Origin of the sequence: Streptomyces akebiae (assembly GCF_019599145.1) — a bacterium.
Taxonomy (GTDB): domain Bacteria; phylum Actinomycetota; class Actinomycetes; order Streptomycetales; family Streptomycetaceae; genus Streptomyces; species Streptomyces akebiae.
Genome location: NZ_CP080647.1, coordinates 8,598,812 through 8,823,958, shown reverse-complemented (window position 1 = coordinate 8,823,958; position 225,147 = coordinate 8,598,812). Strand labels below are relative to the sequence as shown.

The window sequence follows — 225,147 nt, the reverse complement described above, 5'->3', positions numbered from 1 at the left end:
GCCGCAGCCGCGGCCCCACTCCGGCGAGCACCTCGTCGGTGCCGCTCGTCACCTCGCCCGTGTCACTCATACCGCCATTGCAGTTTCGGCAAAGCCATTTGTCAATGCGGCAGCACTCGCGCGACCGTCGGTCGTGGAGGTGGTCACCATGACCGAGCAGTACGAAGTGATCGTCATCGGCGGCGGCACGGCGGGGCTCTCCGCCGCCCTGGTCCTCGGCCGGGCCCGGCGCCGCACCCTGGTCGTCGACGCGGGCGAGCCCCGCAACGCGCCGGCCGCGCACATGCAGGGCTTCCTGTCGCGGGACGGCATGCCCCCGGCGGAGTTCCTGGCCGTCGGCCGGGAGGAGATCGCCCGCTACGGCGTGGGACTGGTCCGCGGCCGGGCGGTCGACGTGACCCGGGACGACGACGGCCGGAGCTTCACCGTCGCCCTCGGGGACGGCCGGACCGTGCGCGCCCGGCGCCTGGTCGTCGCCACGGGGCTGAAGGACGAGCTACCGGCCGTCCCCGGCGTCGCCGAACGTTTCGGCAGGGACGTCCTGCACTGCCCCTACTGCCATGGCTGGGAGGTCCGCGACCAGCCCTTCGGTGTCCTCGCCACGACCCCGATGAGCGTCCACCAGGCGCTGATGGTCACCCAGTGGTCCAAGGACGTGACCCTGTTCCTGCACGAGGTCCCCGAGAGCGACCTCTCCGACGACGACCTGCGCCGCCTCGCCGCGGCCGGGGTCCGCGTGGTCCCCGGCGAGGTCGCGGGCCTGGTCGTGGAGGACGACCGTCTCACCGCCGTCAGGCTCGCCGACGGCACGGACCACGCCCGCTCGGTGCTCTTCACCGCCCCCCGCCCGGTCCCGCAGACGGGCCTGCTGGAGAAACTCGGCGCCGACCTGCACGAAACCCCCTTCGGCTCCTACCCCGTGATCGACCCGACCGGCCTGACCTCGGTCCCCGGCGTCTGGGCCGTCGGCAACGCGATGGGCTTCTCCGAGCAGGTGATCAACGCGGCCTCCTCGGGCTACCGAGCGGGCGCGACGATCAACGGAGACCTCCTGATGACGGACCTGGACGCGGCGACGCGGGCCTAGGCAGGCGCCCGACCGAGACGATCGACCCGAAGGGCCATCGCCCGAAGGGGCGCGGGGAACTGCGCGAGAGGCCCCACCGGACCCGCAGCCGCCGCCGCACCCGCACCCCCGTAGGCGCACGAGGGGACTCCGTAGCACCATGGCTCCATGCTCTTCGCCCGGCTCGCCCGCGTGTCGCAAGAGATCGCCGCCGCCTCGGCGCGGTCCCGCAAGACCGCCCTGCTCGCCGAACTCTTCCGGGACGCCGACGCGGCGGACGTCCCGATCGTCATCCCGTACCTCGCGGGCCGACTGCCCCAGGGCAGACTCGGTATCGGCTGGAAGGTCCTGGACCAGCAGATCCTGCCGACCACCGCCCCCACCCTCACGGTCCGCGAGGTGGACGCCCGGCTGACGGTGATCGGCGCGGTCAGCGGCACCGGCTCACAGGCCGAACGCAGGCGCCTGGTAGGCGAGTTGCTGGCGGCGGCCACCGAGGACGAGCAGCGCTACCTGTTCGGTCTGCTCACCGGGGAGGTCCGCCAGGGCGCCCTGGACGCCCTCGCCGTGGAGGGGCTGGCGGGCGCCACCGGGGTGCCCGCCGCCGACGTACGCCGGGCGGTGATGCTGGCCGGTTCGCTCCAGACCGTGGCCCAGGCCCTGCTCTCGGAGGGCTCGGCGGCCCTCGAAGCGTTCCGGCTCACCGTGGGGCGGCCCGTCCAGCCGATGCTGGCGCACAGCGCGTCCTCCGTCGCGGAGGCGGTGGCGAAGCTGGGCGCGTGCGCGGTCGAGGAGAAGCTCGACGGCATCCGCGTCCAGGTCCACCGTGACGGCGACGACGTACGCCTCTACACCCGCACCCTGGACGACATCACCGACCGGCTACCCGAACTCACCTCCACGGCACGGGAGTTGCGGGGCGAACGGTTCATCCTGGACGGAGAGGTGATCGCGTTCGACGAGGACGGACGGCCGCGTTCCTTCCAGGAGACCGCCGGACGGGTCGGCTCACGGCTGGACGTGGCGACGGCGGCCGAGCAGGTGCCCGTCTCGCCGGTCTTCTTCGACGCGCTCTCCGTCGACGGCCAGGACCTGCTGGACCTGCCCTTCGCCGACCGCCACGCCGAACTGGCCCGCCTCGTCCCCGAGCCGATGCGTGTCCGCCGCACCCTGGTGGACGGCCCCGGCGATCTCGCCGAGGCGGAGGGCTTCCTCGCCGCCACGCTGGAACGCGGCCACGAGGGCGTCGTGCTGAAGGCTCTCGACGCCCCCTACAGCGCGGGCCGGCGCGGGGCGTCCTGGTTGAAGGTCAAGCCGGTGCACACCCTCGATCTGGTGGTCCTGGCCGCCGAGTGGGGACACGGCCGCCGCACGGGCAGGCTCTCCAACCTGCATCTCGGCGCCCGCACCGCCGACGGCTCCTTCGCCATGCTCGGCAAGACCTTCAAGGGCATGACCGACGCGTTGCTGGCCTGGCAGACCGAGCGGCTGAGGGAGCTGGCCGTGGAGGAACACCGCTGGGGCGTGACGGTACGCCCCGAACTCGTCGTCGAGATCGCCTACGACGGCCTGCAGCGCTCCACCCGCTACCCGGCCGGCGTCACCCTCCGCTTCGCCCGCGTGATCCGCTATCGCGAGGACAAGACCCCGGGGGAAGCCGATACGGTCGAGACCCTGCTCGCCGCACACCCCGAGGTGACGCGTTGACCACACCCAAGCGCAGTGCCGGCCTGCTGCTGCACCGCCGCACCGAGCACGGCGTCGAGGTACTGCTCGGCCACATGGGCGGCCCGTACTTCGCGCACAAGGACGCGGGTGCGTGGAGCGTGCCGAAGGGCGAGTACGAGCCGGACGAGCCCGCCTGGGACGCGGCCCGCCGGGAGTTCCAGGAGGAACTGGGGCTGGCGCCGCCCGACGGGGAGGCCGTACCGCTGGGCGAGGTGCGGCAGAAGAACGGCAAGATCGTCACGGCCTGGGCGATCGAGGCGGACCTCGACCCGGCGACCGTCGTACCGGGGACCTTCCGCATGGAGTGGCCGCCGAGGTCCGGGCAGCTCCAGGAGTTCCCGGAGCTGGACCGCGTGGAGTGGCTCAGCGTCGACCGGGCGCGGGCCGTGATCGTCCCGGCACAGGCGGAGTTTCTCGACCGCCTCCTGGAGCACTCGTCCTGAGTCCGCGTTGCGGCGTGCGCCGTCGCGCGGGAAGGTCGAAGGACAGTCCACGCAGGAGGCCAGCATGCCCATCGCCACGGTCAACCCGGCGAACGGCGAGACCCTCAAGACGTACGACGCCCTGGGCGAGGAGGAGATCGAGCACCGCCTCGCCACCGCCGACGCCGCGTTCCGCACCTACCGGACCACCTCCTTCGCGGAACGCTCCCGGCTGCTGCGCCGGGCCGCCGACCTCCTCGACGAGGACACCGAGGACGTCGCCAGGGTGATGACCACGGAGATGGGCAAGCCCGTCAAGCAGGCCCGTGCCGAGGCCGCCAAGTGCGCGAAGGCGATGCGCTGGTACGCAGACCACGCCGAGGTGCTGCTCACCGACGTGGAGCCGTCCGACGCGGATGTGAAGGACTCGGGCGCCTCCCGTGTCCTGGTCCGCTACCGGCCGCTCGGTCCGGTGCTCGCCGTGATGCCGTGGAACTTTCCGCTCTGGCAGGTGATCCGCTTCGCCGCCCCCGCCCTGATGGCGGGCAACGTGGGCCTGCTCAAGCACGCGTCCAACGTCCCGCAGACCGCGCTCTACCTGGAGGACCTCTTCCGCCGGGCGGGATTCCCCGAGGGCTGCTTCCAGACGCTGCTCGTCGGCTCCGGCGCCGTCGAGGACATCCTGCGCGATCCCCGGGTGAAGGCCGCCACCCTCACCGGCAGCGAGCCGGCCGGGCGGGCCGTCGCCTCGGTCGCCGGGGACGAGATCAAGAAGACGGTCCTGGAACTGGGCGGCAGTGATCCGTACGTGGTGATGCCGTCCGCCGACGTCGGGAAGGCGGCGGAGGTCGCGGTGACGGCCCGGGTGCAGAACACCGGGCAGTCGTGCATCGCCGCCAAGCGGTTCATCGTGCACGCCGACGTGTACGACGCCTTCGCCGAGCGGTTCGTCGAGGCCATGAAGGCGCTGCGGGTGGGCGACCCGCTGGACGAGGACACCGACGTCGGTCCGCTCTCCAGCGAGCGGGGCCGTGCGGACCTGGAGGAACTGGTCGACGAGGCCGTGGAGAGCGGCGCCACCGTCCTGTGCGGCGCCGAACGCCCCGACGGGCCCGGCTGGTTCTACCCGCCGACCGTCCTCGCCGACATCACCCCCGAGATGCGCGTCCACCAGGAGGAGACCTTCGGTCCCGTGGCCACGCTGTACCGGGTCGCCGACGTCGACGAAGCGATCGCGATCGCCAACGACACGCCCTTCGGGCTCAGCTCCAACGTGTGGACCCGGGACTCCGCCGAGGTCGAGCGCTTCGTCCGGGACCTCGACGCCGGCGCGGTCTACGTCAACGGGATGACCGCCTCCCACCCCGCGTTCCCGTTCGGCGGGGTCAAGCGGTCCGGATACGGGCGCGAGCTGTCCGGACACGGAATCCGGGAGTTCTGCAACATCACCACCGTATGGCACGGGGCGTGAGCGTTCCGCGGCTACCATCCCCGTTGTGAACCGCGAAGTGACTCTGCCTCTGATCGTCGACGACCGCGGGACCCTGCAGGTGTCTGCGGCCGATGTGAGCAAGCTGCTGCGGACGGTGGGCGGGCGCTGGCTGCACCTGGTGGAGGCGGGTGAGGAGCTCGACGAGGACACGGTGGCGGCACTGACGATCGAGCTGGCGAAGCTGGCGGACCGGATCGACGTGGCGTGCATCGCCCACAGCAGCGGGGCCGCACAGTGATACGGCCCCGCACGGCGTTCAGGGGCGCGCCGGCGTGGTCCAGAACATCGCCTCGTAGCTCTGCAGCAGGCGGCCGTAGGTGCGCGCCCGCTTCTCACTGATCCGCCCGGTGTCCAACCCGGCCTGTACCGCCGCCCTCGCCCGCTCCTCCAGTTCCGGTGCCGACTCGGCGCAGAAGTCGAAGAAGGCGCGGGCTTCGTCGGTGAAGCCATAGTGGTCGCGGAGGGCCCGCGAGATCGTGGCGCAATAGCCGCCCCAGGAAGCGAAGTTGGCGCTCAGGGCGAGCACCACGTCGGCCGGTGCCGCGCCCAGGGCGAGCCGGGCGACGTACGACGGGTAGGCCTGACAGCCCGGCAGCGGCTCGTACGCCGCCGTTCTCTCCCCGTCCGCACCGCACGCCTCGGCGAACGCCCCGAGCCGCCCCGCCGCCACCGCCTCCCCCTCCGCGAGCATCTCGAAGAAGGGGGCGCAGGTCGGCTCCTCGACCGCCGACCGCCCGGCCAGATGGCGGAAGGAGCGCAGGTCGGCGGCGATGACAAGGCGTTGCTCCAGGGCGAGTGCGGCGAGAACGCCACGGCCGGCCGTACCGGAGGCGATCAGCGGCAGCAGAGGGTTGGCGCCGGGATCCGGGGCGAGTCGCACGGTCGTGGCCTCCAGCAGTTCTCCGGCCGTGCGAGTCATCGGGCGCTCCCTCGGGTCCACGTGCGGTCGCGCGGCTCCCCGCGCCTACCGGATCGGCATCCCCGACACGGTCCTGGCGATCACCAGCCGCTGCACCTCGCTCGTACCCTCGAAGATGGTGTAGATGGCCGCGTCACGGTGCATCCGCTCGACCGGGTACTCCCGGGTGTACCCGTTGCCGCCCAGGATCTGGATCGCCTGCGCGGTCACCTTCTTCGCGGTCTCGCTCGCGAACAGCTTCGACTGGGACCCCTCGGCCGCCGTGAACTGCTTCCCGTTGATCGCCATCCAGGACGCCCGCCACACCAGCAGTCGCGCCGCGTCGACGGAGGTCCGCATGTCCGCGAGCTGGAAGGCGACGCCCTGGTTGTCGATGATGGGCCGGCCGAACTGCTCACGGGTCTTGGCGTAGTCGAGGGCGACCTCGTACGCGGCACGGGCGGTGCCCACCGCCATGGCGCCCACGGCCGGGCGGGACGCCTCGAACGTGGCCATCGCCGCGTTCTTCACCCGCTCGCCCCCGGCCTTGGCCCGCTCACGGGCGCGCGCCAGGCGTTCGTCGAGCTTCTCCTTGCCGCCGAGGAGGCAGGAGCCGGGGACGCGTACGTCCTCCAGGACCACCTCGGCGGTGTGGGAGGCACGGATGCCGTGCTTCTTGAACTTCTGGCCCTGGGAGAGGCCGGGCGTGTTCGGCGGGACGATGAAGGACGCGTGGCCCTTGGAACCGAGTTCGGGGTCGACCACGGCGACGACGACATGGACGTTGGCGATGCCTCCGTTGGTCGCCCAGGTCTTGGTGCCGTTGAGGACCCACTCGTCCTTGGCCTCGTCGTACACGGCCCGGGTGCGCATGGACGCCACGTCGGAACCGGCGTCGGGCTCGGAGGAGCAGAACGCGGCGACCTTGACATCGCTCGCGTCCCCGTACATCTGGGGGATCCAGGTGCCGATCTGCTCCTCGGTCCCGTTGGCGAGGACACCGACGGCGGCGAGGCCGGTGCCGACGATGGACAGGGCGATGCCCGCGTCGCCCCAGAACAGCTCCTCCATGGCCATGGGGATGCCGAGGCCGGTGGGGTCGAAGTACTGCTGGGCGTAGAAGTCCAGGGAGTAGATGCCGACCTTCGCGGCCTCCTGGATCACCGGCCAGGGGGTCTCCTCGCGCTCGTCCCACTCGGCCGCCGCGGGGCGGATCACATCGGCGGCGAATCCGTGGAGCCAGTCGCGAACCTCTCGCTGTTCCTCGTTGAGTTCCATGATGAACTCGGCCATGACGCGCCTCCAGCACTGCACTAAGATGTTACCTGCGGTAACAGGAGTCTGTTACCGGTCGGTAGGAAAAGTCAACTCCCGAGCAGGGCTCGGTAGCCCGTTCGATCGGGTCACGCCAATCAGTGTTAGTTTGCGCAAGGCGTCACCGTCATCAGCATGTGGGGGAGAGACTCATGGACACCACGCAGCGGACCGACCAGGAGCGGTCCGCCGACCGCCGTCGGCGCGAGCTGCTGGAGGCCGCGGACCGAGTCGTGCTCCGCGACGGCCCCGGAGCGTCGATGAACGCCATCGCCGCCGAGGCCGGCATCACCAAGCCCATTCTGTATCGCCACTTCGGCGACAAGGGCGGACTCTACGCCGCCCTCGCCCAGCGTCACACCGATGCCCTCCTCGACTCGCTGCGGGCCGCGCTGGACGCACCGGCGGAGCGCCGCGAACGCGTCGAGGCGACCCTCGACACCTATCTGGCGGCCATCGAGGCCCGCCCCCAGGTGTACCGCTTCCTCATGCACCCCGCCGAGGGCGGCCAGCCCGGCGACCAGGGCTTCGACGTCGGCAAGCACTCGGCCCCCCTCCTTCGGCGCATGGGCGAAGAACTCGGCACGGTCATAGAGGAGCGTCTCGACCTCGGCCCCGACAGCCGCCAACTGGCACGTGTCTGGGGCCACGGCATCGTAGGCATGATGCACGCGGCGGGCGACTGGTGGCTCGGCGAACGCCCGCTCACCAGGGCCGAGTTGGTCCGCAGTCTCGCGGACCTGCTCTGGGGCCGCCTGGCAGCCGCGGGCGACAAGGTCGGCGGCCCCGGTTTCTAGAGGGTCGCTCGTCGCTCAGGCAGGGGATCGCGCCCCGTCAGGGGCGCGGGCCGAGTCGATACGCGGCTCCGCCGCGTGGGCGCGTGCAGCCACACACCACCCGGACCCGCACCCACACCGGCCCCGCGCCCGCACCCGCGCCCGCACCCGCACCCGCACCCGCACCCGCCGAACTCACCGCCCCCACGACGCCTTCGCGACCTTCCTCATCACCCGAGAACGTCTCCACCCCGAAAGCCGGTCGACATACACCCGACCCTCCAGGTGATCGCACTCGTGCTGCAGGCACCGCGCGAAGAAGCCGCTCCCCCGCACCCGCACCCGGTCCCCGTCCACGGTGAACCCCTCGACGACGGCCTCGTCGTACCGTTCCACCCCCGCCTCCAGCCCCGGCAGCGACAGGCATCCCTCGGGGCCCCGCAGCACGATCCCCTCCGCGGAGACGAGCCTCGGGTTCACGACATGGCCGAGATGGCGCACATCGTCGTCGTCCGGGCAGTCGTACACGAACACCCGAAGCCCCCGGCCCACCTGGTTCGCGGCGAGCCCCACCCCCCGCGCGTGGTACATGGTCGCGAACATGTCCTCCACAAGCCGCACCAGTTCGGGCCCGAACTCCGTCACCTCTTCACAGGGCGCCTGCAATACGGGGTCCCCGAGCAGTGTCATGGGGAGAACGCGCCCTCGGGCGCCGGGAATCGAGCCGCTTCGCATGGGCGCAAGGGTACGGTCGGACCCGATATCGCCGGTCCGACCAGTGCGACGGCCCGGTCGAGATTCGGGCGCGTGAGTGGATCTCGATAGGCTTTGGTCCACACGTTGCCGGGACTGGGCGCGGCGCTGTACGCAAGGAGGATCGAGAACTGATGGCAGGCAACTCGGACCCGCTCACGCCGCGGGCCAAGCTGGCCGTGACGGCGGGCAAGGCGGTCGCGGCGGCATCGCGTGCCGCGGGACGCGGTAGCGGATCTGTGATCGGCGGCCGGGTGGCACTGAAACTCGACCCCGACCTCCTCGCCAGGCTCGCACAGAGCCTGGACGTCGTCCTGGTCTCCGCCACCAACGGCAAGACCACCACGACCCGGCTGATCGCCGAGGCACTGCGGGCCGCGGGCCCGGTCGTCTCGAACGCGCTCGGCGCCAACATGCCCGCGGGCATCACCTCGGCTCTCGCCGGGAACTCGGACGCGAAGTTCGCGGTCATCGAGGTCGACGAGAAGTACCTGGCCGGTGTGGCGCGGGACACCGACCCCAAGTGCATCGCGCTGCTCAACCTCTCCCGCGACCAGCTGGACCGCGCCGCCGAGACCCGCATGATGGCGGAGGCGTGGCGGGAGGGCCTGGCCGGCACCAAGGCCGTCGTCGTGGCCAACTGCGACGACCCGCTGATCGTGTGGGCGGCCTCGTCGTCCCCGAACGTCATCTGGGTCGCGGTCGGCCAGATGTGGAAGGACGACGCCTGGTCCTGCCCGTCCTGCGGCGGTGTGATGCAGCGCCCCGGCGACGACTGGTTCTGCGGGGAGTGCGGCTTCCGCCGCCCCACCCCGAGCTGGGCGCTCTCCGGCGACCACGTCCTCGACCCGCACGGTTCGGCCTGGCCGATCCACCTGCAGCTGCCGGGCCGCGCCAACAAGGCCAACGCCGCCTCCTCCGCCGCCACCGCCGCCGTCTTCGGTGTGCCGCCACAGGTCGCCCTGGAACGCATGTACCAGGTTCAGGCGGTCGCCGGACGGTACGACGTGGTCCAGTTCATGCAGCGCGACCTGCGGCTGCTGCTCGCCAAGAACCCGGCGGGCTGGCTGGAGACCTTCTCCCTGATCGACCCGCCGCCGTCACCGGTGATCCTGTCGGTGAACGCGCGCGGCGCCGACGGCACGGACACCTCCTGGCTGTGGGACGTGGACTACACCCGGCTCACCGGCCACCCGATCTTCGTGCTCGGCGACCGCAAGCTGGACCTCGCGGTGCGCCTGGAGGTCGCGAACCAGCACTTCCAGGTCTGTGACACCCTCGACCAGGCGGTGCAGATGTGCCCGCCGGGCCGGATCGAGGTCATCGCGAACTACACCGCGTTCCAGGACCTGCGCCGCCGCGTGGGCAACTGAGCATCCGACCACATACGACTCTGAGGGGCACTGACTCATGAGTGACAACAGCCTGCGGATCGTCTGGGTCTACCCGGACCTGCTCAGCACCTACGGCGACCAGGGCAACGTCCTCGTCGTCGAGCGCCGTGCGCGCCAGCGCGGCCTGGACGTGGCCCGGCTGGACGTGCGCAGCGACCAGCCGATCCCGACCTCCGGCGACATCTACCTGATCGGCGGCGGCGAGGACCGTCCGCAGCGGCTGGCGGCCGAGCGGCTGCGCCGCGACCGGCATCTGTACCAGGCCGTGAACAACGGCGCGATCGTCTTCGCGGTCTGCGCCGGCTACCAGATCCTCGGCCACGAGTTCGTCAACGACCTCGGCCAGCGCGAGCCGGGCCTCGGTCTGCTCGACGTGACGACGACCCGGGGCGAGGGCGAGCGGTGTGTCGGCGACGTCCTCGCCGACATCGACCCGCGCCTCGGGCTGCCGCAGCTGACCGGGTTCGAGAACCACCAGGGCGTCACGCACCTCGGCCCCACCGCCCGCCCGCTGGCGCAGGTGCGGCTCGGCAAGGGCAACGGCACGGGCGACGGCACGGAGGGCGCGTACAACGACACCGTGTTCGGTACGTACATGCACGGGCCGGTGCTGGCGCGGAACCCGCAGATCGCGGACCTGCTGCTGAAGCTGGCGCTGGATGTGAACGCGCTGCCGCCGACCGACGACCGCTGGTTCGAGGCGCTGCGCGACGAGCGGATCTCGGCGGCCCAGCAGCAGCCCGCGTAGCGCGTCCGGCAGGGGGCCGGGGCACCTGAGAAACGGTTCCTCAGGGCCCCTACGAAAGCCCATCCGTAGTGGCCCTCGCTCACCTGTGAAAGCCCGTCTGACCAGGCCTCCGCTCACCTGTGCGGGGCCGTCCAGCAGGCGGACGCCCGCTACGGCCCCGCCCCCTGCCGCCGGTAGGGTGGCGGGGATTCCAGCCGGACAGCGTGGTCCGGCCCCCGGCCCACGTCGAGAAGGTATTCGGGCTATGCGCATTGGTGTCCTCACGTCCGGCGGCGACTGTCCTGGACTGAACGCCGTCATCCGGTCCGTCGTGCACCGCGCCGTCGTCGACCACGGCGACGAGGTCATCGGCTTCCGGGACGGCTGGAAAGGTCTCCTGGACTGCGACTACCTCAAGCTCGACCTGGACGCCGTGGCGGGCATCCTGGCCCGCGGCGGCACGATCCTCGGTTCCTCCCGGGTCCAGCCCTCGCACCTGCGGGACGGGGTGGCGCGGGCGAAGGGCCACGTCGAGGAACTCGGGCTGGACGCGATCATCCCCATCGGTGGTGAGGGCACACTGAAGGCGGCCCGGCTGATGTCGGACAGCGGCCTGCCGGTCGTGGGCGTGCCGAAGACCATCGACAACGACATCGCGGTCACGGACGTCACGTTCGGCTTCGACACGGCCGTGGGGGTCGCGACGGAGGCCCTGGACCGGCTGAAGACCACCGCCGAGTCCCACCAGCGGGTCCTGGTCGTGGAGGTCATGGGCCGCCACACCGGCTGGATCGCGCTGCACTCCGGCATGGCGGCCGGGGCGCACGCCATCGTCGTACCGGAGCGGCCCTTCGACATCGAGGAGTTGAGCACGAAGGTCGCCGAGCGGTTCTCGGCGGGCAAGCGGTTCGCGATCGTCGTCGCCGCGGAGGGTGCGAAGCCGAAGGCCGGGTCGATGGACTTCGACGAGGGCGGCAAGGACATCTACGGGCACGAGCGGTTCGCCGGGATCGCGCGGCAGCTGTCGATCGAGCTGGAGCAGCGCCTCGGGAAGGAGGCGCGGCCGGTGATCCTCGGGCATGTGCAGCGGGGTGGTACGCCGACCGCGTACGACCGGGTGCTGGCGACCCGGTTCGGCTGGCACGCGGTGGAGGCCGTGCACCGGGGTGAGTTCGGGCACATGACCGCGCTGCGGGGGACCGACATCGTGATGGTGCCGCTCGCGGAGGCGGTGGAGACGTTGAAGACGGTGCCGGAGGATCGGTACGCGGAAGCGGAGTGTGTGCTTTGAGTTCCGACTAGGAGCTCGGTTCAGCAGGTGGTTCGTCGGCTGCGGGTGGTTCGTGGCTGGTCGCGCAGTTCCCCGCGCCCCTGAGGTCGGCTGCTCTGCCCCCGGTCATGATCGTGACCGGGGGCGGTTCTAGTCTTGGGGCGGACGTACAGCGCTCAACCCCCACGAAACAGGAGCCGGCGGATGGATCACAGCGGGCATGGGACGGGGCTTTTGCCCTTCACTCTCGGGCGAGGGCTCTCGTGGTCGGCGGATCCGTTCTTCCTGATCGCGTGCCTGGTGGGCCTCGGGCTCTACGCCTGGGGAGTCGTACGGCTCGTGCGCCGCGGGGACAAGTGGCCGGTGGGGCGGACGATCGCGTTCGTCGTGGGTGTGCTGCTGGTGATGCTGGTGACGTGCACCGGGCTGAACGACTACGGCATGGTCATGTTCAGCGTGCACATGGTGCAGCACATGGTGATCAGCATGCTGGCGCCGATCATGCTGCTGCTGGGGGCGCCGGTCACCCTGGCGCTGCGGGCGCTGCCGGTGGCGGGGAAGGGACGCAAGGGACCGCGCGAGCTGCTGCTGATGTTCCTGCACAGCTGGTACATGAAGATCGTCACGCATCCGGCGTTCACGATCCCGATGTTCATCGCGAGCCTGTACGGGCTGTACTTCACGCCGTTGTTCGACTTCCTGATGGGGTCGACGCCGGGACACATCGTGATGATGACGCACTTCCTGCTGGTCGGGCTGTTCTTCTTCTGGCCGATCATGGGCGTGGACCCGGGCCCGCACCGGCCCGGGTATCTGATGCGGATGCTGGAGCTGTTCGCGGGCATGCCTTTCCACGCCTTCTTCGGCATCGCGCTGATGATGGCGTCCGCCCCGATGGTCAAGACGTACGAGAACCCGCCCGCCTCGCTCGGCATCGACGCGCTCGCCGACCAGAACGCGGCCGGCGGCATCGCCTGGGCCTTCAGCGAGATCCCCTCGGTGCTCGTGCTGCTGGCGCTGCTCTTCCAGTGGTACAACTCCGAGCAGCGGCAGGCCCGGCGCACGGACCGGGCGGCCGACCGGGACGGCGACAAGGAACTGGAGGCGTACAACGCCTACCTCGCCTCACTCGACGCACGTAGTCGCTGAGCCCCATTTCTTTTTCTTGTCGGTCGTGTCCCCATTTTTTTCTTTGGCCACACAACCGTGCCCCTTTCCTTTTCTCTTGGCGGAAAGGCTTTGCCCTTCAGTAGCATGATGCGTGAGCCCCGCATATCCTCTGCGGGGTGACGGGGGAAACCGCGGGGGGAGCGGTCATGACAATTCGCGCGCGCTTGCGAACATGTTTGCTATTGGTGGGCGTACTGGTTCTCAGCGGCTGCGGCGAGTCGGCCCCGTCACTGCTCGCGGTGACGGCGGTGGCCGCAGGGGTACCGTCCCTCGCCCCCTTCTTCGACGAGGGCGAGCGGCTCGGCCGGGACCAGCCCGACCTGCGGTCACTGGAGCCGCACAGCGGTCTCCAGCAGGGCAGCACCCCCGGCCTGTACGGGGGCTCACGGAAACCGAAGATCTGCGACGTCGGCAAGCTGGAGGATTTCCTCACCGCACCCGAGAACACGAAAAAGGCTCAGGAATGGGCCCGGATCGTCGGGGTCGGGGTCGACCGCATCCCGGATTATCTCGACGACCTCACGCCTGTTCTTCTGCGCCACGACACCCTCGTGAAGAACCACGACTACAAGAAGGGCAGGGCCGTCCCCTTCGACGCGCTGCTGGAAGCCGGGATCGCGGCATTGGTGGACGACCAGGGGCTGCCGGCCGTCAAGTGCAGCTGCGGAAATCCGCTGCGCTCGTTCGCCGCGGACCCGCACCGGATCAAGGTGGAGTTCACGGGCGACAACGAGAAGTGGGAGAACTACGACAAGGCCTCGCTGGTCGTCGTCAAGCCCGCGCCCCAGCAGCTGAAGGAGATCAAGCTCGTCGACGTCGAGGACCCGGACCGGGGCATCAACCGGGAGGTCGGCACCACGGGCGAGTCCGACACGACGTTCGACACGCGTGCGCGGCAGGCCGTGCCGAAGGTACGGGGGATGACCTTCGGCGAGGCGAGCGCGGCCATGGCGGAGAAGGGCCTGGCGGTGACGGTCGAGGGCGCCGAGATGCCGCCGGGTGACGCGCCGGTGACCGGGTCGAGTCCCGGGCCGGGCGCCGAGCTGCAGTTCGGCGACGCGGTGGCGCTGCACGTGGAGTGGCCGGGCAGCACTTCCGCGAACGGCACCGACGGATCGGGCTCGGACGGCGGCTCGGTACCGGGCGGCGGGTCGGACTCGGACGGCGGATCGGACTCGGACGGCGGGTCCACGGGCACGGATCCGGGGCCGACAGAGCCCTCGGACCCGGGCGGTTCGTCCTCGGACGGTTCCTCGTCGGGCGGATCGCCGACTCAGGACAGTTCGACGCCGACGGACCCGGGCACGACACCCTCGGACGAAGGCTCCTCCCCCACGGACGACGTGTCGTCGCCCACGGAATCCACCACTCCCCCGCCCACGGGTGGTACGTCCCTCACACCGTCACCCTCCCAGTCCTCCGAGCGGCCTTCACCGAACCCCACCCCCACCTCCGCTCCCACATCCACCGTGCCCTCGGCACCCTCCAGCCCCACGCGATCGACCAGGCCGCCGACCACTCCCGACCCCGATCCGACTCCGCCGGAGGAGAGCGGCCCGCCCCCCGACCTCCCCACGAGCGCTCCCGACCCAACCGGGGATCCGCCGTCCGACGACCCGGGGAGTCCGGGGAATCCGAGCGATTCGGGGGCACCGGGCGCACCCGTCCAGGAACCGGCCCGGTTCATGTGGATCTGAACCCTGGGAGTGACCGTTGCAGTCAGGAGCACCGCATTCGGGAGCCGGCCGGGTCATCGCCGACCGCTATCTCCTGCTGAACCGGCTGGGCAGCGGCGGCATGGGCCATGTCTGGCTGGCGCACGACCGTCAGCTGGACTGCGAGGTGGCGCTCAAGGAGATCGTGTTCCGCCATCCGGGCGAGGCCGAGCAGGAACGCGCCGCCCGGGTGGCCCGCGCCCGCGCGGAGGCCCGGCACGCCGCCGGACTGCGCGACCACCCGAATGTGGTCACCGTGCACGACGTCCTGGAACACGACGCGCTGCCGTGGATCGTCATGGAGTACGTGCCGGGCGCTCTCGACCTGAAGGCGTTGGTAACGCTGCGCGGCGCCCTCGCACCCGCCGAGTGCGCCCGGATCGGTCTCGCCGTGCTGGACGCGCTGACCGCCGGGCACGAACGCGGCGTCATGCACCGGGACGTCAAGCCGGCCAACATCCTGCTCGCACCGGACCGCACCGGATCGCCGTACGCACGTGTCCTCCTCACCGACTACGGCATCTCCGTCCAGCCCGACACCCAGGAGACCCGGTACACCAGGACCCATGTCCTGGTCGGGACCGCCGGGTATCTGGCACCCGAGCGGGCGCAGGGCGGGCCGCCGACCGCCGCGTCCGACCTGTTCTCGCTGGGCTGCACGCTCTACCACGCCGTCGAGGGGTACGGGCCCTTCGACCGCGACTCGGAGATCGCGGCGCTCACCGCCGTGGTTCTGGAGCAGCCGCGTCCCATGCTGCGGGCGGGTGCGCTGGAACCGGTGCTGGCCGCCATGCTCACCAAGGACCCCGGACGCCGGATCACCGCCGCCGAGACCGAGGCGGCGCTCTCCGCGATCGTCACCCCCCAGGCCCACCCCCACACCGCGCCCGACCTCGGCTCGCAACCGCAGTGGGCGAGCGAGCCGACGCACACTGCGGATTACGAACACCCCCTCGTCCCGCCGGACGCGCACGAGACACCGTGGTACGCGCCGTCGGCTGGGCACAGCGCACACGGTGGACACGGTGGACACGGTGGACACGGTGGACACGGCGAGCCCGGAGGAGAGGGGGCCCGAGAAGCACAGGGACCCGCGGACGGCTGGTCCCCGGCGGAGCACCGAGCGGCGGGCGCCGGTGGACATCACCGTCGGCACCGCAGCCGGGCCCTGCTCGCCGGCGTGGCCACCACCCTCGGTCTCGCTCTGGTCGTCGGCGGGACCTGGTACGCCGTGGGCACCATGAAGGAGCTGACGGACGGCCTCGGCGGCGGAGGCAGCGGGAGCGCGGCGCTGCCGTACGGCAGGACCGTGGGGCTGACCGAGCCGCTGAAGGACGGCGACTGCGTCGACGTCACCTGGACCGACACCCCCTTCGCGGACGCGGCCGGGCTTCGGATCGTGCCCGGGTGCGCGGGGCCCTCGATGGACGGACAGGTGATGGCCTCCTACGAGGCGTCGTCCGCCGAGGACGCCCGCACGGGCGGAGCGGCCCGGTGCGAGCAGCTCACGGTGGAGGCCCGGGAGAGGCTCGTGGACGTCCGCTCCCACGCCGTGGTGCCGACCGACGACGGTTTCGACGCGGCCGGGCATCGGGTCGCCTGTCTGCTGCTGGGCGAGCGCAGGCCGGTGTACGGGCCGATCGGTGAGTACCGGACGGTGGGTGAGACGGTGCTCGTCGACGTGGCCACCCTGCAGAAGCAGGACTGCCTCGACACGATCTCCAGCAACAAGATCCGGCTGGTCTCCTGCCAGGAGCGTCACGACGAGAAGGTGCTCGGGTTCCACGAGATGAGTCCCGGCACCACCTACGGCGATGCCCAGGAGCAGGCTCGCGCCGCCTGCAAGAAGAACCTGCCGCCGCAGCAGTACGGCTATGAGCCCGGCCGGACCGGCACCGGTTTCTGGGTCAGCGAGGACGGCTGGAAAAAGGGAGCACATTTCGTCGTCTGCACTGTCATTTCCGCCACTGGGGGCACCATGGAGGGAGAAGAAGCCTGAGGACCTGAGAAAGGGTGTCGCGATGCCCGGTTCGACGAAGGCCATGGGGGTGCTCACCGTCGGTGGGCTGGTCATGGTGACTGCCTACTCGGTGACCCTCGGCAGCAACGGCTGGCTGTGGTTCGGCTGGGTCGTCCTGGGCCTGCTGACGCTGGGCATGGTGGCGTCGCGCACCTGAGGCGCAGCCGTCGGCTCAACCCATGGGTCGAGCCGCGGTGATCCTCAGGTCCGGGGTATTCCCCCGTCCGGGTGTACGCCCGGCTGGTATTTGGGCAGCCGGGCGGTGATCTTCATGCCCGCGCCCACCGCGGTCTCGATGACCAGGCCGTGGTCGTCGCCGTACACCTGGCGGAGCCGCTCGTCGACGTTGCTGAGGCCTATGCCGCCGGAGGGGCTGGTCTCGCCGGCGAGGATGCGGCGGAGCACGTCGGGTTCCATGCCGACGCCGTCGTCCTCGATGACGACGAGCGCCTCGGCTCCGGCGTCCTGCGCGGTGATGCTGATGTGGCTCTTGCCCGCGGCGGTCACGGAACGGCCTTCGAGGCCGTGCTTCACCGCGTTCTCCACGAGGGGCTGGAGGCACAGGAAGGGCAGGGTGACCGGCAGGACCTCGGGGGCTATCTGGAGCGTGACCGAGAGCCGGTCGCCGAAGCGGGCCCGGACCAGTGCCAGGTAGTGGTCGATGGCGTGGAGTTCGTCGGCGAGGGTGGTGAAGTCGCCGTGTCTGCGGAACGAGTAGCGGGTGAAGTCGGCGAATTCCAGCAGCAGCTCGCGGGCGCGCTCGGGGTCGGTGCGGACGAACGAGGCGATCACCGCGAGCGAGTTGAAGATGAAGTGCGGGGAGATCTGGGCGCGCAGGGCCTTGATCTCGGCCTCGATCAAGCGGGTGCGGGACTGGTCGAGATCGGCCAGTTCGAGCTGGACGGAGACCCAGCGGGCGACCTCGCCGGCCGCCCGGACGAGGACGGCGGACTCGCGGGGCGCGCAGGCGACGAGCGCCCCGTGGACGCGGTCGTCGACCGTGAGGGGGGCGACCACCGCCCAGCGCACGGGGCAGTCGATGATGTCGCAGGTCAGCCGGAAGGCCTCGCCCCGGCCGGTCTCCAGGGGGCCCGCCAGGCGTCCCATGATCTCGGCGCGGTGGTGCTCCGCGACGCCCTCCCAGGCGAGGACCGACTCGTGGTCGGTGAGGCAGAGCGCGTCCGTGCCGAGCAGGGTGCGCAGCCGCTTGGCCGATCTGCGGGCCGTCTCCTCCGTGAGGCCGGCGCGCAGCGGGGGCGCGGCGAGGGTGGCGGTGTGCAGGGTCTGGAAGGTGGCGTGCTCGACGGGTGTGCCGAGCCCGCCGAGGCTGTTGCGTGGGTGTGCCGTACGGCGGCCGAGCCAGAAGCCGGCCGCGAGCAGCGGGAGCACGGCCACGCAGAACCCGGCCAGGAAGCCGGTCACTTCACCGCTCATCGCTCACCTCCCGCATGTGGTACACCGCTCACCGGCCGTGGGTTCCCTTCTCGTTTTCTCGTGCCGCGTCAGGTCGGTCGGTCCGGCCGCCGTCCCCGGCGCGGTGCCCCTCACCGCCGCCACAGTTCGATCTCCTTGGTCGCCGCGCGGGTCCGGCCGCCGACGAGTTCCTCCGGGAGGTGGAAGCGGGCCAGGATCGCCGGTGTCTCGGGCGGGACCTTGCCGGGGGTGGCCAGGGACACCAGGACCATCGTGAGGAAGCCCAGCGGTACGGACCAGAGGGCGGGCCAGGCCAGCAGGGCGTGCAGGGTGCCGGTGCCGGGATAACCGGCCATGGTCGCGGCGACCGCGAGGAGGGCCGCTCCGCCTCCGACGAGCATGCCGGCCGCGGCACCCGGCGGGGTGAGGCGCCGCCACCAGATGCCGAGGACGAGCAGCGGGCAGAACGAGGAGGCCGAGACGGCGAAGGCGAGGCCGACCGCGTCGGCGACGGGCAGCCCGCCGACCAGGACGCTCGCGGCGAGCGGCACCGCCATGGCGAGGACCGCGGCGAGCCGGAAGTGCCGTACGCCCCGGGCGGGCAGCACGTCCTGGGTGAGCACGCCGGCGACGGCCATGGTCAGTCCTGAGGCGGTGGACAGGAAGGCGGCGAAGGCGCCGCCCGCGACCAGCGCGCCGAGCAGGTCGCCGCCGAGGCCGCCGATCATGCGGTCCGGGAGCAGGAGGACGGCCGCGTCGGCGTCGCCGGTGAGGGTGAGGTCGGGGGCGTAGAGGCGGCCGAGTGCTCCGTAGATCGGGGGGAGGAGGTAGAAGGCGCCGATCATGCCGAGGACGACGACCGTGGTGCGGCGGGCGGCGACACCGTCCGGGCTGGTGTAGAAGCGGACGACGACGTGGGGCAGGCCCATGGTGCCGAGGAAGGTGGCGAGGATCAGCCCGTAGGTGGCGTACAGGGGGCGTTCCTCGCGGCCGGCGGCGAGCGAGGTGGACATGCCGCCGTTGGTGCCTCGGTCGGCGACGGGGACGGGGTCGCCCTCGGTGAAGGTCAGGCGGGTGCCCCGGTCGATGCGGTGGGTGCCGGTGGGCAGGTCCACGCGCCGGTTGTCGTAGCGGCGGCCGTCGATGGTGCCGGTGGCGGTGACGGTGAGCGGGCCGCCGAGCTTCAGGTCGAGGGTCTCGTCGACGCGGACGACGCGTTGTTCGCGGAAGGTCGCGGGCTCGTCGAAGGCGTGCCGGGGGGCGCCGTCGCCCTGCCAGGCGAGGACCAGGAAGAGGGCGGGGACGAGGAGGGCGGTGAGCTTGAGCCAGTACTGGAAGGCCTGGACGAAGGTGATGCTGCGCATACCGCCGGCGGCGACGGTGGCGGAGACGACGACGGCGACGATGACACCGCCGAGCCACTCGGGGGCGTCGGTGAGCACGTTCAACGTCAGTCCGGCGCCCTGCAGTTGGGGCAGGAGGTAGAGCCAGCCGACGCCGACGACGAAGGCCCCCGCGAGCCGTCGTACGGTTTTGGAGGCGAGCCGGGCCTCGGCGAAGTCGGGCAGCGTGTACGCGCCGGAGCGGCGCAGCGGGGCGGCGACGAAGAGCAGGAGGACGAGGTAGCCGGCGGTGTAGCCGACCGGGTACCAGAGCATGTCGGGGCCCTGGACGAGGACGAGGCCGGCGATACCGAGGAAGGAGGCGGCGGAGAGGTACTCGCCGCTGATCGCGGCCGCGTTGAGGCGGGGTCCGACGGTCCGGGAGGCGACGTAGAAGTCGGAGGTGGTGCGGGAGATGCGCAGGCCGAAGGCGCCGACGAAGACGGTCGCCACGACGACGAGGGCGACCGCGGGAACGGCGTAGTTCTCGTTCATGCCTTGCTTCCGGTCTCCTCGTTCACGGGTTCACTGCTCGCGTCGCCTCGGTGGTTCGCCTCAGCGGTCCTCGACGAGGCGGACGAGGTCCTGTTCGTTGCGTTCGGCGCGGCGCACGTGCCGACGGGCGAGGAGGACCAGCGGGGGGTAGACGCCGAAGCCGAGGAGGGCCCACTCCAGGCCGGCGCCGTCCGGCATCGCGGCGAAGACCAGGGGCAGCGGGGCGACCAGCAGGACCAGGACCGCGAACACGGCGAGGGCGGCGCGGAGTTGGCTGCGCATGAGGGAGCGGACGTAGGTGTGGCCGAGGGTGGTCTGTTCGTCGATCTCGGTGCGGGGGCGCTGGTGGCCGGACGGGCGCGGGGTACGGCGGGGCACTCCGGTGACGACGACACGGCGTTCGGTGGGGTCGCTCGGCATGGTGGCTCCTCAGCCCGTGGTCCGGCGCATCAGCAGATCGCGCAGCTCGCGGGCGTGACGGCGGCTGACCTGGAGTTCCACGGAGCCGACGAGGACGCTGACCGTGCCCGCGTCCAGGCGGAGTTCGCCGACGTGGCGCAGGGCGACGAGATGGCGGCGGTGGATGCGGACGAACCCGCGTGCGCGCCAGCGCTCTTCGAGGGTGGAGAGGGGGATGCGGATGAGGTGGCTGCCCTGCGGGGTGTGCAGTCGGGCGTAGTCGCCCTGGGCCTCGACGTGGGTGATGTCGTCGACGGTGACGAAGCGGGTCACCCCGCCGAGCTCGACGGGTATCTGGTCGGGGTCGGGTTCGTGGACCGGTATCGGCGGGGCCGGTGCCGTGGTCGCCTCGCGGAGCTGGACGGCCCGGCGGATCGCCTCGGCGAGGCGTTCCCGGCGTACGGGTTTGAGGACGTAGTCGACGGCCTTGAGGTCGAAGGCCTGGACGGCGAAGCCCTCGTGCGCGGTGACGAAGACGACGAGCGGGGGCCGGGCGAAGCCGGTGAGGAGGCGGGCGAGGTCGAGGCCGTCGAGGCCGGCCATCTGGATGTCGAGGAAGACGACGTCGATCGCCTCGGGCCCGTCGGGGCCGGACTCCAGGGCGCGGTTGATCCGCCGCAGTGCCTCGGTGGCGTCGTTCGCGCCCTCGGCGCTGCCGACCCGTGGATCCGCGTTCAGCAGGTACAGCAGCTCCTCCAGGGAGGGTTTCTCGTCATCGACGGCGAGCGCGCGCAGCATGAACGTGGAGTGTAGGAGCAATTCGCACGCCTGCACACGGCCGCGCGCCGGAGGCCTCGGCGCTGGGGGTCGCGGGGGCCTCCCGCTGGATACAGTGCCCGCATGAACAGCAAGTCCGCGGCGTTCGACGAGCTCGATCGCAAGATCATCACAGCGTTGATGGCGAACGCGAGGACCAGCTTCGCCGAGATCGGCGCGACCGTCGGCCTTTCGGCCACCGCGGTCAAGCGGCGGGTGGACCGGTTGCGGGAGACCGGGGTGATCACCGGCTTCACGGCCACGGTGCAGCCGGCGGCGCTCGGCTGGCGCACGGAGGCGTACGTGGAGGTGTACTGCGAGGGCGCGGCGCCGCCCCGGCGGCTCGCGGAGGTGGTGCGCAACCATCCGGAGATCACGGCGGCGATGACGGTGACCGGTGGCGCCGACGCGTTGCTGCACGTGCGGGCGGTGGACGTGGAGCATTTCGAGGAGGTGCTGGAGCGGATCCGCACCGAGCCGTTCATCCGGAAGACGATCAGCTACATGGTGCTGTCGCACCTGCTGCCGGAGGCTCCGGAGGCCGGGGCGACGCAGGACGCAGCGAACCTGCGCTGAGCCGGTTCTCTACGCAGGATTACTGCGTGAACACGCAACGTTCGTTTCTTGTCGTGCGCCGGTCCCGATTCCTACCGTGGTGTCATCCCCGTCGACACCGTCAGGAAGCGGAGAAACCCTCTGTGCCCGACAGCCGTGTGCCGCGCCTTCGGCGCTTTCTCGTCTGCGAACCCAGACACTTCGCCGTGCAGTACTCGATCAATCCCTGGATGCATCCGGACACCCCCGTGGACGTCGACCTGGCCCAGGATCAGTGGCAGGAGCTGATCCGCGCCTATCGGTCCCATGGTCACACCGTGGACACCGTGGAGCCGGTGGCGGCGCTGCCGGACATGGTGTTCGCCGCCAACTGCGCGCTCGTCCTCGGCGGCCGCGTCCTCGGCTCGCTGTTCCACGCGCCCGAGCGGCGCCCCGAGTCCACCGCCTACGACGCCTGGTTCAAGAGCGCCGGGTACGAGGTGTTCCGCTCCGAGTCGGTGTGCGAGGGAGAGGGCGATCTGGTGCCCACCGGTCGCTATCTGCTCGCCGGGACCGGCTTCCGCACCACCCGTGACGCGCATCGCCAGGCGCAGGAGTTCTTCGGCGTCCCCGTGATCAGCCTCCAGCTGGTGGACCCGCGCTTCTACCATCTGGACACGGCGCTGTTCGTCCTGGAGGACGGGAGCGACGGCGCCGCGGGCAACATCGCGTACTACCCGGAGGCGTTCTCACCCGGCAGCCGCGCGGTCCTCGCCCGCCTCTACCCGGACGCGGTGATCGCCACCCGCGAGGACGCCATGGCCTTCGGCCTGAACTCGGTGTCCGACGGCCGCCATGTCTTCATCTCGCCCCGGGCCAAGGAACTCGCCGACCAGCTCGCCCGCCAGGGCTACGTCCCCGTCCCCGTCGACCTGTCGGAGTTCCAGAAGGCCGGCGGCGGCATCAAGTGCGTCACTCAGGAGATCCGCTCATGACCGCTCCCGTCCGCGCGCGTTCGTCGGCCGACCTGATCCGCGCCGAGGAGCCCGTCCTCGCGCACAACTACCACCCGCTGCCCGTGGTCGTCGCCCGCGCCGAGGGCACCTGGGTCGAGGACGTCGAGGGCCGCCGCTATCTGGACATGCTGGCCGGCTACTCCGCCCTCAACTTCGGCCACCGCCACCCGGCGCTGATCGAGGCCGCGCACCGCCAGCTCGACACCCTCACCCTCACCTCGCGGGCCTTCCACAACGACCGTCTCGCCGAGTTCGCCGAGTCGCTGGCCGAGCTGACCGGCCTGGACATGGTGCTGCCGATGAACACGGGCGCCGAGGCGGTGGAGAGCGCGATCAAGGTGGCCCGCAAGTGGGCGTACGAGGTGAAGGGCGTCCCCGCCGACCAAGCCACGATCGTCGTCGCCGCCGACAACTTCCACGGCCGTACGACGACCATCGTCAGCTTCTCCACGGACCCGGTGGCCCGCGACGGGTTCGGGCCGTTCACGCCGGGCTTCCGGGTGGTCCCGTACAACGACCTCGCCGCGCTGGAGGCGGCGATCGACGAGACGACGGCCGCGGTGCTCATCGAGCCCATCCAGGGCGAGGCGGGTGTCCTCATCCCCGACGACGGCTATCTGCGCGGGGTCCGCGAGCTGACCCGGCGCACCGGCTGTCTCTTCGTCGCGGACGAGATCCAGTCGGGTCTCGGCCGCACGGGCCGCACGCTCGCCGTCGAGCACGAGGACGTCCTGCCCGACGCCGTCCTGCTCGGCAAGGCGCTCGGCGGCGGCATCGTGCCGGTGTCGGCGGTGGTGGCCCGCCGTGAGGTGCTGTCGGTCCTGCGTCCCGGCGAGCACGGCTCGACGTTCGGCGGCAATCCCCTGGCCGCGGCGGTCGGTTCGGCGGTGGTCGAGCTGCTGCGCACCGGGGAGTTCCAGCTCAGGGCCACCGAACTGGGCGGGGTGCTGCGGGAGGGGCTCACGGAACTGGTCGGCCGGGGCGTGGTCGGCTTCCGGGCGCGCGGACTGTGGGCGGGTGTCGACGTCGACCCCGCGCTCGGCACGGGCCGCGAGATCAGTCACCGGCTCATGGAGCGCGGCATCCTGGTCAAGGACACCCATGGCTCGACCATCCGCCTGGCTCCGCCCCTGACGATCACGGGGACGGAACTCCGGTCGGCGCTGGGGACGTTGGGGGAGGTACTGAAGGAGGGCTCCTGAGACTCGGAGTCCGCCCGCCCGCGCCCCGAAAGGGGCGCGGGACACCACTTCCACGGCTCCTGCCAGGACGCGTGCGACGCGCTCCACCTGACCGCCCGGCGGACGAGCGGTTCGGCCGGGCGCCCGACCGTCCGCGGGGCGGGCGGCGCCCCGGTCCGTCTGATCGCCGATCTGCGGATCCACCAGCTCCTGGCGGCGGTGGGCCAGCCGACCCGCGGACGGCTGCTCGCGGTGACGGCCGCGGAGCCGCGGGAGCAGCCGGAACGGCCGGTGCTCCGCGACACGGTCACCGCGTGGGCGAGGGCGGCTTCCATCTCGTCCGGGCGGCCGAGGCGCTGCACGTCCACCGGAACACCGTGGCCTACCGCATGCAGAAGATCGAGCAGCTCACCGGCCGACCGCCGCGCGACCACCGCACCACCATGGCCGTGTACCTCGCCTGCCTGTCCGACGAGCTGGGCGGGGGCGGCGAGTCACCCACGCGGCCCAAGGAGAGCGCGATCGACGACGTGCCGCCGAGACCCAGGCGTACGGGGTGGGGGGAAGCCCTTTCATGGCTGCCCCGGATCGGGGCCGAGAGGGTGGCCGCCGGCCGGGGGCGGGTACGGACGGCACCGATCGCCCGCGGGGCCCGGTGACGGGCGGGTCGAGCGAGCGGCCGCCGTGCCGCGACCCGTCCTTCCATGACCGCCGGTCCGCCATGTGCGGGACGCTCACGCTGTTCGGTTTCCTCCGGCCTCCTCCCGGTGACGTGGCACGTGGGGCTACGATCAATCGTCGACACGCAGGACGCGGCCCACCAGCGCTCATGCGCCTGACGCAGCGTCAGCGGTGTCAGCGAGGAGTCCTCGTGAGTCCGAACACGTCCACAGAGCCGATCCGGTAGCGCGAGGGAGACGCCGTGTTCTATTACCTGCTCAAGTACGTGCTTCTGGGACCCCTGCTGAGACTGGTCTTCCGGCCTCGCATCGAGGGCCTCGAAAACGTGCCGTCGTCGGGCGCCGCCATCGTCGCGGGCAATCATCTGTCCTTCTCGGACCACTTCCTGATGCCCGCGATCCTCAAGCGCCGCATCACCTTCCTGGCGAAGGCCGAGTACTTCACCGGCCCGGGGCTCAAGGGCCGGTTGACGGCGTTCTTCTTCCACAGCGTCGGGCAGATCCCGGTCGACCGCTCCGGCAAGGAGGCGGGCCAGGCCGCCATCCGCGAGGGGCTCGGCGTGCTGAGCAAGGACGAACTCCTCGGCATCTACCCGGAGGGCACCCGCTCGCACGACGGCCGCCTCTACAAGGGCAAGGTCGGCGTCGCGGTCATGGCGCTCAAGGCCGGCGTGCCCGTCATCCCGTGCGCCATGATCGGCACCTTCGAGGCCCAGCCCCCGGGCAAGGTCATCCCCAACATCCACCCCGTCGTCATCCGCTTCGGCAAGCCCCTCGACTTCTCCCGCTACGAGGGCATGGAGAACGAGAAGGCCGTGCTGCGGGCCATCACCGACGAGATCATGTACGCGATCCTCACGCTCTCCGAGCAGGAGTACGTCGACCAGTACGCGGCCGTCGTGAAGGCGGAGGAGGCCGCCGCTGCGAAGGAACGCAAGTTCCCGCGCCTGCCGCTGAGTTGAGCGGACCCCGGCGGATCACACCGAGTCGGGGCCTGATCACGGCGGACAGCGTCCAGGCTTCCGGGGGTCCCGGTGGCAGGGCAACAGGGTTGTCCTGCCGGCGGCAGGGCGGCATGGTGCTCTGCCGGTAGCAGAGCGTCCCGGCGCTCGGCACCTGGGCGTCGTACGGTCGGGGCCATGACACGACGTGCTGTGGTGGTCGGAGCGACGGGACAGATCGGCCGGGTGGCCGTGGGCGCGCTGGCGGGCGACGGATGGGCGGTGACGGCCGTCTCGCGGGGCGGCGGCCGGGACGACGGCTGGCCCGAGGAGGTACGGACCGTCTCCGCCGACCGGAGCGACGACGCGGCGCTCGCGGCCGCGGTCGGTGACGGCTGCGACGTGCTGGTGGACATGGTCGCCTACGGTCCCGAACACGCCCGGCAATTGCTGTCGCTGGCCGACCGGGTGGGCTCGGCGGTCGTCGTCTCCAGCGTCTCGGTGTACGAGGACGACAAGGGCCGCAACTTCGACACCCAGGCGGAGCCGGGCGGCTTCCCCGAGTACCCGCTGCCCCTGCCCGAGAGCCGGCGCACCATCCGGCCGGGCGACACCTCGTACAGCACCCGCAAGGCGGGCCTGGAGCGTGAACTCCTCGCCGGTGGCGACCGGTTGCCCACGACCCTGCTGCGCGCGGGCGCCGTTCACGGGCCGCACTGCCGTACCCCGCGCGAGCTGTACTTCGTGAAGCGCAACCTGGACGGCAGAGAGCGTCGGGTCCTCGCGTACGGCGGTGCGAGCCGCTTCCATCCGGCGAGCGTCCACAACATCGCCGAGCTGATCCGGCTGGCCGCCGCCCGGCCCGGTTCACGGGCGCTGAACGCGGTCGACCCCGACGCACCCACCGTCGTGGAGATCGCCACCGCCATCGACGCGGTGATGGGCGTCCGGACGCAGAACGTGCTCGTCGACGGCCCCGCCCCGTCGCCCACGGTGGGAGGCACCCCGTGGTCCGTGCCGGTGCCCGTGGTGTGCGACATGTCGGCGGCCGAGCGGGAGCTGGGCTACCGGCCGGTGGTCCGGTACGCGGAGTCACTGCCGGAGACGGTCGCCTGGATCGAGGGCCGGCTCGCGGGCGGACGGGACTGGCGGGAGGCCTACCCCCGGATGGCCGAGGCGTACGGGGACCTCTTCGACTACGCGGCGGAGGACGCCTGGCTGGCGGGACGACAGGCCTGAGCGCATGAGCGAGGGGCGACCGTCATCGACGGTCGCCCCTCGCCGCTGTCACGTCCCTACGGCCCCTACGGCCTCTACGGCCTCTACGGCCTCTAGGGGGCCTACGGGGTCGGCGTGGCGTGCGGGGCGCACGTCACGTCGGCCTTGCCCACCTCGCCGGTGAGCAGGTAGGTGTCCACGCGCTCGTTGACGCACGGGTTGACCAGGCCGGTGACTCCGTGGGAGCCGGCCTTCCTCTCCGTGATCAGCCGGGAGCCCTTGAACCGCTTGTGCAGCTCGACGGCGCCCTCGTACGGCGTGGCCGCGTCCCGCTCGGACTGGACGATCAGGACGGGCGGCAGGCCCTTCCTGGTCTTCACGTCGACCGGGGTGTACTGCTTGGACGGCCAGGTGGCGCACGGCAGGTTCATCCAGGCGTTGGCCCAGGTCATGAACGGATGGTTCTTGTGCAGCCTGGTGTTGTCGCGGTCCCACTTCTTCCAGCTCGTGGGCCACTTGGCGTCGGTGCACTCGACCGCCGTGTAGACGGCGTTGCCGTTCTCGGCGACGGCGTTGCCCACGGTGTCGCCGAGGTCCGGGGCGGCCGCGTCGACCAGGGCCTGGGTGTCACCGGCGGCGTACTTGCTCCACACCTGGGCGGTGGGCGCCCACGCGGAGTCGTAGTACGGGGCGCTCTGGAAGAAGGAGATCAGCTCGGCCGGGCCGACCAGCCCGCCGAGCGGGTTCTTCTTCGCGGTGGCGCGCAGGTTCAGCCAGTTCGCCTGCACCTTCGCCTGGGTGTCACCGAGGTGGTAGGTCGCGTCGTTCGCCGCGACCCACTTCGTCCAGTCCTTCCAGCGTCCCTCGAAGGCGACGTCCTGGTCCAGGTTGGCCTGGTACCAGATCTTCTCGCGGGAGGGGTTCACCACGCTGTCGACGACCATGCGGCGCACGCGATTCGGGAAGAGGGTGCCGTAGACGGCGCCGATGTACGTACCGTACGAGACACCGAGGAAGTTGAGCTTCTTCTCCCCGAGGGCGGCCCGGATGACGTCCAGGTCACGCGCGGTGTTCGGGGTCGTCATGTGCGGCAGCATCTCGCCGCTGCGCTCCTTGCAGCCGGCCGCGTACTTCGCCGCGAGCCTGCGCTGCTTGCGCTTGTCGGCCTCGGAGTCCGGGACCGGGTCCATCTTGGGCGCCTTCACGAACTCCTGGGGGTCGGCACAGGAGATGGGCGCCGACTTGCCGACACCACGCGGGTCGAAGCCCACGAAGTCGTAGGCCTTGGACGTGTTGACCCACAAGGGGTTCTTGGTCGTGACCCGGCGCGGGAAGCGCAGGCCCGAGCCGCCCGGACCGCCGGGGTTGTAGACGAGCGCGCCCTGGCGCTCCTCCTTCGTTCCGGTGTTGCCGATCCGGTCCACGGCGAGCTTGATCTGCTTGCCGTTCGGTTTGGCGTAGTCCAGCGGCACGGTGACCCAGCCGCACCGGATGGGCTTCTCCAGGCCCCAGCTCTCCGGGCAGTCCTGCCAAGTGACGCCCTTCTTCGCCGCCTTCGCGGCGGCGACGGCGACACCCTTGGCCTCGCGGTCCCGCGCACTCGCGCCGTCCGCGGCGCCGGCCGCGGGCGCGGTGACGGCGCCGGCTATCAGGGTCGCCGTGACGAGCAGTCCGGCGGAGCCGAACGCTCCCGCCCTTCTCGTCGGCCTCATACCTCTCAAGAGGGAACTCCCCGTACATCGATTCGAAGTTTCGAATGGTCACGGGGATCCTCGTACCTGTGAGGCACCTGGGAACAGGGGGCCGTCACGTTCTTTACTAATCCGATAACCGGTGCGGAAAGTCCCGTTCAGCGGATGCCGGAACGCCCGCCCGCTCAACCGTCCAACTCGGCAAGGGCCTGGTCGAGCACACGCCTCAGCCGCAACGCGTCGGTCGCGAGCGCGCTGACGAGTACGGCGGGTCCGGCGAGCGGAGTGAGCGCGGCGGTCTCCGCCAGCACCCTCGGCTCGGGTTGCTTGTCGACGAACTCCGGTCGTACGACGAGGAGTTGTCCCACCGCCCGGTGTCCGCCCAGCACCGCGGGTCCGTCCCAGCCGCCGGGCGCCCCGGGCCCGCAGGCCACCTCCTGATCGAGCAACGGCCGCCCGTCGAGCAACACGGTGAGCCGACTCCGCAACCGCCCCGGTTCCTCACCGGCCCGGCCGAGCACCTGCTCCTCGCGGAACACCAACCGCGCCCCGGCGGCGAGTTCGACCCGCGTCGACACCGCCAGATCGCTGCCCTTGGCTGAGATCAACTGCTCGGGAAGCCACCGCAGTTCGCCCCCGGCCGCCACGTCGATCCGTACGTCGTAGCGGGCCTCCCCCTTGGCCTGTCCGGGCAACGCGATCGTCGCGGCGGCCGACCCGACGTCCAGCCGGGCCTCCTCCCCGACCTCCGTCTCGACGGCGAACCGGTCCCCGCCGAGCGGCCCGCTCATCGCCCCGACCAGCATGACCCGCGCCGCGTCACCCCTCCCCCGGGTACGGCGCAACGCCAGGGGCCCGTCGCTCTCCAGCACGGGCAGGGCCGTACCGCCCCGCCCGTCGACGCGGGCCGCGATACGCGCGGTGGCCCTGACGCCGGTGGTCCCTCTGTCCCGGTCCCTGTCTCTGCCCCTGTCCCGGTCCCGGTCCCGGTCCCTGCCACTGTCCACGGCAGCCCCTCGGACCGCCGTCATGCCGTCCACGCCGCGAGCTTCTCGCGCACCCAGGCGGCGACCTCCGCGACCCCCGACTCACCGCGCAACGACTGGAACACCACCGGCAGCTGCGCACGCTGCGCCTTCGCGTCCGCGGCCATCCGGGCGAGGTCGGACCCGACGTACGGAGCGAGGTCCGTCTTGTTGACGACGAGCAGGTCGGCGGTGGTGACACCGGGCCCGCCCTTCCGGGGGATGTCGTCCCCGCCTGCCACGTCGATGACGAAGATCTGCGCGTCGACAAGCCCCTTGGAGAAGGTGGCGGTGAGGTTGTCGCCGCCGGACTCGACGAGGATGAGGTCGAGCGGACCGACCTCGTCCTCCAGGTCCTCCACGGCCTCCAGGTTCGCGGAGATGTCGTCCCGGATGGCCGTGTGCGGGCACGCCCCCGTCTCCACGGCGGTGATCCGCTCCGGCGGCAGCACGGCTTCTTTCAGCAGGAACTCGGCGTCCTCCCGCGTATAGATGTCGTTCGTCACGACCGCGAGCGACAACTCGTCCCGCAACGCCCGGCACAGCGCGGCGACCGTCGCCGTCTTACCGGACCCGACGGGCCCACCGAGCCCCACGCGCAGGGCACGCCGGGTGCCGTCGGGCCGATGCGCGTCCGCGCCGATGGCTGAGGGGCCGTCGTGGGAGTGGGTGTGGTCGAGATGCATGACTGCGGCTCCTTCTTCGGATGGGTCAGGTAGGGCGGGTGTTGCGGGCGGGTGGGGCTTCTCGCGCAGTTCCCGGCGGTCTTATAGGGGCGCGGGGAACTGCGCGAGAAGCCCCACCGGACGGACGTCTGGGGGGCACAGGGGCGCAGCCCCTGAAGGACGGGACGGGTAGGGGCGGCGGGGGCGAGCCAGGCTCAGGACGCGAACAACCGCACCGGCCAAGCCGCATGCGCCTCCGCGCTGATCTCCGACAACGGCCCGGAAGCCGCCGGCAGACCCCCCACGCCACCGACCCGCGCCGCCCGCGCCGCCTCGACCGCCGCCCCCACCACGGCATCCATCTCAGGAGCCAACCGCGCCAACACCCCCGTCGCGGCGAACGGATCGAGACTCAGCAACCGCACCGTCGCACTCGCCGCCCCACTCACGCTCTCGTACACGGAGCAGTACGCGGCATCGTCCGCGCCGAGCCCGGCGCCCCGGGCCGCCACCCCCAGCACGACCGGCTGATGCGCCCCTTTGGGGAACACCCGTGCCACCTCGTCCAGTTCCCCGGAGGGCCAGGTGGCCCGCGCCGCCCGCATCAACTGCCGCCCCAGCTTCCGCGAGGCGACCCGCAGGGCGAGCGACGGCGTACGGGCGTCGGCGGCCGCGTCCAGCTCGACCGGGTCGACGCCCGACGCGGCGGCCGCCGCGAGAGACGCCGACACCAGCCCGACAGTGTGCAGACGCCCCCGGCAGAACGCCTCCAGCCCCTCCGCCCCGGTGATCGATCCCGCCTTGACGGCCGCCTCGGCCCCGCCGGAGTGCGCGTGCCCCCCGGCGGGAAAGCGGCCGTCGGCCAGGACGAGAAGAGTCGCCCGGGACATCAGAAGAGGAAGTAACGCTGGGCCATGGGCAGTTCGGCGGCCGGCGTGGCCTCCACCAACTCCCCGTCGATGTGCACGGCGAAGCTGTCGGGGTCGACGCGCACCTCGGGCCGCGCGTCGTTCTCCCGCATGTCGGCCTTGGTGACCCCCCGGGTCGACTCGATGGCCACGAACCGTTTGCCCAGCGACAGCCGCTCCGGCAGCCCGTCCTCGATGGCGAGCGGCGCCACGAAGTTGAACGAGTTCGCGGCGGGGGCCCGCCCGATCGCCCCGTACATGGGACGCGGAAGGATCGGCTGCGGCGTGGGGATGGAGGCGTTGGCGTCGCCCATCTGCGCGTACGCGATCTGTCCGCCCTTGATCACGACCTGCGGCTTGACGCCGAAGAACGCCGGCTCCCACAGCACGAGGTCGGCGAGCTTCCCGCTCTCCACGGACCCGATCTCCCGGGCGAGCCCTTGCGCGAGCGCCGGGTTGATCGTGTACTTGGCGACATAGCGCCGTACCCGTCGGTTGTCCGCGCGCCCGTCACCGGGGAGCGCGCCCCGCCGCCTCTTCATCACGTGCGCGGTCTGCCAGGTCCGCAGGACGACCTCACCCACCCGGCCCATGGCCTGCGCGTCGGAGGAGATGATCGAGATCGCGCCCAGGTCGTGCAGGATGTCCTCGGCGCCGATGGTCGACGGCCGGATCCGGGACTCAGCGAACGCGAGGTCCTCCGGCACGGCCGCGTTCAGATGGTGGCAGACCATCAGCATGTCGAGGTGTTCCTCGGCGGTGTTGACGGTGTAGGGGCGGGTCGGGTTGGTGGAGCTGGGCAGGACGTGCGGCTCGGAGACCACGGTCATGATGTCGGGCGCGTGGCCGCCGCCGGCTCCCTCGGTGTGGTACGCGTGGATGCCACGTCCGGCGATCGCGGCGAGGGTGTCCCCCACGAAACCGGCCTCGTTGAGGGTGTCCGTGTGGATGGCGACCTGGATGCCGGTCCGTTCGGCGACGGTCAGGGAGGCGTCGATGACCGCCGGGGTCGAACCCCAGTCCTCGTGCAGCTTGAGGCCGAGGGCGCCCCCACGGATCTGGGACAGCATCGCCTCGTGCGAGACCGTGTTGCCCTTGCCGAGGAAGCCGATGTTGAGCGGGTACTGCTCCATCGCCTCCAGCATCCGGGCGAGATGCCACGGGCCGGGGGTGACGGTCGTGGCCTTCGAGCCCTCCGCCGGTCCCGTGCCGCCGCCGACCAGGGTCGTGACACCGGACGACAGGGCCTCGTCGGCGATCTGCGGACAGATGAAGTGGACGTGGGCGTCGATGGCGCCCGCGGTGACGATCCGCCCGTTGCCCGCGATGATCTCCGTCTCGGGGCCGATGACGAGGTCGGGGTGGATGCCGTCCATGGTGTCGGGGTTGCCGGCCTTGCCGATACCGGTGATCCGGCCGTCACGGATGCCGATGTCGGCCTTGACGATGCCCCAGTGGTCGATGATCACCGCGCCGGTGATGACCGTGTCCGGGGTGCCTTCTGCGCGCGTAGCACGCGCCTGCCCCATGGATTCGCGGATGACCTTGCCGCCGCCGAACACGGCCTCGTCCCCGGCGAGTCCGGGCCCGCCGGAGCGGTCCTCCTCGATCTCGACGAGCAGATCGGTGTCGGCGAGCCGGATGCGGTCTCCGGTGGTGGGGCCGAACAGGTCGGCGTACGCGGCACGCGAGATCTCAGGCATCGAGAGCACCTCCGGTCTCCCCGCGCAGGCCGGGCACGACACGGGCGCCGGTGAGCGGTACGAGTTCGACGTCGACGGGGATCCCGGGCTCGAAACGGACGGCGGTGCCGGCGGCGACGTTCAGCCGCTTGCCGCGCGCGGCGGCGCGGTCGAACTCCAGGCCGGGGTTGGCCTCGGCGAAGTGGTAGTGGGAGCCGACCTGGACGGGCCGGTCGGCGGCGTTGAGGACGGTGAGCCTGGTGACCTCACGGCCCTCGTTGTAGACGATCGGATCCGAGGCGAACAGGATCTCTCCGGGAATCACGGGCACTCCCCCTCAGACGATCGGGTCGTGGACGGTGACGAGCTTGGTGCCGTCCGGGAAGGTCGCCTCGACCTGGACGTCGTGGATCATCTCGGGGATGCCCTCCATGACATCGTCCCGGGTGAGCAACTTCCGTCCGGACGCCATGAGCTCGGCCACCGTACGGCCGTCCCGCGCGCCTTCGAGGAGGTGCGCGGTGATGAGCGCGACGGCCTCGGGGTGGTTCAGCTTCAGGCCGCGGGCCCGGCGCCTCTCCGCCACGTCGGCCGCCACATGGATCAGCAGCCTCTCCTGCTCGTGCGGGGTCAGTTGCACGGCGTCCACCTCACATCCTCGCTCCGGACCGTGCGGGATCCGGTTGCCTCGCCACCGGGCAAATTCGCTGGTGGCGTGGCCGCAGGCTAATTGGGCGGCGTTTCGGCGACGTTAACCGGACCGTGATCCCCGCGCGCCGGACCGTGATCCCCGCGCGCCGCCCCGCCGCCCCGCCGGGTGCTCCCCCGGCAGTCACCGCACGTCTCCGCCCGGTCCCGCTCAGTCCCGGGCCCGCGGGTCCCCCATGCTCGTCAGCGCCTTCACCCCCAGCTCGACCACCTGGATCGGCACGTCCCCGAAGAGCGCGTGCTGGGCGGCGAACCCCTGGGCGAGCGCCACCATGGTCCGCGCGACGCTGAGCGCGGGGATGTCGGCCCGCATCAGGCCGGCGTCCTGGTACCCCTCGACGATCTTGATCCACGGCTTGCGGACCTCGGCGAAACCGTCCTCCAGGATGGCGTGCAGCTCGGGATTGCGCAGCGTCTCGGCCCACACCTGCACCATCAGCCTCGGGTACAGGGACTCCCCCGCCTCCCCCAGCGACGGCTGCCGGTGCAGGATCCGGCGCAGAACAGCGCCGATCAGCACATCCGGCGGCGGAGGCGGGCCCTCCTGCGCGGCCTCCTCGAACGCCTCGCGCACCTCGCCGAGGACCGTGGCGACGATCGCGGCGATCAGCTCCTCCTTGCCGCTGAAGTACCGGTAGACCGCTCCGGCCGAGAGGTCGGCCTCCTTCAGCACGTCCTGCATGGACGTGGCATGGAAGCCGTTGCGGGCGAAGCAGCGGGCGGCAGCGTCGAGGATCTGGCGGCGGCGGGCGTCTAGACGCTCCTGGGATACGCGGGGCATGCCGTCAAAAGTAAAACGAACGTTCCTTCTTGACAAGCGCCGACACCTCCAAGCATGGTGAATTCAAGAAAACGAACGATCCTTCTTTTTAAGGAGAGCCATGTCCGCCCCATCCGCTGCACCCACCGCGGCCCAGGCCACCGGCACGGCGCCCACGGCACCCACAGCCCCCTCGCTACCCCCCGGCCGCCGTATGGTCGCGGTGATCGTCCTGATCCCGCTCGTCGCGGCGCTCGCGCTCTGGGCCTTCGCCTGGCCCAACGCCCGCACCGCACCCCGCGACCTGCCGCTCGGCGTGGCCGGACCGGCGACCGCCGTGGCCCAGGTCGAGCAGCAGCTGAAGCAGCGGGACGGCGCGTTCGAGATCCACCGCTACGCCGACGAGGCGGCCGCGCGGGACGCGATCGAGGACCGGACCGTATACGGCGCGGTGGTCGTCACCCAGTCCGGGCCCAAGCTGCTCACCGCCTCGGCCGCGAGCCCGATGGTCGCCCAGCTGCTGCAGCAGGCCGTGACGCAGCAGGCCGCCGAGGAAGGCGTCCGGGTGGCGACCACCGACGTGGTGGCCGGCCCGGCGAACGACCCGCGGGGCGCGGCTTTCGGTTCGAGCGTGCTGCCCCTGGCCCTGGCCGGTACGGCGTCCGGCGCCATGGTCACCCTGCTCGGGCTGCGCCGGGGGCGCGCGGTCGGCGCGTTGATCGGGGCCGCCGCGCTGGTCGGTACCGCTGCCGCCACCCTCGCCGACAGCTGGCTCGGCCTGCTCGGCGGCCACTGGTGGGCCGAAGCCGGTGTGCTGAGCCTGGCGACCCTGGCCGTCGGCGCCACCGTGGCCGGATTCGCCTCCCTGCTGGGCCGGGCGGGCCTCGGTCTGGGCGCCCTGCTGATCGTGTTCCTCGGCAACCCGTTCGCGGGCGCCTCCTCGGCACCCCAGATGCTCCCCGAGCCGGTGGGCGCCCTCGGTCAGCTCCTCCCGCCGGGTGCGGGGGCGTCGCTCCTGAGGTCGGTGGCCTTCTTCGACGGCGCCGGCGCCCTGACCCCGACCCTGGTGCTGACCGCGTGGGCCGCCCTCGGCCTGACGGCGACTCTCCTGGGCGACCTGCTCAAGCGCCGCACCCGGCCCAGCGGACCCTCCACCCCGGAGCCGACCCCGACCCCGGCCCCGGTCCCGGCCCACTGACTCGCCGGGCGACCGCTGCCCCGCACGGCCGTACGCCCCCGCTGTAGCGGACGGGGGCGCACGGTCGTTTCGGCGGCGGTCATCGGGCAGCCGTCGCGGGCAGCGCTCCTCCGGGAGTGCCCGTCCGGGAGTGCCCGTCCGGGAGTGCCCGTCCGGGAGTGTGCGTTCGGGAGTGTGCGTTCGGGCGCGCTCCTGGGCAGTCCTCATGCGGCAGCGCTGACGCGCAGTGCCGGCACGGCGCCACTAGGCCCTGCCGTCACATTCCCGCCTGCCCCGCGACGCCACGCACTCTTCCCCCACTCTCGGCTGCGCTCGACCGGGAGGTACGCCCACGACGCCGCGGGGCCGCGCTTCGGGGGCGGCGGGAATGTGACGACAGGACCTAGGAAGCCCCCGGCCCCCGATGCTCGGCCGCGATGCCGAACCGCTGCTGCTCCCGCGCCGCGGGGGCGACCTCGCGGACTCGGGAGACGGCACTGATCACCGGCTCGTCGGCCGGCTCCTGCAGGGCTTCGAGCTGCTCCAGGTCGACTGCGGAGACCAGGGCGACGAGGGGCTTTCCGTGCCGCGTCACGACGACGCGCTCGCCGCCGTAGACCACGCGGTTGATCAGATCGGCGAGCTCAGCCCTGGCTTGCGTCACCGGAATCTCGTAGGCCATGGAGCCCAGCTTAGACCTGGCGCCCCGCGCCACCCCGGGCGGAAGATCCCCTTCTGGCCCTTCCACCGGCCCCGCCCGCACCCCCACCCCCGCCCGCGCGCCGCGCGCCGCGCGCCGCTCGCCGGACCGAACCGCTCACACGATCCCTGCGGAACCGGCTCCCCGCGCGGATTTTCGCTTTCGGCCGATCCTCCCCTCCCCGCATACGTACGTCCTGTACATTTTTGACAGAGTCGATCAGAGGAGGCGTGTCCCATGCCCGCGAACCGACCGTCGGCCCGCCAGGTGCTGCCCGGGTTCACCGAGCGCACCACTGCGGGTCACCGAACGATGGATCCGTACTCGAAGTTGCTGGAAGAACGGATCGTGTTCCTCGGGACGCAGATCGACGACACGTCGGCGAACGACGTGATGGCGCAGTTCATGCACCTCGAGCACCAGTCGCCGGACCGCGACATCTCGCTGTACATCAACTCGCCCGGCGGCTCGTTCAGCGCGATGACGGCGATCTACGACACCATCCGCTTCGTCACCTGCGACGTGGAGACCATCTGCCTGGGGCAGGCGGGTTCGGCCGCCGCGGTGCTGCTCGCGGCGGGCACGCCGGGCAAGCGGTTCGTGCTTCCGGGGGCGCGTGTACTGATCCACCAGCCGGCGGTGGCCGAACGGATCGAGGGACAGGCCGACGATCTGGCGATCCAGGCCCAGGAACTGACGCGCAATCGCCGCAGGCTGGAGGAGATGCTCGTCCGGCACACGGGCCGGAGCCCGGAGCGGATCAGCGCCGACATCGAGCGGGACACGTTCCTCGACGCGGAGGCGGCGGTGGAGTACGGCCTGGCCGATCGGGTGATCCCGAGCCACAGGACCACGCGCACGCTCCCCGGCGCGAGGTGAGCCGTCGATGCTCCCACCCGAACTGCCGCCGTTGCCCGCGCTCACGCGCGCCGAGGCCGAGCTGATCGACCGTTACCTGGACGTGGTCGATCTGCTCGGCCGGATCAATCCGGCCCGACCGGGCGATACGTACCGCGGGTTGCGCGCGGCGCAGGCTCTCGTCGCCAAGGCGACCGCTCTGCGCGACGCGCTCGAGCTGATGCACAGGCGCGGGGAGAACGAGGTGCACGCCCCGACGCTCGCGCGAGCCCTGCGGGTCCTGGACGGCGAGCGACGGGCGGGCCGGGTGGCGCTGCCGCCGGAGCCCGAGGACTCGCCGGCCTGAACCGATCCCGGGGCGCTCGCCGTACTACTGACGGGGCGTCCGGTCCAGGCTTCGTGCCGTCCGGACGGCCTACCGCGATCGACCTATCGGCCCATACGTCGTGAGGACCTGTGAAGTTGCGCAACATGGCTGGCACGAGGCCGGAACGCATCATTCCGGTGCTGGTGCGGACGTCCTCGACCGCCTGGACACACCAGCCGAAAATGCTCTGTCCACCCGAACGGGCGAGTGGTGAGTAAGACCACAAATCCGTGGTTCCGTTGGGATTTTCGGACGTCCGTGCGTCAAGATCCCTTCCTGACGACAAGCCCCCGCCGCAGCGGCGGGGCGATCCGGGTGGACGCCGAGTCCTGCCGCCGCCCGGATGACCGGTCGACAGGAGTGCATCGGCAGGAGTGGAGGACCCAAGCACGACGGGTCGCCGGAACGGTCAAGCCATGACCGCGCCGAGCAGCCCTTGGGGTGAAGCCGCGTCAGCGGCCGGGCAACTTCGCCAGCCCGAATCCGACAGGTCATCCTTCACAGGCGGCTGACGAAGGGTTGCGCATGACTGCGCTGAATCGTGTCCCGTCGCTGTTGACCCGGGCCGGCACGGCCTCGGCTCTGACCATCGCCGCTGTCAGCGGCAGCATCGTGGTCCCGGGCGTCGCAGCCGACGCCGAGGCCGCCACGGTGGCGTCGAAGGCACTCAAGGTCGCGGCTTCCAAGAAGGGCTCCCCTTACAAGTACGGCGCCACGGGCCCGAGCAGGTTCGACTGCTCAGGGCTGACGCTCTACTCGTTCAAGAAGGCGGGCAAGAAGCTGCCCCGTACTGCTCAGCAGCAGTACAACAAGACGAAGCACATCTCCGCGAGCAGCCGCAAGCTCGGAGACCTGGTCTTCTTCCACTCGGGCTCGAACGTCTACCACGTCGGTATCTACGCGGGGAAGGGAAAGATCTGGCACTCGCCGAAGACGGGTGACGTCGTCCGACTGCAGAAGCTCTGGACGAAGAACGTCTGGTACGGCCGGGTCCGCTGACCCACCGTCGGGGGCGGCTGAGTTCTCCGCCGCCCCCGGCAGGCGTGCGACCGGCGGTTTTGGATACACGTTCGACCATGGCCGACGAACGCACCCGTCCCGCACGCAACGAGACCCCCCTCGAACGCGCCGACCGCAATTTCTCCGAGCTGCTCCAGGAGTTGCGCGTCACCCAGACCGGGGTACAGATCCTCTTCGCGTTCCTGTTGACGTTGGCCTTCACACCGCGCTTCCCCGACCTGGACTCCGTCCAGCGCGCCACATACGTCGTCACCCTGCTGCTCGCGGTCCTCGCGGCGACGCTCTTCACCGCCCCGGCCGCCCTGCACCGCTCGCTCTTCCAGCAGAACGCCAAGCCCGTCATCGTCCAGGTCTCGTCCCGGCTGGCCACCGCGGGATTGATCGTGCTGATGCCGGCCTTCACCGGATCCGTCCTGCTCGTCGTGGACGTGACGCTCGGCCGGAAGGCCGGGATCGCCGCCGGGGCCGGCACCTTCCTCATCTGCCTGCTCCTGTGGGCCGTGCTCCCGAAACTGGTGGGCCGCCTCTCCGACCGCGACGACTCGACGACACGGGAACGGCCACGAACACCGGCGCAGACCGCGGACACACGGCCACGAACGCAACCGCAACCACGTCCACGTCCACGCCCACGCCCACGCCCACGCCCACGCCCACGGACGAGGATCTCGTCAGGTTTCCTGCGGACCGCCCGCGCTGACCGGCTGCGCGGGAACCGTCCACGGCAGTTCGATCGCTACGGTCTTACCGCCCTCCCGGGTGGGTCTGACGCTGAGCCTGCCGCCGCACTCGGCGGTCAGCCAGCGGATGATGACCATGCCCCGGCCGTTGTCCTGCTGGACGGCGGCCGGCAGCCGTTTCGGGAAGCGTGGATGGCTGTCGGTGACACCGATGCGCAGCTGCTCGTCCCGGTCGAGGGCGATGTCCACGGTGAAGGTGGGCGACTGACCGAGGGTGTGCTGGACGGCGTTGGTGGCGAGTTCGGACACGATCAGGCGCACGGTGTCCGCGATGTCGGTGTCGCCCGGCAGGCCCCATTCGGCGAGCACGTCGGCGACGTAGTTCCGGGCCGTGGACACCGAGGCGGGATCGCTCGGCAGAGTGACGGATGCTTCCAGGTGATCTGCCATGGCGAGGCGTCCCTTTCCCACGGGACCGGTGTCCGACAGGGAGCGGATGGTTCGACTACGGTCCCGGACTGGTGCTTCGCGCCAGACTGCCACTACCTGGGCTGTCACGGGTGGCGATCCACCAAGATATGCATATATCTGTCGCTCGAAGCGGTGAACTGTCCGACGGCCGAGCGTATTCGGATGGGGTTGTCGTCCATCCTCTGTCGTCACCCCGACTTCGCGCGCCGGGCGGAAGGAGAATCCCATGCAGTACGGTCCGGCGGTGCGCCGCCGCAAGCTCGGTGCCGAGTTGCGTGTCCTGCGCACCCGTTCCGCGCTCACCAGTATCGAGGCGGCCCATCGCGTGGGCTGGCACCAGTCCAAGGTGAGCCGGATCGAGACGGGCGCCAGCGGGGTGAAGCCTGCGGACGTACGCAAGCTCCTGGACGCGTACGGGGTCGACGACACCGAATTACGGGAGCTGCTCCTGGCGTTGGCGGGCTCCGAGGACGGCGGCGGGCGGCACAACTGGTGGCACGCGTACCGGGGCGTACTGCCGCCGACGTACCGGGACTTCATCAGCCTGGAGTCGCAGGCCGGGGGGATGCGGACGCTGGAGACCTCGGTGGTGCCGGGTCTGCTGCAGATTCCCGAGTACGCGCGGGCGGTGACACGGGCCGCGGTGGAGGGGCTGGAAGACGACAAACTCGACGCGCTCGTGGAGGTGCGGCTGGCGCGGCAGGAAGTGCTGCGGGGGAACCCGCCGCTGAAGCTGAGCGCCGTGCTCGACGAGGGCGTTCTCCGACGTGAGGTGGGCGGGCCCGAGATCATGGCCCGGCAGCTGGGCCGGCTGGTCGAGGCGGCCCGCCTTCCCCAGGTGCGACTGCAGGTGCTCCCGTTCACTGCCGGGGCGCACATCGGCGTCACGGGCCCTTTCGTAATTTTCTCATTTCGGAGCACATCCGATCTGGACGTGGTTGTTCTCGACCACTTGACGAGTAGCCTCTACCTCGAACGGAAAGAAGACCTCAAGGCGTATGTCGAGGCCTTCAACGCCCTTCAGATCCACGCCCTTTCGCCCGAGGACTCGTTGGATTACATCGCCGGGCTAGCCGCCGGCGCGTAAGGAGGCACCATGTCCGCACTGCCTCGGAACGTACCCACCAGTACCGAACTACGCGGAGTGCGATGGCTGCGCAGCAGTCGCAGCACGGGAATGAACAACTGCGTGGAGACGGCCCGTCCCGCGTCCGGCCGCTGGGCCGGCCTGGTGGCCGTACGCGATTCGAAGAACACGGCGGGGCCCGCCCTGCTGTTCGAACCCGACGCCTGGGAGGGATTCATCACCACGCTGCGGTGACCACCACCGACAGCGTTCGTACTTCCGCTTACGGCGACGCCCGGCCCTGACGCCGACTCACGGTCGTGTATCGCCGATGATCCCCACGGCCCGGTCGATCTGCCCCCGCGTGAGATCCGCGCGGGCGGTCAGCCGCAGCCTGGAAACGCCGTCGGGCACGGACGGTGGGCGGAAACAGCCGACGGCGAGACCCGCCGCACGGCAGTCCGCCGCCCACCGCACCGCCTGATCCGGTGACGGCGCGCGTACGGACACCACGGCGGCGTCGGGCCGCACCGCTTCATGGCCCGACGCCGTCAGCCGTGTGTGCAGTTCCCGCGCCACCTCCCGGGCCCGTGCGGCGCGCTCCGGCTCACGGCGCAGCAGCCGGAGCGCGGCGAGTGCCGCGCCGGCGGCCGCCGGGGCGAGGCCCGTGTCGAAGATGAACGTCCGGGCCGCGTTGACCAGGTGGTCGATGACCTTCGCGGGGCCGAGCACCGCACCGCCCTGGCTGCCCAGCGACTTCGACAGCGTGACCGTCACGACCACGTCGGGGTCGCCCGCGAGCCCCGCCGCGTACGGCGCGCCCCGGCCGCCGTCGCCGAGGACCCCGAGCCCGTGTGCGTCGTCCACCACGAGCCCGGCGCCGAACGCACGGCAGGCGGCGGCGAGGGAGGCCAGGGGGGCGGCGTCGCCGTCCACGGAGAACACCGTGTCCGAGACGGCGACGGCAGGCACCCCACCGCCCGTGGCCAGCGCCTTGCGGACCGCCTCCGGATCGGCGTGCGCCACGACCTGGGTGGTGCCCCGGGCCAGCCGGCAGCCGTCGATGAGGGAGGCGTGGTTGCCGGCGTCCGAGACGATCAGGGAGCCGTGCGGGGCGAGCGCGGTGACGGCGGCGAGGTTGGCCGCGTAGCCGGAGGAGAAGACGAGGGCGGCCTCGAAGCCGCAGAAGTCGGCGAGTTCACGCTCCAGCTCGCCGTGCAGCTCGGTGGTGCCGGTGACGAGACGGGAGCCGGTGGCGCCGCCGCCCCACCGGCGCGCGGCCTCGGCAGCGCCCTCGGTGATCTCGGGGTGCCGGGCCAGACCCAGGTAGTCGTTGCTCGCGAGGTCGAGGAGCGGCGAGTCGGCGGGACGGGGGCGCAGGGTCCGTACGAGACCGGCCCGGCGGCGCGCCGAGGCCTGCTCGTCGATCCAGCCGAACGCCATGGGTCCTCCGGGGTGGTGTGGGCAGCCTCCGGCGCCGGGCTGTCGTGGACGGCACGGCTGGGGCTTTTGTAGGCAGTGCACAGACACTAACGGGCCGACCAGCCGCCCACGATGTGGCAATACCCACACGTCGATCCCACTCTGTTGTCCGAACTCTCCTTGGCCGGGAGCGGTCCCGTAGGACAGGATCGGCTCTCATGGACCTGCTGAACACGCTGGTGGACAAGGGGCTCCGGCGCGAGCCGCTGAGCCGTGCCGAGGCGCTCGCCGTCCTCGGCACCTCCGACGACGAGCTGTTGGACGTGGTGGCCGCGGCCGGGAAGGTGCGCCTGCACTGGTTCGGGCGCCGGGTGAAACTGAACTATCTGGTCAACCTCAAGTCCGGACTGTGTCCCGAGGACTGTTCCTACTGCTCGCAGCGGCTCGGCTCGACCGCCGGCATCCTGAAGTACACCTGGCTCAAGCCTCACGAGGCCTCCGAGGCAGCCGCGGCCGGGCTCGCCGGGGGCGCCAAGCGGGTCTGTCTGGTGGCGTCCGGGCGTGGCCCGACCGACCGGGACGTCGACCGGGTCTCCGACACCATCAAGGCGATCAAGGACCAGAACGAGGGCGTCGAGGTGTGCGCCTGCCTCGGTCTGCTCTCCGACGGTCAGGCCGAACGCCTGCGCGAGGCGGGCGCGGACGCCTACAACCACAACCTGAACACGTCCGAGGCGACGTACGGCGAGATCACCACGACGCACACGTACGCCGACCGGGTGGACACGGTGCGCAAGGCGCACGCGGCGGGTCTGTCGGCCTGCTCGGGTCTGATCGCGGGCATGGGCGAGAGCGACGAGGACCTGGTCGACGTGGTCTTCTCGCTGCGCGAACTGGACCCGGACTCCGTTCCGGTGAACTTCCTGATCCCGTTCGAGGGCACCCCGCTCGCCAAGGAGTGGAACCTGACCCCGCAGCGCTGTCTGCGGATCCTGGCGATGGTGCGGTTCGTCTGTCCCGACAGCGAGGTGCGGATCGCGGGCGGCCGGGAGGTCCATCTCCGCTCGATGCAGCCGCTCGCCCTGCACCTGGCCAACTCGATCTTCCTCGGCGACTACCTCACCAGCGAGGGCCAGGCGGGCAAGGCCGACCTGGAGATGATCGCGGACGCCGGCTTCGAGGTGGAGGGCACCGACCAGGTGACGCTCCCGGAGCACCGGGCGACCGTGGCCGCCGGCGGGGGCTGTGGGTCCGGGGAGAGCGCGGGGTGCGGATCGCACGCCGGGGGCGGCTGCGGGTCGCACGAGGACGAAGGAGCGGGCGCGGGCGCGGGGTGCGGCTCGCACGCGGGGGGCGGTGTGTGCGGTTCCGCCGCCCAGGCCCCCGCTGCCGCGACGCCGGCCGGTGAGGCCCGTACGGATCTGGTGGCGGTACGCCGCCGGGGCGCCGGAACCGACCTCGCGCCCAATGCCTGAGCCGACCGGCCTGAGCGTGCCCGAGCTGGTGGAACTCGACCGGCGGCATGTGTGGCACCCCTACGGGCCCATGCCGGGCCGGCAGGAACCGCTCGTCGTGCAGTCGGCGAGCGGGGTCCGGCTGAAGCTCGCGGACGGCTCGGGCGAGTTGGTCGACGGCATGTCGTCGTGGTGGTCGGCGATCCACGGCTACAACCACCCCGTCCTCAACGAGGCGGCGCGCGAGCAGCTCGGCCGGATGAGCCATGTGATGTTCGGCGGGCTCACCCATGAGCCCGCCGTGCGGCTGGCGAAGCACCTCGTCGACATGTCGCCCGAGGGTCTGGAGCATGTGTTCCTCGCCGACTCGGGGTCGGTCTCCGTCGAGGTCGCGGTCAAGATGTGCCTGCAGTACTGGCGCTCGCTGGGCCGTCCCGGCAAGCGGCGGCTGCTGACCTGGCGCGGCGGTTACCACGGCGACACCTGGCAGCCCATGTCGGTGTGCGACCCCGAGGGCGGGATGCACGAGCTGTGGCAGGGTGTCCTGCCCCGGCAGGTGTTCGTGGACCCGCCGCCGGTCGAGTTCGACGAGGCGTACGCGCGGTCGCTGCGCTCGGCCATCGAGCGGCACGCGGACGAGCTGGCGGCCGTGATCGTGGAGCCCGTGGTCCAGGGAGCGGGCGGGATGCGCTTCCACTCCCCCGCGTACCTGCGGGTGCTGCGCGAGGCGTGCGACGCGCATGACGTGCTGCTGGTGTTCGACGAGATCGCCACCGGGTTCGGGCGTACGGGGGCGTTGTTCGCGGCGGACCACGCGGCCGTGACGCCGGACGTGATGTGTGTCGGCAAGGCGCTGACCGGCGGCTACCTGACGCTGGCGGCGGCGCTGTGCACCGCCCGGGTGGCCGACGGGATCTCGCGGGGCGAGGTCCCGGTGCTGGCTCATGGGCCGACCTTCATGGGCAACCCGCTGGCGGCGGCCGTCGCCTGTGCCTCGATCGAGCTGTTGCTGGGCCAGGACTGGCTCGCGGAGGTCAAACGGATCGAGACGGGGTTGCGGGAAGGCCTGGCGCCGGTGCGCGAGGTGCCGGGGGTGACGGACGTACGGGTCCTCGGCGCGATCGGTGTGGTGCAGCTCGACCACGCGGTGGACATGCGGGCGGCCACGGAGGCCGCCGTGCGCGAGGGCGTGTGGCTGCGGCCGTTCCGCGACCTCGTCTACACGATGCCGCCGTACGTCACGGGCGACGAGGACGTGGCACGGATCGCGCGCGCGGTGTGCGCGGCGGCCACGGCGGGATGACGGAACGGAAGAGGACGACATGACGGTCCTGGTGGTCACGGGGACGGGCACGGAGGTCGGCAAGACGGTCACCACGGCGGCGGTCGCCGCGGTGGCCGTGGCGTCCGGCCGTTCGGTGGCCGTGCTGAAGCCCGCCCAGACGGGCGTACGGCCGGACGAGCGCGGCGACGCGGACGAGGTGGGCCGGCTCGCCGGTGCCGTCACCGTCCGTGAACTCGCCCGCTATCCGGAGCCGTTGGCGCCCGCGACCGCCGCGCGCCGCTCGGGCCTGCCACCGGTGCGTCCGGAGGACGTCGCCGAGGCCGCGGCCAAGCTGGCGACCGACCACGACCTGGTGCTGGTCGAGGGCGCGGGTGGCCTCCTCGTCCGCTTCGACGAGGCGGGCGGCACGCTGGCGGACACGGCGCGGCTGCTGGGGGCACCGGTGCTCCTGGTCGCCTCGGCCGGGCTGGGCACGCTGAACACGACCGAGCTGACGGCCCGCGAACTCGCCGTCCGTGAGGTGGAGTTGGCGGGTGTCGTCATCGGCAGCTGGCCCGAGGCCCCGGACCTGGCGGCGCGGTGCAACGTGGCGGACCTGCCGGTGGTCGCGGGGGCGCCCTTGCTGGGGGCAGTGCCCGCGGGGGCGGGGGCGTTGGCGCCCGGCGACTTCCGGGCGAGGGCCGGGGGTTGGCTGGCGTCGGCGCTCGGCGGGGTGTGGGACGCGGTTTCCTTCACTGCCGCGGAAGGTGCGGCGTAGGGGTTCCGTGAGGGGTCTGCCCCGGTGTCACGTCTCCGTCTCCCCCAGCAGCCTCACCAGCTCGATCCTCGACCGGATCCCCAACCGCGAGAACACGCCCCGCAGATGGTGGTCGATCGTGCGCGGGCTCAGGAGCAGCCTCGCGGCGATCTCCCGGTTCGTGGCGCCGTCCGCCGCCATGCGGGCGATCATCAACTGCTGGGCGGTGAGTCGGTTCTCCAGGGTTTCGGCGGCCGGGGCCGGGGCGGCGCGCTCGCCGAGGGCCCGGAGTTCGGCGCGGGCCTGGGACGCGCAGTGCGGGGAGCCGAAGTGGTCGAAGGCCTCCAGGGCACTGTGGAGCCGGTCGCGGGCCTCGGTGCGGTTGCGGAGCCGCCGCAAGGCGCTGCCGAACAGGAGTTCCGTACGGGCGCGTTCGAAGTCGCGGGTGCCGGAGGCGTGCAGGTCGAGGGCGGCGCGGTAGTGCTCGACGGCCTCCTCGCCGGTCGCGAGGAGGGCCCGGCAGCGGGCGCTGAGCGCGAGGTCGTCGGCGCTGCGGACGGTACGGGCCCAGCGGTCGTAGTCGGCGTGCGCGGCGACGGCCACCCGGGTGTCGCCGGTGCGCACGGCGGCTTCGACGTAGTGCGGGGTGGCGATGTGCCGGATGGCCCGGTGCCCGTGCCCGGGTCCGAAGCCGGCGAGGGCGCGCAGCCGGGCGGCCGAGGCGGCGTATCGGCCGGTGCTCAGGTCGAGGAAGGCGAGGGCGAACATGGCGAGCGCGGCGGGGAGTCCGAGGCCGCGTTCCAGGGCGTAGAGGCGGGCGGACTCGGCGCGTTCCCGGCACACCTCCTGGTCGCCGGTGAGGGCGGCGAACATCGCGAGGGCGGCCTGGAGGTGGCAGGCCCCGTTGTCCTGCCCGGTGGCGTACGCCTGGCGCAGGGCGTCGACGGCGGCGGCCTCGGCGGCCTTGGGGCGCCCGGTCCAGAACTCGGCGTAGGCCCGGAACTCCATGGCCTGCGGCACGGTCACCGTCTCGCCGCGGGCTCGTGCTGAGGCGGCGGCGCGGGCGGTGGCGGTGAAGGCGCGGGTGTGGTCGCCGAGGAGGAGGGCGGCGATCCCGGAGTGGATGAGCTGGGTGGGGTCGCCGCCGGGACCGCAGCGCCCGGCGGCGGCTTCGAGGACGTCCCGGGCGTCGTCGTAGCGTCCCTCGAACGCGGCGGCGAGGGCACCGAGGGTGCTGGGCGGCAGGATGCCGAGCCCGTCGGCGACGGCGGCGGCCTCGCGGCAGCGGCGGAGGTCCCCGGTGTAGATGGCGGCCTCGGTGGCTCGTGCCAGCAGATGGGCGGCGCGGTCCGAGGTGTGGTCGCCGACGTGCCGGACGGTGGCGGTGAGCAGGGCGTCGAACGCCTCGGCGGCGTTGCCGGCGCGCAGGGCGAGCAGTCCGCCGAGGGCGTCGTCGTCGGTGGCGGCGACGAGGCGGCGGGCCCGGTCGCCGTCGCCGGACTGCCAGGCCTCGGCGGCGGCCTGGGCGAGCAGGGGCGCGCGTTCGGCCGGTTCGGGGGTGAGGCCCGCGGCGCGTTCGGCGAGGGCGGAGGCGAGGGTCGGGTCGCCGATGGCACGTGCCACCCGTGCCGCGAGACGGAGTTCGGCGGCGAGGCGGCGGCTGGGGCCGAGGGCGGCGGCGGCCCGGTGCCAGGACCGGCCGGGTCGCTCGCCCTCACCGCTGAGGACGGCGGCGAGGAGGCGGTGGGCCTCGCGCCGGTCGGCCATGGACGCGGACTCGTACACGGCGATCCGGGTCCAGGCGTCGCGGAAGACGATGCCCTGGGTCGTGGCGTGGGCGAGGCCCGCCGCCTCCGCCGTGTCGAGGGGCTGGGTGTCGAGCCGGGCCGCGGTGACGGCGCGCGCGTAGGCGTGTGTCGGCACCGGGTACTGGTCGGCGGCGGCGAGGAGCAGCAGGAAGCGGGTGTCGGCGGGCAGGGCGCGTACGTCGCGCCGGTGGGTCCGCAGCAGGGCGGGGGCCAGCGCCAGGGGCTCGGCGGGGAGCGGGTCCAGGCCCGTGAGCTGGCGCCGGGTCAGGGCGGCGGCGAGTTCCGCGGCGGCCCGTGGGTCGCCGTGGGCGGCGTGCAGCAGGCGGACGCGCACGCCTTCGGACAGCGTGGGCACGGCGGCCGACGCTGTGTCCGGGCTCGGCCACGCGTTCATGGGGGGCGGTGGCGAGCGATGCGGAAGTTGTGGGGGGTTCACCGGAGTCACCACGCTCATCACGTTACTTGCGAGTTAACCGACCAGTAAAGACCGGCGATTTCGCCGATGCGGCGCGCGTAGACCCCGCTGACACTCCTGACGAACCCCACCCGTTTCAGGAGGCACCATGCAGCGCCGCATGCGCCGTATCGCCACGGCCCTCGCGACCGTGACCACCACGCTCCTTCTGTCGCTCTCCTTCTCGGCGTCCTCCGCTCAGGCCGCCACCCACAACCCGGTCGTCTTCGTGCACGGGCTGAGCAGTTCGTCCAGCAGCTGGGACGACTGGGTCGCGTACTTCAAGGCGGACGGCTACACGTCCGCGGAGCTGCACTCCTGGTCCTACGACTGGGGCCAGTCGAACGCCACCACGGCGGCACAGCTGAAGGCCAAGATCGACAGTGTGCGTGCCTCCACGGGCGCCGCGAAGGTCGACGTGGTCGTGCACTCCATGGGCGCGCTCAGCTCCCGTTACTACCTGAAGAACCTCGGCGGGACGTCGTACGTGGACGACTTCGTCTCCACGGCCGGTGTGAACCACGGGACGACCGTCGCCGGTTGGTGCCGGTGGCTCTACACCTCGTGCTCGGAGATGTACACCGGCAGCTCGTTCCTCACCTCGCTCAACTCCGGTGACGAGACGCCGGGCAGTGTGTCCTACGCCAGCTACTGGTCGAACTGCGACGACGCGCTCACCCCGGACACCACCGCGATCCTCAGTGGCGCGACGAACGTCGAGGTCGGCTGCGTCTCGCACAACGACATGAACAACGACCACGGCATCTACCAGCAGGTCCGCGACTTCATCGCCTGACCCGGCGCCCGGCGCCCCGCACTCCGGCGACGGGGTGCGCGCCGGCACGCGGCACCCGATGCCCGGCCGCCGCCTCACACCACCCGTCGCACAGCCGTCCCCACGGCCGTGCGACGGGTGAGCCGGTGCTTCCCGGGGGACAATCGCGGTATCTGCCGCCCTCTTCGGGAGGTCCTCATGGCCCGCGCCGCGAAGGACGCCGTGCACCACCCCCTCTTCGCCCGGTTCTACGCCAGACTGAGCGTGTCGGCGGAGCCGAGGATCGGCCCGCTGCGCGACGAGTTGCTCGCCGGGCTGTCGGGACGCGTCATCGAGATCGGGGCCGGCAACGGCCTGAACTTCCCCCGCTATCCCGGCGCCGTCTCCGAGGTGGTGGCGATCGAACCCGAACACTCGCTGCGGCGGTTGGCCCTGGAGGCCGCCCTGCGCGCCGAGGTGCCGGTGGACGTGGTGCCGGGCGCGGCGGAGGCGCTGCCGGTCAAGAGCGAGGCGTTCGACGCGGCCGTGGTGTCACTGGTGCTGTGCAGTGTGCGGGACGTACGGCGCTCGCTGAGCGAGGTGCGCCGGGTGCTGCGCCCCGGTGGCGAGCTGCGGTTCTTCGAGCACGGCCGGGGCGGCGGACGGGCCATGCGGACGGCCCAGCGGGCGCTGGACGGCTCGGTGTGGCCGCTGCTGTTCGGCGGCTGCCATGTCTCCCGTGACCCGGTCGCCGCGCTCCGGGCCGCCGGGTTCGAGGTCGGGGCGGTCCGGGAGGTCCTGGTGCCCGAGCAGGGGCCGCGGCTGCCCAGCTCCTACTGCGTGCTGGGCCGGGCGCGGCGGCCGGCCCTCACCGACTCCACTGGCGCAGCTCCCGCGTGATGTCGTGCACGCTGGCCTCGCCGCTCTTGACCAGTCGGGCGAGTTCGCGCACCTGTTCGGCGGAGGTGACGACCTTGACGCCGCTGGCCACGAGGTAGCCGTAGGCGACGGCGGAGGCGAACAACGCGTTGGAGCGCTCCAACGCCGGGACGTGCATGAGGACTTGGAGAAGGGCGGCGGCCCTGGCGTGCGGGGTGTCGTAGACGGGGACGTCGAAGATCTCGGCCTCGTGCCGGGCGACGGCCGCGACGAGGGCGCCCCAGTCGGTGACCTGGGGATCGCCGGGCGTCTTGCGTTCGGCGACCATCAGGAGCCAGGCGAGGTCGATGCGAAGCTGACTCAAGGGATCAGTGACGTCCCTCGCGCCGGTTCTCGGGCTCGGTGCCGAACTCCTCGGCGAACACCGCCTCGTACTGCTTCATGAAGTCGGCGGCGGACTCGACGAAGGTGTGGCCCGCCTCGCCGGTGTCCTGCCTGACCAACTCCTCGATGTACCGGTTCACGCTCATCCCCCGCTCCAGGGCTCGCTCTCGGGCGGCCCGGGCCGTGTCCTCGTCCACCCGCACGTTCAGCTGGGTCTTGGCCATGACTCGACGCTAGCGCCGGAGTGCTAGCGGGGGCAAGGGCGCCTCGGCCCCCGCAGAGTAGGTGCCCCTTACACAGACACCCGAGGCCCGACCTGGGGCGGAGACGGACTCGACCCTCGGGGGGATTTCGGCTGTGCCCTGGGTCACACTAGGCTCGGCCGGGACGCCCGGAATTCGAACTGGTTCGAGCCTGGAGGCCGTTTTGTCCACTGCTGCCGCTGAGCACACCCTCGGCCGCGCGGAAGCCGACGGCATCGCCGCCCGCGCCCGGGGCCTGACGAAGGCGTACGGCTCGGGCGAGACGACGGTGCTCGCCCTCGACTCCGTCGACGTGGACATCGCGCGCGGCCGCTTCACCGCGGTGATGGGCCCCTCGGGCTCGGGCAAGTCCACGTTGATGCACTGTCTGGCCGGACTCGACACCGTCTCGGCCGGACGGGTCTGGCTCGGGGACACCGAGATCACCGGGCTCAGGGAACGCGACCTGACCCGCTTGCGCCGGGACCGGATCGGCTTCATGTTCCAGTCCTTCAACCTGATCCCGACGCTCAACGCGGCCGAGAACATCACCCTGCCCATGGACATCGCGGGCAAGAAGTCCGACGAGAAGTGGCTGGACCAGGTCATCGACACCCTCGGACTGCGGGACCGGCTGAAGCACCGGCCCGCCCAGCTCTCCGGCGGCCAGCAGCAACGCGTCGCCTGCGCCCGTGCGCTCGCCTCCCGGCCCGAGCTGATCTTCGCGGACGAGCCCACCGGCAACCTCGACTCCCGCGCAGGGCTCGAAGTGCTCGGCTTCCTGCGTGAGGCGGTGGACCAGCTGGGCCAGACGGTCGTCATGGTCACCCACGACCCCGGTGCCGCCGCCCACTCCGACCTGGTGCTCTTCCTCGCGGACGGGCGGATCGTGGACCGGATGGAGCGCCCCTCGGCCGACGCGGTCCTGGAGCGCATGAAGCGCTTCGACACCGTCCGGGCGGCCGTCGCCCCCGAGAGCGCCCCGACCACCGAGGCCATTGAGGCCACCGACAGCACCGAGGCCACCGACACCGACAAGGACTGAGACCGTGCTCAAGGCGACCCTGCGGAGTTTCCTGGCACACAAGGGGCGGCTGCTGCTCTCGGCGCTCGCGGTGATCCTGTCCGTGGCGTTCGTGGCGGGCAGTCTGATCTTCTCGGACACGGTCACCCGTACCTTCGACCGGCTCTTCGCCTCCACCTCGGCCGATGTGACGGTGGGGCCGAAGGACGACGAGCTGGAGAGCCAGCTGCCGACCGGGGCGGTGGAGACGGTGCCCGCGTCGCTCGCCGAGCGGATCGCGGGGATCGACGGCGTCGCGGAGGCCCACGTCGACGCGTCCGTGGAGAACGTCACGGTCGTCGACGGTGAGAACGAGTCGGTGGGTCCGACGACGGGCGCCCCCACCATCGCCACCGACTGGCATCCCACCGACCGCAGCCCGGTGAGGCTGACCAGCGGGCACGCGCCGGAGGGCCCCGGTCAGGCCCTGCTCGACGCGGACACCGCGAAGAACAAGGACGTACGGATCGGCGACACCCTGACGGTCCTCGCCCGGCCGGGCTCCTTCGAGGTGAAGGTCGTCGGCATCGCCACCTTCACCACCACCAACCCCGGTTCCGCGCTGGTCTTCCTCGACACCCGGGTCGCGCAGACCGAGCTGCTGGGCGATCCCGACGCCGCCACCGGCATCTCGGTGACCGCCGAGCCGGGGGTGAGTGACGACGTACTGAAGCGACGGATCGCCGACGAGCTGGGGCCGACGGCGTACGCGTACGAGACCGCCGACGAGCAGGCCGAGTCGGCCGCCGCCTCGCTCGGCGGATTCCTCGACGTCATCAAGTACGTGATGCTGGGCTTCGCCGGGATCGCGACGCTCGTCGGGATGTTCCTCATCGTCAACACCTTCTCGATGCTCATCGCCCAACGCACCCGCGAACTGGGCCTGTTGCGCGCGCTGGGTGCCGACCGGCGGCAGGTGCGGCGGTCGGTGCTGGCCGAGGCGGCACTGCTCGGCCTGGTCGGGTCGACGCTCGGCCTCGCCGCCGGCATCGGACTGGCCTTCGGACTGATCGCACTCATGGGCGCCTTCGGGATGAACCTGAAGTCGACCGAGATGGTGATCGGCGTGGGGACACCGGTCGCGGCCTACGTCGTCGGACTCGGCGTCACCTTCGTCGCGGCCTATCTGCCGGCGCGGCGGGCGTCGGCCGTGTCGCCGATGGCGGCGCTCGCGGACGCCGAGATCGCCGGGGTCGGACGGCCGCTGAAGGTGCGCGCGGTGGTCGGCGGAGCCGTCGGGGCGGCGGGTGCCGGCGCGCTCGTGGGGTGCGCGGTGTCGTCGGACACGGGGGCGGCGGCCTCTCTGCTCGGCCTCGGTGTCGTCCTCACCCTCGTCGCGACGGTCATCGCGGGACCGCTCCTGGTACGGCCGGTCATCCGGGTCCTGGGCGGCGCGTTCCCGGCGCTGTTCGGCTCCGTGGGCCGGATGAGCCAGCGCAACGCCCTGCGCAACCCGCGCCGGACCGGGGCCACCGCCGCCGCGTTGATGGTGGGGATCGCGCTGGTCGGCGGCATGTCCGTGGCGAGCGCGTCGATGACGAAGTCCTTCGACCAGGAGATCGACAAGACCCTCGGCGCCGACTTCGTCGTCCAGAACCAGAACTTCCTGCCGTTCCCGCAGGAGGTCACCGACAAGGTCCGCGACACCGACGGCACCGGCCTCGTCGTACGACAGCGGTTCACCCCGGTCGCGGTACGGCTGCCGGACGGCGACCGGGTCGAGACGACCGCCGCGGCCTACGACGCGCGGCTCGACGAGGTCGCGAACGTCACCTACGCCCGGGGCGACAGCGCGGCCGCCCTCGCGGACGGCGCCATCGCCATGGACGTGGAGTTCGCGCGGGAGCACGACGTGACGCTCGGCGACAGGCTCCCGGTGCGGTTCCCCGCCGGGAAGAACGCCGAACTGAAGGTGGCCGCGCTCACCGACCAGGACACCGCCGACGGCTTCGGGATGCAGGGCGGGCTGTTCTTCGGAACGGGCACCATCGAGACCTATGTGCCCGACGGGCAGGACTCGGCGCTGTACGTGAACGCCGGCTCCGGCGTGGCCGCCGACGAGCTGCGCGCGAACCTGGAGCGGACGCTGGAGGCGTATCCGCAGGTGCAGGTCCGCGACCAGGCCGACTACAAGGAGCTGGTCCGGGGCCAGATCGCCGTACTGCTCTACCTGGTCTACGCCCTGCTGGGCCTCGCGATCGTCATCGCGGTGCTCGGCGTGGTCAACACCCTCGCCCTGTCGGTGGTGGAGCGCACCCGGGAGATCGGGCTGCTGCGCGCGATCGGGCTGGCCAGGCGACAACTGCGGCGGATGATCCGGCTGGAGTCGGTGGTGATCGCCGTGTTCGGTGCCGTCCTCGGGCTCGCGCTGGGGCTGGTCTGGGGCGTGTGCGTGCAGCAGGTGCTGGCGCTCCAGGGGATGAAGGCGCTGGCGATCCCGTGGGGCACGGTCGTCGCCGTCGTGATCGGTTCCGCGGTCGTCGGCGTGGTGGCCGCCCTGCTGCCCGCCCTGCGGGCGTCCCGGATGAACGTGCTGGCGGCCATCGCGCACGAGTGATGTACTCACCGGTGTGCCGACTCAAGTCCCTTTCGAGTGAGGAGAGTTCATGCCGCGCCCGTTCCGCTTCGGAGTCAACCTGCTCAGCCCCACGTCGGGCGCGGAGTGGCACGCGAAGTGCCGCCGCGCCGAACAGCTCGGCTACGACGTGATCCTGGTCCCCGACCATCTGGGCATGCCGGCCCCGTTCCCGTCCCTGGTGGCCGCGGCGGAGGCGACCGAGCGGCCGCGGCTCGGCACCTTCGTGCTCAACACGGGCTTCTGGAACCCGACGCTGCTCGCCCGGGAGGTCGCCACCACGGACGCGCTGACCGGCGGACGGCTGGAGCTGGGGCTGGGCACCGGGTACGTGGAGGCCGAGCACGACAAGGCCGGTCTGCCATGGGGGTCGCCCGGCGGGCGGGTGGACCATCTGTTGCGCACGGTGGAGGAGTTGGACCGGCTCCTCGGTTCCGACGACCTCCCCCACTCTCGGCTGCGCTCGAGCGGGGGGACCCCCATGCCGCGCCCCGCGCAGCGGCCCCGGGTGCCGCTGCTGATCGGCGCCAACGGTGACCGGATGCTGCGGATCACCGCCGAGCACGCGGACATCGCCGCGTTCACGGGCGCGCGGACGGTCGCGGGCGGCAAACTGGAACCGCTGACCGCCGAGGAGCTGGACGAACGGGTCGGCCGGTACCGGGAGTTCGCCGCCGGGCGGAAGGAGCCCGCCGAACTCAACCTGCTGGTCCAGATAGTCGAGCTGACCGAGGACCGGGCCGCCGCCGTGCGGCCGTGGCTCGGTCACCTGCCGAACCTCAGCGAGGAGCAGGTGCTCCAGCTGCCGCTGGTCCTGGTGGGGACGCTGGAGGAGATCGTCGACCAGGTGCTGGCGCAGCGGGAGCGGTACGGGTTCTCGTATCTGACCGTCCTGGAGCCGAACATGGAGGTCTTCGCGAAGGTCGTCGAGGCGCTGCAGGGCAGGTGATCCCGACCGGGGCCCGTCCGGAGCCCGTCCGGAGCCCGTTCGCTCCCGATCGGCCCCGGCCTGACCGGTCCGTCCCGGCCGGCCCCGTCCGGATCCTGGAATTCCAGGTCGCCGTCGGACCCTCGTGATGGGATCCGCTCATGACCGACCTGCGCGTACGGGCCGCGAAGCCCGCCGATCTCGACGCGGTGCTCGCCTTCTGGAAGGTGGCCGCCGAGGGCACGAGCATCAGCGACGACCGTGCGGGCGTCGAGCGGCTGGTGGCCCGCGACCCCGAGACACTGATCCTCGCCGAGCTGGACGGCGAACTGGTGGGCACGGTCATCGCCGGCTTCGACGGCTGGCGATGTCATCTGTACCGGCTGGCCGTGCACCCCGAGCGCCGCCGCAGGGGCATCGGTTCGGTGCTGCTCACCGCGGCCGAGGAGCGGTTCGTACGGCTCGGCGGACGGCGCGGTGACGCGATGGTGCTCGTCCGCAACGAGACGGCCCAGCATGCGTGGCGGGCGGCCGGGTACGCGCCGGAGGAGAAGTGGCGGCGATGGGTGAAGCCGCTCGGCGACTGACCGCCTTCCACCGGAGAACGGGGGACCGACACGTCTTTGCCGATCCTTTACCATGGGTGGACCCGTCAACCTCTACGGAAAGGTTGTGAGCGTCCGCCCATGGGCGAGCCTCCCAGTAGCAGCACCGGCGTCCGACGTCGTACCGGCAGCGGCGTCCGACGTCGCGCGATCCTCCCGCCTCTGTCCGACCATGGGACGGAGGTGACCCGATGATCGAAGTGCTCCTCCTTCTGGTGGCGGTGCTGCTCTCGCTGATCTGTGGTGCCTTCGTCGCCGCGGAGTTCTCGCTGACCACCGTCGACCGGGGCCGGCTGGAGCTGGCCGTGGAGCGCGGCGAACGGGGTGCCGCGGGCGCGCTCAAGGCCGTACGGAAGCTGACGTTCCAGCTCTCCGGCGCCCAGCTCGGCATCACCGTCACCAACCTGGTGGTCGGCATGCTCGCCGAGCCGTCCATCGCCAAGCTGATCGCGGGCCCGCTGGAAGCGGTCGGCGTGCCGAGCTCCGCGTCTCACTCGGTGGCCCTCGTGATCGGTACGGCCCTGTCGACCGTCGTGCTGATGGTCGTCGGCGAGCTGGTGCCCAAGAACTGGGCGATCTCCGCGCCGCTGCCGGTGGCGAAGAAGGTGGCGAACCCGCAGCGCTGGTTCAGCGCCGCGTTCCGGCCGTTCATCAGCCACCTCAACAACACCGCCAACCGTCTCGTACGGCTCTTCGGCATCGAGCCGGCCGAGGAGCTGGCCTCCGCGCGCGGCCCCCAGGAGCTGGCGGCCCTCGCCCGGCACTCGGCCAGGGAGGGCGCCCTGGAGGAGGACACCGCCGAGCTGTTCGTGCGCACGCTGAACCTGGCCGATCTGACCGCGGAGAACGTGATGACCCCGCGCGTCCAGGTCATCGCCCTCGAAGCCAAGGCGACCTGCGAGGACGTGGCGAACGCGACGCGGGCCACCGGCCTGTCCCGCTTCCCCGTCTACCGCGGCAGCCTCGACTCGGTCGTCGGCACCGTGCACATCAAGGACGTCCTCGCCGTGCCCGCCGAGCGCCGACTGCGCACGTCCGTCGCCGAACTGCTGCGCGAACCGCTGCTCGTCCCGGAGTCGCTGACCGTCGACCGGGTCCTCGACCGGCTCTCCGGCAAGCGCACGATGGCCGTCGTCATAGACGAGTACGGCGGGACCGCCGGTGTCGTGACCCTGGAGGACATCGTCGAGGAGGTCGTCGGCGAGGTCCGCGACGAGCACGACCCGCACGAGACACCCGACCTGGCCCCCGTCGGCACCGACGAGAACGGCCGGGAGCTGTACTCGGCCGACGGCTCGGCCCGCACCGACCAGCTCGCCCGCGTCGGCCTGCGCGCGCCCGAGGGGCCGTACGAGACGCTCGCGGGCCTCGTCGCCACCGAACTGGGGCGCATCCCGGCCGTCGGCGACACCGTGGAGGTCACCGGCTGGCGGCTCGACGTGGTGGACGCGGCCGGGCGCCGGGCCGCGCGGGTACTGCTGCACGCGCCGGTCACGCCCGCCGAGGAGCACGAGGAGGAGACCCGATGACCGCCGTCCAGCTGCTGATCGGTTTCGCGACGCTGGTGGCCAACGCCTTCTTCGTGGGCGCCGAGTTCGCCCTGATCTCCGTACGCCGCAGCCAGATCGAACCGTACGCCGAACAGGGCGACCGCCGGGCCCGCAGCGTGCTGTGGGGTCTGCAGCACGTGTCCGCGCTGATGGCGGCCGCGCAACTCGGCATCACACTGTGCACCCTGGTCCTCGGCGTGGTCGCGGAACCCGCGATCGAACACCTCCTGGAGCCGCTGTTCCACGCGATGGGCGTGCCGGAGGGCGCGGGCCACGTGATCTCCTTCGTGATCGCCCTGGCCCTCGCCACCTATCTCCACATGCTGCTCGGCGAGATGGTGCCGAAGAACATCGCCCTCGCGGAGCCGGTGCGCAGCGCCCTGCTGCTCGGTCCGCCGCTGGTGACCCTGTCGCGCGCGCTGCGCCCGGTGATCTTCACGGTCAACGCGTTCGCGAACACGCTGCTGAAGCTGATGCGGATCGAGACGCGGGACGAGGTCGCGGCGACCTTCTCGGACACCGAGCTGGCCCGTCTCGTCGCGGACTCCAGCGAGGCCGGTCTGATCGACGACCGCGCGCAGGAGCGGCTGCGGGACGCGCTCGAACTGGGCCGCCGGCCCGTGCGCGATGTCGTGCTCCCGCTGGAGCGGGTGGTGTACGCGGGTATGGGGGTCACCCCGGAGGAGCTGGAGCGGCTGTCGGCCGAGTCCGGGTTCTCCCGCTTCCCCGTGGTCGACGAGGGGCGCCGGATCGTGGGCTACCTCCATGTGAAGGACGCGCTCGACGCCGCCCCGCGGGACATGCCCTTCTCCGTCCGGGACATGCGGTCCATCGCCCGGGTCCGGGAGACCACACCGCTGGACGACGTGCTCACCGCGATGCGCCGCAGCCGCACCCATCTGGCGGCCGTGCTGGGCGGTGACGGACGGCTCGCGGGCATCGTGACCATGGAGGACGTGCTGCGCGAGCTGTTCGGCCAGCCTGCCGCCTGAGTCGTGCGTCCCTGCATCACCCGTCACCCGTCACCCGTCCACCCGTCACCTGTGACCTGTCACCCGCTGCCCGTCCTCCGCCCGAGGGCGGGTGGCGAGCACGGTGACCGACCGCTGGGTATGTGCACGGGGTACCATTTCCGACGCCATGCAGACGAATCCCACCCCCGCCGGTCCCACCGACTCCGGCCCCGCCTACTCCAGCCTCGTCACGGTCGGCGACTCCTTCACCGAGGGCATGTCCGACCTCCTCCCCGACGGTACGTACCGCGGCTGGGCGGACCTCCTCGCGGCCCGCATGGCCGCACGGACGCCCGGCTTCCGGTACGCCAACCTCGCCGTACGCGGAAAGCTGATCGGCCAGATCGTCGCCGAGCAGGTGGAGGTCGCGGCCGCGATGGAGGCGGACGTCATCACCCTGGTCGGCGGCCTGAACGACACGCTCCGGCCGAAGTGCGACATGGGCCGGGTGCGCGGCCTGCTGGAGGAGGCCGTGGAACGCCTCGCGCCCTCCTGCAAGCAGCTCGTCCTGATGCGCAGCCCCGGGCGCCAGGGCCCCGTTCTGGAGCGGTTCCGGCCGCGCATGGAGGAGCTGTTCGCCTGCGTCGACGCACTGGCCGCGCGGCACGACGCCCTCGTGGTCGACCTCTACGGCGCACCCTCGCTGAGCGATCCCCGCATGTGGGACGTGGACCGGCTGCACCTGACCGCCGAAGGGCACCGCCGGGTCGCCGAGGCGGTCTGGCAGACGCTCGGCCACGAGGCGCAGGACCCGGAGTGGCGGACGCCGATGCCTGTCACACCGCCGCCCGGCTGGACCGCCCGTCAGGTGGCCCACGCGCGGTTCGCCCGGCAGTACCTGCTGCCGTGGATAGGCCGCCGTCTCACGGGGCGCTCCTCCGGGGACGGCCGGACAGGCGCCCAGTTCAGCGCTGAGCTGGGCAAAGCCTTCTGGGTCACCCCTCTGGACGACACGAACCCCGGACCTGTGACGGACTGGCGACAGCTGGGAACTTGACCCTGGTCCCCGTCCGCATGCCCGGCTCCGGTCGAAGGGGGCCTCACCCCCACGAGACCCGCAGCCGCACGAGACCCGCAGTCGGCAGACCGACGCTACCCGCGGCGCCCGGCCCCCGAAGCCGGACGACGGCGGCAAGCCGGACGGCGGCGGCAACGGCCAGGCCCCGCCCACCGGACCGCGTCCGTCCGAGGTAACCGGCCTCGAACAGGGCACGCCGTGCTGATCGCAGGCCCTTCGCCGGGTCATCGTGGTGCGGCCAGCTGGAGCTACGGATGGGATACGCGGATGCCGGAATCGACCGAGGCCATGAGTAGGCGCAGTCTGCTGATCACCGGTGGTGCGGTGGCGACCAGCGTCGCCGCGACGGGCGGGGCCAGTGCTCTGGCCAGGGAGGAAGCGGCGCCGCAGGTCTCGCACAGCGGTGACGACGCCGGCCGGGGAAGGATCGACGTCCACCACCATTTCACCGCTCCGGCATGGGTCGACTGGGCCGAGCGTGAGGGCCTGGTGCGGCGGGAGGAACTGCCGTGGTGGGCGCGCTGGGACCTGGACTCCACGCTGGCGCTCATGGACCGGGTGGGCATCGCGACCGCGGTCCTCAACCCGACCATGCAAGACCGGTACCGCTCCGCCGCGCAGGCCAGGGAAGGTCTCACCGTCGTCTTCGAGGCACTGGCCGACCTGATGGCCGCTCACCCGGGCCGTTTCGCGGTCCTCGGCCCTGCCGTCCTGGACCATCCCGACGTCACCACGTGGGCTCTCAAGCGCGCCTTCGACGATCTCGGTGCCGTCGGAGTCAGCGTGAAGGCCAACTACAACGGTGTCTACCTCGGTGACCCCTCCTACGACCGCTTCCTCGCGGAACTCGACGAACGCGCCGCAGTCCTCATCACCCACCCGCTCGACCTCCCGGGCGGACCACCCGGCGTGCCCACCGTCCCCGGAATCCCGAACTTCATGTGCGATTTCCTGCTGGATTCCACGCGCGCCGCCGTGAACCTCATCCGCACCAGCACACTCGACCGCTACCCGCACCTGTCGGTCGTCCTGCCACACGCCGGCGGGTTCCTCCCTCAGATCGCCACCCGCATGAAGGCCTTCGGCAGCTTCTGCACCCCACCCCTCGACGCTGCCCGGGTTCAGGACTATCTCCACCGCTTCTACTACGACACAGCGGGCCCGTCGGCCCCCTCGGGCACGCTGGTGGCCACCGCCGGTGCCGACCGGATCCTCTTCGGCACCGACTGGCCGGCCGCCTCCGCCGACGTCATCACCGGCTTCACGGTGCCGGCCGTCGAGACCGACCCGGTCTTCACCAACCGCCAACGCCGCGGCATCAACCGTGACAACGCCCTCCGCCTCATGCCCACACTCAAGCGCACCCGGTAGACGGCATGCCGGCCACGTAGCCCGAGTTGCTGCCGTACGAGGGCCCACTAGCGTGGGGAGCCGTCCTACCGGGAGGCGCGTGTGACCACGACCGTGATCAACCTCAAGGGCCGCATCCGCGACTTCGGACCCCGGCTGGAGTTCGCCCCCGGCGATCTGGTCTACATCGGCCGCCGCTGGACCATGGGCCACTGGGACCTGCCGCAGCACCCGCTCTACAACCCGTTCCAGTACGACACCGAGAAGAAGAAGCGGGACGGGACGCGGGCCGAGATCATGGCGAAGTACCGGGAGTACCTGACGGCCGACCCCGAGCTGATGGCCCTCGTGCCGGAGCTGCGCGGGAAGACGCTGGCCTGCTGGTGCGCGCCCGAGCCGTGCCACGGGGACATCCTGGCGGAGCTGGCCGACGGCTCCGCCAGCTCTTCGTAGGTTCCTCCGAAGAGACCCTCGGCGCTCACCTGCACGAATCGCCAGTAGAATCCGTACACGTGACTTCTGCGCCAGCCAAGCCCCGCATCCCGAACGTCCTCGCCGGACGCTACGCCTCCACCGAGCTCGCCACGCTCTGGTCGCCCGAGCAGAAGGTGAGGCTGGAGCGGCAGCTCTGGCTGGCCGTGCTGCGGGCCCAGAAGGACCTCGGCATCGAGGTGCCGGACCAGGCGCTCGCCGACTACGAGCGGGTCCTCGACACCGTCGACCTGGCCTCCATCGCCGAACGCGAGAAGGTCACCCGGCACGACGTGAAGGCGCGGATCGAGGAGTTCAACGACCTCGCCGGGCACGAGCACGTGCACAAGGGCATGACCTCCCGCGACCTCACCGAGAACGTCGAGCAGCTGCAGATCAGGCTCTCCCTGGAGCTGGTCCGCGACCGCACGGTGGCCGTGCTGGCGCGGCTGGGCAAGCTTGCCGGTGAGTACGGCGAGCTGGTCATGGCCGGCCGCTCGCACAACGTGGCCGCACAGGCCACCACCCTCGGCAAGCGGTTCGCGACCGCCGCCGACGAACTGCTCGTGGCGTACGGCCGCGTCGAGGAGCTGCTCGGCCGCTACCCGCTGCGCGGTATCAAGGGCCCGGTGGGCACGGCCCAGGACATGCTCGACCTGCTGGGCGGGGACGCCGCCAAGCTGGCGGAGCTGGAGGACCGGATCGCCGGGCACCTCGGTTTCGCGCAGGCGTTCACCTCGGTCGGCCAGGTCTACCCGCGCTCGCTCGACTACGACGTGGTGACCGCGCTGGTGCAGCTGGCGGCGGCGCCGTCCTCCCTGGCGAAGACGATCCGCCTGATGGCCGGGCACGAGCTGGTGACCGAGGGCTTCAAGCCCGGTCAGGTCGGCTCGTCGGCCATGCCGCACAAGATGAACACGCGGTCGTGCGAGCGGGTCAACGGCCTCATGGTCATCCTGCGCGGCTACGCCTCGATGACCGGCGAGCTGGCGGGCGACCAGTGGAACGAGGGCGACGTCTCCTGCTCGGTGGTGCGCCGGGTCGCGCTGCCGGACGCCTTCTTCGCGCTGGACGGTCTGCTGGAGACCTTCCTGACCGTTCTCGACGAGTTCGGCGCGTTCCCGGCGGTCGTCGCGCGTGAGCTGGACCGCTACCTCCCCTTCCTCGCCACGACCAAGGTGCTGATGGGCGCCGTACGGGCGGGCGTCGGCCGTGAGGTGGCGCACGAGGCCATCAAGGAGAACGCCGTCGCCTCCGCGCTGGCCATGCGCGAGCAGGGCGCCGAGCGCAACGAACTGCTCGACAAGCTCGCCGCCGACGACCGCATCCCGCTGGACCGTGCCCAGCTGGACGCGCTGATGGCCGACAAGCTCTCCTTCACGGGCGCCGCCGCCGACCAGGTCGCCGTCGTCGTCGGCCGGATCGAGGAGATCGTGAAGCAGCGCCCGGAGGCCGCCGGCTATACGCCGGGAGCGATCCTCTGACCCGCTACACCCAGGCCGAACTGGAGGCCGCCCGCGACCGGCTGGTGCCGGACGTCACCGCGGACGGCCTCCGGGTCCTTTTCTGCGGCATCAACCCGGGGCTGATGACGGCCGCCTCGGGCCATCACTTCGCCCGCCCCGGCAATCGCTTCTGGCCCGTCCTGCACCTGTCCGGCTTCACGCCCCGGCTCCTGAAGCCGTCCGAGCAGAGCGAGCTGCCGTCGTACGGGCTCGGCATCACCAACGTCGTCGCCCGCGCCACGGCCCGCGCCGACGAGCTGACGGCCGAGGAGTACGTGGAGGGCGGCCGGCTGCTGACCGCCAAGGTGGAGCGGCTGCGCCCGCGGTGGCTCGCGGTGGTCGGTGTGACCGCGTACCGTGCCGCCTTCGGGGACCGCAAGGCCGCCGTCGGACCGCAGGAGAGGACGATCGGCGCCTCACGCGTGTGGGTGCTGCCCAACCCCAGCGGGCTGAACGCGCACTGGACCGCGGCGACGATGGCGGAGGAGTTCGCGCGGCTGCGGGTCGCGGCGGAGGACTGACCGACCGCCCGGGTGCCCGGGTGTGCGGCGCCGCGGCGGGCGGGTCATGGTGGGTCGATCTCCGTTATCAGGGCGACGAGTTGGAACGGCAGTTCCTTGTCCCACTGGGAGACTCCGAGGGCGACCCAGCGTCCGTCGACCTGCCACAGGTGCAGGTCGGGAACATGGGAACTGAGCACCGCCCAGGGTTCGGGTATGTCCTCGCCGTCCATCGACCGGTCGAGGACACTCCACAGGCTGAACACGGCCGGGGCGCCCCAGCGTGCGGTGAGCAGCTCCGACAGGGCGCCACGGTCCGCCTCGTACTGTTCCTCGGTCTCCTCGCGCCGCGTGCCGTCGTCCTCCCAGAAGTCGGCGCTCGTCCGTAACTCGGCGACGTGGTACCCCGGTCCGGCCGTGCCGACGTCCGACCGGCCGGGCTCCGCGGGGAACTCCTCGGAGCACAGCCGGTCGATCACGGCGAGGTGGTGCGCGATGCTCATGCGGTCCAGTAAAGCGGGCAGCACTGACAATTGGCACGGCGTCAGGACACGGTGCGAGGGGGCGGTGGCGGAGGGCGGTGCGAGGAGGTCGTGGCAGGGGGCCGCGTCAGGTGGCGTGCGCGCGCCGCGGCCGGTGGTCGGCGCGGGGTCTGCCGGATGCCGAGCCGTTCCTGTGCCCGTGTCCGTGGCCGTGTCGGTGTCCGTGAGGGAACGCGCAGGTCGGGGGCGGCGGGCACTCGCCGGGGTGCGTCGTGGCGAGTACCATCCGGCAGACATGGGCGCGAGCTGGGAGGACGGGCGTTGGGGCCACTGACCGGCGGGGATCCTTCTCTGCTTCGAAGAATCAACTCGGCCGTGGTGCTGCACGCGCTGCGGGCCACGGACCACGCGACGCTGACCGAGATCACCAGGGTCACCGGCCTGTCCAGACCCACGGTCGAGGGCGTCGTGGAGGGGTTGGTCGAGGCCGGTCTGGTGGTCGAGCGGGCCGCCGAGGAGGGCGCCGCCAGGCGGCAGGGGCGCCCGGCACGGCGCTACCGGTTCCGGGCCGAGGCCGGCCACCTGCTCGGACTGGACGTGGGCTCGCACCGGGTGGCGGCGCTGCTCGCGGACCTCGACGGGCGGGTGCTGGGCTCGCTGTCCAAGGAGGTCTCCGAGTCGGCGTCGGCGGAGGACCGGCTGGAGCGGCTGCGCTCCACCGTCGCCGAGCTGCTCCGCAGGTCCGGTGTGTCGCGCGGTTCGCTGCGCGCGGTCGGGGTGGGCAGCCCGGGGGTCATCGAGGCCGACGGCGCCGTACGCCTGTGCGCGGCCCTGCCGGAGTGGACGGGACTGAACCTGGGCGAACGGCTGAGCCGCTCCTTCAAGTGCTCGGTGCTGGTCGAGAACGACGCCAACGCGGCCGCCGTCGCCGAACACTGGAAGGGCGCCGCCACCGAGTCCGACGACGTGGTGTTCGTGCTGGCGGGGCTGAGCCCGGGCGCCGGTTCGCTGATCGGCGGGCGGCTGCACCGGGGGTACGGCGGCGCCGCCGGGGAGATCGGCGCGCTGCATCTGCTGGGCCGGGAGGCCACTCCTGAGGCGCTGCTGTCGACCACGGGCGAGCCCTTGCACCCGCTGGACGAGCAGGCGGTCGCCGTGGTCTTCAAGCACGCGCGCGAGGGCGACGCGCGGGCCCGTGAGGCCGTCGACCGCTTCATACAGCGGCTCGTCCACGACGTGACGGCCCTCGTCCTCGCCCTGGATCCCGAGCTGGTCGTCGTGGGCGGCTGGGCGGCCGGCATCGACGACGTCCTCGATCCCCTCCGCCGCGAGCTGGCCCGCTACTGCCTGCGCCCGCCCCGGGTCGCGCTCTCCCGGCTGGGCGAGGCGGCCGTCGCCATGGGCGCGCTCCGGCTCGCCCTGGACCACGTCGAGGAACAGCTCTTCGCGGTCGAGGGCACGGTGACGGCTCGCCGCTGAACCATGGCCGGCATTGCACCACCGTCGGCGTTGAACCACCGTCGGCACTGGATCACCGTCGGCACTGAACCATCGCCTGCACCGAACCACTGCCGGGCACGAGAACGCCGCGCCCCGGCATCCGGGACGCGGCGGGTACGGACGGGAACCGCTGTCGGCGCCGTCAGGACGCGCGGCGCTCCGGGCCGTGGTGGATCTCGACGCCGCCCGAGGCCCCGAAGGTCAGGCGGCACGTGTCAGCACGGTAGGTGGCCAGGGAGACGGCCGCCGTGCGTCCCTCGGCGAAGAAGCGGGTGGTGACGACCAGGACGGGCGCGCCGGGCAGCCGGTCCAGCTCCTTGGCGTCGTCGGCGCGGGCGGAGCCCAGCTCCACCGAGCGGTCCTGTCCCTCCAGCTCCAGGCGCTGCAGCTCACGCAGGACGGCACGCGCGCGTGCGGCACCGGAGGGCGCGTCTATGGCGGAGAGGGCGGGCACGGAGTCCGCCGGGATGTAGAGCAGTTCGGCGGCGACGGGGTGGCCGTGCGACATACGGGAGCGGCGCACGACGTGCACCTGCTCGCCGTGGACGCTCTCCAGGATGTCGGCGACCGCGGCGGGCGGTGCCGAGGTTGTGCAGTCCACGGCCTGCCAGGCGTCGCCGACGGTGCCCGGCCAGGCGTGCTGTTCGGTGCCGACGGCGACACCCACGCGTGGGGGCGCGACGGTGGTGCCGACACCGCGACGGCGCTGGAGTCGGCCCTCCAGTTCGAGCTGCTCCAGCGCCTGGCGGAGGGTGGCCCGGGCGACGCCGAAGCGGGCTGCGAGGTCACGTTCGTTGGGCAGGATCTCCCCCACCGAGAACTCGGAGTCCAATGCCTCACTGAGCACGGTCTTCAGATGCCAGTACTTCGGTTCCGGCACCGTTTCCAGCTGCTGGGTCCCCACCCTGTCCTCCGCTGCTTCGCCGTGTCCCGGCGGCGTTTTTAGCGCCCTTGTTTATTAAAGGTTGTTGCACTTTCTTGCGACCATAGGCCTGCCCCCACCCTTGGTCAAGACCAATCATCGAACCCTCAGGCATCCGACAGGTCGGACGCCCGGCAGCGTTCATCAAGGCTTCATGGCCGCCAGGGAGAGCAGCTTCTCCGGGTTGCGCACGACGTAGACGCACTGGACACGGCCGTCGGCGACATCGAGTTGGAACACGCTGTCGACCTTGCCGCCGGACAGGAGGACCACGGCGAAAGCGCCGTTGATCTCCATGAACCGGAACGACGCGTCCCGTACGCCCTTGCCGGCCGCGCCGTGCACGAAGCGTCCGACCTTGTCGGCGGTTTCGAGGACCCGCACCGGGGCCTTGCCGATGCCGCCGCCGTCGCCCACCAGCCGGACGTCGGGAGCCAGCAGCGCCATGAGTCCGTCGAGGTCGCCACCTGCCGCGGCGGCGAGGAACCTCTCCGTCAGCTCACGGCGTTCGACGGGATCGACCTCGTAGCGCGGGCGCCGCTCGTCGACGTGTCTGCGGGCCCGCCCGGCGAGCTGGCGCACGGCCGGCTCGGCACGGTCGATCATGGTCGCGATCTCGGCGTACGGGTAGCCGAAGGCCTCCCGGAGCACGAACACGGCGCGTTCCAGGGGTGAGAGGGACTCCATGACGACCAGGACGGCGAGGGAGACGGTGTCGGCGAGGACGGCCCGCTCGGCGGTGTCCGGGACGGTGGCCCCGTAGTCGGTGACGTACGGCTCGGGCAGCCAGGGGCCGGGGTAGGCCTCGTTGCGCGACTGCACCTGGCGGAGCCGGTCGATGGCGAGACGGGTGGTGACACGGACCAGGAAGCCGCGCGGTTCCCGTACGTCGGAGCGGTCGGCGCCGGACCAGCGCAGCCAGGCGTCCTGGACGACGTCCTCGGCGTCGGCGACCCGGCCGAGCATGCGGTAGGCGACTCCCATCAGGACGGGACGGTGCTCTTCGAAGACGTCGATCGCGATGTCGGTGGTCACCGTTCCATCCCAACCCGGCGGGCCGGGCCGTGTCCAGGCGATTCCGAGGCTGCGCGCGGCTTGTCACTCCAGGGGACTACCCGCCGGTAGCAGTTGCTGACAAGCTGTCTACGACCGCCCACGCCGGCGCGTCCATCCGCCCAGACGAGGAGCAGCACCATGTCCGCCGCCACGGTCTCCTTCCAGGTTCCCTCCCCGCTCGGTCCGCGGTCCGTGACGGTCTCCTACACCCGCGAGGGCACCGGTGAGCCGCTGCTCCTGCTGCACGGCATCGGTCACCACCGCCAGGCCTGGGACCCGGTGACGCACATCCTGGCGGCCGAGCGCGAGGTCATCACCGTCGACCTGCCCGGCTTCGGCGCGTCGCCCGCGCTGCCGGACGGACTCACCTACGACCTGCCCACGACGACCGCCGTCTTCGGTGCCTTCTGCGAGGCGCTGGAACTCGACCGCCCCCATGTCGCGGGCAACTCCCTGGGCGGTCTGCTCGCCCTGGAGCTGGGCCGCGAGAAGCTCGTACGGTCCGTCACCGCGCTGTCCCCGGCGGGTTTCTGGAACGAGGCCGAGCGGCGTTACGCGTTCGGTGTCCTGCTCACCATGCGGCACATCTCCCGACGGCTGCCGCTCCCGCTGGTCGAGCGGTTGTCCCGGTCGGCGGCCGGCCGCACCGCCCTGACGAGCACCATCTACGCCCGTCCGAGCCGCCGGTCACCCGAGGCGGTCGTCGCCGAGACGCTCGCGCTGGCCGGGGCCACCGGGTTCGACGAGACCCTGCGGGCCGGTGGCAGTGTCCTGTTCACCGACGACGTCCCCGGTCTTCCCGTCACCGTGGCCTGGGGCACCCGGGACTGGCTGCTCGTCCGCCGTCAGGGTGTCCGCGCCAAGCGCGTCATCCCGGGCGCCCGGCTGGTGCGGCTGCCCGGCTGCGGCCACTGCCCCATGAACGACGACCCCGCGCTGGTCGCCCGGGTCATCCTCGACGGCAGCCGCTGACCGGCCCTCCCCGGTGGCCGCCGCCCGGCGGCGCGACAACGCCCCCGCGCCCAGGGCGACCCCGACGCCCACCAGCGCGCTGCCGACGGCCTGCGCGGCACCGTAGGAACCCGTGCCGACGAGAGGAGCCGTGCAGGCGGCGGCCACCGGGATGAGGCCGGAGAAGAGGGTGGCGCGCTCGGCGCCGATGCGCTGCATGCCCATGTACCAGCACACGAATCCGATCACCGTGACGACCGCCGCCTGCCACAGCAGCGCGAGCGACTCCGTGCCGTCCGGGCGGCGCAGCCACGCGCCGCCGTCGACGGCCACGCCGACGACGGCCGACTCGACCGCGGCCACCGCGCACACGGCCGCCGACAGCAAGCGCGGCCCGAGCGGGCGCAGCACCGGCACGGCCAGCACGGCGAACCCGATCTCGCCCGCCAGCGCGCACACCGAGAAGGCGATGCCCGCGCCGTCCGTACGTCCCCAGCCCTGGACGGTGAACGCGCCGGCCGCCACCAGCAACGCCCCGTGGAGGACCACGCGTTGGGGGCGCCTGCCCTCCGACAACGGGACGAGGACGGCCACGGCCACCGGGGCGCAGCCCACGAAGACCCCCGGTACCGCCGGTTCCGCCGAGTGTTCGGCCGCGATCACGGCGATGTTGAAGCCGACCATGCCGACCGCCGCGAGCAGTCCCAGCCGGGCCCACCGACGTGCGGTCAGTCGGCGCAGGGGGGCCGCGCCGCCCCGGCCGAGCAGGGGGAGCAGCAGGAGACAGGCGAGGCCGTAACGAAGGAACTGGCCGCCCGCGTACGGGTAGGCGCCCAGGACGCTGTTGGCGGTGAAGGAACCGCCGACGAGTACGCAGGCGAGGGCGGCGAGGAGGGCTCCGGAGACCGTCGAAGAGGCCGGGGCCGTGGAGGCGGTGGGGGTCGCGGAGGTGGTGGGGGTCGCGGGAGGGGTGGGCATGGGCTTCATGGTCGCGACGCTAGGGAGCCGGGCGGTCCGGTTTAAGGTCCACTTCCATGACGTCATCGGAGACCAATTCCGACCCCGGCGCACTCTCGGGGGCCGCTCCCTGGGCCGCCGCCTGGGAGCTGCTGCTGCCCGTCGCGGACGCGTCCCCACGCGCGCGTGGACGCACGTTGCAGGCGGCGCTGCGGGAGGCGATCCGGTCGGGGCGCCTCGCGCGGGGGACGCGGCTGCCGTCGAGTCGGGAGCTGGCCGCCGACCTCGGGGTCTCGCGCGGGCTGGTGACGGAGGCGTACGAGCAGCTGGTCGCGGAGGGATATCTGCGCAGCGGCCGGGGCGCCGGGACCTGGGTCGGCGCCGCCGTGCGTACGCCCGTGCTGCCGCGGGCGCGTGACCTCGCTCCGCGTGCGCCGGGTGCCCGCGTCGACTTCGTGCCCGGGACGCCCGACCTGTCGCTGTTCCCCCGCGCGGCATGGGCTGCGGCCCAGCGCGGGGTCCTCGCGGAGCTGCCGCATCACGAGCTGGGCTACCCGGATCCGCGTGGGCTGCCGCGGCTGCGCACCGCGCTCGCCGAACTGCTCGCCCGGCGACGGGGCGTGGTCGCCGACCCGGAGCGGATCGTCGTCGTCTCCGGGGTGGCCCAGGCCACCACGCTGCTCGGATTCGCGCTCCACGCGCGCGGGACCCGCGTCGTCGGCGTCGAGGACCCCGGCAGCCCCGAGCACGGGGCGCTGTACGCCGCCACCGGGCTCGGCACCGTGCCGTTGCCGCTGGACGAGGACGGGCCGGCGATCGGCCCGCTGCGGGAATCAGGGGTGCGGGCGGTGGTGACGACGCCGGCGCACCAGTTCCCGACCGGGATCGCGTACTCCGCGGGGCGGCGGAGCGAACTGCTCGACTGGGCGCGGGCGGTGGACGGGCTGATCGTCGAGGACGACTACGACGGGGACTTCCGCTACGACCGCGCCCCCGTGGGAGCGTTGCAGGGGCTCGACCCCGAGCGGGTCGCCTACACCGGGTCCGTCAGCAAGTCCCTCGCACCGGGGCTGCGGCTCGGCTGGCTCCTCGTGCCGGCGTGGCTGGCGCGGGAGGTCGTCGAGCTCAAGCGGACCATGGATCTCGGACATCCCACCATCGACCAGGCGCTCTTCGCGCGGTTCGTGGAGCGGGGGGACTACGACCGGCAGTTGCGGCGGTGTCAGCGGGCGTACCGGGAGCGGCGTGACGTGCTGGTGTCGGCGCTCGCCGAGCACTTTCCCGGGGCGGAGGTGTCGGGGATCGCCGCCGGGCTGCACGTCATCGTGGCGCTGCCGGAACGGTACGGGGCGGTCGAGCCGTTCCTTGAGCGGGCTCGGGCGGGTGGGGTGGCGGTGCGGGGGCTGGGGGCGTACGGGCGGGTGCCGGATTCGCGGGTGCGGTTGGTGTTGGGGTACGCGCATCTTTCCGCAGCGCGGATTCGGGAGGGGGTGGGGGTGTTGGCGGGTGTGGTGGGGTGACGTGAGTTTTTCGCCCCCGCCGCCCCTACCCGTCCCTCCCCCCAGGGGCTGCGCCCCTTCTACCCCCAGGTGCGGGTCCGGTGGGGGCTGGTCGCGCGGTTCCCCGCGCTCCCTGGAAAAGCAGGGGCTGCGCCCCGTGCTTTTCCAGGGAGGGCCGTAGGCATTTCAGGGACGCGGGCGGCCACCAGGCATGCCTCAGGAGCCACGCGCGGGTACCCCCTGGGGTCTGCCGTGTCGCCTTCCCCCACGTGCCGCGCAGTTGTTCACTTGTCGTTTCCGTGTGCGCTGCGGCGTACGCGTAGTTGTGGCTGTGCACATTGGCCGGATCCGTTGCTGGAGGCGCATTCATGTCACACCGTCCGCCGAGTTCCCTGCCCGGTCGCCGCAGCGTGCTGCGCGGCTCGTTCGCCGCGTCGGCGGCGCTGGCTCTGCCCGGTTCCGTCGCGCTCGGCTCGGCGCCCGCGCTGGCCCTCTCGGGGCGTCCCGAGGCGGGCTGGGGTGTGCAGGCCGGGGACGTGACGGCGCACTCCGGGCTGGTGTGGGTACGGTCGGACCGTCCGGCGCGCATGATCGTCGAGACGTCCGCCACCGAGTCGTTCCGCCATCCGCGCAGATGGCACGGCCCGCTGCTGGACGCCGGCACGGACTTCACCGGTACGACGCGGCTGCGCGGGCTGCCCTCGGGCGAACAGATCCACTACCGGGTGCTGCTCGCCGACCCGGACGACCCGCGCCGCACCGGGGAACCGGTCACCGGGACGTTCCGTACGACGTCCCTGAAGCGCCGCTCCGGGGCACGGTTCGTGTGGTCGGGCGACCTGGCCGGGCAGGGCTGGGGCATCAACCCGGACCGCGGTGGCTACCGGATCTTCGACGCGATGGGCGCGCTGGACCCGGACTTCTTCCTGTTCAGCGGTGACACCATCTACGCGGACGGTCCCCTCGCCGCGACGGCGGCGCTCCCCGGCGGCGGCACCTGGCGGAACGTCACCACGGAGGAGAAGTCCAAGGTCGCGGAGACGCTCGCCGAGTTCCGGGGCAACTTCCGCTACAACCTGCTGGACGAGAACCTCAAGCGGTTCAACGCCCAGGTCCCGGCGATCGCGCAGTGGGACGACCACGAGGTCACCAACAACTGGTACCCGGGCGAGATCCTCACCGACACCCGGTACACCGAGAAGAGCGTCGACGTGCTGGCGGCGCGGGCGCGGCGGGCGTTCAGCGAGTACTTCCCGATCTCCACGCTGCGGCCGGGCGCCCGGGAGGGCCGCGTGCACCGGGTGGTGCGCCACGGTCCCCTGCTGGACGTGTTCGTGCTGGACATGCGGACGTACCGCGACGCCAACTCGCCCGGTACGCAGACCACCGACCCGGTGGGCATTCTCGGAGCCGAGCAGTTGGAGTGGCTCAAGCGGGAGCTGTCACGGTCGCGTGCGGTGTGGAAGGTGATCGCCTCCGACATGCCGCTCGGCCTGGTCGTGCCCGACACCGGGGACGGCAGGCCGAACATCGAGGCCGTGGCGCAGGGCGACCCGGGCGCTCCGCTGGGGCGGGAGCTGCAGATCGCCGAGTTGCTGCGGTTCATCAAGCACCGCAAGGTCACCGGCACGGTGTGGCTGACGGCCGATGTGCACTACACCTCGGCGCAGCACTACCAGCCGTCGCGGGCCGCCTTCACCGACTTCGAGCCGTTCTGGGAGTTCGTCTCCGGCCCGCTGAACGCCGGCGCCTTCCCGGCGAACGCGCTGGACGGCACCTTCGGCCCCGAGCGGGTCTTCGTCAAGGCGCCGACCACGGCGAACGTGTCTCCGGCGGGCGGCTACCAGTTCTTCGGCGAGGTCGACATCGACGGCCACAGCGGGGAGCTGACGGTCCGGCTGCGGGAGCAGGACGGGACCGTGCTGTACACGAAGGTGCTCCAGCCGGGTCTCGTCGGGCAGTGACCCGACGGGCGCTTCCGCGCTGGTTTGACCTCCCCGGTCATCGTTGGCATCGGTTTCGACGGCATCGGTCATAGAAAAAGCAACAAAAGGTACGGAACGATGCTTTTACCGGTCAGTCACAAAGCGTTCGTGATCACGCAACACCGTTCGTTCACAGTGGCCACATGACTCAGGACATGACTGATGTGACCCGGGCGGGCAACGGCCGCCCCGTGCACCACCGACTGCGCTCCGTGACGGCCGGGTTCCGTGGCTGGTGGGAACGGCGCCACGGTCACGCGCCGCCGACGAGCGATACCGACGCCCGGCCGCCGCTCGCCGAGGGGCGGCAGGCCGGGCCGTCGGAGGCGGTCCTTCCGGGGGTCTCCGGTGCGACCCTGATGTGGCGTATGCGGACGACCGTGAAGGACCAGCCGGGTTCGCTGGCCGCGCTGTGCACGGCGCTCGCGGAACTCAGGGTCGACATCCTGAGCCTGCAGACGCATCCCCTGGCCGAGGGCACGGTGGACGAGTTCCTGCTGAGGGCGCCCGAGGAACTGTCGGCCTCCGAGATCGGCCGGGCCGTGGCGGAGTCGGGCGGCACCGGGATCTGGATCGAGCGCGGTGACGCCCACGACCTGGTGGACGCGCCGACCAGGATCCTCGGCCTGGCCACGCGCACGGCACTGGACGCTGCGGAACTCCCGCTCGCGCTGAGGCAGTTGCTCGGCCGCTGCACCATCCGCTCGCTGCCCGCCACCGCTCCCGGCTCGGGCCGGGCCCAGGAGAGCGTCCCGGTCGAGGGGGCCCTGGAGGACACGGTGATGCGGCTGCGGGCTCCGGAGGGTGGGGTGATCACGGTGGAGCGGCCGTATCTGCCGTTCACGCCGACCGAGTTCGCGCGGGCGCGGGCTCTGGTGGAGCTGGACGCGCGGCTCGGGCCCCGCATCCCGCGCAGCCAGGACGTCCTGACCCTGCCGGAGGGCAACGACATCACGGTGCGCCGTGCGGACGCCGGCGACCTGCGGGCGGCGAAGGCGATGCACGAGCGGTGCTCCGCACGCACGCTGACCATGCGGTACCACGGGCCCGTGGGTGACGCCGACCGGTACCTCAAGCACCTGCTCAGCCCGCGCTTCGGGCGGACGCTCGCCGTGCAGACGGCCTCGGGGCGCCTCGTCGGTCTGGGACACCTCCTCTGGGACGGCGACGAGACCGAGATCGCGCTGCTCGTCGAGGACGAGTGGCAGCGGCGGGGCATCGGCAGCGAGCTGCTGCGCCGTCTGGTGGAGATGGCGGCCGAGACGGGCTGCGAGAACGTGTACGTGGTGACGCAGTCGTCCAACACGGGGATGGTCGCGGCGATGCGCGGTCTTGAGCTGCCGCTCGACTACCAGATCGAGGAGGGGACGCTGGTGATCACCGCGCGGTTGTCCGAGGTGGGGGTCGTCGAAGCGGTGGAGGGTCGGAGCAGGGGGTGACGGGGTGGGTCGGGTGTGGTGGGCGGGGGCCGGCCCCGGCCACCTGGCCCGACCCCGGCCATCTAGCTGGTGGCCGCCTCGCGGATGACCGCCTGGCGGGTGGCCGCCTCGGCCGTGATCCGTTCGCCCGGTGTCCCGGCCATCCGGTCGCCCAGCGCACCGTCCAGGTCCGCCCACAGGTCCTCGATGTCCTCCAGGCCCACCGACATCCGCAGGAGCCGGTCGCTCACCCCGGCACCGCGGCGGTCCGTCTCCTCCACGATGCGGTGGCTGATCGAGGCCGGGTGCTGGATGAGCGTGTCCACGCTGCCGAGGCTCACCGCCGGGGTGATGAGGCGGACGGCGGCGATGACGTCGTGCGGGTCGCCGTGGACCTCGAAGGCGATCATGGCGCCGCCGATGCGCGGATAGTGGACGCGGGCGACGCGCGGGTCGGCGGCGAGGCGGCGGACGAGTTCGGCGGCGGTCGCGGAGGCCGCCCGGACGCGGACCGGGAGCGTGGAAAGGCCCCGCAGAAGGAGGTAGCCGGCGAGCGGGTGCAGGACGCCGCCGGTGGCGAAGCGGACCTGACGGAGCCGTCCGGCGAACTCCTCGTCGCAGGCCACGACCCCGGCCATGACGTCCCCGTGCCCGCCGAGATACTTGGTGGCACTGTGCAGGACGAGCCGGGCGCCCTGTTCGACGGGGCGTTGCAGGACGGGCGTGGCGAAGGTGTTGTCCGCGAGGAGCGGGACCGAGCCGCAGGCGTGCGCGAGGGCCCGCAGGTCCAGTTCGGCGAGGGTCGGGTTGGCCGGGGACTCGACGAGGACCAGGCCCGTGTCGGGGCGCAGCGCGTCCGCGACGCCGGCCGGGTCGACCCAGGTGACCTCGGTGCCGAGCAGCCCGGCCGTGAGGAGATGGTCGCTGCAGCCGTACAGGGGCCGTACGGCGACGACGTGCCGCAGGCCCGTCGAGGCGCGGACGAGGAGGACGGCGCTGAGGGCGGCCATACCGCTGGCGAAGGCGACCGCGCTCTCGGTGCCTTCGAGACGGGCGAGGGCGGTCTCGAATCGGGCGACGGTCGGGTTGCCGAGCCGTCCGTAGATCGGCGGGCCCTCCGGCTGGGCGCCGTCACCGGCGAAGGCGTCGATGCGGGCGGCCTCGCCCCGGCTGTCGTACGAGGGGTACGTGGTCGACAGGTCGATCGGCGGGGCGTGCAGGCCCTGGCGCGCGAGGTCGTCGCGGCCGGCGTGCACCGCCTCGGTGGCGAGTGCTCTCGGCGTGGTGCGTGCGTGGTCGTACGCGTGCGTGCTCGCTGAGTTCATGGACGTCAGGGTGAACATCGACCGGACGTCGGAGTTCGAACACCGTGCTACGTTCGAACAATGGCCGATTCCGTCGTACTCGATCCGGTGGATCTCCATCTGCTGCGGCTGTTGCAGAACGACGCCCGGACGACGTACCGGGACCTGGCGGCGCAGGTCGGGGTCGCGCCGTCCACCTGTCTGGACCGGGTGACACGGCTGCGCCGTGCGGGCGTGATCCTCGGCCATCAGCTGCGGCTGGATCCGGCCAAGCTGGGACGGGGACTGGAGGCGTTGCTGTCGGTGCAGGTCCGGCCGCACCGGCGGGAGTTGGTGGGGCCGTTCGTGGAGCGGATCCGGGCCCTGCCGGAGTCGCGGACCGTCTATCACCTCACCGGACCGGACGACTATCTCGTGCATGTCGCGGTGGCGGACATGGCGGATCTGCAGCGCCTGGTCCTCGACGAGTTCACGTCACAGCGCGAGGTCGCGCGGGTGGAGACCCGGTTGATCTTCCAGCAGTGGGAGTGCGGGCCCCTGCTGCCGCCGGACGCGGACCGGCCCTCGCCCTGAACCGGCGAACGCCGACCGGCCTCGGACGCTGATCACGCCCTGAGCGGAATCCGGCCGACGTAAGGCCCAAGCGCCCGGTAAGCAGCTGACGCCGCCCCGGCGGCCGTACCAAGATTGTCGGCATGTCTGACACCAAGAGCCCCCTGCCCCGTGAGGTCGCCGACGCGTATGTCGACGACCTCATCGCCCTCGACCCCGTGACCGGCACGTATCTGGGCGTGAAGGAGAGTTCCAGCAAGTTGCCGGACACCTCGCCGGCCGGTCAGGAGGCCCGTGCGGAGCTGATCCGGACGACACTCGCGCGGCTCGACGAGGCGGAGCAGCGACCGGGCGCGGACAGTGACGCCGAGCGCCGGTGTGCGCGCCTGCTGCGGGAGCGGCTGACGGCGGAGCTGGCCGTGCACGAGGCCGAGGAGGGGCTGCGCGCCGTCGGCAACATGGTCACGCCGCCGCACGAGGTGCGTGAGGTGTTCACGATCACCCCGGCGGAGACCGAGGAGGACTGGGCGGCCATCGCCGAGCGGCTGCGCGCGGTGCCGACGGCGTACGCCGGGTACCGCGAGTCCCTGGCGCTCGGGCTGAAGCGCAAGCTGTACGCGGGCCCCCGTCCGACAGCGACCTTCATCGGCCAGCTCACCGAGTGGGCGGACACGGACGGTTCGGGGCGCGGCTGGTTCGAGGACTTCGCGTCGGCGGGCCCCGCGTCGCTGCGGGCGGAGCTGGACGAGGCGGCTCGCGGCGCGACCCGGGCCGTGGTGGAACTGCGCGACTGGATGCGTGACGTGTACGCCCCGGCGGTGCAGGGGGCGCCGGACACGGTCGGCCGGGAGCGCTACGGCAGGCTGGTGCGCTACTTCACGGGCTCGGATCTGGACCTCGACGAGGCGTACGCGTACGGCTGGGCGGAGTTCCACCGGCTGCTCGGTGAGATGAGGCAGGAGGCCGCGAAGATCCTGCCCGGCGCCGAGACGCCATGGGTGGCGCTGGCGCATCTGGACGAGCACGGCCGGCACATCGAGGGCGTCGACGAGGTCCGCGCGTGGCTGCAGTCGCTGATGGACGAGGCGATCGAGGCGCTGGACGGCACCCACTTCGACCTCGCCGAGCCGGTGCGCAAGGTCGAGTCCTGCATCGCCCCGCCCGGCGGCGCGGCGGCCCCGTACTACTCGGCCCCGACCGAGGACTTCTCCCGCCCGGGCCGCACCTGGCTGCCGACGATGGGGGCGACCCGCTTCCCGGTGTACGACCTGGTCTCCACCTGGTACCACGAGGGCGTTCCCGGCCACCATCTCCAGCTCGCCCAGTGGGTGTACGTCAAGGACGACCTGTCCCGCTACCAGGCCACGATCGGCGGGGTCAGCGCCAACGCCGAGGGCTGGGCCCTGTACGCGGAGCGGCTCATGGACGAGCTGGGCTTCCTCAAGGACGCGGAGGAGCGGCTGGGCTATCTGGACGCGCAGATGATGCGCGCGGCCCGGGTCATCGTCGACATCGGTATGCACCTGGAGCTGGAGATCCCGGCCGACTCGCCGTTCCACCCGGGCGAGCGCTGGACCGTGGATCTGGCCCAGGAGTTCTTCGGCGCCCACAGCAGCCGTCCGGCGGACTTCGTGGAGAGCGAGCTGACGCGCTATCTGACGATGCCGGGCCAGGCCATCGGCTACAAGCTCGGCGAGCGGGCCTGGCTGCTGGGCCGGGAGAACGCCAAGCGTCGCCACGGCGAGGCCTTCGACGCCAAGGCGTGGCACATGGCCGCGCTGTCCCAGGGCTCGCTGGGCCTGGACGACCTGGTGGACGAGCTGTCCCGGTTGTGATCCGGGCAGGCCGGGGCCCCGCAGTTCGACGGCTGGGGCCCGGCCGCCCGCGCCGGTTTCGGTCGGCCGGAGAGCCCGCGCCGTACCAGAGAGCCCGTTCCCGGCCGGAGGCCTCACCGCCCGGCCAGGATCGCACCTCCCCGCCAGGGATCTCACCTCCCGGACGGAGGCCTCACGTGCCGGCCAGCGGTCTCACCCGGACCAGGCCGAGCCACGTCTCCGGGCCCGTCCAGACCTGGGCCGCGCTGATCCCGTACAGGCCGGGAGCCAGCTCCACCCGTACATGGTCCGTCTCCCGCAGCGACCTGCCGGGCCACACGGCGTCGAGGAGGACGACCGACCCGGGCACCCGCCAGTGCAGCTCCGGCTCCCAGGCCGCGGTGTCGAGCGCCGCCGGAACGCCCGCCAGGAGCTCGGTCTCGGTGTCGGCCGCGCACCAGCGGACGAAGGTGCCGTGCTCGGGCAGATACGTGGTGGACGCGGGTTCGTCGCCGAGCACCAGGGCGCGGGTGTCGCCGACCGGCAACAGGCCGACGTGTCCGTCCACGTCGCAGGCCCGGTCGTAGTCCGAGGACGTCTCGTCGCCGTCGGCGCCCGCCCAGAACGGCAGCACCGCCTCCGGTATCGCTATGAGCGGTCCACCGCTCGACTCCACCCACCGCACCACATGGGGCACCACCGCCGCGTCCGCGTATCCAGCCATGCCCAGAAGCTACACGGCGATATCCGGGCCTAACTCGCCACCCCCGAAAGCTTCTTGACATGCTGTCAGCAAGGCGGCCGGCAAGGGTTCAGCAACCGCAGTCCTCGGCGTCCACGGGCGCGGTCAGCGGGTCGGCCTCGCGCCGCGCCGCGCCCTCCCAGGTCTCGTACGCGAAGCCCTCGCGGGCCCAGTACTCGAAGCCGCCGAGCATCTCCTTGACCTGGAAACCGAGTTCGGCGAGGGCCAGGGCGGCGCGGGTCGCGCCGTTGCAACCGGGGCCCCAGCAGTAGGTGACGACCGGCACGGACTTGTCGAGCAGGCGCTCGGCCTGCTCGGGGATGAGGGCGGTGGGGAGGTGGACCGCGCCCGGCACGTGCCCCTGGTCCCAGGACGCGGTGGAGCGGGAGTCGAGGACCACGAAGCCGGGGTCTCCGTCGGCGGCGAGGGCGGCGGCCACGTCGGAGACGTCGGCGTGGAAGGCGAGGGCGGCCCGGAAGTACGCGGCGGCCTCGGCCGGGGCGGCGGGGGCGACACGCAGGACGGGGTTGACGGCGGATGCGGCGGCGACGGTCATGAGCTGGCCTTTCCCTCGGGGGAGCCCTTGTTTCCCTCACCGGAAATCTACGACGGGTGATCACCGTCCTGAAGGGGCGATCCACGGCTCGGACCTTGTTCGGCCGGGGATTCCCCTGCTATCCATCCGGCATGGCCACGAATTCCCCGTATCTGCCCGATGCCACCGACTGGCGCATCCTGGAGGTCCTCCAGCGCGAGGGCCGGGCCAGTTTCGCCGAGCTCGCCCGCGCCGTGTCGATGTCGGCGAGCGCCGTCACCGAGCGGGTGCGGCGGCTGGAGGAGGCGGGCGTGATCCAAGGCTACGCGGCCGTCGTGGACCCGGAGCGGCTGGGGCTGCCGATCCTGGCGTTCGTCCGCCTGCGCTACCCCCACGGGAACTACAAGCCGTTCCACGACCTGGTGGCCGTCACGCCCGAGATCCTGGAGGCGCACCACGTCACGGGCGACGACTGTTTCGTGATCAAGGTCGCGGCCCGTTCGATGCGCCATCTGGAGGAGGTGTCGGGCAGGATCGGCGCACTCGGTTCGGTGACGACGAGCGTCGTCTACTCCTCACCGCTGCCCCGGCGCCCGCTGGGTCACTGACATCGCCGCCGTACAGCCCGCCCCGCCCGCCGGATCACCGGCCCCGCTGCCGCACGACCGATCCCGTCCGCTCCTTCACGACCTCCAACTGCGCGTGGACCCGCCTGCGCAGGTCGGCGACGTGACTGACGATGCCGACACTGCGGTCGCGTTCGCGCAGTGCGTCGAGGACGTCGAGGACCTCGTCGAGGGTCTGGTCGTCGAGGCTGCCGAACCCCTCGTCGATGAAGAGGGTGTCGAGCCGTACGCCGCCCGCCTCGTCGGTGACGACGTCGGCCAGACCGAGGGCGAGCGCGAGGGAGGCGAAGAACGTCTCCCCGCCGGAGAGCGTGGCCGTGTCCCGCTCCCGCCCCGTCCAGGCGTCGACGACGTGCAGTCCGAGACCGCTGCGACCGCGTCCGGCACGGTCGTCGGAGTGGACGAGGGTGTAGCGGCCGGAGGACATCCGCTGGAGCCGTACGGTCGCGGCGGCGGCGACCTGTTCCAGACGGGCGGCGAGGACGTACGCCTCCAGGCGCATCCGGCGCTCGTTGTCGGCGGAGGTGCCGGCCGCGAGGCCCGCCATCCGGGCGACACGGTCGTACTCCTCGCGCAGCGGTGCCAGCCCGCGCACGGAGACGGCGGCCCGCGCGGACAGCCGGTCGAGTTCCGTGCGGCGCCGCTCGGCGGCGTCCCACGCGGAGACCGCGTCCTGGAGACGCCGGGTGGCGGCTTCGGCATCCCGTTCGGCGGTCGCGAGGTCGGCGGGCGGCTGCTCGGCCGCGGCGGCCGTCTCGGGCTCGGCGAGCACCGCCCGTACGGCCGCCTCCTCCGACTGCCAGGCGTCGAGGCGGTGTTGGAGATCGCGGTGGGCGGCGTCGTCGAGCACGGCCGCGGCCGCGTCCCGTGGCGTGTCGAACCCGGCGCGGAACGCCGCGTCGGCGAGGCGCGCGTCGGCGTCCTTCAGACGCTGCGCGGTGTCGTCGGCCACTCGGGCGGCCTCGGCGGCCCCACCGAGCTTCGCGGCCCACGCCTCCAGCCGCCCGGCCAGCTCGGCCACGCTCTCGGCGTCGCCCCGGGCCTGCGTCAACTCGGCCTCCAGGGTGGCTCGTTCCCGCGCCAGCGTGTCGCGCCGGGTCTCGCGGGACGCGGCCCTGACCGCCGCCTCCTGTCGTGCGGCGGCCCGCCGGTCGCGCTCCTGCTCGGCGTGCAGCAGCGCCTCCTGGGCGGGGTGGAGGTCGACGGCGCGACGCCGGGCCTGCGTGTGCTCCCGCTCCAGCTCCGCCGCCGTCGCCGCGAGCCGCTCGGTCGGCGCGTCGCCCGCCTCGGCGCCGGCGGCGGCCAACGCCCGCTGCGCGAGACCCAGTTGCCGCTCGGCCCCGGCCCGCTCCTCGTCGGCCCGCTGGAACGCGGCGAGTGCCTCCTCCTCCGCCTCCCGGTCGACATGTCCTGCGACCTTCTGGGCGGGTTCGGGGTGTTCCGTGCCGCCGCAGACGGCGCACGGCTGCCCCTCGACGAGTCCGGCGGCCAACTCCGCCGCGATCCCCGACAGCCGCTGTTCCTTGAGGTCCAGCCAGTGGGTGCGGGCCTGCGCCGCCCGCTCGGCCAGCCGGAGCACCCGCGCCTGGGCCTCGTCGGTGTCGCGGCCGAGCTGGTCGCGCTGACGGGCGGCGGCGAGCCGCTGCTCGGCGGGCTCCCGCCGCACGGCGAGCTGTTCGGCGCGGGCGGCGGCCTCCTGCGCGGACTCGATACGGCTCTGCAGGGCGGCCCGGGTGGACTCCCACTCGGCGAGCCAGCCCTCGGCGTCCTGCAGGACGCCCTCGTCCGCCCGCTCCTCGCTGTCCAACTCGGCCTGCTCGGTGCGGAGTACGGCGAGCCGCCGCTCGGCACGACGGGCCGACTCCAGCGCCCCCAACTCCTCCGAGGCCCTGCGGGCGGCAGCAGCCAGTCCGGCGGCACCCGCGTCGGCGTACGCTCCCTCCAGGCGCGCTCGGGCGTCCTCCTCCTCCGCCGTCGCCCGCCGGTGGTCGGCCTCGGCCGCGTCCCTCAGCTCCAGTGCCGGAGCGACGGCCTCCGCCTTGCGGGCGCGCTCCATCCGCGCCCGGTCCTCCCGGTGGGCGTCCGCCCGTTCCTCCAGCCGTGCGGCCCGCTCCCGGGCCTCCGCGAACCGCCGTTGCAGCCGCGCCCGTTCTCGTACGTCGGCCAGGACGCGGTCGGCCGCGGCCCGGGCCGACTCAGCCGCCGCCCGCGCGCAGTGGGCGATGGTGAGCCGTTCCCGGGCGGTGCTGCGGGCGACGGCGGCCCAGGCGAGGACCGCGTCGGCGAGACCGGGGTCCCCGGGTGCCAGCTCGGGCAGGTCCGGGGCGTCCCCCGCCGCCTGCTGCATCCGGTGGGCGTCGGCGAGCAGGGCCGCGTCGCCCTCGCGCACCCGGGCCTCGGTCTCCCGGCGGCGGTCGGCGAGCCGCTTCTCGACGGCGGCGAAGTGGTGGGTGTCGAAGAGGCGGCCGAGGAGCCGCCCGCGCGCCTCGGCGTCGGCACGCAGGAACCGCGCGAAGTCGCCCTGCGGCAAGAGCACGACCTGGCAGAACTGTTCCCGGCTCATCCCCAGGACCTGGGTGATCTCCTCGCCGATCTCCTGGTGGGAGCGGCTGAGGTCCTTCCAGGAGCCGGCGACCGCGTCGTACTCGCGCAGCCAGCTCTGCGCCTTCTCGATCGTGGTGCCCGTGCCGCGTTTCTTGGGCCGCTCCCAGGGGGGCTGCCGGGTGATCTCCAACCGGCGTCCGGCGACGGTGAGTTCGAGGCGGACCTCGGTGCGGGTCGAGGGCGCCGCGTGGTCGCTGCGCAGGTTCATGCCCTGGCCGCTCTGCCGGGCCCCCGGCACCGAGCCGTACAGCGCGTAGCAGACGGCGTCCAGGACCGAGGTCTTGCCGGCGCCGGTCGGGCCGTGCAGCAGGAAGAGTCCGGCGGCCGAGAGGTCGTCGAAGTCGACGGACTCGGTGCCGCCGAAGGGGCCGAAGGCGGCGATGTCGAGCCGGTGGAGTCTCATCGGGCGACCTCCCGGACCGTCTCGTCGGCCCGTACGGCGTCGAACGCGTCCCTGAGCACGGTCCGTTCGTGTTCGTCGGGGCCGGTACCGCGGACGTGGGCCACGAAGTCCTCGGCGATCTGCTGGTCGTCCCGGCCGGCGAGGCGCCGGGCGTAGGAGACGTCCGGGTCGCCGGGGGCTCGTTCGGGGTCGAAGACGAGACTGAGCGTGTGCGGGAAGCGTTCGCACAGCCGGGCCATGGGCTCGGCCGGCCGGACGGGGTCGGTCAGGGTGGCCTCGACCCATGCCTCCTCGTGCCGGGCCAGGTCCGGATCGGCGAGCAGGTCGTCCAACCGCCCTCGGATCCGGGCGAGGGGCCGTGGCACGGGGCAGTCGATCCGCTCGGCGTCGACCGAACCGTCGGCTCCGAGGTCCACCAGCCACATGCTCTTGCGGTGCTCGGCCTCGGAGAAGGAGTAGGGCAGCGGGGAACCCGAGTAGCGCACGCGGTCGGTGAGGGTCTGGCTGCCGTGCAGATGACCCAGCGCGACGTAGTCGACACCGTCGAAGACACCGGCGGGCACGGAGGAGACGCCGCCGACGGAGATGTCCCGCTCGCTGTCGCTGGGTTCGCCGCCGGTGACGAAGGCATGGGCGAGGACGACGGAACGGGTGCCCGTCGGCCGGGTGGCGAGGTCGGCCCGGACGCGGTCCATGGCGGCGGCGAGCACCGTTTCGTGGCCCGCCTTCTCGACCCCGAACTCGTCCTTCACAAGGGCGGGTTCGAGGTACGGCAGCCCGTAGAAGGCGACGTCGCCGTGGGCGTCCGACAGCAGCACGGGCGTCCCGGCGGCCGAGGCCGACGTCCGCAGATGGATGCCGGCCCGGTCGATGAGGCCCGCCGCGACACCGAGCCGTCGCGCCGAGTCGTGGTTCCCGGAGATCATCACCGTGGGCACGTCCAGCTCGGCCAGGCGGTGCAGGGCGTCGTCGAAGAGCTCGACCGCGGCCAGCGGCGGCACCGCCCGGTCGTACACGTCCCCGGCCACGACCACCGCGTCGACGTCGCGCTCTCGCACCGTCGCGACCAGACGACCGATGAACTCGGCCTGCGCGCCGAGCATGTTCACCCGGTGGAACGTCCGACCCAGATGCCAGTCGGAGGTGTGCAGAATTCTCAAGAAACTGCTCCGACCTGCATGCATCCCCCTATTTCACCCGTGGACCCGGCACCGGACCGACGCGGCCCCGCTCTCAGCACCGACCACGCTAACGCCTGTCGGCACCTGCCCCGTCACGGACCTCGGTCCGCCGGCCCCCACGACCGGCCGATGCCGCCCCACGACCGGCCGGTGCCGGAACGTGCCGCGGAGCCCCACCCGGTACGGGCGGGGCTCCCACTCGGCTCCTGCTCGGTTCGCTCTCGACTCCTGCTCGGCTCCTTCTCGGCTCGCTCTCGGCTCGCTCTCAGCTCCCTGTCGGCGCCGGGCCGGCCGGTGCGGGCAGGCCACCGAGACCGGCGCCCCCGACCGTTCCCGCGAGGTCGGTCTCGGCGCTCTCGCCGAGGAAGCCGCCCGACTGGTGCTGCCACAGCTTGGCGTAGGCGCCGTTCGCCGTGAGCAGTTCCTCGTGGGTGCCCTGTTCGACGACGTTCCCGCGGTCGAGGACGACGAGACGGTCCATGCCGGCGACGGTGCTCAGACGGTGGGCGACCACGAGGGCCGTCCGTCCGTCCATCAGCCGCCACAGGGCGTCCTGGACGAGGATCTCGCTCTCCGAGTCCAGCGCGCTGGTCGCCTCGTCGAGGAGCAGGACCGGGGCGTCGCGCAGGATGGCCCGCGCGAGCGCGACGCGCTGGCGCTGGCCGCCCGAGAGTTTCACTCCCCGCTCCCCCACCAGCGTGGCGAAGCCGTCGGGGAGTTGGCCGACGAACTCCGTGACGTGCGCGGCCTCGGCCGCCGCACGGATCTCCTCGTCGGTGGCACCGGGCCGGGCGAAGGCGATGTTGTCCCGCAGGCTGCGGTGGAACATGGCGGGTTCCTGCGGGACGTAGGCGATCAGCGAGCGCAGGTCGGTCTGGCGCAGCCGGCTGATGTCCTGCCCGCCGATGAGGATGCGTCCGTCGTCGATGTCCGACATCCGCAGCAGGAGCCGGGTGAGCGTGGTCTTGCCGCCGCCGGACCTGCCGACCAGCCCGATGCGCGCGCCCGCGGGCACATCCAGGTCGAGTCCCTGGAAGATCGGCTTCGCGCCCGCGTGGGCGAAGGTCACCGTCTCGAAGCGGACGCCTGTGTCGCGCGGGGCGAGAGGTTCGGGATCCGTCGGGTCGAGCACCGTGGGCGGATCCAGCAGCAGTTCGGTGAACTGCGCCGCCTCGGTCATCGAGCTTTCCAGACGCCGGTAGATCTGGTTGAACTCGAACATGATCTGGGTCGCGTTGGAGTAGTAGGTGAAGGCGACGACGACCTCCTCCACCCCCCGGCCCGAGCCCCCGAAGGCGATGGCGACCAGCAGCCCCAGCACGTTGGTCAGGACGGACATGGGGGCGATCAGGACGTCGACGCGCAGATTGCCGTAGTCCCACGACCGCAGCGTCAGGCGCCGGGAATCCGCGACGCGGCTGCGGTGTTCCTCGGCCTCCCGCCGCTCGGCCGCGAACGCCCGGATGGTCTCCATGTTCACGAGGCTGTCGGCGACATGGCCGGAGACCCGGGCGACCGCCGCCTCACGGTCGTTGACGAGCCGCTGCCGACGGCGGATCAGCGGTGTCGCGGCCACCACGGTCACCGCGATCATCAGCAGGAGGCCGACGACGAGCATCGGTTCGTAGCTCCACAGCACCACGGCCCCGAACAGCAGGGGGACGACACTGCCCACGATCCGGTAGGTCAGCGTGTCGACGAAGTCCTCGAAGCGCTTGCCGAAGCTCAGCACCCGTTTGGTCAGGGAGCCGGCGAAGTTGTCGTGGAAGAACGCCGCGTCCTTGGCGAGGAGTTCATCCATGCCGCTCACGTACAGGTGTTCCATACCGAGGGCGTCCACACGGTTCAGGCAGTGCTGCCCGACCCGCCACACGGCCTCGGCGAGCAGCAGTGTCACACCGAATCCCACCACGTACGGCAGCGCCGAGCCGAGGGTGAGACCGCCCTCGTCGGCGGCCTGACCTGCCAGTTTGGCGATCAGCAGGGGGGCGACATAGCGGATGCCGATGTTGCCCACGGCCGGCAGCAGCAGCGCGGGCAGGGCCAGTCGTCGTAGGCGCAGCAGTTCCCGACCGTAGCGGCGCAGGGCCAGAACGACCGCGCTCCTGCCCGGCGTCGACCCTCGCGTATCTGTTGTCCCCATCACACTCCCGGAGTTAGGAAGTCGGAAGTGTCCCGTCGACGGAGGGTCTCAGTCCACATATTTAACGCGCACCGGCGAGAACCGGACACTGTCGCACGCAGGGGACGCAAGGGGTGTTTTCGCTCACCCGTTCCCGTAGGCCTCGCCGCCGAGTTCGAACCGGGCGGTGCCCGCGGTGGTGTCGGCGAGCCAGGCGCGGAAGGTGTCCACGTCGGCGTCGGGCAGCCCGATCTCGATGGTGACGGCCTCGCCGTAGCGCACGTCACGGACCTCGCGCCCGGTGGACCGCAGGTCGTTCTGCACCTTGCCGGCGCGCTGGTGGTCGACGGTCACCGTGGCCAGCCGGAAGCGCCGGCGCGTGATGGTGCCGAGCGTGTCCAGCGCCTCGCCCACGGCTCCGCCGTACGCCCTGATGAGGCCGCCCGCGCCCAGCTTGACCCCGCCGTAGTACCGGGTGACGACGGCGACGACGTACCTCATGTCCCGTCGCAGCAGCATCTGGAGCATCGGGACGCCGGCGGTGCCGCCGGGCTCCCCGTCGTCACTGGCCCGCTGGACGGCCGCATCGGCGCCGACGACGTACGCGAAGCAGTTGTGCGTGGCGTCGGCGTGCTCCTTGCGGACGGCCGCGACGAAGTCCTGCGCCTCCCGCTCGGTGGCCGCCGGAGCGAGCGCGCACAGGAAACGGGAGCGGTTGACCTCGGTCTCGTGCACTCCGGCGCGGGCGACGGTGCGGTACTCGTCCTGCATCGGGCCAGCCTATGCGCAGGCCGGGGCAGGCCGGCACGGGCGTCGGACCGGGGTACGGGTGCCCCACGGGAGCCGATCAGGCGCCCCTCCTGCCCTGCTCGCCCTTGGTGCCTTTCTTGCCCTTGGTGCCCTTCTTGCCCCTGGCCACGATCATGTCCGTCAGCAGGGCCGTGCCCGGGGCGAGTGCGGCCCAGGTCTCGCCGTGCCAGGAGAGGAAGGCCATCGCAGAGGTGGGGAACTTGGCGCGCACCTCGTCCAGCGCGTCGTCCAGGGCGTCTCCGGCGAGGTCGAGGACGAGTTCCTCCAGACCCGGGTTGTGGCCGACGAGCAGGAGCGTCCTCACCCGGTCGGGGGTCTCGCGCACCACGTCCAGCAACTCGGACACCTCGGCCGCGTACACCCGCGCGTCGTACCGTACGGGCGGCGGGGTGCCCCACTCCGCGGCGGTCAGTTCCCACGTCTGACGGGCCCGTACGGCCGTGGAGCACACGGCGAGGTCGGGCAGACTGTCCGCCTCGGCGAGGGCGCGCCCGACGGCGGGGGCGTCGCGGCGGCCCCGTGGTGCCAGGGGCCGCTCGTGGTCGCGGACGCCCAGCGGCCAGGCGGACTTGGCGTGCCGCAGGACGATCAGTCTGCGCAGCGGGCCTGCTCCGGCGCGCACCATCATGCCGATGCTCCGATCTGACGAGTGAGCTCCAGTCCGAGGAGCCGGTCGGCGTAGGCGTACGTCTCGAACCGGGCCCCGTCCGGTACGTCCCGCGCGTCCTCCACGTCCCGCAGGACGTCGAGCACCGCGCGTACGTCCAGATCGTCCTCCCAGGCGGCGCGCAAGGCCTGCCGTACAGGCTCGGGAACCGGCCGTGACGGTCGCGTCGCCCACGCGGCCACCGCCGTACGCCAGTGGTCGAGCGCGTCGGCGGCCTGCGTGAGCGCGGCGGCGTCGAGGGTCACGGGGGTCCGGCGGGGACGGGTGAGCAGGGCGAGCCGGAGGGTGGTGCCGGACGTGGTCGGCGCCTCGGTGCCGTGCACCGGGGCGACCTCGACCGTGACGTCGGTGTCGGCGAGCCCGGCACCGTCACCGGCGGCGTCGCCGTGCTCGCCGGGCCTCGCCCCCGACTCCGCCGAGCCGGTCACGCGCAGCAGCCGCCCGCCTCCCCTCGTCGCGGTGGTCTCGCTCGGTCGGACGCCCAGGTCGTCGGCGCGCCGCCGCAGCGCGGCCGGCGGGTCGGCGACGAGGAGGACGGGGCTCCCGCCCAGCTCCAGGGCACGGGCGAGGACGTCGGCGACCAGCAGGACCCGCAGGGCCGAGGTGTCGTCCCCCGGCACATGGGCGTGGACCCGGGTGAGCGCCCTGGGGATCTCGGCGGGTTCGCCGGTCCGGGCGTCGGTGATACGCAGCACGGGGTGAGCGTAGGCGCGGAATCGGCCGAACGCAGTGCGGAGGACGGCCTTCCGGTCAGCGAGCCGCCGTGAACACACCCGTGAGGGTGCCCGGCGCCGGGAATCGCCGGACCCCGCACGCTGTTGGCGCAGGCAGGCCCCGCCACCGGGCGCTCCCGCACCAACAGACGGACAGACGGACAGACGGGCCGACGGACAGACAGCCCTACGGCCAGACAGACGGACTGAGGAGACGACACATGTACGTCAACCCGGCCACGATCCGCAAGATCCTGACGGAACTCGGCGACACCTGGGCGGTCGTCGGCCTGTCCACCAACCGCGACCGGGCGGCGTACGGCGTCGCCCAGGTCCTCCAGCGCTACGGCAAGCGCGTCGTCCCCGTGCACCCCAAGGCCGAGCCGGTCCACGGCGAGCAGGGCTACGCCTCCCTCTCCGACATCCCCTTCTCCGTGGACGTCGTCGACGTCTTCGTCAACAGCGACCTCGCCGGGCCCGTCGCCGACGAGGCGGCCCGCATCGGTGCCCGGGCGGTCTGGTTCCAACTGGGTGTGATCGACGAAGAGGCCTACCACCGCACGCGCGAGGCCGGCCTCGACATGGTCATGGACCGCTGCCCGGCGATCGAGATCGCCCGCCTGGGCTGACGGCGCACGGCGCCGGACCGGAGCGCACGGCCGGACCGGAGCGCCCGTGCCCGCGTGTGAGACGGACAAGCGCGTGGCACATCGTGCTTGGCCGGGTGTTCGGCCGGGTGACAGACTGGTGCGCTGCGGAATCGGCGGAGCATACGGGGGCGTGATGGGCCAGGCGGTGACCGCGGCCATGCTGCGGGTGACGGACGTGCACAAGTCGTACGGCCGGGGCGCCGGCGCCGTTCATGCCCTGCGTGGCGTCTCCTTCGAGGTCCCTCGGGGAGAACTCGTCGCGCTCAAAGGACGTTCGGGCTCGGGCAAGACCACCTTGCTCAACGTCGTCGGCGGTCTGGACGAACCGGACAGCGGACACGTCACCATCGACGGGCTGCGCCTTCGCGACCAGGGTGAGGACGCCCTCCTCGCGCTGCGCCGGGAGCGCATCGGCTTCGTCTTCCAGTCGTTCGGGCTCATCCCCATCCTCACGGCGGCCGAGAACGTCGGCGTCCCCCTGCGGTTGCGCAGGGCGGACCCGCGCGAGCGACGGGAGCGCGTCGAGCTGCTGCTGTCCCTCGTGGGGCTGGCGGACCATGCCGCGCAGCGCCCCGGCGAGTTGTCGGGCGGGCAGCGCCAGCGGGTCGCCATCGCCCGCGCCCTGGCCAACAGTCCCTCGATCCTCATCGCCGACGAGCCGACCGGCCAGCTGGACGCGGAGACCGGGCACTCCGTGATGGAACTGCTGCGCGCGGTCGTCCGCAGCGAACGGATCACGGCTCTCGTGGCCACCCATGACACGACACTCCTCGACCTCGCCGACCGTGTGCTGGAGCTGAAGGACGGCGAGATCACCGAGTCGGAAGTGCTCTAGAGGGTGTTTCGAAAGTCCTGTACGGTGCCCGCGGTGTCCGGTGCGTGCTCTCGGCGTTCCGGACGAAAGCCCTCGTACCGGACGTACTTGGGGTTTCGGCCGGTGCGGCGGTGGGGGTCCCTCCCGCTCGAGCGGAGCCGAGAGTGGGGGAGCGTGCCGGGCGCCGTGGTGCTGTGCGGGACTTTCGAAACACCCCCTAGGCCCTGTCGGCCCAGGGGCGTTCCTCCGCAGAGCCCGGGCCGTGGCGGTCGTCGCGGGCGTCGTCCGGGCGGACGGCGATGTGGTCGGGTTCCAGTTCCAGGGCGACACGGTCGCGCATCCCCAGCGCCCGGGTGTACTCGGCGGGGAGTTGGAGGCGGCCGGCCCGGTCGAGCATGGCGTACTCGCGGGCGACCAGGTTCTCCTCGCCGGTGGCGGAGTCGACTTCGCTGTGGCGCAGGACCTCCGTCGCCGTGCGGCCGTCCCGGATGGCGACCGTACGGCGGACCTCACCGGCGACGGCCTGGTCGTGGGTGACGATCACGATGGTGGTGCCCAACTCCTCGTTGGCGGTGCGGAACGCGGCGAAGACCTGTTCGGCGGTGTGGGAGTCGAGTTCGCCGGTCGGCTCGTCGGCGAGCAGGACCGCGGGGTCGTTGGCGAGGGCGACGGCGAGGGCGACGCGCTGCTGCTGGCCGCCGGACATCTCGTGCGGACGGCGGTCGCGGCACTCGGCGACGTCCAGCAGGTCGAGGAGTTGCATGGCGCGGTCGGCCCGGGCCCGGCGTCGGCCTCCGGCGCGGGCCAACTGCAGGGGCAGGGCGACGTTCTGCGCGGCGGTCAAATAGGGCAGGAGATTGTGGGAGGTCTGCTGCCGGACGAAGCCGACGGTCTTGCGCCGGTAGACGAGTCGTTCCTTGGCGGACATCGTGACCAGGTCGTGGTCGGCGACGCGGGTCGCGCCGGCGGTGGGTCTGTCCAGTCCGGCCAGGATGTTCATCAGGGTGGACTTGCCGCTGCCGGAGGCGCCGACCAGAGCCAGGAGCTCTCCCTTGCGCACGAGGAGATCGAGGCCCTGCAGGGCCTGGACCTCCACGCCGTCGGCGGTGAAGATCCGTACCAGCCGGTCGCAGCTGATCAGGGCGTCCTGACCGTAGGCGGCGGCGTCGCGCGCGGCGAGGGCGCGGTCGGCGAGTTCGTGGAAGGTCGGGCTGCTGGTCATCGGCTGCTCCTGGGCGGTCGGAGGGGCACGGGCCGGTGCCGTGGGCGGCTCGGTCGGCAGGGTCCGGTCACTGTCAGGTGTCCCCCAGTCTCAGTTCGGGCACCGAGCCACGCCGGCCGGTCCACCAGGCCTGGCCGGCGGGCACACCGACGGCCAGGAACAGCACGGCGAGCGCCGGAACAGCCAGTGAGAGCGGATCGGTGCGCAGCACGGCCCCTTCGAGAGCGGTCGGGGAGGCCAGGGCGACGGCCGTGAGGTCGACGCCGGGCGACAGCAGGTGAATGGCGACCCAGCCGGTCAGCACGCCGCCGGCCGCGGCCAGGAACGCCTGCGGGAGGGCCGTGAGGATCAGCAGTCGGCGGCCCTGGGACCGGGTCATGCCCATCGTGCGCAACCGGGCGAGCAGGGCGCCGCGCGCGGGCGCTGTGCGCAGCACGGTCAGCACGAGCGCGAGGATCGCGTACCCGGCGCCCGCGGCGACCGCGACGCCGTACAGGCGTTCCGCGCCGGACTGCAGCGGTGAGTCGACGTGCCGCGTGCGTTCCTCGGTGCGCAGACGGACGTTCGCCGCTGTGCCGTCCGCCGCCGCGCGGAGCTCCCGGCCGTTCAGGGCGTCGCCGGTCAGCAGCAGGGTCGTCGTACGCGCCGCGCCGCGGGTGAGGCCGGCACGGTCCACGATCAGGAAGTCGTCGCCGAACACGGCCGGGGTGCGGTCCCGGACCAGGACGATCCGCACCGTGACGGAGGTGCCGTCCGGGAGCAGGACGGCGTAGGGGCCGGTGCCGTACTCCTCGGCCACGCGCGGCGAGGCCAGCGCGGGCAGGGGCCGGTCGGCGCCGCCCGTCGTACTGGTGTCCGCTCGCCGGAGACTCGCCGCGTCGAACGGCCCGAGGTCCGTGCGGCGCGAGAGCCGCGCATAGGCGTCGGGGTCCACCCCGGCCAGCGGAAGCAGCTGACTGCCTTGCTGTGGCTTCGCGTCGTGGGTGACGTCCGCCTCCGTCATGTCCCGTACGCCGGGCAGTCGGCGTACGCGGTCGGCCAGGGCTCGGGGGAGGACACCGGTGGTGGTCTCGATACGGGCGTCCGCGCCCACTTCGAGGAGGGCGGCCTGGTCGCGGGCCGCCGTGACCCCCGCCAGGACCGAGCCGCCGAACGCGGCCGTGGTCAGGGCGCTGAGCAGGGCCAGCAGGGGCAGCACGGCGAAGCCGGGGGCGCGGGCGACATGGGCCAGCGACAGCGGGACCACCAGGCCCCGCATGCGCGTGGTCGCCCTGCTCAGCGCGCGGAGCGGCAGGGGGTGCAGGCGGGCCAGCAGCAGCGCCGCGACCACGCCCGTCAGCAGTGGGGCGGCGGCCACCAGAGCGGTGCTGCCGGACCCCTGTCGGCGCAGTGCGGCGACCGCGCCCACCGCGATCACCAGGACGGTCAGTTCCGCCACCGTCCGGCGCCGCGACGGACGGGTGGCGGTGAGGTCCTCCCGTCCGTCGTGCATCCGCACCGTGCGGTGTGCCGCCACGGCGCGCAGGGGGAGCGCCATGCAGGCGAGCAGGACGACGGTGAGGGCGGCGGCGAGGGCGGGCGCGGTGCGTGCACCGGGCAGGAGGAGCAGTGCGGCGGTCAGTCCGAGGGCTCCGGCGGGCACGGCCACCACCGCCGTCTCCGCCAGCAGCCGGACGGCCAGATCTGGCAGTGAGGCGCCGCGGGCCCGCAGCAGGGCCAGTTCCGCGCGCCGTCGGTCGGCCGCCACGCCGCCGGCCATTGCCAGGACGATCACGGCGAGGCTGCCGGTCCCGACGGCGGCGAGGAGGAGCAGCGGGTCGATCCCCGACCGCAGCCGGGCATGGTCGGCGAGGACCTCGTCGAGATTCGTCTGGGCCTCCAGGCCGTCGTCCACGACCGCCCGCAGTCGCTGCACTCCCGGCCCCGACTCCAGGGAGGCCACGGCGGACGCCAGACGGTCGAGATCGTGGCCGCGCAGGGCGGCGACGTCGGGGGCCACGTTCCAGTACCGCTGCGGCCGGCCGGGGGTGCCCAGGAGAACCGGGCCTGCGTCGGGGGCGAGAAGCAGGCCACCGAGCCAGTGGACCTCCGCCGGCGGAAGGTCGGGGCGGCGGCTCAGCGCGGGGGTGCGCAGCACCGGCAGTGCCGACCAGTAGGCGCCCTCGGGAGTGCGGGGGACGACGATCCCGGTGATCCGGACGGCGAGCGGGGCGCGCGCCGAGCCCGGTAGGTGGATCACCGAGCCGACCCGGATGTCGAGCGTACGGGCGGTGTCCACGGTGACGGCGGCCTCGACCCGCTCGGTCGCCGCGGTCACCGGTGCGCCCGTGGTGCGGGGCAGCCGGCCCTCGCTGAGCCGGACGTGGGAGGACAGCTCCTGCTGGGCGGCGAGCACCAGTTGGGCCGGCCGGCCGGCGGGTCGGGGGAGCCAGGAGTCGGACGCCTCCATGGGGACGGTCGTGCGCACGCCGTACGAGGACTGCGCGGGGTCGGGAACCAGGGGCGCCTCGGCCACGGCGAGGATCTCGGCCCGCGCCTTGTCGAGCGGACCGGCGCGCAGGGCGGCCTCCAGCTCCTCGACCGAGTCCATCCAGGGCAGCGGGACCTGCGTCTGCACGGTCGTCTGGTCGGGCAGGGCCTGCTCGACGGCCCGGCGCAGTCCCGCGTCCCCGTACCGGTCGACGGCGCGCGGGTACGCGGCGGCCAGCGCCGCGGTCACGGCCACCAGGAGCGCGAGAGCCACGGACGTACCGGCGAAGGCCCTCAACCGGGTGCGCAACCCGGCCCGTACGCGGGGTCGTGGCGCCTGCGTCTTCTCGTCCCGAGGAGGCATCGTCCTCGTCGCCCCTTCCCGGCGGGGCACCGGCCGCGGGGTCACTGCGTCACCTCGTCCCGGAGAGCCGTCACGGGTTTCGCCCGCCGAAGGGCGAGGGCCGCGGTCACGAGGGCGGGGCCCGCCGCCAGGGCCGCCAGCAGGGCGGTCAGACGCGGGAGCGGGAGTTCGACCAGTACCGGTGGGAGCGGCCGGGTGGCCTGCCCGGTCAGGACGACGAGGGGGACCAGCGCGTGCGTCAGCACCGTGCCCAGGGCCGTGCCGACCACCAGCGCCAGGGTCACCAGGACGCCGTGCTCCACGGCGACCAGCCGGGCCAGCCGACGGCGTGGGGTCCCCAGGGCACGCAGCACGGCGAACTCGCCGTCCCGGGTGCGCATCGCCCCTGCCGCGCTCACTGCGAAGCCGAGCGAGGCGAAGAGCACCGTCACCGCGGCCGCCGCGATCAGCGCTGCTTCCGGGGCCGCCCCGAACGGGTCGTCGCGCAGCTTCTCCGCCAGTTCGTCGCGCACCGTCACCTGCTCCGGGTCGACGTCGGTCAGGGCGCGCACGGCCGCCGCGGTGGCGCCGGGCGCGGCCGTGCTCAGCCACCACTCGGTCGGTTCGAGGCTGGTTCCGTAGCGGGCCTGGAGGACCTGGTTGACGGCCCGGAGATCGACCAGCAGGGCCCCGCCGTCCTGTGTGGTGGCTTCCGTGGTGGGCAGGGCTCTCGCGGTGCGGACGATGCGTACGGGCACGTAACGGCCGTCGAACGTCACCTCCACGCGCTGCCCTTCGCGGGCCCCGGACGCGGTGAGGAACCGGTCGGTGGCGACCGCGACGATCTCGGGCGCCGCGGGCTGGGCGACCTTGAGCCGGACCTCCAGCGGCAGAGCGGGCGGCAGGAGGTCGGGCAGCTGGTACCCGGTGCTGTACGTGAGGGTGACCGGTGCCGTCGACGTGAGCCGGGGAAGGGTCGGCCGGGCTTCGTCGTCGGGTGGGGCGGCGGCCGAGTCGGCCTCGACCGCGGTGGTCCAGTTCGTCGGCAGGGTCAGCTGCCGGACGTCACCGTCAGCCGCTGTCGCCGTGAGCGCGCCGAGGACCAGGCGGTGCCGGTGCGGACGGTCGGTCGGCTGGGGTGTGCTCAGCCCGAGCCCGGTCAGCGCCAGCGGTCCCCGGGCTCCGTTCAGATCCGGGGTCAGCCGGTGCGGGCGGCCGTCGGCGGCGAGGTGGCCGGACGGTAACGCGTAGGAGGTTCCGTGCCGGTCCCGCACCGTGAGCGTGACGTCCGCCTCCGTCCCTGGCGTGCTGCTGTGCAGCGCGGCGGTCAGGGTGAGCCGGGTGGTGCCCTCGGGCACGTCGATGCCCGCGGGGGCTCCGCGTGGCGCGAGGCCGGTGAGCAGTGGACCGTCCGTCAGATCGGACCGTGTCAGCACCGCGCCGGAGGCCTCCTTCGTGTTCAGGGCCAGGACGGTCGCCTTGCGGCTGCCGGAGAGCGACATCGTGCCTCGGACGGCGGGGGCGACGGCGTCGACGTGCGGGAGGCCCGCGTAGACGTCGGTACGGCCCACGACACCGCCCCCGGAGGCCAGGACGCGCACCTCCGCGCCCGCGCGGAAGTCGGCCTGGTCGGCCTGGGAACGCCGCCAGGACGCGTCCTGCCCGATCGCCACCACACCGAGCGCCACGGAGATCACCAGGAGCAGCACCGGGCCGGCCCCGCGCATCGGGCGACGGCTGAACTGCCAGCCGACCATGGCCGCGGTCAGCCCCTGCCCGCGGGTCAGGAGTCGCTCGCCGACACGCGCCGGCAAGGGCAGCAGCCGCAGCACCAGAACCGTTCCGGCGAGCAGCACGAGCGCGGGCGCCACCACCAGCAGCGGGTCGACGCCGAGGACCCCGTCCCGGTCGGCGGTGACGGCGCCGGAGTCCTGGCTGTCGAGCAGCCAGAAGGCGACACCGGCCACGGCGAGCAACCCGACGTCCGCCCCGGCGCGCAGGGGCGCGGGCAGCGCCCCCGCCCGTATCGCGGCGGTGCCCGCGAAGGACGCCCGCCAGGCCGGTACGGCCACCGCCAGCGCACACAGCGCGGCCACGCCCGCGGCGACCGCCCACACCTCGGGGCGGCCCCCGTCCGGCACGTCGACGCGCACCCCGGTCCGGCCCAGCGCACCCTGCGCGACCAGCAGCCGCGTCAACGGTCCGGACAACAGCGGGGCCAGCACCACCGCCGGCACGGAGATCAGCAGGGCCTCCAGCGCGGCGAGGCCCGCCAGTCGTGCCCGGGTGGCACCGCGCGCACGCAGCAGACGGGTCTCGGCCACGCGGTCGGCGTCGAGCAGCCGTGCGACGAGCAACAGGGCGCAGGCCGCGAGCAGTCCGAGCTGACCGGCGACGATCAGCATGCTGGAACGCGTGACGAGCAGGGAGCGTTCGACGCGGTCCAGCACCTCGGGCAACGCGGTGTCCGCCATGGTCGCACTGCTGAGCGCGGGGCGCTTGCGCAGCTCCGCGGTGCCCGAGCGGGCGGCCTCGCGCAGCGGGCCGATCCGGTCCGTCGTCAGCGCGGAGTAGTCGGCCGAGACCAGCCAGCCCGACGCGCCGACACTCACCCGGCCCGACGTCGGCACGCCCGCGGCGGTGAGCAGGGGACCGTACGTCGTGAAGCTCGACGCCTTCACGCCGCGGCCGCCCAGGTCGTCCAACTGCCAGTAGGGTGCCCGGGTGTCGACCGGCCGGTACACGCCGGTGATCAACACGCGCACCGCCGGCCCGTCCAGCTGGTCGGTGACGGTCAGCCGGGCGCCGGGCGCCACCCCGAGCCGCCGGGCGGCGCTCTGCGGCAGTGCGGCCTCGACTGGCCCGGCGGTCACCGCCTCACGGGGGAGCCGCCCGGCGACGGTCCGCACCTGCGTGCGATCGAGGGCCGCGAAGTAGGTGAGGTTCGGGTTCCCCCGCCGCTCGGAGGGCGGCCGCAGCGCCCCCGGAAGGGCGTACGGCCCGGACCGCAGCAGGGTGCGGACCCGCACGGGCAGCCCGTCGAAAACGGTACGGGCCCCCGCCCGCACGGCGTCGTCGGCCGCCTGCCGCTCGTCGGCCGGCACGTCGGCCTTGAGCACCAGAGCGGCCTCGGCGGCGGTGCGCTGCTCCGCGAGCGACCGCCGCAGCGCCGCATCGCCTATCGCGCCCGAGTAGGCGGTGAGCGCGGCCAGCACGGCCGTGGTCAGCAGCACGGTCAGCAGCACGGCACCGAGAAGCGCGCGATACACCCACGCGCGCAGCACGATGAAACGCAACACGCCCGCAGGCATCGCTCGGTCCCCCACCAAACCCCCCGTTTCCAACCACACGGACCGGAACGCGACGCGGCGTCGGTGGCGTGCGACTGCAAGTGGGCATTGTAGGACTGACTTTGGTCGCCTTGTGATCGGATTTCGTCGGCGCCGACGCCGGGATGGTGCGGCCGCAGGCGGGACGGATCCTCGGGGGCGAGAATCGGACCATGCTGAGAATCGGATCCGTGGTGATGGGCGCGACCGACGTACGGCGGGCGGCGGCGTTCTGGACGGAGGCCCTCGGGTACGTCCCCCGCGAGGAGCCGGAGCACGACTGGGTCGTCCTGGTGCATCCGGAGGGCGTCGGCACGCAGATCTCCCTGGGCCTCAGCGAGACCCCGGTGCGGGAACGGCCGCGGGTGCACCTCGATCTCTACGCGGGGAACGCGAAGGACCAGGCGGCCGAGGTCGAGCGACTGGTGGGCCTCGGAGCGCACCGCGTCGACTGGGACGACTACCCGGAGGACGCCGACTTCGTCGTCCTCGCCGACCCGGAGGGCAACCGCTTCTGTGTGATCGACACCGGCCGGGGATGACCCTTCACACCGGCAGCAACCGCGTCACCAGTTCGCCGAGCCGCCGCGCGTTCCGGCAGGTGTGCATGTCGACGATCTCGGCATAGACCGGGGCGGCGGAGTCGCCCGTCCCCCAGGTGCTCGGCGTCTCGGGATTCAGCCAGTGGACGCGGCGGGCTCGGGCCACGATGCGGCGCAGGGCCTCCGCGTTGGGGTCGAACCCGTTGGTGCGGGCGTCCCCCAGCACGATCACCGACGTACGGGGGCCCACGGCGTCGAGATGGCGCTCGGCGAACTCACCGAGCGCGGCCCCGTAGTCGCTGCTGCCGTGCCACCCGGTGATCGCGGCCTCGGTGGCGATCCGGCGGCCGAGTTCGGCCGGATCGGCCTGCCCGGTGGTGACGAGGCGGGTGACCTCGTCGACGCGGTTGACGAAGGCGTAGACCCGCACCTTGCTGAACTGGTCCCGCATCGCCTGCACCAGGAGCATCGTGAAGTTCGCGAACCCGGCGACCGACCCGGACACATCGCAGAGCAGCACGATCTCCGGGCGGGCCGGCCGGTGCCGTCGATAGGCGGGGCGCAGCGGTACGCCCCCGGTGGACAGCGAGCGCCGTAGCGTGCGCCGTATGTCGATCTGACCGCGCGCGGCCCGGCGTCGCCTGGCGGCCAGCCGGGTCGCGAGCTTGCGGGCCAACGGCTGGACGGTACGGCGCAGTTCGACGAGTTGCTCACGGTTCGCGACGAGGAAGTCGACCTGGTCGGCGCTCGGTGCGATACCCCGCTCGGCGATCATCTCCGCGCCCCGGCGCTCGGCGACCCGCCGCCGCGCCTCCGTACGCACCCGGTTGCGGAAGTCCTCGATACGGCGCCGGATCTCATCGGCGTCCAACCGCTCGGTGAAGCCGGCCGCACCGAGCCCGGCCGCGGGGCCCCCTCCCGAGCCGAGCGTGAGACCCCCACCGAACCCCATACGCAACGCACCACCGGCCCCACCACCGGACCCGCCTCCCCCGCCCGCGCTGGACCCGGCGCCGGTGCGCCCAATCTCCCCACCGGCCCCCTGCTCCCGCGCACCCGCCAGGATCCGTGCCAGCAGCGTCTGCGGTCGGAGGCGGTCCAGCGTCTGGTGGGCCGACCAGCCGTCCGAGCCGGGGGAGCCGTAGCGGCCGAACAGTTCCACGGCCTCGGCGGCGAGTCGGGTGAGCGCAGCCGTGTCGTTCGCGGCCAGCGCCTCGGCGAGCCGCTCGCGCAACTCGTCCCGGTCACCGGCCGACGCGCCGCGCGCCCCCGTCAACTCCCCCACACCGAGCGGGAAGTACAGCTCGAAGGCCGCGTCGAAGACGGCACGCTGCCGGTCGGCACGCAGCAGTGCCGCCGCCAGTCCCTCCCGGATCCGCTCCCGGTCGGCGAGACCCAGCACCTCCAGCACAGCCGCCGCGTCCACGGTCTCGCCGGGCCCGATCCGTATCCCGTGGCCCCGCAACGCCCGGACCAGCGCGGTCAGCCGCTCGGCCAACGGAGAGGCGGGAGAGCCGCTCATACCAGCGTCAGCTTCCGCGCGGCCTTCTCGATGTCGTCCTGATGCTTGAGGATCACGCCGAGGCTGTCGCGGACGACGGTCTCGTCGAGGGTGTCGGCGCCGAGGGCCAGCAGGGTGCGCGCCCAGTCGATGGTCTCGGCGACGGAGGGAGCCTTGCGCAGTTCCATCTCGCGCAGCGCGCCGACCACCCGGACCAGGGAGTCGGCCAGTGCGGCGTCGAGGCCGGGGACCCTGAGCCGTACGATCCGCTGCTCCAACTCGGCGTCGGGAAAGTCGAGATGGAGGAAGAGGCAGCGGCGACGGAGCGCCTCGGAGAGTTCACGCGTGGCGTTGGAGGTGAGGACGGTGAAGGGGCGTCGGGTCGCGATGATCGTGCCCAGTTCGGGAACGGTGACCTGGAAGTCGCTCAGCACTTCCAGCAACAGCCCCTCGACCTCGACGTCCGCCTTGTCGGTCTCGTCGATGAGGAGCACGGTCGGCTCGTCGCCCCTGATCGCGGTCAGCAGGGGGCGGGTGAGCAGGAACTCGTCGCTGAAGATGTCGGAGCGGGTCTCGTCCCATGCCTCGTCGCGCCCGGCGGTGATGCGCAGCAGTTGCTTGGCGTGGTTCCACTCGTACAGGGCGCGGGACTCGTCGATGCCCTCGTAGCACTGGAGGCGGACCAGTCGCGCGGCACCGACCTGGGCGACGGCCTTGGCCAGTTCGGTCTTGCCGACACCCGCCGGGCCTTCCACCAGCAGCGGCTTGCCGAGCCGGTCGGCCAGGAAGACCGTGGTGGCGACGGCGGTGGAGGCAAGGTAGCCCGCTTCGGCGAGCTGCGCGGAGACGTCGTCCACGGAGGAGAAGAACCCGGTCCCGACGAAGTCCGTCCGGCCGCGCGGCCCGTTCGGACCCGGCACACCGCGTTCGTCGCCTGCGCCGCTCGCGCCACCCTCGTCGCCTGCGCCGCTCCCGCCGTTCACCGCGTCCGTGTTCGCGTTCGCGTTCGTGTCGCTCATGTGGCCCCTCCCCGCTCCGCCCGGCGTACGAGGCCCCTCCTCGACACCCGTCCCCAAATTACCAAGCGGTCGCTTTGGGCGTCCTACGCCGTCACGACCAGCCGCGTGACCAGGTCCCCCCACCCCAGCTCCAGCCGGTCGAGAGACATCCCGCGCCGCTCCACCAGATGGTCCACGAGGTTGATGTCCAGATAGCCCAGCAGGGCCTGCGCCAGCAGTTCGATGTCACCCTGCGCCCCGGCGCGGCGCAGCAGCATGCACAGGTGACCGAGGCGGAGCTGGGTGGCCGGGTGGGCGTGTCTGCGGGAGGCGTCCGCGCGGGCGGCGAGGTAGAGGTCGCGATGGGCGTACTCGTGGCGGATGACGGCGGCGCCGAAGGCCCGGAGCCGCTCGACCGGGGGCGCGTCGGGGCCGAGCGGCGGCGGACCTGACAGGAACGCGGCCTGGAGCTCCCGCTCCTGGTGGTCGAGGAGCGCGAGCATGAGCCCCAGCCGGTCGCCGAACCGTCGGAAGACGGTGCCCTTGCCCACCTCGGCGGCGGTCGCCACGGCCTCCATGGTCAGATTGGCGGCTCCGCCCTCCGCCGCGAGCCGGGCGGCGACCTCCAGCAGCCGCGTGCGGTTGCGGGCCGCGTCCGCGCGGAGTCGGGGCCCGCCGGTGGCGGCAGGGGCGAGGTTCAGCAGTCCGTCGAAGGGGTCCGGGTCCTGAGGCGCCGGGAAGGGCGGCAGCGACTCTTTCATGAAAAGAGCGTAACGCTCACCACACACAAGTGGACCCTGGTCCGTATAGCTGATACAAATTTCAACGGACCCCGGTCCGTTTAGCTTCTCCCGCAGGCCCCGGTCCGTCGGCTTTGCCCTACGTGTTCTCTACATGCACATCCTTGCTAGGAGTCAGCTCATGTCCGTACGCATCCTCGCGCTCGTCGGCAGCCTTCGCGCCGGTTCGCACAACCGCCAGCTCGCCGAGGCCGCCGTGAAGCACGCCCCCGAGGGCGTCGAGATCGAGCTGTACGAGGGTCTGGCCGAGGTCCCGTTCTACAACGAGGACGTCGACAACGAGGCCGCCCTCCCGGCCACCGCCGCGCGGCTGCGCGAGGCCGCCGGCCAGGCCGACGGCTTCCTGCTCTTCTCCCCCGAGTACAACGGCACCATCCCCGCCGTCCTGAAGAACGCCATCGACTGGCTGTCCCGCCCGTACGGCGCCGGCTCCTTCACCGGCAAGCCCGTCGCCGTGGTCGGCACCGCGTTCGGCCAGTTCGGCGGCGTGTGGGCGCAGGACGAGACCCGCAAGGCCCTCGGCATCGCCGGTGCCACGGTCCTGGAGGACGCCAAGCTCTCCATCCCCGGCTCGGTCGTCCGCTTCGCGGAGACCCACCCGGCCGACGACGCCGAGGTCGTCACCGGCCTCACCGACGTCCTGAACCAGCTCACCGCCCAGGCGGGCACCGCCGCCGCCTGAGGCCCCGCCTCAGCCCCACCTCGTCGGGTTCCGGGCCACGGCCCGGGGCCCGACATCGGCATCCCGGAGGCCGCGACAGCAGCGGCAGCGGCAGCCGACCGGATCCGGTCGGCCGGGGCCGACGGTCGTGGGCGCCCCGCACCGGCGCCACCGTTCAGACGGTGACCCCCAGCCCCTCCAGCACCACCGCGTTCGGCAGCTCCGCGAACGCCTTCCCCGGCACCAGCAGCTTGCCGCGCCGCCGTCCGCTGCCCACCAGGACGTACGGCAGGTCGACCACGGCCGAGTCGACGAGGACCGGCCACGAAGCGGGCAGCCCGACGGGCGTGATGCCGCCGTACTCCATCCCGGTCTCCCCGGTGGCGGTGTCCATCGACGCGAACGAGGCCTTACGGGCGCCCAGTTGGCGGCGGACCACGCCGTTGACGTCGACGCGGGTGGTGGAGAGCACGACACACGCGGCCAGGCTCGACTCGCCGCCCCGCTTGCCCGCGACGACCACGCAGTTGGCGGACTGTTCGAGCAGCTCCTGCCCGTAGTGCTGGACGAACACCGCGGTGTCGGCCCACTCGGGGTCCGTCTCGACGTACAGGATCTGGTCCGCGGGCACGCTGCCGGGCCAGTCGCGTACGGCGTCGGCGACCGGGCGGACGAGGTCGTCCAGGCAGTCGGGGGCAGGGGTGGCGTGGTCGAAGTCTCCGATGGGTGCGCGCATGGGCCGCACGGTAACAAAGCCCGTGGCCGCCCCGACCGGTGTCTCAGTGCACGGCCGGCACCGAGACCGTCAGCACCATCTCGGTCGGCACCGCGCCCCGGTTGGCGTACTCGTGGGCCGCGCCCGCCTCGAAGGTGACGCTCGCGCCGGCCGGGACCCGGTACTCGGCGCCCTCCACGGTGAGGGTCAGCTCGCCCGCCGTGACATGGGCGATCTCGACCGTGCCCACGGGGTGCGGGTCCGACCGGCTGCCCTCGCCCGGCATCAGCCGCCAGTCCCACATCTCCAGCGGACCGGGCGCCTCCGTACCGGCCAGCAGCCTGCTGTAGCTGCCCGCCTCGGTGTGCCACAGCCGGACCACCTGGTCGGCCGGCACGACCCGGACCTTGGGCCCCTGTTCGTAGTCGAGCAGTGTGGTGATGCTGACACCGAGAGCGTCGCCGATCTTGACGACGGTTCCGAGACTGGGGTTGGTACGGGCCTGTTCGATCTGGATGAGCATCCCGCGGCTGACTCCGGCGCGAGCCGCCAAGGCGTCCAGGGTGAACCCCCGCTCGGTGCGCCAGCGCTTGACGTTCCGCGCCAGGGACTGGGTCAGCAGGTCGAGGTCCGACACATTCCGTCCAATGTCTCAGTGACAGAGTCCAACACGATGAACGGAGGTGGGACGCACCCGACGTTCACCGAACTGTACTGCGAGGTCCGCGTCCCTTCCGGGGGGCCGCGGGGACCCGCGCTTCCGGCCGCAGAGCGACACGCACCGGCCGACGCACCGCACCCCGTTGGGCCCCGAAGCCCGAAGCCCTGGGCCAGGCCTAGGCGGACTCCTCCGCCCCCTCCGCGTCCCACTCGGCCAACGCCAGCAACTGCTCCGGCGTGATCCCGTCGGGGATCGGCACCGGCGCGGGTGTCCGGATCGGCGGCTGCCACCCCTCCGCCGGGTCCCACCGGCGCACGACCCGCGCGGGTGCCCCGGCCACCACGGAGTGGTCCGGCACCACACCGCGCACCACCGCCCCCGCCGCGACCACGACGTTCCGCCCGACCCGCGCCCCCGGCAGGATCACCGCACCGGTACCGATCCAGCAGCCGGGCCCGATCGACACCGGATCCATGCGGGGCCACTGCTTGCCGATCGGCTCGTGCGGGTCGTCGTAGGAGTGGTTGGTGGAGGTCACGTACACGTACGGCCCGAAGTAGCAGTCGCTGCCGATCGTGACGGTGGTGTCGGCGATGACATGGCTGCCTCGCCCGAGCACGACCCCGTCCCCGATGCGCAGGATCGGTTCCGCACCGAGGTCCAGGTCGGGCATCAGCCCGGCGGTCAGGGTGACCTGCTCGCCGATGATGCAGTGGGAGCCCAGGTGGATCCACGGTTCGCCGAAGACGGTGCCGAGCGGAAAGGCCAGCCTGGTACCCGTTCCCATCGCGCCGAAGCGGAAGCGGCCGGGCCGTTCGGCCGTCACCGACCCCGTGCGCTGCAGCCACGCCCAGCCCGCGTGGACGGCGCGCTGCGCGAGGCGGCCCCACCAGGACGAGAACGTGTTCTTCTTCGGCACCCGCTCACCGTACTCACCGGGCGGCACCCGCAGGACGCCGTACGGCTGTGATCTTCACCCCACGCGACGCGCGTCCCATGGCTTACGGTGCGGGTGAGGACTGATCTTCACCCAGCATCTGGAGGCGGCGATGAACCGGCAGCGGGCCCTGATCACGACGTTCCGCGGCAAGAAGCCGGAGGTGGAGGAGGCCGCGTTCGTGTCCCCCACGTCGACGGTGATCGGCGACGTGACCCTGCGGCCGGGAGCGAGCGTCTGGTACGGGGCGGTGCTGCGGGCCGAGTTCGAGCCCATCGTCATCGGCGCGGACGCCAACGTCCAGGACAACTGCACGCTGCACGTCGATCCCGGTTTTCCCGTCTCGATCGGCGAGCGGGTGTCGATCGGGCACAACGCGGTGGTGCACGGGGCGACCGTCGAGGACGACTGTCTGATCGGGATGGGCGCGACCGTGCTGAACGGCGCGGTGATCGGTGCGGGGTCGCTGGTCGCCGCCCAGGCCCTGGTGCCGCAGGGGATGCGGGTGCCGCCCGGGTCGCTGGTGGCCGGGGTGCCGGCGAAGGTGAAGCGGCCGCTCACCGATGAGGAGCGGGAGTTGGTGACGCTGAACGGGACGCACTACGCGGAGTTGGCCAAGGCGCACCGGGAGGCGCAGGAGGAGTACGGGGCGTAGACCCGTCCGCGGCGGTGCGCGGCCGGTCACGCGCCCCTCCCGGCGCGTGCCTCACTCCCCGGCGGTGACCAGTTCCCCTTCGGCCGCTTCCGCCTTCTCCGCCGCCTTCTTCGCCTTGCGCTTGATCACCAGCATCGAGGTGACGCCGATCAGGACCGCCAGGACCAGGCCCAGCCAGGAGAAGCGCTTGAGCCAGGCCTCGGCGACGACGCCGACGTAGTAGATGACGGCGGTGGTGCCGCCGGCCCAGAGGATGCCGCCGAGGACGTTGGCGACGGCGAAGCGCCAGTAGGGCATCTGCAGGACGCCGGCGAGAGGGCCGGCGAAGATGCGGAGGAGGGCGATGAAGCGGCCGAAGAAGACGGCCCACATGCCCCACCGGTCGAAGGAGCGCTCGGCGACGGCGATGTTGCTCTCGCTGAAGTGTTTGGGGAACCGCCGGTTGAGCTTGGCCAGCAGGGGGCGTCCGCCCTTGCGGCCGATGGCGTAGCCGATGGAGTCGCCGATGATCGCGCCGGCGGTGGCACAGGCCCCGAGGACGAACGGGTCGATCTCTCCGTGCTGGGACGCGAGCAGCGCGGAGGAGACCAGGATGATCTCGCCCGGCAGCGGGATGCCCAGGCTCTCCAGGCCGATGACCAGCCCCACCAACAGGTAGATGCTGAGCGGAGGCACTGTTTCGAGCCACTCCTGGACGTGCAAAGCCGGTTCCTCCCGTGCAGGCGGATGATGTGGATCAGGCGGATCTCAGGCCCCCGGCGCACACTCCGGACGGAGCGCGCGCCGGGGCAGCCTACCCGCTTACTCGGACGGCGTCGGAGTCCTACGGGTTGTCCCACAGGTCGCACCGGTGCTCACCGTGCACGTCCGTGCTCAGTGCGTTGCCGCCCTCTGCGGCGGTGCGGAGCGTGAGGATCTTCCCGCCTCCCGCCGGAATCGTGGGCTGTCCCGCGGACCGCGGCACCCCGTCGCGGATGAAGGAGCCCCAGTAGTCGGTCATCTGGCGCGAGAGCCGGCGCTGCTCGGTGTTCAGCGGTGACTCCAGGCCGAAGTGGCGGAAGAGGTACTGCACCTCGTTGACATGTGTCGCGCCGAAGTCGAAGTCCGCGTCCAGGTCGCGCAGCGAGGCGAAGGGCGGGGAGGTCCGGTCGGCGAACTCGTACGCGTACACCGGGCCGCGTCCGGCGAGCATCCGGTTCAGCCGCAGCGCGGGGCAGGCGAAGCGCTGGTCGCCCTGGGCGGTGGCGTACGCGACGGTCGCCGAGGGGTGGGCGGACAGCGGGTAGCGCTCCAGGGCGCGGTCGCCGAAGTCGGTGCGCATGACGGTCGGGTACCGCTCGGCGGTGAGCGGCGCGCCGGCCCCGTCGAAGCGGGCGAAGGCGAAGAGCCGGCCCTCGTCCTGGTTGGCGCCGTTGAGGACCGGCACGCCGGCCGCCGCCCCCTCGGCGTAGGCCTGGGCCGGCTGCACGGGCAGGAAGTCGCCGCCGACGACGGGGCCCCAGTTCAGGCCCGCCTGAGCGGCGAGGATCTCCTCGGCCGGCCTGCCGCGCAGGCAGGCCACGTCCGCACAGTCCAGCCGGGCGAGGAAGGTCCGGCCCTGGTCCACCGCCGCCTGACGAGTACGGGCGGCGCAGTCGCCGTACGCGCCGCTCTGCACGATCCCGGCGCGGAACAGGCCCCGCGCGGTCGGCGAGGCCAGCTGGGTGCACACCGAGCGGCCACCGGCGGACTCGCCCGCGACGGTGACCCGACGCGGATCGCCGCCGAAGCGGCCGATGTTGGCCCGGACCCAATGGAGGGCGGCCTGCTGGTCGAGCATCCCGTAGTTGCCGGAGACGCCGTCGCGGGCCTCGTCGTCGAGGTCGGGCGTGGCGAGGAAACCCATCGCGCCGAGGCGGTAGTTGACGGTCACGACGACGGTGCCGGTACGGCGGGCGAAGGCGTCCGGCACGACGTCCTCGCCCGCGCCCGCGGTGAGCCCGCCGCCGTGCAGCCACACCATGACCGGTCGGCGTGCGCTGCCCGGTGGGGTGTACACATTGAGGTCCAGACAGTCCTCGGTGTGGCTCGGCTGCTCGTAGCCGGGGTCCCAACTGGCCGTCTGCACACATCTGTCGCCGAACTCGGCCGCCTCGCGCACCCCTTGCCAGGGCAGGACGGGCCGCGGCTCGGCCCAGCGGAGGTCCCCGACGGGCGGCTGGGCGTAGGGGATGCCGCGGAACTGCCGCCCCTCGGCGGTGGTCTCGCCCCGCACCCAGCCCGCCTCGGTACGGACGAGCGTCGGCTGCGGGGTCGCCGCCCGCGCCGGTGCGGGGGTCAGCAGGACGGCGGAGAGTGCGGTGGCGAGGGCGGCCACGAGGGAGGTCGCCGCCGCGCCCCGCCGTCTCGGGCCACGGTCCGGCCGTCCTGGGCGAAGAGCTCCGTAACGCCGGGACACCGTTTCTGACATGAGCCGTCACTCCTTCGTGCAGGCCGTCGTGGTGGACGTCGTGCGCGTGTCGGCCGGGAAACTAGAGCCGAAGGTGACTCGTGTCAATGACATGAACAAGCCGCCCTCGCCGCGCCGTTGAGGGGCGGGAGGGCGACGAGGGCCGAGGCGTCGGGTCGGGAGCGGGGGCGCCGAGGTCAGGCGTTGGGGCGCAGGGTCCAGACGACCGTCATCTCACCCGTCACGGCCCCGTCGGCGCGCTGGATGGCGATGGCCACGGGGAATTCCGGGCGCTGTCCGGCGTCGAGCTCGGCCACGACCTCGGCCGCGGGCCGGCCGAGCGTGGCGGTGGCCGTGACGGGCCCCATCGCGAGCTTCCTGTACGCGATCTCCGCGCGGACCGCGAGCGGCACGGCGCGGGAGAGCTGGTCCCCGAACGCGGCGAGCACGACCGCCCCGCTCGCCGTCTCGCCCAGCGTGAACATCGCACCGGCGTGCGGACCGCCGACATGGTTGTGGAACTCGCCCTCGTCCGGCAGTGCCACCACGGCCTTCTCCGGACTGGTCTCCAGGAACTCCAGCTTCAGGGTCCTGGCCATCGGCACCGTGGCGGCGAGCATCTCGCCGATCGACATCTGGTCTGCGCTCATGGCGCGATGTTACCCACGAGTAGGCAGCGGTGACCAGGGGCGCTCGCCGGGCAACGGCGTTCGCGTCCGAGAACCCGGCACCCCCGCGCGGAGCCGTTCACCTCCTGCCGGCCCGAGAGGCGGCGGGTCAAAAGCCCTCGGCCCGGGGCGTTTTGGAGTCGTTCGTCCCGACCGCGAAACAGCTTCGTGGACTCCCTTGGCACCCCGCCCCCTGGCACATCTATGGTTACGAGCCATGTGGCCAGGACAGCAGCAGCCGCCCGGGGGCGAGCACCAACCGCAGCAGCCGAACCCGTACCAGCAACCGGGGTACGACCAGTCGGGACAGCCGGGACAGCCGGGACAGCCGGGACAGCCGGGATATCAACAGCAGGGGTACCAGCAGCCGAACCCCTACCAGCAGCCCGGATACCAGTCGACGGGCCAGCAGGCCCAGTACGGGCAGCAACCGCAGTGGGGCGCGCAGGCCCCCGCGGGCCCGCCGGTGCCGCCGGGCGGAGGCGGCGGCAACCGGACGAAGCTGATCGCGATCATCGCGGCCACGGCCGTCGTCGTGGCGGCCGGTGTGACGGGCTTCCTGGTGCTCGGCGGTGACGGCGACAAGGACAAGTCGGAGACCCAGTCGGCTCCCTCGGCATCCCCGTCGCCCACCGCGTCCGAGAGCACCGAGGACAACCCGCGCGGCGAGGACGCGGGCGCGAAGCCGACCGTCGAGGGATGGAAGGTCGTCGTCAACCCCAAGTGGGGCACGGCCTTCGACGTGCCCGCCGAGTGGGAGGTGCAGTCGCCCGACACCATCACCGGCTTCGAGGACGCCGAGAAGGGCGACGGGTCGCCCTTCATCGTCATGTCGGCGCCCGCCATCCTCAAGGAGAAGTACTGCACCTCCGACGACGACAAGGACGGCAACGAGGAGTCGAGTTCCCTCGCCGCCGTGGGCACCAAGGGCCAGCAGGGCGCCAAGAGCACCGAGGACATTGCCCGTGGCGACTCGGCATCGTGGGTCTTCGCCGGTTACACCGACCAGAAGGACGCCTCCAAGAAGAAGATGACCATCGGCAAGGCCAAGGCGTACACCACTGCGTCGGGCGTCGAGGGCAGCGTCGCGACCACGTACTCGACGGGCGTCGCAAAGAAGGACAAGTGCGACTCCGACGGCAAGGCGACCTCGTTCGCCTTCAAGAACTCGGCCGGTGACTACGTCTCCTGGACCTTCCGCGGCGCCAAGGACGTCCAGGAGGAGGTCCCGGACGCCACGGTGCAGAAGATCCTCAGCACGGTACGGCTGTACGGCGACCCGACGGGCGGCTGAGCGGGCACCACGAGGCCGCCCCGCCCGGCGTCTGCTCCATGGCCCGGCTCAGGGGGCGGCTCCAGGGACGACTCCAGGAGCGGCTCCAGGAGGCGCTCCACCTGGCCCGATCCCGCCGCATCCGGTGCGGAAACGGTTTGGCAGCAGGTGCCGGGGCGGCGATAGTCGGCGGGTGACCACTCCCGCCGCCCCCCGTCGCCGCCCCGCTTGGGCCGGCCGCAACTACACCCTGCTGACGACGGCCGCGGTCGTCACCAACCTGGGCAGCAACGGCGCCCTCATCGCGGCCGCGTTCGCGGTCCTGGAGGCGGGCGGCGACGGCGGGGACGTCGGCCTGGTCGCGGCGGCGCGCACCCTGCCGCTGGTGCTGTTCCTGCTGGTCGGCGGCGCGATCGCCGACCGGCTGCCCCGGCACCGGGTGATGGTCGCGGCGAACGTCCTCAACTGTCTCTCCCAGGCCGCCTTCGCCGTCCTCGTCCTCACCGGCGAGGCGCGTCTGTGGCAGATGATGCTGCTCTCCGCGCTCGGCGGCGTCGGCCAGGCGTTCTTCGGCCCGGCCGCCGAGGGCATGCTCCTGTCCTCCGTGACCGCCGAGCAGGCGGGCCGGGCCTTCGCGCTGTTCCGCTTCGCGTCGCAGGGCGCGACCATGAGCGGCGCGGCGCTCGGCGGCGCCCTGATCGCGGTGATCGGACCCGGCTGGGTGCTCGCGGTGGACGCGGCGGCGTTCGCCCTGGCCGGCGCGCTGCGCGCCTTCCTCGACGTGAGCCACATACCCGAGCGCGGGGCGGGCGGCGGACTGCTCGCGGATCTCCGGGACGGCTGGCGGGAGTTCACCGGCCGTACCTGGCTGTGGGCGATCGTGGTCCAGTTCTCCCTGGTGAACGCGGTCATCGTCGCCGCCGACGCGGTCTACGGCCCGCAGGTCGCCCGGGACAGCCTGGGCGGACCGGGCCCCTGGGGTCTGGCCCTGGGTCTCTTCGGGGCCGGCAATGCCGCCGGAGCACTGCTCATGGCCCGCTGGAAACCACGCCGTCTCCTCCTCGTGGGCGTCCTGTGCGTCTTCCCCTTCGCCCTGCCGTCCGCCGCGCTGGCCGTGCCGGTGCCCATCGCCGTACTGTGCCTCGCCATGTTCGTCAGCGGTCTGTCGATCGAGGTCTTCGGCGTCTCCTGGATGACCGCGCTGCACCAGGAGATCCCCGAGGACAAGCTGTCCCGGGTCTCCGCGTACGACTGGTTCGGCTCGGTGGCCATGGTGCCGCTCGCCGCCGCCCTGGCGGGCCCGGCGGAGAGTGCCTTCGGACGTACGGCGGCCCTGTGGGGCTGCGCCGGGCTGTGCGTGGTCGCGACGGCGGCGGTGCTGTGCGTACGGGACGTACGCGACCTGACCCGGCGCGGCACGCCGGTGGCCCGGGCCCAGGCCGGCCCGGCGGCCGGCGGCGAGCCCGGTTCAGCCGATGCCGAAGGCCCCGTCGGGCGGCTCGGGTGACGGTGCGGCGTCCTCCTCGCGCACGGGCGCGGCACCGCCGATGAACGCGCGCAGCGCCGGACCGTGCTCGACCCGCGCGGGAAAGGCGTCGGCAGCCGTCCGCCGGGTCAGGACGGCGATGTCGAGCGGCTGATGGGCGGCGACCAGCACGGCGTTCCCGAACCGCCGACCGCGCAGCACCGCCGGCTCGGCGATCAGCGCCAGCTCCTGGAACACCGTTGCCAGTGTGGCCAGTTGGGACCGCAGATAGGCGAAGGGCGCGGCGTCGGCCAGGTTCGCGAGATACACACCGTCCGCGCGCAGCACCCGTTCGACGGCCCGCGCGTACCCCACGGTCGACAGATGCGCCGGGACCCGTGAGCCACCGAAGACATCGCCGACGAGGACGTCCGCGGAGTCGGCGGGGGCCGCTTCGAGCCATTCCCGCGCGTCCGCCCCGTGCAGCGCGATCCGCGCGTCGTCGGGCGGCGGCAGCCGCTCGACGACCAGGCCCAGCAGGCCCCTGTCGTACTCCACGACCCGCTGCCGGGATCCGGGCCGGGTGGCGGCCACGTACCGGGGCAGGGTGAGCGCGCCCCCGCCGAGATGCACCACGTCGAGCGGCAGCCCCGGCTCCGCCACCGTGTCCAGGACGTGCCCGAGCCGCCGCGCGTACTCGAACTCCAGGTGGGTGGGCTCGTCCAGATCGACGTACGACTGCGGCGCCCCGTCCACGGTCAACAGCCAGGCCCGTTCCCGGTCGACGTCGGGCATGAGCTTGGCGGTGCCCCGATCGATGGCACGGGACACGGGTATGGCTTCGTTCACGATCCCCATTCTGGTGCAGGGAACGCTCCGCGACGGGCACGGGGGACCGCGCGACCGGCCGGCAGCCGGCCCGCGGTCCCCCGCCCGCGGCGACCCGCCTACTGAACGGCCGTCACGGTCCCCGCCCCCACGGTCCGGCCGCCCTCACGGATGGCGAACCCGAGCCCCGGCTCCAACGGAACCTCCCGGCCCAGCTCCACGCTCATCGTGACCCGGTCCCCCGGCCGGGCGACGGCGGCCTCACCGAGGTCGATGTCCCCCACCACGTCCGCCGTACGGATGTAGAACTGGGGCCGGTACCCGCTGGACACCGGGGTCGTGCGACCTCCCTCCCGGGCCGACAGCACATACACCTGCGCGGTGAAGTGCCGCCTGGGCACGACGCTGCCGGGCGCGGCCACGACATGCCCGCGTCGGACGGCGTCCCGTCCCACCCCCCGCAGCAGCAGCGCCACGTTGTCCCCGGCCTGGGCCTCCTCCATGGGCTTGCCGAAGGTCTCGACGCCGGTGACGACGGTCTCGATCCCGGCGCCCAGCACCTCGACGCGGTCGCCCACCCGGATCGTGCCCCGCTCGACGGCCCCGGTGACGACGGTCCCGCGCCCGGTGATCGTCAGGACGTTCTCGACGGACAACAGGAACGGCGCGTCCAGGTACCGCTCCGGCATCGGGACGTAGGTGTCCACGGCGTCCAGCAGCGCGTCGATGGACGCCGTCCACCGCGGGTCCCCTTCGAGCGCCTTCAGCCCGGAGACCCGGACGACGGGTACGGAGTCACCGCCGTAGCCGTGCGCGGAGAGCAGGTCGCGGACCTCCAGCTCGACGAGGTCGGTGAGCTCCTCGTCCCCGGCGTCGGCCTTGTTGAGGGCGACGACGATGTGGTCGACGCCCACCTGCCGGGCGAGCAGCACGTGCTCGGCGGTCTGCGGCATGATCCCGTCGAGCGCGGAGACGACGAGGATCGCCCCGTCGAGCTGCGCGGCACCGGTGACCATGTTCTTGACGTAGTCGGCGTGGCCGGGCATGTCGACGTGCGCGTAGTGCCGGGTGTCGGTCTCGTACTCGACGTGCGCGATGTTGATGGTGATGCCACGCGCCGCCTCCTCCGGGGCGCGGTCGATGCGGTCGAACGGGACGAAGGTGCCGGCCCCGCGCTCGGCGAGGACCTTGGTGATGGCGGCGGTCAGGGTGGTCTTGCCGTGGTCGACGTGACCCATCGTGCCGATGTTGAGATGCGGTTTCGTACGGACGTAAGCAGTCTTGGACATGGCGGTACCTCGAAGCCTCTTCAGCGGTACTGGGTGATGGCCCCGGCGGCACAGGGCGGCGGCCGGGACGGGGACCCCGAGGTCCTGCCGACCCTCCCCCTGCGGGGTCCGCCGGAATGTCCGGGAAGGGTCAGCTTCGGGCGCCGTCTGCGGCGGCCACGACGATCAGAAGGGCAGCCTTCGGGGCATCCGCGACTGTCGCGGATGCGGCGAGAACGAAGGCGTGCCGGAACATGAGGTCGATCCTGGTCGACAAGTCGGCCCGCGTCGAATGGTTTTCGGTGCGCGGGAGTTCCGAGAGGAAGCGGAAGAGAGATGCTTCACAGGGCGGCGCACGGGGTGAACGGTGCGCGGGTCGGGCCCGTGGTCCGGAAGGCGCAGGCAGCACGGTGCGCGGTGCCCGGCCGAGGTCCGGGCGCACCCCGCCCGACGAGCCTGTTGTTCCCCTTGCTGTGACACCCGTGAGACGTCCCGTACGGCATACCCGGACACGGGTCGGTTACCGTCGACGAATGCTCGATGCCACCACCCGCTCTGGGGGCACCGCCACGGTCCTTCCCCGGACCGCCGCCACGGAGCTCGCCGTCGCCACACCCGTCACGGTCCCGGCCGTGCCACCGGGGCGCGCCGCCCGCTGGGGCAGTGTGCTGCTCTCGCCGTGGGCGCGGTTCTCGCTGCTCGTCGCCCTGCTCCTGGCCGCCGTGTCCACGGTGCTGCTGTTCGAGCCGCAGCGGCTGCTGGCCGACGGCTGGCCGCCCCAGCTGAGCGGTGCCGCCGCGGCCGTGGTGTTCGCGGTGGCGTACGGACTGTGCACGGTCGCCTTCGTCCCCCGCCCGATCCTCAACATCGCGGCGGGCGCCCTCTTCGGCTCGCAGCTCGGTCTGGGGTCGGCGCTCGCGGGCACGGTCCTCGGCGCCGGTCTCGCCTTCGGTCTGGGGCGGATCCTCGGTCAGGACGCCCTGCGTCCGCTGCTGCGCCACCGCTGGCTGAAGTCGGCGGACGGCCAGCTCAGCCGCCACGGGTTCCGCTCGATGCTGGCGGCCCGCCTCTTCCCCGGAGTGCCCTTCTGGGCGGCCAACTACTGCGCCTCCGTCTCCCGCATGGGCTACCTGCCCTTCCTCCTGGCCACCGCCCTCGGCTCCATCCCGAACACCGCCGCCTACGCCGTGGCCGGTGCCCGTGCCTCGTCGCCGACCTCCCCGGCCTTCCTGATCGCCATGGCCTGCATCGCGGTCCCGGCTCTGATCGGCGCGGCGGTGGCGTGGCGCAAGCGGCATCATCTGAGGGCCCGCTGAGGCCCCCTGGAGGGGCCCGAAGGGCCGCCCTCCAGGGGCGGGGAACTGCGCGACCGGCCCCCACACACCCGCGCCCGACCCCCGTCGCCAACGGCCGCCGCCTCAAACGGCCGCCACCTCAAACCGCCTCCAGCACCATCGCGTTGGCCAGCCCACCCGCCTCGCACATGGTCTGCAGCGCATAGCGGGCGCCGCGCTCCCGCATCGCGTGCACCAGCGTCGTCGTCAGCCGGGTCCCGCTGGCCCCCAGCGGATGCCCCAGGGCGATGGCGCCTCCGTGGACGTTGACCTTGTCCAGGTCGGCGCCCGTCTCCTGCTGCCAGGCGAGCACGACGCTCGCGAACGCCTCGTTGACCTCGAAGAGATCGATGTCGTCGAGGGCCAGCCCCGCGCGGCGCAGCACCTTCTCCGTGGCAGGGACGACCCCCGTGAGCATCAGGAGCGGATCCGAGCCGGTGACGGCGAAGGAGTGCAGCCGGGCGAGGGGACGCAGCCCCAGCCGTGCCGCCGTCTCGGCGGACGCGACGAGGACGGCCGACGCTCCGTCGTTGACGGGGCTGGCGTTCCCGGCGGTGATGTTCCACTCGATCTGCGGGAACCGCTCGGCGAACCCGGGGTCGTGGTAGGCGGGCCTGAGCCCGCCCAGGATCTCGGGCGTGCTGCCGGGCCGTACGCACTCGTCGCGGGTCACCCCGTCGAGCGGCGCGACCTCCGCGTCGAAGAGGCCGGCCTCCCAGGCGGCCGCGGCCCTGTGATGGGACGACACCGCGAACTCGTCCATCTGTGCACGGCCGATCGACCACTTCGCGGCGATCAGCTCGGCGCTGATGCCCTGGGGCACGAGCCCCTCGGGGTAGCGCGCGGCGACCCCCGGGCCGAACGGATCCGTGCCGGGCGGCACGTTGGACCACATCGGCACCCGGCTCATCGACTCCACCCCGCAGGCGACGACCAGGTCGTACGCCCCCGACATGACTCCCTGGGCCGCGAAGTGCACGGCCTGCTGGGAGGAGCCGCACTGCCGGTCGACCGTGGTCGCGGGGACCGTTTCCGGGAAGCCGGCCGAGAGGACGGCGTAGCGGGTGGTGTTCATGGCCTGCTCGCCCACCTGGTCGACGGTGCCGCCGATGACGTCGTCGACGAGCGCCGGATCGATGCCGGAACGCTCGACGAGGGCGCGCAGGGTGTGGGCGAGGAGGTCGACGGGGTGGACATGGGCGAGGGCGCCGTTCGGCTTCCCCTTGCCCAGGGGTGTGCGTACGGCTTCGACGATCACGGCGTCACGCATGGGTCCGTCCTCCACGACCATAAGTCAGTATGAATTTCCAACTCACCATAGCCGCGTGAGTTGGAAAAACAAACCCTCCCCTAGACTGGGCACATGCCCGCCTCCCGAGATCCGCGCCCGTGTTCCATCGCCGACACCCTGGCGATCGTCGGCGAGAAGTACTCCCTGCTGGTCCTGCGCGAGGTCTGCCTCGGCAACGGCCGCTTCGACCAGCTGGTCCGCAACATCGGGGCACCGCGCGACGTGCTGGCGACCCGTCTCCGGCGCCTGGTGGACGCGGGTGTCCTGGACAAGCACGCCTACAGCGAGCGCCCGCGGCGCTTCGAGTACCGGCCCACCCAGGCGGGGCTGGAACTGGAGCCGGTCCTGATGACCCTCATGGCATGGGGCGACCGCCATCTCCGGAAGGATGACGATCGCCCCATGGTGGTCGAGCACAGCTGCGGCGACGAGCTGGTCCCGACGGTCACCTGCGCGTCCTGCGGCGGCGAGGTGCGCCACGAAGGCCTGACGGCCCACCCCCAGTCCCCCGGCTGGTCGGTAGCAGGGCCGACGGCAAGGTGAGACGCCGGATCACACGAGCGCCCCAAAGGGGCGCGGGGAACCGCGCGACAAGCCACGCACGACCCGCAGCCGCCACACCGCGGCACTCCCCGAGCGCGAGGGTGCCCGGCGCTCAATCCCCCTTATAGACGTCCAACCGCCCGCACATCCCGAACTTCCCGTACACGGAGGGCTCCTCGGCGCGTACGACGGCGTCGGCCAGATGCGACACGTCCCCCCGCTCCAACCGGTCCAACTGCTCCCCGGTCGCGGCGGCGGCCGCACGCGCACCCCGCTCCCACCGCGCCCGCCACTGCGCGAGCCGGGGCCGCACGAGCGCCGCGGCGGCCCGGTGGAACGCGGCGAGCGGCTCGGGCCCGGACGCCTCCCGCAGCGCCCGGTAGCCCTCCAGGGCGAGATCGCGCCGGGCCCGCGCGACGCGCTCCCGCTCCTCCTCCGGGGCGTCCACCGGGATACGGGTGGCCGCGGCGTACGTCTCCGGATCGGTCAGGTACTCCGGAGGCAGCGTGAGGACCGCGTCGCCCGCCTCCGGGAGCCCGTTGTTCTGCATGAGGACGGTGATGCGCAGCTCGTCCTCGTTGACCAGTCGGTGGATCGTGCCGGGCGTGAACCAGGCGACCGTCCCGGGTGCCAGCGGCGTGACCTCGTACCCGGAGGCCGTCAGGGTCTGCACGGCCCCGCGCCCGCCGGTGACGACGTACGCCTCCGAACAGGTCAGGTGCATATGGGGAGTTCCGCCGCAGACCCCGTCCGCCGCGGGCCAGTCGTAGACGGACAGGTGCGAGAGGGCGACCCCGCCCGGCAGTCCCTCGTAGCCGCTCACCACGGGTGCGCCTCCAGGTACTTGGCGATCTCCTCCCGTTCCCAGGAGCCGTCCGCCACGACGACCCGGTAACGACGGGTGAGCGTCTCGCCCGGAGCCAGCTCCAGCTCCTCGTAGAACGCCCAGGAGGGGGCGACGGCGGCGAACGGCTCGTTGCGGACGAACCAGTGCGCCGGATGGGCGCCCTCGGCTCCCGTGTGGTCGTTCTCGGGGGCGTGCGCGAAGACGAGCGTGGCGTGACCGTCGGTGCCGTCGTGCTCGCCCGCGTACGCCAGCCAGGGCGCCTGCTCGCCCATCAGCTCGGGCCCCTCGCTGTCGGGCCCGATGATCCGCCCGTCCCGGAAGGCGCGCGGACCGCGCCAGAACAGACCGGTGTAGCCGGCCATCTCCCGCCCGGCGGTGGTCGGGCTGCCGAACAGCAGCGGCTCGTCCCGACGGTTGGTGATCGCGCTCGTCCAGGTCAACGCCCACGATCCGGACTCGGTGTCCACGTCGTGGATCTCGATCCGGCGCTCCTCGTCGGCCCACAGCTCCCCGGTGTACGGGTGCCAGGTCAGCCGCTCGGCGATCACGACCCGCTCGCCGTCCGACTCGACGACGTCGAAGCCGGCGTGCGCCATCGAGCCGACCCGCTCGGGGATCGGCAGATAGCCCTCGCCGTGGACGTACGAGTTGCCGCCCCACAGGTTCTGGCCCGACAGGTGCGAGGCCGTCAGCTGCAGGCCCTTGTGCCAGCGGTGGTCGTTGGGCCGGAAGTCGGTGACGACGTCCCCGGCCAGCGTCCGGATCGGGTGCAGATACGGCTTCGGGGCCTCCCAGGCCGCCTCCGGCCGGTAGACGTAGCTCACCAGCTCGACGCCCGTGGTGGGTTCGGTGACCGTGATCCGGTCGCCGTGTGCGTGGACCACGCGCAGCCCGTCGTGGAAGGTCATGCGGTGATCTCCTCACTCGTGCCGGCAGAGCTCATGCCGACGGAACTCGCGTCGACGGACACCCGGACGGTTCCGGGCGCCCAGCCGGGGGCGCCTCCGTGCATGGCCGTGTAGTACGGGTCCCCGGGTCCGATCTCGCCACGCCGTACGGTCACGTCCGTGAACGCCGACTTGTACAGGGCGGCGATCAGCTCCAGGCTCGTGCGCCCGTCGGCGCCGCTGCTGCGCGGCCGCTCGCCCGCGCGCATGCTCGCCACGAGCTCGCGCAGCTGGGCCAGGTGCGAACTGGGCACGTCCTCGCCGAAGTCCCGCCAGACCGCCGCGTCCCCCTCCGGGGTGCCGGGGGCCGGGGTGACGGACCAGTCGGCGTTGGAATGGCCGTACAGATGGGTCAGCTCGACGGTGGCGCGCTCGCAGTCGATGCGGATGCGGCTGACCTCGTCGGGGCTGAGCACGCTGTTGACGACGGTGGCCAGGGCGCCGCTCTCGAAGCGCACGAGGGCCGTGGAGACGTCCTCGGTCTCCACGTCGTGGACCAGCCGCCCGGCCATGGCCCGGACCTCGCTCCACGGGCCGAGCAGATCGAGCAGCAGGTCCATCTGGTGGATGCCGTGCCCCATGGCGGGCCCGCCGCCCTCGGTGGCCCAGCGGCCGCGCCAGGGGACGGCGTAGTAGGCGGTGTCCCGGTACCAGGTGGTCTGGCAGTGCGCGACCAGCGGACGCCCGAGGCTCCGCTCGGCGATCAGCTTCCGAACGTGGCGCGCGCCGGAACCGAAACGGTGCTGGAAGACGATCGAGGCGTACGGGCCACCGGTCTCCGCGCCCTCCTCGGCCTCGACGGCGTCGAAGTCGGCGAGCGTCGGCACCGGCGGTTTCTCGCACCACACCCAGGCGCCGGCCCGCAGCGCGGTGATCGTCTGGTCGCGGTGCAGCGTCGGCGGGGTGCAGATGCTGACCAGGTCGGGCCGCTGCTCCGCCAGCATGCGGTCCAGATCGGTGTAGCCGTGCGGGATGCCGTGCCCGGCGCAGAACTTGGCCACCGCGTCGGCGTCGATGTCGACGGCGGCGACGACCTCGGTCTCACCCTCCTCGGCGAGGCGCGCGAGCGCGGGCAGATGGGAGCCGCCGCCGATGGCGCCGATGCCGACGATCGCGGCCCGCACGCGGCGGCCGGCCAGTGGGGCCGCCGGATGACCGTCGGTGCGGTGGTCCGGAGTCGGGCTCGGGTCGTTGCTGGGTGTGGGCATGGACGTGATCAGCACTCCATCGAACGTGACATCGGACGGTGGCGGGCGCCTGGTGGCGGGGGTTCCGGCGGAACGGCGGCCCTCGGCACTGCAAGCGCTTTCCCTCGCCAGCAAAGTATGTGCGGACATAGTGACTGGTCAACACCACGGATCCGGCCGTTCCACGCCTCGGAACGCCCGCGCTCCGCCCGGACCCCGCACGGCCCCGCGAAACCCGGTGACAGCCCCGCGCTCACGGGGCGCTAGGCTGCCCCCAGCACCTGTGATCACCCGCCCCGCGGCGCGGCACGTCTTCCGTCGGCCCTCCACGATCAGCGCTTGGACCACGTAACTTCATGTCTTGGTTTGAATCCCTCATCCTCGGACTCGTCCAGGGGCTGACCGAATTCCTCCCCATCTCCTCCAGTGCGCACCTGCGCCTGACGGCCGCCTTCTCCGGCTGGGAGGACCCGGGCGCGGCCTTCACCGCGATCACCCAGATCGGCACCGAGGCCGCGGTGCTCATCTACTTCCGCAAGGACATCGTCAACATCATCTCGGCGTGGTCCCGTTCCCTGTTCAACAAGGAGATGCGGAGCGACCACGACGCCCAGATGGGCTGGCTGGTGATCGTGGGCTCCATCCCGATCGGTGTCCTCGGTGTGACCCTCAAGGACCAGATCGAGGGCCCGTTCCGCGATCTGCGCCTCACGGCCACCATGCTGATCGTCATGGGCATCGTCCTGGGTGTCGCGGACCGCCTCGCCGCGCGCGACGAGACCGGTGGCAAGCACCGCGCCGCCAAGGAGCGCAAGGGCCTCGAACAGCTCAGCGTCAAGGACGGCCTGATCTTCGGCCTCTGCCAGGCCATGGCCCTGATCCCCGGTGTCTCCCGCTCCGGCGCCACCATCAGCGGTGGCCTCCTCATGGGCTACAAGCGTGAGGCCGCCGCGCGTTACTCCTTCCTCCTCGCCATCCCGGCCGTGATCGCCTCGGGCGGCTACGAGCTCAAGGACGCGATGGAGGGCGGCCATGTCTCCTGGGGCCCGACGATCTTCGCCACGGTCATCGCCTTCTTCGTCGGCTACGCGGTCATCGCGTGGTTCATGAAGTTCATCTCCACCAAGAGCTTCATGCCGTTCGTCTGGTACCGCATCGCCCTCGGCATCCTCATTGTCGTCCTGGTCTCCATGGGCGTCCTGAGCCCGCACGCCGGCGAGTCGGGGAGCTGACGGGGCGGGCGGCCCCGAACAGCCCGCCCCTCGTCCCGAATCAGCGTGCCCCTCCTCAACTCCCTTCCGTGACCAACCACATACGACATCCGTAGCCGCCCGGTGGCGCTCTGTCAGTCCGGGCACCTACTCTTGTCCGCATGCCCCCCGAGTCCCCCGCCCGTGGTTCCGTGCGGTCCGCCGACGACCTGAACGACCGGATCAGAGCCCTGTGGCGCCACGCGGGCGCATCGCTGTCGGCACAGGAGCGGGCGGAGTACGAACTGCTGGTCGTGGAATGGGCCGCGGCGATGCGGGGAGAGGTGATCGAGGCCGCGTGAGCGCGACGCCTCAGCACACCCACCAGCCGCGGAGCACCCGCGTGTCACGGAGCACCCTCGCACAGGACGACACCCCCGGCGGCCTGATCATCTTCCTGAACGGCACGTCCAGTTCGGGGAAGTCGAGCATCGCGAGGGAGCTGCTGGGCATCCTCGACGAGCCGTACTTCCACATCCCGGTCGACGCGTTCCACGCCATGCGGGCCCGTCAGGAGATGCCGCCCGACCAGCTCACCGACGTCCTGCACCGCACCTGGCGGGGCTACCACCGCGCGATCGCCCGGCATGGCAGCCGCCGGCAACAACGTCGTCGTGGACCATGTCCTGAGCGCGGAGTGGCGACTGCGGGACTGCCTCGACCTGTTCGCGCCCCAGGACGTGGTGTTCGTCGGTGTGCACTGCGACCGCGACGAGCTGGAGCGGCGCGAACGGGAGCGCGGCGACCGGCCGGCCGGGCTCGCGGCACGGCAACTGGAGCAGGTCCACGCCCACGGGCTCTACGACGTCGAGTGCGACACGAGTCGGTCGGACCCGCTCCGATGCGCCGCACGGGTCAGGGAGTTCCTGGCCGACCGGCCCACACCGACCGCGTTCCAACGGCTGATCGACCAGAGGGGCGGCGTCCGCTCACCGGCCGAGTGAGTGCGCCGCCCAGGACGCGGGGAACCGCGCGGGCAAGCACACGGCCTGCGCCCGCCGCCGACGACGACGCCCCCACGGCGTCTCACCGGCCCCCGGCCACCCGCAGCACCGCCCCCGTCGTGTACGAGGCCTCCGGGGACATGAGCCAGGCGATGGCCGAGGCGATCTCATCGGCGCGACCGGGGCGGCGCAGAGGCACGGACGCGGCGATCCGGTCGGGGCGTTCGGGGTCGCCCATCCGCGCGTGGATCTCGGTGTCGACGACCCCGGGCGCCACCGCGTTGACCCGGATGCCGTCCGGTCCGAGCTCCTTCGCCAGCCCCATGGTCAGCGTGTCGACCGCCGCCTTGGTCGCCGCGTAGTGGACGTACTCACCGGGACTGCCCAGCGTGGCCGCCGCCGAGGACACGTTGACGATGGCGCCACTCCCCCAGGCTGCCATCGCCTTGGCCGCCCGGCGCGAACACAGCAGCACGCCGAGGAGGTTGACCTCCACCACCCGCCGCAGCACCTCCGTGTCGGTGTCCGCCAGCCTCCCGAACGGGCCGGTCACCCCGGCGTTGTTGACCAGCCCGGTCACCGGTCCGAGCCGGTCCGCCGCCGTCTCGAACAGCCGGTCCACATCGGCCTCCACCGAGGTGTCCGCCTTCACCGTGACACAGCGCGCGCCGTTGGCCCGCGCCCCCGTCGCGATCCACTCGGCCGCCGCGCCGTCGTTCACATAGCCGACCACCACGTCGTGCCCGTCCGCGGCGAGCCGCAGGCAGGTGGCGGCACCGATCCCCCGGCTCCCACCCGTGACCACCGTGACCGGACGTGACATCCCCAACCTCCCCGACGAAGAAAACGATCGATCATTCTACGATCGCAGCTTCGCGCTCGCTCCCTTTCGAAGGCAACCATTCCGGCCCCGGCGGCAACCGATGAGTGGCAAGCTCCTTTCACGCGAGCCACACACGCATCACGCTTTCTCTCGAACCAGGCACGGAATCGAAGGATTTGAACGTGGCAGCCCGTTCCCACCGCTCTCCCCGCCGCCCCAGGCGGCGCACCGCCCTCGTGTCCGTCGCCGCCGTGGCGGCCGTCGGGCTCGCCGCATCACTCGTGATCGCCTTCGGCCCCGACCGCGACACCGGCACCGAGGCCGCCGGAAAGGCCGGGGCAACCCCCGCCGCGGCCACCACCCGGGCGTCCGCGCCGCCCTCGGGCACACCGGAGCGGAAGAAGCCCTCCGCCACGCCCTCGAAGTCCCCGTCCCCGTCGGCCTCGAAGACCACCCCGTCGGCGACCCCGGCCACCGAGCCCACCAAGCAGCCGACCGCCGCCACCGGGCGGTCCGGCTCCGCCTCGGGGCAGCTGGCGGGACGGATACGTCCCGGGGTCGACTACGAGGGGGTCGCCACCTTCTACGACGCCGGGCCCGGCGGGAGCGGCGCCTGCTCGTTCGGCGCGGGCGACGACGTCATGACGGCGGCGATGAACACCACCGACTACGAGGTGTCCAAGGCCTGCGGGGCGTATGTGCGCGTCCGCGCGGCGGGCGGCGCCGCCGTCACGGTCAGGATCACCAACGAGTGCCCCTCACCGTGCAGGCCCGGCCAGCTCGACCTCAGCGCCGAGGCCTTCGCCAAGCTCGCCGCGCCCTCGCGCGGCGAGATACCGATCACCTGGAACCTGCTGAGCCCCGCCACCTCCGGCACCCTCTCGATCCGGTACAAGACCGGCTCCAGCCAGTACTGGTGCGGCATCCAGGTGCTCGGACACCGCAACCCGGTGGCCCGGCTGGAGGTCCGCGCCGGTGGCGCCTGGACCCCGCTGCCGCGCACCGAGTACAACTACTTCCTCTCCGAGCAGGGCGCCGGGTGCGGCGGCGCTCTCCGGATCACCGACATCTACGGGGAGCGGTTGACCGTCGAGGGCCTCACGGTGCGGCCGGACGTCGTACAGCGGACCGGCGCGCAGTTCGCGGCACACTGACCGCGCCTCCCCGCACTCGCGGGGAGCGGCTCGCCGCACACGGCTCGCGCGGCCGATCCGCCCGGACAGCCCAAGCTCGCGCGCGCGTCATCGTGGTCCCGGCCGATGCTGAGGGGGCCCCTGCCCGACGATCCTCCCGGGACCCCCATGTCACTCACGCCCGCTTCCCGCCCGCACCCCGGTACTCACCCCGCCGGCGGTCCGCGCTCCCCCCGCCCCCGTCGCCGTCTTCGCCTCCGGTCCCGTCTCCGCCCCTCCCTGGTCGCCCTGCTCGGCGCCTCCTGTCTCGGTGGTCTGCTCCTCGCCCCGACAGCGGGCGCCGCCTCGGACGGCGGTGGCGACGGCCGAGGTGAGCTCGCCCTGCAACGGCAGCTCGAAGAGCTGGTCGCCACCCCCGGAGGGCCGCCCGGCGTGATCGTCGTACTGCAACGGGACGGCAGACCACGCGTCCTGCGGGCCGGTGTCGCCGACCTGGAGACGGGCCGTCCGATCGAGCCCACCGACCACATGCGGATCGCCAGTACGGCCAAGGCGTTCAGCGGCGCCGTCGCGCTCCGCCTCGTGCAGCAGGGCGAGCTCGCCCTCGACAGCACCATCGGCGACACCCTGCCCCGGCTGCCGGACGCCTGGGCCTCGGTCACCCTCAGGCAGTTGCTGAACCACACCAGTGGGCTGCCCGACTACAGCGAGGACCCAGAGTTCCTGGAGCTGCTCCTCGAGGACCCGCGCCGCACCTTCGACCCGCGCCGGCTGCTGGACTTCGTCGCGGACGAACCGCTGCGCTTCCCCCCGGGCTCCCGGTACCAGTACTCCAACTCCGACAACATCGCCGTCGCCCTGATGGCGGAGGCCGCGACCCGCAAGCCGTACGAAGAGCTCCTCCGCCGGATCGTCTACCGGCCGCTCGGGCTGACCGACACCAGTCTTCCCCTGGGGTACGAGATGCCGGAGCCGTACATGCACGGGTACGCCGTGGAGCCGCCCGCGCCGCCGGAGGACGTCAGCGAGGCGCTCAGCGCGTCCGGGGTGTGGGCCTCGGGCGGGATCGTCTCCACCCCGCGTGACATGACCCGGTTCATCCGGGGCTACGCCGCCGGAGAGCTGACGTCGAGGGCGGTCCTGCGCGAGCAGCGCCGCTGGATCGAGGGGGCGTCCGAACCGGCCGGTCCCGGCCGCAACAGTGCGGGACTGGCCATCTTCCGCTACGACACGCGCTGCGGGGTGGTCCTGGGCCACACCGGCAACTTCCCCGGCTACACCCAGCTGATCGCCGCCACCCCCGACGGCCGCAGGTCCCTCACCTTCTCGCTCACCACCCAGGTGAACAGGACGCTCGACCCCGCTCTGGTGAACAGGCTCCGCGCTGTCGAGGAGAACGCGGTCTGCACGCTGCTCGGCCCCCGCCGCGGCTGACGCACCGCACGCCCACCCCGGCGCGCGCCTCGCTTCGGCTCTCCCCACCCCGGCGCATCGTTTCGGCTCTCCCCACCCCGGCGCGCGCCCGCTGCGGGCTCAGCGCCGCAGATGGAGCAGGACGTCGTCCGCGACCGGGTACGGCCGCTCCTCGGGGAGCAGCGCGGTGGCCGCGTCCAGCTCCCGTGCCCGTACGAGGCCGTGGACTTCCCGCGCGAGCGGCGTCACGTCCTCGATGCCGCAGATCCACTCGTCCGCGTACCGTGCCGCCGCCGCACCCGACAGGCCCAGCTGCAGCGAGCGGTACGGCAGCGGGTTGAGCCTCAGGTCCCGCTCGGGGTCCCACTGGACGCGGGCGGGCGACCGGCGTACCTCCCGCTGCCAGGCGGCCCGGCTCTCGTGCAGCTCGGGAACGTAGTGCGAGAGACAGGAGTTGCGCAGCGCCCACTCGAAGCCCTCGCGGGTGATCTCCACGGCCAGGACCGTCTCCTGGCCCTCCTTCAGGCCCCAGCCGCAGCGGTACATCATCCACAGGAAGGACGGCTTGATCCAGGTCAAGCCGTGTTCACAGACCGCATCCACCGTGATCGGGGTGGCTTCCTGCCTTCTTTGGAGGGCTGTACGCTCTGCACGGCCGACGGATACCACCAGCAGTATCTTGACCGCAACACAACGGCCACGCCGGGACCCGCGTTTCCTGTCCGATCGGTGTGGCTCTGGCCAAGGGGTGAGTTTCGCCATCGACCCTGATCTTCTAGCGGCTTTGTGGAGGGAACGGCATCCGTCGGGCCCTCCCGTCGCTCACACGTTTCGCACTAGGTATGCGGATCGCTGGGTGCGTTTCCACAGCCTTCCCGGCTCGAAGCGCTACCCGGAGTCCGAGGACGAGTACGCGATCGTGCTGGACCGGTACAACACGATCCTCGACGAGTTGTTCGCCGACACGGACGTGTTCGTGGTGACCATGGATTGGTCGAACACACCGACCGGGCCCGCAGGCTACCCGACGCCACGACAGATGCTGCACCCCGACGGCATCCGCTGGTGGACCGAGTCGAAACAGGACGACCCCGACCCGGATTTCCACACCCACACACGTCTGTACATCGACCGACGCCCGTGGGAACGCGGCTGCGTCGATGAGCTGTTGCGAGCAGTCGCGGACGATGCGCTCGCCGAAGTCTTCCTCACCGACACGGACCTTCGATGCATCCACCATCCCTACGACGGCGGCGCAGACGTCATCCTCGCCACGCCTGCGGAGCGCGACCGTGTGCGTGACCAACACACAAACTGGCTCTCCAGCCACCCAGCCGGCCTCTGAGAGGCACGGCGGCTCCCCCTTCCCCGACCGACGCGCATGAGTCTGTCAACGCTGTTCGATGACTCTGTCAAGCCTCGTTCACAGACCCTTTCGCCTGTCACCGACTCCTCTGCACAGCCCCCGACAACCCGCACGATGCTGCGTCCGACGTGCACCGTCGCAACGAGCGGCGGTCGAAAATCGCTGGCCTGCTGACCAGGCCGACTCCACGCTGTACGCCATGGAAGAACCGCACCGCAGGATCCGCGCGCTTCACACGGCATCGACGATCACCGTCTACCAGGCGTACTCCCCTGAAATCGGACTGCCCACCATCCGCGACGGCCGCTTTCCCGCCGCGTGGAAGCCTGACCGCATGACGTGGATCAAACCCAGTTTCATGTGGATGATGTACCGCTCCGGCTGGGGCATGAAGGAAGGTCAGGAGACCGTCCTGGCCTTCGAGATCACTCGCGAGGGCTTCGACTGGGCGCTGCGCCATGCCTGCCTGTCGCATTACGTCCGCGGACTGCATCCCGATCGCGACACCTGGCAGCGTGACCTCAAGCGCGCACCGTCCCGTGTCCAGTGGGATCCCGAACGCGATCTGCACCTGCATCCCCTGCCGTACCGCTCGCTGCAACTGGGGCTCTCGGGTGAGGCGTCGTCGCGTTACGCCGACGAGTGGATCGTGTCCATCAGCGACGTCACCCCGCTCGCCCACGAGATCCACGCACTCGTCAGGGACGGCGAACTGGACTCAGCTGCCCGACTGCTCCCCCAGGAACAGGAGTACCCCGCCAGTGCAGAACTCCTGGCCCACCTGCGTCCCTGACCGGCACTCCGGGCACAGCCGCCGGCATCACCCACGGGTCACATGGCGGCGAGGGTCTGTGAACGCTGCTTGATGATCCAGGTCAAGCCGTGTCCACAGACCTTGTCACGTGCACGGAGGCATCGGTCGCCTCACTTGCGCGGACCGGAGACCCGCACTGAGCGCCGGCACCGGTCTCAGAGGCGACTGTACTTCTCGATGTCCTCGGTGAACTCCTTGATCGCCAGTGCGGTGAGCGTCGGCCGGGTGTCGGCGATGGCGGTCATGAAGTCATCGGTGGTGGCCGGTCGGCCCTCTCGCTGTGCGACCTCGCGCTCGAACGCCGCCTGCGCGCCCTTGCGGGCTGCGAATTCGATGTCGGCCGGGGTGAACAACTCGCTGGCCTCGACCAGTTGCATGAGGTCCACCGAGTCACCGGCGGCCCTGAGATAGCGGGCCCAGATCGCCGCGCGGGCGGTCGGGTCGGGTGGGCCGATGGGAATGACGTAGTCGAACCGGCCCGGCCGCAAGAAGGCCGGGTCCAGCGAGCGCACGGAGTTGGTGGCACAGGCCAGCAGCCGTGCGTCGTGTTCACGGAAGACAGGGATCAGTTTGAGCAACTCGTTGGTCACCCCATGTCCCGGATCGACCGCTTTCCCGGACCGCACGCCGGCGATCTCTTCGACCTCGTCGATGAAGAGCAGCACCGAGTCGAGTTCCGCCAGGTCCGCGAAGGCCTCCCGCAGCGCCGTAGCCAGCCCCTCGCTCGTGTCGGCCGCGAGCCGGGAGGGGAAGAGCTCCACGAACGGCCAGCCGAGCCGGGAGGCGACCGCCTTGGCAAAGCTGGTCTTCCCGGTGCCGGGAGGGCCGAACAGGATGATTGCCTTCGGAGGGACGACCCCGTAACGGTCGGCCAGCCCAGGCTCCGTCAGTGGGAGCACGACCCGGCGCTCGACGACCTGTTTCTCCCGCTCCATGCCGGCCATGGCGTCCCACAGTTCCCCGAGCAGCATCCGGCCGCCCAGTGACGCGAGGACATCAGCGTTGGGGGCTCCGGGTGGTTCGAGCTTCTCGTAGTAGGTCAGGCCGTCGCGGGACTGGTAGCCGGAGTGCTCCAGAGCCTTCGTGCCGGCGGCGTGGGCGGGCAGCAGCGCGCTGATGTGGCGCACGCCCACGGCCCGCAGGCGCCGTTCGAGCTCGGCGAGGAGAGCACTGCCGATCCCGCGCTCACGCCAGCGGGAGGCGAGTGCCACCAGGAGGATCCACCCCCGCTGGCCGTAGGCCTGCGCCACGGCCATGCCCACCAGTTCATCGCCGACCACCGCGACCACCGCCGTCTGTCCTGCCTTGGCCGCGGCCATCACCTCGGAGACAGGAAACACCCGGTCCTCGTCGGCCTGACGGCTCTGGTCCCAGATCTCGATGGCCTGGTCAAGATCGTCATCGTGATAGTCGCGCAGATGCCATGGAGGCACCGCCATCACCTCACCTACCGCGGCGAACCCTCATTATCTCCTGCGGGGGTGGTGAGTGCCGAGCGCGGCGAACTCCTCGCACCTCATCACCCAAGTGTCCCAGTGAGGTGAATGCCTCCCGTCTGCCATGCCCGCCGAGCCGTCGGCCACGGGCCGGGGCGACCGTGATCGGGCCTGACGGCTGGTGGCGGCATCAGCGGCACGGCCGAGCGCACCTGCTTCCCGGGGGTGGGACGGCGATGGTTCGTTCTTCGACGCTGGACCGCGCTCGAACGGGTCACTCGGCTTGCCCCGTCCCGGCGCGCCCCTGGAGGCTGTGAACGCGGCTTGATGACCCAGGTCATCCGGTCCCGCTTCCACGCGGCCGGGAAACGGCCGTGCCGCGCGGCCGGGCCGCCTATCTCCGGGCGGTACGCCTGGTAGACGGTGACCGTGTCGGCCGTGTGGCGGGCACGGACACGGAACCTGGGCTCGGTCGCCGAAGGGCGTTCACTTTCACTCACGGGGACCAGGTTCGATCACGGCGACGCCTTCGAGCCACCGAATATCCACGGATGACGCGCGGCCCGGAGCCGCCCCCCGTCCCGGAAATATCCCCCATCCGACCGCACGCCCCTTGGCGTGGCGCGTGTCCTGCCCCAAGACTGTGCCGATGACGCAGCGTGTGGAGCTCGCGACCGTGATGGACCGACTCGCCGTCGACGGCCTGATCACCGAGTACGCGGTGGCGGTGGACGACGGCGACTGGGCGGCGTACCGGGACCTGTTCGCCCCGCAGGGCCGCGCGGACTACCGCTCGGCCGGCGGCATCGAGGGCGACGCCGGGCAGGTCGCCGGGTGGCTGGCGCGGAGCATGGAGCTCTTCCCCATGCGCCAGCACCTGATCGTCAACCGGCGGTTGAGCTTCGAACTGTTGGAGCAGGACACCGGCGACACCGCCCGGGTCCGGGCGGACTACGTCAACCCGATGCGCTTCGCCGGCCACGACGGGGGATCCACCGCCCCCGACTTCGTCTGCGGCGGCCGCTACGCCTTCGCCCTGGTCCGCACGCCGGACGGCTGGCGCCTGCGCGAGGTCGTCGTCCAGGAGAAATGGCGCCGCGCCCCCGAGGGCCTCGCCCCCGCCCAGCACCCCTCCCCGGCCTGACCACCCCCACACCGTCCAGGCCCTCTGTCGGAGATCGTCCCCGGCGCGCACACTGGAAGAACTCACCGGTGGGGAGGGAGGCGCTGTATGCGGACGGCGGACTGGGTGGCCTCCCCATGGCGGCGGACGGCGGACTGGTCGGCCTCCCCGTGGCGGCGACGAGCAGTGCTCGTCGTGGCCGGGGCCCTGCCGGTGCTGGCGTTCCCCGCACCGGGCCTGTGGTGGTTCGCGTGGGGGGCGCTGGTGCCGTGGATGCTCGTGATCCGCACGGCCCCTACCGGGCGCCGGGCCATGTACGACGGCTGGCTCGGCGGATGCGCGTTCATGCTGGCCATGCACCACTGGCTGCTGCCGAACCTCCATGTGTTCACCCTGGTCATCGCCGGCCTGCTGGGTGCGCTGTGGGCCCCCTGGGCCTGGCTGGTGCGCCGGTTCCTGGCCGGGGCGCCGTCGCCGGGCCGGGTCGCCGCCGCGCTGCTGGTCGTGCCGTCGGGCTGGCTGGCGATCGAGCTCGTCCGCTCCTGGCAGGGCCTCGGCGGGCCGTGGGGGCTGCTGGGGTCCAGCCAGTGGCAGGTGGAGCCCGCGCTGCGACTGGCCTCGGTCGGCGGGGTCTGGCTGATCAGCTTCCTGCTGGTGGCCGTCAACGTCGCGGTCACCGTGCTGGTCGCCGTACGCCGGTCGCGGGCGCCGGCGCTCGCCGGTCTCGTCGCGACGGCCACCGCGACCTCGGCGGTGTGGCTGTGGTCGCCGCGTCCCGACGTCCGGGGCGAGGTGCGGATCGCCGTCGTGCAGCCCGGTGTCACCGACGGCCCCGACAACCGGTTCGACCGTGAGGAGGCGCTCACCCGACGGCTCGCCGGGCAGCACCTCGACCTGATCGTGTGGGGCGAGAGCAGCGTCGGCCACGACCTCGCCGACCGCCCCGACCTCGCCGACCGGATCGCCGCACTGGCCCGCGAGACGGACACGAACATCCTGGTGAACGTGGACGCCCGCCGCTCCGACCGTCCCGGCATCTACAAGAGTTCGGTGCTCGTGGGGCCGGACGGCCCGACCGGCGACCGCTACGACAAGATGCGCCTGGTCCCCTTCGGCGAGTACATCCCGATGCGCTCGCTGCTCGGCTGGGCCACCTCCGTCGGTGAGGCGGCCGGCGAGGACCGCAGGCGCGGCACCGAGCAGGTCGTGTTCGACTCCGGGAAGGGACTGCGGATCGGCCCCATGGTCTGCTTCGAGTCCGCCTTCCCCGACATGAGCCGTCATCTCGCCCGGGACGGCGCCGAGTTGCTGCTCGCGCAGTCGGCGACCTCGACGTTCCAGCAGAGCTGGGCCCCCGAGCAGCACGCCTCGCTGGCGGCGCTGCGGGCCGCCGAGACCGGTCGCCCGATGGCCCACGCGACGCTCACCGGCGTCTCGGCGGTCCACGGCCCGGACGGCGAGCGCGTCGGCGCCCGGCTCGGCACGGACGAGAGCACGACGGGGGTGTACGACGTGCCGCTGGCGAGTGGTACGACGCCGTACGTCCGCTTCGGGGACTGGCCGGTGGACGCGGCGCTGCTGACCCTGCTCGCCTGGGCCGCCTTCGAGGGCGGGCGGGCCGTACGGGTCAGGCGGCGGACCGGTCCTCCACCGCCCGCACCACCCGCTCGCACAGCTCATGGGTCGCCAGCGCGTCCCGCGCGCTGAGCACCCGGCCCGCGCGCACCGCGTCGAGGAAGGCGAGGACGGCCTGCTCGATGCCGCGCTGTCGGGCCACCGGCACCCAGTCGCCCCGCCGCCTGATCGACGGCTGTCCCTTGTGGTCGACGACCTCGGCGAGGTTCACGACCTGTCGCTTGGTGTCCTGTCCGGAGACCTCCAGGATCTCCTCCGCCGAGCCGCTGAGCCGGTTCATGACACCGAGCGCGGTGAATCCCGCTCCGGAGAGCTGGAGCACGACGTGGTGCAGCAGTCCGCCCTCGGTCCGGGCTCGTACGGTCACGTCCTCGATCTCGCCCGGCACCAGGAACCGCAGGGTGTCCACGACATGGATGAAGTCGTCCAGGACCATCGTGCGCGGCACCTCGGGCAGGCCGATGCGGTTCTTCTGCATGAGGATCAGCTCGCGCGGATGGTCCGCGCACTGGGCGTATCCGGGCGCGTACCGCCGGTTGAATCCCACGGCGAGCCCGACGCCGCGCTCCTCCGCGAGCCGTACGAGCCGTTCCGAGTCGGCCAGTTCGTAGGCGAGCGGCTTGTCGACGTATGTCGGCACCCCCGCCTCCAGCAGGCGTTCCACGATCTCGGGGTGGGCCACGGTGGGCGCGTGCACGAAGGCCGCGTCGAGGTCCTGGGCCAGCAGCGCGTCGAGGCCGGTGTGCCGCCGGTCCGGCGGGAGGTGGAGGCTGTCGGCGACGCGGGTGAGGGTGGCGGGCGTCCGTGTCTGGAGATGGAGTTCGAGCCCCGGTTGGGTGCCGAGCACCGGCAGATACGCCTTCCGCGCGATGTCGCCGAGCCCGATGCAGCCGACCTTCACAGGGGTCTCCCGTCCACGGTGTGCCGTCGAAATGCCTCGTCGGCAGCATACGGGGGCTGCGAGGATGGCCGGCATGACCGAACTGCGCTCCGAACCCTCCGTCACCGCCGACGAACGGGCCATGCTCGAAGGCTGGCTCGACTACCACCGGCAGACCCTCGCGCTCAAGTGCGAGGGCCTGGACGACGACCAGTTGCGTCGCGCCTCGGTCCCGCCCTCGCAGCTGTCCCTCCTCGGTCTGGTACGGCACATGGCGGAGGTCGAGCGCATCTGGTTCCGCAAGGTGCTCGTGGACGACGACCAGGGGCCGATCTACTTCAGCGAAGCGGATCCGGACGGGGAGTTCCACCCCACCCCGGCCGACACCTGGGGGGAGGCGTACGGCACCTGGCAGGCGGAGATCGCGATCGCCCGCCGCAACGCGGAGGGCTTCGCCCTGGACGACGTCGCCAAGGCCGTTCACCGGCGGTCGGGCGAGGCGCCGAGCCTGCGGTGGCTCTACACCCACATGATCGAGGAGTACGCGCGGCACAACGGTCACGCGGACCTGCTCCGGGAGCGGATCGACGGGGCCACCGGGTACTGAACGAGGCGGGGGCAAGGACCGGGAAGGCGACGGACCGGGGAGGCGACGGACCGGGGGCGTCAGACCGGGGGAAGCAAGGAACCGGGGAGCGGAGGCCGGGGTCGCGTTCCCGCAGGGTGCGGCGCGTGGCGTCGTCGGGGAGCCACGGGCGTCACCCGTGTGGGGCATCATCCGCCCGCTCCCTCCCCAAAGCGGCGCGGACACAGCAGAGTTGCGCGCGTGCATCGACCGACCACCACCGCAACGCTCCTGGTCACCGTGGCCGTCTCGGCTCTCACCGGCTGCGTGACCGCGCCCCACCCGCCCCCGCGGCAGGCATCGCCCCTCCCGTCCCGGCCCTCGGAACCCCGCCCGGACGGCACCACAGAGACCCAGATCGTGGAGGCTCCGGCGCGCGAGGCCCTGAGACGGGTCGGCCCACCGCGCGAACCCACCCCGAGCGCGCCCCCGGAGCCGAAGCCCGCCACGTCCGCCCCGCCCGTCACCGACGCCGCCCCGACCCCCGCCGCGCCCCCGCCACCCCGCGACGAGCGGCCGGCTCCCCGCGAGCGGCCGGGCCCGCCGCCCGGTTCCCGCCCCCACGTCGAGATCCCGCCCCTGCCCAAGTCCGTCCCGACGACCCCGCCGAAGAACTCCGACGTCTGCGCACTCGGCCACAGATACGGCGGCTGGGGCAAGGACACCCCCCAGGCAGCCATCTGCAAGGACGTCTACGGCCGTTGATCCCCGACGGCCCCCGCACCAGGCCGGCGCCCGGCCCGGCAACACCCCTCAGGGCCCTAGGGTCGCTGTCGCGGCGGCCCCGGTGTCTCACCTTCGGTGGGGCCCGTCTCGTCGAGCCGGGCCTCCAGGCGGGCCAGGGCGGTGCGGACGCCGTCGCCATGGCCGTCGTCCCCCAGGGTGGCCAGCGCTCCCCGGGCCAGCCGCAGGTGGCTGCGGGCCGCGTCGTGGCGGCCCAGCCTGGCGTAGTCGGCGGCGAGGTTGAGGTGGAGCGAGGGGTAGAAGGCCCGCACCGCGAGCTCGTCGCCGGCCTGCGCCGTACGGCCCTCGGAGAGTTCGTCGGCCGCCGACAACGCCCTGAGGTCCCAGGCCAGTTCGGTGTCGGGGTCGTCCTGGGTGTCGGCCATGTAGTGCGCCAGGGTGCAGCGGTGGAGCGGGGCGCCGTCCTCCCCGAGCTCCGCCCACAGCCGCAGCAGACGGTCCCGGGCCTCCTCGCGGTCACCTCCGTGGTGCAGCATGACCGCCTGCCCGATCCGGGTCATCACGGCGTCCGGCGCCATCCGGTCCTGTCGCTCCACCACCGCGTCCTCCGCACTCGTCGGCCCTGAGACCTGCCTGTCCCTCCCGACGCTAACGGCAGGCACCCGCAATCCCGGTCAGGCCGCTCCGTACGACCGCGGGGGCGCCCCGGCGGCCGTACGGCCGCCGGACGGACACGCGCGTACGGAGGGGGTGGGGCAGGGGGCGGCGGGTGCGGCGGGACGAGCGGCCCGTCAGCCGAGGTCGGGGATCGTCCAGTCGATCGCCTCGTGGCCCTGCCGGGCGACGGCCTCGTTGATCTGCGTGAACGGCTGGGAGCCGAAGAACTTCTTGGCCGACAGCGGCGAGGGGTGCGCGCCCTTCACCACCACGTGGCGCTCCTCGTCGATCAGCGGGAGCTTCTTCTGCGCGTAGTTGCCCCACAGCACGAAGACCGCCGGGTCGGGCCGGTCGGCCACCGCGCGGATCACGGCGTCGGTGAACTTCTCCCAGCCCTTGCCCTTGTGCGAGTTGGCCTCGCCGGCCCGGACCGTGAGGACCGCGTTGAGCAGCAGAACGCCCTGCTGGGCCCACGGCATCAGATAGCCGTTGTCCGGGATCGGGGTGCCCAGCTCGGCCTGCATCTCCTTGTAGATGTTCCGCAGCGACGGCGGGGTCTTCACCCCGGGCCGCACGGAGAAGCACAGCCCGTGGCCCTGGCCCTCGCCGTGGTAGGGGTCCTGGCCGAGGACCAGCACCTTCACGCTCTCGTACGGCGTGGCGTCGAGCGCGGCGAAGACCTGCTCACGGGGAGGGTAGACGGGACCCTTCGCACGCTCTTCCTCGACGAACTCGGTGAGTTCCTTGAAGTAAGGCTGCTGCAGCTCGTCCCCCAGGGCCCCGCGCCAGGACTCGGGCAGCATGGCGATGTCGGTCACGTCAACTTCCTCCGGTGTGCGCTCATTTCACGGCCACGGAACGCGCGGCCATGGGCAGCCGCGCGAAGCACGGCCGCCGTCAGAGCACAGAACCTACAGGCGCCCACTGACAACGGGACCCGGCACCCGAAATCACCAACTGGTCTTCCAGGACAGCTGCCACATGATCATCATCGTCGCGGGGTCGATGACGTTCTCCAGGCCGGCGATCTCCTCGTTCGCGGCCGTGTACGCCTTGCCCTGCCACAGCGGGATCAGACGGGCGTCGTCCACGAGGATCTGCTGGGCCTCCTCGAACTCCTCGGACACGGCCCCGCGGTCGCTCTCGGCGCGCGACTCCGGCAGGAGCTTCTTGGTGATCTCGGGGGCGTCGTACGGCGTGCCGAGCGCGTTCTGCTCGCCCACGAAGGGGGCGATGAAGTTGTCGGCGTCGTTGAAGTCGGGGTTCCAGCCGCGCCCGAAGACCGGGTACTCGCCCTTCTGGTAGCCCTCGGAGTAGGTCTTCCAGGGGCGGCTCTTCAGCGTGACCTCGAACAGGCCGGAGCCCTCCAGCTGTCGCTTCAGCTCCTCGAAGGCCGGCTTGGTCTGGGAGCCGTAGCGGTCGGTGGTGTACCAGAGCTCCAGCGGAACCGTTTCGGTGATGCCCGCTTCGGCGAGGATGGCCTTCGCCTTGGTCGCGCTGGGGTTGCCGTAGTCGTCGAAGAAGCCCGTCGTGTGGCCCACCAGACCCCTGGGGATCATGGAGTACAGCGGCTCGACGGTGTCCTTGTAGATGTTGTGCGCGAGCGCCGGCCGGTCGAGGACCTGGGCGACGGCCTTGCGCACCGCGGGGTTCTTCGTCCAGGGGTCCTTGGGGTTGAACACCAGGTAGCTGATCTCGGTGGTGGGGTTCTCCACGATCTGGAGCCCCTCCTCGTCGTGGTTGGCCTGGATGTCCACGATGTCCGAGGCGCCGAGCCCCCGGTAGATGACCGAGATGTCCTTGTTCTTGAGGGCCTTCACCATCGTGTCCGACTGCTGGAAGTACTGGATGGTGACGGCGGAGTTCTTGAGGTCCGCGATGCCCTTGTAGTTGTCGTTGCGGACCAGCTCGGCCGTCTTGCCCTCGTCGTAGGAGGCGAGGTTGTAGGGCCCGGAGCCGGCGATGTCCCCGCCCTCGCGGAGCTTGTCCGCGGGGTACTCCTCCGGGTCCACGATCGACATCGCGGGCGTGGTGAGCACCAGGGGGAAGGTCGCGTCGGGCTGGCTGAGGTGGAAGACGACCTCGCGGTCGCCCTTCGTCTGCACCCGGGAGAGGGTGGTCAGCAGGCCGGCGGGGCCACCGTTGACGTTGATCTTCTTGATGCGGTCGAACGAGTACTTGACGGCCTTGGCGTCCAGCGTGTGCCCGTTGGAGAACTTCAGGCCCTCGCGCAGCGTGCAGCTGTAGACCGTGCTGGAGCTGTCCGTGAACTCGCAGCTCTCGGCGGCGTCCGGCTCGGGCTCGGACCCGCCGGGCGAGTAGCCGAGCAGGGGCTGGAAGACGTTGCGCATCAACTCCCAGGAGCTGTCCCAGGCCGCGGCCGGGTCCAGGGTGCTCGGCGTACTGGTGGTCCCCACGATGATGGGGTCCGCTTCGTCGGAGGCGTCCGAGGAGAACACACCACACCCGGTCACCATGGATATGGACGCGATCACCGCGAGTGGCGGCAAGTATCGGTTCCGGTTGAACACGTGCATGCTCCTCGAAATGCCGTACCAAGAGTGGCCGAACGATACCGCAGGCCCGCCGACCGGTCCTGCCCGGCTGGTGGAGCCCTCGGCCGGTCCGCGTGTGACGGCGTTGTCGAGGCCCCGTGAGGGGTGCGGACGGGCGCCGGAGATGTTCGGTGAATCTCGCACCGGCGCCCGTGCGTACTCTGTCAGCCCACCCCGGCGTTGAGGAAGATGCCGCCGTCGACCACGAGGGTCTGTCCGGTGATCCAGTCGGACTGCTCGGAGGTGAGGAAGGCGGCGGCGCCCCCGATGTCGGAGGGCACGCCGAGCCGCCCGAGCGGGTAGGACGCGGCCGCCTCGGCCTCCCTGCCCTCGTAGAGGGCCTGGGCGAACTTGGTCTTCACCACGGCGGGCGCGATCGCGTTGGCCCGGACCTTGGGCGCGTACTCGTGCGCCAGCTGGATGGTCAGGTTGATCATGGCGGCCTTGCTGATGCCGTACGCGCCGATGAACGGCGACGCGGAGACACCGGCGACGGAGGCGATGTTGACGATGGCGCCGCCGTTGTCCTTCTGCCAGGCGTGCCAGGTCCGCTGGGCGAAGCCGAGCGCGGAGACGACGTTGGTCTCGAACACCTTGCGGGCCACGTTCAGGTCGAGGTCGGCGATCGGGCCGAACACCGGGTTCGTTCCGGCGTTGTTGACCAGGAAGTCGACGCGGCCGAAGGCCTCCATCGTGCGCTCGACGGCATGGGCCTGGTGGGCCTCGTCGTGGGCCTTGCCGGCGACGCCGATGACGCGGTCGGCGCCGAGCTGCTCGACGGCCTCCTTGAGCGCGTCCTCGTTGCGGCCGGTGATGCAGACCCGGTCGCCGCGCGCGACGAGGGCCTCGGCGATGCCGTAGCCGATGCCGCGGCTGGCGCCGGTGATGAGCGCGACCTTGCCCGAAGGCTCGGGGAGTTCCACCGAAGTCATGTTCTGGATCCCTTAGTTGAGCGGTCCGCCGGCGACGTACAGCACCTGGCCGGAGACGAATCCGGCGTCCTCGCCCGTGAAGTAGGCGATGGCTCCGGCGATGTCCTCCGGTCGGCCCACACGCTGCACGGGGATCTGGGTGGCCGCGGCCGCCTGGAAGTCCTCGAAGCCCATGCCGACGCGGGCGGCGGTGGCGGCGGTCATGTCGGTGACGATGAAGCCGGGGGCGACCGCGTTGGCGGTGACGCCGAACTTGCCGAGCTCGATGGCCAGGGTCTTCGTGAAGCCCTGCAGACCGGCCTTGGCGGCGGAGTAGTTGACCTGGCCCCGGTTGCCGAGCGCGGACGACGAGGACAGGTTCACGATCCGGCCGAACTTGGCCTCGACCATGTACTTCTGCACGGCCTTCGCCATCAGGAAGGCCCCGCGCAGGTGCACGCTCATGACCGTGTCCCAGTCGGACGCGCTCATCTTGAACAGCAGGTTGTCGCGGAGCACGCCCGCGTTGTTGACCAGGATCGTCGGGGCGCCCAGTTCCTCGGCGATCCGGGTGACGGCGGCCTCGACCTGGGCCTCGTCGGAGACGTCGCAGCCGACCGCGAGCGCCCTGCCGCCCGCGGCGGTGATCTTCTCGACGGTGTCCTTGCACGCGGCCTCGTCGAGGTCGATCACCGCGACGGCCCGCCCCTCGGCGGCCAGTCGTACGGCGGTCGCGGCGCCGATGCCGCGCGCGCCACCCGTGACCACGGCGACACGCTGCTCAGTGGTGGACATTGCTGGTTCTCCTCGCCCTTGGGATGCGGCTCCTGCGGCGCCCCCATCTGGTGAGCGACCGCTTAGTACCTTCAGCACACGTGACGCTAGAAGTCCTGGCACGCGGTGTCAACGTTCCACCAGGTGTGATCCCTTACCTTGGTCGTTCACTTCACCAGCAGGGCGAGCAGCCGCTCGGCCTCCGCGGCCGGGTCCGCGGTGAGCCCAGTGTGCACGGGTCCGGCCTGGACGACCGTGGAACGGGGCGCGACAAGCCACCGGAACCGCCGTCCGGCGTCGTCACGGGCGGCCTGCCCGGCCGCCTCTCCCCCGGCGCACACGCCCTCCACGGCGCGCAGCGCGGCGCGTACGCCCGCCACGTCCGCCCCCGGGTCGAGGGCGAGCAGCTTGGCCTCGTCGAGGTGCGTACGGGCCGCCACCAGAGCCCGGGAGCGGCTGTACACGAGGACGCCCGCGTTGAAGCACTCGCCCCGCTCGATGCGGGGCACGATCCGCAGCAGCGCGTACTCGTAGACGTCCTGCCCGGTCGCCCCGGTCCCCAGGAAGCGGTCGCTCACTTGATCCCCTCGATGCGTTCGTGAATGCCGGCGGCACGGGCGAGCAAGGGTTGCGCGTACGCCCGCCGCAGCGCGTCCGGCGAGTCGAAGCCGGGCTCGTCGATCAGCCAGACGTCCGGGATCTCGGCGGTCACCTCGTCGAGCAGATCCTCGGTGATCAGGGGCGCGAGGGCGGCGGCGGCCGCCGCGACATCGGGGCCGAAGCGGGCGAGGGCGTGGTCGGCGGCGTCGTACGGCTTGGCGGCGGAGGCACGGGCGCCGGGCCAGTGGTGGTGCCAGATCATGGTGGCGCCGTGGTCGATGAGCCACAGCTCGCCGTGCCACATCAGCAGGTTGGGGTTGCGCCAGGAGCGGTCGACGTTGTTGATCAGCGCGTCGAACCAGACGATCCGCCCGGCCTCCTCGGGGCCGACCTCGAAGGCCAGCGGATCGAAGCCGATGGCTCGGGTCAGGAAGTCCATGCCCAGGTTGGTGCCGCCGCTGGACTTGATCAGTTCCTGCACCTGCTCGTCGGGTTCGCCGAGGCCCAGGACGGGGTCGAGGTCGACGGTCGCGAGACCGGGCACACGCAGTCCGAGCCGGCGCGCCAACTCGCCGCAGACCACCTCCGCGACCAGCGTCTTGCGGCCCTGACCGGCGCCGGTGAACTTCAGGACGTACGTGCCGCGGTCGTCGGCTTCGACGAGGCCAGGGAGCGATCCCCCCTCACGCAGGGGTGCGATATAGCGAGTCGCGGCGACCTGCTTCAACATTTCCTCAGGCCACCCACTTCATTTCCCTTACAATCCACGGCCGACCTCGTAGTCACGGAAAGACGCCAATCACCCACCATCAGCCCTGGGGAGAGACTGGGGAGCTTCGACCGGGACGCGAATCCCCCGCCGCCCCAGCAGACCGTCAAGGGTTGTCCGCCCCTCACTTCCGGCCTCTGACATGAAGTGAGCATAGTAACCGCGGGTGATCGCCGGCGTGGAGTGGCCGAGCCACCGCGCCACGGCCACCACGGCCACCACGGATCTCCCGCCTCGACGAGCAGACCGGCTTGTTATTCATAGATGTGCAATTACTGGTCGCCCCCCGTCGACCGGAGGTCCGACACGACCGACCCCGACAGCAGCCTTCGGGCGACCGCCCATCCGTCGTACGCGGACGCGTCGAGCGCGCTCGGCGTGGAGGTGTCGCAGGCGACGAGTCGGGCCAGAAGGGCTGCGCCTGCGGTCGGTCACCACCACCGAGGACGGGATCGACGCCCACTTCACGGGCCGCCCGGTCACGTTCCGCCCGGACGCGTCGTCCGGTTGAGGTCAGTCGAGGTCGGGCAAGGGGCGCCGGGCGACCTCGTGGGCGTCGTCCGTCGACAGGCCCAGCATGCGCAGGACCATCTCGGCGAGGTTCACCGCGGCCTGGTCGCCGTTCACCTCGGGGCGGGCGAAGCGCAGCTCCACCAGGGACAGCAGGGTTCCGCCCAGCACGGACAGGGCGACCACGGGGTCGGGGGCGGTGAAGCGGCCGGAGGCGATGCCGACCTGGAGATCACGCAGCGCCCGGCGGGCCAGGCCGTTGTCCGAGTGGATGTGGCCGAGGCCGCGGCGGCGCAGGACCTGCATCAGCTCCGGATGCGAGTCGGCCATACGGGCGCTGAGCCGGAAGCCGGCGGCGACCAGTTCCGCCGGATCGTCGATCCCCGTCAGCCTCTCGTCGAAGGCCTGACCGAACTCCTCCAAGGCGTCCACCACCGCCGTCTCGAACAACTCCGCCTTGGAGTCGAAGTGGTTGTAGAAGGAGCCGAAGCCCACGTCCGCGCGCTCGGCGATCGCCTGGATGCTCGCGCTGGTGTCACCGCTCTCGGCGAGTATCTGCCTGGCCGCTCGCACAAGAGCGTTGCGGGTCTCCGCGCGACGACGCTCGAACCGGTTCCCAGGCAGGGCTGACGTAGACATGCTCAGAGTCTAACCGCCGGACGATGACGGCAGCAGTCCTGATGAATTCATCATTTCCCGCAGCGAACGCCTTGACGATGAAACTGTCACAGTTGATGATTTCCTCATTACGGCGATGTCGCTCGGAGGGCACCATGTCTGAAATCCACGTCAACGGGGCCGACGTCATCACGGCCCACCAGGATCTCCACAGCGAGCGGGGCGCCCTGCGAGGGGAACACCCCGGCCGCTCCCGGAACCCAGTGATCAAGGTGGCGGACCTGGCCTGGCTGGAGTTCGAGAAGCCCGACCTGGACCGCGCCGAGGTCTTCGCCCGGGACTTCGGGTTCGGCATCGCGGCACGCACCGAGCGGGAACTCTGGCTGCGCGGCACCTTCGCCGGCCCACCCTGCGTGGTGATCCGTAAGGGGCGCACCTCCCGCTTCATCGGCCCGGCGTTCCGTGCTGCCGAGCGGGCCGACCTGGACCGGCTGGCCCGCGCCACCGGATCGTCCGTACGGGAAGGGGACGTTCCCGGCGGCGGCCAGGTGATCGACCTGCTCGACCCCTCGGGCTTCCCGGTGCGGGTCGTGCACTGCGGCGATCAGCTCCCGGCGCTGCCGGAACAGCAGCCGCTGCTCCTCAACTTCGGCACGGATCACCGTCGTACCAACGCCACCCAGCGGCCACCACGCGAGCCCTCCCGCATCCAGCGTCTTGGGCATGTGGTGCTGGAGACACGGGTGTTCGGCCGGGCCCTGGACTGGTACCTGGACACCCTCGGGATGATCGTCTCCGACTTCCTGTTCCTGGACGGGCAGCGCGACCGGGGCCCGACGATGGCATTCATCCGCTGTGACCTGGGTGGCGTGCCGGCCGACCACCACACCCTGGCGATGCACCTGGGGCCGGGCAGCGGCTATGCCCACTCCGCCTACCAGGTCACCGATCTCGACTCGCTCGCCGCCGGCGGTGAGTACCTCAAGGAGCGCGGCTACAAGCGCAGCTGGGGCATCGGTCGGCACATCCAGGGCAGCCAGCTCTTCGACTACTGGCGCGACCCGGACCACTTCATGCTGGAGCACTTCGCCGACGGCGACCTGTTCTCCTGCGACGTGGAGCCGGGCTGGGCGCCCATGTCAACCAGCGGTCTGGCCCAGTGGGGACCGCCGGCCACCCGCGACTTCCTCGGCGCCAACCCCTCCCCGCAGCGGGTCCGTGACGTCATCGAGGCCCTGCGCGGTGACAACGAGATGGACCCGGCGCGACTGTTCGGCCTGCTCAAGGCCGCCAGCTCCTGAACGCCCCGCAAGCGAATCCCCTCACAAAGGCACTGACATGAGCACCAATGTCCTGCGCACCGCCGACGGCTGGTGGGTCGCCCGAGGCGACCGAGCCTTCCCTGTCGAGACCAAGGCCGTCACCACCGCCGAGTTGCTGGCCGACCGCGCCGCCGTCCAGCAGGCCGCCGCCGCCCGCGAGCCGGGCACGCCGGTCACCGAGCTGGTCCTGCTGTCCCCGGTCACCACGCCCTGCCGCGTCGTCGCACAGATGGTCAACTACCGTAGCCACGCCCGCGATTCGGGCTTCAAGGGCGACATCCCGCCCGCCTTCTTCCGCAAGGCCTCCGGCTCGGTCAGCGGCCCTGGCGAGGCCGTCGTCCGCCCCACGCACGTGAAGTTCCTCGACTACGAGATCGAACTCGGGCTCGTCATGGGTGCGTCCCTGCCCGTCGGCACGGTCGTCGAGGAGCGGGACCTGCCGTCGTACGTCGCCGGACTGGTGATCACCAACGACATCAGCGCCCGCGAGGTGCAGCTGACCAAGACGCAGTTCTACGAGAGCAAGTCGTACCCGACCTTCACGCCGACCGGCCCTCACCTCACGCTGCTCGAACCGGAGGACTTCGCCCATCTCCTGGATCTGCGACTGAGGCTGAGCGTCAACGGCGAGCTACGGCAGGACCGCACCCTCGCCGACATGATCGTCCGCCCGGCGCGGGCACTCACCCTGCTGGCCCGCTTCCAGACCCTGGACGCCGGCGACCTGCTGCTCACCGGAACCCCCGGTGGTACGGCGCTGAAGGCTCCGCCGAAGGCCGTGGAGAAGATCGGCGCGCTGCTGCCGCCCGCGGTGAAGTGGAAGGCCTTCTTCAAGAGCCAGACGAAGAACCCGCACTACCTGCACACCGGGGACGTGATCACGGCGACGATCGCGACCCCGGACGGCCGCATCGACCTCGGCGAGCAGCGTACGCCCGTCGCGGACGCGAACTGACCCGAGGTGAGCCGCACATGACCGCCGATGAAGCCGCACGTGTGCCCGTCGTGATCGTCGGGGCCGGACCGGTGGGCGTGACGGCCGCCCTCCTCCTGGCCCGGCGCGGCGTGCGCAGTGTCGTCCTCGAACGCCACCGGGACGTCTATCCGCTGCCGCGCGCCGTCGCGAACGACGACGAGATCCACCGGATCCTTCAGGCCGCGGGCGTCGGAGAGGAGTTCACCGCGATCTCCCGCCCGGCGGGCGGTCTGCGGTTGCTGGATGCCCGGCATCAGGTGATGGCCGAGTTCCGGCGCTCCCCGCAGGGCCGGCACGGCTATCCGAAGTCCAGCATGTTCGACCAGCCCGAGCTGGAAGGCGTGCTGCGTGCCGAACTGGCCCGGCGCCCGGAGTGCGAACTGCGCGGTGGCGTGGAGGTCACCGGCGTCGGCCCGGACACCACGGGGCCCGTACGCGTCACCTACCGCGACGACGACGGCGAACACGAGCTGCGGGCCGAGGCGGCCCTCGGCTGCGACGGCGCCAACAGCCTCACCCGTGAGGCGATCGGCGGCGTCTGGGAGGATCTGCACTTCGAGGAGCGCTGGACCGTCATCGACGCCGAGACGACGGGGCCGGTCCGTTGTTGGGAGGGCGTCGACCAAGTCTGCGACCCGGAGCGGCCGGGGACCTTCATGCGGGTGAACGAGACCCGCTACCGCTGGGAGTTCCGGCTCGGGGACGGGCAGGAGACGGTCCGCGAGCTGATCGCCCCGTGGCTGTCCCCCTCGTACGACGGTGACTTCGAGGTCGTCCGCGAGACGCAGTACACCTTCCGGGCGCGCGTCGCCGACCGGTGGCGCAGCGGACGGGTCTTCCTGCTCGGGGATGCCGCGCACCTCACACCGCCGTTCATCGGGCAGGGTCTGTGCTCGGGACTGCGGGACGCCTACAACCTCGCCTGGAAACTCGCCCGGGTTCTCCAGCAGGGTGGCGACGAGCGGCTACTGGACACCTACGAGAGCGAGCGCCGGCCGCACGCCCGGCATGTGGTCCGGCTCGCGGTCGCCATGGGCTGGGCCATGACCGGCGGCCAGGACGGGGCCGCCGCGATCCGCCGCAGGCTGCTGGCAGCTGCCTGCCGTGTCCCCGGCCTGACCGAGCTGGCCGGTCGCGACCTCAGCCCGCCTCTGACGGCCGGGCCGCTGGTGCGGCGCGGGGTCCGCCGGGGCCTGGTGGGCACTCACTGTCCGCAACCGTGGGTGAGCGTCAGCGGGCGCCGCACCCGGCTCGACGAGGTGCTCGGCGACTCCTTCACCGTACTGACCGCGGCGGAACCCGGGCCTTCGCTGACGGCGCTGGCCCAGGGCCTCGGGGTCAGCGCGGTCCCGGTGACCGACCTCGGCGACGACGGCTCGCTCGCCGCCTGGTTGCGCGCCGGACGCGTCGACGCCGTCCTGGTGCGGCCCGACCGGGTCGTGATGGACGTCGTCCCGTCAGGCGGCGGGGACTTCACGTCGACCGCCGCCTGGGCGTCCCTGCTGCACACCACACGAAGCCCCGTTCCGTCCGAACGGACCTCCAGGAAAAGCCTGTTGCGGAGTACGACGCGATGACCACTCCCTTCTTCACACCCGAGCCGGACACGGCGGCCGCCAGTCGTGTCGCGGAGTTCGCCCGGCGTCAGGGCATCGCCCCGGACGGCTACGCCGCACTGCACCAGTGGTCGGTCACCGACCTGGAGGGCTTCTGGGGCGCGGTGTGGGACTACTTCGACATCGACGCGGACTCCCCGTACGAGAGCGTGCTGGCCGAGGAGAGGATGCCCGGCGCCCAGTGGTTCCCGGGCGCCACCCTCAACTACGCCCACCATGCCCTGCGCGACGTCGCCGACGACGGCGTGGCGATCGTCGCCCTCGACGAGACCGGCTCCGGGTACGAGATGACCGGTGAGCGGCTGCGTGCCCTGGTCGCGTCCGTCGCCGCCACCCTGCGTGACCTCGGTGTCGCCAAGGGCGACCGGGTCGTCGGCTACCTGCCCAACACCCCGCACGCGATCGTGTCGTTCCTGGCCGCCGCGAGCCTCGGCGCCGTCTGGTCGGTGTGCGGGCAGGACTACGCGCCCAAGGCCGCCGCCGACCGGTTCGCTCAGCTCGAACCCACCGTCCTGATCGCCGCCGACGGCTACCTCTTCAACGGCACCACCCACGACCGTCGCGACGCCACCCTCGACCTCGCCCACGCGCTGCCGACGCTCAGGGCCACCCTCCTGGTGGACCACGTCGGCCTGCCCTGGCCGACACGGACGTACCCCTCGCTGATCGTGCCCTGGGAGGATGCGTCCACCCGCACCGAGGAACTCGTCTGTACGCCCGTGCCGTTCGATCACCCCCTGTGGGTCGTCTTCTCCTCCGGCACCACCGGCCTGCCCAAGGGCATCGTCCACGGCCACGGCGGTGTGGTGCTGGAGCACCTCAAGACCCTGGGCCTGCACTCCGACCTCGGCCCCGGCGACCGGCTGCTCTGGTACACCACCACCCACTGGATGATGTGGAACCTGGTCGTCTCCACCCTGCTGACCCGGCCTTCGTACTGGCCTTGATCTCCGTGACGTACGCGGCAACTGCGGTGACCGTCGGCTGACACGCTTCCCATGCGGCCGGGTGTGGGCAGTTCCCTGACGGGTACCACGCCGCTCAGCAGGGCGGGGCGGAGTACAGCTGGTCGTCCCCTCCGATACGGGGGACGGACTGTTCCGGGACATCTGACCGCAGCGGAGTCGCCGCTTTTATTCGACCTTGCGATCCACGCTCATTGCGTGAGCGAGCGTCGAAAATCCGTCAGGCGGTCACGGCACCGCAGGAGGCCTTGAGCCGGTCCGCACTAGGATCCCGGACATGGCGCTGACAATGCACGACGTGGACCGGTTCGAGGCGGCGAGGCCCCGTCTGGAGGCGATCGCCTACCGTCTCCTCGGCTCGGCGGGCGAGGCGGAGGACGCCGTGCAGGAGACGTTCCTGCGCTGGCAGGCGGCCGACGTCGACCGGATCGAGGTGCCCGAGGCCTGGCTGACGAAGGTGCTCACCAACCTGTGCCTCAACCAGCTCACCTCGGCTCGCGCACGCCGGGAGACCTACGTGGGCCAGTGGCTGCCCGAGCCGCTGCTCGCCGGCGACCCGATGCTCGGCCCGGCCGACACCGCCGAACAGCGCGAATCCGTCTCGTACGCGGTCCTCACCCTGCTGGAGCGCCTCACCCCGGGCGAGCGGGCGGTGTACGTGCTGAAGGAGGCCTTCGAGTACCCGCACCGGGAGATCGCCGAGATCCTCGACATCAGCGAGGCCGCGAGCCAGCAGGTCTTCCACCGAGCGAAGAAACACGTGGCGGCGGGCAAGGCCCGTACGGAGATCGACGAGGCGGCTGCCCGGCGGATCGTCGAGGAGTTCCTCGCCGCGGCGACGAGCGGGAAGACCGAGCCGCTGGTCAAACTGCTCGCCTCGGACGCCATCGCGGTCGGCGACGGCGGCGGAAAGGTCCCGGCCCGCGCCAAGGCGTTCGAGGGCGCTCTCGCGGTCGCGAAGTTCATGCGGGGCCTGTTCAAGCCGGCCCCGGTCAAGCGGGCCTTGGTGGGCGGCTCACCGGAGATCCACATCTCGACGGCCAACGGCGGGCCCGCCGTCCTGGCGGTCGTCGACGGCCGGGTCGTCGGGATCATCTGCCTGGAGATCGGCGCGGACGGCATCGCCGCGTTCCGCAGTCAGGTCAACCCCGACAAGCTGGAACGCGCTACCGAGGTGTGGGCGGCCACCGAGCACGGGGAACCCCTGTTCCGCGCCTTCTGACGAACGCCCTCCGCGGCATTCCCGAGGGCGTTCGACGCCCTTCCACGAACCGGGTCACACCTTCCAGCAAGGGTGTGACCCGCTTCACATTCTGTTCCTGTCAGGAAATCGAGGGCTGCCCGGTTCAAGGGGCGTGACCGAGCAAGGGCAAGCGTCCGAACCGCGCAGACAGGAGCAGGAAATGCAGCACCGCATCATCGTCCTCGGAGCCGGCTACACCGGAGCCGGCGCCGCCGGGCGCCTGGCCAAGCGGCTGCACCGCGCAGACGTCGCCATCACCCTCGTCAACGCCGAGCCCGACTTCGTCGAGCGCGTCCGGATGCACCAGCTCGCGGTCGGCCAGGAGCTCAAGCCCCGGCCGTTCGACGAGATGTTCGCGGGCACCGGCGTCGAGGTGAAGCTCGCCGAGGTCGCCGGTATCGACGCCGACCGCAAAACCGTCACCGTCGTCGACGCGCACGGCGCCGGTCAGCAGGAACTGCGGTACGACACCCTCGTCTACGCCCTCGGCAGCGGCTGGAATTCGCAGGGCGTCCCCGGCACCGCCGAGCACGCCCACGAGATCTCCGGCCGCCCCGGAGCGCTCCGGCTGCGCGAGCGGCTGGCCCAGCTGGACGCGGGACAGCCCGTGGTGATCGTCGGCGGCGGACTCACCGGTCTGGAGGCCGCGACCGAGATCGCCGAGACCCGTCCGGACCTGGACGTCGCCCTCGTGGCCCGCGGCGGCTTCGGCGACTGGCTCTCCGACAAGGGCCGAGGACATCTGCGGAAGGTCTTCGCCGGGCTGGGCATCACCGTGCACGAGCACACCGCCGTCACCGCCGTCGAGGCCGACCGTGTCCTGACCGACGGCCCGTCCGTCCCGGCCGCGGTCACGGTGTGGGCCACCGGCTTCGCGGTCCACCCGATCGCCGAGGCCAGCACGCTGGAGGTCTCCGGCACGGGACAGATCGTGGTCGACGGGACCATGCGCTCGGTCTCGCACCCGGAGGTGTACGCCGTCGGCGACGCGGCCCTCGTGACGGGCCCCGGCGACAAGCCGCTGCGGATGTCGTGCGCCTCCGGGGTCCCCACCGCGTGGCAGGCCGCCGACGCCATCGCGGCCCGCCTGACCGGCCAGAAGCTTCCGAAGATCGCGATCCGCTACTTCCAGCAGTGTGTCTCGCTCGGCCGCAAGGAGGGCCTGATCCAGTTCGTCACCGCGGACGACCAGGCCGTTCCCAAGGCCCTCACCGGTCGCCTCGCCGCCACCTACAAGGAACTCATCTGCAAGGGCGCGGCCTGGGCCGTGGCCCACCCGACGGTGGGCATGCCGGTCCGCCGCCGCCGAACGGTACAGCCGGCGGGCCGGGCGGACCAGGCGGATCGGACGGACGTGGCGAGCCCGGCGGGGCAGGCGGACCCGGCGGTGAGCGCCGCGGCTTGAGCGTACGGCGCGGATGGCCCGGCACGACGTGGCTCGACCCGGCGAGAGGGTCGGGCCACGCCCCGCGTTCCGGCGAGACGCTCCGCGGCATCACGAGAAGTACCCGCTGACGCCACCGACCGACAGCGTTCAGACAGCTGGTTTTGACACTGTCGTGATCCCGGACAGGCCAAGATGTGCACCTGTCTGAACGTTCAAGCACGCGTCCGCCGTATTCATGGGCGAAAGTGCAAAGGCAATCTCGGAAGGAACCGTCAGCATGACCAGCGAAACGACCAAACCCGCTTCGATCCCGGGCCGTCGCACCGTCATGGCGGCCGCAGGCGTGGCGGGGCTCGCCGTCGCGCTGACCGCGTGCGGATCGGACGACGACCCGTCACCCGCCGGCTCGTCCGGCGCCGGGGCCGGCGGCGACACGAGCAGTGACACCGGCGGCGACACCACCGGCGGCAGCACGGGCGGCGCGGGCGGTACGGCGATCGCCAAGACCTCGGACATCCCCGAGGGCGGCGGCAAGATCTTCGAGAGCGAGGGCGTCGTCATCACCCAGCCGGAGGCGGGCACCTTCAAGGCCTTCTCGTCCGCCTGCACCCACCAGGGGTGCGCGGTGAAGTCGATCGCCGACGGCGTGATCAACTGCCCCTGTCACAACAGCAATTTCTCGATCGCCGACGGCAGCGTGAAGAGCGGACCGGCGACGAAGCCGCTGCCGGCCAAGGAGGTCACCGTGTCCGGTGACTCCATCGCGCTCGCCTAGCGTTCGCTAGCCGCCCGCGGGTCCGCCCACGGGCCGTTCCCAGCAGGCCACCACCTCGTCCGTGGTCGCGACCGTGGCGACCAGCGCGAGGGTGTGGCGGATCATCGCGGGGGTGTAGTCGGCAGGCACCCCCGCGATGGCGTCGCCGGGCACGACGACGGTGTAGCCGAGGTTGACCGCGTCGAACACGGCGTTCGGCACGGCCACGTTGGCCGAGACACCGGCGACGACCAGGGTGCGGCAGCCGAGGTTCCGGAGCAGCGCGTCCACGTCGGTGCCCGCCAACGGGGACAGCCCGTGCAGCCGCCGTACGATCAGGTCCTCCTCGGCGACCTCGATGGGCGGCGCGACCCGTACGGCCGCGGTGCCCGTCAACTGCCGTACGGGCAGCCGTTCGGCCGCACGGAACAGCCGTGCGTTGCGGCTGGCGCCCCGACCGTCGTGCCGCCGCTCGGCGACGGCGTGCAGCACCTGCACCGCGCACCCGTGGGCTGCGGCGACCAGCCGGGCGACCTGGGCGAGGGCCCCCGACGACCTTGCCTCCCGGGCGAGTTCGGGCAGCGCGCCGCCGGGCCCGACGACGCCCTGCTGGCACTCGACGGTGAGCAGGACGGTGGTGGCGGGGTCGAGGAGCCCGCCCAGCTCCCGCCGCCGCTTCGACTGCTCACTCGCGTGTGCGGGCATGACGTCCCCCTGTCACCGGCGATCGGGCGGTGGAGCGTAACGCCCCTTGCGCATGGACGGAAGACGACCGATGCTCTTCTGACGCCACGTCAGAAACGAGGATTCCATGACCGCCACCCAGCGCCGGGGCCGGAAGATCATGATGGAACCCGCCGAACTGGACGAGTTCCTGAGCACGCGGCGGACCTGCCGGGTGGCGACGGTCGGGCCCGACGGCGCCCCGCACGTCAGCCCGCTCTGGTACGTCTGGGACGGCACGTCGCTCTGGCTCTACTCGATCACTCGCAGCAAACGCTGGTCCGCGCTGCGCCGCGATCCGCGCGTGGCCGTCGTGGTCGACGCGGGCGAGGAGTACGGCGAACTGCGCGGCGTCGAACTGTCCGGCACCGTCGAGTTCGTCGGCGAGGCGCCGCGCACGGGCGAGCCGGTCCCCGAACTCGCCGAGGTGGAGCGGCTGTTCGCCCGGAAGAACTTCGACATGGACGAGATGCCCCACGACGGCAGGCACGCCTGGCTGCGCCTGACACCGGACGCCGTCGCGTCCTGGGACTTCCGCAAACTCGTATCGCCGTGACGGGATCCGCCCCGCGTGCCGAGGCCCTCGCGTGCCGAGGCTCCCCCGCGCACTGAAGCCCTCTCCGCGAGCCGACGTGCCCGCCACTCGCCCGTCACTCAGCCCACCCCGTCACTCAGGCCGCCCCGCAAGCGTCCCCCGCCGCCCGCAGCGCCTCCACCGCCGCCCTGATGGACGGCCGCCGGTCGGCGTCCGAGCGCCACACCGCGTAGACGCTGCGGTGGACCCGATGGCGCACCGGCACGGTCCGCACTCCGGCCGGCATCGGGTCACGGCCGAGCCGTGGCGCGATGCAGACGCCCAACCCTGCTGCTACCAGGGCGAGTTGGGTGTGGTGCTCGCCTGCGCGGTGGGCGATGTGGGGCTCGATGCCGTTGGCCCGCAGCGTGTAGAGCAGCCATTCGTGACAGAACTCGCCCTCGGGCCAGGCGACCCACGGCTCCTGAGCCAGCTCTCGCAGGTCGATCTCGTCCCGGCCGGCGAGCGGATGGTCCTCGTGCAGGGCCACCTCCACCGGGTCGTCGAGGATCGCGGCCCTGGCCAGCCCCTCGGGCACGGGCAGCGGCTTGTTGTACCAGTCGAGGACGACGGCCAGGTCCACGTCGCCCCGGATCACCGCGTTGACGGCGAGTTCGGGTTCCAGTTCCCGTGACCGCACGCGCAGCGCGGGATGGTCCGCACGCAGCGCGCGGAAGACCGCGGGAAACAGCCCCCGGACGGCCGTCGGGAACGCGGCCAGCCGAAGTTCGCCGACCACCTGCCCCCGCTGTGCCTCCAGCGCCGACTGTGCCAGCTCGACCTGCGACAGGATGCGCGCGGCATGCTCGGCGAGCAGCCGCCCCGCGTCGGTGAGGCGCACACCCCGCCCGTTCTTGGCGAGCAGCCGCTGCCCCACCTCTCGTTCCAGTTTGGCCATCTGCTGCGAGACGGCCGAGGTCGTCACATGCAGCCCGTCGGCCGCCCCGCTGACCGAGCCGTGTCGGGCGAGGGCGTCCAGGGTGCGCAGGCGCTCCAGGTTCAACATGTAAGCAATGCTACGAGAATCGCGTCATTAATTCTCGCTTGTGCTACGAGATCACCGAGCGTCATCGTGGTGCGCATGACCACCGCCACGCCCACCCGAGCCCCCGGCCGCGTCTCCGACCCCTCTCGCGCCGCAGTCGACTGGCGAGTGCGCTTCGCCTTCCTCTCCCTCGTCTGGGGTTTCAGCTTCCTCCTGATCAAGGTGGGCACGGAGGCGTACGCGCCCTTCCAGGTCACCTTCGGACGGCTGCTGTTCGGCACCCTGGTCCTCGCGGCGGCGATGGCGGTGCGGCGGGAGCGGCTCCCACGCGGCGCCCGCACCTGGGGACACCTGACCGTGGCCGCCTTCTTCCTCAACGCCCTGCCGTTCTCCCTGTTCGCCTACGCGGAGCTGACCATCCCGTCCACGCTGGCGGGCATCTGCAACGCGACCTCCCCCCTGTGGGGCATGGCCCTCTCCCTGGTCGCGCTCTCCGAGGACCGCCCCACCCGGGTGCGGGTCGCCGGTCTCGGCCTCGGCTTTCTCGGTGTCCTCACCGTGCTCGGCGCCTGGCAGGGCTTCCACGGCCTGGACGCCACCGGCACGGCGATGGCCCTGCTGGCCTCCCTCAGCTACCCCGTCGGCTGGATCTACGTCCGCCGCACCCTGGCCGGCACCACCGCGTCGCACCTCTCCCTCACCGGCGCCCAACTGCTGCTCGCCACCACCCAACTGGCCGTCGTCACACCGCTGTTCACGCGTCTGCCGAGCAGCTATCCGGTGCTTCCCCTGCTGGCGGTCGTCGCGCTGGGCGCCCTCGGCACCGGGGTCGCGATGCTCGTCCAGTACGGCCTCGTCTCCGAGGTCGGCCCGACGACGGCCCAGATGGTCACCTACTTCATCCCGGTCATCGCCACGGCCGCCGGTGTCGCACTCCTCGGCGAGTCCCTGACCTGGTCGACCCCGGTCGGCGCGGCGATCATCCTGGCCGGCGCCGCCCTGACACAGGTGAGGCCGCGCACCTGATCCGACGGAGACGCCGGACGTCCCAGCACACTTTTCTTGGAAAGGATCTACTTGGGGGTTTTCGGCGTCAACCCACGGGATCACCGGCAGCTCGCCAGCTCTTCACAGCAGACTGGCCTCCCAGTGATGAGGGAGGGGCCGATGGGCGACAAGAAGATTCTCACGATCACACTGGAGATCGAGGTCAACGAGAAGGTGACCCGGCACAGCCGTGTGAACGACACGTACGGTGAAGTGGTGGTGGCCGCCATGGAAGCGGCTCACGCCCACATGCCGACGGACAGCATCGACCAGATCACCACTCACGCCCGCTGGGAGTACAGGCACTGGGACCCCCAAGCCGATCACTTACCCCAAGGGCGAAGTTCCGGACATGGAGCAGAGCCCACAGCCCTGGCCGTCGGTGTTCAGGCCAGACTGCGCCGAGGGGCCGTTGACGATCAGGGAGCCGGGGCCGTGGGCCTGGAGGGCGCTCAGCTCCACCGAGCCGGCCGCCGCGAGACGGATGCGGGAGCCCGCCGTGGAGAAGGTCATCTCGACCGTCTGGGTCCCCGAGGAGAGGACGACGACGAACAGTTCACGGGCAACCGACATAGCCGAGTTGGCCGAGCAGCGTGATGAGACCGGGCGTCGCCTGGTCGTGCGCAATGGCCATCACCAGCCGAGGAAGGTCACGACCGCGGCCGGGGTGATCGAGGTGAAGGCCCCGCGCGTGAACGACAAGCGCGTCGATGAGGCCACGGGCGAGCGCAAGCGGTTCTCCTCGGCGATTCTGCCGCCCTGGTGCCGCAAGTCCGCGAAGATCACCGAGGTGCTGCCGCTGCTCTATCTCCACGGCCTGTCTTCCGGCGACTTCGTGCCCGCGCTGGAGCAGTTCCTCGGCTCGGCGGCCGGGCTGTCGCCAGCGACGGTCACCCGGCTCACCCAGCAGTGGCAGCAAGATCACGCCGCGTTCGGCGAGCGTGATCTGTCCGCCAGCGACTACGTCTCGTCGAGTCCGCCCACGCCCGCTGGCGCGCGGTGAATGCACCCCACCTCGTCGCCCTCGTCCGCGCCGGAGCCCGCTTCGAACGCGGCCAGCTCGTTGAACGGCCACAGACCACCGCGGCATGAATAGGGTGGCGGACCTGCCTCGAAGTTCGAGATCATCCGATCATGTCGGATGACGCGCCAGGACAGGATCTTCCGGTCGGCTTCAGGTTCCGGCCGTATCGCGGCGACGAAGACCACGGCCCCATGGCCGCAGTGCGGCTGGGGTGTGCCGAACGGGACCGGGTCGATGCCCATTCGGTTGTGGAAGGGCTCCCGACAGCGGCCGAGATCGCCGAAGCCTCTGCCAAGCTGGAGGAGCCGTCCAAGAACCAGATCCTGGTGGTGCGCGACGGGAGCGTCGTCGGCTACTCGACGATCCGGTGGTGGCAAGAGCGGGACGATACGTGGCTATACCTGCACCGCGGCTACCTCTTGCCCGAGCATCGCCGCCAGGGCATCGGCTCAGCCATGCTGAGCTGGGCTGAAGAGCGGATCCGCCAGCTCGTCAAACAGCATGGAACGGCGCGAACGGCAGTGATCGGCGCGAATGCCATGGCCTCCGAGGAGGACGCCACGGCGCGACTGCTCGCAGCCGGCTACCGACGTGTCTTCAGTCTCGTCGAGCTGGAGCTGGGCGATCTGCAGCAGTTGCCCGAGCGGGGCAGCGAGCTGCCGGCAGGGATACGGACGGGGCCGATCCGGACAAGCCACTACCGTGCAGCCTGGAGGACGGTCGTCGATTCGTATGCGGACACCGGTTTCACTCAGAAATGGCCTTTCCAGGACTTCGTCGACACCGCCGACCCGGCATGCTGGAGGGCTGCATGGAACGGGCAGGACATGGTCGGCGTCGCCCTCTGCTCCATCCGCCGTCACGACCACACCGTGGGCGAGGTCGAACAGTTGAGTGTCCGGACGGACCAGCGACGCCTCGGAATCGGCCGGGCCCTGCTGTTGGACGGTCTGCGCAGCCTTCGCGAGCAGGGTGCAACGACCGCCCGGCTGTTCACGGGCACGGCAAATCCGCACCGGTCCTACGATCTTTACGAGAGTGTGGGGTTCCGACGGCAGAACGAGTACGTCCGTTACCGCAAGCCGCTTGCTTGACCGACCGGTCATTGGGCTGTCCGGTCAATCCACAGGATTTGACAATGCCTCCTCAGCGGCCTGGCGGGAAGCCCAGCTCGTCGAGCAGTGTGCTGAAGAGGTTTTCCACGGGGGTCTCGTGTGAGCGAAGCAGCTCTTCGATCCTGACTGTCTGTGGTGTCACGCGAATGCCGGAGGCTGCGGCCCATACGACTGCGCCCTCGGCGTCGGTGGGAATCTCCGCGTCGAGCTCCGCGTGCCTATGTCTGACTGCGTCATGGAACTCTGGTGTCTCCAGCCACAGAAGCTGATCTTCGAGATCTTCGGGCTCCTCGGCCAGAAGCCTGGCGGCGATGTCCAGGTTGAGCCATGTCTGCCAACGCTGGCCCGTGGCGTTCAGCCCGGTCACGAGAGCGAGGTCACTGTCGGAGACCTCGGCGACGCAGGCCGATGCCATGCTCCACTCAACTAGGGCGGGCAGGTCGGCGTCGTCCCAGGTCCCGGAATCGAACTGGAGCGTCTGCCAGCCTCCCGGTCGTGACTCCCATGTACACACGGCGGCCTTGAGTTCTTCGTCGAGGCTGTCGAACACGGGAGCTTCCAGCAGAGGCCGGCTACTGCGAGCAAAGACCAGGTGACCCGAGAACCCCACGGCAGTTTCTCCTTCGAGATGTTGGGCGCACCTTATGGGCTGCCGCTGACAACGCAGGCACCGCCCGGTTCTGCTCGCGGTAAGTCCGGCTCATCTGCTGAAACGACGATACCCGATGAGGGCTGCGGCGATGGCAACGAACGCGAGGAAGTGCTCGGCCTTGGTTCATAGCGTCGGCGCAGACGTCGGCAGCCGGCCAGCCAGGACACGGTTCTCGGCCCGACGTCGGCCCCCGGCCCAGCGGACGCCTCACCTCCACCGGTGGTAACACCCGCCGGCCCCCCTCCCCCCCGGAAGCGGAGCATCGTGACCGACACGCTCGGCCTGCTGCTGGCGGTGCTGGTCACCGCGGCCAGTGTTCAGGACCCCGTGGCCGGCACCCAGTTCCTCGTTGCTGCCGGCCGTCCCGGCATCCGCAAGGTGTGGGTCGACGGCGGCTACCGCCGGCCTCGTCGAGCACGCCACCGCCCTCGGCATCGACATGGAAATCACCGCCCGCACGCCCGGGTCCAGGGGGTTCCCCTCAATTCCGAAGCGGTGGGCGGTCGAGCGGACCTACGGATGGCTCATGCTCCCGCCTGGCCCGCGACTACGAAACCCTTCCCGCCCGCTCCGAAGCCATGATCCACCTCGCCATGACCGACCTGGGAGAAAGCGACCTCTTAGGCCGTAGAGAGTGATGAGTGATCGGATTTTCGGACCTGCCCTGGGGCTGACCCCACCCAGGAACTACCCGGTCTCAGGCCGCGCGCGTGAGCTGGAGCATCGAGTTCGCGCGGACGATCGTGGCCGTGGCGTCCGAAGCGTTCTGGGCCCACCGGAACTGGACGTTGCCCGCAGTGGACGAGGTGACCACCGTGGCCCAGATCTGGAAGGCCACCTGAGTGGATCCGCCCGGGACCGAGTAGACATCGACGTCGCTGTGCAGGCCGGAGGTCCCGGTTTGATCGGCCCACCACAGAACCATTCCGGACGGGACGGTTCAGCCGAACTTGATGTCCCCCATGGTCGAACCGGAGAAGATACAGAGCAGGAACAGGTTGTACGTCGCGTTCGCGGCCACCGGGAGGAAGAGGTGGATGTCGTTGCCGAGCGTCGTGGTCGACGTCTTCGACTGGTCAGCCGTCTTCCGGGCGTACTGGACCTGTCCCATGCCGGTGACCGAGAGGCCGCCCGAGACGTTGAGCGGGGGCGGCGAGGCCACTGATCGAGGTCAGCCCGGAGACGGAGCCGCCGTTCCCGGTGAACGCCAGACCGGTACTGCTCAGCGTGGCGTACGACAGGGCGACGCCGCTCGTGGTCGAGACGTAGACGGCGCCGTTGAATACCTCGATCGACTGAGTGGGCGAGGTGGTGTTGATGCGCGCCGAGGAGGATCTTCCCCTTGGTGGCGTTCGAGGTGGAGTTGAGCGTCAGGTTCGCGCCGGAGACCGTACCGCCCTTGATCGTAGGGCTCGAAGTCGTGTCCGTAACCGCGAGATCACCGGAGACCGTTCCGCCGGTGAGCGGGAGGAATCCATCGGCGTCCTGCTATATGGCCGCTCCGAGCGCCGTGGCCGGGTCGGCGTCGAGGATCAGGGACCCGATCATCGTGCCGCGGACTTGTCGAGCTTGTCGATCCGCAGTTCTGCGATGGCGTCGCCCAGAGCTGTGGCCTGCATGAGGACTCGGCTGGGAGAGCCGAAGTCCACGTACACGGGCGTGACGCCTTCCGGCCCGTAGAACCCGATGATCGAGTTGGAGTCCGAGGTCACGGTAGTGCTGGGAGTGCCGCCGAGGTCGGTCAGGCGGCACCACAGATTCACGGCACCACGAAGGCACAGCACACGCCAGACGCGCCGCGCTCACGCCCCGCCCCGCCCCGCCCCGCCCCGCCCCGCCGACGTCACGCGTACCCCGTCCCCGCGCCCGGCCCTGGCCCGATCGCCGAGGCCACCGCCTCCGCCACCCTCCCGATCTCCTCCTCGGTGAGGGTGGAGACGGTGATCCGGATCCCCTGCGGGGCGCTCATGCGGAAGCGCGCCCCGGGCGCCACGGCCCAGCCGGCGTGCAGCAGCCGGGCGACCGCGCCGGTCTCGTCCGGCACCCGGATCCACACGTTCATCCCGCTGACTCCGTGCGCCTCGACCCCGCGCCGCGCGAGGGCGCCGATCAGCGCGTCCCGCCGCCGTCCGTAGGCCGCCGCCACGCTCACGGCGTCCACCGCGCCGCCGGACCACAGCCGGACGACGGCCCGCTGCACCAGCCGGCTCACCCAGCCCGGCCCCAGCCGCTGCCGTCCCCGCACCCGGTCGAGGGTGGCCGCGTCGCCGGTGAGCACCGCGAGCCGCAGGTCGGGGCCGTACGCCTTGGCGACCGACCGCACGAAGGCCCAGCTGCGGGTGCCCCCGGCGAGCGGATGCAGGGGCTGGTCGACGATCCGGTAGCCGTGGTCGTCCTCGATGAGCAAGGTCTCCGGATGCTCCCGCAGCACGGAACGCAGGGCACGCGCGCGATCGGCGCTCACGGCCGCGCCGGTGGGGTTCTGCGCCCGGTCGGTGACGATCAGGGCCCGCGCCCCGCCCTCCAGCGCCCTGCGTACGTCGTCGGGGAGCGGCCCCTCGTCGTCGACGCCGACCGGGACGACCCGCAGCCCGAGCGCCGGAACCAGGTCGAGCGCGCTCCCCCAACCGGGGTCCTCGACGGCGACGGCGTCCCCCTGCTTGAGGTGGACGGCCAGGACCCGTTCGATGGCGTCGAGCGACCCCGAGGTGACGGCGACCGGTCCGTCGGGCACCCCGTCGGCGTCCAGCTCGGCCCGCGCGATCCGCGCCAACCCGGGTTCCACGGCCCCCGCCCCGTAGAGGACCGGTTCACGGTCGCCCTGTTCGGCGGCGGCCGCGAAGACCTCCGCCAGGCGCGGCAGCAACGCGGGGTCGGGATTGCCGTCGGCGAGGTCCCGCACCCCCTCGGGCACCTCCACCCGGATGTACTCCCGCCCCGTCGTCGCCGGCCGGGACCGCACACGGCTCCCCCGGCGGCCGGCGGTCTCGATGACCCCGCGCTCGCGCAGCGTGCGGTAGGCGGCCGCGACGGTATTCGGATTCACCCCGAGCCGGTCCGCCAACTCCCGCATGGGGGGCAGTAGTCGACCGGGTTCCAGCTCGCCCGCCGCCACCGCCTGCTCGATGCTCGCCGCAATCTCGACTGCGCGCCGCCCGGTGATCATGTATTCTCCTAGCACAAAGCAGATTATGCACTAGTGCAATGGAGATCGCAATGACGGGGACCGAGCGGACGACGACACCCGAGCGGACGACACCACCGCCCGCCGCCTACACCCCCACCGAGCGCACCGTCCCCACCCGGGCCGCCCAGAAGGCCTCGTACGACAGGGAACTCGTGCACTCGATACTCGACGAGGGATACGTCTGCCATCTCGGCTTCGTCCGCGACGGCGCCCCGGTGGTGCTGCCGACGCTGTACGCCCGGGTCGGCGAGACGCTCTATGTGCACGGTTCGACGGGCTCGCGGCCGCTGCGGATGACGGGCCAGGCCGACCCGGGCCTCCCGGTGTGCCTGACGGTCACCCATGTGGACGCGCTCATCCTGGCCCGCTCCGGCTTCCACCACTCGATCAACTACCGCTCCGTGGTGGTGCACGGCACCGCGCACCAGGTGACCGACCCGGACGAGCGGCGGATCGCCCTGGACGCCCTGGTCGACCATGTCGTACCGGGCCGCTCGCGGGACTCCCGGCCCGCCAACGGCAAGGAGTTCGCGGCCACGGCCGTGATCCGCCTCGACCTGAACGAGGTCTCGGCCAAGACCCGCACCGGCGGCGTCAACGACGAGCCCGAGGACCTCACGCTCCCCCACTGGGCCGGCGTCGTCCCCCTCCGCAAGGGCTACGAGCCCCCGATCCCGGACCCGGACCTGGCCCCGGGCACCGAACTCCCGGACTACCTCAAGACCCTTTAGCCGAAGCACCCGGCGGCCGAAGGCGCGCCCGCGCCCTCAAGGGGGCGCGGGCAACCACACGGGCAACCACGCCGACCCGCAGCGCACGCCATCACGCCCCACCCCTCCCCCCAGCCCGCAGCCCGCAGGACCCCAACGCCCTCGTCGCCGCAGACCACATGCCCCCCGAGGGCCTCATCACCCCCGCCCCACCGACAGTTCGGGTTCCACCCCTTCCCCGCCATCCCCGCCTTCCCCACCGGACGCCACCTTCCTCGGCGCCCTCCTGGCCGGCGCGGACCGCTGCGCGACGAACGCCCCGGCCAGCACCACCAGCCCGCCGACGATCTGCGCCACCCCGAGGTGCTCACCCAGCAGCACCCACGCGAGCACGGTCGCCACCACCGCCTCCAGGCACCCCACGACCCCCGCCACCTGCGGAGACAGCCGCCGCACGGCCACCACCCCGGTCACATAGGCGAGCACCGTGGCGATCAGCACCACCCACCCGAGCAGCAACCACGCCGGAACCGCCGTCCCATCCATCCGCGCCGCACCCCCGAGCACCTCCCACTCCATCCCCCACGGCCGCGCCACCACCGTGAGCACCGCCGCCCCCACCAGCAGTCCGTAGGCGATGACACCGAGCGGATCCGGCGCCTCGGCCCCCGCCTCGCTCCCCTGGTCGGACAGCACGAAGTACCCGGCCTGGCAACAGGCGGCCCCGAGCGCGAGCAGCAGTCCCAGCGGATCGAAGCTCAGCCCCGACCAGATCTCGACGACACAGGCGAGGCCGCCGACCGCGAGGACGACCCCGACCGCCGCGGCAGGCGTCACCGACCGTCGCTGCACGAACCGCACCCACCCGAGGACGATGGCGGGCCCGAGGTACTCCACGAGGAGGGCGACTCCTACGGGGATACGGGAGATCGACGCGAAGTAGAAGGCCTGCACACCGGCCACGGCGAACAACCCGAAACCGACGAGCAGCGCGGGCCGCCGCCGCACCAGGTCCCGGTGCCGCACGGCCAGCGGCAGCATCACCACGGCGGCGCCCACGACCCGCAGCCACACCACATGGAGCGGGTCGAGCCCCGCCTCGATGAGCGGCTTGGCCGCCGTGCCCGATCCGCCGAAGGCGACCGCGGACCCGAGCGCGAGCACCAGCCCGACACCCCGGCCACGTTGTCCGTGACTCCCCTGAGACGTATGCACCGGCACATGATGTCAGCCGACGACAGGAGCGTCACCCTCGTTGACACCTGTCTCACCGACTGGACCGCGGGTGGGCACGGATCACGGCCGAACCGAGGGACCCGACTCAGGGCCGGGAGTCAGCGCGCGGAATCAGGAGCCCTCGCCCGTCCGCACGGTCCGCCGCGCCACGACCCCGACGTCGACACCCACGGTGCCCAGCACCTCCACGGCCCGCGAACCGGGGGCCGCGACCAGCGCGGCGAGCAGATCGACGCCGTGGGCCGACCGCTCACCCCGCCGCACGGCACGGTCGTGCGCCTGGCTCATCGCACGGGCCGCCACCGGCGACCAGCCGTGCGTGCCCGGCGCGCCGGGGACGACTCCGGCGTCCTCGACACCGATCTGCCAGCGCAGTCCGTAGCCGATGCTGCGCTGCACGAGATAGCCGAGCAGCCGGGCGACCTGCGGCCCGTCGAAGACGGCGCGGACGTCGGGGTCGGATTCCAACAGCGTGTGCAGCAGGTGAGCGGTGTCGATCTGCCGGTCCCCGTCCCGGAGGGCCCGTCTGCGCGCGGCGGCGATCATCGAGGCCAGCTCGTCGGTGAGCCTGCTCTCGAACTCCACATGGTCCGGTTCACGGTCGACGGCCGACGGCCGGGGAATAGGGGGTCGCACGCCTTCCACCCCATCAGCCCCACCGCCCCCGGGTCATCCACGAAAGGAAGCATCTTCGAGTCCCACGCAGGTTGCGTAGGGAGGACCCGCCTCTCCTCCCTACGGATGAGATCGGGCGACCACGCCCCAGGGGCGCGCGCCTGCTCGCCCCGCGCCCCTCACGCAACCGCCTGGCACCGGCGCCTCGTCCCTCACCCCATGGAGAGCGGGTGCTGGTTGGTGACCCTGCCGGCGATCGACGGCAGGCAGTACGTGTACCGGGTGTACGCCCCCGAGAACGCCCTTCCCGCCGACCTGTTCTGGGAGGCCTGGCACTGCCACGACGAAAGCCACCTACCCCGCGCATGGGACCTGTTCGACGCGGCACTGATCCGCCAGGCGACCTAGACCCCGGCCCCGCCGGAAGCCCCGCCGGTTCCTGACGGTTCATCAGTATTGAATGTTCCGGGCGCCGGAGCTACGTTCCGCGACACCACCGTCCTAGACGAAGGGGTTGTCGCATGGCCGATGTCAGCGCGGAGGCACGCATCGAGGCGCCCGCCGAGCAGGTCTGGGCCCGGCTCGTCGACTGGTCCGCGTACGGCGAGTGGAACACGACGCACACCGGCTTCCCCAAGGGCGGTCCCAAGGCCCTCGAAGTGGGCGGCACCTTCCAGGAGAACCTGAAGCTCATGGGCTTCCCGGCAGAGGTCGAGTGGACCATCGCCGAGCTGGAACCCGCCCGCACCCTGGCCATCCGGGGCAAGGGCCCGATGGCCGTGGACCTCGCCACCCGCTACACCCTCATCCCCGACGGCGACGCCACGACGGTCCGCGTCGACGGCCGGTTCACCGGCGCCGCCGTCTCCCTGATGGCGGGCAAGCTCAAGGACTCCGCGACGGCCGCGCTCGACGAATCCCTGCGCAAGCTGGGCGCACTCGTCGCCTGACCGGCGCTCCCCTCACCCGTCTCACCACCCGCGCGCCCGGCACACACGGGAGCGCCCCGCGGAATTGGCGAATTCCGGGGGCGCTCCCTCACCTCACCCTGCAGCCGTCCGTCAGTCCTCGTCGGCGAGGATCAGGTACAGCTTCTTGCGGGCTTCGTTGATCACCGCCAGCGCCTTGTCGCGCTGGTCCTTGTCACCGGTCTTCCAGACCTGGCCGAACGCCTCCATCAGACCGAAGCCGGCCTGCCGGATCTCGCTCAGCGCCTCCCAGTCGACCCCGCGCGAGGCCTCTTCCCAAGGAGCCTCGGGCCCCTCCTCGGCCGCACTGCGACCGGCCTCGGTGAGCGAGAACAGCTTCTTGCCGCCCTCGGTCGCGCTGGCGATCAGCCCCTCGTCCTCCAGCAACTGAAGGGTCGGGTACACCGAACCGGGACTGGGCTTCCACGCCCCGCCGCTGCGCTCGGCGATCTCCTGGATCATCTCGTAGCCGTGCATGGGCCTGTCCTTGAGGAGGGCCAGGATCGAGGCACGCACATCGCCCCGCCGCGCCCTTCCCCTGGGTCCGCCTCGGCCGCGCCCACCCCAGGGGCCTCCACCGAAGGGACCGAACGGCCCGGGACCACCATGGCCCGGCCCGAACGGCCCGAAGGCGGCGCGTGGCGCGTCGGCGTCACCTCCGCCGTGGGGGTGCCCCCCACCCGGCCGTCCATGTCCACGCTCGAATCCGAAGTCCTGTCCACGGGAACGCATCGCAATCACTCCATCCATCGTTGATCTGTCGCGATGCCTCAACGATATATCGGAACCTGTCGCCCGACAACCCCTGACTGCTGCCCGGACGGCCGAAAACCTCAGTGGATCTGCCCCCTGGCGGATAACCAGTGGCTGTCGTCCCGGTCGATCTGGTCTGCTTCCGGCGTTCCGAGTCGGACCAGTGGAAGAGCGCACGAGAGATGAACATGCACGATGACCAAGTGGACGTGACCGTCGAAACCGTTGCGACTCTGGTCCAGGAACAGTTCCCTCAGTGGAGCGGCAAGGCGGTCCGGCTCCTGCCGTCGACCGGGACGGTCAACGCCATCTTCCGCATCGGCGACAACCTCTCGGCGCGTTTCCCCCTGCGTCCGACCGATGCCGCCGAGGCGCTGGCGTCGCTGGAACAGGAGGCCAGGGCGAGCGCGGAGCTGGCGCAGGCGTCCCCGTTCCCCGCCCCGGAGCCCGTCGCCCTGGGAAAGCCTGGAGCGGGTTACCCCATGCCGTGGTCGGTCCAGACATGGCTGCCGGGAACGGTCGCCTCGGATGCCGACCCGAGTGGGTCGGACGCCTTTGCGGAGGACCTTGCGGCCCTGATCGCAGCCCTCCGGGAGGCCGAGACGCGGGGGCGGCTCTTCGACGGCGAGGGTCGTGGCGGCGTTCTCGCTCACCACGACGATTGGATGGCGAAGTGCTTCGAGGAGAGCGAGGGGCTGCTCGACGTACCCCGGCTGCGCAAGGTGTGGAGTCACCTTCGCGAGTTGCCACGCACGGGTGCCGACGTGATGAGCCATCGCGACTTGATCCCCGGCAATGTACTGGTCGCGGGAGACCGGCTCAGCGGCGTACTCGACACCGGCGGCTTCGGCCCGGCCGACCCGGCGTTGGATCTGGTCAGTGCCTGGCACCTGTTGCGGCCAGGCCCGCGGGAAGTGTTCCGGCGGACGCTGGCCTGTGACGACCTGGAGTGGGAGCGCGGCAAGGCATGGGCGTTCGAACAGGCGATGGGTGTCGTCTGGTACTACGTCGACAGCAATCCGGCGATGAGCAGCATGGGGCGCTGCACACTCGACCGCATTCTGGAGTCGATGGAGTGACGCGGCCCGGCCGAAGGCCCGGACAAGGAGGATCGCCGTCTACGGGTACAGCTGGATCACATCGGCTCGGTTGTCGGCCCCGTTCAGTCGGGCCTGGTGCCACGCGCCAGGCGGCGACCGACGGCGAGGCCAGAGCCGTCGTGAACACGGACGCTGCTACCAGTCCGAGTGCGAGCGAGGCGCGACGCGCGCTCAGCGAGTTCAGCGAGTTCAGCGAGTTCAGCGAGTTCAGCATTCATGTGTCTCTCCCGTGGGTGCGTGGCCGGAACCGACATTCCTGCGACGCCCCGTGGTCAGTGGCGCCCCTCGACCCGCACCGCGTGTTTCGAACACGCTCGAATACCACTGGTCACCCCGCACTCCGCCGCCGTCGGCGCTTCCCCCTAGGGTGCGGGAATGATCTCCGACGGCTATCTCACCGAACTGTTCTCGCTCGACGACCGCGTCGCCGTGGTGACGGGCGGCAGCTCCGGCATCGGCAAGGCCATCACCACGGCTCTCGCCCGGGCCGGGGCGAGCGTGGTGCTCGTCGCGCGCAAGGAGGCGGAACTGGCGGCCACGGCCGAAGAGTTGACCGCGGCCGGCTGCCGGGCGGCTTGGGTGAGCGGCGACCTGGGCACCCGAGCCGGCGTGCGCGCGGCTGCTGAGCAGGCCGTCGAGGCGTTCGGCGAACCCGACATCCTCGTCAACAGCGCCGGCATCAACCTGCGTCCCCCACTGAGCGACCTGGGAGAGGACGTATGGGACACCACCATGGCCGTGAACCTGGACGCACCCTTCCTGCTGGGCCAGCGCTTCGGACCCGGCATGGCCGAGCGGGGCTACGGGCGCATCATCCACATCACCTCCCAGCAGGCACACCGGGCGTTCGTCCGCAGCGGCGCCTACGGCGTCTCCAAAGGCGCTCTGGAGGCGCTGGCCCGCTCGCAGGCCGAGGAGTGGTCGCCCCACGGCGTCACCTGCAACACCCTCGTGCCCGGTTTCGTCCCGACCCCGCTCAACACCCGGCTGTCGTCCGACCCGGAGCAGGTGGCAGCGCTCGCCGCCCGCACCCTGACCGGCCGCAACGGTCTGGCCGACGACTTCGCCGGAGCCGCGGTGTTCCTGGCCGGACGCTCAGCCGGCTACATCACCGGGCAGGCGATCTTCGTCGACGGCGGCTTCTCCGTCCACTAGGGGTTTCGAACGTCCCCCACAGCACCCCCTTGGCCCGCCGGGGCATACGAAGCCACCGGCGGACGTACGAAGCTCGCCCTCGATTGCAGTGGCCCACGAAATCCGGTCCACCCTCCTGGGATTGGCCTTGGCCCGTGGCTCCACGGACCGCCTAGCGTCGTCCCATGCGCATTCGTATCGTCGACGCCTTCACCGACCGCCCGTTCTCCGGCAACCCCGCCGGAGTCCTCCTCCTCGACGCCTTCCCGGACGACGCCTGGCTCCGGAACGTGGCCAAGGAGGTCAACCACGCCGAGACCGCGTTCGCCCACCCCCTCCCGGCGGGCGGCGAGGCCGACTGGGCGTTGCGCTGGTTCACGCCGGTCGCCGAGGTGGCTATGTGCGGCCACGCCACACTGGCCACGGCACACGTCCTGAACAGCACTCACACCCACGAGGGCCCCGTGCGGTTCGCCACGCGCAGCGGCGTCCTCATCGCGACGCCGCAGCCGGACGGTTCCCTCACCCTCGACTTCCCGACCGCGCCCCTCACCCCGGTCCCCGTCCCGGACGGGGTCGCCGAGGCCCTGGGCGCCGAGCCGGTCAGCGCCTTCGACACGGGCCCCCAGGTGGGCGACCTGCTGCTCGAACTGACCGACGAGAAGACGGTCCTCGGTCTGTCACCCGACCTCCGGTCCCTCGGCCGCTACTCCGAGCGCGGCATCATCGCCACCGCCCGTGCCGAGGACGCCGCCGGCGGCCACGACTACGTCTCGCGCTGCTTCTTCCCGAACATCGGCATCGACGAGGACCCGGTCACGGGCAGCGCCCACACCGCCCTCGCACCCTTCTGGTCGGCACGTCTGGGCAGCCCGGATCTCACCGGCCTCCAGGCCTCCCCCCGCTCCGGCCACGTCCGCACGGGACTCCGCGGCGACCGCACCCTGCTCTCCGGCCGCGCGGTCACGGTCATCGACGGCGAACTCCTCGCCTGACCACCCGGCCGTCGGGCGCGTCCCCGGCCGCACGGTCACGCGTCACGGCGTGGGCAGCCAGTCCACCTTCCCGGCCAGCAGCCCGTAGCCGACGAACGCCCCGATGTCCAGCAGCGAGTGGGCCACCACCAGCGGGCCCACTCGCCCCCACCGCCGGTACAGATAGACGAAGACCACGCCCATCACCATGTTGCCGACGAAGCCGCCGATGCCCTGATAGAGGTGGTACGAGCCCCGCAGCACCGAACTGGCGGCCAGCGCGCTCCCCGGTGACCAGCCCAGTTGCTGGAGCCGACGCAGCAGATACCCGACCACGATGACCTCTTCGAGGACCGCGTTCTGGATCGCGGAGAGGATCAGCACCGGGTACTTCCACCACACCTCGGGCAGCGCCTCCGGCACCACGGTGAGGTTGAAGCCGAGGCCGCGCGCCGCGAGGTAGAAGGCGATCCCGGTGCTGCCGATCACCGCGGCGATCGCCGCGCCCCGGCCGAGGTCGGGCCAGGGCTTCGTCCGGTCGAAGCCGAGGGCCCGCAGCCCGGTGCCCTCACGCAGGAGGAAGTGCGCGACCAGCGCGACCGGCACGAGGGCGGTCGTGATCCCGAAGAGCTGCCAGGCGAGGTCGAGCCAGGGCCGGCCCGGCGCGGCCGAAGCGTTCATCGTGGCCGCCTGGTCCTTGAGCCCGCCGGGCTCGGTGACCGATCCGATGAAGCTGATCAGCGCGGACACCCCGCTCGCGCCGAGCGAGAGCGCGAGCACGAGGAGCGTCTCGTCCCTCAGTATCCGTCGGTCCGGCCGCTCCCCCGGCACCGCGCCCTCAACCGACTCCGCCTGCCCCTGCACCCACGCCTCCAGTTGTCCGGCCCCGCCGAGGGTCCATCATCACCCGCGGCGGTCCGCGACATTCCGGCGGCGTCCCCTGACAGCGACTCACCCGGACGGGCGCGACGCCTCGCGGAGACGACCCGCAGCCCGGCAGACACGGGCCCGCGGCTCAGCGGAAGCGCGCGGCCCTCAGTCCGGCGAAGGCGGATCCTCAGCCCAGCGGCACCGGCTCCGGCAGCCCGACCGGCCAGCTGTGGACCGGTTCTCCGGAGTGCATCAGTTCGCCGTAGCGCCGTGTCGTGGCGGCCAGCGCCGCGTCCCGGCCGAGCCCCTTGGCCAGGGCCCGGTGGAACGTTTCGACCTGCCAGGACGCCCCGTTGGTCCGACGCCGACAGCGCTCCTCGATCACACCGAGGTAGAAGTCCCGGTCGACCGGCTCGACCCCCCACGCGTCCAGCCCCGCCTCGGCGAGCGGCAACAGCTCGTCCCGTACGAGGTTCACCGCGTCCACCGGCCCCACCCCGCCGTAGCGGCCGCGCGGCCACTGGAGCCGCGCGTCGATGCCGTGCCGGCAGGCCTCGTCGAAGTTGGCGGCGGCGGCCTCGAACGGCAGCCGTGTCCAGACGGGCCGCGACTCCTCGGCGAGGGCGCGTACGACGCCGTAGTAGAAGGCGGCGTTGGCGATCACGTCCGTGATGGTCGGCCCGGCGGGCAGCACGCGGTTCTCGACGCGCAGGTGCGGGACCCCGTCGGCGATGCCGTAGACGGGCCGGTTCCAGCGGTAGATCGTGCCGTTGTGCAGGGTGAGTTCGGCGAGTGAGGGCACGCCGCCCGCGTCGAGGACGGCCATCGGGTCCTCTTCGTCGCAGATGGGCAGCAGGGCCGGGAAGAAGCGCAGGTTCTCCTCGAAGAGGTCGAACGCCGAGGAGATCCACCGTTCCCCGAACCAGGTGCGCGGCCGCACTCCCTGGGCCTGCAGCTCGGGCGGCCGGGTGTCGGTGGACTGCTGGAACAGCGGCGGTCGCGACTCGCGCCACAGCTCGTGCCCGAACAGGAACGGCGAGTTGGCACCGATGGCGACCTGCGCGGCGGCAACCGCCTGGGCGGCGTTCCACACGTCGGCGAACCGTCCCGGCGTGACCTGGAGGTGCAACTGCACAGAGGTGCAGGCCGCTTCGGGCGCGATGGACTTCGAGGTGCAGACGAGCCGCTCCACCCCGTCGATGTCCAGAGTGAAGTCCTCGCCCCGGGCGGCGACGATCTGATCGTTCAGCAGGGTGTAGCGGTCGCCCGCGGAGAGGTTCGATGAGACCAGGTCGTCACGGTCCAACGTGGGCAGAATGCCGATCATCACGATTCCCGCGCCCACTTCGATCGCCTTGCGGTCGGCATACGCGAGGGAGGTGCGCAACTCCTCGGAAAGCTGGTCGAATACCCGGCCGCCCAGCCGATGTGGAGCAATGTTGACTTCCAGATTGAACATGGCGAGTTCTGTTTGGAAATCTCGGCTCGCAATCCGCTCCAGCACTTGAGCATTCATCATTCTGGGCAGACCGTCGCCGTCGACGAGGTTCAGCTCGATCTCCACACCCATCAGGTTCTTGGGGCGGTCGAACCGCTTCTCCTCCAGCAGCCGCGCCAGCCCCGCCAGGCACTGCCTCAACTTGTCGCGGTACTGCTGGCGATCGGAGAGGCCGAACGGCCCCGCCACGACCTTCTCTCCCATCTAGGGGTCCCTCCTTGGATGGGCAGGCCGACGAGCCGGCCACTGCTGTCTCGGGTCCACGGATGATGATGCCCCGGTGGAGCCGCTGATAACGTCCCCGGCACGACCTGGCCACGCTAGGCTGAACACCGCCACCTCCGACACTATTCACTCGGCATGCTTCTGGCACATTCAGTGGGCAAGAATGAGAACGCGCTTTCCGTCTTCTGCGCTTTCGTGAAAAGCGCCGACGAGAACCGGCCGTCCGCTACGTACTGGTAATCCGAGGTCACCGGCTCACCCCCATGGTAAAGCGGGGTGATGGACTGGCCCTGGCGACCGGATACCGCCTTGCTCTTCATATTCGGAACGGCTAGACGAAACATCGTGTGAACACGTGTCGTATAAACTCCGCAAACGAGGCTGAGAGTCGGCACTCGCGGTCCTCGGTCCTGCCGTCAGGCCACGCACGGCGGACCCATCCACGCACCCGGACCCCGGGCACCCGTCTCTCCGATCCCCGTGAGCTGACAGCGCCGTCCGCCCCCGCCCTCGCGCCATCGTGCCTGTCGAACTGAGAGGCGACCCATCATGCCGCTGCATGTCCCCCCGGCTCCCGCGCCCGCCCTGCGCACCGTCCTCATGGCACTCGGTTCCCCCACCGCCGTCCACGAGGCGCGAACACCTTCTCTGAAGAACGCCTCTGGCCCCGCCACACCCGAACTGCCGCTGCCCGTCCACGTACTCGACCGGATCGCCCCGGAGGGCACGGGCACCGCCCGGCTCACCGGATGGCGGTTCCTGATCCGCTGCGGCGACCGCGCCGTGGCCGCCGCCGAGACCCGGCTGACCCCGGACGGCTGGGCGTTCTCGCACTTCTTCGAGGGCCCGTACATCACCTCCACCGAGCGCGCCCTGCGCCAGGCCGAGGTCATGCAGCAGCCCTACCAGCCACGCCTGCTGTCGGTGCCCGAGCTGTACATGCTCACGCTCTGGCTGCACGCCGACCCCACCGCCGACGGCGCCGACGGCCACCCGGCACCGAACGACCTGCTGGTCCCGCTGGCGCCCGCACCGCCCGGTATCGCCGCCCACCGCCCGCACCGGGTCGCCGATCTCCTCCCCGTGCTGACCACCCGGCTCACGCCCGCTCCCCTCCTCGGATCACCCGCCTGAACCAAGGCCGCCTCGCTTATTCGCACCACTCGCGCCCCGCTGCCGATTTCCCGGTGGCGGGGCGCTCGTTTCACCTCTTCCCGCCGCCGAGAATGCCCGCTCACTCGGGCGGCAATATGCTCGTACGAGCTATTCACTCGTCTTCCCCGCCAGAGGACTAGCCCCATCCGACCATGGCGAACCACCCGAAGGGACAGTGCGGCGGGGATGAACCGTCCGCGCGAGAGATGCGTCATCAACCTGTGAAGAAGTCGTGCTGCGAAATGCCTGCGGATTGACGCCCGTGGGGCAACACTGGGACCGGACCGATTTATCACAACGGGGGGCGGCCATGAACGAGGCTTCAAGCCGCGGGTCGGACAAACCAGCCAACTCAGACCACTCGACAAACCGAAAGATCCCACCAACCATGTGCCAGCACCAGCCACTGTGCCCGACTGCCGAATCCGCCGACCGGGAAGGCGCCCGACTCGTGGCGCACCACCCGGAGCAGGGATGGAGCCTGCTCTGCAACGGCGTTCTGCTCTTCGAGGACACCGGTGAGCTCCTGCCGGACGGCCAGATCATCGCGCCGCACCGCCCGATGGGCACCGTGGTGACAGCCGCCTGAGCCGCACGGACGTGCGCACGGGGTGAGCGTCCCCGCACGGGACGTCCGCCCGGACAGAAGAGGGGCCGGCCGGAGAACGCACTCTCCGAACCGGCCCCGACGCGTATCCGAGGATGACTACTCTGCGTAGGCGTCCAGCGGCGGGCAGGAGCAGACCAGGTTCCGGTCGCCGAAGGCCTGATCGATCCGGCGCACCGGCGGCCAGTACTTGTCGGCGGGCGAGACACCGGCCGGGAACACCGCCTCCTCACGGGTGTAGGCGTGCTCCCACTCCCCGCCGAGCGCGGCCGCGGTGTGCGGCGCGTTGCGCAGCGGGTTGTCGTCCGCCGGCCACTCCCCCGAGGCGACCTTCTCGATCTCCGCGCGGATCGCGATCATCGCGTCGCAGAACCGGTCCAGCTCGCCGAGGTCCTCCGACTCGGTCGGCTCGATCATCAACGTCCCGGCCACCGGGAACGACATCGTCGGCGCGTGGAAGCCGTAGTCGATCAGCCGCTTGGCGATGTCGTCGACGCTCACCCCGGTCGCCTTGGCCAGCGGCCGCAGGTCGACGATGGCCTCGTGTGCCACGAGGCCGCCAGGGCCGGTGTAGAGCACCGGGTAGTGCGGCTCAAGCCGCTTGGCGATGTAGTTGGCGCTGAGCACGGCCACCTGAGTGGCCCGCTTGAGCCCCTCTCCGCCCATGAGCCGGACGTAGGCCCACGAGATCGGCAGGATGCCCGCCGAGCCCCACGGCGCCGCCGAGATCGGGCCCACACCGGTCTCCGGCCCGGCCGCGGGCTGCAGCGGGTGGTTGGGCAGGTACGGCGCCAGGTGCTCACGCACCGCGACCGGCCCGACGCCCGGGCCACCGCCGCCGTGCGGGATGCAGAACGTCTTGTGCAGGTTCAGATGCGACACGTCGCCGCCGAAGTGCCCCGGCTTGGCGAGCCCCACCAGCGCGTTGAGGTTGGCCCCGTCGACGTAGACCTGGCCACCGGCGTCGTGCACCTGCGCACAGATGTCGGCCACGTGCTCCTCGAACACGCCGTGGGTCGACGGGTAAGTGATCATCAGCACGGACAGCTCGTCGCGGTACTGCTCGATCTTCGCCCGCAGGTCCTCGACGTCGATCTCGCCGTCCTCGGCGGTCTTCACCACGACGACCTTCATACCGGCCATGACGGCGCTCGCCGCGTTGGTGCCGTGCGCGGAGGACGGGATGAGGCACACGGTCCGCTGCGCGTCACCGTTGGCCCGGTGGTACCCGCGTACGGCCAGCAGCCCGGCCAGCTCACCCTGCGAGCCCGCGTTCGGCTGCAGCGACACCCTGTCGTACCCGGTGGCCTCCGCCAGCCGCTCCTCCAGCTCACGGATGAGCGTGAGGTACCCCTGCGCCTGCCCGGCAGGCGCGAACGGGTGCAGCTGCCCGAACTCGGGCCAGGTCACCGGCTCCATCTCGGTGGTCGCGTTGAGCTTCATCGTGCAGGAGCCCAGCGGGATCATGCCCCGGTCCAGCGCGTAGTCACGGTCGGCGAGCCGGCGCAGATACCGCAGCATCGCGGTCTCGGAGCGGTACTCGTGGAACACCGGGTGGGTGAGGTAGTCGTCCGACCGCAGCAGCGCCTCGGGCAGCGCGTCCCGCGCCTCGGCGTCCAGGGCCTCGACATCCCCCTGCACGCCGAACGCGGTCCACACGGCGCCCAGCTGCGCCCTGGTCGTGGTCTCGTCGCAGGAGATCGACACCAGGTCCGCGTCCACGAGGTGCAGGTTCACGCCATGTTCCCGCGCGGCCGCCACGACCTCACCGGCCCGTCCCGGCACCCGCACGGTGAGCGTGTCGAAGTACGCGCCGTGCACGACCTCGATCCCACCGGCCGCGAGCCCCGCGGCGAGCACCACGGCGTACCTGTGCGTACGCCGCGCGATGGTCCGCAGCCCCTCCGGCCCGTGGTACACGGCGTACATCCCGGCCATCACGGCGAGCAGCACCTGAGCCGTACAGATGTTGCTGGTCGCCTTCTCCCGGCGGATGTGCTGCTCCCGCGTCTGCAGGGCGAGCCGGTACGCCTTGTGTCCGTCCGCGTCCACGGAGACGCCCACGAGCCGCCCGGGCAGGCTGCGCGCGAACTTCTCCCGCACCGCCATGTAGCCCGCGTGCGGTCCACCGAAGCCCATCGGCACCCCGAAACGCTGTGTCGTCCCCACCGCGATGTCGGCGCCCAGCTCGCCGGGTGAGGTCAGCAGAGTGAGGGCGAGCAGGTCGGCGGCAACGGTGACGAGCGCGCCGAGTTCGTGCGACTGCTCGATGACCGGCTTCAGATCGCGTACGGCACCGGAGGCGCCGGGGTACTGCAGCAGCACCCCGTTGATCTCCCGCTCGGCGATGTCAGCCGGAATCCCCTCGCTCAGGTCCGCGACGACGACCTCGACCCCGGTCGGTTCGGCGCGTGTCTCGATCACGGCGACGGTCTGCGGCAGCGCGTCCGCGTCGACGAGGAAGAGGCCCTTCTTGTTCTTCCCCATGCGCCGGGAGAGCGCCATGGCCTCGGCGGCCGCGGTGCCCTCGTCGAGCAGCGAGGCCCCGGAGGTGGGCAGCCCGGTCAGTTCGGCGACGACCGTCTGGAAGTTGAGCAGCGCCTCCAGCCGCCCCTGGGAGATCTCGGGCTGATACGGCGTGTAAGCGGTGTACCAGGCCGGGTTCTCCATGACGTTCCGCAGAATGACGGGCGGGGTGAAGGTCCCGTAGTAGCCGAGTCCGATCATGGACCCCAGCACCTGGTTGCGGTCCGCCAGCGTACGCAGCTCCGCCAGTACCTCGGCCTCGGAGCGGGCGCCCGGCAGATCCAGCGCCTCGGCGTTCTTGATCACATCGGGGACCGCGGCGGCCGTCAGCTCGTCGAGCGAGCCGTACCCGACGTGCGCGAGCATCTTGGCCCGGGCCTCGACGTCCGGGCCGATGTGGCGCCGCTCGAAGGGGATTCCCTGTTCGAGCTCGGAGAGCGGAATGCGATGGGCGGTCATTACGGAGGCCTCCTGGTCTGACACGACCTTCGAGGGGCACCACGGCACGGGTGCCCGAACGGCCTCCCCCTCTGTCATCTCAACCTGAGAGCTTCACCGGACCTGGTTCGGGCCGGTTTTCACCGTCGGTGAGAGCGGGAGCCGTGGCACCCGCTCTGCTTTCCAGAGTGACCTCGTCCGTGCGGTACGTGAGCCTGAGAGATTCCGGGGAGGATTTGCTCCTTCGGCGCCTCCGGATGGTGTCCGGAGGACTCTCCCGCGCGGGGTCAACAGCCGCTGCCAGAGTATCAGCGCGGTCAACGCACGGGTCTTCGAGTGGCCGCCGCCCCCGATGTGCCTTTTCGTAGTGGAGAGACACCATCCGCAACCGCTTGCGACCACATGGAGGGCCCGTGCAGACCGACATCGATCCGCGCAACCTGATCGGCCGCAAGGCGTTCGACCGCAAGGGAAGCAAGATCGGCACCGTGGACGAGGTCTACCTCGACGACGCCACCGGCATCCCCGAGTGGGCCGCGATACGCATGGGCTTCTTCGGCCGCGACGCCTTCGTCCCCCTGGAACCCAGCGAACTGGTCGAAGGGACCCTCCGCGTCCCCTTCGAACGCGCTCTCATCAAGGACGCCCCCGACTTCGGAGTGGGCCGCCACCTCTCCCCGGAACAGGAACTCCAGCTCTACCACCACTACGGCCTGGACACGGCCCCGCCCCCACCCGTGGACCACGACTTCGGCAACATCGCGGGCAAGGACGACGCCTGACCCATACCCGAAGCCCCTCCACGCACGGCACTCCCTCCAGCCACACAGCCCCCTCGGGCACCTTCCACCCCCCCCAGACGACATCTGGCTCCTTCCCCAGCCCGTAGGCACCCCCGTTGAGCAGTGCCTGATCTCGGCCCCGTTGAGCAGTGCCTGATCTCGGCCCCCTTCCTCAACCATGAGCACCCCCTGATCGCAGCCGCCCTCCCCACCCGGCCACCTCCCCAAGGCCAGCCACCCTGCCCCTCGCGCCACCCTCGTCCCCGCCGCATCAGCGCTCGGCCCCAGCGACGCAGACCGACGGGTGCCGCGGCCTCAGCCCGGCACCCCACCCCGCACCAGCGGCAACGGTTCCGCCGGCTCCAGCCCCGGATCGTCGGTCCGGAAGGTCCGCACCCGCCCGGGCTCCACGTCCTCCGGCGTCTCGAACCGCACGGTCACCCGCCCCAGCCCACTCCCCTGCACCCACCCGTGCCCGTATTCGGCATGCCGCACATCGTGCCCGGCCCTCCACTGCCGCTCCCCACCCGAACGCTCCTCCACCGCGGGCCCCTCCACAGCGCCCCCGGCCTCGTCCTCGACGAGATCCACCTCACCCGCCGCCTGCGCGAACAGGTCCTCCTGCGTGTAGTCGGCGAGGCCACTGACGCCCACCCCGAGCAATCGCACCCCACCCGTCGTGTCCACGGCCTCCAGCAACCGCCCCGCGGCCTCTCGCACCACCGCGGGGTCGTCCGTGGGCCCCCGCAACGTCTCGGACCGGGTCAACGTCGAAAAGTCGTACCGCCGCACCTTCAGCACGATCGTCCGGCCCGACAGCCCGGCCCCCCGCAACCTCCGCACACACCGATCCGCGAGCCGCTGAACCTCCATCCGAACCCGCACGCGGTCATGGATGTCGACGTCGTACGTGTCCTCCACCGACACGGACTTCGTGTCCCGCTCGGCCACCACCGCGCGGTCGTCCCGGGCGAGCGCCATCGCGTACAGCCCGTGCCCGTGCGCCTTGCCCAGCAGCCGTACGACCTCGTCCTCCCCGGCCTCCACGATCTCCTCCACCGTGGTGATCCCGGCCCGCCGCAGATGGTCCCCGGTCGCCGGCCCCACCCCCGGCAGGATCCGCACCGACATCGGCCCCAGCAACGCCCGCTCGGTCCCGGGTTCGATCAGCACCAGCCCGTCCGGCTTGGCCTGTTCGGAGGCGATCTTCGCGAGCATCTTGGAGGCCGCGAGCCCCACGGAGCCGGTGAGCGCGGTCACCGCGCGTATGTCCGCCCGCAACCGCACTCCCACCAACCGGGCGGACTCCTCGTCCCAAGCCGCTCCCCCGGCCTCCAGGTCCACGAACGCCTCGTCCAGACTCAACGGCTCCACCAGCGGAGACAGATCGCGCAACAGCCCCATCACCTGATCGCTGATCGCCCGGTAGAAGGTGAAGCGCGGCGTGAGATACGCGGCGTTCGGCGCGAGCCGGCGCGCCTGCGCCATCGGCATCGCCGAGTGCACCCCGAAGACCCGTGCCTCGTACGAGGCGGTGGCGACCACTCCACGCGGCCCCAGCCCACCCACGACCACGGCTTTCCCCCGCAGACTCGGCTTGGACGCCTGCTCCGCCGAGGCGTAGAAGGCATCCATGTCGAGATGAAGGATCGTGGGCGCGGCTCTCACATCTCCGATGCTGCCCTACGCCACTGACAACGCGCCGTGTCCCTGGGCCGCGACGGCACGTACCTCTCAGACCGCCCGGTTGCGCCGGCGCGCGAGCTCGTCCGACGGGTTGTGGCCCACCAGCGTCTCCCCCGTGTCGACCCGCTCCCCGTGCAGCTGGGAGAGAGCGCTTTCCACGTCACGCCAAACGACCCCCACGGCGATCCCGAAGACCCCCTGGCCGCCCTGGAGCAGAGCGTGGACCTCGTCGGGCGAGGTGCACTCGTAGACCGTCGCCCCGTCGCTCATCAGCGTCATCCGCTCCAGGTCGCTGAAGCCCCGCTCCCTCAGATGCTGGACGGCGGTGCGGATGTTCTGCAGCGACACCCCCGTGTCGAGGAACCGTTTCACGATCTTGAGGACGACGACGTCCCGGAAGCTGTAGAGACGCTGCGTCCCCGAGCCCTGCGCGGAGCGCACACTCGGCTCCACGAGACCGGTACGTGCCCAGTAGTCGAGCTGCCGATAGGTGATGCCGGCGGCCGCGCACGCGGTGGGACCGCGGTAGCCGACGTTCTCATGCGGCTCGGATGCCGCATCCGCGCCGCCCCGCACGGCCGCGGGCCGCTGCGGAACGTGACCGGCCGCGCTGCCGTGAAGCGGGTACGGGCCGCCGTCCCCCAGCCTGCGTCCGGGGGCACCCCCAGCCGTACCGTCGCCGCTGCTTCTCACGCCGACCTCCGTCCTTGACCTGCCTCATCGACGGTAGGCAGCCACCAGGGGTGCGTCAACGACCACCGCACTCGCCACGCCGAGTGATAATCACCCTGAGAGTGGTTTACCGTGCCCTCCCGCGGGGAAAGGCTAGCCGAATGCCTTCCGGCAAGGCCGCCTGACGGCGCACGGGCACTTGGCAACGTGCCGAGGCCTGCTCGGACACCCTCACCGCAGCCACAAGCCCTCCGCCCGCAATGTGGCATCCGCGCCGGCAGCGTCAGGGCCCCACGGCCCCACACCACCGCCCGCCCGGCCTCACTGGCTGTTCGTACCGAAGTCCTCGGGCGAGATCTGGTCGAGGAACTCGCGGAACTTCTCCACCTCGTCCTCCTGCTCGTCCGGGATCGCGATGCCCGCGTCGTCGAGCACCCCGTCACTGCCGAAGATCGGCGTACCCGTACGTAGCGCCAGCGCTATGGCGTCGGAAGGCCGCGCACTCACCTCGACCCCGCTGGCGAACACCAGCTCCGCGTAGAAGACGCCCTCACGGAGGTCGGTGATGCGCACTTCCGTGAGCTCCTGGCCGACGGCCTCCAGCACGTCCTTGAACAGGTCGTGGGTCAGCGGTCGCGCTGGGGCCATGCCCTGCTGGGCAAAAGCGATCGCCGTCGCCTCCCCCGGCCCGATCCAGATGGGGAGGTAACGGTCGCCTCCCACTTCGCGCAGGAGCACGATCGGTTGGTTGGAGGGCATTTCGACCCGGACACCTACGACATCGAGCTCGTTCACACAGCAACCCTAGGCCGTGCTCGGGATGTTTGGGTAGTCGAGCACAGATCGGCCGACCGATCCGCCACAGGCGAACACCGAGCCCTCAGCGAAGGCGCACACCCAGGGCGCTCTGGACCAGGGCGGCATGCAGCTTCACCGTGAGCCCCGCCAGCTCCCGCGTGCGGTCCTCCGCATGGGCCCTGGTCTGCGGATTGCGGTGCAGACGCAAGGGCGCCACCACCTGATCCACGAGCCCCGCCTCGCGGTCGGCGGCGGCCCGCATCACCCTCAGATGCCGGGGCTCGATACCGAACCGACCCAGTTCCACCACAAGCGTGGCGACAGTGAGTGCCTCCGCGTCGAAGGAACCGTCGGGCAGCGCGGCCACCAGCCCGTACGACTCCCACTCCGCCAGCTGGTCCTCGTCGATCCCGGCACCGGCCATGAGCTCACCGCGCCCGATCCGGGCCGCTGTCGGCTCCTCGGGCTCCCCGAAGAGCTCGCTCAGGCGCTCTCCGTCCCCGACGTCACGCTGACGCCCCACGGACGGCAGCCGTACGTCCTCGCCACGCTCCAGGGCTTCCAGGTACTCCCGGATCACCTTGAGCGGCAGATAGTGGTCCCGCTGCATCCTGAGCACGTGTCCCAGGCGCTCGACGTCCTCGGCACTGAACTTGCGATACCCCGAGGGGGTCCGCTGCGGCTCGATGAGCCCCTCCGACTCCAGGAAACGGATCTTGGAGATGGTTACCTCGGGGAACTCCTCGCGCAGCGCGTTCAGCACCGTGCCGATGCTCATCAGGCCACTGTCCGCGGCGGTGGCGCCGTGGTCGGCACCACCGCTCGTTGTTCGAAGCATGGACCTTCCCTGGGGTCCCCCCGGACGCGTGTCCGGGGGAGGGTCAGTAGCCCCGCTGGCTCGCGTAGAAGACCAGCCGGTACTTGCCGATCTGCACCTCGTCGCCGTTGTGCAGGGCGACCTGGTCGATCCGCTCACGATTGACGTACGTGCCGTTCAGGCTGCCGACGTCGGCGACCGTGAACGAGCCGTCCTGGCCCCGGCGGAACTCCACGTGGCGACGCGACACGGTCACGTCGTCCAGGAAGATGTCGCTCTGCGGGTGACGGCCCGCCGTGGTCAGGTCGCCGTCCAGCAGGAAGCGGCTGCCGGCGTTCGGGCCACGACGCACGACCAGGAGTGCCGAGCCGAGCGGCAGCGCGTCGACCGCGGCCTGGGCCTCGGGAGAGAGCGCCGGCAGCTGGGTCTGGCCGGTGACCTCGGAGTCGTAGGCCTCGAGGCCGGAGATGGAGATCGTGGAGGTCGTCTCGGACGGACGCTCGGGGGTCGCGCCGGCCCGCAGCGGAGCCCCGCAGTTCGAGCAGAAGCGGCTGTTCTCCGCGTTCCGGTTACCGCACCTCGTACACACCAGGGCCGACATCGACGGATCCTCCTGCCGCGGCTGCCCCGCCGGGGCATTGGACGCATACGGGTCTGCAGCAAACCCTCCACCCGTACCTGAGGTTGACGGTTCCCCGAAACCTATGCGGCCCGACTGGGCAGGGTCAACAGACGGCGCGCCCTGACCTCCGGAAATGTCACCTCCCGGACCAGCGACCTGGTCCCGGAACATGGGGCGCTCACCGCCCTGGCCCTCCGCTTCCGAAGGCTGCGCGCGATGGCGGGCGGTCGCGTTGTCGCTACCCTCTCGCGCACTCTTGCCGAACAACTTCGCAAACAACTTCACGGGCGATTCCCCTTGACCGAAACAGACCCGCCCGTGGGGCAGGACGAACCCTGACTGAACACACCGGCCGAGCCGGACAACCTCACAACGTCCGTACCCACCGGACAGTTTCCACCACGCACCACCCATTCGGTGCGCCGACCCCCCGCAACCTCATGCCCTCGCCGGACGGGCCCCATGCACCTGCGGTTCACTGGGAGGACGACCGAGCGTAGTCAGGCCGCTTCGCCGCTCGCAAGGCGTCCACAACGATCTTGTCCGACCGCCGCACGGTCACGGTGGCCTGCTCCTTCTCCAGTGTCTGCACCACGCCTCCGGGGATGTTCAGTGCGGGCTCGAGGTCCTGCGGATTGCCGATGACCTTGAAACGAAAGGGCTGAGTGATCTTGTTCCCGTCGACACTGATTCCGTCGTCGGAACCGGTCAGATACGTGCTGGCCACGATCCGTACGTCGTTCACCTGGATCGCCTCCGCGCCGGCCGCGCGCAGCTCCTGGATCGCGTCGAGCAACATATCCGCCTCGACCGTCCCCTTCGTGTCGTCGATCGTCAGTGTGATGCCGGGCCCCTGTGCCGCCACCGTCCCCGCCAGAATGGCGAGTTGCCGCTCCTTCTCGACCGTCTGCTTGCGTGCCTCCTCAGCCTGGTCCGAGCTGTTCTCCAACTCGGTGCGCTGATCCTCGAGGCCCTGCTTCTCCTCCTCCAGACGCTGCGTACGGTCATCCAGTTCATCGAGGATGCGAACGAGGTCTTCCTGACGTGCTCCGCGCAGCGCGCTGTCGTCGTTGTTGGAGGCCACCTGGATGGCCAGCCCGAAGCCGAGGCCGAACAGCAGGAGGGCGACGATGAGTTGGGCACGGGTGAAGCGCGGCGGCCACAGCCCCTGGGCCAGCCGCTGCCTCCCGGTCAGCTTGTTCTTCTCCTCCTGAGGCGCCTCACCGGGCTCCTCGGCGGCCGCGGGGGCCACCTCCTCAGGCAGTTCCCGGCGCAGCCGGGTCGTCGGTGTGTCGTCCCCTGCCGCACCTGGAGTCGGCTTCGGATCCGGCGTCTGGTCCTGGTCGCTCATCGGCCTCACGCCCGGAAGACGTGCCGACGGATCGCCGCGGCGTTGGAGAAGATGCGGATCCCGAGAACGACCACGACGCCCGTGGACAGCTGTGCGCCGACGCCCAACTTGTCGCCGAGGAAGACGATCAGGGCGGCCACGACCACGTTCGACAGGAACGACACGACGAAGACCTTGTCGTCGAAGATGCCGTCCAGCATCGCGCGCAGACCACCGAAGACGGCGTCCAGCGCCGCCACCACGGCGATGGGGAGATACGGCTCTACCACCGCCGGTACCTCGGGCCGGACCAACAGTCCGGCCACGACTCCGAGGACGAGGCCCAGTACGGCGATCACGATGTGCCCTTCTCTGTGCTGGGTTCTGCTGTTCGTACGATCACGCTCGGCGCGGCCGGCACCTTGATGTCGTTCTCGGCGGAGATGCTCGTCCGGATGCCGAAGTTCTCCTGGAGGGCGTGCAGATACAGCCCGTCGGGGCTGTTCTGGAACTTGGTGCTCAGCCGCTGCCCGTCCCCCACCGCGAGGATCGTGTAGGGCGGTGCCAGCGGCTTGTTGTCGACCAGTATCGCGTCGCCCGCGGCCCTGATGGCCGACAGCGCGGTGAGCCGCTGACCGTTGATCGAGATGGCTTCGGCGCCGGACTCCCACAACCCGTTGACGACCCGCTGCATGTCCCGGTCCCGTACGCGGCCGGTGTCCGAGAACCCGGACGTCTCGCGCGGGTCACCGTCACCGCCCTGGCCGGCGTCCTTGGCGTCGTTGACGACGAGACGGACTCCGGGACCATGCACCTCGACGGCGCCCGACAGGATGCCCACCAGGTCGCCGCCGCTGCCGCCGTCGTCCTTGAGCGCCTTGCGCTGTCGAGCGCTCACGTCGTCCCGGAGTTCGTCGACGGAGTCCTCGAGCTTGTCCGCGGCGGCGGTCTCCTCCTGGATACGGTCGATGAGCTCCTCGCGCTCCTTGGCTACCACGGGCGCGCTGATGCGCGCCTGCGCGGCACCCACCGTCACCACCAGGGCGGCGAGGACCAGACCGACCGCGAGTCCCAGCTTGGCCCGCACCGTCTTCGGCATGCCCTCGGTGCCCGCGGCCTTCCTGCGGGCGGCGGCCTCGGCGTATCCGTCGTCGAGGCTGTGGTCCATGACGTTGTTGAGCAGCGACATGGAGGCGTCCGGACGCGCCGGGCGCGCGGGTGTGCTCCGAACGGGGGGCTGCTGCGGCATGCCGCACATCGTCGCACGTCGCGACCACTACCTCCGAATGGCCCCACCGGCGTGCCGGACAGGCCCCGTTGGGGGCACTTGTCCGGCACGCGCGCGTGCGATGCGATTCAGCGGCCGGCGCTGTCCACGACCGCCGACCACTCGTCGAGCAGGGACTGCGCGGAGGCGTCGTCGGGCCCCTCGGCCCACAGATGCGTGACGGCTTCGGCCGGGTCCGGCAGGACCATCACCCACCGCCCGTCGGTCTCCACGACCCGCACCCCGTCGGTGGTGTCCACGAAACGGCTTCCGGCCGCCTCCACGACCCGGCGCATCACGAGGCCCTTGACAGCCCACGGAGTGGCCAGATCCCGCTTCAGGACATGCGCTCGCGGAATCCGCGCGTCGATCTGGCTGAGCGTGAGCTGCGTCCGCGCCACCAGTCCGATGAGCCGTACGAAGGCCGCCGTCCCGTCGAAGACACTGCTGAACTCCGGCACGATGAACCCACCGCGCCCATCACCGCCGAAGATGGTCGTCTCGTCGCCGCCGACCCGCGTGAGGTCGTCCGGCGAGGTGGTCGTCCACTCGACCTGTGTGCCGTGATAGGCGGCGACCTGCTCACCGATCCTGGTGGTCGTCACCGGAAGCGCGACCCGTCCACTCCGCCGTTCGGCGGCCACCAGGTCGAGCATGACCAGCAGGGCCCGGTCGTCCTCGACGATCCGGCCCTTCTCGTCGACGAGCGACAGCCGTTCACCGACGGGGTCGAACCGGACGCCGAACGCGGCCCGCGAGGACGCGACGATCTCGCCCAGCCGCACCAGCCCCGACCGCCGCATGTCGCCGGTCTCCGTCGGGCGCGACTCGTCGAGACCCGGGTTGATCGTCAACGAGTCGACGCCCAGCTTGCCGAGCAGACTCGGCAGCACCAGACCGGCACTACCGTTGGACGCGTCCACGACGACCTTGAGCCCTGACTCGGCGATCCCGGTCGTGTCGACGTTCCGGAGCAACGACCCGGTGTACGAGTCGAACACACTGGCCGGGAAGTGCAGGTCCCCGATCTCGCCCGGGAACGCGCGCCGGTACTCCTGCCGCGCGAACACCCGGTCCAGCTTCCGCTGACTGGCCTGCGACAGGTCCGCGCCCTGTCCGTCGAAGAACATGATGTCGACGGAGTCGGGAATCCCCGGCGTCGTCCGGATCATGATCCCGCCGGCACTGCCCCGGGCGGTCTGCTGCCGCGCCACCGGCAGCGGTACGTTCTCCAGGTCCCGTACGTCGATGGCGCTGGCCTGCAGCGCCGAGATGACCGCCCTCTTCAGCGCGCGGGCGCCTCGGGAGTGGTCACGGGCGGTGGTGACCGTGGAGCCCTTCTTGAGCGTCGTCGCGTAGGCCCCCGCGAGCCTCACGGCCAGCTCGGGGGTGATCTCCACGTTGAGGATGCCGGAGACGCCCCGCGCACCGAACAGATGGGCCTGCCCTCGGGACTCCCAGATGACCGAGGTGTTGACGAATGCGCCGGCCTCGATCGTCTTGAAGGGGTAGACGCGCACGTTCCCCTGGATGATCGATTCCTCGCCGACGAGGCACTCGTCACCGATCACCGCGCCGTCCTCGATCCGTGCGGCGCGCATGATGTCGGTGTTCTTGCCGACCACGCAGCCACGCAGATTGCTCTGCTGTCCGATGTAGACGTTGTCGTGGACCACGGCCTTGTGCAGAAAGGCCCCGCTCTTCACGACGACGTTCGAGCCCACGACGGTGTGCTCACGGATCTCGGCGCCGGCTTCGACCTTGGCGTAGTCCCCGATGTACAGCGGCCCGCGCAGCACGGCGTCGGGGTGCACCTCGGCACCTTCGGCGATCCACACGCCGGGCGAGAGCTCGAACCCGTCGATCTCGACGTCGACCTTGCCCTCCAGCACGTCGGCCTGGGCCTTCACATAGCTCTCGTGCGTGCCGACGTCCTCCCAGTAGCCCTCGGCGACATAGCCGTAGACCGGCTTGCCCTCCTTCATCAGCTGCGGGAAGACGTCGCCGGACCAGTCGACGGGGACGTCGGCCTCGACGTAGTCGAAGACCTCGGGCTCCATCACGTAGATGCCCGTGTTGACGGTGTCGGAGAAGACCTGGCCCCAGGTGGGCTTCTCCAGGAATCGCTCGACCTTGCCTTCCTCGTCCACGATCGTGATACCGAATTCCAGAGGATTCGGTACCCGTGTCAGGCAGACGGTGACGAGCGCACCCTTTTCCTTGTGGAAATTGATGAGCTCGGTGAGGTCGAAGTCGGTGAGGGCATCGCCGGAGATGACGAGGAAGGCATCGTCCTTCAGCGCCTCCTCGGCGTTCTTGACGCTCCCGGCGGTACCGAGTGGCTTCTCCTCATTGGCATAGGTGAGCTCCATACCGAGCTCCTCGCCGTCCCCGAAGTAGTTCTTGACGAGTGACGCCAGGAACTGGACAGTAACGACGGTCTCGTTGAGCCCATGCCTTTTGAGCAGCCGCAGTACGTGCTCCATGATCGGGCGGTTCGCCACGGGCAGGAGCGGTTTGGGCATGCTCGAGGTCATGGGGCGAAGGCGTGTGCCTTCGCCTCCGGCCATCACGACGGCCTTCATGTCGGAAGCGTCCTCCTTGAAGAGACGGTCTAGCCGACTTCACCCGTCCAGATTGTCCCGCACTTTTCCGACGCGGGCCATCGAGCCACTAACGGCCGCCCACTGGCGGGCTCAATCGGCCATGGCGTCCGCACTGACGAGTCGGCGGACCTGAACCACGTAGAGGATTCCTGCCCACCAATACAGGGTTGTACCCCATCCGGCGAACGCCCATCCGAAAATAGCAGCGAGTGACGAGATCCATCCACTTCCGTCACTGAGGAGCAGCAACGGGAAGGCGTACATCAGGTTGAACGTGGCCGCCTTGCCGAGGAAGTTCACCTGCGGTGGCGGATAGCCGTGCCGTCTGAGGATGCCCACCATCACCAGCAGGACCAGTTCCCGCAAGAGCAGTACAGCGGTCAACCACAATGGCAGAATCTCGCGCCAGGTGAGTCCCACCAGAGTTGACAGAATGTACAACCTGTCAGCCGCGGGATCGAGAAGCCGGCCCAGACTGCTGATCTGGTTCCAGCGCCGCGCCAGCATGCCGTCCAGATAGTCGCTGACGCCACTGAGAGCGATCACCAGGAAGGCCCAGCCGTCGACCTTGGGGCCGCCGAACTCGGGCCAGAGAACCAACCACAGGAAGACGGGCACACCAACGAGCCGCGCCATGCTGAGAATGTTCGGGATGGTGAGGACCCGGTCCGTCTGGACCCGGGTCTCCTGTACCTCCACCCGGGGGCCTCCTGTGGGAAATGAGCCAACGATGCCCCCTGACCCTACCTCAACGCAAAAAAGCTCTGGCTCTTGGGCAGTGTGCCCAAGAGCCAGAGCTCAAAAAGGAGTTCGGCGGCGTCCTACTCTCCCACAGGGTCCCCCCTGCAGTACCATCGGCGCTGTAAGGCTTAGCTTCCGGGTTCGGAATGTAACCGGGCGTTTCCCTCACGCTATGACCACCGAAACACTATGAAACACTCAACCGCACCACGCTCTGTGACAGACGTGGGGTTGTTCGTGGTTTCAGAACCAACACAGTGGACGCGAGCAACTGAGGACAAGCCCTCGGCCTATTAGTACCAGTCAACTCCACCCGTTACCAGGCTTCCATATCTGGCCTATCAACCCAGTCGTCTACTGGGAGCCTTACCCCATCAAGTGGGTGGGAATACTCATCTCGAAGCAGGCTTCCCGCTTAGATGCTTTCAGCGGTTATCCCTCCCGAACGTAGCCAACCAGCCATGCCCTTGGCAGAACAACTGGCACACCAGAGGTTCGTCCGTCCCGGTCCTCTCGTACTAGGGACAGCCCTTCTCAATATTCCTGCGCGCGCAGCGGATAGGGACCGAACTGTCTCACGACGTTCTAAACCCAGCTCGCGTACCGCTTTAATGGGCGAACAGCCCAACCCTTGGGACCGACTCCAGCCCCAGGATGCGACGAGCCGACATCGAGGTGCCAAACCATCCCGTCGATATGGACTCTTGGGGAAGATCAGCCTGTTATCCCCGGGGTACCTTTTATCCGTTGAGCGACGGCGCTTCCACAAGCCACCGCCGGATCACTAGTCCCGACTTTCGTCCCTGCTCGACCCGTCGGTCTCACAGTCAAGCTCCCTTGTGCACTTACACTCACCACCTGATTGCCAACCAGGCTGAGGGAACCTTTGGGCGCCTCCGTTACCCTTTGGGAGGCAACCGCCCCAGTTAAACTACCCATCAGACACTGTCCCCGATCCGGATCACGGACCCGGGTTAGACACCCAGCACGACCAGACTGGTATTTCAACGACGACTCCACCCGAACTGGCGTCCGAGCTTCACAGTCTCCCAGCTATCCTACACAAGCCGAACCGAACACCAATATCAAACTGTAGTAAAGGTCCCGGGGTCTTTCCGTCCTGCTGCGCGAAACGAGCATCTTTACTCGTAGTGCAATTTCACCGGGCCTATGGTTGAGACAGTCGAGAAGTCGTTACGCCATTCGTGCAGGTCGGAACTTACCCGACAAGGAATTTCGCTACCTTAGGATGGTTATAGTTACCACCGCCGTTTACTGGCGCTTAAGTTCTCAGCTTCGCCCACCCGAAAGTGAGCTAACCGGTCCCCTTAACGTTCCAGCACCGGGCAGGCGTCAGTCCGTATACATCGCCTTACGGCTTCGCACGGACCTGTGTTTTTAGTAAACAGTCGCTTCTCGCTGGTCTCTGCGGCCACCCCCAGCTCACCGAGTAAATCGGATCACCAGTGATGGCCCCCCTTCTCCCGAAGTTACGGGGGCATTTTGCCGAGTTCCTTAACCATAGTTCACCCGAACGCCTCGGTATTCTCTACCAGACCACCTGAGTCGGTTTAGGGTACGGGCCGCCATGAAACTCGCTAGAGGCTTTTCTCGACAGCATAGGATCATCCACTTCACCACAATCGGCTCGGCATCAGGTCTCAGACTATTGCCAGGCGGATTTACCTACCTGACGTCCTACACCCTTACCCCGGGACAACCACCGCCCGGGATGGACTACCTTCCTGCGTCACCCCATCACTCACCTACTGCAAGTCTGGTTCGTCGGCTCCACCACTCCCCTTTGCCCGAAGGCTCCGGGGCGGCTTCACGGACTTAGCATCGCCTGGTTCAATGTTTGACGCTTCACAGCGGGTACCGGAATATCAACCGGTTATCCATCGACTACGCCTGTCGGCCTCGCCTTAGGTCCCGACTTACCCTGGGCAGATCAGCTTGACCCAGGAACCCTTGGTCAATCGGCGCAAACGTTTCTCACGTTTGTATCGCTACTCATGCCTGCATTCTCACTCGTGAACCGTCCACAACTCGCTTCCGCGGCTGCTTCACCCGGCACACGACGCTCCCCTACCCATCCCAGCGGGCGTTGGCCCTCATGCTGGAATGACACGACTTCGGCGGTACGCTTGAGCCCCGCTACATTGTCGGCGCGGAATCACTAGACCAGTGAGCTATTACGCACTCTTTCAAGGGTGGCTGCTTCTAAGCCAACCTCCTGGTTGTCTGTGCGACTCCACATCCTTTCCCACTTAGCGTACGCTTAGGGGCCTTAGTCGATGCTCTGGGCTGTTTCCCTCTCGACCATGGAGCTTATCCCCCACAGTCTCACTGCCGCGCTCTCACTTACCGGCATTCGGAGTTTGGCTAAGGTCAGTAACCCGGTAGGGCCCATCGCCTATCCAGTGCTCTACCTCCGGCAAGAAACACACGACGCTGCACCTAAATGCATTTCGGGGAGAACCAGCTATCACGGAGTTTGATTGGCCTTTCACCCCTAACCACAGGTCATCCCCCAGGTTTTCAACCCTGGTGGGTTCGGTCCTCCACGAAGTCTTACCTCCGCTTCAACCTGCCCATGGCTAGATCACTCCGCTTCGGGTCTTGAGCGCGCTACTGAATCGCCCTGTTCGGACTCGCTTTCGCTACGGCTTCCCCACACGGGTTAACCTCGCAACACACCGCAAACTCGCAGGCTCATTCTTCAAAAGGCACGCAGTCACGACGTTGAGCACAAGTACTCAACGCGACGCTCCCACGGCTTGTAGGCACACGGTTTCAGGTACTATTTCACTCCCCTCCCGGGGTACTTTTCACCATTCCCTCACGGTACTATCCGCTATCGGTCACCAGGGAATATTTAGGCTTAGCGGGTGGTCCCGCCAGATTCACACGGGATTTCTCGGGCCCCGTGCTACTTGGGTGTCTCTCAAACGAGCCGCTGACGTTTCGACTACGGGGGTCTTACCCTCTACGCCGGACCTTTCGCATGTCCTTCGTCTACATCAACGGTTTCTGACTCGTCCTGTTGCCGGCAGACAACAGAAGAGAGATCCCACAACCCCGCATACGCAACCCCTGCCGGGTCTCACACGTATACGGTTTAGCCTCATCCGGTTTCGCTCGCCACTACTCCCGGAATCACGGTTGTTTTCTCTTCCTGCGGGTACTGAGATGTTTCACTTCCCCGCGTTCCCTCCACATACCCTATGTGTTCAGGTATGGGTGACAGCCCATGACGACTGCCGGGTTTCCCCATTCGGAAACCCCCGGATCAAAGCCTGGTTGACGACTCCCCGGGGACTATCGTGGCCTCCCACGTCCTTCATCGGTTCCTGGTGCCAAGGCATCCACCGTGCGCCCTTAAAAACTTGGCCACAGATGCTCGCGTCCACTGTGCAGTTCTCAAACAACGACCAACCACCCGCCACCCCGCCGGCACAAGCCAGCGAGTACACCGGGGTCGGCACTGAAGGCAGCCATACGGCCATACCCTCAGACACCCAACAGCGTGCCCGGCCGACTCCCGCCCGGAGATCATGCTTTCCACACTCTTGCGAGCAGTACTAACAGCCTCCGACCCGTGAAAACCAGCCGAATAATCAACGTTCCACCCATGAGCAACCACCGCAGAACACTCGCCTGCGTTATGGCCCTGGATCCCTTGACGGGACCTAGATGCTCCTTAGAAAGGAGGTGATCCAGCCGCACCTTCCGGTACGGCTACCTTGTTACGACTTCGTCCCAATCGCCAGTCCCACCTTCGACAGCTCCCTCCCACAAGGGGTTGGGCCACCGGCTTCGGGTGTTACCGACTTTCGTGACGTGACGGGCGGTGTGTACAAGGCCCGGGAACGTATTCACCGCAGCAATGCTGATCTGCGATTACTAGCAACTCCGACTTCATGGGGTCGAGTTGCAGACCCCAATCCGAACTGAGACAGGCTTTTTGAGATTCGCTCCGCCTCACGGCTTCGCAGCTCATTGTACCTGCCATTGTAGCACGTGTGCAGCCCAAGACATAAGGGGCATGATGACTTGACGTCGTCCCCACCTTCCTCCGAGTTGACCCCGGCAGTCTCCTGTGAGTCCCCATCACCCCGAAGGGCATGCTGGCAACACAGAACAAGGGTTGCGCTCGTTGCGGGACTTAACCCAACATCTCACGACACGAGCTGACGACAGCCATGCACCACCTGTACACCGACCACAAGGGGGCGACCATCTCTGGCCGTTTCCGGTGTATGTCAAGCCTTGGTAAGGTTCTTCGCGTTGCGTCGAATTAAGCCACATGCTCCGCTGCTTGTGCGGGCCCCCGTCAATTCCTTTGAGTTTTAGCCTTGCGGCCGTACTCCCCAGGCGGGGAACTTAATGCGTTAGCTGCGGCACCGACGACGTGGAATGTCGCCAACACCTAGTTCCCACCGTTTACGGCGTGGACTACCAGGGTATCTAATCCTGTTCGCTCCCCACGCTTTCGCTCCTCAGCGTCAGTAATGGCCCAGAGATCCGCCTTCGCCACCGGTGTTCCTCCTGATATCTGCGCATTTCACCGCTACACCAGGAATTCCGATCTCCCCTACCACACTCTAGTCTGCCCGTATCGAATGCAGACCCGGGGTTAAGCCCCGGGCTTTCACATCCGACGCGACAGACCGCCTACGAGCTCTTTACGCCCAATAATTCCGGACAACGCTCGCGCCCTACGTATTACCGCGGCTGCTGGCACGTAGTTAGCCGGCGCTTCTTCTGCAGGTACCGTCACTTTCGCTTCTTCCCTGCTGAAAGAGGTTTACAACCCGAAGGCCGTCATCCCTCACGCGGCGTCGCTGCATCAGGCTTTCGCCCATTGTGCAATATTCCCCACTGCTGCCTCCCGTAGGAGTCTGGGCCGTGTCTCAGTCCCAGTGTGGCCGGTCGCCCTCTCAGGCCGGCTACCCGTCGTCGCCTTGGTGAGCCGTTACCTCACCAACAAGCTGATAGGCCGCGGGCTCATCCTTCACCGCCGGAGCTTTCCACCACCAACAGATGCCTGCAGTGGTTGTATCCGGTATTAGACCCCGTTTCCAGGGCTTGTCCCAGAGTGAAGGGCAGATTGCCCACGTGTTACTCACCCGTTCGCCACTAATTCCCACCGAAGTGGTTCATCGTTCGACTTGCATGTGTTAAGCACGCCGCCAGCGTTCGTCCTGAGCCAGGATCAAACTCTCCGTGAATGTGTACCCGTAATCGGGTGCAAACCACGAGAGCGGAACCACCGGAGGAATGATCCGATGGTTCACAGCGTCCTCGCTGTGTTTGTTTCAAAGGAACCTCGCCCCAACCGATGACCGGCCGGGAACGGGGTATCAACATATCTGGCGTTGATTTTTGGCACGCTGTTGAGTTCTCAAGGAACGGACGCTTCCTTTGTACTCACCCAAGTTATTCCCTGGGCTTTCCTCCGGGCGCTTCCCTTCGGTGTTTCACACTCTATCAGTGTTTTTCCGGCCCCCTGACCACCATCCTGCAGACATGCAGAAGACGATCCCGGGATAGGATCTGAACGATCTGAACGAGTTCGATGCTGCCGGGGTCGGACACAAAGTGCCGCTCGCCCCGAGGCAGGTGTACGACTCTACATCGGGCCGCTGAGCCCGTGCAAATCGCTTGGAGGGGTGGTCTAGACCTCTGATGCGGAGCTATCGTGCGGAACGGGTACTTCATCTGACCTACCCTGCTGCTCAGCGCGCCGTCCCGGTACAAGCGGGACGGTGTCCTCATAGATCTCCACCTGGGAGGCTTCCCATGACCACCGTGACGTCCCCTCTCGCAGGACGCGCCATCGGACTGGCCGCCGTACCGGATCCCGTGTTCTCGGGAGCGATGGTCGGCCCCGGCACGGCGATCGATCCCGTGCGGGAGGCAGGGGAGGCCGTCGCTCCCGTGGACGGGGTCATCGTCTCCCTGCACCCGCACGCGTTCGTCGTGGTGGACGGCGAGGGGCACGGTGTGCTGACGCACCTCGGTATCGACACCGTGCAGCTGAACGGTGAGGGCTTCGAGCTGCTCGTGAACAAGGGCGACACCGTGCGACGGGGTCAGGCCGTGGTGCGCTGGAACCCGGCAGCCGTGGAGGCCGCGGGCAGGTCGCCGATCTGTCCTGTGGTGGCCTTGGAGGCCACGGCCGACTCCCTCACGGAGCTCCGTGAGGACGGCGAGGTGAAGGCCGGCGACACGCTCTTCGGCTGGCGGTGACCTCGAGGCCGTACCGGATGGCAAGTTCCACAACCACCGCGGCGGCGGGATCCGCCGCACTATCGGAGACAGGTGAGATGGAGACAACGCTGCGAGGCGTCGGTGTGAGCCACGGTGTGGCGATCGGCGAGGTTCGGCACATGGGAACGGCGGTGCTGGAGCCGCCCGCCAAGCAGATTCCTGCGGAGGACGCGGAGCGCGAGCAGGGGCGTGCCCGTAAGGCCGTGGACGCGGTGGCCGCCGATCTGACAGCGCGCGGCAATCTGGCCGGAGGTGAGGCCCAGGCCGTGCTGGAGGCCCAGGCCCTGATGGCCCAGGACCCGGAGCTGATGGCGGATGTGGAGCGACGTATCGCCGTGGGGAGCACGGCGGAGCGTGGTGTCTACGACGCCTTCGCCGCGTATCGGGCGCTGCTGGCCGGGGCCGGCGAGTACCTCGCGGGTCGCGTGGCCGACCTCGACGATGTGCGGAATCGTATCGTCGCCCGGCTGCTCGGGGTTCCGATGCCGGGCGTACCGGACAGCGACGAACCGTACGTCCTCATCGCTCGTGACCTGGCGCCTGCGGACACGGCGCTGCTCGACCCGACGCTCGTCCTCGGATTCGTCACCGAGGAGGGTGGGCCGACCAGTCACAGCGCGATTCTGGCGCGGGCGCTCGGGGTGCCCGCCGTCGTCGCGTTGCCGGGTGCCGGGGAGCTCGCCGAGGGCACGGTGATAGCCGTGGACGGCAGCACCGGCGAGATCTTCGTGAACCCGAGTGCGGAGAAGAAGGCCGAACTGGAGGCCGCCGCGGCGGCGCGGAAGGCCGCGCTGGCCGCGTCGAGCGGGCCCGGGTCGACCTCCGACGGGCACAAGGTTCCCCTGCTGGCCAATGTGGGTGGTCCCGCTGATGTGCCGGCGGCCGTGGAGGCCGGGGCCGAGGGAGTCGGTCTGTTCCGGACCGAGTTCCTCTTCCTGGACGACAGCAAGGCGGCGCCGTCCGAGGAGAAGCAGGTCGAGGCGTACCGCAAGGTACTGGAGGCCTTCCCCGAAGGGCGTGTGGTCGTACGGGTGCTTGACGCCGGCGCCGACAAGCCGCTGGAGTTCCTCACCCCGGCCGACGAGCCGAACCCGGCCCTCGGTGTACGTGGCCTGCGGACGCTCCTCGATCACCCCGAGGTGCTCCGGACGCAGCTGACGGCGCTCGCGAAGGCCGCCGAAGGCCTGCCGGTCTACCTCGAGGTCATGGCGCCGATGGTCGCGGACCGCACGGACGCCAAGGCGTTCGCCGACGCCTGTCGTGAGGCGGGGCTGCGGGCCAAGTTCGGGGCCATGGTGGAGATCCCGTCGGCGGCGCTGCGGGCGCGGTCGATCTTGCAGGAGGTCGAGTTCCTCTCGCTGGGGACGAACGACCTCGCGCAGTACACGTTCGCGGCCGACCGGCAGGTGGGTGCGGTGTCACGGCTGCAGGACCCGTGGCAGCCGGCGCTGCTCGACCTTGTGGCGCTGTCCGCCGAGGCGGCGAAGGCCGAGGGCAAGAGCTGTGGTGTCTGTGGTGAGGCGGCGTCGGATCCGCTGCTCGCGTGTGTGCTGACCGGTCTGGGTGTCACCTCCCTGTCCATGGGTGCGGCGTCGATTCCGTATGTGCGGGCGACCTTGGCGAAGTACACGCTGGCGCAGTGCGAGCGGGCCGCTGCTGCCGCGCGTGCGGCGGACACGGCCGAAGAGGCGCGTGGCGCGGCGCAGGCGGTGCTGTCGGGCGAGTAGCCGGTGCGGACCGGCCGGCGTCGAGGGGCGCTTCACCTTCGGGTGGGGCGCCCCTCGCCCGTTCAGTGGGTGTGGCCGTGGGTGGCCGGGCTTTCCTTGCCGAGGTCGCCCCCGAGGTCGGGCGGGGCGCAGTAGTCGACGCCGGACTCCGGGGAGACGAGGTCTCCGGACTCCATGTCCGTGCAGTAGGCGTCGAAGACCTCTCCCGCGGTCAGGGGTTCGAGGTCGTCGCCGCGCAGACGCCAGCCGTAGACGCGCTCGGTCCGGTCCGGGGCGGTGGTGCGCATGACGAGTCCGCCAGGGCTTCGGGTGGCCATACCGAGGGCCAGGACGGTGGCGAACTCCAGGGCTTCGGACTCGTCGAGCCGGGTGGCTCCTTCGGTGTCCTGGTCGGCGTGGAGGACGGATGCCAGCGCCTGGGGTTCGGCCGAGACGCTGCAGACGAGGTGGCGTTCGCCCGGGCCGGCGCTGTCGAGGATGCGCTTGAGCAGGTGCATGGCGCGGGAGAAGGCCGCGCGTCCGATGTCCTCGCCGCAGGAGGCGCAGTCGCCGATCTGGGCGAGGCGTGTGGTGGCGTACTCCCAGGTGGCGAGGCGGACGGCTTCGTCGATCAGGTCGGGGACGAGTTCGGCGAGGGGCTGTCCCTCGTACGGGACGGCGGCGCCCGTCGCGGCCAGCTCGGCGGTGAAGCGGGTGCGGCTGGAGGGGGTGTCGGGTTCGAGGCCGGTGTCGGCGCAGAACTCGGCGTACTCCTCGGGGTCGAAGAGGGCGACCGTGGTGTGGTTGCCCTGCGCGGAGAGGGTCCTGAGCAGGGCTTCCACTTGTCGGAGGTAGGTCGTGTGGTCGTCGAAGGCGAAACTGCGGTAGCGCCGCATCGCGGTGAAGTCGTGTTCGTCGGCCAGCAGGCCGATGGTGCCCGCGATCTCGCGGCGCAGGACGCGTCGCATGCTCTGCTGGTTGGTGTGTGCCATGTCTTCCCCCTGTGCGAACGGTCGATCAATGCTCACTCACAGTAATCGAGCGCACTGACAACGCGATCGCATGCGGGGGATCAGGCTCGCTCGCGGGCCAGGTTCTCGTAGAAGCGCAGGAGGTCGAGGTTGTCGACGGAGCCGGGGTTGACGGCCTTTTCCAGGGGGGTGCCCTGGAGGAGTCGTTTGACGGGGACCTCGATGCGTTTGCCGGTGAGGGTGTGCGGGACACCGGGGACTTCGATGACCTCGTCGGGGACGTGGCGGGGTGAGAGCTGTTCGCGGATGGTCCGCTTGATGCGGGTGAGGAGAGCCTCGTCGAGGGTTGCTCCTGGGGCGAGTTGGACGAACAGGGGCATCCAATAGCCGCCGTCGGGCTGTTCGACACCGATGACGAGGGACTCCTTGATCTCGGGGAGGCGTTCGACGGCTTCGTAGATGTCGGCCGAACCCATGCGGACGCCTTGGCGGTTGAGCGTGGAGTCGGAGCGGCCGTGGATCACGACGGAGCCTCGGGAGGTGAGAGTGATCCAGTCGCCGTGGCGCCAGACGCCGGGGTAGGTGTCGAAGTAGCTGTCGTGGTAGCGGGTGCCGTCGGGGTCGTTCCAGAAGTGGATCGGCATGGACGGCATGGGGTTGGTGACGACCAGTTCGCCGACCTCGTCGACGAGGGGTTTGCCGCTGGGGTCCCAGGACTGGAGGTCGGTGCCGAGGCCGGGGGCCTGGAGTTCGCCGATGTGGACCGGGAGGGTCGGGACGGCTCCCGCGAAGCAGGAGCACACGTCGGTGCCGCCGCTGACGGAGGCGATCCACAGGTCCTCGCGGACCTCGTCGTGGAGCCAGCGGAAGCCGTCGGGCGGGAGCGGGGATCCGGTGGTGCCGACGCACTTGACGCGGGAGAGGTCGTGGTCGCGGCCCGGGTGGACGCCGGCTTTGCGGCAGGCCATGACGTAGGCGGCGGAGGTGCCGAAGAGGGTGGCGCCGGTGCGTTCCGCCACGCGCCACTGGGCGCCGGTGTCGGGGTGGCCGGGGCTGCCGTCGTACAGGACGACGGTGGTGCCGGTGAGGAGGCCGGAGACGAGGAAGTTCCACATCATCCAGCCGGTGGAGGTGTACCAGAAGAAGCGGTCCTCGGGGCCGAGGTCGCAGTGCAGGCCGAGCTGTTTGAGGTGTTCGACGAGGATGCCGCCCTGGGACTGCACGAGGGCTTTGGGGAGTCCGGTGGTACCGGAGGAGTAGAGCACCCACAGGGGGTGGTCGAACGGGACCTGTTCGAAGGTCGGGGTCACGTCCGCGGAGGTCAGGGCGGACCACTCCAGGGCGCCCTCGGGGGCTTCGGTGCCGAGGAGGGGGATGTGGACCACGGCGCGCAGGGTGGGCAGTTCGCGGCGGAGTTCGGCGACGACGTCGCGGCGGTCGTGTTCCTTGCCGCCGTAGCGGTAGCCGTCGACGGTGAACAGGACGACGGGTTCGACCTGCTGGAAGCGGTCCAGGACGCTGCGGGCGCCGAAGTCCGGGGCGCAGGAGGTCCAGACGCCGCCCACGGCGGCCGTGGCGAGGAGGGCGACGACGGCCTGCGGGATGTTCGGGAGGTAGCCGCTGACGCGGTCGCCAGGGCGTACGCCGAGGGCGCGCAGTTCGGCGGAGAGGGAGCCGACCTGGCGGCGCAGCTCGGACCATGTCACCGGCCGTGGTTCGTGGGTTTCGTCGACATGGAGCAGGGCCGGTTCCTCGGCGCGGGCGTCGGTCGCGCGGAGGGCGTGTTCGGCGTAGTTGAGGGTGGCGCCCGGGAACCATTCGGCGCCGGGCATGGTGCGATCGCCGAGCACGCGCGTGTAGGGGGTGGAGAACCGTACGTCGAACCACTCGGTGACGGCCTTCCAGAACGTTTCGAGCTCGTCGACCGACCAGCGGTGCAGGGCCGGGTAGCCGCCCTCGGCGGGGGCTCCGTGGTGTGCCGCCGCCCAGGACTGGAATGCGGTGATCCGGGCCCGGGCGATGCGTTCCGCGTCGGGTTGCCAGAGCGGTGAGGGGTTCGCTGAGGTCATGGGGCGGCTCCCGAAACTGTGCGCGTGGTGTGCGTCGGGCGCGCACGAGCGGGGGTGTGCGCATGACGCGGCTGACACGGACGATGCCATGTGATCGACTTCCGCACCAGGGTGAGCCGCTGATGGACCGCGACGTGAACATGTGGCACCACCGCGGGTGAACGGAAGTTGAACGGTTCACACGATTCGGCCGGTCAGTGGCATGGTGAGCCACATGGACGGTCGTGACCTGGTGCGTTCGGTGAAAGCGATCGGTTCGGCGGGGGCGGCTCAGGGGCTGCGCACCGTGCGGGCCGCATGGCGCAGGAGGCGTGCCGACGCCGCCGCTCTGCCGGCGAGGGGTGCCGAGCGTGCCAGGGTGCCGGGTCCGGTGGTGGGGGTGGAGCCGGGGCCCGGCGGCGGAATCGTCCGCTTCAGCAGGTCCGAGCTGCGGATCACCGTCGATGTGCACGGCGCGCTCTTCTGGGGCTGGGACGGGGCCGGGCCGGAGCCGTCGTACGCGCTGGCGGGCCGGTGTCCGGAGCCGGATCCACGGGTCGTGCTGGAGCCGGACAAGGACGGCGCCTGGCGGGTCGTGGCCGAGCGCGTGACGGTCGTCGTGTCGCGGCACGGTGCCGTGGAGGTGCGTACGCCCGGTGGGGTGGTCGTGCGGCGTGATCTGCCGCCCCGGTGGTGGGAGCCGGTGGCTGGGGGTGAGGCGCGGTGGGTCCAGCGCTCGGAGGTGTCGGCCGACGCGCGGTTCTTCGGTCTGGGCGGGCGGGCGTCGGGTCCTCGGCTGCGGGACGGGACGTATCGGCTGTGGAACACGGACCCCGGCCATGCGTTCGCGCCGGGTGACGATCCGCTGTACATCACGATGCCGGTGCAGATGGTGGTGGCGGACGCGGCCACACATCTGGTGTTCCACGACACCACGTGGGACGGCACGGTGACGCTGCGCGAGGGTGAGGAGGGCGCCGGCTCCGGGCACGACCGGGCCGGGTCGTCCGAGCTGCGGATGGACGGCGGGCCCCTGCGCTGTTGGGTGATGGTGGGCACCCCCGCGCGCGTGCTGCATGCCTGGGCCGCTCTGACAGGGGCTCCGGCGCTGCCGCCCGCGTGGGCGCTGGGCCATCATCACGCGCGCTGGGGCTTCGGCAGCGAGCAGGAGGTGCGGCGGATCGTCGCGGGCTACCGGGAGCACGGTCTGCCGCTCGACGCGGTCCATCTGGACATCGACCACTACGACTCCCATCGGGTCTTCACGGTCGACACTGAGAACTTCCCGAAGCTGTCGGTGCTCGCCGACGAGTTGCGGCGGGAGGGGATCCGGCTGGTGTCGATCGTCGACGCGGCGGTCGGCGCGCGGCCGGGCGACGCGGTGTACGACAGCGGGACGGCCGAGGACGCGTTCGTCCGGGATGCCGGCGGGAAGGTGGTGGAGGGGCTGGTGTGGCCCGGGGCGTCGGTCTTTCCGGACTTCACGCGCGCGCGTACGCGCGCGTGGTGGGGTGGTCTCTACGAGGAGCGCCTGGCACGGGGCTTCGCGGGGTTCTGGCACGACATGAACGAGCCGACGTCGTTCACGGCGTTCGGGGAGAACACGCTGCCCCGGTCGGCCCGGCACGATCTGGAGGGCCGGGGTGGTGATCACCGCGAGGCGCACAACGTGTACGCGCTCTGCATGGCCCGCGCCGGGTACGAGGGGTTGCGTGAGCTGGTGCCCGAGGAGCGGCCGTTCGTCTTCTCGCGCTCCGGGTGGGCCGGTATGCAGCGCTACGGCGGGACGTGGTCCGGGGATGTGGCGACGGGCTGGCCGGGGCTGCGGGCGTCGCTCTCGCTGGTGATGGGGCTGGGGCTGTGCGGGGTGCCGTACTCGGGGCCGGACGTGGGCGGGTTCGACGGGAGTCCGTCGCCGGAGCTGTATCTGCGGTGGTTCCAGCTCGGCGCGTATCTGCCGCTGTTCCGTACGCACGCGAGTCTGCGGGCGGGGCGGCGGGAGCCGTGGGAGTTCGGGGACGAGACCGTCGAGCACGCGCGCGTGGCGCTCGTCGAGCGGCGGCGGCTGTCGCCCTACTTCATGACGCTGGCCCATCTGGCGCGTCGTACGGGGGCGCCCTATGTGCGCCCGTTGTGGTGGGGTGCGCCCGAGGACCGGACGCTGCGCGACTGCGAGGACGCGTTTCTCCTCGGTGACTGTCTGCTGGTGGCACCGGTGCTGGAGCCGGACGTGGACCGGCGTGCGGTGCAGCTGCCGCGGGGCCGTTGGTACGACACGGTGACCGGGCGGGCGTACGAGGGGCCGGGGACGGTACTGCTGGAGGCGCCGCTGTCGCGTGTCCCGGTGCTCGCGCGCGCGGGTGCCGTGATGCCGGTCCGGGGCGCCGACGGCGGCCTGGAGCTGGAGGTGTGGGCACCCGCGCGCGGGCGGACGGGGGGCGGGCTCGTGGTGCCGGACGCGGGCGACGGCTGGGACGAGCCGGAGGTCGAGCGGTACACGGCGCGTTGGGAGGGGCCGCGGCTGGTCGTGGAGCGGGAGGGGGACGAGGGTCCGGTCGAGCCTGGGTATCCCGTGCGGGTACGCGGGCTCGACCGGGAGTGAGCCCGGGTACGGCTCGGGGGTGGCTTCGGCTCAGATGTAGCGGCCGTCGAAGAACGCCTGGACGGCCAGGGTGTGCAGGGGGAAGGCGAGTTCGGTGGGCCTGCGCAGCAGGTGCCAGCCCTCCGTCTCGTCGGTGGCGACGGGCGTCGGGAGGCCCGCGGCCGGGCGCTCCGGGAGGAGCCCGAAGAGCAGGAGATGACCGGCGGGCGAGCTCATGGCGTCGGCGAGGCGTACGTCGCGGTCGGCCACGCAGATGCCCGTCTCCTCCTTGAGTTCACGGACGACGGCGTGCCGCCAGTCCTCCCGGTGGTCGATGAAGCCGCCGGGCAGGGCGGTGCCCCCGCGCGCGGGGGCGATGGTCCGTGTGATCACCACGAGGGCGGTGCCCTTGGTGTCGTACACGGGCTGGAGGGCCACCGCTACGGGGAGCGGATTGCGGTAGGCCACTGTGTGGCAGGCCTCGCAGGTGCGGGGCCAGCCGGACACGCCCTCTCCGTAGGGCGCTCCGCAGCTCGAACAATGCGAGTCGGGTGCGAAGTTGGCGGGTGGGTGTTGATTCGCGGACACGCGGCGGACTGTATCCGATCATCTGCTGGTCGTCTCGTCGGGGCGGCTCAATGCGCCACACGGCGGGCCCGTCGGTATGGGTGAAGGCCGGCCGGAACCACCCCCGTGGGCCCCGGCCGGCCCTCCCGATACTCCGACGCCGGGCGGGGCTCGTTGGTTCTCCCGGGGCCTGCCCAATTCGGGATGCCCGTGCCAGACTCCTGACGGCCCATCAGATCCGTTTCGCCGGGAGGGACCTTGTCGCGGAGTCGCACACCTGTGGTCGCGGGCTGGTTCACCGGGGAGGGCGAGGGGTTCCGGCTCCTCGGCACGCGCTGTTCGGCGTGCGCCTCGGTGTTCTTCCCCCGTGAGGACGTCTTCTGTCGCAATCCGGGGTGTCCGGGCGGCGAGCTGCGCGAGGTCCCGCTGTCGCGACGGGGCCGGGTGTGGTCGTACACGGACGGCCGGTACCGGCCTCCGTCGCCCTACGTTTCCGATCCGGAACTTCCGTGGGAGCCGTACGCGTTGATCGCTGTGGAACTGGCCGAGGAACGCCTGGTGGTGCTGGGTCAGGCGGTTCCCGGGGTCACCGTCGCCGATCTCGCGGTGGGCATGGAGGTGGAGGTCGTCCCCGGGGTCCTGAACGAGGACGCGGAGACGGTCTGGACGACGTGGCAGTGGCGGCCGACGGGGGTGGCCGCATGACGGGCGAGGTGGCCGTGCTGGGCGCGGGCATGCACCCGTGGGGCAAGTGGGGCAGGAGTTTCGTCGAGTACGGGACGGTGGCCGCGCGTGCGGCGCTGGCCGACGCGGGGCTCGACTGGCGGGACGTCGGCTCGGTCGTCGGCGCGGACACGGTGCGAGGTGGTTATCCGGGCTATGTGGCGGGAGCGACCTTCGCGAGGGCGCTGGGCTGGCAGGGGGCCCGGGTCACGAGCGTGTACGCGGCCTGTGCGTCCGGGGCGCAGGCGGTGGGCACCGCGCGGGCCCAGATCCTCGCCGGTCTCGCGGACGTGGTGCTGGTGGTGGGTGCGGACTCGGCTCCGAAGGGGTTCTTCCGGCCGGCGGGCGGGGATCGGGCGGACGATCCGGACTGGTTGCGGTTCCGGGTCCTCGGGGCCACCAATCCGACGTACTTCGGGCTGTACGCGCGGCGACGGATGGCGGTGCACGGGGACACACCGGAGGACTTCGCGCGGGTCAAGGTGAAGAACTCCGCGATGGGGGCGCTCAATCCGTACGCGCGCTATCGCAAGCGGGTCACCGCCGAGGAGGTCGCGGCCTCGGCCGTGGTCGCCGATCCGCTGCGGCTGCTCGACATCTGTGCGACCTCGGACGGGGGTGCGGCGCTCGTGCTGTCCAGCATGGATTTCGCGCGGCGGCACGGGGTGGCCGAGCCGGTGCGGATACGGGCGGTGTCCACGGTCACGCCCCGCTACCCCAACACGGTGCTGGATCTGCCGGACATCGCCACGGACTCGTCGGTCGCGGTGCCGCCACCGGACGAGACGTTCCGGGCGTCGATCGCGCGGGCGGCGTACGAGGAGGCGGGGGTCGGGCCCGAGGATCTCTCGTTCGCCGAGGTCTACGACCTGTCCACCGCGCTGGAGTTGCAGTGGTACGAGGATCTGGGGCTGTGCGGCGAAGGCGAGGCCGCGAAGCTGTTGCGGGACGGTGTGACGGCGCTGGGCGGACGGATACCGGTGAACTCCAGTGGAGGGCTGGCCTCGTTCGGGGAGGCGGTTCCGGCGCAGGCGATCGCCCAGGTGTGCGAGCTGGTCCGGCAGTTGCGGGGCGAGGCGACCGATCGGCAGGTCGAGGGGGCGCGGGTGGGGGTCAGCGCCAACCAGGGCCTGTTCGGGCACGGGTCCGCGGTGATCGCGGTTCGGTGAGAGCGCTTCGGTGCTCACGGTTGGGTGATCACGGCTGGGTGAGGGGGCTTCGGTGCTCGTGCTTGCGTGATCCCCTGCGGCGCTGGGCGCGGTCGCCGTGGGGGGCGTGCTGTTCGCGCCGACCTGTGCGCCTGGTAGGCGCCTTCAACCGTTGTTGTGCTTGTCCTTGACGCCCCCTGGGTGCCGGTGAACACTTCCGGTGTCGGTCGGCATCGCCGGATTCGGGCGTCTTTGTGCACCGCGCCGCTCGGGCTCCCCGCCTGCAACGGGCCATCCCCCACGGGCGATGCGGCCGCGACGGCACGCTCGTCACGGAGGTCCGGGGCCGATCGCTCCGGGCCGGGGCCAAGGAGCCGCCATGAGCAACGGAGACATATTCGTCGGTGAGGTCATCGGTACGGCGATCCTGATTCTCTTCGGCGCCGGTGTGTGCGCCGCCGTCACTCTCAGGTTCTCGAAGGCGAGGGCGTCGGGCTGGATCGTCATCGCGTTCGGCTGGGGCTTCGCGGTGCTGGCAGGCGCCTACACCGCCGCTCCCCTGTCGGGTGGCCACCTCAACCCGGCGGTGACCCTCGGGATCGCGGTCGACACGGAGACCTGGGACAAGGTGTGGGTGTATCTGCTCGGCCAGATGGTCGGTGCGATGCTCGGCGCCGTGCTCGCCTATCTCGTCTATCTCGCACAGTTCCAGGCGAACGTCCGCAGGGAGGGCACCACGGAGGGCACGGCGGACGAGCCGACGCCGACCCTCGGGATCTTCTCCACCATCCCGGAGGTCCGTAACCCGGTCGCCAACCTGATCACGGAGATCATCGCGACGATCGCCCTGGTGCTGCCGATCCTCGCCTTCGGCCGGAACACGGGCATCGGTATCGGCCAGATCCCCGGCGAGGAGGCCGGGATCTACGGTTCCGGCATCTCGATCCTGCTGGTGGCGTTCCTGGTCGTCGGCATCGGCCTCTCCCTGGGCGGACCCACCGGCTACGCCATCAACCCGGCCCGTGACCTCGGCCCGCGCATCGTGCACACCTTTCTGCCGATCCCCAACAAGGGCACCTCGGACTGGGGTTACGCCTGGGTCCCGGTCGTCGGCCCCCTGGCCGGCGGGGTCCTCGCGGGCCTCATCTACAACGCGGCCTTCTGACGCACCGCCGTAGCACGTGAATCGACGCAAGACGTGAGGGGATGTCATGCCGGACAACGCCCAGAAGTACGTCGCCGCCATCGATCAGGGCACCACTTCGAGCCGTTGCATCATCTTCGACCAGGGCGGCGCCATCGTCGCCGTCGACCAGCGGGAGCACCGCCAGATCTTCCCCAAGCCGGGGTGGGTGGAGCACGACGCCACGGAGATCTGGTCGAAGGTGCAGGCGGTCGTCGCCGGGGCCATCGCGAAGGCAGGCCTGCGGGCGGAGCAGATCAGCGCGCTCGGCATCACCAACCAGCGGGAGACGACGGTCCTGTGGGATCGGGCCACGGGCAAGCCCGTGCACAACGCGATCGTCTGGCAGGACACCCGTACCTCGGCACTGTGCAACGAACTCGGCGGCACGGACGGGCAGGATCGCTTCCGTGAGCAGACCGGTCTGCCCCTGGCCAGCTACTTCTCCGGCCCGAAGGCCGCCTGGCTGCTCGACAACGTGCCCGGCCTGCGCACGCGTGCCGAGCGCGGCGAGATAGCCTTCGGCACGATCGACTCCTGGCTGATCTGGAACCTCACCGGCGGAACGGACGGCGGCCGGCACGTCACCGATGTCACCAACGCCGGACGCACCATGCTGATGAACCTGGAGACCCTCCAGTGGGACGCCTCGATCCTCTCCGCGATGAACGTCCCGGAGGCGATCCTGCCGGAGATCAGGTCCTCCGCCGAGGTGTACGGCACCGCCGTGGGCCCCCTCGCCGGCGTTCCCGTCGCCTCGGCCCTCGGCGACCAGCAGGCGGCGGTGTTCGGCCAGGCCTGCTACGACGTGGGCACGGCGAAGAACACCTACGGCACCGGAAGCTTCCTGCTGCTCAACACCGGGAACCGGCCCGTGCCGTCGAAGAACGGGCTGCTCACCACCATGGGGTACAAGATCGGCGGCGAGGCTCCGGTGTACTGCCTGGAGGGGTCGATCGCGATCACGGGCGCCCTGGTGCAGTGGTTCCGTGACCAGCTCGGCATCATCCGTACCGCCGACGAGATCGAGCCGCTGGCGGCGAGCGTCGACGACAACGGCGGCGCGTACATCGTGCCCGCGTTCTCGGGCCTGTTCGCCCCCTACTGGCGCTCGGACGCGCGGGGCGTCGTGACCGGGCTGACGAGGTACGTCACAAAGGCGCATCTCGCGCGCGCGGTGCTGGAGGCGACGAGCTGGCAGACGCGGGAGGTGGTGGACGCCATGTTCCAGGACTCGGGGGTGACCATCACGACGCTCAAGGTCGACGGTGGTATGACCAAGAACAACCTGCTGATGCAGCACCAGGCGGACGTCCTGGGCGTGCCGGTGATCCGGCCTCGGGTCTCCGAGACGACCTGCCTGGGGGCCGCGTACGCCGCCGGTCTCGCGACCGGGGTGTGGAACGACCTGGACGAGCTGAAGTCGCACTGGCAGAAGGACGTCGAGTGGACGCCCGCCATGGAGGCCTCCGTGCGTGACCGCGAGTACCACAACTGGCGCAAGGCGGTGGAGAAGAGCCTCGGCTGGCATGAGGACGACGCCGACTGACGGCACGCGCGTACGGCGGCGTCGCCGTCAGCGGCGGCGTCGAACGGGGCCGGCACGCGCGCGTGCCCATGAAGCCACGGTTCGTACCCCTGTCGGCGGGGGTACGGGCCGTGCCTCAGGTGGTGACGGTCTGGCGGTGCCCCGACGCGTGGGCCATCGCGTGCCGGACGACGGCGACGAGGACGTCCTTGACCGAGTCCCGCTGTCGGGCGTCGCACAGGACGACCGGCACGTCGGGGTCGAGGTCGAGGGCCTGGCGTACCGTCTCGGCCGGGTAACGCGCTGCGTCGTCGAAGCAGTTGACGCCGATCACGAAGGGTATGGAGCGCCGCTCGAAGTAGTCGACGGCGGCGAAGCAGTCCTCCAGGCGGCGTGTGTCGACAAGAACGACGGCTCCGAGGGCGCCGGAGGCGAGTTCGTCCCAGAGGAACCAGAACCGGTCCTGCCCGGGGGTGCCGAAAAGGTACAGGACGAGGTCTTCGCGCAGGGTGATGCGGCCGAAGTCCATGGCGACGGTGGTCGTCGTCTTGTTCTCCACACCGCTGGTGTCGTCGACCGGGCGGCCCGCCTCGGTGAGCACCTCCTCGGTGCGCAGTGGCTTGATCTCGCTGACCGCGCCGACGCAGGTGGTCTTGCCCACGCCGAAGCCGCCGGCCACGAGGATCTTCAGCGTGACGGGCTCTACCGGGGGTGTGCCGCGCTCAGTACGCCCGAGGATCATCGGTCTTTCTCCTGCTGGATGGGTTTGTCTCTCACGTGTTCGCTCGGTCTTCGTGTCGCTCAGAGCGCCCGGAGGCCGTTGATGACGTCGCGCAGGATGCTCTCGTCCACCAGCTCGGCAGGCGGTACGGGGCGGGTCACGTGGACGAGTTCCTCGTCCACGAGGTCTCCGACGAGGACGCGGACCACCCCGACGGGGAGGTCCAGGTCGGCGGCCAGTTCGGCCACCGACTGAGGGGTGTCGCGGCAGAGCTCGACGATACGGACGTGCTCAGGGGAGAGGGAGTGGTCCTCCTCCGGGTCGTCGACGTGCGGTTCCGTGACGACCACGGCGATCAGGTCGAGGCGGTGCTGGATCGCGTGATTGGTCCGGCCGCGTGTCATCGCGTACGGACGCACCACTGGTCCGGCCTCGTCGTCGAACCAGTGGCTTCTTCCCTGACCGTCTCGGCTCATGCCATCCCACTACCCGCCCTGGGACACATCGGTGCGCGGGGCGGATCCCAGATGTACGCCGACCCGCTTGACCAGGAGGGTCATCTCGTAGGCGACCTGGCCGATGTCCGCGTCGGAGTCGGCGAGGACGGCGAGGCAGCTGCCGTCACCGGCGGCCGTGACGAAGAGGAAGGCCTCGTCGAGCTCGACGACGGTCTGCCGGACGCTGCCTGCCTCGAAGTGGCGGCCGACGCCCTTGGCGAGGCTGTGGAATCCGGAGGAGACGGCGGCCAGGTGCTCGCTGTCCTCTCTGGTCAGGTCCTTGGAGACGCCCGTGGGCAGTCCGTCGCTGGAGAGCACGAGCGCCTTGCGGATGCTGGCGACACGCTCCACCAGGTCGTCCAGGAGCCAGTTCAGCTCCCCGGACGTACCGGTCGCGGTCCTCTCGGCCTTCGGTGCGGTCATCGACCGTCCCCCTTAGTCGTTCCTCGTGGTGCTGAGACGCCCTGGGCGTCGTCGCCCCCGGCGTTCTCCTCGCGGCCACGCTGCCAACCCCGTTGGAGCGAGGCCATACGGCTGCGTACCTCGTCGGCGTCGCGTTCGGCCGGCTCCTGGTGCCGCTCGGGGCGGGACCCCTCACGTTCGGTACGCCGGTCGGGGCCCTCCTTCAACTGCGGTGCCAGACTGGCCTGTCGGACGCGACGCGGCAGCGGGCTCGGAGCTGATTCTGCCTGGTCGGTCGTCGTGCCCGCGCGCGGGGTCGGCTCACCCACGCCGTACGGCGACGACGTCGGGGCCGGGCCGCCCGATGAGGTCGTACGGCGGCGCTGGGGCAGCGCGGGGCCGTCGTACCCGCCGGGGGGCAGGGCGGTGAGCGGCCGGCTGTCGGCGGTCCCCTCGGGGCCCGCTGTGCGGCCCTGGCCGGGCTCGTCCTCCGGGTGCCTGGCCCTGGCCCCTGTCACCGAACGGCCGTGCGAGCTGACGAGATGCGGGGTCCGGCGCTGCGGCAGCGGCACGGGGCCGAGGGTCGGGTCGGGGTCGGTGAGCGGTGCCTGCCGTCCTTCGCCGTCGCGCTCCGGCTGCCGTTGTTCGTCGGTGACGCCGGTCAGGGAGCGGCGGGGCCGGAACAGCCCGCCCTGCTCGGCCTCCTCGTCGCCGAGGGTGCCCGGGAACCCGCCCAGGGGCTCCAGGTCGACCGGTGCCTCCAGTTCCACGGGGCCGTCCAGGATGCCCGCGGTGAGCCCGGGGAGGCGGACCGGGACCTGGGAGAGCGCCGCGTTGCGCTCTTCCTCCAGCTCGGCCTCGCGGGTGGGGTGGGCGCGGTCGAGGCGGAAGCCGATGCCGTTGGTGTCGGGGACGTCGTCGGTGAGCAGGGCGTCGGGGATGAACACCACGGCCGTGGTGCCGCCGTACGGGGAGGGCTGGAGGGAGACGCGGACCTTCTGCCGCTGGGCGAGCCGGCTGACCACGAAGAGACCGAGCCGGTCGGTGTCGGAGAGTTCGAAGTCGGGGGTCTCGGCGAGCTTGAGGTTGGCGTCCAGGAGCGCCTCGGCCGACATGCCGAGGCCTCGGTCGTGGATCTCCAGCGTGAAGCCGTTGGCGACCCGCTCGCCGTGCACCTGCACGGCGGTGTGCGGGGGCGAGAACACCGTGGCGTTCTCCAGCAGTTCGGCCACCAGGTGGGTGAGGTCGGCGACCGCGGGACCGGTGACGGCGACCCTGGGCAGCCGGCGGACCTCTATCCGCTCGTAGTCCTCGACCTCGGCGACGGCCGCGCGGACGACGTCCATGAGCTGGATGGGCTTGCGCCACTGCCGGGAGGGGGCGGCGCCCGAGAGGATGACCAGGCCCTCCGCGTGGCGGCGCATACGGGTCGTCAGGTGGTCCAGGCGGAACAGGTCGGCGAGTTCGTCGGTGTCCTCGGTCCGGCGTTCCATGGTGTCGAGGAGGGTGAGTTGCTTGTGCAGCAGGACCTGGCTGCGGCGGGCGAGGTTGACGAAGACCTCGGAGATGCCGCTGCGGAGTTCGGACTGCTTCACGGCGGCCTCGACCGCCGCCCGCTGGAGGGTGTTGAGGGCCTGGCTGACCTCGCCGATCTCGTTCTTGTCGTACTCCAGGTGTGGCACCTCGGTCTCCACGTCGACCTGTTCGCCCGCGGCGAGTCGGCGCATCACGCTGGGCAGCCGCACTCCGGCGGTCTCGTGGGCCTCCTGGCGGAGCCGGCGCAGGTCGCGGATGAGGACGCGGCCGATGCGGACGGACATGAAGAGCGAGAAGAGCAGGGCGAAGAGGCCGAGGACACCGGCGATCGCGGCCTTCAGGATGACGTCGGTGGCCAGCGGGCGGACCCGGTCCTGGTAACGGTCGCCCGCCTCGATGCTGAGGTCGCGGAGGTCGGCGAGCACCGGCTCGACCGAGGTGTCCCAGCTCTTGGCGGTGAACGTGCTGGGCTTGCCGGGGTCGGAGGCGATGACGGCCTGTTCGACCGAACGCAGGGGCGCGGTACTGGCGTTGTTCCAGTAGTCGGCGAAGCGGTCGCGGTCGGCGGTGGGCAGCTGCGGCAGGCTGATGTCGTACATCAGGGTGCGCTGGGCGACGAGGTCGGAGAAGTCGCGGATCTCGTCCTTGGTGATGCGGTCCGCGACGAGCACCGAGCTGAGCAGGGCGTCCTCGCGGGAGAGGAGTTCGCGGGCGCGGCCGACGTTGACCAGGGCGCGGCCCTGCTTGTCCATCTCCACGCTGTCGAGCGCGGGCAGGTTGGACAGCAGGGTGAAGCAGGGGTCGACGAGTTCGTTGTAGTGGCCGAGGGCCTGGGTGACGGTGACGGTGCCGCTCTCGACGGTCGTCCGCAGGGAGGGCAGGGTGTCGAGGGCGTCCAGGATCGTCGTCAGCCGCAGCGAGGTGGCCTCGCCCATCTCGTCCCGCAGTTCGGCGTCACGGGCGTGTTCCCGGAACTCCTCGACGGCCTTGTCCGTGGCGGCCCTGCTGCGGTCGAGTGCCGTGACGGCCCCGGAGGACCGTGGGTCGGCGAGGTAGACGAGGGTCTGGCGGCGTTCCTGCTGGAGCACACGGATGGTGTCCTCGGTGGGGAAGCCGATCTCCTCGACGATGTCCGCCACCCTGAAGAGTTCGCTCGCCTCACGACCCGTCAGCACCGTGGCGAACGTCCAGACACCCGTCAGGGCCACCAAGGGCACGAGCAACAGCGCCACGATCTTCCGGCGGATCGATTTCCCGCGAAAGCGCATGGCCTCCCCCAGCTCGACCCCCGCCAGGCCCGGGGGCACACATGTGCGTCAACAAACGGCGTGAGCCTACTACCGACTCGCACGTATCTCGAAGAGCCGGCCTGGCTCCCGCGGCACCAGGGGCGAACCGGACAGGGGGAGTTGTCCGTTCATTGGGGGAGATTGCCGCCCCCGGTCCGGCAGTTGAACCAATGACATCCCGTCGGGGAAGTCTGCCGGTTGGCCGGATTTTTTCGTTCCGCGGGAATCTTCGACGCTCGTCGATCGTCTTTCTGTACGGGAATTGAGGGCGGAATCGGCCACAGATCCCGCAGGCCGCTCTCAGGCGGCGTAAACCAGAGGAAGTCGGGCACCAGTGGGGGGCCGGGTCCACGGATCCGGATCTGTTGGTCCACCGGCGGTGGGGAGTGACGAGTTGATGGGCACGGCGGAGCGGCGCGCAGCGTCCGGGGACGGAGCGGCGACGCCCGAGGTGGCGGCGCGGAGCGCGCGAACACCGGATCGCGGCCTCCTGACGGGGGTCGGCGTCGCGGTGGAAGAACGGGGGCTCTCCGCGCGTGGCGACGAAGAGCGGATGTATTACCGGCCGTTGTGGATCGAGGAGCCGGCGCGCAGGCGGCGGCTGCCCGATCCGGTGCGGACGGCGGCGGTGCGTGCGGTCCTCATCATCGCGGTGACGCTGCTGCAGGCGATGGTGGCGCTTCTGTGCACCCTCGCGGGTTCCTGGCTGGCGTTCCCCATGGTGCTGAGCAGCGTGGCGAGCACGATCGCGGCGACCTGGGGCGTCCTGGACGTCTGGGTGACCCGCCAGGTGTGGAACCAGCGCAACGGGGTGGTCTCCGCCCCCAGCAGCACCGCGCGCTCTCTGCGCCGGGAGCGGCGGCGCGCCCGTCGTGAGGCGCGGGCCGCGGAGCGCACGCAGGAGCGCATACGCCGTCGGGGTGGCGCCGGGCAACTGTCGCACCCGTAGGACAGCCGGGGCGGACCCTTGCCGAAAGGGCCCGCCTCCTCCGGGCGGTCCCGAAAGGGCCCGCCCCTCCGGCGCCTCCCGAAAGGGGCCCGCCGGCCTCCGGGCGGCGAGACGGCCGCCTCCTCCTGTGACCTCTCGCCAGGCGCAGTCAGTGCTTTGACCAGGCGTGTCGACTGTCACATTTGACCCCCTCTTGGGCATAGAACTCACTCTTCCGGTTAGGCGCTCTGCCGCGAGGGCGCCTGCCGTACGGCGCTGACCAGGAGGAACGAGAGACATGCCCGAACTTTTCATCGGTGGAGCATGGCGATCCGCGCTCGACGGCCGGACGCGTGAGATCCGCTGCCCCGCCGACGGCAGCCTGGTCGCGGTCGTCGACGAGGCCGGCGCCAAGGACACCGTGGAGGCCATCGCCGCCGCGCGGCGCGCCTTCGACGAGGGCCCGTGGCCCACCACCTCGCCCGCCGACCGCGGTGATCTGCTGCTGCGGGTGGCGGACCTCCTCGTACGCGACAAGGACGCGCTCGCCCGCGCCGAGTCCCTCGACACCGGCAAGCGGCTGGTGGAGAGCGAGTACGACATCGACGACATCGCGAACTGCTTCCGCTACTTCGGGCGTGCGGCCACCGCTGAGACCGGCCGTGTCGTCGACACCGGGCAGCCGGGCGTCGACAGCCGGGTCGTCTACGAGCCGGTCGGGGTCTGCGCGCTGATCACCCCCTGGAACTACCCCCTGCTCCAGACGGCCTGGAAGGTCGCCCCGGCGCTCGCGGCCGGCAACACGTTCGTGCTGAAGCCGAGCGAGCTGACCCCGCACACCGCGATCCATCTGATGAGGCTGCTGGCGGAGGCCGGGGTGCCGGAGGGCGTGGCCAACCTCGTCCTGGGCGCCGGGCCCGAGGCGGGCGCCCCGCTCTCCGACCACCCGGACGTGGACCTGGTCTCCTTCACCGGTGGCCTCCAGACCGGCCGTCGGCTGATGGCCAACGCCGCCGCGAGCGTGAAGAAGGTCGCCCTGGAGCTCGGCGGCAAGAACCCGAACATCGTCTTCGCCGACGCCGACTTCGACACGGCCGTCGACATGGCGCTGACCGCCGTCTTCCTGCACTCGGGGCAGGTCTGCTCGGCGGGCGCCCGTCTGCTGGTGGACGACTCGCTGCACGACCGGTTCGTCGACGAGGTCGTCCGCCGGGCGCGGGAGATCCGGCTCGGTGGGCCCTTCGACGAGCGGGCGCAGACCGGCCCGCTCATCTCCGCCGCCCACCGCGCAAAGGTCGAGGAGTACGTCGCCCGCGGCATCGCCGAGGGCGCGGTGCTGCGCTGCGGCGGCGAGCGGCCGAGCGGCGAGGCGTACGACAAGGGGTTCTACTATCTGCCGACCGTCCTGGACGAGTGCGCGGGCACGATGTCCGTGGTCCAGGACGAGTCGTTCGGGCCCGTGCTGACAGTGGAACGGTTCAGCACCGAGGACGAGGCCGTGCGGCTGGCCAACGACACCATCTACGGCCTGGCCGGTGCCGTGTGGACGACCGACGAGGCCAAGGCCCAGCGGATGGCGGCCCGGCTGCGGATGGGCACGGTGTGGATCAACGACTACCACCCGTATGTGCCGCAGGCCGAGTGGGGCGGTTACAAGCAGTCCGGCTTCGGCCGTGAGCTGGGGCCGGCGGGGCTCGCCGAGTACCGCGAGGCGAAGCACATCTGGCGCAACACCGCCCCGGCCCCGCAGGGTTGGTTCGCCTAGTCCGTCGTTCTCGGCACCCGCAGAGCCACTCCCCCTCCCCTCCCCAAGGCTCACCAGGAGTCCGCTCATGACGACCATCGAGCAACCCACCGGATCGAAGAAGACGTCCGATGACACCGAACTCACCGAGTTCGGCTACAAACCCGAGCTCAAACGCACCCTGGGCAACTTCCACACCTTCGCCGCCGGGATCAGCTACATCTCGATCCTGACCGGTACCTTCCAGCTGTTCTACTTCGGCTTCGCCAGCGGCGGCCCGGCCTACTGGTGGTCGTGGCCGATGGTGTTCGTCGGCCAGTTCATGGTCGCGCTCTGTTTCGCCGAGCTGGCGGCCCGCTACCCGGTCGCGGGCTCGGTCTACAACTGGTCCAAGAAGATTGGCAATCCGCATCTGGGCTGGCTCGCCGGCTGGATGATGCTGACCGCCTCCATCGTGTCGATCGCGGCGGTCGCGCTGGCCTACCAGCTGACGCTGCCGCAGATCTCCGACGTGTTCCAGATCGTCGGGGACGGCACCGGCAAGTACGACGTGGCGACCAACGCGGTCATCCTGGCCGCGGTGCTGATCCTGTTCACCACCCTGGTGAACGCCTTCGGCGTCAAGCTGATGGCGCGGATCAACACGGCGGGCGTGTTCATCGAGCTGATCGCCACCGTCGTGCTGATCGTTCTGTTCGCCGTCCACATCACCCGCGGCCCGCAGGTGGTCCTGGAGACCAACGGCACCGGCGCGAGCTACGGCAACGGCTATCTGGGCGCGTTCCTCGTGGCATCGCTGGCGTCGGCGTACGTCATGTACGGCTTCGACACGGCCGCCTCGCTGGGTGAGGAGTCCCTGGACCCGACCCGGAACGCCCCGCGCGCGATCATCCGGGCGATCGTCGCCTCGTTCGTCCTCGGCGGTCTGATCCTGCTGCTGGCGCTGATGAGCGTCTCCAGCCTGAAGGGCGAACAGTTGTCCACGGACGGTCTGCAGTACGTGGTGCTCAATGTGCTCGGCCCGACGGCCGGCAAGGCGATGCTGTGGTGCGTCCTGATCGCGGTCACCGTGTGCGCCCTGGCCGTGCACACCGCCGCCATCCGGCTGACCTTCGCCATGGCCCGGGACAACAACCTGCCCGCCTCCTCGAAGCTCGCCAAGATCCACCCGCGTTTCCAGACACCGGTCCTGCCGACCGTGATCATCGGGGTGCTGGCGCTGGCGATCCTGGTGGTCAACATCCGTCAGCCGCAGATCTTCACCGTGGTGACCAGCATCGGCATCATCATGATCTACCTGGCCTATCTGGGCGTCACCGTGCCGATGCTGGTGGCGCGGCTGCGCGGCACGTGGCAGCCCGCCGGGGACGGCCGGTTCTCGCTGGGCCGCTGGGGCCTGCCCGTGAACATCCTCGCCGTGCTCTGGGGCGCGGGCATGACCCTCAACCTGATCTGGCCGCGCGCCGCGGTCTACAACGCGGCCGCCCCGTTCCACTGGTACCTGCAGTGGGGCGCTGTCCTCTTCGTCGGGATCATCGCCGGTGGTGGCTTCGCCTACTACTGGTTCATCCAGCGGCACAGGACGGGCGTGCTCGCCGAGCACCGCGTGGCCTCCGAGGCCGGAACCACACCGCCCGTGCCGCCCGCCACCCCCCTCGCCACCCCCGCGGCGGACTGAGAGCCGCTCACCCGGCTTCACACGGCAGAGCGGCACGGCAGAGCCACGGCTCGCGAAGCACGGCACAACATGCCGGCGCCACGGCTGCGATGCACGGCGCAGCAGCGCACCCACCACCCAGCACAGCACAGCAGCTCGACAGCACAGCACCCAGGAGGTCAACTCCCCATGATCGAAGACGAGTTCGACTATGTCGTGGTCGGCGGCGGAACCGCGGGAAACGTGGTGGCGGCCAGACTCTCCGAGGACCCGTCGGTCACCGTGTGCGTCCTGGAGGCGGGCCCCAGTGACGTCGGCGACGACGACGTCCTGAAGCTGGAACGCTGGATGGGCCTGCTGGAGTCCGGCTACGACTGGGACTACCCGGTGGAACCGCAGGCCAGCGGCAACAGCTTCATGCGCCACGCGAGGGCGAAGGTCCTCGGCGGCTGTTCGTCCCACAACTCCTGCATCGCCTTCTGGGCACCGGCGGAGGACCTCGACGACTGGGCGGCCGCGGGCTGCACGGGCTGGTCGGCGGCCGACCTCTTCCCGCTCTACCAGCGACTGGAGACCAACGACGCGCCCGGCGACCACCACGGCCGCACCGGTCCGGTGAAGCTCCGCACCATCAAGAGCGAGGACCCGTGCGGCAACGCCCTGCTGGAGGCGTGCGTCCAGGCGGGTATCCCGACGACGCCGTTCAACACGGGCACGACGGTGGTCAGGGGCGCCAACTGGTTCCAGATCAACTCCGACGAGAACAACATCCGCCAGTCCTCGTCGGTGGCGTACCTGCACCCGATCATGGGCCGTCGTCCGAACCTGGAGGTGCGCACCGGCGTCCGCGCCAAGAAGCTGGTGCTCGACGGGCGCCGCTGCGTCGGCGCCGAGTATCTGGACCCGGACCTGATCCACACCCGGACGGTACGCGCCCGGCGTGAGGTCATCGTCTCCTGCGGCGCCATCGACACCCCGAAGATCCTCATGCTCTCCGGCATCGGCCCCGCCGAACAGCTGCGCGAGGTGGGCGTCGACGTGGTCGTGGACTCGGCGGGCGTCGGCGAGAACCTCCAGGACCACCCCGAGGGCGTCATCATGTGGGAGGCCGCGCAGCCGATGCCCACCACGTCCAACCAGTGGTGGGAGGCGGGCATCTTCTACGACACCGAGCCGGGCCTGGACCGGCCGGACCTGATGTTCCACTACGGGTCCGTGCCGTTCGACATGAACACGGCCCGGTACGGCTACCCCACGTCCGAGAACGCGTTCTGTCTGACGCCGAACGTGACACGGGCGAAGTCCCGGGGCACCGTGCGGCTGCGTACCCGTGACTACCGGGACAAGCCGAAGGTCGACCCGCGCTACTTCACGCACGAGCACGACGTGCGCGTCATGACGTACGGTCTTCGGCTCGCCCGGCAGATCGCGGCGCAGCCGGCGCTGAGCGGGTGGGCCGGGGCCGAGCTGGCGCCCGGGCCCGACGTACGGACCGACGAGGAACTGTTCGACTACATCCGCAAGACCCACAACACCGTCTACCACCCGGCCTGCACGGTGAAGATGGGTGCGGACGACGACGCCTCGGCTCCGCTCGACGCACGGCTGCGGGTGAAGGGGATCGAGGGGTTGCGGGTGGCGGACGGGTCGGTGATGCCGGATCTGGTGACCGTGAACCCGTGCATCACGACGATGATGATCGGCGAGAAGTGCGCGGATCTCTTGAAAGCCGATGCCTGAGGGGTCGGGCGGCTCGGGGCGTGGGCGACTGCGGATCCGTTGTGGCGGGTCGCGCGGTTCCCCGCGCCCCTTCAGGGCGCGGTTGCCGTCGGCCTCTTGTACATCCTCGTCGCCGTGATCTCCGTGTGGGCCGTCTCTCCCGGCTGGGGCTGCTGGGGGAGTCCCGGGCGGAGGTGTTCCTCCACGCTGATGTACTTGAGGCCCGCTCGTAGGTCGGCGTCGTTGCGAAGGCGGATGACCAGGGGGAACTCCGCCAGAGCCGTCGTGTCGAAGAGACCGGTGGTGTAGAGGAGCTGGACGCCGAGGGCGTCCGAGACCGCGCGCTGCAGTTCCAGCAGGTACGTCGCGTTGGCGCGGCCGATGGGGTTGTCCAGGAACAGGGTGCCGGCGTGGCGGTGCTTGTCCCGCCCCCGGTCGTTGCTGCGCAGGGCGGCCATCGTGCAGTACAGGGCGATGGCGGCGGTGAGCAGCTGCCCGCCGGAGAAGACGTCGCCCATCTGGCCGACGGGGACGCGCTCGGCCCTCAGCACCGCGTCCGGCTTGAGGATCTCCACGGCGACGCCCCTCGGCTGGAGCGCGGCGCCGACGCCCCTCAGCAGCAGGGACATGCCGTCGCGGCGCATGTCGGAGTTCTTCTTCACGGCCGCGCGGGTCGCATCGTCGACGACCTCGCCGAGACGTTCGGTGAGGGTGGCCTGGTCGGGCTCCTCGAAGCGGATCCGGAGGAATTCCTGGCCGGACCACTCCCCCAGGCCCTCGGGAAGCCGGGAGAGCCGCTGGGCGGAGCGGAGGGTCGCGAGGGCCGACTCCACGAGGCCCCGCAGCCGGTCGACGATCGAGTCCCGGTTGCGCTCCAGCTGGGCCAGCTCGTCCGTGAGGACCCGGAGTCGGGGCGCGAACGCGTCGGCCCACTTCTGGGCGTGCTCGGGGAGCGAGGAGGCGGGCAGCTCCCGGATCTGCTGGCGGGCCGGCGTACGGACCTGCTCGTAGCGCGTGGAGTTGGCGTGGCGTACGAGGACGTCGCTCGCCTCGCGCACGGAGCCCTCGGCGGCGGAGAGGTCTGCGGTGCAGCCGCGCAGGGAGCGGCGGGCCTCCGCGGCGACCCTGCGGGCCTCTTCGAGCCCTCCCGGGTAGAGCTCGGGCTCCTCCTGGTCGTCCTCCGTGGCGTGGTCGCGCAGGAGGTCCCGCAGGAGGGCGGCGGTCTCCTCGAAGCCGCCGGCCGCGTCCTCGGCGGCGCGGTGGGACTCCAGCAGCTCGGCGTGGGCTTCACGGGCCTGGGTCAACGCCTCGGCGCGGGACGCCAGTTCGGCGGTGGCCGTGCGCAGCAGGGACTGGGCGTGCTCGGCGTCGCGCGGGAGCAGTTCCTCGGGCAGCTCGGTGTGGGCCTCGCCGTCCTCCGGCGCGTGCCGCTCGGCCTCGCCGCGCAACCGGCCGAGCTGCTCGCTCGCGGTGGACACCCGGGTCTCCAGGAGCTGGACGAGTTCCTCGGCACGCGCGGCCGCCGCCTGCCGTGAGGGCCCGTCGGAGCCGTCCGGCGACTGCAGCAGTTGCTCGGCGCGGTTGCGGACCTTGTTGGTCAGCCGGTCGAGCTCGGCGATGGCGGCGCTCTCGTCGCTCTCGGCCCGCGCCTGCTCGGCTCGCAGATCGGCGCCGACGCCGACCTTCTCGTACACCTGGGACGCGGCGCGGTAGGCCTCGCGGAGGGCCGCGAGGGGCTGCTTGGGTGCGCCGGAGTCCGTCTCCGGCACGTCGTCGGGGGCGCCGGCGATCTCTGCGCGTTCGGCGCGCAGAGCACGCGCCGTGCGGCGGGCGTCGTCCGCGCCGCGCTGGGTGGCCCGCCGGTCCTCGTCGGCGGCGCGGGCCCGCTCCAGGCAGGACTGGGCCCGGGCCTCGGACTCGGCGGCCTCGTCGGCGAGTTCACGGAGCTTCACCTGCCAGCCGGCCCGCTCGCGCAGGCGGAAGGCCAGCCCGGCGAGAGCGTCGGCGGCACGGCGGGACTTCTGTGCGGCCTCCTGACGTTCGTCCCGCACCTGGGCCGCCTCGGCGGCCGCCTCCTCGGCCTCGGCCCGCACGGTCCGCGCCTCCGAGAGCTCCGCCTCGGCCTCCTCGGCGAACGCGCGCGTCTCCCGCGCGGCATCGGCCAGCTCGGTGAGTCGTCCCGCCGGGCAGCCCGTGCGCCAGGAGGAGAGCCGGGCCGCCAGCTCCCGGTCCTTGCCGAGCCGGGTCGCCAGCTGACGGATCTCCTCGTCGCGCTCGGTGGCCCGCGCGCGCAGCGCCTGCCGTTCCTCGTCGGCGGCGTGCTCGTCGTGCATGGCCGGGTTCGGCGGGACGAGGAAGACGTCGCCGGAGTGCCCGTCGCCCTCGTCCATGGGCGGCGTCGGTGCCAGCAGGGCCGCGGCCGTGCCGACGGCCACGGCGGACCTCGGCAGCAGTGCGGCGTCGCTCAGTGCCTCGCGGGCCCGGGCGTGCGAGTCGGGGTCGGTGATGATCACACCGTCGACCAGCTCGGGGCGCGCGGCGAGCACGCGCGCGTGGTCGGTGGGGTCGACGGCCTGAGCGAGGTAGCGCCAGCCGGGTAGAGCCGGGATGCCGTGCTCACCGAGGAACTCGACGGTCGCCAGGACGTCCGGGCCCGGCGGCAGCAGACCGCCGTCGCCGAGGGCGCCGAGGATGCGGGAGTCGTCGGCCGCGGCGGTGCGCAGCTCGAAGAGGTGGCGCTCGGCGGACGACACGTTCTCGTCGAGCAGTTCGCGCAGTTCGTCGGCGAAGCGGTCCAGCTCCTCGGGGGTGAGGGGGCCGTCGGCGGGATCGCGTGAGGAGTCGTCGGGGCCGGGGCGCCGAACCCGGCCGGAGCCCTGCGGGGAAGCGTTCCCGCCGGTCTCGGCTCCGTCCCGGCCGGCGGCGGAATCACCCGAGCCGCTGCCCACGCCGGCCGCTCCGCCTGCACCGGTCGCGCCGTCGGCGTCGGACCCGCCCCTACGAGGGCCCGGCACCCCGCCGGACGCCCTGCCCACGACACCCGGAAGACTCAGCAGCTCCGCCAGCCGCTCCTCCCCCGCGAGGGCCTCCGCGGTGCGTCGCTCCCCGTCGTAGGCGCGCTCGGCGGCGGTCGCCGCGTCCGCCGCGCGAGCGGCCGTGAGCTCCGCGCGGGACTCGGCGGAGGCCGCCTCCCGGGCGTGCTCGGAGGCGCGGCGTGAGGCCTCGCGCGCGGTGTCCCAGGCCGCGACGGCCGTCTTCTCGGCGTCGCTGGCGGCGAGGGCGGCCCTGGCCGGGTCGGCGTCGGGCGCGCTGTCGTCCAGCCAGCCCGCGCGGACCGCCTCGGCGGTCTCCTGCTCGACCTCGCTGAGCCGTTGTTTCAGATGTCCGACCTCGCTGCGGGCGCGCTGTGCCTCGGTGGCGGCGACGGTCGCGTCCCGGTGGGCTGCCTCGCCGACCTCCTGAAGGGCGGCCGACTTCTCCTCGCCCTCGTTCGCGAGGTTCTCGGCGCTCTCCGCGGCGGCGTGCAGGGCCCGTACGAGGTCGACGGCCGCCTTGGCGCGGGCGGCGAGCGCGGGGGCGGCGTCCCGTTCGGCCTCCTGGATGGCGGCTGCCACCCGGGCGACGCGGTCGGCGGCGGCCCGGTGCCTGAGCACGGCCTCGGCGGCCTGCCAGGCGGAGTGCAGGGTGCGCGCGTCGGCCAGTTCCCGCTTCTGCGCGGCGGCCGACTTCTCGGCGGCGGCGAGCGCCAACGACGCGTGCCGGTAGGCCAGTTCGGCTGCGATGAGCGCACTGCGGTCACGGGCGGCCTCGGAGTGGGTGACCGCGTACGCGGCGGCGGTGACCCGCTGGGCCAGATCGGTGCCCCGCAGTCGCTCCCGGGCGGCGCGTGCCGACAGCCGTCGGGCCAGGGTTCGGGTGCGCCGCTCGGCGCCCGCGTGGACGTCCCGGGCCCGGGACCGGCCCTCGGCCGCCTCCACGATCCGGCGCAGCAGATCCACGGACCCGGCCGTGAAGTCCCGTTCGGCGATCAACTCCGCGCGCCGGCCGAGCTTGTTGCCGAACCCGGCGACGAGGTCGGCAAGGCCGTCCGTGTCCCGGGTGTCGGTCACGGCCCGCAGCAGCAGGTCGGTGAAGTCGGAGTCCTTCTTCACCGCGAAGAGGCCGGCGGCCTCGCCCTCGTCGGCGTTCATCTCCCGCTGGTAGCGGAAGAGTTCGGGGTCGAGACCGAGGTCCGTCAGATGCTCGTTCCAGCGGTCGTGGATCTCCTCCCAGTGCACTTCGAGGTGCGGATACGCCTTGCCCGCCTCGGTGAGGGCGTCCCGGAAACCCTTCATGGTGCGCCGCCGCCCCTGCGCGCCGGACGCGCCCTCGACGGTCGGCCGTACGGCGGTGGACTCGGCGACGGGCAGATTGTCGAGGCTCAGCCCCGGGCCGGGCCGGAAAGAGTACCAGGCCTCGGCGAACTTCCGTGGATCGTTGGAGACCTGCCGCCCCCGCCACTCGCTCACCTTGCCCACGACCACGCACTCGCCGGTCAGGGTGTGCTGCCACTCCAGGGCGACGTGCCCGCAGTCGTCCGCCAGCAGGAACTTCCGCAGCACTCCGGAGCTGGCGCCGCCGAGGGTGTTCCGGTGGCCCGGCAGCATCACCGAGAAGATCAGCTTGAGGAGCACGGACTTGCCGCCGCCGTTCTCCAGGAAGAGCACCCCGGCGGGCGCCGGCCGGCGCGGCGGTCCGGTGGGCTCCTCCTCGAAGAACTCCGCCTGCTGCGGCGCGGGGTCGGGCACGTACTCGCCCACACCTCTCAGGTCCAGCACGGTGTCGGCGTAGCGCGCACCGGCCGGCCCGATGGAGTAGAGGCGGACCCGGGACAGCTCGTACATGGCGGCGGACTTTCGCGGTCGTGACGGTGGATCGTGCGGGGGGGACGGTTCGGGGGTGGGGGTTCAGGAGTGGAACGGCAGTCCGGCGTCGGCCACCAGCTCCAGGTCGTCGGTGTCCTCGGCGGGCAGCAGCGTGGCCGAGCCGTCGGTGACCGGCACGACGCCCAGTTCCAGCAGTTCGGCCATCGCGGCACTGCCCGCCATGTCCCGCACCTGGAGCTGGTACCGCGCGGTCGTGCGATACGTACCGCCGTTGTCGTCCCCCGTGCGCTGGAGGAAGCCCGAGTCGGTCAGGAAGCCCACCGCCTTGCCGATGATGCCGGTGGTGGACCCGGCGAGTCGGCGGGCGTCCTTGGTGGCCCCGGTGGAGCTGCGTCTCGCCCAGATCCGCCAGGCCGACTCCAGCCCGGGCGCGTCGGTCGCCGGGTCGGTGTTCTCCCCCTGCTCCTCGGCCCGCTCCTCCAGCCGCCGACAGGCCTGCCGTACGAAGGCGTCGACCCCGTTGACCGAGACCCTGCCGATGTATCCGTCGTCCGCGAGGTCCTCCGGACGGGGGAACGCCATCGCGGCCACCGCGAGATGCGCCAGCCCGTGCAGGAAGCGGTCCACCGAGTCCGCCGACGTCCGCCGCGCGTAGTCCCCCATCCGCACCGCGAACACCGAGTCCTCGGCCGCCGTCACCGCCATGCCCGCGCGCGGCGACACCTCCAGGACGACCAGCCCCAGCCCGGTGGCGACGGCATCGGCGAGCCGGGCGAACGCCGGATCCTCGCGGTACCGGCGCAACAGCTCGCCGTACTCCTGGTCACGGGCCGGCTGCAGCTTCGGCTGAAGCCCGAAGGCGACGAGCCGAGCGGCGTCGGCGGCATCGGCGGGAGTGAGGGCGGCAGCCACCGGAGCGGCTGCCGTCTCCGGCTCACTCCACTCGACATGCTCACTCACGACAAGAACTCCTCGATCTCATGGCCAAGGGGTACGGCAACCCCTCCAGGGGCGCGGGAAACCACGCGATCAGCCGCGAACGACCCGCACCCGGAACTACAGCCGGGCCCCCGGAACGACGGCCGGGCCCTCGTCGGCGTCCTCACGCCGCCTCCCGGTCCGCTGCCATCCCCGCGGAGTCCAGCAACGCCATCCCCACGATCAGATCCGCCCCACCGAACTCGGGATCGTCCAGCTCAGTCCCGTCGTCCACGGCGAACAGCAGCTTCTCCTCCCCCTGCCGGTAGGCCGTACCGACCGGGGGGCTCGCCGCGTGGACGGCCAACAGGGCGACCAGATAAGGCAGTTCGGGATCCTGCAGCCGTGCCTCCGCCAGCAGCCCGGACAGCCGCCGCGGCGCGTCCGCCGGCAGATCCAGCAGTTCCTTCGCCGCCGCCAGCTGCTCCTCGCTGAACCGACTGTCGTCGGGTGTGGCGATCAGATCCGGCTCCGGCATCTCCGCCCCCAGGTGCTCCCGCTCGACGGGCGGGGTGAACAGCAGCTCCACGAGGTCCCCGACTCGCACGGACCCGGGTGTGCGCAACCCGGTGCCGCGGGTGAAGAACGCGTCGGTCACCCGCCGGGCCTGTTCCACGGGCAGCGGCAGCAGGGGCCCGAAGAGATGGCCGTACAGATCGATCCCGGAGGTCGTCATCGGCGTGGCGAAGGCCTGCCGGTCCTGCTCGGCGCGGAACAGCGGCCCGGCCTCCAGCAGCCGGGACTGCAACTGCGTGTGCCGCCGGATGCAGTCCTTGACGATGTCGACCAGCTCGGCGGCGCGGCGCTTCTGCTCGGGTTCCTCGGACTCGTCCCGGGCCTTGCGGATGTTCGTGAGGATCGCGTTCTCGTGGCGGTAGCGGTCGGCGACGTGGTCGAGGGCCTCGGCGATCATGTCGGGCACGGTCTGGAGCCAGTCGACCGCGCGGACGTTGCGCCGGGTGGCGTCCAGGGCCTTGCGCAGCGTCTCGGAGTACTGCACGGTCCGGTAGCGGGCCTGCTCGGCGGCGAGCTGGGCGTCGGCGAGGCGGCCCCGGCTGATCAGGACCTCCAGCTTGACCTCGGCGGCGATCTGGGCGCTGGTGACGTCGGTGTCGAGGGCGCCCACGAGGACGTTGACGGCCTCGTCGGTCGTCCGGAGGTAGACACCACCCCCATAGCCGGGGACCTCCTCGATGAGCTTGAAGTCGTAGTCGCGGCGGACGTAGGTGCCGTCGGACGCGAAGGTCCCGTACACGGCCCGGAAGCCGCGGTCGACGCTGCCGACGTTGATCAGGTTCTCCAGGACCCAGCGGGCCACCCGCTCGTGCTCCTCGACGGGCCGCCGGGGCGCCTGGGCGGCGATGCGCGGGATGAGGCGGGCGACGATCTGGTCGTGGTCCGCGCCCGTGTCGAAGTCCATGTTCAGGGTGACCAGGTCGATGGCTGCGAGGGCGACCTCGGCCATGCCGTACACCGTGTACTCACCGGCGAGGTTCGCCTTGCGCGCGTCCAGGTCGTGCAGCGGCGCGGTGCAGGCGAGCGCGCGCAGCCGCCGCGCCAGTCCCTCGTCGGCGGCCGGCCCAGGCGCGGGGCGCGGCCCCGCGCTGAGCTGGGGCGGAACACTGTCCGTCGATGCGGGTGAAGTCACGGTGCACAGACTAGGTCCTGGGTCTGACATCGACCCAAACGCGCCGTCGGGCGAGCCCCTCGCCGCTCACGGGGCGCTGTCCCGCACCCTCCGCCCGTAGACCTCGACCAGTCCCCGGAGCGAGTCGTCGAGATACGCCGCCAGCATCCGCTCGGCCTCGTCCCGCTCCCCCCGTTGCAGGGTCCGCAGGATGAGCAGGTTGCGCGCCAGATACGGCTCGTAGAGCTTGCGCGGATTGTCCACCACGTGGAACGCGAGCCGGAGTTCGGCGAAGACGCTGCGCATCAGCTCGTCGGTGCGGGCGCTGCCGGCGAGGGCGACCAGTTCGCGGTGGAAGTGGATGTTGGCGGTGGACACACCTTTCCAGTCGCCTTCGCGGGCGAACCGCTGCCCCTCCGCGACGGCTTCGGCGAGCCCTTCGAGGCCGTACGGCGGCTTGCCGAGCCCGTGCACGACGGCGCACTCGACGAGGCGGCGGGTGCGGTAGATGTCCTCCACGTCCTCGACGGTCAACACCCGTACGAAGACGCCCCGGTTGAGCTCGTGGACGAGGAGGCGCTCATGGGTGAGCAGGCGGAACGCCTCGCGCAGGGTGTTGCGGGAGACCCCGAGGGCGCCGCCGATGCTGTCCTCGGACAGCCGGGTCCCGGGCGGGAAGAAGCCCTCGGCGATGCGGCTGCGGAGGATGTCCGAAACCCGCTCGGCGGTGCTGGTGCGCCCCAGGAGGGCACGGTCGTCGGCAAGTCCCGTCAGTTCGGCGGCCATGCCGGAATTCAATCGCAGACACGAGAACGAAACAACAGGGGTATTGAAGGATCGTTCAACGATCCTCTACCTTGCTGGACAGGCGCCCTTCATCACCAAGGCTCAGTCCTCACGCACCCTCCCCCTCACCGCGAGGTGCCCATGAGCACGAACCCTCCCCCTCAGGCCCTGCCCTCCACCGACAAGCCCGCCCCCGACGGCCGGCCCGACGACGACGGCCCCTTCGGCTGGCTGCGGGCGCTCGGCCCGCGTGGCCGCCGCGCCTTCGGCGGCGCGTTCGGCGGCTATGCCCTCGACTCGTACGACTACTTCACGCTGCCGCTGAGCATGGTCGCGCTCACGGCCTACTTCGGCCTGGACAACGGCCAGACCGGGCTCTTCACCACGGTCACCCTGGTCGTCTCGGCGATCGGCGGAGCCGCCGCGGGTGTGCTCGCGGACCGGATCGGCCGGGTGAAGGCGCTGATGATCACCGTGATCACCTACGCCGTGTTCACCGTGGCCTGCGGCTTCGCGCCCAACTACGAGACCCTGCTGGTCTTCCGCGCCCTCCAGGGGCTCGGCTTCGGCGGCGAGTGGGCGGTCGGCGCGATCCTCGTCGCCGAGTACGCGAGCGCCAAGCACCGGGGACGTACGCTCGGCGCGATCCAGAGTTCCTGGGCGGTGGGCTGGGGTCTGGCCGTGATCGTCTACACGATGGTCTTCTCGTTCCTCGACGACGACCTGGCCTGGCGCGTGATGTTCTGGACCGGCGCGCTGCCCGCGCTGCTCGTGATCTGGGTGCGCCGCTCGGTCGAGGACGCCCCGAAGGCCGCGGCCGCACGCGAGCAGAGCGCCGAGAAGGGCTCGTTCGCCGTGATCTTCCGGCCGGGCACGGCCGCCGCACCGGGCCTGCTGCGCACCACGGTGTTCGCGGTGCTGCTCTCCACCGGCGTCCAGGGCGGCTACTACACGCTGGCGACCTGGGTGCCCACCTATCTGAAGACGGAGCGCGGTCTGTCGGTCGTCGGAACCGGCGGTTACCTCACGTTCCTGATCTCGGGCGCCTTCATCGGCTACCTCACCGGCGGCTATCTCACCGACCTGCTGGGCCGCCGCCGGAACATATGGCTCTTCGCCGTGCTCTCGGCGCTGTGCATCCTGACGTACGCGAACATCCCGAACGGTGCGAACACCCTGCTGCTGGTGCTCGGATTCCCGCTCGGGTTCTGCATGTCGGCGATCTTCAGCGGCTTCGGTTCGTTCCTCAGCGAGCTGTACCCCTCGGCCGTCCGGGGCACCGGGCAGGGCTTCACGTACAACACCGGGCGCGCGGTGGGCGCCGTCTTCCCGACCACGGTCGGCTTCCTGGCGGACAGCTGGGGCGTCGGCGGCGCGCTGGTCTTCGGCGCGATCGGGTACGGCCTGGCGGCGGTGGCCCTGCTCGGCCTCCCGGAGACACGCGGAAGGGAACTCCTGTGAACCACACGACCACGCACGACCCCGACCAGGCCACCACGACGCACGACCCCGGCCCGGCCACCGCCCCGCACGACCGACCCTTCGCCTTCGTCGACCCGCACGCGCACGCGTGGACCCCCGAAGAGGCGCGCGCCCGGTTCCGTACGGGTGTCGCGGGCCCCACCGCGGGCGTGGCCGCCGGGCACACCCAGGCGAATCTGATCTCGGTGCCCGCCGACTGGGCGTACGACATGCTGCTGTTCTGCCAGCGCAATCCCAAGCCGTGCCCCGTGCTCGACGTCACGGACGCCGGCGCGTGGACGACGCCGCTCGCCCGGGGCGCGGACCTGCGCACCGACCTGCCGCGCTACCGGGTCTGGGAGCACGGCGAGTTGGTCGCGGAGCCGACGGACGTGGTCGACGTCTGGCGGAAGGACCTGGTGTCGTTCCTGATCGGCTGCAGTTTCACGTTCGAGTCGGCCCTGACGGAGGCGGGCGTCCCGATGCGCCACATCGAGCAGGGCCGCAACGTCTCCATGTACATCACCGCCCGCCGGTGCCGGCCCGCCGGGCGGCTGCGTGGCCCGCTGGTGGTGTCGATGCGTCCGGTGCCGCCCGGGCATCTGGCGGCGACGATCCGGGAGAGCAGTCTGCTCCCGGCCGTGCACGGTGGCCCGGTGCACTGCGGCGAGCCGGCGGGCCTCGGCATCGCGGACCTGTCCCGTCCGGACTTCGGCGACCCCGTCGACGCGGAACCGGACGACATCCCGGTGTTCTGGGCCTGCGGGGTGACGCCCCAGGCAGCCGTGATGGCCTCACGACCGCCGTTCGCGATCACGCACGCCCCGGGCCAGATGTTCCTCACCGACGCCCGGGACGAGCAGTATCGAGTGCTCTGATCGATTGCTCTGACGGACGGATCCGACAGGAACCGGCCACCGGAGAAACCAGAGCAACAGGCAGAGGGAAGAAGCAGGAGAATGGGACCCATGAGCTCCATCGATCTCAACGCCGACCTCGGCGAGGGCTTCGGCCGCTGGACGCTGACCGACGACGAGGAGTTGCTGTCCGTCGTCACCAGCGCCAACGTGGCCTGCGGCTTCCACGCCGGGGACGCGGCCACCATGCGGCGGGTCTGCGAGCTGGCGGCCGAGCGCGGCGTGCGGGTCGGGGCCCAGGTCTCCTACCACGACCTGGCGGGATTCGGGCGGCGCGCGATGGACGTGCCGCCCGCCGAACTGGCGGCCGAGGTGGCGTACCAGATAGGCGCCCTGGAGGTCTTCGCCCGCGCGGCGGGCACCCGCGTGTCGTACGTGAAGCCGCACGGCGCGCTCTACAACCGGGTCGTGCACGACGAGGAACAGGCGGCGGCGGTGGTCGAGGGGGTACGCCTCGCCGACGCCACGCTCCCCGTCCTCGGCCTCCCCGGCTCATGGCTCCTCAAGCTGGCCGAGCGGGCCGGTCTGGTCGCCGTCACCGAGGCGTTCGCGGACCGCGCGTACACCGACCACGGCACTCTGGCGCCGCGCGGTCACGAGGGCGCCGTGATCACGGATACCGCCACCGTGATCGAGCGGTCCGTCGGCCTGGCCCGTTCCGGCACGGTCGTCTCCCACTCGGGGCAACGCATTCTCGTCCGGGCTCGCTCCCTGTGCCTGCACGGTGACACGCCGGGCGCGGTGGAGCTGGCCCGGCGGGTGCGGGCCGAGCTGGCGGCCGCGGGGGTACGCGTGGAGGCGTTCTCATGAAGGCACTGCCGGTCGGGAACCGCGCACTGCTGATCGAGGTGGGCACGGGCGAGGAGGCCGAGGCCCTGCACGCCGAGCTGCTGCGCCGCCGCGCGAGGGGCGACCTGCCGGTGGCCGAGATCGTGCCCGCCGCCCGTACCGTCCTCCTGGACGGCCTCGACGATCCGGCCCGTCTCGCCGAGCGCCTCGCCTCCTGGACGGTTCCGCCCGTCCCGTCGCGCGCGGAGGAAGTCGTCGAGATATCCGTACGGTACGACGGCCCCGATCTGACGGACGTCGCCGCCCACTGGGGTGTCGACGAGGCCGAGGTGGCTCTGATCCACGCGGCGGCCGAGTACCGTGTGGCCTTCTGCGGCTTCGCCCCGGGATTCGGCTACCTCACCGGGCTGCCCCGCGAGGTCCCGCGCAGGGCGACCCCACGCACGGCCGTCCCCACGGGGTCGGTGGCCCTGGCCGGCCCGTACACCGGCGTGTACCCGCGTTCCTCCCCCGGCGGTTGGCAGCTGATCGGTACCACGGACGCCGTTCTGTGGGACCACACGCGCGTGCCGGCCGCTCTGCTGGCTCCGGGTACCCGGGTCCGCTTCACACCGGTGGCGACCCCGTGACCGACCGCGCCCTCGTCGTCGTCCGGGCCGGTGCCCTGACCACCGTCCAGGACCAGGGCCGTCCTGGACACGCCCACCTCGGCGTGCCCCGCGCAGGCGCCCTCGACGCCCCGGCGGCCGCCCTGGTCAACCGCCTGGTGGGCAACCCCCCGGACGCGGCTGTCCTGGAGACCACTCTCAACGGCTGTTCCGTGCGGCCCCGCTCGGCGGTCATCGTGGCGGTCGGAGGCGCCCCCTGCGCAGTCACCGTGGACGGCCGCCCGGTCGCCTGGGGAGCACCCGTACGGGTGCCCGGAGGGGCGGTGCTGGACATCGGACCGGCGCACTCCGGCGTACGCGGCTATCTCGCCGTCTCCGGCGGTGTGACCGTGGAGCCGGTCCTCGGTAGCCGCTCCACCGACCTGCTGTCGGGCCTCGGCCCGCCTCCGCTGACGGACGGCACGGTGCTCCCGCTCGGCCGCCCGAGCCATCTCCACACGCGCGTGGACGTCGGCCCGCACCCGGCGCCGCCCTCGGAACTCGTCCTGCGCGTCACCCTGGGCCCCCGCGACGACTGGTTCACGGACGCGGCGCTCCGCACCCTCACCAGGCACCCTTACGCCGTCTCCTCGGCGAGCAACCGCATCGGGCTGCGCACGGAGGGGCCCGCCCTGGAGCGCTCCCGGGCGGGTGAACTCCCCAGCGAGGGGATGGTGCTGGGCGCCGTCCAGGTGCCACCGGACGGCCGCCCGGTCGTCTTCCTCGCCGATCACCCGACCACCGGGGGCTACCCGGTGATCGCGGTGGTCCATTCGGCGGACCTGCCCGGCGCGGCCCAGGCCACGCCGGGCACCCCGGT

At 71.2% G+C, this 225,147-nt stretch carries 203 protein-coding genes, 3 rRNA genes, 8 pseudogenes and 2 riboswitches (2 of these 216 only partly in view); of the genes and pseudogenes, 109 read left to right on the top strand and 105 right to left on the bottom strand.

Going from position 1 to position 225,147, the window contains the following annotated elements; genetic code table 11:
• Positions 1 to 70, bottom strand: the 5' portion of a protein-coding gene (locus tag K1J60_RS38400; RefSeq protein WP_220650231.1) for a helix-turn-helix domain-containing protein. Its footprint begins 527 nt before the window's first position; 70 of the gene's 597 nt are visible here — the first part of the coding sequence; it begins with the start codon at positions 68 to 70; the stop codon falls past the left edge of the window.
• Positions 71 to 148: 78 nt separating this feature from the next.
• Between K1J60_RS38400 and K1J60_RS38395 the strand changes: the two genes are divergently transcribed.
• The 5 genes from K1J60_RS38395 to K1J60_RS38375 all read left to right on the top strand — a co-directional run bounded on the left by K1J60_RS38395 (position 149) and on the right by K1J60_RS38375 (position 4,946).
• Positions 149 to 1,087 (top strand): NAD(P)/FAD-dependent oxidoreductase, encoded by a 939-nt coding sequence (locus K1J60_RS38395; protein WP_220650230.1) that lies wholly within the window; start codon positions 149 to 151, stop codon positions 1,085 to 1,087.
• A gap of 147 nt (positions 1,088 to 1,234) precedes the next feature.
• Positions 1,235 to 2,773 (top strand): ATP-dependent DNA ligase, encoded by a 1,539-nt coding sequence (locus K1J60_RS38390; protein ID WP_220650229.1) that lies wholly within the window; start codon positions 1,235 to 1,237, stop codon positions 2,771 to 2,773.
• Entirely contained in the window at positions 2,770 to 3,237 is a 468-nt protein-coding gene (locus tag K1J60_RS38385; protein ID WP_220650228.1) for an NUDIX domain-containing protein, read from the top strand. Before K1J60_RS38390 ends, K1J60_RS38385 begins: the two co-directional genes overlap by 4 nt.
• 64 nt (positions 3,238 to 3,301) lie before the next feature.
• On the top strand, positions 3,302 to 4,687 hold the full coding sequence (locus tag K1J60_RS38380) for an NADP-dependent succinic semialdehyde dehydrogenase (protein ID WP_220650227.1): 1,386 nt from the start codon (positions 3,302 to 3,304) through the stop codon (positions 4,685 to 4,687).
• Between the two features lie 25 nt (positions 4,688 to 4,712).
• On the top strand, positions 4,713 to 4,946 hold the full coding sequence (locus K1J60_RS38375; RefSeq protein WP_033529055.1) for a DUF6213 family protein: 234 nt from the start codon (positions 4,713 to 4,715) through the stop codon (positions 4,944 to 4,946).
• An 18-nt stretch (positions 4,947 to 4,964) separates the two neighbouring features.
• Here K1J60_RS38375 and K1J60_RS38370 read toward each other — a convergent pair whose 3' ends face one another.
• The gene (locus K1J60_RS38370) at positions 4,965 to 5,627 is read right to left on the bottom strand and encodes a thiaminase II/PqqC family protein (protein ID WP_220650226.1); all 663 of its coding nucleotides are present in this window, start codon (positions 5,625 to 5,627) and stop codon (positions 4,965 to 4,967) included.
• Positions 5,628 to 5,672: 45 nt separating this feature from the next.
• Positions 5,673 to 6,899, bottom strand: coding sequence for an acyl-CoA dehydrogenase family protein (locus K1J60_RS38365; protein ID WP_220650225.1), 1,227 nt, complete (start codon positions 6,897 to 6,899; stop codon positions 5,673 to 5,675).
• Between the two features lie 173 nt (positions 6,900 to 7,072).
• Here K1J60_RS38365 and K1J60_RS38360 point away from each other — a divergent pair, with 173 nt between their 5' ends.
• Positions 7,073 to 7,717 (top strand): TetR family transcriptional regulator, encoded by a 645-nt coding sequence (locus K1J60_RS38360; RefSeq protein ID WP_033529052.1) that lies wholly within the window; start codon positions 7,073 to 7,075, stop codon positions 7,715 to 7,717.
• 174 nt (positions 7,718 to 7,891) lie between these two features.
• On the opposite strand, the gene def is transcribed toward K1J60_RS38360, so the two are convergent.
• On the bottom strand, positions 7,892 to 8,431 hold the full coding sequence (gene def / locus K1J60_RS38355) for a peptide deformylase (protein WP_220650224.1): 540 nt from the start codon (positions 8,429 to 8,431) through the stop codon (positions 7,892 to 7,894).
• Between the two features lie 152 nt (positions 8,432 to 8,583).
• Between def and K1J60_RS38350 the strand changes: the two genes are divergently transcribed.
• From K1J60_RS38350 to K1J60_RS38320, 7 genes are all read left to right on the top strand, one after another.
• Positions 8,584 to 9,822 carry a Mur ligase family protein gene (locus K1J60_RS38350; protein ID WP_005475362.1) on the top strand — a complete coding sequence of 413 codons (1,239 nt, stop codon included), beginning with the start codon at positions 8,584 to 8,586 and terminating at the stop codon, positions 9,820 to 9,822.
• 37 nt (positions 9,823 to 9,859) lie between these two features.
• Positions 9,860 to 10,591: a type 1 glutamine amidotransferase gene (locus K1J60_RS38345; protein WP_220650223.1), complete on the top strand. Its 732-nt coding sequence runs from the start codon at positions 9,860 to 9,862 to the stop codon at positions 10,589 to 10,591.
• 244 nt (positions 10,592 to 10,835) lie between these two features.
• On the top strand, positions 10,836 to 11,861 hold the full coding sequence (locus K1J60_RS38340; protein WP_220650222.1) for a 6-phosphofructokinase: 1,026 nt from the start codon (positions 10,836 to 10,838) through the stop codon (positions 11,859 to 11,861).
• A gap of 183 nt (positions 11,862 to 12,044) precedes the next feature.
• Positions 12,045 to 12,989 carry a cytochrome c oxidase assembly protein gene (locus K1J60_RS38335; RefSeq protein ID WP_220650221.1) on the top strand — a complete coding sequence of 315 codons (945 nt, stop codon included), beginning with the start codon at positions 12,045 to 12,047 and terminating at the stop codon, positions 12,987 to 12,989.
• Between the two features lie 206 nt (positions 12,990 to 13,195).
• On the top strand, positions 13,196 to 14,707 hold the full coding sequence (locus tag K1J60_RS38330) for a DUF6777 domain-containing protein (RefSeq protein ID WP_259408090.1): 1,512 nt from the start codon (positions 13,196 to 13,198) through the stop codon (positions 14,705 to 14,707).
• Positions 14,708 to 14,723: 16 nt separating this feature from the next.
• Positions 14,724 to 16,724 carry a serine/threonine-protein kinase gene (locus tag K1J60_RS38325; RefSeq protein ID WP_220650220.1) on the top strand — a complete coding sequence of 667 codons (2,001 nt, stop codon included), beginning with the start codon at positions 14,724 to 14,726 and terminating at the stop codon, positions 16,722 to 16,724.
• Positions 16,725 to 16,746: 22 nt separating this feature from the next.
• Complete coding sequence (locus tag K1J60_RS38320) at positions 16,747 to 16,902, top strand: hypothetical protein (RefSeq protein WP_220650219.1); 156 nt, start codon at positions 16,747 to 16,749, stop codon at positions 16,900 to 16,902.
• Positions 16,903 to 16,946: 44 nt separating this feature from the next.
• Here K1J60_RS38320 and K1J60_RS38315 read toward each other — a convergent pair whose 3' ends face one another.
• The 4 genes from K1J60_RS38315 to K1J60_RS38300 form a co-directional block, all read right to left on the bottom strand.
• A complete protein-coding gene (locus K1J60_RS38315; RefSeq protein WP_220651885.1) occupies positions 16,947 to 18,167 on the bottom strand; it encodes a sensor histidine kinase in 1,221 nt (406 codons plus the stop codon).
• A gap of 122 nt (positions 18,168 to 18,289) precedes the next feature.
• On the bottom strand, positions 18,290 to 20,035 hold the full coding sequence (locus K1J60_RS38310; RefSeq protein ID WP_220650218.1) for a sodium/solute symporter: 1,746 nt from the start codon (positions 20,033 to 20,035) through the stop codon (positions 18,290 to 18,292).
• Between the two features lie 60 nt (positions 20,036 to 20,095).
• Positions 20,096 to 20,455 carry a hypothetical protein gene (locus K1J60_RS38305; protein WP_033529043.1) on the bottom strand — a complete coding sequence of 120 codons (360 nt, stop codon included), beginning with the start codon at positions 20,453 to 20,455 and terminating at the stop codon, positions 20,096 to 20,098.
• A gap of 9 nt (positions 20,456 to 20,464) precedes the next feature.
• Positions 20,465 to 21,232, bottom strand: a complete 768-nt coding sequence (locus tag K1J60_RS38300; RefSeq protein ID WP_220650217.1) for a LytR/AlgR family response regulator transcription factor — start codon at positions 21,230 to 21,232, stop codon at positions 20,465 to 20,467.
• Positions 21,233 to 21,334: 102 nt separating this feature from the next.
• Between K1J60_RS38300 and K1J60_RS38295 the strand changes: the two genes are divergently transcribed.
• The 6 genes from K1J60_RS38295 (at position 21,335) to K1J60_RS38270 (ending at position 26,841) form a co-directional block, all read left to right on the top strand.
• Positions 21,335 to 21,826: an Lrp/AsnC family transcriptional regulator gene (locus K1J60_RS38295; RefSeq protein WP_220650216.1), complete on the top strand. Its 492-nt coding sequence runs from the start codon at positions 21,335 to 21,337 to the stop codon at positions 21,824 to 21,826.
• Positions 21,827 to 21,948: 122 nt separating this feature from the next.
• The gene (gene ddaH, locus K1J60_RS38290; RefSeq protein WP_220650215.1) at positions 21,949 to 22,779 is read left to right on the top strand and encodes a dimethylargininase; all 831 of its coding nucleotides are present in this window, start codon (positions 21,949 to 21,951) and stop codon (positions 22,777 to 22,779) included.
• On the top strand, positions 22,776 to 24,002 hold the full coding sequence (gene rocD / locus K1J60_RS38285) for an ornithine--oxo-acid transaminase (RefSeq protein WP_259408089.1): 1,227 nt from the start codon (positions 22,776 to 22,778) through the stop codon (positions 24,000 to 24,002). Before ddaH ends, rocD begins: the two co-directional genes overlap by 4 nt.
• Positions 24,003 to 24,295: 293 nt before the next feature.
• Positions 24,296 to 24,640, top strand: a complete 345-nt coding sequence (locus K1J60_RS46350; protein ID WP_259408088.1) for a helix-turn-helix domain-containing protein — start codon at positions 24,296 to 24,298, stop codon at positions 24,638 to 24,640.
• 263 nt (positions 24,641 to 24,903) lie between these two features.
• Complete coding sequence (locus K1J60_RS38275; RefSeq protein ID WP_220650214.1) at positions 24,904 to 25,623, top strand: lysophospholipid acyltransferase family protein; 720 nt, start codon at positions 24,904 to 24,906, stop codon at positions 25,621 to 25,623.
• Positions 25,624 to 25,815: 192 nt separating this feature from the next.
• Positions 25,816 to 26,841: an NAD-dependent epimerase/dehydratase family protein gene (locus K1J60_RS38270; RefSeq protein ID WP_220651883.1), complete on the top strand. Its 1,026-nt coding sequence runs from the start codon at positions 25,816 to 25,818 to the stop codon at positions 26,839 to 26,841.
• A gap of 101 nt (positions 26,842 to 26,942) precedes the next feature.
• On the opposite strand, the gene K1J60_RS38265 is transcribed toward K1J60_RS38270, so the two are convergent.
• From K1J60_RS38265 to K1J60_RS38230, 8 genes are all read right to left on the bottom strand, one after another.
• A complete protein-coding gene (locus tag K1J60_RS38265; RefSeq protein WP_220650213.1) occupies positions 26,943 to 28,532 on the bottom strand; it encodes an alpha/beta hydrolase in 1,590 nt (529 codons plus the stop codon).
• A gap of 164 nt (positions 28,533 to 28,696) precedes the next feature.
• Positions 28,697 to 29,551: an urease accessory protein UreD gene (locus K1J60_RS38260; RefSeq protein ID WP_398683885.1), complete on the bottom strand. Its 855-nt coding sequence runs from the start codon at positions 29,549 to 29,551 to the stop codon at positions 28,697 to 28,699.
• Positions 29,539 to 30,222 (bottom strand): urease accessory protein UreG, encoded by a 684-nt coding sequence (gene ureG, locus K1J60_RS38255; protein WP_033529031.1) that lies wholly within the window; start codon positions 30,220 to 30,222, stop codon positions 29,539 to 29,541. The genes K1J60_RS38260 and ureG overlap by 13 nt, the downstream gene beginning before the upstream one ends.
• Positions 30,223 to 30,416: 194 nt before the next feature.
• Entirely contained in the window at positions 30,417 to 31,091 is a 675-nt protein-coding gene (locus K1J60_RS38250; RefSeq protein ID WP_220650212.1) for an urease accessory protein UreF, read from the bottom strand.
• The gene (locus K1J60_RS38245) at positions 31,091 to 32,812 is read right to left on the bottom strand and encodes an urease subunit alpha (RefSeq protein ID WP_220650211.1); all 1,722 of its coding nucleotides are present in this window, start codon (positions 32,810 to 32,812) and stop codon (positions 31,091 to 31,093) included. Before K1J60_RS38245 ends, K1J60_RS38250 begins: the two co-directional genes overlap by 1 nt.
• Positions 32,805 to 33,116, bottom strand: coding sequence for an urease subunit beta (locus K1J60_RS38240; protein ID WP_033529028.1), 312 nt, complete (start codon positions 33,114 to 33,116; stop codon positions 32,805 to 32,807). The genes K1J60_RS38245 and K1J60_RS38240 overlap by 8 nt, the downstream gene beginning before the upstream one ends.
• Before the next feature lie 12 nt (positions 33,117 to 33,128).
• On the bottom strand, positions 33,129 to 33,431 hold the full coding sequence (locus tag K1J60_RS38235) for an urease subunit gamma (RefSeq protein WP_220651881.1): 303 nt from the start codon (positions 33,429 to 33,431) through the stop codon (positions 33,129 to 33,131).
• Between the two features lie 219 nt (positions 33,432 to 33,650).
• Positions 33,651 to 34,280, bottom strand: a complete 630-nt coding sequence (locus K1J60_RS38230; protein ID WP_220650210.1) for a TetR/AcrR family transcriptional regulator — start codon at positions 34,278 to 34,280, stop codon at positions 33,651 to 33,653.
• 100 nt (positions 34,281 to 34,380) lie between these two features.
• On the opposite strand from K1J60_RS38230, the gene K1J60_RS38225 reads away from it, so the two are divergent.
• A complete protein-coding gene (locus tag K1J60_RS38225) occupies positions 34,381 to 35,457 on the top strand; it encodes an ABC transporter permease (protein WP_220650209.1) in 1,077 nt (358 codons plus the stop codon).
• Between the two features lie 382 nt (positions 35,458 to 35,839).
• On the opposite strand, the gene K1J60_RS38220 is transcribed toward K1J60_RS38225, so the two are convergent.
• On the bottom strand, positions 35,840 to 36,118 hold the full coding sequence (locus K1J60_RS38220) for a type II toxin-antitoxin system Phd/YefM family antitoxin (RefSeq protein ID WP_033529111.1): 279 nt from the start codon (positions 36,116 to 36,118) through the stop codon (positions 35,840 to 35,842).
• A gap of 255 nt (positions 36,119 to 36,373) precedes the next feature.
• Here K1J60_RS38220 and K1J60_RS38215 point away from each other — a divergent pair, with 255 nt between their 5' ends.
• From K1J60_RS38215 to K1J60_RS38200, 4 genes and pseudogenes are all read left to right on the top strand, one after another.
• Positions 36,374 to 37,015: an ATP-dependent Clp protease proteolytic subunit gene (locus tag K1J60_RS38215; RefSeq protein ID WP_220650208.1), complete on the top strand. Its 642-nt coding sequence runs from the start codon at positions 36,374 to 36,376 to the stop codon at positions 37,013 to 37,015.
• 7 nt (positions 37,016 to 37,022) lie between these two features.
• Positions 37,023 to 37,340, top strand: coding sequence for a hypothetical protein (locus tag K1J60_RS38210; RefSeq protein WP_033529024.1), 318 nt, complete (start codon positions 37,023 to 37,025; stop codon positions 37,338 to 37,340).
• Between the two features lie 372 nt (positions 37,341 to 37,712).
• Positions 37,713 to 37,883: riboswitch (cyclic di-AMP (ydaO/yuaA leader) on the top strand.
• Positions 37,884 to 37,886: 3 nt separating this feature from the next.
• Positions 37,887 to 38,360, top strand: a complete 474-nt coding sequence (locus tag K1J60_RS38205; protein ID WP_033529023.1) for a C40 family peptidase — start codon at positions 37,887 to 37,889, stop codon at positions 38,358 to 38,360.
• Positions 38,361 to 38,437: 77 nt separating this feature from the next.
• A pseudogene (locus K1J60_RS38200) lies at positions 38,438 to 38,944 on the top strand (DUF6328 family protein); the annotation flags it as partial.
• Positions 38,945 to 39,052: 108 nt separating this feature from the next.
• On the opposite strand, the gene K1J60_RS38195 reads toward K1J60_RS38200, so the two are convergent.
• Positions 39,053 to 39,511 carry an ATP-binding protein gene (locus tag K1J60_RS38195; protein WP_220650207.1) on the bottom strand — a complete coding sequence of 153 codons (459 nt, stop codon included), beginning with the start codon at positions 39,509 to 39,511 and terminating at the stop codon, positions 39,053 to 39,055.
• Positions 39,512 to 39,758: 247 nt separating this feature from the next.
• On the opposite strand from K1J60_RS38195, the gene K1J60_RS38190 reads away from it, so the two are divergent.
• Both K1J60_RS38190 and K1J60_RS38185 read left to right on the top strand, forming a co-directional pair.
• Positions 39,759 to 40,619, top strand: coding sequence for a helix-turn-helix domain-containing protein (locus tag K1J60_RS38190; protein WP_220650206.1), 861 nt, complete (start codon positions 39,759 to 39,761; stop codon positions 40,617 to 40,619).
• Between the two features lie 9 nt (positions 40,620 to 40,628).
• On the top strand, positions 40,629 to 40,853 hold the full coding sequence (locus K1J60_RS38185) for a DUF397 domain-containing protein (protein ID WP_033529020.1): 225 nt from the start codon (positions 40,629 to 40,631) through the stop codon (positions 40,851 to 40,853).
• A gap of 57 nt (positions 40,854 to 40,910) precedes the next feature.
• Here the strand turns inward: K1J60_RS38185 and K1J60_RS38180 are convergent, their stop codons facing one another.
• A complete protein-coding gene (locus K1J60_RS38180) occupies positions 40,911 to 42,041 on the bottom strand; it encodes an 8-amino-7-oxononanoate synthase (protein WP_220650205.1) in 1,131 nt (376 codons plus the stop codon).
• Positions 42,042 to 42,238: 197 nt separating this feature from the next.
• Between K1J60_RS38180 and bioB the strand changes: the two genes are divergently transcribed.
• From bioB to bioD, 3 genes are read left to right on the top strand one after another with little or no spacing between them, the layout of a single operon-like run.
• Complete coding sequence (gene bioB, locus K1J60_RS38175) at positions 42,239 to 43,495, top strand: biotin synthase BioB (RefSeq protein ID WP_220650204.1); 1,257 nt, start codon at positions 42,239 to 42,241, stop codon at positions 43,493 to 43,495.
• Positions 43,488 to 44,777: an adenosylmethionine--8-amino-7-oxononanoate transaminase gene (locus tag K1J60_RS38170; protein WP_220650203.1), complete on the top strand. Its 1,290-nt coding sequence runs from the start codon at positions 43,488 to 43,490 to the stop codon at positions 44,775 to 44,777. Before bioB ends, K1J60_RS38170 begins: the two co-directional genes overlap by 8 nt.
• Positions 44,778 to 44,796: 19 nt before the next feature.
• A complete protein-coding gene (bioD, locus tag K1J60_RS38165) occupies positions 44,797 to 45,516 on the top strand; it encodes a dethiobiotin synthase (protein ID WP_220650202.1) in 720 nt (239 codons plus the stop codon).
• Positions 45,517 to 45,543: 27 nt separating this feature from the next.
• Here bioD and K1J60_RS38160 read toward each other — a convergent pair whose 3' ends face one another.
• Complete coding sequence (locus K1J60_RS38160; RefSeq protein WP_220650201.1) at positions 45,544 to 47,697, bottom strand: helix-turn-helix transcriptional regulator; 2,154 nt, start codon at positions 47,695 to 47,697, stop codon at positions 45,544 to 45,546.
• 169 nt (positions 47,698 to 47,866) lie between these two features.
• On the opposite strand from K1J60_RS38160, the gene K1J60_RS38155 reads away from it, so the two are divergent.
• Positions 47,867 to 48,553: an esterase/lipase family protein gene (locus tag K1J60_RS38155; RefSeq protein WP_220650200.1), complete on the top strand. Its 687-nt coding sequence runs from the start codon at positions 47,867 to 47,869 to the stop codon at positions 48,551 to 48,553.
• A gap of 177 nt (positions 48,554 to 48,730) precedes the next feature.
• Complete coding sequence (locus K1J60_RS38150; RefSeq protein ID WP_220650199.1) at positions 48,731 to 49,411, top strand: class I SAM-dependent methyltransferase; 681 nt, start codon at positions 48,731 to 48,733, stop codon at positions 49,409 to 49,411.
• On the opposite strand, the gene K1J60_RS38145 is transcribed toward K1J60_RS38150, so the two are convergent.
• Complete coding sequence (locus tag K1J60_RS38145) at positions 49,380 to 49,754, bottom strand: fic family toxin-antitoxin system, toxin component (RefSeq protein WP_220650198.1); 375 nt, start codon at positions 49,752 to 49,754, stop codon at positions 49,380 to 49,382. The two genes, K1J60_RS38150 and K1J60_RS38145, sit on opposite strands and share 32 nt — an antisense overlap.
• A gap of 4 nt (positions 49,755 to 49,758) precedes the next feature.
• Complete coding sequence (locus K1J60_RS38140; RefSeq protein ID WP_220650197.1) at positions 49,759 to 49,998, bottom strand: toxin-antitoxin system HicB family antitoxin; 240 nt, start codon at positions 49,996 to 49,998, stop codon at positions 49,759 to 49,761.
• Between the two features lie 202 nt (positions 49,999 to 50,200).
• Here K1J60_RS38140 and K1J60_RS38135 point away from each other — a divergent pair, with 202 nt between their 5' ends.
• The 11 genes from K1J60_RS38135 (at position 50,201) to mug (ending at position 62,615) form a co-directional block, all read left to right on the top strand.
• Positions 50,201 to 51,061 (top strand): ABC transporter ATP-binding protein, encoded by an 861-nt coding sequence (locus K1J60_RS38135; RefSeq protein WP_259408086.1) that lies wholly within the window; start codon positions 50,201 to 50,203, stop codon positions 51,059 to 51,061.
• Between the two features lie 4 nt (positions 51,062 to 51,065).
• A complete protein-coding gene (locus tag K1J60_RS38130) occupies positions 51,066 to 53,636 on the top strand; it encodes an ABC transporter permease (RefSeq protein WP_220650196.1) in 2,571 nt (856 codons plus the stop codon).
• Between the two features lie 49 nt (positions 53,637 to 53,685).
• Positions 53,686 to 54,603 (top strand): LLM class F420-dependent oxidoreductase, encoded by a 918-nt coding sequence (locus K1J60_RS38125; RefSeq protein ID WP_220650195.1) that lies wholly within the window; start codon positions 53,686 to 53,688, stop codon positions 54,601 to 54,603.
• A gap of 140 nt (positions 54,604 to 54,743) precedes the next feature.
• Positions 54,744 to 55,169, top strand: coding sequence for a GNAT family N-acetyltransferase (locus K1J60_RS38120; protein WP_220650194.1), 426 nt, complete (start codon positions 54,744 to 54,746; stop codon positions 55,167 to 55,169).
• Positions 55,170 to 55,378: 209 nt separating this feature from the next.
• Positions 55,379 to 56,716: a hemolysin family protein gene (locus tag K1J60_RS38115; protein WP_220650193.1), complete on the top strand. Its 1,338-nt coding sequence runs from the start codon at positions 55,379 to 55,381 to the stop codon at positions 56,714 to 56,716.
• Complete coding sequence (locus K1J60_RS38110; RefSeq protein WP_220650192.1) at positions 56,713 to 57,729, top strand: hemolysin family protein; 1,017 nt, start codon at positions 56,713 to 56,715, stop codon at positions 57,727 to 57,729. Before K1J60_RS38115 ends, K1J60_RS38110 begins: the two co-directional genes overlap by 4 nt.
• Positions 57,730 to 57,877: 148 nt before the next feature.
• On the top strand, positions 57,878 to 58,747 hold the full coding sequence (locus tag K1J60_RS38105; protein ID WP_220650191.1) for an SGNH/GDSL hydrolase family protein: 870 nt from the start codon (positions 57,878 to 57,880) through the stop codon (positions 58,745 to 58,747).
• Between the two features lie 309 nt (positions 58,748 to 59,056).
• Complete coding sequence (locus tag K1J60_RS38100) at positions 59,057 to 60,139, top strand: amidohydrolase family protein (RefSeq protein WP_259408085.1); 1,083 nt, start codon at positions 59,057 to 59,059, stop codon at positions 60,137 to 60,139.
• 81 nt (positions 60,140 to 60,220) lie between these two features.
• On the top strand, positions 60,221 to 60,571 hold the full coding sequence (locus K1J60_RS38095) for a DUF4326 domain-containing protein (RefSeq protein WP_220650189.1): 351 nt from the start codon (positions 60,221 to 60,223) through the stop codon (positions 60,569 to 60,571).
• A 59-nt stretch (positions 60,572 to 60,630) separates the two neighbouring features.
• A complete protein-coding gene (gene purB / locus K1J60_RS38090; RefSeq protein WP_033529004.1) occupies positions 60,631 to 62,073 on the top strand; it encodes an adenylosuccinate lyase in 1,443 nt (480 codons plus the stop codon).
• A 44-nt stretch (positions 62,074 to 62,117) separates the two neighbouring features.
• Positions 62,118 to 62,615, top strand: a complete 498-nt coding sequence (gene mug, locus K1J60_RS38085; protein ID WP_220650188.1) for a G/U mismatch-specific DNA glycosylase — start codon at positions 62,118 to 62,120, stop codon at positions 62,613 to 62,615.
• Between the two features lie 44 nt (positions 62,616 to 62,659).
• Here mug and K1J60_RS38080 read toward each other — a convergent pair whose 3' ends face one another.
• Positions 62,660 to 63,097 (bottom strand): hypothetical protein, encoded by a 438-nt coding sequence (locus K1J60_RS38080; protein WP_220650187.1) that lies wholly within the window; start codon positions 63,095 to 63,097, stop codon positions 62,660 to 62,662.
• Positions 63,098 to 63,397: 300 nt separating this feature from the next.
• On the opposite strand from K1J60_RS38080, the gene K1J60_RS38075 reads away from it, so the two are divergent.
• Positions 63,398 to 64,555 carry an ROK family transcriptional regulator gene (locus K1J60_RS38075; protein ID WP_220650186.1) on the top strand — a complete coding sequence of 386 codons (1,158 nt, stop codon included), beginning with the start codon at positions 63,398 to 63,400 and terminating at the stop codon, positions 64,553 to 64,555.
• A 163-nt stretch (positions 64,556 to 64,718) separates the two neighbouring features.
• Here the strand turns inward: K1J60_RS38075 and K1J60_RS38070 are convergent, their stop codons facing one another.
• Positions 64,719 to 65,480, bottom strand: a complete 762-nt coding sequence (locus tag K1J60_RS38070; protein WP_220650185.1) for a GntR family transcriptional regulator — start codon at positions 65,478 to 65,480, stop codon at positions 64,719 to 64,721.
• 162 nt (positions 65,481 to 65,642) lie between these two features.
• Positions 65,643 to 66,533, bottom strand: a complete 891-nt coding sequence (locus K1J60_RS38065) for an RNA polymerase sigma-70 factor (RefSeq protein WP_220650184.1) — start codon at positions 66,531 to 66,533, stop codon at positions 65,643 to 65,645.
• Between the two features lie 159 nt (positions 66,534 to 66,692).
• Between K1J60_RS38065 and K1J60_RS38060 the strand changes: the two genes are divergently transcribed.
• On the top strand, positions 66,693 to 67,526 hold the full coding sequence (locus tag K1J60_RS38060; protein ID WP_220650183.1) for an alpha/beta fold hydrolase: 834 nt from the start codon (positions 66,693 to 66,695) through the stop codon (positions 67,524 to 67,526).
• A 63-nt stretch (positions 67,527 to 67,589) separates the two neighbouring features.
• Here the strand turns inward: K1J60_RS38060 and K1J60_RS38055 are convergent.
• Positions 67,590 to 68,483, bottom strand: a pseudogene (locus K1J60_RS38055) (EamA family transporter); the annotation flags it as partial.
• 56 nt (positions 68,484 to 68,539) lie between these two features.
• Here K1J60_RS38055 and pdxR point away from each other — a divergent pair.
• The 3 genes from pdxR (at position 68,540) to K1J60_RS38040 (ending at position 73,385) form a co-directional block, all read left to right on the top strand.
• A complete protein-coding gene (pdxR, locus tag K1J60_RS38050) occupies positions 68,540 to 69,982 on the top strand; it encodes a MocR-like pyridoxine biosynthesis transcription factor PdxR (RefSeq protein ID WP_220650182.1) in 1,443 nt (480 codons plus the stop codon).
• A 347-nt stretch (positions 69,983 to 70,329) separates the two neighbouring features.
• Positions 70,330 to 71,925 carry an alkaline phosphatase D family protein gene (locus K1J60_RS38045; RefSeq protein WP_220650181.1) on the top strand — a complete coding sequence of 532 codons (1,596 nt, stop codon included), beginning with the start codon at positions 70,330 to 70,332 and terminating at the stop codon, positions 71,923 to 71,925.
• Positions 71,926 to 72,101: 176 nt separating this feature from the next.
• Positions 72,102 to 73,385, top strand: coding sequence for a GNAT family N-acetyltransferase (locus K1J60_RS38040; RefSeq protein WP_259408084.1), 1,284 nt, complete (start codon positions 72,102 to 72,104; stop codon positions 73,383 to 73,385).
• Between the two features lie 62 nt (positions 73,386 to 73,447).
• Here the strand turns inward: K1J60_RS38040 and K1J60_RS38035 are convergent, their stop codons facing one another.
• Positions 73,448 to 74,689, bottom strand: coding sequence for a trans-sulfuration enzyme family protein (locus K1J60_RS38035; protein WP_259408083.1), 1,242 nt, complete (start codon positions 74,687 to 74,689; stop codon positions 73,448 to 73,450).
• A 60-nt stretch (positions 74,690 to 74,749) separates the two neighbouring features.
• Between K1J60_RS38035 and K1J60_RS38030 the strand changes: the two genes are divergently transcribed.
• On the top strand, positions 74,750 to 75,241 hold the full coding sequence (locus K1J60_RS38030; RefSeq protein ID WP_033528993.1) for an Lrp/AsnC family transcriptional regulator: 492 nt from the start codon (positions 74,750 to 74,752) through the stop codon (positions 75,239 to 75,241).
• Between the two features lie 122 nt (positions 75,242 to 75,363).
• Positions 75,364 to 77,055 carry a DUF885 domain-containing protein gene (locus tag K1J60_RS38025; RefSeq protein WP_220650179.1) on the top strand — a complete coding sequence of 564 codons (1,692 nt, stop codon included), beginning with the start codon at positions 75,364 to 75,366 and terminating at the stop codon, positions 77,053 to 77,055.
• A gap of 172 nt (positions 77,056 to 77,227) precedes the next feature.
• On the opposite strand, the gene K1J60_RS38020 is transcribed toward K1J60_RS38025, so the two are convergent.
• Complete coding sequence (locus K1J60_RS38020; protein ID WP_220650178.1) at positions 77,228 to 77,758, bottom strand: immunity 21 family protein; 531 nt, start codon at positions 77,756 to 77,758, stop codon at positions 77,228 to 77,230.
• Between the two features lie 88 nt (positions 77,759 to 77,846).
• On the bottom strand, positions 77,847 to 78,332 hold the full coding sequence (locus tag K1J60_RS38015) for a rhodanese-like domain-containing protein (protein WP_220650177.1): 486 nt from the start codon (positions 78,330 to 78,332) through the stop codon (positions 77,847 to 77,849).
• Between the two features lie 131 nt (positions 78,333 to 78,463).
• Here K1J60_RS38015 and K1J60_RS38010 point away from each other — a divergent pair, with 131 nt between their 5' ends.
• The gene (locus tag K1J60_RS38010) at positions 78,464 to 78,919 is read left to right on the top strand and encodes an Lrp/AsnC family transcriptional regulator (RefSeq protein ID WP_033529105.1); all 456 of its coding nucleotides are present in this window, start codon (positions 78,464 to 78,466) and stop codon (positions 78,917 to 78,919) included.
• A 34-nt stretch (positions 78,920 to 78,953) separates the two neighbouring features.
• On the opposite strand, the gene K1J60_RS38005 is transcribed toward K1J60_RS38010, so the two are convergent.
• From K1J60_RS38005 to K1J60_RS37980, 6 genes are all read right to left on the bottom strand, one after another.
• Positions 78,954 to 81,944, bottom strand: coding sequence for an AAA family ATPase (locus K1J60_RS38005; RefSeq protein ID WP_220650176.1), 2,991 nt, complete (start codon positions 81,942 to 81,944; stop codon positions 78,954 to 78,956).
• Entirely contained in the window at positions 81,941 to 83,104 is a 1,164-nt protein-coding gene (locus K1J60_RS38000; protein ID WP_220650175.1) for an exonuclease SbcCD subunit D, read from the bottom strand. The genes K1J60_RS38005 and K1J60_RS38000 overlap by 4 nt, the downstream gene beginning before the upstream one ends.
• Before the next feature lie 286 nt (positions 83,105 to 83,390).
• Entirely contained in the window at positions 83,391 to 85,268 is a 1,878-nt protein-coding gene (locus tag K1J60_RS37995; RefSeq protein ID WP_220650174.1) for an ABC transporter ATP-binding protein, read from the bottom strand.
• A gap of 123 nt (positions 85,269 to 85,391) precedes the next feature.
• Positions 85,392 to 86,018: a YigZ family protein gene (locus K1J60_RS37990; protein WP_220650173.1), complete on the bottom strand. Its 627-nt coding sequence runs from the start codon at positions 86,016 to 86,018 to the stop codon at positions 85,392 to 85,394.
• Between the two features lie 76 nt (positions 86,019 to 86,094).
• Complete coding sequence (locus tag K1J60_RS37985; RefSeq protein WP_220650172.1) at positions 86,095 to 86,685, bottom strand: SixA phosphatase family protein; 591 nt, start codon at positions 86,683 to 86,685, stop codon at positions 86,095 to 86,097.
• Entirely contained in the window at positions 86,682 to 87,419 is a 738-nt protein-coding gene (locus tag K1J60_RS37980; protein ID WP_220650171.1) for a hypothetical protein, read from the bottom strand. Before K1J60_RS37980 ends, K1J60_RS37985 begins: the two co-directional genes overlap by 4 nt.
• A 239-nt stretch (positions 87,420 to 87,658) precedes the next feature.
• Here K1J60_RS37980 and K1J60_RS37975 point away from each other — a divergent pair, with 239 nt between their 5' ends.
• Together K1J60_RS37975 and K1J60_RS37970 are read left to right on the top strand one after the other, a co-directional pair.
• The gene (locus K1J60_RS37975) at positions 87,659 to 88,066 is read left to right on the top strand and encodes a CoA-binding protein (protein WP_220650170.1); all 408 of its coding nucleotides are present in this window, start codon (positions 87,659 to 87,661) and stop codon (positions 88,064 to 88,066) included.
• Between the two features lie 154 nt (positions 88,067 to 88,220).
• Entirely contained in the window at positions 88,221 to 88,922 is a 702-nt protein-coding gene (locus K1J60_RS37970) for an ABC transporter ATP-binding protein (protein WP_220650169.1), read from the top strand.
• 196 nt (positions 88,923 to 89,118) lie between these two features.
• Here the strand turns inward: K1J60_RS37970 and K1J60_RS37965 are convergent, their stop codons facing one another.
• The 3 genes from K1J60_RS37965 to K1J60_RS37955 all read right to left on the bottom strand — a co-directional run bounded on the left by K1J60_RS37965 (position 89,119) and on the right by K1J60_RS37955 (position 96,246).
• Positions 89,119 to 90,123, bottom strand: a complete 1,005-nt coding sequence (locus K1J60_RS37965) for an ABC transporter ATP-binding protein (RefSeq protein ID WP_220650168.1) — start codon at positions 90,121 to 90,123, stop codon at positions 89,119 to 89,121.
• Positions 90,124 to 90,196: 73 nt separating this feature from the next.
• Positions 90,197 to 92,956, bottom strand: a complete 2,760-nt coding sequence (locus K1J60_RS37960) for an ABC transporter permease (protein ID WP_220650167.1) — start codon at positions 92,954 to 92,956, stop codon at positions 90,197 to 90,199.
• Positions 92,957 to 92,997: 41 nt separating this feature from the next.
• Entirely contained in the window at positions 92,998 to 96,246 is a 3,249-nt protein-coding gene (locus tag K1J60_RS37955) for an FtsX-like permease family protein (protein ID WP_220650166.1), read from the bottom strand.
• Between the two features lie 191 nt (positions 96,247 to 96,437).
• Between K1J60_RS37955 and K1J60_RS37950 the strand changes: the two genes are divergently transcribed.
• Positions 96,438 to 96,806 carry a VOC family protein gene (locus K1J60_RS37950; RefSeq protein ID WP_220650165.1) on the top strand — a complete coding sequence of 123 codons (369 nt, stop codon included), beginning with the start codon at positions 96,438 to 96,440 and terminating at the stop codon, positions 96,804 to 96,806.
• Positions 96,807 to 96,810: 4 nt separating this feature from the next.
• Here the strand turns inward: K1J60_RS37950 and K1J60_RS37945 are convergent, their stop codons facing one another.
• The 3 genes from K1J60_RS37945 to K1J60_RS37935 form a co-directional block, all read right to left on the bottom strand.
• On the bottom strand, positions 96,811 to 98,328 hold the full coding sequence (locus tag K1J60_RS37945; RefSeq protein WP_220650164.1) for a VWA domain-containing protein: 1,518 nt from the start codon (positions 98,326 to 98,328) through the stop codon (positions 96,811 to 96,813).
• Positions 98,325 to 99,326: an AAA family ATPase gene (locus K1J60_RS37940; protein ID WP_259408082.1), complete on the bottom strand. Its 1,002-nt coding sequence runs from the start codon at positions 99,324 to 99,326 to the stop codon at positions 98,325 to 98,327. The genes K1J60_RS37945 and K1J60_RS37940 overlap by 4 nt, the downstream gene beginning before the upstream one ends.
• An 83-nt stretch (positions 99,327 to 99,409) precedes the next feature.
• Positions 99,410 to 100,066, bottom strand: coding sequence for a TetR/AcrR family transcriptional regulator (locus K1J60_RS37935; RefSeq protein WP_220650163.1), 657 nt, complete (start codon positions 100,064 to 100,066; stop codon positions 99,410 to 99,412).
• 160 nt (positions 100,067 to 100,226) lie between these two features.
• Between K1J60_RS37935 and K1J60_RS37930 the strand changes: the two genes are divergently transcribed.
• A complete protein-coding gene (locus K1J60_RS37930) occupies positions 100,227 to 100,787 on the top strand; it encodes an NAD(P)H-dependent oxidoreductase (RefSeq protein WP_220650162.1) in 561 nt (186 codons plus the stop codon).
• A gap of 154 nt (positions 100,788 to 100,941) precedes the next feature.
• Here the strand turns inward: K1J60_RS37930 and K1J60_RS37925 are convergent, their stop codons facing one another.
• The 3 genes from K1J60_RS37925 to K1J60_RS37915 all read right to left on the bottom strand — a co-directional run bounded on the left by K1J60_RS37925 (position 100,942) and on the right by K1J60_RS37915 (position 103,061).
• Positions 100,942 to 101,502 (bottom strand): YbaK/EbsC family protein, encoded by a 561-nt coding sequence (locus K1J60_RS37925; RefSeq protein ID WP_220650161.1) that lies wholly within the window; start codon positions 101,500 to 101,502, stop codon positions 100,942 to 100,944.
• A gap of 43 nt (positions 101,503 to 101,545) precedes the next feature.
• Positions 101,546 to 102,118 (bottom strand): helix-turn-helix domain-containing protein, encoded by a 573-nt coding sequence (locus tag K1J60_RS37920; protein ID WP_220650160.1) that lies wholly within the window; start codon positions 102,116 to 102,118, stop codon positions 101,546 to 101,548.
• 199 nt (positions 102,119 to 102,317) lie between these two features.
• Positions 102,318 to 103,061: an acyltransferase gene (locus K1J60_RS37915; RefSeq protein WP_220650159.1), complete on the bottom strand. Its 744-nt coding sequence runs from the start codon at positions 103,059 to 103,061 to the stop codon at positions 102,318 to 102,320.
• A 130-nt stretch (positions 103,062 to 103,191) separates the two neighbouring features.
• Between K1J60_RS37915 and K1J60_RS37910 the strand changes: the two genes are divergently transcribed.
• Positions 103,192 to 103,734: a gamma carbonic anhydrase family protein gene (locus K1J60_RS37910; protein ID WP_220650158.1), complete on the top strand. Its 543-nt coding sequence runs from the start codon at positions 103,192 to 103,194 to the stop codon at positions 103,732 to 103,734.
• A gap of 51 nt (positions 103,735 to 103,785) precedes the next feature.
• On the opposite strand, the gene K1J60_RS37905 is transcribed toward K1J60_RS37910, so the two are convergent.
• Together K1J60_RS37905 and K1J60_RS37900 are read right to left on the bottom strand one after the other, a co-directional pair.
• Positions 103,786 to 104,436, bottom strand: coding sequence for a DedA family protein (locus K1J60_RS37905; RefSeq protein WP_220650157.1), 651 nt, complete (start codon positions 104,434 to 104,436; stop codon positions 103,786 to 103,788).
• A 121-nt stretch (positions 104,437 to 104,557) separates the two neighbouring features.
• Positions 104,558 to 106,183, bottom strand: coding sequence for a carboxylesterase/lipase family protein (locus K1J60_RS37900; protein ID WP_220650156.1), 1,626 nt, complete (start codon positions 106,181 to 106,183; stop codon positions 104,558 to 104,560).
• Here K1J60_RS37900 and K1J60_RS46345 point away from each other — a divergent pair.
• A complete protein-coding gene (locus K1J60_RS46345) occupies positions 106,182 to 106,304 on the top strand; it encodes a hypothetical protein (RefSeq protein WP_259408081.1) in 123 nt (40 codons plus the stop codon). The genes K1J60_RS37900 and K1J60_RS46345 overlap by 2 nt on opposite strands.
• A gap of 55 nt (positions 106,305 to 106,359) precedes the next feature.
• On the opposite strand, the gene K1J60_RS37895 is transcribed toward K1J60_RS46345, so the two are convergent.
• Positions 106,360 to 106,797, bottom strand: coding sequence for a DUF4442 domain-containing protein (locus tag K1J60_RS37895; protein WP_220651878.1), 438 nt, complete (start codon positions 106,795 to 106,797; stop codon positions 106,360 to 106,362).
• A 250-nt stretch (positions 106,798 to 107,047) separates the two neighbouring features.
• Here K1J60_RS37895 and K1J60_RS37890 point away from each other — a divergent pair, with 250 nt between their 5' ends.
• Positions 107,048 to 108,124: a hypothetical protein gene (locus tag K1J60_RS37890; RefSeq protein ID WP_220650155.1), complete on the top strand. Its 1,077-nt coding sequence runs from the start codon at positions 107,048 to 107,050 to the stop codon at positions 108,122 to 108,124.
• 172 nt (positions 108,125 to 108,296) lie between these two features.
• A complete protein-coding gene (locus K1J60_RS37885) occupies positions 108,297 to 109,610 on the top strand; it encodes an MFS transporter (RefSeq protein ID WP_220650154.1) in 1,314 nt (437 codons plus the stop codon).
• Here K1J60_RS37885 and K1J60_RS37880 read toward each other — a convergent pair.
• Entirely contained in the window at positions 109,572 to 110,417 is an 846-nt protein-coding gene (locus K1J60_RS37880; RefSeq protein WP_220650153.1) for a spermidine synthase, read from the bottom strand. The genes K1J60_RS37885 and K1J60_RS37880 overlap by 39 nt on opposite strands.
• Positions 110,418 to 110,515: 98 nt before the next feature.
• Positions 110,516 to 111,685, bottom strand: coding sequence for an elongation factor Tu (tuf, locus tag K1J60_RS37875; protein WP_220650152.1), 1,170 nt, complete (start codon positions 111,683 to 111,685; stop codon positions 110,516 to 110,518).
• Positions 111,686 to 112,197: 512 nt separating this feature from the next.
• Here tuf and K1J60_RS37870 point away from each other — a divergent pair.
• Positions 112,198 to 112,980: a TVP38/TMEM64 family protein gene (locus tag K1J60_RS37870; RefSeq protein ID WP_220650151.1), complete on the top strand. Its 783-nt coding sequence runs from the start codon at positions 112,198 to 112,200 to the stop codon at positions 112,978 to 112,980.
• Between the two features lie 118 nt (positions 112,981 to 113,098).
• On the opposite strand, the gene K1J60_RS37865 is transcribed toward K1J60_RS37870, so the two are convergent.
• Positions 113,099 to 114,268 (bottom strand): thiolase family protein, encoded by a 1,170-nt coding sequence (locus K1J60_RS37865; RefSeq protein WP_220650150.1) that lies wholly within the window; start codon positions 114,266 to 114,268, stop codon positions 113,099 to 113,101.
• 93 nt (positions 114,269 to 114,361) lie between these two features.
• Between K1J60_RS37865 and K1J60_RS37860 the strand changes: the two genes are divergently transcribed.
• Positions 114,362 to 114,832, top strand: a complete 471-nt coding sequence (locus K1J60_RS37860; RefSeq protein WP_220650149.1) for a winged helix-turn-helix transcriptional regulator — start codon at positions 114,362 to 114,364, stop codon at positions 114,830 to 114,832.
• Positions 114,833 to 114,944: 112 nt separating this feature from the next.
• Here K1J60_RS37860 and K1J60_RS37855 read toward each other — a convergent pair whose 3' ends face one another.
• From K1J60_RS37855 to K1J60_RS37845, 3 genes are read right to left on the bottom strand one after another with little or no spacing between them, the layout of a single operon-like run.
• Positions 114,945 to 115,658, bottom strand: a complete 714-nt coding sequence (locus tag K1J60_RS37855) for a cupin domain-containing protein (RefSeq protein WP_220650148.1) — start codon at positions 115,656 to 115,658, stop codon at positions 114,945 to 114,947.
• Complete coding sequence (locus K1J60_RS37850) at positions 115,652 to 116,587, bottom strand: DUF6807 domain-containing protein (RefSeq protein ID WP_220650147.1); 936 nt, start codon at positions 116,585 to 116,587, stop codon at positions 115,652 to 115,654. Before K1J60_RS37850 ends, K1J60_RS37855 begins: the two co-directional genes overlap by 7 nt.
• Complete coding sequence (locus K1J60_RS37845) at positions 116,584 to 117,834, bottom strand: Gfo/Idh/MocA family protein (RefSeq protein WP_220650146.1); 1,251 nt, start codon at positions 117,832 to 117,834, stop codon at positions 116,584 to 116,586. Before K1J60_RS37845 ends, K1J60_RS37850 begins: the two co-directional genes overlap by 4 nt.
• A 335-nt stretch (positions 117,835 to 118,169) precedes the next feature.
• Between K1J60_RS37845 and K1J60_RS37840 the strand changes: the two genes are divergently transcribed.
• A complete protein-coding gene (locus K1J60_RS37840) occupies positions 118,170 to 119,045 on the top strand; it encodes an undecaprenyl-diphosphate phosphatase (protein WP_220650145.1) in 876 nt (291 codons plus the stop codon).
• A gap of 140 nt (positions 119,046 to 119,185) precedes the next feature.
• Complete coding sequence (locus K1J60_RS37835; protein WP_220650144.1) at positions 119,186 to 119,365, top strand: hypothetical protein; 180 nt, start codon at positions 119,186 to 119,188, stop codon at positions 119,363 to 119,365.
• Between the two features lie 10 nt (positions 119,366 to 119,375).
• Here K1J60_RS37835 and K1J60_RS46340 read toward each other — a convergent pair whose 3' ends face one another.
• Complete coding sequence (locus tag K1J60_RS46340; RefSeq protein WP_259408390.1) at positions 119,376 to 119,564, bottom strand: hypothetical protein; 189 nt, start codon at positions 119,562 to 119,564, stop codon at positions 119,376 to 119,378.
• On the opposite strand from K1J60_RS46340, the pseudogene K1J60_RS37830 reads away from it, so the two are divergent.
• Positions 119,494 to 120,007, top strand: a pseudogene (locus K1J60_RS37830) (phosphotransferase-like protein). The gene K1J60_RS46340 and the pseudogene K1J60_RS37830 sit on opposite strands and share 71 nt — an antisense overlap.
• 82 nt (positions 120,008 to 120,089) lie before the next feature.
• Here K1J60_RS37830 and K1J60_RS37825 read toward each other — a convergent pair.
• Positions 120,090 to 120,830 carry an SDR family NAD(P)-dependent oxidoreductase gene (locus tag K1J60_RS37825; RefSeq protein WP_220650143.1) on the bottom strand — a complete coding sequence of 247 codons (741 nt, stop codon included), beginning with the start codon at positions 120,828 to 120,830 and terminating at the stop codon, positions 120,090 to 120,092.
• A gap of 182 nt (positions 120,831 to 121,012) precedes the next feature.
• On the opposite strand from K1J60_RS37825, the gene K1J60_RS37820 reads away from it, so the two are divergent.
• Positions 121,013 to 121,984 (top strand): expansin EXLX1 family cellulose-binding protein, encoded by a 972-nt coding sequence (locus tag K1J60_RS37820; protein ID WP_220650142.1) that lies wholly within the window; start codon positions 121,013 to 121,015, stop codon positions 121,982 to 121,984.
• 147 nt (positions 121,985 to 122,131) lie between these two features.
• The gene (locus K1J60_RS37815; RefSeq protein ID WP_220650141.1) at positions 122,132 to 123,397 is read left to right on the top strand and encodes a serine hydrolase domain-containing protein; all 1,266 of its coding nucleotides are present in this window, start codon (positions 122,132 to 122,134) and stop codon (positions 123,395 to 123,397) included.
• 99 nt (positions 123,398 to 123,496) lie between these two features.
• Here the strand turns inward: K1J60_RS37815 and K1J60_RS37810 are convergent, their stop codons facing one another.
• On the bottom strand, positions 123,497 to 123,985 hold the full coding sequence (locus K1J60_RS37810) for a DUF4291 domain-containing protein (RefSeq protein WP_259408355.1): 489 nt from the start codon (positions 123,983 to 123,985) through the stop codon (positions 123,497 to 123,499).
• Positions 123,986 to 124,232: 247 nt separating this feature from the next.
• On the opposite strand from K1J60_RS37810, the gene K1J60_RS37805 reads away from it, so the two are divergent.
• Both K1J60_RS37805 and K1J60_RS37800 read left to right on the top strand, forming a co-directional pair.
• Complete coding sequence (locus K1J60_RS37805) at positions 124,233 to 124,721, top strand: DUF3885 domain-containing protein (RefSeq protein ID WP_220651877.1); 489 nt, start codon at positions 124,233 to 124,235, stop codon at positions 124,719 to 124,721.
• Between the two features lie 220 nt (positions 124,722 to 124,941).
• Entirely contained in the window at positions 124,942 to 125,535 is a 594-nt protein-coding gene (locus K1J60_RS37800) for a DUF4291 domain-containing protein (RefSeq protein ID WP_220650139.1), read from the top strand.
• 176 nt (positions 125,536 to 125,711) lie between these two features.
• On the opposite strand, the gene K1J60_RS37795 is transcribed toward K1J60_RS37800, so the two are convergent.
• Together K1J60_RS37795 and K1J60_RS37790 are read right to left on the bottom strand one after the other, a co-directional pair.
• Positions 125,712 to 126,995, bottom strand: a complete 1,284-nt coding sequence (locus tag K1J60_RS37795; protein WP_220650138.1) for an ATP-binding protein — start codon at positions 126,993 to 126,995, stop codon at positions 125,712 to 125,714.
• 317 nt (positions 126,996 to 127,312) lie between these two features.
• Positions 127,313 to 127,501, bottom strand: a pseudogene (locus K1J60_RS37790) (DUF4291 family protein); the annotation flags it as partial.
• A gap of 140 nt (positions 127,502 to 127,641) precedes the next feature.
• Here K1J60_RS37790 and K1J60_RS37785 point away from each other — a divergent pair.
• On the top strand, positions 127,642 to 128,136 hold the full coding sequence (locus K1J60_RS37785; RefSeq protein ID WP_220650137.1) for a nuclear transport factor 2 family protein: 495 nt from the start codon (positions 127,642 to 127,644) through the stop codon (positions 128,134 to 128,136).
• An 87-nt stretch (positions 128,137 to 128,223) separates the two neighbouring features.
• Complete coding sequence (gene lnt, locus K1J60_RS37780; RefSeq protein ID WP_220650136.1) at positions 128,224 to 129,822, top strand: apolipoprotein N-acyltransferase; 1,599 nt, start codon at positions 128,224 to 128,226, stop codon at positions 129,820 to 129,822.
• Here lnt and K1J60_RS37775 read toward each other — a convergent pair.
• A complete protein-coding gene (locus tag K1J60_RS37775) occupies positions 129,743 to 130,651 on the bottom strand; it encodes a Gfo/Idh/MocA family protein (RefSeq protein WP_220650135.1) in 909 nt (302 codons plus the stop codon). The genes lnt and K1J60_RS37775 overlap by 80 nt on opposite strands.
• A gap of 73 nt (positions 130,652 to 130,724) precedes the next feature.
• Here K1J60_RS37775 and K1J60_RS37770 point away from each other — a divergent pair, with 73 nt between their 5' ends.
• A complete protein-coding gene (locus K1J60_RS37770) occupies positions 130,725 to 131,237 on the top strand; it encodes a DinB family protein (RefSeq protein ID WP_220650134.1) in 513 nt (170 codons plus the stop codon).
• Positions 131,238 to 131,456: 219 nt separating this feature from the next.
• On the top strand, positions 131,457 to 131,960 hold the full coding sequence (locus K1J60_RS37765; protein ID WP_220650133.1) for a hypothetical protein: 504 nt from the start codon (positions 131,457 to 131,459) through the stop codon (positions 131,958 to 131,960).
• 56 nt (positions 131,961 to 132,016) lie between these two features.
• On the opposite strand, the gene K1J60_RS37760 is transcribed toward K1J60_RS37765, so the two are convergent.
• The 8 genes from K1J60_RS37760 to K1J60_RS37725 form a co-directional block, all read right to left on the bottom strand.
• A complete protein-coding gene (locus K1J60_RS37760; protein ID WP_220650132.1) occupies positions 132,017 to 132,538 on the bottom strand; it encodes a hypothetical protein in 522 nt (173 codons plus the stop codon).
• Between the two features lie 192 nt (positions 132,539 to 132,730).
• A complete protein-coding gene (locus K1J60_RS37755) occupies positions 132,731 to 133,414 on the bottom strand; it encodes a uracil-DNA glycosylase (protein ID WP_220650131.1) in 684 nt (227 codons plus the stop codon).
• 132 nt (positions 133,415 to 133,546) lie between these two features.
• Positions 133,547 to 135,127: an ABC transporter substrate-binding protein gene (locus tag K1J60_RS37750; RefSeq protein WP_220650130.1), complete on the bottom strand. Its 1,581-nt coding sequence runs from the start codon at positions 135,125 to 135,127 to the stop codon at positions 133,547 to 133,549.
• A gap of 188 nt (positions 135,128 to 135,315) precedes the next feature.
• On the bottom strand, positions 135,316 to 136,083 hold the full coding sequence (locus tag K1J60_RS37745) for an SDR family oxidoreductase (protein ID WP_220650129.1): 768 nt from the start codon (positions 136,081 to 136,083) through the stop codon (positions 135,316 to 135,318).
• A gap of 12 nt (positions 136,084 to 136,095) precedes the next feature.
• Entirely contained in the window at positions 136,096 to 136,857 is a 762-nt protein-coding gene (gene fabG, locus K1J60_RS37740) for a 3-oxoacyl-ACP reductase FabG (protein ID WP_033528946.1), read from the bottom strand.
• A 146-nt stretch (positions 136,858 to 137,003) separates the two neighbouring features.
• Positions 137,004 to 137,414: a DUF3037 domain-containing protein gene (locus K1J60_RS37735; RefSeq protein ID WP_033528945.1), complete on the bottom strand. Its 411-nt coding sequence runs from the start codon at positions 137,412 to 137,414 to the stop codon at positions 137,004 to 137,006.
• Entirely contained in the window at positions 137,411 to 138,166 is a 756-nt protein-coding gene (locus tag K1J60_RS37730; protein WP_220650128.1) for a HipA family kinase, read from the bottom strand. The genes K1J60_RS37735 and K1J60_RS37730 overlap by 4 nt, the downstream gene beginning before the upstream one ends.
• Before the next feature lie 552 nt (positions 138,167 to 138,718).
• Positions 138,719 to 139,354 (bottom strand): TetR/AcrR family transcriptional regulator, encoded by a 636-nt coding sequence (locus tag K1J60_RS37725; protein WP_220650127.1) that lies wholly within the window; start codon positions 139,352 to 139,354, stop codon positions 138,719 to 138,721.
• 134 nt (positions 139,355 to 139,488) lie between these two features.
• Between K1J60_RS37725 and K1J60_RS37720 the strand changes: the two genes are divergently transcribed.
• The 7 genes and pseudogenes from K1J60_RS37720 to K1J60_RS37690 all read left to right on the top strand — a co-directional run bounded on the left by K1J60_RS37720 (position 139,489) and on the right by K1J60_RS37690 (position 147,617).
• Complete coding sequence (locus tag K1J60_RS37720; RefSeq protein ID WP_220650126.1) at positions 139,489 to 140,634, top strand: VOC family protein; 1,146 nt, start codon at positions 139,489 to 139,491, stop codon at positions 140,632 to 140,634.
• A 37-nt stretch (positions 140,635 to 140,671) separates the two neighbouring features.
• Positions 140,672 to 141,610, top strand: coding sequence for a fumarylacetoacetate hydrolase family protein (locus K1J60_RS37715; RefSeq protein WP_220650125.1), 939 nt, complete (start codon positions 140,672 to 140,674; stop codon positions 141,608 to 141,610).
• Positions 141,611 to 141,627: 17 nt separating this feature from the next.
• Complete coding sequence (mhpA, locus tag K1J60_RS37710; RefSeq protein ID WP_220650124.1) at positions 141,628 to 143,208, top strand: bifunctional 3-(3-hydroxy-phenyl)propionate/3-hydroxycinnamic acid hydroxylase MhpA; 1,581 nt, start codon at positions 141,628 to 141,630, stop codon at positions 143,206 to 143,208.
• Positions 143,205 to 144,173, top strand: a pseudogene (locus K1J60_RS37705) (AMP-binding protein); the annotation flags it as partial. The gene mhpA and the pseudogene K1J60_RS37705, both read left to right, overlap by 4 nt.
• Positions 144,174 to 144,489: 316 nt before the next feature.
• A complete protein-coding gene (gene sigJ / locus K1J60_RS37700; protein WP_220650123.1) occupies positions 144,490 to 145,434 on the top strand; it encodes an RNA polymerase sigma factor SigJ in 945 nt (314 codons plus the stop codon).
• A 181-nt stretch (positions 145,435 to 145,615) separates the two neighbouring features.
• Positions 145,616 to 146,860, top strand: coding sequence for an NAD(P)/FAD-dependent oxidoreductase (locus K1J60_RS37695; RefSeq protein WP_220650122.1), 1,245 nt, complete (start codon positions 145,616 to 145,618; stop codon positions 146,858 to 146,860).
• 259 nt (positions 146,861 to 147,119) lie between these two features.
• A complete protein-coding gene (locus K1J60_RS37690) occupies positions 147,120 to 147,617 on the top strand; it encodes a Rieske (2Fe-2S) protein (RefSeq protein ID WP_220650121.1) in 498 nt (165 codons plus the stop codon).
• Between the two features lie 6 nt (positions 147,618 to 147,623).
• Here the strand turns inward: K1J60_RS37690 and K1J60_RS37685 are convergent, their stop codons facing one another.
• Positions 147,624 to 148,301 (bottom strand): cysteine hydrolase, encoded by a 678-nt coding sequence (locus tag K1J60_RS37685; RefSeq protein ID WP_220650120.1) that lies wholly within the window; start codon positions 148,299 to 148,301, stop codon positions 147,624 to 147,626.
• 106 nt (positions 148,302 to 148,407) lie between these two features.
• Between K1J60_RS37685 and K1J60_RS37680 the strand changes: the two genes are divergently transcribed.
• On the top strand, positions 148,408 to 148,875 hold the full coding sequence (locus K1J60_RS37680) for a pyridoxamine 5'-phosphate oxidase family protein (protein ID WP_220650119.1): 468 nt from the start codon (positions 148,408 to 148,410) through the stop codon (positions 148,873 to 148,875).
• Between the two features lie 115 nt (positions 148,876 to 148,990).
• On the opposite strand, the gene K1J60_RS37675 is transcribed toward K1J60_RS37680, so the two are convergent.
• Positions 148,991 to 149,899: a LysR family transcriptional regulator gene (locus K1J60_RS37675; protein WP_220650118.1), complete on the bottom strand. Its 909-nt coding sequence runs from the start codon at positions 149,897 to 149,899 to the stop codon at positions 148,991 to 148,993.
• Positions 149,900 to 149,974: 75 nt separating this feature from the next.
• On the opposite strand from K1J60_RS37675, the gene K1J60_RS37670 reads away from it, so the two are divergent.
• Complete coding sequence (locus K1J60_RS37670) at positions 149,975 to 150,904, top strand: DMT family transporter (protein WP_220650117.1); 930 nt, start codon at positions 149,975 to 149,977, stop codon at positions 150,902 to 150,904.
• 348 nt (positions 150,905 to 151,252) lie between these two features.
• Here the strand turns inward: K1J60_RS37670 and K1J60_RS37665 are convergent, their stop codons facing one another.
• Positions 151,253 to 151,438, bottom strand: a complete 186-nt coding sequence (locus K1J60_RS37665; protein ID WP_220650116.1) for a hypothetical protein — start codon at positions 151,436 to 151,438, stop codon at positions 151,253 to 151,255.
• Positions 151,439 to 151,508: 70 nt separating this feature from the next.
• Here K1J60_RS37665 and K1J60_RS37660 point away from each other — a divergent pair.
• A pseudogene (locus K1J60_RS37660) lies at positions 151,509 to 151,892 on the top strand (transposase); the annotation flags it as partial.
• 167 nt (positions 151,893 to 152,059) lie between these two features.
• The gene (locus K1J60_RS37655) at positions 152,060 to 153,043 is read left to right on the top strand and encodes a GNAT family N-acetyltransferase (RefSeq protein WP_220650115.1); all 984 of its coding nucleotides are present in this window, start codon (positions 152,060 to 152,062) and stop codon (positions 153,041 to 153,043) included.
• A gap of 52 nt (positions 153,044 to 153,095) precedes the next feature.
• Here the strand turns inward: K1J60_RS37655 and K1J60_RS37650 are convergent, their stop codons facing one another.
• Positions 153,096 to 153,614 (bottom strand): hypothetical protein, encoded by a 519-nt coding sequence (locus K1J60_RS37650; RefSeq protein ID WP_220650114.1) that lies wholly within the window; start codon positions 153,612 to 153,614, stop codon positions 153,096 to 153,098.
• A 150-nt stretch (positions 153,615 to 153,764) separates the two neighbouring features.
• Positions 153,765 to 153,889, bottom strand: a pseudogene (locus K1J60_RS37645) (IS5/IS1182 family transposase); the annotation flags it as partial.
• Between the two features lie 76 nt (positions 153,890 to 153,965).
• Here K1J60_RS37645 and K1J60_RS37640 point away from each other — a divergent pair.
• Together K1J60_RS37640 and K1J60_RS46335 are read left to right on the top strand one after the other, a co-directional pair.
• Positions 153,966 to 154,354, top strand: a pseudogene (locus tag K1J60_RS37640) (transposase); the annotation flags it as partial.
• Between the two features lie 72 nt (positions 154,355 to 154,426).
• Positions 154,427 to 154,558 (top strand): hypothetical protein, encoded by a 132-nt coding sequence (locus tag K1J60_RS46335; RefSeq protein WP_259408079.1) that lies wholly within the window; start codon positions 154,427 to 154,429, stop codon positions 154,556 to 154,558.
• A gap of 98 nt (positions 154,559 to 154,656) precedes the next feature.
• Here K1J60_RS46335 and K1J60_RS37635 read toward each other — a convergent pair whose 3' ends face one another.
• The 3 genes from K1J60_RS37635 to K1J60_RS37625 all read right to left on the bottom strand — a co-directional run bounded on the left by K1J60_RS37635 (position 154,657) and on the right by K1J60_RS37625 (position 156,897).
• Positions 154,657 to 154,878: a hypothetical protein gene (locus K1J60_RS37635; protein ID WP_220650113.1), complete on the bottom strand. Its 222-nt coding sequence runs from the start codon at positions 154,876 to 154,878 to the stop codon at positions 154,657 to 154,659.
• 382 nt (positions 154,879 to 155,260) lie between these two features.
• Positions 155,261 to 155,428 (bottom strand): hypothetical protein, encoded by a 168-nt coding sequence (locus tag K1J60_RS37630; protein ID WP_220650112.1) that lies wholly within the window; start codon positions 155,426 to 155,428, stop codon positions 155,261 to 155,263.
• Positions 155,429 to 155,559: 131 nt separating this feature from the next.
• Positions 155,560 to 156,897, bottom strand: coding sequence for an aminotransferase class I/II-fold pyridoxal phosphate-dependent enzyme (locus tag K1J60_RS37625; protein WP_220650111.1), 1,338 nt, complete (start codon positions 156,895 to 156,897; stop codon positions 155,560 to 155,562).
• Positions 156,898 to 156,932: 35 nt separating this feature from the next.
• On the opposite strand from K1J60_RS37625, the gene K1J60_RS37620 reads away from it, so the two are divergent.
• A complete protein-coding gene (locus K1J60_RS37620; RefSeq protein WP_220650110.1) occupies positions 156,933 to 157,634 on the top strand; it encodes a pyridoxamine 5'-phosphate oxidase family protein in 702 nt (233 codons plus the stop codon).
• Between the two features lie 177 nt (positions 157,635 to 157,811).
• On the opposite strand, the gene K1J60_RS37615 is transcribed toward K1J60_RS37620, so the two are convergent.
• Complete coding sequence (locus K1J60_RS37615; protein ID WP_220650109.1) at positions 157,812 to 158,834, bottom strand: EamA family transporter; 1,023 nt, start codon at positions 158,832 to 158,834, stop codon at positions 157,812 to 157,814.
• Positions 158,835 to 158,960: 126 nt separating this feature from the next.
• Positions 158,961 to 159,485: a Clp protease N-terminal domain-containing protein gene (locus tag K1J60_RS37610; protein WP_259408078.1), complete on the bottom strand. Its 525-nt coding sequence runs from the start codon at positions 159,483 to 159,485 to the stop codon at positions 158,961 to 158,963.
• Positions 159,486 to 159,704: 219 nt separating this feature from the next.
• Between K1J60_RS37610 and K1J60_RS37605 the strand changes: the two genes are divergently transcribed.
• Together K1J60_RS37605 and K1J60_RS37600 are read left to right on the top strand one after the other, a co-directional pair.
• Complete coding sequence (locus K1J60_RS37605) at positions 159,705 to 159,872, top strand: hypothetical protein (RefSeq protein WP_259408077.1); 168 nt, start codon at positions 159,705 to 159,707, stop codon at positions 159,870 to 159,872.
• Between the two features lie 113 nt (positions 159,873 to 159,985).
• A complete protein-coding gene (locus K1J60_RS37600; RefSeq protein ID WP_220650107.1) occupies positions 159,986 to 160,414 on the top strand; it encodes a type II toxin-antitoxin system Rv0910 family toxin in 429 nt (142 codons plus the stop codon).
• Between the two features lie 111 nt (positions 160,415 to 160,525).
• Here the strand turns inward: K1J60_RS37600 and K1J60_RS37595 are convergent, their stop codons facing one another.
• A complete protein-coding gene (locus K1J60_RS37595) occupies positions 160,526 to 161,182 on the bottom strand; it encodes a PadR family transcriptional regulator (protein ID WP_220650106.1) in 657 nt (218 codons plus the stop codon).
• Positions 161,183 to 161,367: 185 nt separating this feature from the next.
• Here K1J60_RS37595 and K1J60_RS37590 point away from each other — a divergent pair, with 185 nt between their 5' ends.
• The 3 genes from K1J60_RS37590 (at position 161,368) to K1J60_RS37580 (ending at position 164,414) form a co-directional block, all read left to right on the top strand.
• Positions 161,368 to 162,264, top strand: coding sequence for an aminoglycoside phosphotransferase family protein (locus K1J60_RS37590; RefSeq protein WP_220650105.1), 897 nt, complete (start codon positions 161,368 to 161,370; stop codon positions 162,262 to 162,264).
• 396 nt (positions 162,265 to 162,660) lie between these two features.
• On the top strand, positions 162,661 to 163,440 hold the full coding sequence (locus K1J60_RS37585; RefSeq protein WP_220650104.1) for an SDR family NAD(P)-dependent oxidoreductase: 780 nt from the start codon (positions 162,661 to 162,663) through the stop codon (positions 163,438 to 163,440).
• A gap of 164 nt (positions 163,441 to 163,604) precedes the next feature.
• Positions 163,605 to 164,414 carry a PhzF family phenazine biosynthesis protein gene (locus tag K1J60_RS37580; RefSeq protein ID WP_220650103.1) on the top strand — a complete coding sequence of 270 codons (810 nt, stop codon included), beginning with the start codon at positions 163,605 to 163,607 and terminating at the stop codon, positions 164,412 to 164,414.
• A 42-nt stretch (positions 164,415 to 164,456) separates the two neighbouring features.
• On the opposite strand, the gene K1J60_RS37575 is transcribed toward K1J60_RS37580, so the two are convergent.
• On the bottom strand, positions 164,457 to 165,257 hold the full coding sequence (locus tag K1J60_RS37575) for a CPBP family intramembrane glutamic endopeptidase (RefSeq protein ID WP_220650102.1): 801 nt from the start codon (positions 165,255 to 165,257) through the stop codon (positions 164,457 to 164,459).
• A 193-nt stretch (positions 165,258 to 165,450) separates the two neighbouring features.
• Entirely contained in the window at positions 165,451 to 166,965 is a 1,515-nt protein-coding gene (locus K1J60_RS37570; RefSeq protein ID WP_220650101.1) for a glutamate--cysteine ligase, read from the bottom strand.
• A gap of 570 nt (positions 166,966 to 167,535) precedes the next feature.
• On the opposite strand from K1J60_RS37570, the gene K1J60_RS37565 reads away from it, so the two are divergent.
• Together K1J60_RS37565 and K1J60_RS37560 are read left to right on the top strand one after the other, a co-directional pair.
• Positions 167,536 to 168,120, top strand: coding sequence for a hypothetical protein (locus K1J60_RS37565; protein WP_220650100.1), 585 nt, complete (start codon positions 167,536 to 167,538; stop codon positions 168,118 to 168,120).
• Between the two features lie 409 nt (positions 168,121 to 168,529).
• Entirely contained in the window at positions 168,530 to 168,730 is a 201-nt protein-coding gene (locus K1J60_RS37560) for a DUF5999 family protein (protein WP_013005137.1), read from the top strand.
• A gap of 117 nt (positions 168,731 to 168,847) precedes the next feature.
• Here the strand turns inward: K1J60_RS37560 and gcvP are convergent, their stop codons facing one another.
• Positions 168,848 to 171,733: an aminomethyl-transferring glycine dehydrogenase gene (gene gcvP, locus K1J60_RS37555; RefSeq protein ID WP_220650099.1), complete on the bottom strand. Its 2,886-nt coding sequence runs from the start codon at positions 171,731 to 171,733 to the stop codon at positions 168,848 to 168,850.
• Between the two features lie 172 nt (positions 171,734 to 171,905).
• A riboswitch (glycine riboswitch) is annotated at positions 171,906 to 172,002 on the bottom strand.
• Between the two features lie 123 nt (positions 172,003 to 172,125).
• Between gcvP and K1J60_RS37550 the strand changes: the two genes are divergently transcribed.
• The gene (locus K1J60_RS37550; RefSeq protein WP_220650098.1) at positions 172,126 to 172,494 is read left to right on the top strand and encodes a PRC-barrel domain-containing protein; all 369 of its coding nucleotides are present in this window, start codon (positions 172,126 to 172,128) and stop codon (positions 172,492 to 172,494) included.
• Between the two features lie 315 nt (positions 172,495 to 172,809).
• Here the strand turns inward: K1J60_RS37550 and K1J60_RS37545 are convergent, their stop codons facing one another.
• The 13 genes from K1J60_RS37545 to K1J60_RS37485 all read right to left on the bottom strand — a co-directional run bounded on the left by K1J60_RS37545 (position 172,810) and on the right by K1J60_RS37485 (position 188,267).
• Positions 172,810 to 174,162: a DNA polymerase IV gene (locus tag K1J60_RS37545; RefSeq protein WP_220650097.1), complete on the bottom strand. Its 1,353-nt coding sequence runs from the start codon at positions 174,160 to 174,162 to the stop codon at positions 172,810 to 172,812.
• 66 nt (positions 174,163 to 174,228) lie between these two features.
• Entirely contained in the window at positions 174,229 to 174,873 is a 645-nt protein-coding gene (locus tag K1J60_RS37540) for a MerR family transcriptional regulator (RefSeq protein ID WP_220650096.1), read from the bottom strand.
• A 300-nt stretch (positions 174,874 to 175,173) separates the two neighbouring features.
• Positions 175,174 to 175,647, bottom strand: coding sequence for a bifunctional nuclease family protein (locus tag K1J60_RS37535; RefSeq protein ID WP_005475662.1), 474 nt, complete (start codon positions 175,645 to 175,647; stop codon positions 175,174 to 175,176).
• An 85-nt stretch (positions 175,648 to 175,732) separates the two neighbouring features.
• Positions 175,733 to 176,488: a transcriptional regulator FtsR gene (gene ftsR / locus K1J60_RS37530; RefSeq protein WP_220650095.1), complete on the bottom strand. Its 756-nt coding sequence runs from the start codon at positions 176,486 to 176,488 to the stop codon at positions 175,733 to 175,735.
• A 43-nt stretch (positions 176,489 to 176,531) separates the two neighbouring features.
• Positions 176,532 to 177,503: an FHA domain-containing protein gene (locus K1J60_RS37525; RefSeq protein WP_220650094.1), complete on the bottom strand. Its 972-nt coding sequence runs from the start codon at positions 177,501 to 177,503 to the stop codon at positions 176,532 to 176,534.
• Between the two features lie 61 nt (positions 177,504 to 177,564).
• Positions 177,565 to 178,440 (bottom strand): DUF881 domain-containing protein, encoded by an 876-nt coding sequence (locus K1J60_RS37520; RefSeq protein WP_220650093.1) that lies wholly within the window; start codon positions 178,438 to 178,440, stop codon positions 177,565 to 177,567.
• 5 nt (positions 178,441 to 178,445) lie between these two features.
• Positions 178,446 to 178,778 carry a small basic family protein gene (locus K1J60_RS37515; protein ID WP_009343209.1) on the bottom strand — a complete coding sequence of 111 codons (333 nt, stop codon included), beginning with the start codon at positions 178,776 to 178,778 and terminating at the stop codon, positions 178,446 to 178,448.
• Positions 178,775 to 179,677: a DUF881 domain-containing protein gene (locus tag K1J60_RS37510; RefSeq protein WP_220650092.1), complete on the bottom strand. Its 903-nt coding sequence runs from the start codon at positions 179,675 to 179,677 to the stop codon at positions 178,775 to 178,777. Before K1J60_RS37510 ends, K1J60_RS37515 begins: the two co-directional genes overlap by 4 nt.
• Positions 179,678 to 179,775: 98 nt before the next feature.
• Positions 179,776 to 182,271: a mannose-1-phosphate guanyltransferase gene (locus K1J60_RS37505; RefSeq protein ID WP_220650091.1), complete on the bottom strand. Its 2,496-nt coding sequence runs from the start codon at positions 182,269 to 182,271 to the stop codon at positions 179,776 to 179,778.
• Positions 182,272 to 182,382: 111 nt separating this feature from the next.
• The gene (locus tag K1J60_RS37500; RefSeq protein WP_033528917.1) at positions 182,383 to 182,991 is read right to left on the bottom strand and encodes a CDP-alcohol phosphatidyltransferase family protein; all 609 of its coding nucleotides are present in this window, start codon (positions 182,989 to 182,991) and stop codon (positions 182,383 to 182,385) included.
• A gap of 109 nt (positions 182,992 to 183,100) precedes the next feature.
• Positions 183,101 to 183,217: ribosomal RNA gene (rrf, locus tag K1J60_RS37495) — 5S ribosomal RNA — on the bottom strand.
• A gap of 89 nt (positions 183,218 to 183,306) precedes the next feature.
• A 23S ribosomal RNA gene (locus K1J60_RS37490) occupies positions 183,307 to 186,428 on the bottom strand.
• Positions 186,429 to 186,740: 312 nt separating this feature from the next.
• Positions 186,741 to 188,267 (bottom strand): 16S ribosomal RNA (locus K1J60_RS37485).
• The 16S, 23S and 5S rRNA genes sit together here, the layout of an rRNA operon.
• 571 nt (positions 188,268 to 188,838) lie before the next feature.
• On the opposite strand from K1J60_RS37485, the gene K1J60_RS37480 reads away from it, so the two are divergent.
• Together K1J60_RS37480 and ptsP are read left to right on the top strand one after the other, a co-directional pair.
• On the top strand, positions 188,839 to 189,288 hold the full coding sequence (locus tag K1J60_RS37480; RefSeq protein WP_220650090.1) for a PTS sugar transporter subunit IIA: 450 nt from the start codon (positions 188,839 to 188,841) through the stop codon (positions 189,286 to 189,288).
• A gap of 77 nt (positions 189,289 to 189,365) precedes the next feature.
• Positions 189,366 to 191,036 (top strand): phosphoenolpyruvate--protein phosphotransferase, encoded by a 1,671-nt coding sequence (gene ptsP, locus K1J60_RS37475; protein ID WP_220650089.1) that lies wholly within the window; start codon positions 189,366 to 189,368, stop codon positions 191,034 to 191,036.
• A 62-nt stretch (positions 191,037 to 191,098) separates the two neighbouring features.
• Here ptsP and K1J60_RS37470 read toward each other — a convergent pair whose 3' ends face one another.
• The gene (locus K1J60_RS37470; RefSeq protein WP_220650088.1) at positions 191,099 to 192,007 is read right to left on the bottom strand and encodes a hypothetical protein; all 909 of its coding nucleotides are present in this window, start codon (positions 192,005 to 192,007) and stop codon (positions 191,099 to 191,101) included.
• A gap of 80 nt (positions 192,008 to 192,087) precedes the next feature.
• A complete protein-coding gene (locus K1J60_RS37465) occupies positions 192,088 to 194,055 on the bottom strand; it encodes an acetoacetate--CoA ligase (protein ID WP_220650087.1) in 1,968 nt (655 codons plus the stop codon).
• Between the two features lie 214 nt (positions 194,056 to 194,269).
• Here K1J60_RS37465 and K1J60_RS37460 point away from each other — a divergent pair, with 214 nt between their 5' ends.
• Positions 194,270 to 196,636, top strand: coding sequence for a glycoside hydrolase family 31 protein (locus K1J60_RS37460; protein ID WP_220650086.1), 2,367 nt, complete (start codon positions 194,270 to 194,272; stop codon positions 196,634 to 196,636).
• 30 nt (positions 196,637 to 196,666) lie between these two features.
• On the opposite strand, the gene K1J60_RS37455 is transcribed toward K1J60_RS37460, so the two are convergent.
• Positions 196,667 to 197,203, bottom strand: coding sequence for an NUDIX domain-containing protein (locus K1J60_RS37455; RefSeq protein ID WP_220650085.1), 537 nt, complete (start codon positions 197,201 to 197,203; stop codon positions 196,667 to 196,669).
• A 258-nt stretch (positions 197,204 to 197,461) separates the two neighbouring features.
• Here K1J60_RS37455 and K1J60_RS37450 point away from each other — a divergent pair, with 258 nt between their 5' ends.
• From K1J60_RS37450 to glpK, 4 genes are all read left to right on the top strand, one after another.
• Complete coding sequence (locus tag K1J60_RS37450; RefSeq protein WP_220651875.1) at positions 197,462 to 197,887, top strand: Zn-ribbon domain-containing OB-fold protein; 426 nt, start codon at positions 197,462 to 197,464, stop codon at positions 197,885 to 197,887.
• Positions 197,884 to 199,074, top strand: a complete 1,191-nt coding sequence (locus tag K1J60_RS37445; protein WP_220650084.1) for a lipid-transfer protein — start codon at positions 197,884 to 197,886, stop codon at positions 199,072 to 199,074. The genes K1J60_RS37450 and K1J60_RS37445 overlap by 4 nt, the downstream gene beginning before the upstream one ends.
• A gap of 358 nt (positions 199,075 to 199,432) precedes the next feature.
• Complete coding sequence (locus tag K1J60_RS37440) at positions 199,433 to 200,218, top strand: MIP/aquaporin family protein (protein WP_220650083.1); 786 nt, start codon at positions 199,433 to 199,435, stop codon at positions 200,216 to 200,218.
• 46 nt (positions 200,219 to 200,264) lie between these two features.
• A complete protein-coding gene (gene glpK, locus K1J60_RS37435; RefSeq protein ID WP_220650082.1) occupies positions 200,265 to 201,785 on the top strand; it encodes a glycerol kinase GlpK in 1,521 nt (506 codons plus the stop codon).
• 115 nt (positions 201,786 to 201,900) lie between these two features.
• Here glpK and K1J60_RS37430 read toward each other — a convergent pair whose 3' ends face one another.
• The 4 genes from K1J60_RS37430 to K1J60_RS37415 are packed head-to-tail and all read right to left on the bottom strand — an operon-like array spanning position 201,901 to position 206,188.
• The gene (locus K1J60_RS37430; RefSeq protein WP_220650081.1) at positions 201,901 to 202,506 is read right to left on the bottom strand and encodes a GTP-binding protein; all 606 of its coding nucleotides are present in this window, start codon (positions 202,504 to 202,506) and stop codon (positions 201,901 to 201,903) included.
• A gap of 59 nt (positions 202,507 to 202,565) precedes the next feature.
• The gene (locus tag K1J60_RS37425) at positions 202,566 to 202,961 is read right to left on the bottom strand and encodes a DUF742 domain-containing protein (RefSeq protein WP_005485618.1); all 396 of its coding nucleotides are present in this window, start codon (positions 202,959 to 202,961) and stop codon (positions 202,566 to 202,568) included.
• A 9-nt stretch (positions 202,962 to 202,970) separates the two neighbouring features.
• Positions 202,971 to 203,405, bottom strand: a complete 435-nt coding sequence (locus K1J60_RS37420) for a roadblock/LC7 domain-containing protein (protein ID WP_086802489.1) — start codon at positions 203,403 to 203,405, stop codon at positions 202,971 to 202,973.
• A complete protein-coding gene (locus K1J60_RS37415) occupies positions 203,402 to 206,188 on the bottom strand; it encodes a sensor histidine kinase (RefSeq protein WP_220650080.1) in 2,787 nt (928 codons plus the stop codon). The genes K1J60_RS37420 and K1J60_RS37415 overlap by 4 nt, the downstream gene beginning before the upstream one ends.
• 418 nt (positions 206,189 to 206,606) lie before the next feature.
• Here K1J60_RS37415 and K1J60_RS37410 point away from each other — a divergent pair, with 418 nt between their 5' ends.
• From K1J60_RS37410 to K1J60_RS37395, 4 genes are all read left to right on the top strand, one after another.
• Positions 206,607 to 207,158, top strand: coding sequence for a hypothetical protein (locus K1J60_RS37410; RefSeq protein ID WP_220650079.1), 552 nt, complete (start codon positions 206,607 to 206,609; stop codon positions 207,156 to 207,158).
• A 277-nt stretch (positions 207,159 to 207,435) separates the two neighbouring features.
• Positions 207,436 to 208,902, top strand: a complete 1,467-nt coding sequence (locus K1J60_RS37405) for an aldehyde dehydrogenase family protein (RefSeq protein ID WP_220650078.1) — start codon at positions 207,436 to 207,438, stop codon at positions 208,900 to 208,902.
• Positions 208,903 to 208,969: 67 nt separating this feature from the next.
• Positions 208,970 to 210,559, top strand: coding sequence for an APC family permease (locus K1J60_RS37400; RefSeq protein ID WP_220650077.1), 1,590 nt, complete (start codon positions 208,970 to 208,972; stop codon positions 210,557 to 210,559).
• A 168-nt stretch (positions 210,560 to 210,727) separates the two neighbouring features.
• A complete protein-coding gene (locus K1J60_RS37395; protein WP_220650076.1) occupies positions 210,728 to 212,278 on the top strand; it encodes a GMC family oxidoreductase in 1,551 nt (516 codons plus the stop codon).
• Between the two features lie 71 nt (positions 212,279 to 212,349).
• Here K1J60_RS37395 and K1J60_RS37390 read toward each other — a convergent pair whose 3' ends face one another.
• The 4 genes from K1J60_RS37390 to K1J60_RS37375 all read right to left on the bottom strand — a co-directional run bounded on the left by K1J60_RS37390 (position 212,350) and on the right by K1J60_RS37375 (position 220,513).
• On the bottom strand, positions 212,350 to 217,140 hold the full coding sequence (locus K1J60_RS37390; RefSeq protein WP_220650075.1) for a hypothetical protein: 4,791 nt from the start codon (positions 217,138 to 217,140) through the stop codon (positions 212,350 to 212,352).
• 63 nt (positions 217,141 to 217,203) lie between these two features.
• Positions 217,204 to 218,082, bottom strand: coding sequence for a hypothetical protein (locus K1J60_RS37385; protein WP_033532506.1), 879 nt, complete (start codon positions 218,080 to 218,082; stop codon positions 217,204 to 217,206).
• A gap of 142 nt (positions 218,083 to 218,224) precedes the next feature.
• The gene (locus K1J60_RS37380; protein ID WP_220650074.1) at positions 218,225 to 219,748 is read right to left on the bottom strand and encodes a hypothetical protein; all 1,524 of its coding nucleotides are present in this window, start codon (positions 219,746 to 219,748) and stop codon (positions 218,225 to 218,227) included.
• Positions 219,749 to 219,814: 66 nt separating this feature from the next.
• The gene (locus tag K1J60_RS37375) at positions 219,815 to 220,513 is read right to left on the bottom strand and encodes a GntR family transcriptional regulator (protein WP_220650073.1); all 699 of its coding nucleotides are present in this window, start codon (positions 220,511 to 220,513) and stop codon (positions 219,815 to 219,817) included.
• A gap of 141 nt (positions 220,514 to 220,654) precedes the next feature.
• Between K1J60_RS37375 and K1J60_RS37370 the strand changes: the two genes are divergently transcribed.
• The 5 genes from K1J60_RS37370 to K1J60_RS37350 all read left to right on the top strand — a co-directional run.
• Positions 220,655 to 221,974, top strand: coding sequence for an MFS transporter (locus tag K1J60_RS37370; protein ID WP_220650072.1), 1,320 nt, complete (start codon positions 220,655 to 220,657; stop codon positions 221,972 to 221,974).
• Entirely contained in the window at positions 221,971 to 222,852 is an 882-nt protein-coding gene (locus K1J60_RS37365; RefSeq protein WP_220650071.1) for a putative hydro-lyase, read from the top strand. Before K1J60_RS37370 ends, K1J60_RS37365 begins: the two co-directional genes overlap by 4 nt.
• Positions 222,853 to 222,942: 90 nt before the next feature.
• Positions 222,943 to 223,701 (top strand): LamB/YcsF family protein, encoded by a 759-nt coding sequence (locus K1J60_RS37360; protein ID WP_220650070.1) that lies wholly within the window; start codon positions 222,943 to 222,945, stop codon positions 223,699 to 223,701.
• Positions 223,698 to 224,309, top strand: a complete 612-nt coding sequence (locus tag K1J60_RS37355) for a 5-oxoprolinase subunit B family protein (RefSeq protein WP_220650069.1) — start codon at positions 223,698 to 223,700, stop codon at positions 224,307 to 224,309. The genes K1J60_RS37360 and K1J60_RS37355 overlap by 4 nt, the downstream gene beginning before the upstream one ends.
• Positions 224,306 to 225,147, top strand: partial view of a 5-oxoprolinase subunit C family protein gene (locus tag K1J60_RS37350; RefSeq protein WP_220650068.1) — the 5' portion only. Its footprint extends 31 nt past the window's final position; 842 of the gene's 873 nt are visible here — the first part of the coding sequence; the start codon lies at positions 224,306 to 224,308; the stop codon falls past the right edge of the window. Before K1J60_RS37355 ends, K1J60_RS37350 begins: the two co-directional genes overlap by 4 nt.

What these genes read in the sequence shown, in the direction of transcription:
- K1J60_RS38395 (WP_220650230.1), top strand. Translation starts at nt 149, where the DNA reads ATGACCGAGCAGTACGAAGTGATCGTCATCGGCGGCGGCACGGCGGGG.
- K1J60_RS38390 (WP_220650229.1), top strand. Translation starts at nt 1,235, where the DNA reads ATGCTCTTCGCCCGGCTCGCCCGCGTGTCGCAAGAGATCGCCGCCGCC.
- K1J60_RS38380 (WP_220650227.1), top strand. Translation starts at nt 3,302, where the DNA reads ATGCCCATCGCCACGGTCAACCCGGCGAACGGCGAGACCCTCAAGACG.
- K1J60_RS38370 (WP_220650226.1), bottom strand. Translation starts at nt 5,627, where the DNA reads ATGACTCGCACGGCCGGAGAACTGCTGGAGGCCACGACCGTGCGACTC.
- K1J60_RS38365 (WP_220650225.1), bottom strand. Translation starts at nt 6,899, where the DNA reads ATGGCCGAGTTCATCATGGAACTCAACGAGGAACAGCGAGAGGTTCGC.
- K1J60_RS38360 (WP_033529052.1), top strand. Translation starts at nt 7,073, where the DNA reads ATGGACACCACGCAGCGGACCGACCAGGAGCGGTCCGCCGACCGCCGT.
- def (WP_220650224.1), bottom strand. Translation starts at nt 8,431, where the DNA reads ATGCGAAGCGGCTCGATTCCCGGCGCCCGAGGGCGCGTTCTCCCCATG.
- K1J60_RS38350 (WP_005475362.1), top strand. Translation starts at nt 8,584, where the DNA reads ATGGCAGGCAACTCGGACCCGCTCACGCCGCGGGCCAAGCTGGCCGTG.
- K1J60_RS38345 (WP_220650223.1), top strand. Translation starts at nt 9,860, where the DNA reads ATGAGTGACAACAGCCTGCGGATCGTCTGGGTCTACCCGGACCTGCTC.
- K1J60_RS38340 (WP_220650222.1), top strand. Translation starts at nt 10,836, where the DNA reads ATGCGCATTGGTGTCCTCACGTCCGGCGGCGACTGTCCTGGACTGAAC.
- K1J60_RS38335 (WP_220650221.1), top strand. Translation starts at nt 12,045, where the DNA reads ATGGATCACAGCGGGCATGGGACGGGGCTTTTGCCCTTCACTCTCGGG.
- K1J60_RS38320 (WP_220650219.1), top strand. Translation starts at nt 16,747, where the DNA reads ATGCCCGGTTCGACGAAGGCCATGGGGGTGCTCACCGTCGGTGGGCTG.
- K1J60_RS38310 (WP_220650218.1), bottom strand. Translation starts at nt 20,035, where the DNA reads ATGAACGAGAACTACGCCGTTCCCGCGGTCGCCCTCGTCGTCGTGGCG.
- K1J60_RS38305 (WP_033529043.1), bottom strand. Translation starts at nt 20,455, where the DNA reads ATGCCGAGCGACCCCACCGAACGCCGTGTCGTCGTCACCGGAGTGCCC.
- K1J60_RS38300 (WP_220650217.1), bottom strand. Translation starts at nt 21,232, where the DNA reads ATGCTGCGCGCGCTCGCCGTCGATGACGAGAAACCCTCCCTGGAGGAG.
- K1J60_RS38295 (WP_220650216.1), top strand. Translation starts at nt 21,335, where the DNA reads ATGAACAGCAAGTCCGCGGCGTTCGACGAGCTCGATCGCAAGATCATC.
- rocD (WP_259408089.1), top strand. Translation starts at nt 22,776, where the DNA reads ATGACCGCTCCCGTCCGCGCGCGTTCGTCGGCCGACCTGATCCGCGCC.
- K1J60_RS38265 (WP_220650213.1), bottom strand. Translation starts at nt 28,532, where the DNA reads ATGAGGCCGACGAGAAGGGCGGGAGCGTTCGGCTCCGCCGGACTGCTC.
- ureG (WP_033529031.1), bottom strand. Translation starts at nt 30,222, where the DNA reads ATGCATCTCGACCACACCCACTCCCACGACGGCCCCTCAGCCATCGGC.
- K1J60_RS38250 (WP_220650212.1), bottom strand. Translation starts at nt 31,091, where the DNA reads ATGTCCCGGGCGACTCTTCTCGTCCTGGCCGACGGCCGCTTTCCCGCC.
- K1J60_RS38245 (WP_220650211.1), bottom strand. Translation starts at nt 32,812, where the DNA reads ATGCCTGAGATCTCGCGTGCCGCGTACGCCGACCTGTTCGGCCCCACC.
- K1J60_RS38230 (WP_220650210.1), bottom strand. Translation starts at nt 34,280, where the DNA reads ATGCCCCGCGTATCCCAGGAGCGTCTAGACGCCCGCCGCCGCCAGATC.
- K1J60_RS38225 (WP_220650209.1), top strand. Translation starts at nt 34,381, where the DNA reads ATGTCCGCCCCATCCGCTGCACCCACCGCGGCCCAGGCCACCGGCACG.
- K1J60_RS38220 (WP_033529111.1), bottom strand. Translation starts at nt 36,118, where the DNA reads ATGGCCTACGAGATTCCGGTGACGCAAGCCAGGGCTGAGCTCGCCGAT.
- K1J60_RS38215 (WP_220650208.1), top strand. Translation starts at nt 36,374, where the DNA reads ATGCCCGCGAACCGACCGTCGGCCCGCCAGGTGCTGCCCGGGTTCACC.
- K1J60_RS38210 (WP_033529024.1), top strand. Translation starts at nt 37,023, where the DNA reads ATGCTCCCACCCGAACTGCCGCCGTTGCCCGCGCTCACGCGCGCCGAG.
- K1J60_RS38205 (WP_033529023.1), top strand. Translation starts at nt 37,887, where the DNA reads ATGACTGCGCTGAATCGTGTCCCGTCGCTGTTGACCCGGGCCGGCACG.
- K1J60_RS38195 (WP_220650207.1), bottom strand. Translation starts at nt 39,511, where the DNA reads ATGGCAGATCACCTGGAAGCATCCGTCACTCTGCCGAGCGATCCCGCC.
- K1J60_RS38190 (WP_220650206.1), top strand. Translation starts at nt 39,759, where the DNA reads ATGCAGTACGGTCCGGCGGTGCGCCGCCGCAAGCTCGGTGCCGAGTTG.
- K1J60_RS38185 (WP_033529020.1), top strand. Translation starts at nt 40,629, where the DNA reads ATGTCCGCACTGCCTCGGAACGTACCCACCAGTACCGAACTACGCGGA.
- K1J60_RS38180 (WP_220650205.1), bottom strand. Translation starts at nt 42,041, where the DNA reads ATGGCGTTCGGCTGGATCGACGAGCAGGCCTCGGCGCGCCGCCGGGCC.
- bioB (WP_220650204.1), top strand. Translation starts at nt 42,239, where the DNA reads ATGGACCTGCTGAACACGCTGGTGGACAAGGGGCTCCGGCGCGAGCCG.
- K1J60_RS38170 (WP_220650203.1), top strand. Translation starts at nt 43,488, where the DNA reads ATGCCTGAGCCGACCGGCCTGAGCGTGCCCGAGCTGGTGGAACTCGAC.
- bioD (WP_220650202.1), top strand. Translation starts at nt 44,797, where the DNA reads ATGACGGTCCTGGTGGTCACGGGGACGGGCACGGAGGTCGGCAAGACG.
- K1J60_RS38160 (WP_220650201.1), bottom strand. Translation starts at nt 47,697, where the DNA reads ATGAACGCGTGGCCGAGCCCGGACACAGCGTCGGCCGCCGTGCCCACG.
- K1J60_RS38155 (WP_220650200.1), top strand. Translation starts at nt 47,867, where the DNA reads ATGCAGCGCCGCATGCGCCGTATCGCCACGGCCCTCGCGACCGTGACC.
- K1J60_RS38150 (WP_220650199.1), top strand. Translation starts at nt 48,731, where the DNA reads ATGGCCCGCGCCGCGAAGGACGCCGTGCACCACCCCCTCTTCGCCCGG.
- K1J60_RS38140 (WP_220650197.1), bottom strand. Translation starts at nt 49,998, where the DNA reads ATGGCCAAGACCCAGCTGAACGTGCGGGTGGACGAGGACACGGCCCGG.
- K1J60_RS38125 (WP_220650195.1), top strand. Translation starts at nt 53,686, where the DNA reads ATGCCGCGCCCGTTCCGCTTCGGAGTCAACCTGCTCAGCCCCACGTCG.
- K1J60_RS38120 (WP_220650194.1), top strand. Translation starts at nt 54,744, where the DNA reads ATGACCGACCTGCGCGTACGGGCCGCGAAGCCCGCCGATCTCGACGCG.
- K1J60_RS38115 (WP_220650193.1), top strand. Translation starts at nt 55,379, where the DNA reads ATGATCGAAGTGCTCCTCCTTCTGGTGGCGGTGCTGCTCTCGCTGATC.
- K1J60_RS38110 (WP_220650192.1), top strand. Translation starts at nt 56,713, where the DNA reads ATGACCGCCGTCCAGCTGCTGATCGGTTTCGCGACGCTGGTGGCCAAC.
- K1J60_RS38105 (WP_220650191.1), top strand. Translation starts at nt 57,878, where the DNA reads ATGCAGACGAATCCCACCCCCGCCGGTCCCACCGACTCCGGCCCCGCC.
- K1J60_RS38100 (WP_259408085.1), top strand. Translation starts at nt 59,057, where the DNA reads ATGAGTAGGCGCAGTCTGCTGATCACCGGTGGTGCGGTGGCGACCAGC.
- K1J60_RS38080 (WP_220650187.1), bottom strand. Translation starts at nt 63,097, where the DNA reads ATGAGCATCGCGCACCACCTCGCCGTGATCGACCGGCTGTGCTCCGAG.
- K1J60_RS38060 (WP_220650183.1), top strand. Translation starts at nt 66,693, where the DNA reads ATGTCCGCCGCCACGGTCTCCTTCCAGGTTCCCTCCCCGCTCGGTCCG.
- pdxR (WP_220650182.1), top strand. Translation starts at nt 68,540, where the DNA reads ATGACGTCATCGGAGACCAATTCCGACCCCGGCGCACTCTCGGGGGCC.
- K1J60_RS38045 (WP_220650181.1), top strand. Translation starts at nt 70,330, where the DNA reads ATGTCACACCGTCCGCCGAGTTCCCTGCCCGGTCGCCGCAGCGTGCTG.
- K1J60_RS38040 (WP_259408084.1), top strand. Translation starts at nt 72,102, where the DNA reads ATGACTGATGTGACCCGGGCGGGCAACGGCCGCCCCGTGCACCACCGA.
- K1J60_RS38035 (WP_259408083.1), bottom strand. Translation starts at nt 74,689, where the DNA reads ATGAACTCAGCGAGCACGCACGCGTACGACCACGCACGCACCACGCCG.
- K1J60_RS38030 (WP_033528993.1), top strand. Translation starts at nt 74,750, where the DNA reads ATGGCCGATTCCGTCGTACTCGATCCGGTGGATCTCCATCTGCTGCGG.
- K1J60_RS38025 (WP_220650179.1), top strand. Translation starts at nt 75,364, where the DNA reads ATGTCTGACACCAAGAGCCCCCTGCCCCGTGAGGTCGCCGACGCGTAT.
- K1J60_RS38020 (WP_220650178.1), bottom strand. Translation starts at nt 77,758, where the DNA reads ATGGCTGGATACGCGGACGCGGCGGTGGTGCCCCATGTGGTGCGGTGG.
- K1J60_RS38015 (WP_220650177.1), bottom strand. Translation starts at nt 78,332, where the DNA reads ATGACCGTCGCCGCCGCATCCGCCGTCAACCCCGTCCTGCGTGTCGCC.
- K1J60_RS38010 (WP_033529105.1), top strand. Translation starts at nt 78,464, where the DNA reads ATGGCCACGAATTCCCCGTATCTGCCCGATGCCACCGACTGGCGCATC.
- K1J60_RS38005 (WP_220650176.1), bottom strand. Translation starts at nt 81,944, where the DNA reads ATGAGACTCCACCGGCTCGACATCGCCGCCTTCGGCCCCTTCGGCGGC.
- K1J60_RS37995 (WP_220650174.1), bottom strand. Translation starts at nt 85,268, where the DNA reads ATGGGGACAACAGATACGCGAGGGTCGACGCCGGGCAGGAGCGCGGTC.
- K1J60_RS37990 (WP_220650173.1), bottom strand. Translation starts at nt 86,018, where the DNA reads ATGCAGGACGAGTACCGCACCGTCGCCCGCGCCGGAGTGCACGAGACC.
- K1J60_RS37985 (WP_220650172.1), bottom strand. Translation starts at nt 86,685, where the DNA reads ATGATGGTGCGCGCCGGAGCAGGCCCGCTGCGCAGACTGATCGTCCTG.
- K1J60_RS37975 (WP_220650170.1), top strand. Translation starts at nt 87,659, where the DNA reads ATGTACGTCAACCCGGCCACGATCCGCAAGATCCTGACGGAACTCGGC.
- K1J60_RS37970 (WP_220650169.1), top strand. Translation starts at nt 88,221, where the DNA reads ATGGGCCAGGCGGTGACCGCGGCCATGCTGCGGGTGACGGACGTGCAC.
- K1J60_RS37965 (WP_220650168.1), bottom strand. Translation starts at nt 90,123, where the DNA reads ATGACCAGCAGCCCGACCTTCCACGAACTCGCCGACCGCGCCCTCGCC.
- K1J60_RS37960 (WP_220650167.1), bottom strand. Translation starts at nt 92,956, where the DNA reads ATGCCTCCTCGGGACGAGAAGACGCAGGCGCCACGACCCCGCGTACGG.
- K1J60_RS37955 (WP_220650166.1), bottom strand. Translation starts at nt 96,246, where the DNA reads ATGCCTGCGGGCGTGTTGCGTTTCATCGTGCTGCGCGCGTGGGTGTAT.
- K1J60_RS37950 (WP_220650165.1), top strand. Translation starts at nt 96,438, where the DNA reads ATGCTGAGAATCGGATCCGTGGTGATGGGCGCGACCGACGTACGGCGG.
- K1J60_RS37945 (WP_220650164.1), bottom strand. Translation starts at nt 98,328, where the DNA reads ATGAGCGGCTCTCCCGCCTCTCCGTTGGCCGAGCGGCTGACCGCGCTG.
- K1J60_RS37940 (WP_259408082.1), bottom strand. Translation starts at nt 99,326, where the DNA reads ATGAGCGACACGAACGCGAACGCGAACACGGACGCGGTGAACGGCGGG.
- K1J60_RS37935 (WP_220650163.1), bottom strand. Translation starts at nt 100,066, where the DNA reads ATGAAAGAGTCGCTGCCGCCCTTCCCGGCGCCTCAGGACCCGGACCCC.
- K1J60_RS37930 (WP_220650162.1), top strand. Translation starts at nt 100,227, where the DNA reads ATGTCCGTACGCATCCTCGCGCTCGTCGGCAGCCTTCGCGCCGGTTCG.
- K1J60_RS37925 (WP_220650161.1), bottom strand. Translation starts at nt 101,502, where the DNA reads ATGCGCGCACCCATCGGAGACTTCGACCACGCCACCCCTGCCCCCGAC.
- K1J60_RS37910 (WP_220650158.1), top strand. Translation starts at nt 103,192, where the DNA reads ATGAACCGGCAGCGGGCCCTGATCACGACGTTCCGCGGCAAGAAGCCG.
- K1J60_RS46345 (WP_259408081.1), top strand. Translation starts at nt 106,182, where the DNA reads ATGAGCCGTCACTCCTTCGTGCAGGCCGTCGTGGTGGACGTCGTGCGC.
- K1J60_RS37900 (WP_220650156.1), bottom strand. Translation starts at nt 106,183, where the DNA reads ATGTCAGAAACGGTGTCCCGGCGTTACGGAGCTCTTCGCCCAGGACGG.
- K1J60_RS37895 (WP_220651878.1), bottom strand. Translation starts at nt 106,797, where the DNA reads ATGTCGATCGGCGAGATGCTCGCCGCCACGGTGCCGATGGCCAGGACC.
- K1J60_RS37890 (WP_220650155.1), top strand. Translation starts at nt 107,048, where the DNA reads ATGTGGCCAGGACAGCAGCAGCCGCCCGGGGGCGAGCACCAACCGCAG.
- tuf (WP_220650152.1), bottom strand. Translation starts at nt 111,685, where the DNA reads ATGTCCAAGACTGCTTACGTCCGTACGAAACCGCATCTCAACATCGGC.
- K1J60_RS37870 (WP_220650151.1), top strand. Translation starts at nt 112,198, where the DNA reads ATGCTCGATGCCACCACCCGCTCTGGGGGCACCGCCACGGTCCTTCCC.
- K1J60_RS37865 (WP_220650150.1), bottom strand. Translation starts at nt 114,268, where the DNA reads ATGCGTGACGCCGTGATCGTCGAAGCCGTACGCACACCCCTGGGCAAG.
- K1J60_RS37860 (WP_220650149.1), top strand. Translation starts at nt 114,362, where the DNA reads ATGCCCGCCTCCCGAGATCCGCGCCCGTGTTCCATCGCCGACACCCTG.
- K1J60_RS37850 (WP_220650147.1), bottom strand. Translation starts at nt 116,587, where the DNA reads ATGACCTTCCACGACGGGCTGCGCGTGGTCCACGCACACGGCGACCGG.
- K1J60_RS37845 (WP_220650146.1), bottom strand. Translation starts at nt 117,834, where the DNA reads ATGCCCACACCCAGCAACGACCCGAGCCCGACTCCGGACCACCGCACC.
- K1J60_RS37840 (WP_220650145.1), top strand. Translation starts at nt 118,170, where the DNA reads ATGTCTTGGTTTGAATCCCTCATCCTCGGACTCGTCCAGGGGCTGACC.
- K1J60_RS37835 (WP_220650144.1), top strand. Translation starts at nt 119,186, where the DNA reads ATGCCCCCCGAGTCCCCCGCCCGTGGTTCCGTGCGGTCCGCCGACGAC.
- K1J60_RS46340 (WP_259408390.1), bottom strand. Translation starts at nt 119,564, where the DNA reads ATGGCGTGGAACGCGTCGACCGGGATGTGGAAGTACGGCTCGTCGAGG.
- K1J60_RS37825 (WP_220650143.1), bottom strand. Translation starts at nt 120,830, where the DNA reads ATGTCACGTCCGGTCACGGTGGTCACGGGTGGGAGCCGGGGGATCGGT.
- K1J60_RS37815 (WP_220650141.1), top strand. Translation starts at nt 122,132, where the DNA reads ATGTCACTCACGCCCGCTTCCCGCCCGCACCCCGGTACTCACCCCGCC.
- K1J60_RS37800 (WP_220650139.1), top strand. Translation starts at nt 124,942, where the DNA reads ATGGAAGAACCGCACCGCAGGATCCGCGCGCTTCACACGGCATCGACG.
- K1J60_RS37795 (WP_220650138.1), bottom strand. Translation starts at nt 126,995, where the DNA reads ATGGCGGTGCCTCCATGGCATCTGCGCGACTATCACGATGACGATCTT.
- K1J60_RS37785 (WP_220650137.1), top strand. Translation starts at nt 127,642, where the DNA reads ATGACGCAGCGTGTGGAGCTCGCGACCGTGATGGACCGACTCGCCGTC.
- lnt (WP_220650136.1), top strand. Translation starts at nt 128,224, where the DNA reads ATGCGGACGGCGGACTGGGTGGCCTCCCCATGGCGGCGGACGGCGGAC.
- K1J60_RS37770 (WP_220650134.1), top strand. Translation starts at nt 130,725, where the DNA reads ATGACCGAACTGCGCTCCGAACCCTCCGTCACCGCCGACGAACGGGCC.
- K1J60_RS37745 (WP_220650129.1), bottom strand. Translation starts at nt 136,083, where the DNA reads ATGACTTCGGTGGAACTCCCCGAGCCTTCGGGCAAGGTCGCGCTCATC.
- fabG (WP_033528946.1), bottom strand. Translation starts at nt 136,857, where the DNA reads ATGTCCACCACTGAGCAGCGTGTCGCCGTGGTCACGGGTGGCGCGCGC.
- K1J60_RS37730 (WP_220650128.1), bottom strand. Translation starts at nt 138,166, where the DNA reads ATGTTGAAGCAGGTCGCCGCGACTCGCTATATCGCACCCCTGCGTGAG.
- K1J60_RS37725 (WP_220650127.1), bottom strand. Translation starts at nt 139,354, where the DNA reads ATGTCTACGTCAGCCCTGCCTGGGAACCGGTTCGAGCGTCGTCGCGCG.
- K1J60_RS37720 (WP_220650126.1), top strand. Translation starts at nt 139,489, where the DNA reads ATGTCTGAAATCCACGTCAACGGGGCCGACGTCATCACGGCCCACCAG.
- K1J60_RS37715 (WP_220650125.1), top strand. Translation starts at nt 140,672, where the DNA reads ATGAGCACCAATGTCCTGCGCACCGCCGACGGCTGGTGGGTCGCCCGA.
- mhpA (WP_220650124.1), top strand. Translation starts at nt 141,628, where the DNA reads ATGACCGCCGATGAAGCCGCACGTGTGCCCGTCGTGATCGTCGGGGCC.
- sigJ (WP_220650123.1), top strand. Translation starts at nt 144,490, where the DNA reads ATGGCGCTGACAATGCACGACGTGGACCGGTTCGAGGCGGCGAGGCCC.
- K1J60_RS37695 (WP_220650122.1), top strand. Translation starts at nt 145,616, where the DNA reads ATGCAGCACCGCATCATCGTCCTCGGAGCCGGCTACACCGGAGCCGGC.
- K1J60_RS37690 (WP_220650121.1), top strand. Translation starts at nt 147,120, where the DNA reads ATGACCAGCGAAACGACCAAACCCGCTTCGATCCCGGGCCGTCGCACC.
- K1J60_RS37685 (WP_220650120.1), bottom strand. Translation starts at nt 148,301, where the DNA reads ATGCCCGCACACGCGAGTGAGCAGTCGAAGCGGCGGCGGGAGCTGGGC.
- K1J60_RS37680 (WP_220650119.1), top strand. Translation starts at nt 148,408, where the DNA reads ATGACCGCCACCCAGCGCCGGGGCCGGAAGATCATGATGGAACCCGCC.
- K1J60_RS37675 (WP_220650118.1), bottom strand. Translation starts at nt 149,899, where the DNA reads ATGTTGAACCTGGAGCGCCTGCGCACCCTGGACGCCCTCGCCCGACAC.
- K1J60_RS37670 (WP_220650117.1), top strand. Translation starts at nt 149,975, where the DNA reads ATGACCACCGCCACGCCCACCCGAGCCCCCGGCCGCGTCTCCGACCCC.
- K1J60_RS37665 (WP_220650116.1), bottom strand. Translation starts at nt 151,438, where the DNA reads ATGACCTTCTCCACGGCGGGCTCCCGCATCCGTCTCGCGGCGGCCGGC.
- K1J60_RS37655 (WP_220650115.1), top strand. Translation starts at nt 152,060, where the DNA reads ATGTCGGATGACGCGCCAGGACAGGATCTTCCGGTCGGCTTCAGGTTC.
- K1J60_RS37620 (WP_220650110.1), top strand. Translation starts at nt 156,933, where the DNA reads ATGACGGGGACCGAGCGGACGACGACACCCGAGCGGACGACACCACCG.
- K1J60_RS37600 (WP_220650107.1), top strand. Translation starts at nt 159,986, where the DNA reads ATGGCCGATGTCAGCGCGGAGGCACGCATCGAGGCGCCCGCCGAGCAG.
- K1J60_RS37595 (WP_220650106.1), bottom strand. Translation starts at nt 161,182, where the DNA reads ATGGATGGAGTGATTGCGATGCGTTCCCGTGGACAGGACTTCGGATTC.
- K1J60_RS37590 (WP_220650105.1), top strand. Translation starts at nt 161,368, where the DNA reads ATGAACATGCACGATGACCAAGTGGACGTGACCGTCGAAACCGTTGCG.
- K1J60_RS37585 (WP_220650104.1), top strand. Translation starts at nt 162,661, where the DNA reads ATGATCTCCGACGGCTATCTCACCGAACTGTTCTCGCTCGACGACCGC.
- K1J60_RS37580 (WP_220650103.1), top strand. Translation starts at nt 163,605, where the DNA reads ATGCGCATTCGTATCGTCGACGCCTTCACCGACCGCCCGTTCTCCGGC.
- K1J60_RS37570 (WP_220650101.1), bottom strand. Translation starts at nt 166,965, where the DNA reads ATGGGAGAGAAGGTCGTGGCGGGGCCGTTCGGCCTCTCCGATCGCCAG.
- K1J60_RS37565 (WP_220650100.1), top strand. Translation starts at nt 167,536, where the DNA reads ATGCCGCTGCATGTCCCCCCGGCTCCCGCGCCCGCCCTGCGCACCGTC.
- K1J60_RS37560 (WP_013005137.1), top strand. Translation starts at nt 168,530, where the DNA reads ATGTGCCAGCACCAGCCACTGTGCCCGACTGCCGAATCCGCCGACCGG.
- gcvP (WP_220650099.1), bottom strand. Translation starts at nt 171,733, where the DNA reads ATGACCGCCCATCGCATTCCGCTCTCCGAGCTCGAACAGGGAATCCCC.
- ftsR (WP_220650095.1), bottom strand. Translation starts at nt 176,488, where the DNA reads ATGCTTCGAACAACGAGCGGTGGTGCCGACCACGGCGCCACCGCCGCG.
- K1J60_RS37525 (WP_220650094.1), bottom strand. Translation starts at nt 177,503, where the DNA reads ATGGGTGGTGCGTGGTGGAAACTGTCCGGTGGGTACGGACGTTGTGAG.
- K1J60_RS37520 (WP_220650093.1), bottom strand. Translation starts at nt 178,440, where the DNA reads ATGAGCGACCAGGACCAGACGCCGGATCCGAAGCCGACTCCAGGTGCG.
- K1J60_RS37510 (WP_220650092.1), bottom strand. Translation starts at nt 179,677, where the DNA reads ATGTGCGGCATGCCGCAGCAGCCCCCCGTTCGGAGCACACCCGCGCGC.
- K1J60_RS37505 (WP_220650091.1), bottom strand. Translation starts at nt 182,271, where the DNA reads ATGAAGGCCGTCGTGATGGCCGGAGGCGAAGGCACACGCCTTCGCCCC.
- K1J60_RS37480 (WP_220650090.1), top strand. Translation starts at nt 188,839, where the DNA reads ATGACCACCGTGACGTCCCCTCTCGCAGGACGCGCCATCGGACTGGCC.
- ptsP (WP_220650089.1), top strand. Translation starts at nt 189,366, where the DNA reads ATGGAGACAACGCTGCGAGGCGTCGGTGTGAGCCACGGTGTGGCGATC.
- K1J60_RS37470 (WP_220650088.1), bottom strand. Translation starts at nt 192,007, where the DNA reads ATGGCACACACCAACCAGCAGAGCATGCGACGCGTCCTGCGCCGCGAG.
- K1J60_RS37465 (WP_220650087.1), bottom strand. Translation starts at nt 194,055, where the DNA reads ATGACCTCAGCGAACCCCTCACCGCTCTGGCAACCCGACGCGGAACGC.
- K1J60_RS37460 (WP_220650086.1), top strand. Translation starts at nt 194,270, where the DNA reads ATGGACGGTCGTGACCTGGTGCGTTCGGTGAAAGCGATCGGTTCGGCG.
- K1J60_RS37445 (WP_220650084.1), top strand. Translation starts at nt 197,884, where the DNA reads ATGACGGGCGAGGTGGCCGTGCTGGGCGCGGGCATGCACCCGTGGGGC.
- K1J60_RS37440 (WP_220650083.1), top strand. Translation starts at nt 199,433, where the DNA reads ATGAGCAACGGAGACATATTCGTCGGTGAGGTCATCGGTACGGCGATC.
- glpK (WP_220650082.1), top strand. Translation starts at nt 200,265, where the DNA reads ATGCCGGACAACGCCCAGAAGTACGTCGCCGCCATCGATCAGGGCACC.
- K1J60_RS37430 (WP_220650081.1), bottom strand. Translation starts at nt 202,506, where the DNA reads ATGATCCTCGGGCGTACTGAGCGCGGCACACCCCCGGTAGAGCCCGTC.
- K1J60_RS37425 (WP_005485618.1), bottom strand. Translation starts at nt 202,961, where the DNA reads ATGAGCCGAGACGGTCAGGGAAGAAGCCACTGGTTCGACGACGAGGCC.
- K1J60_RS37420 (WP_086802489.1), bottom strand. Translation starts at nt 203,405, where the DNA reads ATGACCGCACCGAAGGCCGAGAGGACCGCGACCGGTACGTCCGGGGAG.
- K1J60_RS37415 (WP_220650080.1), bottom strand. Translation starts at nt 206,188, where the DNA reads ATGCGCTTTCGCGGGAAATCGATCCGCCGGAAGATCGTGGCGCTGTTG.
- K1J60_RS37410 (WP_220650079.1), top strand. Translation starts at nt 206,607, where the DNA reads ATGGGCACGGCGGAGCGGCGCGCAGCGTCCGGGGACGGAGCGGCGACG.
- K1J60_RS37405 (WP_220650078.1), top strand. Translation starts at nt 207,436, where the DNA reads ATGCCCGAACTTTTCATCGGTGGAGCATGGCGATCCGCGCTCGACGGC.
- K1J60_RS37400 (WP_220650077.1), top strand. Translation starts at nt 208,970, where the DNA reads ATGACGACCATCGAGCAACCCACCGGATCGAAGAAGACGTCCGATGAC.
- K1J60_RS37395 (WP_220650076.1), top strand. Translation starts at nt 210,728, where the DNA reads ATGATCGAAGACGAGTTCGACTATGTCGTGGTCGGCGGCGGAACCGCG.
- K1J60_RS37390 (WP_220650075.1), bottom strand. Translation starts at nt 217,140, where the DNA reads ATGTACGAGCTGTCCCGGGTCCGCCTCTACTCCATCGGGCCGGCCGGT.
- K1J60_RS37375 (WP_220650073.1), bottom strand. Translation starts at nt 220,513, where the DNA reads ATGGCCGCCGAACTGACGGGACTTGCCGACGACCGTGCCCTCCTGGGG.
- K1J60_RS37370 (WP_220650072.1), top strand. Translation starts at nt 220,655, where the DNA reads ATGAGCACGAACCCTCCCCCTCAGGCCCTGCCCTCCACCGACAAGCCC.
- K1J60_RS37360 (WP_220650070.1), top strand. Translation starts at nt 222,943, where the DNA reads ATGAGCTCCATCGATCTCAACGCCGACCTCGGCGAGGGCTTCGGCCGC.
- K1J60_RS37355 (WP_220650069.1), top strand. Translation starts at nt 223,698, where the DNA reads ATGAAGGCACTGCCGGTCGGGAACCGCGCACTGCTGATCGAGGTGGGC.